The sequence below is a fragment of the Actinophytocola sediminis genome (assembly GCF_054779715.1).
Window position 1 is genome coordinate 56,759 of the sequence record NZ_BAAGXS010000019.1, and the last position, 230,686, is coordinate 287,444.

Sequence of the window (230,686 nt, forward strand, 5' to 3'; positions counted from 1 at the left end):
GGCCTGACCCCGACGGGCGCGAAGTGACCTCCACGACGGCACCGCCGGCCATGGCCGCGAAAGCGGTCCGCCGGTGGCGGTTCCTCGGCCGCAGGATCGGGTTCTACCTGGCGGCCCTGTGGTCGGCGGTGACGCTGAACTTCCTGCTGCCGCGCCTGATGCCGGGCGACGCCGCGCTCGGCATCATCGAGCGGCTGGAGCGGGTGAGCGGTCAGCAGGTGTCGCCGAGCGCGGTGGAGTCGATCCAGCGCCTCTTCGGCGACCCGGACGCGAACCTGGCCCAGCAGTACCTCGCCTATCTCGGCCAGCTCCTCCGCTTCGACTTCGGCGTGTCCGTGCAGAGCTTCCCGACCCCGGTGAGCGACCTGCTCGCGCAGAGTCTGCTGTGGACGGTCGGGCTGGTCGGCGCGACGACCGTGCTCGCGTTCGTGCTCGGCACCGGTCTCGGGGTGCTCGCCGGCTGGCGGGCGGGCGGCCGGTTCGACGCGGTCGTGAGTCCACTCACGACGTTCGTGTCGTCGGTGCCGTACTTCTGGGTGGCGCTGCTCGCCCTGTGGGCCTTCGGTTTCCTCCTCGGCTGGTTCCCGCTGTCCGGCGGGTACGACCCGGACGCCGCGAGCGGCCCGGCGTACTTCCTGTCGGTGTTGCACTACGGCGTGCTGCCCGCGGTGACCATCGTGTTCTCCGCGTTCGGCGGCTGGCTGCTCGGCATGCGCAACATGATGGTCACGACCGTGCGGGAGGACTACGTGTTGCTGGCCATGGCCAAGGGGCTCTCGACGCGCCGGGTGATGTTGAGGTACGCGGCCCGCAACGCGATCCTGCCGAACTTCACCGGGTTCGCGCTGGCACTTGGCGGCGTGCTCGGCGGCGCGCTGCTCACCGAGATCGTGTTCAGCTACCCCGGTATGGGATACCTGCTGTACTCGGCGCTCAACCAGCGCGACTACCCGGTGATGCAGGGTGTCTTCCTGTTGATCACCATCACCGTGCTGGTCGCGAACCTGCTCGCCGACTCGGTCTACGCGTGGCTCGACCCGAGGATCCGGGAGGGCCGATGAGCATGTTCCTGCGCGGCTGGAAGGTCCGCGTCGGCCTGTCGGCGCTGGGGTTCTTCGCGTTCCTGGCGATCTTCGGGCCGTGGCTGACCGAGGACCTCCTCGGCGTCGACCCGAGGGCCAACGACATCACCGCCATCGCCGCCCCGCCCGGCGGCGACCACCTGCTCGGTACCACCCAGTTCGGGCAGGACGTGCTGGCGCAGGTGATCGCGGGCGCGCGGGGGTCGCTGTTCGTCGGTGTGGTCGCCGCGACCATCGGCACCGCGCTCGCGATCGTGGTCGGCGTCACCGGCGGGTACTTCGGCGGCGCCGTCGACAACGTGCTGAACCTGCTCACCAACATCGTGCTGGTGCTGCCCGGCCTGCCGCTGCTGCTGATCATCGCCGGATACCTGCAGGGCACCGGGTTGTGGGTGATCGCGCTCGTCATCGGCCTGCTGGGCTGGCCGGGTGGGGCGCGCACACTGCGGGCGCAGTCACTCTCGCTCGCCAACCGGGACTTCCTGGTCGCCATGCGGATGCTCGGCGAGAAGCGGCGGCGGCTGATGTTCTTCGAGGTGCTGCCGCACCTGTCCGGCCTGATCGCGTCGATGTTCCTGCACGCCATGATCGGCGGCATCATGGCCGAGGCCGGGCTCGCGTTCCTCGGCATCACCGACTCGTCGGCGATCAGCTGGGGCACGATGATCCAGGCCGCCCAGCAGCAGAGCGCCGTCCTGCGCGGGCTGTGGTGGTGGTTCGTGCCGCCGGGGCTGTGCATCGCGTTGATCGGCACCGCCGCCGCGTTGGTGAACTTCGGGGTGGACGAACTGGCGAACCCGAAGCTGCGGGCCGCGACCAGGTCGGCCACCAAGCGGGCCCGTGTCGCGGCCCGCGTGGCTGGTGGGGAGGCGTGATGTCGGTGCGGACGCACGACGAGGTGACCGCGGTCGGCACCGCGACGGTCCTGGACGTCGAGGGGCTCAACGTCGAGTACGTGACCGACGGCGAGCCGGTACGCGCCTGTGTCGACGTGTCGTTCTCGTTGCGGCGCGGCGAGATCCTCGGCGTCGCCGGCGAGTCCGGGGCCGGCAAGTCGACCCTGATCACCGCGCTGACCCGGCTGCAGCGGCCGCCATCGGTCACCACCGGCGGTCGGATCCTGTTCCACCCCAGGGACGGCGGGGCGGCCGTCGACCTGGTGTCGTTGCCGCGGCGGCGGTTGCGCAAGCTGCGCTGGACCTCGCTGTCGATCGTGCTGCAGAGTGCCATGGACGCGCTCAACCCGGTCGCGCGGCTCGGCGCCCAGTTCGTCGACGTGTTGCGGGCACACGAGCCCGGGCTGTCCAGGCGAGCGGCCCGCGAGCGCGCGGTCGAGTTGCTCGGCATGGTCGGCATCTCCGCCGACCGGGTCCGCGGCTACCCGCACGAGCTGTCCGGCGGTATGCGCCAGCGGGCCACGATCGCGCTCGCGCTGGCCTGCCGACCGGAACTGGTGGTGATGGACGAGCCGACCACCGCGGTGGACGTGGTGATGCAGCGGCAGATCCTGGCCCAGGTGCTGCGGCTGCGCGCCGAACTGGGGTTCGCGGTGCTGTTCGTGACCCACGACCTGTCGCTGCTGCTGGAACTGGCCGACCGGATCGCGATCATGTACGCGGGCCGGGTGGTGGAGATCGGGTCGGCGGAGTCGATCTACCGCGCGCCCCGCCACCCGTACACCCGCGGCCTACGGGACTCGTTTCCGCCGCTGTCGGCGCCACTGCGCGCGCTGTCGGGCATCCCCGGCAGCCCACCCGACCTGCGCCACCCACCGAGCGGCTGCCCGTTCCACCCGCGTTGTGCCGACCGGTTCACCGGCTGCGACGAGCACCTGCCCGTGCTGTCCACAGTGGATGACGGAGAGGTGGCCTGCCGGCTGCACGAGATCGGAGAACCCCGATGACCGCCCCGATCCTGGAAGCCAGGGACGTGACCATGGACTTCACCGTGCGCGACGCGTTCGGGAGGACCGCCGTGGTGCGTGCGGTCGAGAACGCGACGCTGGCGTTGCGGCCGGGCGGGATCGTCGCGCTGGTGGGGGAGAGCGGCAGCGGCAAGACCACCCTCGCCCGGCTGCTGGCCCGCTTCCATCGGCCAACCTCCGGGGAGATCCGGCTGCGGGGCGAACCGGTCGGCAGACGCGGCGACCGCGCCTACCACCGCGACGTGCAGCTGATCTTCCAGGACCCGTTCGGCTCGCTGAACCCGCTGCACCGGGTGCGCTACAACCTCGAGCGCGCGCTGCGGCTGCACCACGGAGTCAGGGATCGAGCCGAACTGGAGCGGCGGATCCACACCCTGCTGGAACGGGTCAGCCTGGTGCCGGCGCACGACTTCGTCGACAAGTTCCCGCACGAACTGTCCGGTGGACAGCGGCAGCGCGTGGTGATCGCCCGCGCACTCGCCGTCGAACCGGCGGTGCTGCTCGGCGACGAGCCGATCTCCATGCTCGACGTGTCGATCCGGCTGGACATGCTCAACCTGCTCGCGCGGCTGCGGGCGGAGGAGGGCCTCGCGCTGCTCTACATCACCCACGACATCGCGAGCGCCCGCTACCTGTGCGACGAGATCGTCGTGATGTACGCGGGCCGGATGGTCGAGGGCGGCCAGAAGGAAGCGGTGCTCGCGCAGCCGCTGCACCCGTACACGCGGCTGCTGATCGAGTCCTCACCCGACCCGGACCGGGGCCGCGCGGCGCTGTTCGACGGTGCCGACGAGCTGGGGGAGCCGCCCAGCCTCATCGACCCGCCGGCGGGCTGCCGGTTCCACCCCCGCTGCCCGTTCGCGATGGCGCGGTGCCGCACCAAGGCACCGCCCCGCACGACCATCCCCAGTGGACAGTGGGCACACTGCTGGCTGCTCGACGGACAGGAGGCCACGTGACCACGAAACGCAGAGCGCCGAGACAGTCGGACGTCGCCAGGGCGGCCGGGGTGTCGCAGTCGGCGGTGTCCCGGGTGATCAGCGGCGACGCGGACGCCGCCCGCATCCCGGTGGAGACCCGGCAGCGGATCCTCGACGTCATCAGGGAGCTGGGCTACGTACCCAACGCCGCGGCCCGCAACCTGCGCAACAAGAGCAACCGGCTGCTCGGCGTGCACACGTTCGAATCGGTGTTCCCGCACGCCCGCAGCGACTTCTACTTCGAGTTCCTGCTCGGCATCGAGGAACGCGCCGAGGAACTCGGCTACGACCTGGTGCTGTTCACCTCCACCGGCGCCAGGGACGGCCGCCGCCGCATCTACCGCGACGGCACCAACCGGCTCAACCTGGCCGACGGCAGCGTGCTGCTCGGTGTCGCCACCGACCGGGAGGAGCTCGCCCGGCTCGCCGCCGAGGACTACCTGTTCGTCCACATCGGACGCCGTGAGGTGCCTGGCGCGGACATCCCGTGCATCGTGCCGGACTACGCCGACGCGGCGGGCGCGATCGTCGACACCCTGGCCCGGCGCGGCCACCGCCACATCGCCTACGTCCGTGAGCCGTTCGACCAGGAGTCCTACCAGGACCGCCGGGCAGGCTACACCGAGGCGGTGCGCCGGCTGAGGTTGACCGACCGCTCCCCGGGGTCCCGGGGCGAGCCGGACCTGACCCAGGAGTGGCTCGACGACCTGGTCGCCGGGCCGGAGACCGCGGTGGTCGCGGAGAGCGTGCGGCTGGCCGAGCAGCTGCGCACCGGTCTGGCGGCCCGCGGCCGGACCATTCCCGGCGACCTGTCGGTCGCGGTGCTGGAGGGCGTGTGGCCGGGCACCAGCGCGGTCTGGGACTGCCTGCAGGTGCCGCGCAAGCAGATCGGCCGGCTCGCGATCGACGCGCTCGTCGCGATGGTGGCGGACCCGGCACAGCGCGCCACGAGTGTGCTCGTGCCCTGCGAGGTGATTCCCGGCGAGACCGTCGCGGACGCGCGCGAGGACCAGAGGTAAGGAGAGCAGGGGATGGCAGAGCTCCGCACGGACGTCCTGGTCGTCGGCGGCGGGCTCGGGGGCGTCGCCGCCGCGCTGACCGCCGCCCGGCTCGGCAACTCCGTGGTGCTGACCGAGCGGACCGACTGGCTCGGCGGTCAGCTGACCGCGCAGGCGGTGCCACCCGACGAGCACCCGTGGATCGAGGGCCCGTACGCGGCGCCCGGCTACACCGAACTGCGCCACCGCGTCCGGGAGTACTACCGGCGCAACTATCCGCTGCGCCCCGAGGTCGCCGCCGACCCGCTCCTGGACCCGGGGCTGGGCATCGTGAGCCACCTGTGCCACGAACCACGGGTGGCCGCCGCCGTGCTGGCGGAGATGCTCGCGCCGTGGCGCGTGGCCGGGAAGATCACCGTGCTGACCGGGTACGTGCCGGTCGCCGCGCACACCAGCGGTGACAAGGTCGACGCGGTCACGCTGCGGGACCCGCGCGATGGCGGTGAGGTCACGGTCGCCGCGGGCTACACCGTGGACGCCACCGAGCTGGGCGACCTGCTGGAACTGGCGCGGGTGGAGCACGTGATCGGCGCGGAGGGGGCCGACGTCACCGGTGAGCCGCACGCGCCCCCGACCGCGAACCCGCTCGACCAGCAGGCGGTGTCGTGGGTCTTCGCGCTCGACCACCGGCCTGGCGAGCACCACGTCGTCGACCGGCCCGCCCGCTACGACCACTGGCGCACCCACGTCTCGGACTTCTGGCCGGGCCCGCAGCTGTCGTTCACCGACATCGCGCCGGAGAGCCTGCGGGTGCGGGAATGGCGGCTGTTCGAGGACAACCCCGAGCGGCACGCGTACTTCCCGCTGTGGAGGTTCCGCCGGATCGTCGCCGCCGCGAACTTCGCGGAGAACTCCGGGATCGGCGACGTCACGATCGTCAACTGGCCGCAGCTGGACTACTGGGAGGCGCCGGTCCTCGGCGTGTCCGGGGAGGCCGCCGACCGGGCACTGGCCGCGAGCCGGGAGCTGTCGCTGTCGTTCCTGTACTGGCTGCAGACCGAGGCGCCCCGCGATGATGGTGGCACCGGCTACCCCGGCCTGCGGTTGCGCCCGGACGTCACCGGCACCGCCGACGGTCTCGCGAAGACGGCCTACATCCGCGAGTCGCGGCGCATCGCGGCCGAGTTCACCGTGCTGGAGCAGCATGTCGGCGTCGCGGCGCGGCCAGCAGGCGCGGGCAGCGAGGTCTTCGCCGACAGCGTCGGGCTCGGCCGGTACCGGATCGACCTGCACCCCAGCACCGCGCAGCGGACCTATGTGGACATCGAGGCCTACCCGTTCCAGATCCCGCTCGGCGCACTGATCCCGGTCCGGGTGGAGAACCTGTTGCCCGCCAACAAGAACATCGGCACCACGCACGTCACCAACGGCTGCTACCGGTTGCACCCGGTCGAGTGGAGCATCGGCGAGGCGGTCGGTGCGCTGGTCAGCTTCTGTCTGGACAAGGGCCTGCCGCCACGCAAGGTCCGCGCTGATGCCACCCACCTCGCGGACTACCAGCGACTGCTCACCGACACCATCGGCACCACCCTGTCCTGGCCGGAGCACCTGCGTACCCACCGCTGAACCACGGAAGCCAGCACCTGACCCCGAGTCGAAGGGCGGTGATACGCGCCGAACCAGGGGATCCGCTTCGCTTTGACCATCCGGAAAGGACACACCTGTGCACAAGCGATCAACGGTGCTCGCCGCGATCGTCGCCATGTTATGCGCGCTGACCGGGGTGCTGACGTCATCCGCCTCGGCGGCCCCGGCGGCGGGCGAGTCGTTCATGGAGCAGTTCGACGGACCGCTCGACACCTCCTTCTGGTACGTCTCCGACGGCTACAACAACGGAGCCCACCAGAACTGTCAGTTCAACAAGAACAACTCGAAGGTCGCGAACGGGCTGCTGTCGCTGTCCATCGACGACACGCCCCTCGGCGACCGCCAGTACTCGTGCGGGTCGATCCAGACGAACCAGAAGTACCACTACGGCACGTACGAGACGAGGATGAAGACCGGCAAGGCCAGCGGCACGAACTCGTCGCTGTTCACCTATGCCGGGCCGTACCAGGGGATCCCGAAGTCCCACGAGATCGACTTCGAGACGCTCGGGAAGGACACGACCAGGACCGAGGCCAACTCGTGGGTCGACGGTGTGCCGAAGGGTCCCGGGGTGGTCCCGCTCGGCCTGGACAACTCGACGACCTGGGTGAACCTCGGGTTCGTGTGGCTGCCGGGACAACTGGACTTCTACGTCGACGGCGTCAAGAAGTACTCGTTCACCGGTGCCGACGTGCCCTACGAGCCGCAGCTGATCCTCACCATGATCTGGTCCACCGGCACGCTCACGGACTGGATGGGTCAGTTCACGTATCCCGGCTCGCCGATCGTGTCCCAGTACGACTACGTGGCCTTCACCAAGGCAGGTGACCAGTGCCAGTTCGAGACCTCCGTCGCCTGCGGGGTCGAGGCCCCCACCACGTCCTTTGTGGACAACTTCGACACGCTCGACCCGAACCGCTGGTACGTTTCGGACGGCTGGCACAACGGTGCCGGTCAGAACTGCACGTGGGACGCCGAGCAGGTGTCTGTCGCCAGTGGACAGTTGACCCTGTCGTACACGAAGAAGACGATCGGTGACCGGGCCTACGCGTGCGCCGAGGTGCAACACCGTGCCAAACGCGGGTACGGGACCTACGAGGTGCGGATGAAGGGAATCCGCGGGTCCGGGTTGATGGCCTCGGCGTTCACGTATGTCGGTGGGACACCGTCGGAGGTCACCGACATCAAGCTGCTCGGCAGGGACCCGAGCAAGGCCAAGCTCAACACGTGGCGGGACGGTCAGCCCCTCGGCCCGGTCATGGTGCCGTTGCCGTCGGCGGCCGACGCCGGGTTCATCGACTACGGTCTGAAGTGGACCGCGTCGCGGATGGACTTCTACGTCAACGGTCAGGTCATCCACTCGATCACCGACCCGGCGAAGATCCCCGACCGCGAGACGAACCTGTTCCTGAACCTGTGGGGCAGTGAGAACAACCCGGATATGGGCTCGTTCGTGCCACCGACCGGGACCGTGACGTTCCAGATCGACCGGGTGGCCTACACCGCGCCCGGTGAGGAGTGTCAGTTCACCGGCTCGATCGCCTGCGTGTGAGGTAACCCCGGTGGGCCGGCCGGCACCGGCCCACCGGGCGCACGCGGCGCCGCCGCCCTAGCCGACTTCGTGCGGACCTGTCCCGACAGTGGTCAGTAGCGTCCGCGACCGCTGGCGTCGGGGTGTCCCGCGGATCCTGGGAGTGTTCATGAGGTGGAGAAGGCTGACGTCGTGCGCGGTCGTCGCCGGGTTCTCGATCGGGCTGTCGGTGCCCGTGACGGCGTCCGCGGCGGTGCAACAGGTGCTGGACTGGGAAAGCGCGTCCCAGCAGGGAGTCCCCGCGCAGGCGCCGCCGGGCTGGGTGGCGGAGTACAACCGGACGCTGGTGAATCCCGGCGGCCGGCCGCAGGTGTCGCTCGTGCGGGCGCCCGAGCCGGTCAGGGCGGGTTCGAGCGCGGCGCGGTTCGAGCTGGACAAGAACACCTCCGGCGCGGTCCCGGGGCCGCGAGCCGAACTCGCCGGCGACGTGCTCGGCGGCGAACGGTGGTACGGCTTCAGCATCTACCTGCCCGACTCCTGGGTCACCGACCGCGCGGCGGAGATCGTGACCCAGTGGCACCACAACGGTTCGACCGGCTCGCCACCGCTGTCGATCGAGACGCAGGACGGGAACTGGCAGATCAGCCAGAACTGGGAGAACACCGCGCGTGACACGCGGCTCGGCGCCTACCAGCGAGGCCGCTGGACCGACTGGGTGGTGCACGTCCGCTGGTCGTCGGGCAGCGACGGCGTCCTGCGGATCTGGAAGGACGGGGTACCCGTTCCCGGCTTCGAGAACAGGACCGGCAGGAACTCCTACAGCGACCCGCGGACCTACCTGAAGATCGGCATCTACAAGTGGCCGTGGGCCCAGGGCCAGCAGTCCGACACCACGAACCGGGTGATGTACCACGACGAGCTGCGCATCGCCGACGCCAGCGGCAGCTACGACCAGGTCGCACCCCCGTCGACACCACCGCCAACCGGCAGCCACCCGGTAGGAGAGGTGACCGCGAGCGACGACGACGGCAACGTCCCGGCCAACACCCTGGACAACGACCTCGGTACCCGCTGGTCGGCACAGGGCGACGGGCAGTGGATCCGCTACGACCTCGGCTCGACCGTGCCGGTGAGCGCGCTGAGCATCGCCTGGCACAACGGCGACCAACGCACCTCGACCTTCGACATCGAGATCTCCGGCGACGGCACCACCTGGACCACCGCGGCGGCCCGTCTCACCAGCCGCCGCACGCTCGCCCAGGAGGTGTACGACATCCCCGACACCGACGCCAGGTACGTGCGGATCGTCGGCCACGGCAACTCGTCGGGCAACGGCTGGAACTCCGTCACCGAGGTCGACCTCCTTGGCCCCGCCGGGTGACCGTCGGCGGGCGCGTTGGCTCAGCGGAAGGTGACGGTGATGTCGAGCCCGCCCTCCGGCCCCGGCACGGTGACCACGTCGGCGCCATGGGCGTTGGCGATGGCGGCCACAATGGACAGACCGAGGCCCTGACCGTCATGGTGACCGGTACGGGTGTCATCGCGTTGGAACGGCTGGAAAAGGACCTCGATGCGGTCGGCCGGGATGACGGGTCCGCTGTTGACGACCCGCAGGATGGCAAGGCCGTTAGCGGATCGGGTGCTGACCAGGACCCAGCCGTTGGGGCTGTTGTGGCGGAGGGCGTTGTCGACCAGGTTGGCGGCGAGGCGTTCGATCAGTCGTGCATCCCCGGTGACCGGCGCCTTCCCGATGTCGCGGTCGAGCCGCGACGGCCCGGGTGTCCGGTCCCGCAGGACGCGTTCGAGGATGGCGGCCAGGTCGAGAGGTTCCCGCCGCTCCAGGCCGCGATGGCCGCGGGCCAGCGTGAGCAGTCCGTTGATGAGGTGTTCCTGGTGTTCGCCGGCGGCCAGCACCCGCCGGCACACGGCGCGCAGTGAGCCGGCGGTGGCCGACGGGTCCGCGAGCGCCACCTCGATCGCCGCGCGCTGGAGGGTGAGTGGGGTCCGCAGTTCGTGCGATGCGTTGGCCACGAAGCTCTTCTGCCCGTCGAAGGCGGCATCGAGCCGGCTGAGCAACGCGTCGAAGGTGTCGCCGAGGTCCTTGAGCTCGTCGTCGGGGCCGGTGATGTTCAGCCGCTCGTGGAGGTTGTGGTCGGAGATCGCGCGTGCCTTGTCGGCCATGACGCGTACGGGTCGCAGGATTCGGCCGGCGACCAGCCACCCGGCGACCACCGCCACCGCGGACATCACCGTGAGCGCGATCCCGGACCGGGTGAGGAGCGTGTCGAGCGTCGCCTCCCGTTGCGCGGCCGCCTGCGAGCTCATCGTGTGCCGGACGGACTCCTTGTCGACTGCGCGCCACACGTCGGGGTCGCCGGTGGTCACGAACAGAACAGGGTCGTCGCGTACCGAGACCAGGAGGTAGGTGATGGCCAGCAGTGCGGCGCCGAGCACGAGGAACAGCCCGCCGAAGAGCAGTGTCAGGCGCAGCCGGGCGGTCCGGCGCGGGCGGCGGTCAGATGCGGTAGCCGGCATGGGGCACGGTCTCGATGACGGGCGGGTCGCCGAGTTTGCGGCGGAGTCGGCTCATGGTGACCTTGACGGTGTTGGTGAACGGGTCGGCGGCCAGGTCCCAGGCTTGTTCGAGGAGCGTCTCCGCGGACACCACGCCGCCCCGGGCGGTGAGCAGCAGTTCGAGGACGGCGAACTCCTTCGGGGTCAGGTTCAGGCGGAGTCCGGCGCGCTGGGCGACGCGCTGGGTGCTGTCGAGCGTGAGGTCCCCCCGGGTGAGCACGGGCGGCACGGCGGGCTGGGCCCGGCGGGCCAGCGCGCGCAGCCGCGCGATCAGCTCGGCGAACGCGAAGGGCTTGGCGAGGTAGTCGTCGGCACCGAGTCCCAGGCCTTCGACGCGGTCCTCGATGGTGGTCGAGGCGGTGAGCATCAGGATACGGGCGCGGCCGCCGCTGCCGATCAGCACGCGGCACACCTCGTCGCCGTGCACGCGCGGCAGGTCGCGGTCGAGGACGACGACGTCGTAGTCGTGGACGGTCGCCATCTCCAGGGCACGCCCGCCGTCGAGGGCGACATCGACCGCCATGCCGTCCTGGCGGAGACCGGTGGCGACGGTCTCCGCGAGTTCCCGGTGGTCCTCGACGATCAGCACACGCATGTCGGCCAGCATGCAGGATGCGGGGTTACCGGGCGATAACAGCCTTTGTTCCCGCGGTGTTATGCCGTCGTCGGTAGATGTTCGCGCCATGAACCACACAGCCAAACAACGGTCGTCCCGCCGCACCGTGCTCGGATTCCTCAGCGCGGGCACAGTCGCGGCCGCCGGCATACTGGGCGGGCGGGACACCGCTTCGGCGGGCGCCCGTCCGGTGCCAGGAGACCTCCGTCCCGGCGGCTCCTACGACCGCTACCTCACCGACCTCGCGGACCGGGGTGAGTTCTCGGGCACCGTGCTGTTCGCCTACCGGGGCAAGCCGGTCCTGTCCCGCTCCCACGGCATGGCGATCAAGGAAGACGCCGTGCCCAACGGGAAGGACACGATCTTCGCCCTCGCCTCCGCGTCCAAGCCTTTCACCGGCGTGGCCGTCCTCCAACTCGTCCAGCGGGGAAAGCTCCAGCTGTGGGAGAAGCTCGGCGCCTACGTGCCCGGCTTCCCCGAGGAGATCGCCGAGCAGGTCACGATCCACCACCTGCTCACGCACACCTCGGGAATGGGTGATCTCAACACCACCCCGGAGTACTCGGCAGCGGCGCGCATCTGGGACACCGTCGAGGAAGTCGTCGAGGGCACCCTGGAGTTCGTCAGGCGGGCGCCACTGCACTTCACTCCCGGCACCGGTACTCGGTACAGCAACAACGGCTACCACGTCCTCGGTTCGGTCATCGCCAACGTCGCCGGCCAGAGTTTCTACGACTACACGCGCGAGCACGTGTTCGGCCCGGCCGGCATGACGAGCACGGATTTCTACACCAGGCCCCAATGGCTCAGCGACCGGCGCATCGCACAGCCGTACTGGCTCAGCGAGAACAAGGAACGGATCAACGCGCTACGCGAGCCGGACAGGCTCGGCGACTTTCCCAACGCGACCAACCTGTTCATCGGCGGCTCCGGCGGGAACGGTTTCTCGACGGCCCCGGATATCCTGCGTTTCGCGCACGCCCTGCGGTCCGGCAGGTTGCTCAACCCCGCCTTCACCGAGCTGTACTGGAGCGCCAAGTCCCCGAACCCGCCACGGGGCCAGAACCCCGGCGGTGGCGGTGATCGGCCAACCGCGGTGGGTGCGCGTGCGGCCGCGGTCCGGGGCTCCTTCCATGCCTACGGTGCCCCGGTCGCCCTGTACGACAACCGCTGGCTCTTCGGTCACGGCGGCGGAGCGGCTGGTGAGTCGACGAACTGGACCATCTACCGCGACATGGACTGGACCACAGTGGTGCTGGCCAACCACGACGGCTTCGACCTGCAGTCGCTCATCGACCATGAGCGCGGCCTCATCCTGGCCACCGACCACTGATTCGCCGCGAGTCACTCGGAGATGACGGGGCGACTGCCCACCGGACCATGATCCTGGCAGGGGCCGCCACCCGCGGTCAGACCGGGATGTGTGGAACGGGCGTGGGGGGCTCCAACGCCCTGCCGGCCGGTGAACCACCCCACGACCTCGGTGAGCAGCGCCTCGTCCGTACTGCCGATCATCGCGGGTCGTCCTGGTCGAGCCGGAGCCTGGCGTCCTCGTCGGCCTCCTCGTAGCGGCACCACAACCTGAGGCGACTCACGGTTCGGGTCTTGACTGCACGTGACCTCTGTCCGTACCGTCCCTGCGCATCAGTCCTCGATACGTATTAAGGATGGCGATGGCAGGCCAACGGCGGTCCCCGACCCAGGTCGACGTAGCCCGTCGCGCCGGGGTGTCCCAGGCGACGGTCTCGCTGGTCATCAGTGGTGGCGCGTTGGGCAACCAGGTCGCGGAGAGCACCCGTCAGGCCGTCCTCCAGGCCGCCGCGGAGCTCGGGTACACGGTCAACGCCGTTGCGCGAAGCCTCAAGGGTGGCCGCAACCGCATGCTGGGCCTGTACACGTTCGAGCCGGTGTTCCCGGTGGACCAGCGTGACTTCTACTTCCCCTTCCTGCTCGGGGTGGAGGAGGCGACCGCGGCCTACGGGTATGACCTGCTGCTGTTCAGCTCGGCGGGCTCCGGCGGTGACCGCCGGATCTACGCCGGTGGGGTCAACAGGCTGAAGGTGGCCGACGGGTGCGTCCTGCTCGGCCGCCACCTGCATCGCGACGACCTGGCCGAACTGGCCAAAGAGGACTTCCCGTTCGTCTTCGTCGGGCGTCGCGAGGTGCCCGGGGTGGAGTTGTCCTATGTGGCCGCCGACTACGTCGGCGCCACGAGCGAGATGGTGGCGCACCTGGCCGGTCTCGGGCACCGGCGGATGGCCTACCTGAAGTTCACCGACGACCGGGAGTGGACCCGTGACCGCGAGGCCGGGTTCCGGCAGGGTCTGGTGGCGGCCGGGATCGGCGAGGACGAGGTCCGGGTCTTCGCGATGGACGAGCGGGCCGCTCTCTTGGCGGTCCGGCTGCGGGAGTGGCTCGCGGCGGGGATCACCGCGGTGTTGGTCGAACCCACCGACGACGACGGCGCGATCGTCGCCCTGGAGCACGCGGCTGAGGAAGCGGGCGTGCGGATCCCGGACGACGTCTCGGTCGCCGTGCTCGGTGACCCGCCGTTGAGCACGGCGACCGCGCGTGACTGGACCCGGTTCACCCTCCCGCGCGAGCAGATGGGTCGCGAGGCCGTGCGGATTCTCCTCGAACTGCTGAACGACGGCGTGAGCTCGCGACAGCTCTATCTGGACTGCACCCAGGTCATCGGCGACTCGGCGGCGGAAATCCGCGAATAGTTCGGACGCGTAAAACGATATCCACCCTGACGGAGGCACGATGCAGCGGGTCATTTCTTATGAGCGTGGCCTTGAGAAATTCACGCCGTTACGCAATATCGTGACGTACGACGACTTCGACAAAGGCTACAACGGCTGGTTGGACCTGACGCCGAACTTCGTGAACGACGACTACCGCCATCACCCGTCCGAAGTGGACCTGGCCAGCTGGGCGCCGACCATGCTCAGTGCGGCGCCGATGCGGTTCGCCGCCACCCACGGATCGATGGAGGGCACCTACTCGCTCAAGCTGAACACCAAGCCGGTCGCCAACCGCTACGAGGAGAAGCCGGCGAACGGCAGCATGGGTGTCGCGCTCAAGCGACTGTCCAACTTCGACCCCACCATGCGGTTCATCCAGATGGAGGCGTGGTACGCCTACACCCCGCAGCAGGACCGGCTCGGCTTCGGCGAAGAGGACATGCGCGCGTTCGGGTTCTACTTCGACCTGCAGGATCCCGAGTACCGCTGGATGCCGGGCGTGCGCTATGTGAACTCGGTCAACGGCGAGCTCACCAAGAAGTGGCAGTACTGGAAGGTCACCGACGGGGTGACCAAGAAGGACTGGTGCTACGGCCGCGAGGACGGCTGGCAGCGACCGGGCATCGACAACCTGTGGTACGGGCGCCGTTTTCCCGACGGCTCCGCGGACGCCTTCCAGTGGGTCCCCGACGGCGCGCAGGACCTGCTCTACAACGAGAGCCCCGACAAGATCAACTGGTTGTACTTCCGGCTGCTGATCGACTATCAGCGGCGCGAGTACGTCGAGTTGCAGAGCATGGACCGGACCTTCGACCTGCGCGGCCTGACGCCAACCCTGTCGACGCCGTACAAGAGCATCAACAATCTGATCAACCCCATCTTCTTCGTCGAGACCGACACGAACCGAAGCGTCAACCTCTTCCTCGATTCCGTCGTGTACTCCACGGAATAACACCGGACCACACTGGCCGACAACGCGGGCATCGCCACTCGAGAAGGACCCAATTCGTGCTCACCTTCGCCACTTCGGTAATCGAACGTCGACTTGAGATCAAGGAGACCCACTTCACCCACCCGTTTGAGGCGGGCTGGGCCAGTGAGGCGGTGTTCTTCATCCAGATCGAGGGAACGCACCCCGAGCTGTCCATCCAGGCGCAGATCTCCCCGGACGGACTGCACTGGATCGACCGAGGAGGCCCCTGCGTGGTGTCCACACAGGAGGAGATCGCCGCCATCGACCTGCTGAACTTCGGCGGCTGGCTGCGGTTGGCCATCACCGGAGCCACCGACGACCAGCGCGCACGCGTCCTGGTTCACCTTGCGCTGAAGGGTTGACCCGGAGCGGAGCGGCTCCGGGTTCGTGATCGAGAGGAGGGCGGTGTGATGCTTCCCCAACTCATGCGTCGACTCGGCCTCATGGTGTTCACCGTGTGGGGCGCGGTCAGCCTCACCTTCGTGATCCTCCGGCTCGCGCCGGGGGACCAGGCCACCGTGCAGCTTGGCGCGGACGCGACCGCCGCGGACGTGTCGGCGTTGCGTACCGAACTCGGCCTCGACCGGCCGATCTTCGTGCAGTACCTGGACTATCTCGGCTCGGCGGTCACCGGTGACTTCGGTGAGTCGTACCGGTTCCGGGAGTCGGCCATGACGGTCATCCTCGAACGGTTCCCGGCCACCGTCCTGCTCGTCCTCGCCGCGACGGTGCTGGCGCTGACGATCGGCCTGCTGCTCGGCCTCCTGGCCGGCCGGTCGCCCGGCCGGCTCGTCGACCGGGTGATCTCCGGGGTCACCCTGGTCATGCAGGCCATCCCGTCGTTCTGGTCGGGCATCATGCTGATCCTGCTCATGGCGTTGACCCTGCGGCTGCTGCCGAGCGCGGGGTCCGGCGACCTGGAGCACCTGGTGCTGCCCGCGGTCACCCTCGCGATCCCGTTCACCGCCCTGGTCGCGCGGATCACCCGCAGCAGCGTCGCGGAGGTCGCGGCCGAGCCCTACATCCTGACCGCACGGTCGAAGGGCCTGACCGAGCGCGCGGTGCTGGCCCGCCACGCCGTGCGCAACTCGGTGATCCCGGTCGTCACCATCGTGTCCCTGCACATCGGCACCCTGATGGGCGGCGCGGTCATCGTCGAGCAGGTCTTCGCGTGGGAAGGGGTCGGGTCGCTTCTGGTCGGTGCGGTCGGCAACCGGGACTACGCCATCGTTCAGGGCGCGACCGTGTTGTTCGCCATCGTCATCGTGGTGATCAACCTGCTCGCCGACGTGCTCAACTCCCGGCTGGATCCACGCATCCGGGCGGGGGCGACCACATGACGACCATGGGACTGGTGCAGACCCCCGTGCGGCCGGTGCCGGCGCGGACCGGGCGGGCCACGGTGCGCCGCGTCGTCGGTGCCATCCCGATCGTGCTCTTCGGCCTGTACGTGCTGGCCGGCGTGTTCGGTCCGCTGATCGTCGACTACTCCCCGGTGGGCGGCGAGCTCGACGACCGGCTCCTCGCTCCGGGCTCGGTCATCAGCGACGGCGGCACGGCCGTGTTCGGCACCGACGCGCTCGGCCGGGACATCTTCGGCCAGGTCCTCTATGGAGCCAGGACGTCCGTCCTCATCGGCACACTTGTCGTGCTGTTCAGCGGCATGGTCGGCCTGCTGGTCGGTACCGCCGCGGGATATCTGGGCGGGGTAACGGATCTCGTGGCCTCACGCGTCATCGATGTGCTGCTCGCCTTCCCCGGCATCCTGCTGGCCATCGTCATCTCCGGGGTGTTCGACCGGGGACTCGCGATCGTGGTCGTCGCGCTCAGCGTCACCACCTGGATCGGCTTCGCCCGCCTCTCGCGGTCGATGTCCATGACGCTGCGGGAGCGTGACTGGGTCAAGTCGGCGAAGGTGATGGGCGTCCGGCGCAGGCGCATCATCACGCGCCACATCCTGCCGTTCCTCGCCGGGCCGACCCTGGCGCTGGCGACCACCGAGTTCGCGGGCGCCATCCTGGCCGAGGCGTCCCTGAGCTTCCTCGGGCTCGGCCTGCCGTCGGCATCGGTTTCCTGGGGGCAGACGATCGCTTCCGGAAAGGGATATCTCGCCAGCGCCTGGTGGATCTCCGCCATTCCCGGAATCGCCCTCGCGGTGCTCGTCATCTGCGTCGGCTTCACCGGCGACCGGCTCGCCCGCCACTTCGGCCGAAAGCAATAGCGAAAACCCCCGTACAGCCGAGCACAGCTCAGTGAGGAGCAAGGCAATGAGATCCCTACGGCACTCCGCCATGGCGGTGACCGCACTCGTAGGTCTGGTCGCGACCACGGCCTGTGGCACCGATTCCTCGGCCGGCGGCGGTGCGAGCGGAGGGGAGCTCGCGGTGGCCGCGCAGTTCCCCACCGAGACCATCGACCCGAACGGTCCGCTGGCCATCGACGGCGGTACCCGGGTCGCCTCGGTTCAGTTGTACAGCCCGCTGCTGGACTCGGCCGGCCCGGGGGAGTTCGACCCGAAAGTCGCGGAGAAATGGGAGATCAACGACACCGCGACGGAGTTCACCTTCACGTTGCGCGAGGGGATCAAGTTCTCCGACGGTTCCCCGATCACCGGCCAGGACGTGGCCGCGTCGTTCGAGCGCACGGTCGCGGCCGACAGCCCGTTGTCGGCGAACTTCGTCAATGTCGGCGTCACGGCGACCGACGACACGGTGACGTTCACGCCGGCCGAACCCGACCCGGCGCTGGTCGCCAAGCTGACCGGGTTCATGATCACCCCGGCCGACGCCACCGAGGACAGCTACCTGGACAAGCCGGTGACCTCCGGCCCGTTCAAGGTGGAGTCGTTCACTCCCGGCGGCGACCTGGTCATGGTCCCCAACGGCAACTACTGGGGAGACCAGCCGAAGGTCGACCGGCTCACCATCCGGTCCATCCCCGAGGTCGCCGCGCGGGTCACCGCCCTGGAGACCGGTGAGCTGGACGTCATCTGGGGCATCGCCGACGACCAGGTGACGCAGTTGAGCGGCAACACCGAGGTCGAGGTCGTGTCCGCCACCGGCTCCGGTGTCGTCACCATGTGGATGAACGCCTCGACGCCCGCGTTGGCGAAGGCCGAGGTACGGCGGGCGCTGTGGCAGGCGGTCGACTTCGACAAGAAGATCAAGGCGCTCTACCCGGAAAGCGGCGAACCCGCCGACTCGGTGCTCGCCCCCACGGTGTTCGGCTACGCGCCGCAGGAACCCGTGGCCTACGACCCCGAGGCCGCCAAGCAGGCGCTGGTCGACGCGGGGTTCGACTTCGACACGACGTTGCGCTTCCACTTCTCCCAGGCGCAGTTCCGGCAGTGGGTGGACTCGGTCGTGTCCGATCTCGCGGCCATCGGGGTCAAGGCCGAGGCACTGGAGAAGGAACAGGCCGTCTACACCGAGGACCTGCTTGCCCTGAACTGGGACATCAACATCCAGCAGGTCGGCACGCTCGGCCTGGACGCCTCCTACAACCTCGGCCGGCTCTACCCCTGTGCCGCGAAGCGGACCGGGTACTGCAACCCGGAGCTGGACACCATCCTGAAGCACGCCGGGACCGCCGTCGATCCCGCCGAGCGGGAGGCCGCCTACGCGGAGGCCACCAAGCTGATCTGGACCGAGGCGGTCGGCATGTACCCGATGTTCGCCAAGAGCCTCTACGCCACCCGGACGACCGTGGCCGGCTTCGAACCCGATGGTGAGGGACTGCCGCGATTCGACACGGTCTCGATTGATGAGTGACCAGCTCCGGGTCCGGGGCCTGACGATCGCGCTGCCCGGCCAACATGGGATGGCCGACGTCGTCGACGATGTCTCCTTCGACGTGCTGGAAGGGCGCACGACCGGCCTGATCGGCGAGTCCGGGAGCGGGAAGTCACTCACGGCGATGGCGTTGGTCGGGCTGATTCCCGACACCGGGGTGGCCAGTGGGCAGGTGCTCCTGGGGGAGGAGAACCTGCTCACGGCGGGCCGGGCGCGGATCAGACAGGTACGCGGCGCGGAGATCTCGGTCGTGTTCCAGGACCCGTCGACCGCGCTCAACCCGACCATGACCATCGGTGACCAGGTCGGCGAGATCCTGCGGAGCCGGGGCCTGTCCCGAGGTCAGGCCCGGGAGCGGGCCGCGGACCTGCTGGCGCACGTGGGCATTCCGGACGCGGCACGACGCGTCGGCGCCTATCCGCACGAGTTCTCCGGCGGGATGCGGCAACGCGCGATGATCGCCCTGGCGCTGGCGGGCAGGCCGAGGTTCGTGCTCGCCGACGAACCGACGACCGCGCTGGACGTCACCGTGCAGGCCAGGATCCTCGACCTGCTCGCCCGCCTGCGCGACGAGGACAACCTGTCCATGCTGCTGGTCAGCCACGACCTGCGGGTGATGTCGCACGTCGCCGACGACCTCGTCGTCATGTACGCGGGGCGAGTCTGCGAGCGTGGCGGGGCGAAGGCGGTGCTCAACCGGCCACTTCATCCCTACACCGACGCGCTGGTGCGCAGTGTGCCATCGGTGCGGGTCCGGGCGGCGATCGCCGCGCCACTGCCCGGCAGCCCCGCCAACCCGTTCGACCGGCCGCCGGGCTGCCCGTTCAACCCGCGCTGTCCGCGCGCGGAGGACCGGTGCCGGACGGAGGTGCCGGCGTTGCGGGAGGTCGAACCCGGGCGTTTCAGCGCCTGTCACTTCGCGGAGTTCATGGAGCGAACATCGGGCACAGGCGCGGAGGAGTCGCGATGACGACCGGCACCGGTCTGCGGATCACTGATCTCGCGGTGACCTATCCAGGGCCCCGCACCAGCGGTTTCGGCCGGCGGTCGGTCATCGCCGCGGTACGTGACGTGAGCCTCGAGGTCGCACCGGACGAGACCGTCGCGCTCGTGGGGGAGTCGGGGTCCGGGAAGTCCACGATCGCCCGCGCGATCGTGGGGCTGGTGGCGCCCGCCGGCGGTGCCATCGAGTTCGACGGCAGGTCGCTGGCCAACCAGCGTGACCGGTGGGCGCGGCGGCACATCGCGATGATCTTCCAGGATCCCCGGTCCGCGCTGAACCCGCGCCTGTCGGCGGAGATGTCCATCAGCGAGGCCTGGGAGGCACATCCCGACGCGGCGCCGGAGGGTGTGCGTCGGGACGCTGGGCGGCGCCGGGCGGCCGTGGTCGACCTGCTCGCCCAGGTCGGACTCGATCCCGACGTCGCGGGGAAACGTCCGACGGCGCTGTCCGGTGGGCAGTGCCAGCGCGTCAGCATCGCGCGCGCACTGGCGCTGCGGCCGCGGTTGCTCATCTGCGACGAGGCGGTGTCGGCGCTGGACGTCTCGGTCCAGGCGCAGGTGCTGCAGTTGCTGGTGAGCGTCCGTGCGGCGCGCTCGCTGTCGATGCTGTTCATCACCCACGACCTCGGCGTCGTGCGTCAGGTCGCCGACCGCGTCGCGGTCATGCGTCGCGGCGAACTGGTCGAGAGCGCCGACGCGCAGACCCTGTTCGCCGCACCGCGACACGACTACACCAGGGAACTTCTCGCCGCCGCCGTCGACCTCGACGTGAGCGGCTGACTCCGGCACGTCCTCGTCAGCTGTGAGACCTTCAAAGGAGCAGGACACATGTCCGATCGAATCAACCGGCGCGCGATGATCCGTACCGCCGCCGGCGCGGGTGCCGTCGGCGTCGGTGGGCTCGCCCTCGGCGGCTCGGCACAGGCCGAGTCGGCACCACCGCTGGTCAACGCCGATGGCACCCCGGTACTCACGCCGCAGCAGTTCGGCGCGGTCGGTGACGGCGTGGCCGACGACACCGCCGCGATCCAGGCCGCGATCAACGCGGCCGGCCCGCAGCTGAACAAGATCGTGGTCTTCCCGCCGGGCCTGTACAAGGTCACGTCGACGATCGTGGTGCCGGACAACGAGTACGAGTTCCCCGACTCGAACCTGAACCGGTTCGTGATGCGCGGCTACGGCATGTTCGGCGCGGAGGCGTCGAAGATCCGCTTCCACCACGACGGCATCGGCATCCGGTGGGAGGCCTCGCTCGGCGCGATCTACGGCATGGCGTTCGACGCCCCGGTGAAGACGGCGAACAACGTCGGCATCCACGCCCAGCGGACCGCGAACACCGACGACACCGACATCACCATCGTCGAGTCCTCGTTCCTGCGCTTCAACCGCGCGGTCGTGAGCGTCGGCCGCGGTTTCCTGTTCACGAAGAACAAGGTCGCCGTCTGCACGACGGGTCTGGACATCTCCTGGCCGACGGAAGGGACCGACGGGGTACCCGACTCCGTCCACTTCCCGCCCTACGGCCTGCGCAAGTGGCTGATCACCGACAACCACTTCCACTCGAACTTCGACGCGATCGTGTTCAACGACGCCCCCGACGCCGACTTCCGCGGTGCGGTGATCAGCAACAACCTGCTCGACATCGGCCGCAGGCTGTTCAAGGGCAGCCTCACCAACTCGACCATCAGCGGCAACGTGATCGAGAACGGCACCGGGAACGCGATCATCCAGATCGACGCCGGCGGCCACAACCTCACCATCTCCAGCAACGTGATCGGTGGGTTCGACACCACGCCGGGAGCGTGGACGCCGCCCACCTACGCGATCCTGTTCGCCAGCGGGGTGTCCGCGAAGAACGTCACGATCTCGGCGAACTCGTTCAACTGGATCCGCGGCTCCGCGATCGGGTTCGACAAGGCCGCCGACCGGGTCAGCATCACGGACAACTCGTTCGACAACTGGAACCTGAGCAGCTCGACGGTGCACGGCGCCGTCCTCGCGAAGGCCGACGCCACCCGGTTCGCGATCCTCGGCAACGTCTTCTCGGCCAACCCGAGCCCGGACGGGCTGCCGGTCCGGGTCACCGGCACGCTGGCCGCGTCCAACGTGGTCGGGAACGCGTCCACCCAGGCCGGGGTGGTCGCCGCCGGGTCGATCGGTGCCGACTCGTTCGTCGAGTCCACCCCGGGCCGGTTCACCAAGCTCGAACTGGCCGCCGCGAAGGACGCCGCGGTGCGCGTCCTCAGCACGGCCACGGCCGGCGTCGCCGCCGGCAACACCTATGGCGGCCTCCTGGTGCAGAGCGCGCTGCCGGCGGGGGCGGGCCCCGGGGTCAAGGGCGGCGTCGAGGTGGTCGCGGTGAACGCGTCCGGCTCGGCGGCCACCAACCTCCTGTGCGCCACGAACTCCACCAACGAGGTGGTCTCGTTCCAGGCCGGCGTCACCGGCCTGGTCCCGCCGACGGACAACACCAGGGACATCGGCAGCGCGGACGCGAGCATCCGCACGGTCTTCGCCCACACCGCCCGACTGCGTCCGTACCGTGCGGCGAACCTGCCCCCGGCCGCCGACGCGCGCGGCGCGCTGATCAGCGTCGACGACGGACACCACGGCCAGCCGTGCCTGGCCGTGTCCGACGGCAAGTCGTGGCGCCGCGTGCCCCTGGGTAACAAGATCGGCTAGCCCCCAGCCAGGGCGTCGCGGCCCCACCGGCCGCGATGCCCTGAATGGGGCATTGGCGACGTTCAACGTCCTGAATGGGGCATTCAGGGCAGTTGCCAAGCCTCGATCACGACCGGCCGGACGACACGGGATGGATCCAGCGAACATGGGTGATGATGTGACCTCGGTACCGTGGTGGCGAGACGCGGTGATCTATCAGCTCTACATCCAGTCGTTCGCCGACGGCAACGCCGACGGCATCGGTGACATCGCCGGGCTGCGCGGCAGAATCGGCTACCTGTCGGCGCTCGGCGTCGACGCCATCTGGATCACGCCGTGGTTCCGGTCGCCGCTGCGCGACGCCGGCTACGACGTCGCCGACTACCGCGCCGTCCATCCTCGATACGGGTCCACGGCGGAGGGCCGGGAGCTGATCGAGGAATGTCATGCCGCCGGCATCCGGGTCCTGCTCGACATCGTCCCCAACCACACCTCGTCGGAGCACCAGTGGTTCGTCGACGCGCTGCGCTCGCCACCCGGTTCCGCCGAACGTGCTCGCTACCATTTCCGCGCCGGTCGAGACGACGGCCGGAGTCCGCCCAACGACTGGCTGAGCGTGTTCGGTGGGCCGGCCTGGACCCTGGTCGAGGACGGCGAGTGGTACCTGCACCTGTTCGACTCGTCGCAGCCCGATCTCAACTGGGACAACGCGGACGTGCGCTCGGAGTTCGCGGACATCCTGCGTTTCTGGTTCGACCTCGGGGTCGACGGGTTCCGGATCGACGTGGCCACCGCGCTGGTCAAGGCGCCGGGGCTACCGGACCTCGGGTATCCCGACGGCGCGTTTCTCGCTGACCTGACTCGGCCGAACCATCCGCACCGGGACCGCGACGAGGTGCACGAGATCTATCGAAGCTGGCGCACGCTGGCCGACTCCTACGATCCGCCGCGCATGTTCGCGGCGGAGGCGTGGCTCGACGACCCGGACCGGCTGTCGCGCTACGTCCGGCCAGACGAGCTGCACACCACGTTGAACCTGTACTACCTGAAGTCGGCGTGGACCGCGGCGGACATGCGCCGCGCCATCGACGCCTCGATCGCGGCCACGTCGTCGGTCGGCGCGCCCACCACCTGGAGCCTGTCCAACCACGACGTCGAACGGGTCGCCACCCGGTATGGCCGCGCCGACACCCGTCGTCGCGCCGGGGTGTCCGGGCCGGACCTGGGTCCGGTCGACGAGCCGCTTGGCCGTCGCCGGGCACGGGCCGCGGCCCTGCTGACGCTCGCGCTGCCGGGCAGCGTGTACCTCTACCAGGGTGACGAGCTCGGCCTGACCGACGCGGACGTGCCGGAGCACGCCCGGCAGGACCCCATCTGGTTCCGGTCCGGGGGCGCGCGTCCCGGGCGGGACGGCGCCCGGGTGCCGTTGCCCTGGACCGAGGACGGCAGCTCGTTCGGGTTCGGCGACAACGGGTCCTGGCTGCCGCAGCCGCCAGGGTGGGGGACCAACGCGGTGTCGGCCCAGGACGGCGATGGCTCGTCGTTCCTTGAGCTGTACCGGTCCGCGTTGGCCCTTCGCCGCGCCCACCCGGCGCTGGGCGGCACGAGCGACGTGCACTGGCGTGCCGCGCCCCGGGAGGACGTCCTGGTGTTCACCCGCGCGCCCGGCTTCGGCTGCGTGGTCAACTTCGGCTCCACACCGGCGCCGATCCCGTTGCGTGGTCGCGTTCTCCTGTCCAGTGACCCCAACGACATCGAGGGCGCGGTCCCGCCGGACGGCGCGGTGTGGCTGGAGCTGCCGGGCGACTGAACCGGGTCCAGGCCTCGTCCGTTCAGTCAGTTCAACGCGCCTCGGCTGACGGGGAAGTCGAAGTAGGTGTCGGGGAACGGTTCGTCGTTGAGGGTGAAGTGCCACCACTCCTCGGGGAGGTTGCGGAACCCGACGTCGGCGAGGGCGCCGCGCAGCAGGTCGCGGTGGTGGCGAGCGGCACCGGTGATCGCCGGGTTGTCCGTGTGGGACAACGGGTCGAAGCAGTCGTAGCCGGTGCCCATGTCGACGCCGTTGTCGGGGAAGCGTTGCCCGACCGGGGCGAAGCAGGCGACCAGCGGTTCGCCGGGGCGGTACGGCCGTTGCGGTCGCGTTGGCAGCTTGACCAGCGTGAGGTCGAGGGTGCTGCCGCGGCTGTGGCCGGACTTCTCCGCGATGTAGCCGTCGGCGAACAGCCGCGACTTGTCGACGTTGGGGTAGAACTCGGCCTTCATCCGTTCGTCGTCGAGGTTCTCGGCCCAGCGGACGAAGTGGTTGACCGCGCGCTGCGGGCGGTAGCAGTCGTAGACCTTCAGCGTGTAGCCCTGCCGCAGCAGCGTGTGTTGCGCGGTGCGCAGGGCGGTCGCGGCCTGCCGGGTGAGGATGCACTGCGGCTGCCGGTAGCCGTCGATGGGCTCACCGACGAAGTTGTGCGGCCCGAAGTAGCGGATGTCGTACCGGATCGTCGGGTCGACGTCGTGCAGGACGACGAACTCGGGTGGCGCGCCACCCTGGTCGCTCGCGGCGGCGGGCGCGGCGAGCGCCACACAGGAGACCAGGGCCAGCACGGCCGCGCTGAGGCGGGAGGTTCGGGACACGGGGACTGTTATACACAATCGAGAGCCGGCGAGGCAGTGACGAGCTGGTGTGCGGCCGGGGAGATCATCGGCGACTGGATCCTGGCGGCCGAGAACCCCAACGCGGGATCGGCCGCGAGGATCTGCTGGTGGAGTCGCTGTAGCGGCCGGCTGGGATCGGCACCGAGTTCATCGGCCAGCCGGAAACGGATCTGCTGGTAGTACCGCAACGCCTCTGCCGGCCGGCCGCTGCGGTAGAGGGCGACCAGGTACTGGCTGACGAGCTGCTCGTTGAGTGGATGCTCCTCAGCGAGGTCGGCGAGATCGGCGAGCACCTCGTTGTGCAGCCCCTGTCGCAGCGCGAGGCGCCCGTGCTTCACCTGCGTCTCCACCTGCCGTCTGCGCAACTTCTCCCGCACGCTGTTCAGCCATGGGGTGTCGAGGCCGACGAACGGCTCGCCCCGCCACAGTGTCAGCGCCTTCCTGAACAACATCAACGAATGGCGCTCGACCTGCGTGGCGTTGGCCTGCCCGAGCAGGTTAATGAACTGGTGGACGTCGACGTCCGCCGGCGCGACACCGAGGACATAGCCACCGCTCCTGCGCTCGATGGTGACCTGGGTGCCGTGTAACGCCTGCCGCAACCGGCACAGGTAGCCGTAGAGCGTGTCCCGGGCGCGGGCGGGCGGACTGCCACCCCACACCCGGTCGGTGATGCGGTCGACCGGCACCACCTTGTTGGCTTCCAGCAACAGAATTACCAGCACGCACCGCTGCCGGGCGTGCCCGAGGTCCACCAGTCGGTCGCCCGACCGCGCCTCCACATCGCCCAGCACGCCGAACCGCGTTGACATTGTGATTCCCCATTCCTGGTCGGCGTTGGGATGGTGTCGAGGATGTCCACCGCTCGGCTGGTCGGCAATAGCGCACGGCTGTTCGCGTGCGATCGGAACAGAGCGCACCGCGATCCGAACACGCGCGCGGACTACGCTGTGTGACTCATGGAGGAGCTACCGTCGCGTCCCCTGGGGTGCGCGTGAGTTGGCGACACGCATGGCGGACGTCCTCGGAAATCGGGCCTCCCGATCAGTCCGCCGCCGCGCTGGACCCGAGCACGGCGGCCACCAGTCAGGAGTTCGTCGAACTACTGCGGTCCTTGAAAGACGAGTCAGGACTGACCCACCGGCAACTCGTCGCCAAAGCCGAGGCGAATGGCGACGTGCTGCCGCTCGCGACGCTGGCGTCCGCCCTCACCCGGGCCACGTTGCCCCGCGCTGCCCTGGTCAGCGCGTTCACCCGCGCAGCAGGCTGCGGACCGGACGAGGTCGACAGGTGGCTCGCCGCACGCGACCAGTTGGCCACCGCGGGACGAAGCCCGGCAACCCACCAGGTCCACGGGCCACCGGCAGCGGATCCCAGCGGTGGCGGTCAGTCGGCTACGCCGGATCGTCGCCGACGCCACCGGTCACGCACCGCCGGCGTCCTGCTGTTGGCCTGTTTCCTGCTCGCCCTCCTGACCGCCTCCGGCGTCGATCAGCCGCCTGCCCCGTGCCCCACCACGTTGCGCATGGGAGACGTGGGTGCCTGCGTCGAGGACGCCCAGTCGTGGCTGGTACGCGCCGGACTACAGCTGCCCGTCGACGGTGTCTACGGCCCTTACACCAAAATGAAGGTGGGCGTCTTCCAGCTGTACAAAGGGATACCGAGCACCGGCGTCGCGGACGAGAGAACGCTGCACGCGCTGCGCGCGGACCGCGCGCGGATCGACGTCTGGCCGGCCGACCGGGTGGAGCGCCGGCTGCGCGAGGTCTTCCCGGAGGAACCCGACCGCGTGGTCGACCTGGTCCGCTGCCTGTCCATCCTCGACCCGCACTGGGTGATCAGGGACGACGACGGAGCGCGGACCTGGGGTCTGTTCCAGCTCACGGACGGCGAGGTCATCCTCGAGCACCGGGGCGGCTACCTCACCGCGCTGGATCCCGAGTGGAACATCCAGACCGCCCGGGCGATCCGAGACCGCACCGGTGGTCTGGGCCGGTGGACGTGCACCACCCCTATCCGGTGATGTTTCGTACCATCCGCTCAGCCGCCGCCACCGCCAGCGCGCAGGCGAGGTCCTTGCCGTCGCTGGCCAACACCTCGATGCCCTGACGCTCCGCGAGCCCGACGGTCACCTGGCAGGCCGGCTGGGGATCGCTCCCGTTCACCACGGCTGGTTGACCGGCGATGTCCACGAGGTAGACGTCGGCACCGCCCTGCCGTCTCCGGTCGCCGAACTGCGCGGCGAACACGTCGGAGTCCGGCCAGAGGTTGTACTCGACGTCCCGCTCGGTGCCGAAACCGTTGCGGCTACAGGTCAGCAGGCTGTCGTCGCTCGCGTGGAACGGGTTCGCGGTGCTTTGCAGACCGAACTCGACGGCCTGGGTGTCGGTCAGCAGGTCGCACACCGTGCCCTCGGTGGCGTACCGGCGCGCGTCCAGCGGTCGGGCGATCGCCGGCGGCGCGGGCGGCAGTGCGGTCACCACCGGTTCGGGGAGCGGCGACGGGGTGGTTCGCGGCGTGGCCGGCTGCGTGGTCGGCCCGGTGCCTGGCGCCGGTGGCTCCTCCGGTGGGGCCGGTGTGCATCCCGTCAGCACAGCGGCCAGGACAACGCAGATCGTTATCTTCGCGGACAACCGATTACCCCCGGTTCGCCAACGGTGCCAACCGACCGTACTCGACATCGGCCCCGTTGGGCTACCTGCCAAGGAAGTCGGCGATCCGGTCGACGTCCAGGTCCGCGCCCTTGAGCTGGGAGGTGGTCGCGGCATCCAGTACCCCCACGGTGGGTCCGTACGAGGCGCCGCCCTTCGGCCCGAGCGGGATGGCGATCTCCGCCGGCACTGGCTGGTGTACGAGCAGGTCCGCTCCGCCGTCGGCCAGGGTCCGGATGTTGGCCGCGACCACGTCCGCGTGCTGCCTGGCCACCCGCGCCAGCTTGGCCTCCGGGATCGCGGTGAGGTCGCCGATGGCGAACACGGTGTCCTGACCACGCAGGCGCAGCTCGCCGGTGACGTCGAGCTGACCGTTCTCCTGCCGGGCGGAGGTCAGGCCTGCCGTCAGATAGTCGGTCACCGGGGTGGTCCCGAAGCACCGGAACCAGATGTCCGCGTCGAGCACCCGACCCGACAGCGTTGTCGCGGTGAACCGGCCGACCGCGCCGGCGGCCGGCCGAGGAAGCTCCAGCAACGACGTGCCAAGAACCAGCTCGACGCCGAGATCGGCCAACTGGCCGCGCAGCTCCAGCCGGAACTCGGCACTGAACGCGCCCGCGAGCACATCACTGGCCGGATCGACGACTGTCACGTGCTTGCCCGGCCAGACGTGCTTGATCTCCCCGGCGAGTTCGATGCCCACCGGTCCGGCGCCAAGCAGGAGGACGTTCTCGGCCCGCGCCAGCGCTCGATGGGTCCGCCGAATCTCGTCCTTCGCGGCGCGACTGTCCGCGAGCTCGGTCTTGGCCGGAAAGGGATAGGACGAGCCGCTCGCGAGGACGACGTAGTCCGCGTCCACCCGGTCACCGGAGGCGAGGTCCACCCCTGCCGGATCCACGCTGACCGCCCGGTCGCGGAGCAGTTTCCCGCGTTGGAGGAGGCGGTCGTAGGGAAGGAAGATCCGGTCCAGCCACGCCGGGTCCACCAGGGCCCGCAACGCGGCGATGTTGTGGAAGAACAGGTCCCTTGGCTCGACGAGGACCACGTCCACGTGATCCGCCAACGCTTTGGCGACAGTGGTGCCGGCGTAGCCGCCGCCAACCACCACGACCCGCACAGTCACGAGACGCTCCCTTGCCTGAGCTGTTTTGCCTGGAGGGTGAGGCCGCCGTCGACCGTGATCACCTGCCCGGTCACCGAACCCGAGCCCCCGTCGACGAGCATGCCGATCACTCTCGCCACGTCCGCCGGCACGAGGAGCTGGCCGGAGACCGTTCGTTCCGCGATATAGCGCCGTTCGGCGTCGGTCAGCACTCCCTCGACGGCGTCGGTGCCGACCGGGCCGGGCGAGACCGTGTTGACGGTGACCCCATGGGGCCGGGCGTACTCGGCGATGTTGCGGCTGAAGGCATTGAGCGCGGCCTTGGCGACTCCGTGCGCCAGGCCTTCGGCGATCAGGTCCGCGCCGATACTGGACAGGTACACGACGCTGCCTCGCCGGTGGGCCACCATCGTCTCCAGTACCCGCTTGGTCAGGAAGTACGCCGCACCGAGCTCGCGGTGGATCTTGCGGGAGAACTGCTCCCAGGAGAGGTCGGGCAGCGGTTCCGGGGTGGGTTGTTCGACGTTGGCATTGCACACCAGAACGTCGATCCGGCCATGCTCGCGCACCACGGTCTCGACGAGCGCGTCCACCTGGGCGGCGTCGGTGACGTCCGCCTGGAACGCGCCGGCCGACCCGCCGGCGGACACCACGTCCTTCACCACCGCCTCGGCACTGGCGCGGTCGTGCAGATAGTTGACCACGACGTGACAGCCGAGCCGGCCCAGTTCGCGCGCGGTCGCGGCACCGATGCCGCGGCCGCCACCGCTGATGATCGCTACGCGTTCGTCGATGCTCATATCTCCTGCGATATCTGTTGGCTCAGACCGGTTTCGCCTCGATCAGGAACTCCGGCTCGTGCGACAGCGGCTTCGCGACAGTCACCTCGAGACCCGCGCCGGCGCACAGCCGCTCGAACTCGGCGATCGTGCGCGTCCGTCCGCCGACGTTCACCAGCATGTTGAGATCGTCGAAGTACGTCTCCGGCCGGTCGTAGCGGCCGTCGGTCTCCGGCAGCACCGGCTCGGCGATGAGCAGGCGGCCCGCCGGGGGGAGCGCGGACCGGCAGTTGCGCAGGATCAGCGACGCCTCGTCGTCGTCCCAGTCGTGCAGGACGCTCTTCAACAGGTACAGGTCGGCGCCCGAGGGGACTTCCGCGAAGAAGTCACCGGCGGTCACGGTGCATCGGTCGCCCACGCCCAGTTCGTCGAGCTGGGCGTGGGCGCCCGCGCTGCCCGCCGCCGAGTCGTACACGACACCGCGCAGGTGCTGGTGCTTGGCCAGAATCGTGCCGATGGTGGTCCCGTTCCCACCGCCGATGTCGAGAATCGTGTGGAATGGGGCGAAGTCGAAGCCGGCGAGGAGATCGCCGGCGGCCAGCCGGCTGATCGTGGCCATCGTCCGGTTGAACAGCGCGGATTTGTCCGCGTCGGTGGCGAGATAACTGAAGAACGGTTGCCCGTACACCTCGGCGAAGGTGGACTTGCCGGTTCGGATGCTGTCCGCCAGTTTCTCCCACGCCCGGCCCATCAGCGGGTCGGCGAACATCGTGACAAAGGAACCCAGGGAGTTCGGGTGGTCGGTGCGCAGGAGGTTGCCGGTGGCCGTCGGCCGGAACACGCCGGGCTCCGGTTCGGCGAGAATGTTCAGTGCCGCGAGGGCGCGCAGCAGCCGGATCGTGGTGTCCGGCGGAATCCCGAGATCGCCGGCTATCTCGGTCGGTGTGCGACCTTCGGTGCCGAACGCGTCGAGCAGTCCCAGTTCGACTGTCGCGCGCAATGTCTGGGTCGCCATGAAACCGAAAGCCATAGATACGAGAGACTGGACATCGGGCTGCTCGCCGCGTATCTCGTCTGCCATAGGGGCGATAATTCGCCGGACGAGCGCGTCGGCCAAGTCGACTATGACCTAGCTCATGTCGCACCAAGGGTCGCACCACAGTGGAAAAGCAGTTTATCTTGACGCCTCTGGTATTTGCCGCTATAACTCGATCCGAGTGAAATGCGGAGGAGTGGTCATGATCTTGGTGGCGGGTGCGACCGGAAACATGGGCAGGCCACTTGTGCGTCGCCTCACCGATTCCGGAGTCACGGTGCGGGCCGTGACAAGAAGCCGTCGGAAGGCGCGCGCGATATTACCAGAAAAGGTCGAGATAATCGAGGGCGATCTCGGTAGGGAATCATTTCTCCGACAGGCGTTCGACGGTGTCGATCAGCTTTTTCTCGGACTTGACTCCGGCGACGCCAGCGGAATACTGGCCGCGGCGGCCGGCTGCCGGGTCGTGCTGGTCACCTCGTTGAACGCACAGGTCTTTCCGGACGGACGGGTCGGCGGCGCGTCGCTCGCCGCCGAACGGCAGCTGCGCGACCTCGGGTTGCGCGGGACCGTGCTGCGCCCCTGGGAGTTCGCCTCGAACAGCCTGGGCATGGCCGAGGAGGTCCGCGCTGGCGGCGTGGTCCGGCGGGCGGCCGGCAGCCGGCCGTCGCCGGTGATCGACCCGGCCGACGTGGCGGCCGTGGCCGCCGTGGCGCTCACCGAGGACGGCCACGACGGCCGGACCTACGCACTCACCGGACCGGCCGACCTGACCTGTGCGGACAAGGTGGCGATCATCGGCAGGACGATCGGCCGGACCATCGACTTCGAGGAGTACGACGATCTCGAGGAGATCGCCAGCATCCGCAAGGCTCCCGACCAGCTCTCCGGGCGCGGTGCCTGCTACCTCGACAGCCCCGGCGTGACCACGACGGTCGAGGAGATCACCGGCCGCCCGGCAGGCGGCTTCGAGCGCTGGGTCACGGAGAACGCCGCCGCCTTCCGGCCGGACAGCCGAGGACCGGGATGACCGCGTGACAACGAAATCCGGCCTGGCCGACCGCGCGGTCGACCAGGCCGGTGAGAAAAGTCGGTCAGCCGCCCAGGAACGAGGTGAGCTTGTCGACGTCCAGGTCGGCGCCCTTGAGCTGGGAGGTGGTCGCGGAGTCGAGCAGGCCGATGGTGGGGGCGTACGCCGCGCCGCCCTCCGGGCCGAGCGGGACGGCGATCCCGGTCGGTTCCGGCTTGTAGGCGGTCAGCGCGCTGCCGCCGTCGATCAGGGTCTGGATGTTGGTCGCGACCACCTCGGCGTGCTGGCGGGCCGCGAACGACAGCTTCGTCTCCGGGATCGCGGTGATGTCGCCGATCGCGAAAACCGTGTCGTGGCCGGGCAGGCGAAGCTCGTCGGTCACCTCGAGGTGACCGTCCGCGCGGCGGGCCGCCGCCAGTTCCTCGGCCAGGTAGCCGGACTGCGGGGTGATGCCGAAGCAGCGGAACCAGATGTCCGCGCTGAGTTCCCGGCCGGTCTCGGTGGTCACGGTGAACCGCTGGTTGGTGGCCGGCTCGGTGGTGGGGGCCTCCCGCAGCCGCGTGCCCAGCACGAGGTCCACGCCGAGGTCGGCCAGCTGCCGGCGCAGTTCCTCGCGGAACTCCGGGGCGTAGGCGCCCGCCAGCACGTCGTCGGCCGGGTCGATGATCGTCACCTGCTTGTCCGGCCAGGTGGTGGTGATCTCGCCGGTCAGCTCGAGGCCCACCGGACCCGCGCCGAGGATGAGCACGTCCTTCGCCCGCTTCAGCGCGTCGTGTGTGGCGGCGACCTTGGCCCGCGCCGCCGCGCTGTCCACCAGGTCGGTCTTGGCCGGGAAGGGGTACAGGGACCCGGTGGCCAGCACGATGTAGTCGGCGGCGAGGCGGGTGCCCGACGCGAGGGTGACTCCCGTGGCGTCGACCGACTCGGCCCGGTCGCGGATCACCCTGCCTCGGGTGAGCAGCTTGCCGAGGGGAAGGTAAACCCGGTCCAGCCAGTCCGGGTCGACCACGGAACGCAACGCGGCGATGTTGTGGAAGAACGCGTCCCGCGGTTCGACGAGAACCACGTCGGCCACCTCGTCCAGCGCTTTGGCGACTGCCGTTCCGGCATATCCGCCACCCACTACCACTACGACGGCCACGAGGCTCACTCCTTGCTCTACAACGGAATATGGCCGCCGACCCTAGCGCCGGTGACAATTCCGGTCAACTTATCCCCGAATTTCGGTATCGGCTACACCAGCCCCATTCCATCGTCATTTGTCCGGACTTTTCTGACAAGATTCCTATGAGCCGGGTCATGCTCTTCCGTGGGTCACTCCGCAGGACGGGCCACAGTTGGCTTGACTGGCCGACCAGATGCGGCTAGGGCGTCATGCCGCCGGCGTCGCGCCGGCGGCATGACGACCGCGCCTCAGACCGGACGGGCCACCAGGCACGAGTACCGGGTGTCGACGTCCAGCGGGGTGATGTCCACCAGCGCGAAACCGGTCGTGGCGAACAGCTGCTCGAACTCGGCCTTCGTGCGTTCCCGGCCGCCGGTCAGCACCATCAGGTTCAGGTCGCTCAGGTAGTAGTGGTCGGGCACCTCGCCGTCCACGGCCGGGGGCAGCACGTACTCGACGACGAGCAGCCTGCCGTCTGCCGGGATGACCGCCCGGCAGTTGCGCAGGATCGTCGCGGCCCGCTCGTCGTCCCAGTCGTGCAGCACGCTCTTGGCGCAGTACAGGTCGGCGCCGCCGGGCAGGGCCGCCAGGAAGTCGCCGGTCTCCACCAGCGCCCGGTCGGCCAGCCCGTTCTCGGCGAACCGGGCGGTGGCCCGAGCGCCGCCCTCGGCCGAGTCGAAGACGACCCCGCGCAGCGCGGGATGGGCCAGCAGCACCGACTCCAGCAGCTTCCCGTCGCCGCCGCCGATGTCGAGCATCGTCGAGAACCGGCCGAAGTCGAACGTCCTCGCCACGGCCACGTTGACCGCCTGCGTCTCCTGGCTCATCGACGCGTCGAACAACGCCGACAGCTCGTTGTGGGCCCGGATGCCCGCGAAGAACGGCTTGCCGAACAGCTCGTCGAACTCCGGCTTGCCGGTGCGGACGGTGTGCGCGAGGTTCTCCCACGGCCGGGTGCACATCGGGTCGGTGAAGAACTCGGTGAAGGCCGGCGCCGCGGCCGCGTGGCCGCCACGCAGCAGTTCACCCATCGTGGTCACCGCGAAGGTGCCGGGTTCGGTCTCGCGCAGCACCCCGACCGCGGCCAGCGCCCGCAGCAGCCGCAGCGTCGCGTCGGCGTGCAGGTCCAGCGCACGGGCGACCTCCGCCGAGGACCGCCCCTCGTCGGGGATGGCGTCGACCACCCCCAACTGGACTCCCGCCCGCAACAGGGAAGACCACATGTACGCGTTACTGAGCAGCTGCAACTTGACGAGTTCCGTGCTGACTTCTTCCACCGATCGTGTCACGCTCACCACTCCACCCACATGTGTCTCGGACCCCGGACCAACATCCGGCGTTTCCACTCGATCTCCCCGACGACGTGCAGTGTCGGCATCTCCGTCACCAGCGTGCGCATGGCTTCCTGGAGCTCCACCCGCGCCAGCGGCGCGCCGACGCAGTGGTGGATGCCGTGCCCGAATCCGACGTGGTGGTTGTCCTTCCGGTCGATGACGAGCCGGTCGGGGTCGGCGAACCGCCCGCCGTCCCGGTTGGCCGCGCCGATGGCGACGAGCACGTGGTCACCCGCCCGTACCAGCGTGCCGCCCACCTCGACGTCCTCGGTGGCGTAGCGCGGGAAGTCGGCGCGGGCGCCGAGCGGGATGTAGCGCAGCAGTTCCTCCACCGCGCCGGGCACCAGCCCGGGGTCGGCGCACAACCGGTCCCACAACCCTGGCTGTTCCCGCAGCGTGTACACGAAGTTGGGGATCTGGCTGGCGGTCGTCTCGTGCCCGGCCACCAGAATTCCGATGCACAGGTCGACCAGCTCGAACTCGCTGAGCCGGTCGCTGGTGTCCCGTGCCTCGATCAGCGCGGTCATCAGGTCGTCGCGCGGCTGTGCCCGGTGCCGGGCAACCAACTCGGTGATGTAGTCCCGCAGCTCGACCATGTTCTGCTCGTAGGCGGCGGCGGTCAGCCCGCTGGTCGACAGCGCGGCGTCGCTCCACGCGCGGAACGCGACACGGTCGGCGATCGGCACGCCGAGCAACTCGCAGATCACCTCGACCGGGATGGGCAACGCGTACGCCTCCACCAGATCGGCGGGCGCGCCGGACCGCCGCATCTGGTCGAGCAGGCGGCGGGCCATGCCGGCGATGCCGGGGCGCAGGTGCTCGACCCTGCGCATGGTGAAGGCCTTGCCGACGAGGCGGCGCAGCCGGGTGTGGTCCGGCGGGTCGGCGGACATGAGCACGCCGACTTCCCGCTTGTGCCGCGACATTCTCGGCAGGTCGCTGCGCTGCGACTCCGCCCTGGAGAACCGGGAGTCGCCGAGCACGAACCGGGCGTCGGCGTAGCGGGTGACCAGCCACGCCGGTTCACCGTGCGGTAATTGCACCCTGGTCAGCCCGTCGTGTTCTCGAACCACGGCGTACCGGCCGTGGATCTCGGTGCCCGCCTCGTCGTTGAACGGATAGTCGTGCGTTCTTTTTTCCGTGCTGGTCATCGCCGTTCCTTGCATGATCGTCGAACAAGCGGACGGAGGTGAAGTGGGAGAACCGGCGGAGGAAAGAAAGAGGCCGTGCCTTTGGAGATTGCCGGGCACGGCCCGGCACGCCAAGCCGGCATGATGTAGGTCACAATCGATTCAGGGTCGGCCCGCAGCGCGGCCCGTCAGGTCGCCCGTATGGCGGCTCGCCGGGGCCCCGGCCCGGTGGTATCGATGAGTAGAGTGGGATCGTCACTCACTGAGACATGGGGGTCACACAATGGGTTCGCGACGGCATTCTGGGCCGTCAACGGCAGCCTCGGCTCACGGCATCGACGCGTTGTTCGGCGTATTCGTCGCTCGTCTGGAAGGTCATCCCCCAACATCGACCAGCTCGGCGGATCTCGCGTCGCGGTGCCCCGCGTCGCGGGCCGCGGTCCTTCTCGTCCGAGGTGGCGACCGCGCCGTCGTCGTCCAGCACGCGCGGCGCGCGCTCACCGGCGAGGAATGCGCGACCAGTTCGAAATGTAAGTGGTACGCGATAATGTCGCTCATTTACGCCGACGAGATCGTGCTCGCCGACCAGTATTCCTTCCTGCTGGACCGAATGCGAAACGATTCCGTTTCCATTTTGGCCAGGCAGGCGATGGAACTGCTGACCGGCCGGATCGCGTTCCTGCTCGGGGACGCGGCGGCGGCCACGGTGACGCTCGAACGGCTCCTCGCGCGGCCGGTACACGTCGCGATGCGGGGCCTCACGGTGGCCTGGCTGGTGGAGGCGCTGGTGAACACCGGCCAGGTCGCCGCCGCCTGGCGCGTGCTGGCCGAACACAACTACACCGGCGAGTTCCCGGCGATGCTGCCGAACTGGCCGGACCTGCTCGCGGCCCGCGGTGCGGCGGCGGTGGCGGAGGGGCGCGTCGCGGAGGGCCTGGCCGACTTTCTGGCGTGTGGCCGTGAGCTCGGCTCCCGCGAGTTGGCCAACCCGGCCGTGATCTCGTGGGCGGCGCCGGCCGCACGGGCCGCGTTGGTGCTGGGGCAGGTGGACCGGGCCGCGGCGCTGTCGAGCACGGAGCTCGGCTACGCGCGGCGCTGGGGCAGTCCCCGCGCGATCGGCCGCGCGCTCGCGGTCGAGGCGCTGCTCGCGCGCGGACAGCGGGCCGCGGACCTCGCCGACGAGGCCGCCGGCCTGCTCGACGTGGCCCACGCGCGGAACGAATCACCTGAACTGCTCATCGCGTTCGGAAACCACCTGTCCGGGCAGGGCATCCGCGGCAGCGCCGCACGGATGCTGCGGCGGGCGATCGAGCTGGCGACCGAGTGCCACAACCCCCACTGGGCGGACCGGGCGGGCGCCGCGCTGCGCGCGGTCACCACCCACGCCCTGACCGAACAGGAACGCAAGGTCGCGATCCTGGCCGGCGCCGGATACAAGAACAGCGAGATAGCCGACCGGCTGTCCGTTGCCCGGCGCACGGTCGAGTTCCATCTCTCGGCGACCTACCGCAAGCTGGGTATCTCCGGCCGCCGCGAGCTCTCCACGACCTCGCTCGACTGAGCCGGACACCAACCTGGGAGACATGAACGTGTCGGGGACAACCACGTGCGCGCACAGTGCCTACCTACGCAACCTCCGTACCCAACGTCAGGAGCTCCAGCGGCGCGGGAAGTGGACGCACGCCGCGCGGCTGGTGCTCGACGGCGCGGACAAGACGATGACCGGCGCGGAGTTCGCATGTGGACAGTGGCTGCGCCACATCGTCGACGCGCCGGGAATGCCAAGCGCGGACAAGGAGTCGCTGGCCTGCGCCGGCTGCTGCGGGCAGGCGCACTCGCTCGGCTACGCGGTCAAGTCCTACCAGCTGGCCAGCAGCGGCGTGCAGCGCGACGTCGCCGTCGCGTTCGCCAGGCGGGCGCTGGAGCTGGCCAACCGCCGGGACGCCGACGCGGTCTGGTACGCCACGCTCACCCTGATCTACGCCGAGGAACTGGAACTGGCCGGGCAGCACTGCGCGGAGCTGGCGGAGTCCAGGACGTGGCTGTCCGCGCATGGCAACCCGGAGCGCCTCGCCGCACTCCGGGCCAGGGTGCTCGCGCTGTCCGGGCACCCGAGGAACGCGGCGACGTTGCTGCGCAAGGTGGTCCTGCGCTCGGGCAGCCCGGCCCTGGTCGTGGTGGCCACGGTGTGGCTGGTCGAGGTGCTGGCCGAGCTCGGCGAGTTCGACGAGGCGAGTGACCTGCTGGAGCCGGGCGGGGTGACCGATGTCGGGGTCACCCCGCTGGACACCGCGTTCACGCTCGCCGCGCGGGGCAGCCTGGACTTCGCCACCGGCCGGTTCCGCCGCAGCCTGGAGCACTTCATGGCGTGCGGCCGGATCCTGACCGCGCTCGGCATCTGCAACTCGGCGGTCATCCGCTGGCGGTCCAAGGCGTCGGTGAGTGCCTTCGCGTTGGACCGCAACGATCTCGCCATCGTGCTGGCGCGGCGGGAGCTGGAGAACACCGAGACCTGGGGCACCGCGTGGCTGCGTGGCCAGGCGCTGCACGCCCTGGCCCTGGTCCAGCGCGACGAGCACAGCCTGCCCCGGCTACGCAAGGCGGCCGTGATCGCGTCGACCGGGCCGGTGCGCAGCGAGCGTGGCCAGGTCTACTACGACCTGGGCACCGTGCTCGCCGAACGGTCGGCCAAGGAGGAGGCCCGCGGCGCGTACGCCGTCGCGCAGGAAGTGGCCGCCGCCCACCAGAACCCGGTACTGCTGGACCGTGCGGGGGAGGCGATCGAGCGGCTGACGGGCACTCACCGCGCCACCGCGCTGACCCCGCAGGAGAACCGGGTCGCCCGGCTGGCCAGGGCGGGGCAGAGCAACAGAGAGATAGCCGGAGAGCTTCACCTGTCGGTGGGCACGGTGGAACAGCACCTGTCCAACGCCTACCGCAAGCTCGGCATCTCCGGCCGGGCCGATCTCTCCTACGCGATGGCCTGAGCCAGCGGTGCTGAGTGGCCGCCAGGCGGCGGCCACTCAGCACCGGTCAGCCAAGCAGGGTGCCGCCGGTCGAGTCCAGGCACGCGCCGGTGACCCATCGCGCGTCCGCCGAGGCGAGGAACGCGACCACGTCGGCGATCGCGCCGGCATCACCGACGCGGTTGAACGCCGACAACCGCGCCAGCTGTGCGACGACCTCGGGGATGTCGAACACCGGTGAGCCGTTGTCGGTGATCCCGGCGAGCACGCTGTTGACGGTGATCCCGCGGGCCGCGAGGTGGCGGGCGAAATGCAGGGTCAGTTGGTCTATCGCCGCCTTCGTCATCGCATAGGCGACCTGGTCGGGCTGGGCGACCCTGGTGACCCCGGAGCTGATGTTGATGATCCGGCCGCCGTCGCGCAACACGGTCAGTGCCCGCTGCACGATGAACAGCGGCGCCTTGGCGTTGATCGCCACCAGTCGGTCGAACTCCTCGGCGGTGAGCTCCTCCGGCTGCACGCCCAACGTGGCGATCCCGGCGTTGTTGACGAGGATGTCGAAGCGCGCCTCCCCGGTGCGTTCCTTGAGTCCCGCTTCCAGCTGCTGGAACAACTCGTGCACGTCGCCCGGAACGCCGAACCGCGCGCCGACGGCGAAGGCGCGGCCGCCGTCGGACTCCACCGCGGCGACGGTTTCCTTCGCCGCGGTCTCGTTCTCGGCGTAGTGCACCGCGACCAGCGCGCCATCGCGGCCGAGGCGCAGCGCGATCGCCCGACCGATGCCGCGACTTGCTCCGGTGACCAGTGCCGTCTTGCCTGCGAGCCTTTCCATGGCAGGTTGCCGCCTCTCGTTTTTTCGGGGGTTTGCGTGCGACAGACGATCGATAGTGCCGAGCCGGACAACCCGGTCCCGGTGCACTGTGACCCCCATCACAGGGAAGGCTTGGTGGTACCACAGCGGACCCCGGTCGCTCTTGACTCGAGTTCGCCTCGCGCCGCAAACTTCAAATATCGATCGCCCAGTGTCGGGCAGATTCCCAGCATCATCGAAGACACATTTGTCGCGTGAATTTCTGTGGCGCACCCATCGTATTCCGTGCACATTCTCGTGCACCGAAACCACCGAGGGATGTCTACTGTGGACTCTGACGTCATCGTCGTCGGCGCGGGCCCGGCCGGGCTCATGCTGGCCGGGGAGTTGCGGCTGGCCGGAGCCGCGGTGACCGTGCTCGAACGCCTTGCCGACCGCAGCGGGGAGTCCCGCGGCGTCGGCTTCACCACCCGGACCATGGAGATCTTCGACCAGCGCGGGCTGCTGTCCCGGTTCGGCGAGCTGGACACCGGCGACCTCGGCCACTTCGCCGGTATCCCACTGGACTTCGGCGAGCTCGACGGCGACCACCCCGCCGCGCGGACGGTGCCGCAGTCGCAGACCGAGACGGTGCTGGAGAAGTGGGCATTCGAGCTCGGCGCCGACGTGCGGCGGGGGGTGACCGTCACCGACGTCACCCAGACCGGCGAGTACGCCGAGGTCACCGCGGCCGGGAAGCGGCTGCGCGCGTCCTATGTGGTCGGTTGCGACGGTGGCCGCAGTGTGGTGCGGCAGGTGGGCGGCTTCGACTTCCCCGGCACCGACGCGACCAGGGAGCTGCTGCTCGCCGATGTGCGCGGCATCCAGGTGGCGCCCAGGATGATCGGCAGGACCCTGCCGGCGGGCATGGTGATGGCCGGGGTCATGCCCGGCGGCGTCACCCGGCTCATCGTCAGCGAGGCGGGCAGCCGGCCGACCGACCGCGAAGGGCCGGTGACCTACGCGGAGGTGGCGCGGGCCTGGCGGCAGGTCACCGGCGAGGACGTCTCCGCGGGCGAACCCGTGTGGGTGAGCGCGTTCGGCAATGTGGCCAGGCAGGCGGACACCTACCGCCGCGGCCGGTTCCTGCTGGCGGGCGACGCGGCGCACGTGCACCTGGCCGCTGGCGGACAGGGCATGAACACGAGCATCCAGGACTCGGTCAACCTCGGCTGGAAACTGGCCGCCGTGGTGCGCGGCACCAGCCAGGAATCCCTGCTGGACACCTATCACGACGAACGGCACCCGGTCGGCCAGCGGCTGCTCACCAACACCCAGGCGCAGGGCCACCTGATCCTGTCCGGTCCCGAGGTCGGGCCGCTGCGCGCGGTGCTGACCGAACTCACCGCGCTGCCGGAGGTCCGGCGCCACCTGGCCGCGATGGTCACCGGGATCGAGATCCGCTACGACACCGGCGGCGGCACACATCCCCTGCTCGGCCTGCGCATGCCGCACTGGACTCTGTCCACATCGGACGGCCAGGTGACCACGACGGAGCTGTTGCGCCCGGCCCGCGGCCTGCTGCTCGACCTCACGGGCAACCAGGTCCTGCTCGACCGGGCGGCACTGTGGGCGGACCGGATCGACCTGTGCGCCGGCACGCCCGCCGACGACCGGACCGCCGCGCGGGCGGCGGGCACCGGTGCGGTGCTCGTCCGGCCGGACGGACACGTCGCCTGGGCCGCCCCCGGCAGCGACACCGACCTGCCGACGGTGCTGCGCCGGTGGTTCGGGCCACCCCGTGACCAGACGAAACGGAAGTGATCGGACATGCACAGCACGCTGATCGTCGCCAGGTTCGCGACGGACTCGACCACCGAGGTCGCCACGCTGTTCGGCGACTTCGACAACACCGACATGCCCTACCGGATGGGCACGCTGCGCCGGCAACTGTTCAGCTACCAGGGGCTCTACTTCCACCTCCAGGACTTCGCCGACGACAACGGCGGCGAGCGGATCGACGCGGCGAAGACCGACGAGCGGTTCCAGGCGATCAGCGCGAACCTGCGGCCACACCTGGTGGCCTACGACCCGGACACCTGGCGCTCCCCGGCCGACGCCATCGCCACCCGGATCTACAACTGGGAGCAACAACCATGAGCCAACGACGTGTCGCCATCACCGGCCTCGGGGTGGTGGCGCCCGGCGGGATCGGCGTCAAGGAGTTCTGGGACCTGGTCTGCGCCGGCCGCAGTGCCGCCAGGACGGTGACCCTGTTCGACCCGGCGCCCTACCGGTCGCGGATCGCGGCCGAGGTCGACTTCGACGCCGAGCGGCTCGGGCTGCGGCCGCAGGAGATCCGCCGGATGGACCGGGCAGCGCAGTTCGCCGTCGTGGCCACCAGGGAGGCGATGGCCGACAGCGGCCTCGACGTCGCGACGCTCGGTCCACACCGGATCGGTGTGGCCATGGGCACCGCGGTCGGCGCGACCATCGCGCTGGAGAACGAGTACCGGGTGCTCAGCGACGACGGCCGGCTCACCGCCGTCGACCACACCTACGCCTCCCGGCACCTGTACGAGGTGGTGGTGCCCAGCTCGTTCGCCACCGAGATCGCCTGGGACACCGGCGCGGAGGGGCCGGGCTCGGTGGTGTCCACCGGCTGCACCTCCGGGATCGACTCGGTCGGGTACGCCGCCGAGCTGATCCGCGACGGCTCCGCCGACGTGATGGTCACCGGCGCGGCGGACGCGCCGATCTCCCCGATCACCGTCGCCTGCTTCGACGCGATCAAGGCGACCAGCACCTACAACGACGACCCGGCGCACGCCTGCCGCCCGTATGACCGGTCCCGCAACGGTTTCGTGCTCGGCGAAGGCGCCGCGGGGATCGTGCTGGAGGAGTACGAGCACGCCAGGCGGCGCGGGGCGCACATCTACGCCGAGATCGCGGGCTACGCGTCGCGGTCCAACGCCTACCACATGACCGGCCTGCGCGCCGACGGCGAGGAGATGTCCGAGGCGATCGACGCCGCGCTGCGCCAGGCGCGGCTCAACGCCACCGACATCGGCTACGTCAACGCGCACGGGACGGCGACCAAACAGAACGACCTGCACGAGACCAACGCGGTCAAACGCAGCCTCGGCGAGCACGCCTACCGGGTGCCGATGACCTCGATCAAGCCGGTGGTCGGGCACTCGCTCGGCGCCATCGGCTCGATCGAGGTCGCGGCGTCCGCGCTGGCCATCGAGCACGACGCCATTCCGCCGACGGTCAACCTGTACGACCAGGACCCCGAGCTGGACCTGGACTACGTGCCGCTGACCGCGCGGGAGCAGCGGACCGACGTGGTGCTCAGCCTCGGCAGCGGGTTCGGCGGGTTCCAGAGCGCGATGGTGCTCGCCGCGCCGGGGCGGGCGGCGTGACCGCGGCGGTGTTCACCGGCATCGGCGTCGCCGCGCCCAACGGCCTTGGCACCGAGCAGTACTGGGCGGCCACCCTCGCGGGCCACAGCGGCATCGGCCGGCTCACCCGGTTCGACGGCGGCCCCTACCCGGTCACCCTGGCCGGCGAGGTGCCGGGGTTCGACCCGGCCGAGCACCTGCCGAGCAGGCTGATCCCGCAGACCGACCTGATGACCCAGCTGGCACTGGTCACCGCGGACTGGGCGCTGGCCGACTCGGGACTGCGGCCAGGAGAGCTGCCGGAGCTGGGCGCCGGGGTGGTGACCGCGAGCTCCACCGGCGGCTTCGAGTTCGGCCAGCGGGTCATGCAGAACATGTGGAGCAAGGGCGCCAAACACGTCAGCGCCTACCAGTCCTACGCCTGGTTCTACGCGGTGAACAGCGGGCAGATCTCGATCCGCAACGGACTGCGCGGGCGCAGCGGGGTACTGGTCAGCGACCAGGCCGGCGGCCTCGACGCGCTCGCCCAGGCCCGCCGCCAGCTCCGCGACGGCGCGACCATGGTCGTCACCGGCGGGATGGAGTCGGCCATCTGCTCGTTCGGGCTGGTCTCGCTCATGGCCTCGGGCAGGCTGAGCACGGCCGTCGATCCCGGCCGCGCCTACCTGCCGTTCGACGAGGGCGCTGGCGGGCACGTCTACGGCGAGGGCGGCGCGCTGCTGGTGCTGGAGAACGCCGAGTTCAGCGAGGCGCGAGGCGCGCGGGTGTACGGCGAGCTGGCCGGCTACGGGGCCACCATGGATCCCCGGCCGGGCAGCGGGCGGGAACCGGGGCTGCGCAGGGCGATCGAGCTGGCGCTGGACGACGCCGCGGTGTCCCCGACCGAGGTGGACGTGGTGTTCGCCGACGCCGCCGCGCTGCCCGAGCTGGACCGGATCGAGGTCGACGCGATCAACGACGTGTTCGGTGCCGGCCAGGTCCCGGTCACCGCGCCGAAGACGATGACCGGGCGGCTGGCCGCGGGCGCGGCGTCGCTCGACGTCGCGGCGGCGCTGCTCGCGCTGCGCGACGGCGTCATCCCGCCGACGGTCAACGTGTCCTGCGCGCCCGGCTACGACCTGCAGCTGGTCACCGGGCGGCCGGTGCGGGCGGGGTTGCGCACCGCGGCCGTGCTCGCCAGGGGGTACGGCGGCTTCAACGCCGTGGCCATCATCCGTGCCCGTCCACGATGACCGCACTGGAGGAGAACCGATGAACCGTGAGTTCACCGTTGCCGACCTGGCCCGCATCCTGCGGCTGGCCGCTGGTGAGGACGGCGGGGTCGCCGAGGAGACCGTCGACGTCCCGTTCCACGAGCTGGGGCTGGAATCGCTGGCGCTGCTGGAGGCGAGTGTGCTGATCAGACAGGAGTTCGGGGTCGACCTCGACGACTCGGTGCTCACCGACGCCGGCAACCCGCGCGCGCTGGTCGGCATCGTCAACAACCACCTGTCCGTGACCGCGGGCACGGACGGCTGACGTGCGCGGCGCGACCGTCCTGCTGCTCCCCGGCCAGGGTGCGCAGTACCCCGGCATGGCCGTCGAGGTGTACCGGCGCGATCCCGGGTTCGCCGAGGTGGTCGACGAGTTCCTCGACGCGATGGGCACGGACGGCCGGCGGCTGCGCGCCGGCTGGCTCGCCGGCGGGCCGGTGGCCGGCGCCGACGACGGCCGCTTGGCGCAACCGCTGCTGTTCCTCGTCGGGTACGCGGCGGCCCGCACGCTCATCGCCCGCGGGGTGGCCGCGGACATCCTCATCGGCCACAGTGTCGGCGAGCTCGCCGCGGCCGCGGTCGCCGGGGTACTCGACCTGCGCACGGCCGCGCGCGTCATCGTCCGTAGAGGACACGCGATCGCGGGCACCCCGGCCGGCGGCATGCTCGCGGTCGCGGCCACGCCGGAGCAGGTCGCGCCGTGGACCGGCGAGCGGGTCGTGGTCGGCGCCCACAACGCGCCGAGGCAGACCGTGCTGGCCGGCCCGGAGACCGATCTCGCGCGGGTGGAGACTGCGCTGCGGGCGGCTGGCCTGACCTGCCGGCGGCTCGCCGCGAACCAGCCGTGGCACTCGCCATCGGTCGCCGGCGTGGTCCGCGGGTTCACCGAGGTCCTCGCGGCGGAAACCCTGCGCCCGCCCCGGATCCAGATCCGGTCAACGCACACGACGCGCGCGGTGACCGCGGCCGAGGCCACCCGGCCGGGGTTCTGGGCCGGGCAGCTCAGCGCACCCGTGCTGTTCTGGCCCGCACTGTCCACTGTGCTCACCGAGGGCGCGGGCAGGCTGATCGAGACCGGGCCGGGCACCGGGCTGTCCACTCCGGCCCGAGGGCACCCCACAGTCCGGTCGGGACAGTGCACGGTGGAGACCCTGTTGCCTGGCAAGGGAATTGGTGAATGGACCGCGTGGTGCCGGGCGCTGGAGCGGCTCGGCGCCGCCTGACACGAACGGGAGGAACCATGACCGGGGAACACCCCGTGGCCCTGGTGACCGGGGCGACCAGCGGTATCGGACTCGCCGTCACCGACCAGCTCGCGGCCACCGGCCACCGCGTGTTCATCGGCGCGCGGACCGAGGAGAACGTCATCGCGACGGTGAAAGCGTTGCGGGAGAAGGGATACGACGTCGACGGCGTCCCGCTGGACGTGCGGTCCGGGGAGGCGGTGCCGCGGTTCGTCGAGGCCGCGCTCGCCCGATTCGGCCCGGTGTCCGTGCTGGTGAACAACGCGGGCCGCAGCGGGGGAGGAGTGACCGCTCAGCTCACCGACGACCTGTGGGACGACGTGCTGGCGACCAACCTCACCAGCGTGTTCCGACTGACCCGCGCGGTGCTCACCACCGGCGGCATGCTGGCGGCCGGCCACGGCCGGATCGTCAACATCGCGTCCACGGCGGGAAAGCAGGGGGTGGTGTACGGCGCGCCGTACTCGGCGTCCAAACACGGCGTGGTCGGGTTCACCAAGGCGCTCGGCAACGAGCTCGGGCCGACCGGGGTCACCGTCAACGCGGTGTGTCCCGGATACGTGGAAACCCCCATGGCGGCCCAGATCCGGCAGCGGCACGCGGCCGGGCTGGACCTCACCGAGGACCAGGTGCTGGCGCGGTTCCTCGCGAAGATCCCGCTCGGCCGGTACTCGACACCGGAGGAGGTCGCCGGGCTCGTCGGCTACCTGGTGTCCGCCTCGGCCGCGTCCATCACCGCGCAGGCGATCAACGTCTGCGGCGGTCTCGGCAACTTCTAGGAAGGGGATGGCTGTGCGCGACGTCGAGCACGAGATCGTGGTGGACGCCGGAGCCGACGAGGTGTACGGGCTGCTCGCGGACGTGGCGAACTGGCCGCGGATCTTCCCGCCGACCATCCATGTGCGACGCCTTGACGAAACCGACGGGACGGAGCGGATCCGGATCTGGGCCACCGCGAACGGGGACGTGCGGGACTGGACCTCCCTGCGCGTGCTGGACCCCACGGCGCGGCGGATCGAGTTCCGCCAGGAGATCTCGCCACCGCCGGTCGCGTCGATGACCGGTAGCTGGCAGGTGGAACCGTTGACGGACAACAGCTCCCGCGTCCGGCTCGGACACACCTACCGGGCGGTCGACGACGACCCGGTGGACCTGGAGCGCATCGACCGCGCCGTGGACACCAACTCCCAAGCCGAACTGGCCGCGCTGGCGGCCACGGCGGAGCCGGGCACCGACGAGCTGACGTTCTCCCTGACGGACAGCGTGCGCGTCGACGGCGCGGCCAAGGACCTGTACGACTTCGTGTACGAGGCGAACCGGTGGGCGGAGCGGTTGCCGCACGTGGCGTCGGTGCGGCTGACCGAGTCCGCGCCCGGCGTGCAGTTGCTGGAGATGGACACCCTGGCCCGCGACGGGTCGACGCACACCACCAGGTCCCACCGCGTGTGCCTGCCGTCCCACGGGATCGCCTACAAACAGGTCACGTTGCCACCGCTGATGCGGCTGCACACCGGGTACTGGTCGTTTCGCGACACCGGTGACGGGGTGGTGGCCACCTCGCGGCACACCGTGGTGCTCAACCAGGACAACTTCGCGCTGCTCGGTCCCGGCGCGGACGCCGCCGCCGCGCGGGAGCTGGTCGCGAACTCGTTGTCCGCCAACAGCAGGGCCACGCTCGACCACGCCAGGGCGTACGCCGAAGCGAGGCGGTGACGGTGGTGCCGGACGTGACCCAGGTCGTGGTCGTCGGTGGGGGACCGGTGGGTCTGCTGCTCGCGGGTGAGCTGCGGCTCGGCGGCGCGGACGTCGTCGTGCTGGAGACCCGCACCGAGCCGACGACCGAGTCACGCGCCTCGACGCTGCACGCCCGCACCATGGAGCTCCTCGACGGGCGTGACCTGGTGGCCCGGCTGGGTTCCCCGCCCAACGAGCTCACCGGGCACTTCGGCGGCATCCCGGTCAGCCTGGCCGCGCCGACCGGCTACCCGGGACAGTGGAAGGTCCTACAGGCCACGACGGCCCGCGTGCTGGAGGACTGGGCCGGCGGGCTCGGCGCGGACATCCGCCGAGGGTACGAGGTGTGTGCGCTGACCGACACGGGGTCGGGAGTGGACGTCGTGGCGTCCGGCGCACGGGGCCCGGTCACCGTGCGCGCGGACTTCGTCGTCGCGTGCGACGGCGAACAGAGCACGGTGCGGGCGCTGGTCGGCGCCGAGTTCCCCGGCAGGCCGGCGACCCGCGAGCTGTTCCGGGCCGACATCGCCGGCATCGACATCCCCGGCCGGCGGTTCCACCGGCTGCCCCGGGGATTCGCCACGGCGGGCCGGCTGCCCGGCGGGCTGACCAGGGTGATGGTGCACGAGTTCGGCCGGCCGGCCGCCGGCGGGTTCAGCGAGCTGGTCGGGATGTGGGCGCGGGTGGTCGGGGACGACCTCGGTGCCGGCAAACCGGTGTGGGTCAACAACTTCACCGACGCCGTCCGGCAGCTGACCAGCTACCGGCATGGCCGGATCCTGTTCGCCGGCGACGCCGCGCACCAGCAGCCGCCGATCGCCGGCCTGGCCCTCAACCTCGGCCTGCAGGACGCGGCGAACCTCGGCTGGAAGCTCGCCGCGCGGGTGGCGGGCCGGGCGCGCGAGGAGCTGCTGGACAGTTACCACGACGAGCGGCACGCCGTCGGCGCCAGGACCCTGACCGCCATCCAGGCCCAGGCCGAGGTGCTGTTCGGCGGCCGGGAGGTGGAGCCGCTGCGGACGCTGCTGGGCGAGCTGGCGGCCTACCCTGCGGTCCAGGGCCACCTCGCCGCGCTGGTCGGTGGCCTGGACGTGCGCTACGACCTGGGCGATGACCATCCGCTCGTCGGCACGCGGGCGACCTGCCGCCTGCCCAATCCCGGGCGGGGTGCGCTGCTGGTGTCCGGCGACGCGGACCACCTGCGCGCGGCGGCGGCACCGTGGGCCGACCGAGTGGACATCACCGAACTGGCCGCCGAACTGGCTACCGTGCCGGGTTCCCCGTCCGCGCTGCTCGTCCGGCCCGACGGGCACATCGCCTGGCTGTCCGGCGCATGCGGGTCGCTGCCCGGTGCGCTGCGCCGCTGGTTCGGCCAGGAGAACCCGGTCGAACCCGATTCCCACCAGCCCAGGAGGCCGGCCATGACCGGGAAGACGCTCACCATCCCGCGGCGCGGGCACAGCCGGCTGCTCGGGGTCGGCGCCTACCGGCCGCGACGATCGGTGTCGAACGCCGAGATCTGCGAGCTGATCGACTCGACCGAGGAGTGGATCGAGACCAGGTCCGGCATCACGGCGCGCGGGTTCGCCGCGTGGGACGAGACGCTGCCGATGATGGGCGCGGAGGCGGGCGCCAAGGCGCTCGCGCACGCCGGGCTCACCCCGGACCAGGTCGACCACGTGATCGTGACGACCTGCTCGAACAAGGTCCACGTGCCGGCACTGGCCAACGCGGTCGCCGACCGGCTCGGCGCGCACGGCGCGAGCGGGTTCGACCTCGGCGCCGGATGCGCGGGGTTCTGCCACGCGCTGGCGTCGGCCGCGGACACCATCGCCCTCGGCCAGGCCGACCACGTGCTGGTGGTGAGCGTGGAACGGATGCGCGACGTCGCCGACCCGCACGACCGGGGCACCTCGTTCCTGCTCGCCGACGGCGCGGGCGCCGCGGTGGTCGGGCCGTCGGCGGAGCCGGGAATCGGGCCCGCCGTGCGCGGCAGCGGCGGCGCCATCGAGGCGCTGCGGATGACCAGCCTCTGGGACGACCCGCCGGAACCCCGGCCAACGCTGCGGATGGACGGCAAACGGGTGTTCCGGTGGTCGATGACCGACGTGCTGCCCGCCGCTCGGAAAGCCATCGCGGCCGCCGGTCTGCGGCCGGCCGACCTGGCGGCTTTCGTGCCACACCAGGCGAACCTGCGGATGATCGAGATCATGGCCGCCGAGCTGGGGCTCGCGCCGGACGCGGTGGTGGCCCGCGACGTGCGCGACGCGGGCAACACCAGCAGCGCGTCGGTGCCGCTGGCGTTGTCCCGGGTGCTCGACAGTGGCTCCGTGCCGAGCGGCGCACCGGTGCTGCTGCTGGGTTTTGGCGCCGGGCTGGCCTACTGCGGACAGGTCGTGCTGGCGCCATGACCACCATGATCGTCACCACGATGCCGGTACGGGACTCGGCCATCAGCGCGTTCGCCAGCGTGCTCGGTGAACCCCGGGACACGGTGCCGCCGACGTTCGCCATCGTCCCCGTGCTGCGGGCGGTCCGGGAGCTGCTGGGGCCGGCCTACTCCGGGACCGTGCATCGCGGCCAGGAGCTGACCCACCACCGGCCGATCCGGGCTGGTGACGTGCTCGACGCCAGGGCCCGGCTGCGGGACCGGCGCACCGTCGGCGGCATGGTGGTGTCCAGAGTGGACACCGAGGTGCGCGACGGCGCGGGGCGGCCGGTGTGCACGGCGTTGACCACTCTGGTGGCACCCGGCACGAGCACCGGGCGGCCGACGACGGCGCCGGTCGCCGACGAACCGGAGTGGGGACCGTTCGCGGTACCCGTGCGGCACACCGACCTCGCCAGCTACGCGGCCGCCGCGGACGACCCGAACCCGATCCACCTCGACACGGCAGCGGCGGCCGAGGCGGGCCTGCCCGGCGTGGTCGCGCACGGCATGTTGACCGTGGGGCTCGCCCTGCGGGTGCTGGCCACCGTCCTTGGTGGCCCGGTGCCGGTGACCGCGTGGACGGCGACGTTCCGCGCACCGGTCATCGTCGGGCCGGGCCACGCGGTGCCACTGCGGGTGTCCGGCCGCGCCTTCCCGTCCCGGCACGAGCTGCGGGTCACCGTGGCCGGACAGCTCGCGGTCGTGGTCGGGGCCGAGACCGGTTCCGTCAAACCCACTCCGGAGGTGCGTTGATGTCCCCGTTCACCGTCGCCGAGCTCGGCGACACGATCGCCACGTGCCTTGGCACCGACTCCGGCACGGCGATCACCGAGTCCACTGTGGACGTCAGTTTCGCTGAGCTCGGCTACGACTCGCTCGCGGTGTACGAGCTGATGACCCGGCTGCAGGACGACGTCGGTATCGAGGTGTCCGACGACGACATCGACACGCTCACCACCCCACGACTGGTCATCGAGTTCGTCAACAGTCGCACCGAGGGCCGGTAAACCGGCGCCCGGGGACGCGTTCGGCGCCCGACCGCTCACGAGGCGGCGGTGTCGTGCGCGTGCGCGGCCCGGGTCGTTGTCACACGATCACGGCGGCCCGGGCCGCCACTTCTCCGAGGAGGACACGATGAACGACACCGTCAAACTCGCCCGCTCCACGGTCGGGCGCGACCCCGGCGAGGCCGTCGGGCTGACCGACGCGATCGGGACCGACACGGTCACGATGATCAACGTGTTCGAGGTGCCGGTGGCGCAGGCCGCGCGGTTCCTCGAACGCTGGCGCGACAACGCCACGGTCATGTCCCGCCAGCCCGGGTTCGTCGGCGCCGAGATGTACCGGGCGCTCGCCGACGACGCCCGGTTCCGGTTCATCAACGTCGCCCGCTGGGCGAGCGGCACCGCGCTCGCCGACGCCCGCAAGAACCCAGAGTGGCGCGCGTCGGTCCAGCGCATGATGGACGACGAGTACCTGGACGCCAGGGCGAACCCCATGGTCTACGAGCTGGCGCTGGACGTCATCCCGGAGGTGCGGCCGTGACGACGACCCCGTCGGCCGCCGCCCCGGCCGCGCTCGACCGCCAGGACGCCGCGCTGACGGCCGTGGAACTGACCACCGTGACACCCGGCGAATCGCTGTGGGACACCGCGGAAAGCCTTGGCACGCACTGGCAGCGCGCCCCGTGGCCCGCCGGCCTGCTGTCGGTGAACATCTTCACCAGCCTCGACGACACCACGCTCCTCGCGGTGTACCAGTTCCGTTCGGACAGTGCCCTGCCGGACTCCCTCATGCCGGGCAGTACGACGTTTCGGTACCGGCTCCACCACGGCATGGACGCGGCACCCGACGCGCGGGCCACGTGCTACCACACGGTCATCCGCACGAGCGAGGACCACGCCGACGCCGAACGGCACATCGACGCCCTGCTGGAGCGCCTCCGGACGATCCCGGACATCGGGTCCCCGGTGGAGGGCAGCTTCCACATCGCGCTCGACGGCAGCTCGACGCTGCTGTACTCCGCCTGGGAGAGCAAGGAGGCCCACGACCAGCACATGGAGGGCATGCGCCACACCATGGCCGACCTGTACGCCGGCCTGCCCGCACCGGTGAACGTCCAGCAGTACCGCCACCACCAAACCCTGGCGGTGCCCCACTGACAAGCGGATGCCCTGAATGGGTCGTTGCGGACGTTGAACGTCGCCAATGACCCATTCAGGGCATGCCACCTACGCCCCGGGGATGGTGAACTCTCCCTGGTTGAGCACTCGTGGGTGGAAGTAGCCTGCCTGGATCTCGGTGTTGGTGTTGTTGCCACGCAACTGTTCTGACCAGACCATGAAGTATGTCCAGCGGGTCTGGCTGTCCAGAAGGGACGCGTTGGGGATCTTGCCCGTCTCGGCGACCGCGATCGGCCTGCCGGCGGCGATGCCCTGGAGTTGTTGGTAGTCGGCCGAACTGGGGTAGCCCTTGTACCAGACGTCCAGCGACACCACGTCGACGTACTGGTGCCCCGGGTAGTAGGCCGCCCAGTTCCCGGCCGGGTTGTCCTGCACGTTCCACACCCAGACCAGGTTGTCCAGCCCCTTGCCCACCAGGTAGTCGTGCGTGATCCGGTACAGCCGCGCGCCGCCGTCGGCACCCGGCCGGTCGCCCCACCAGTTCCAGGACTCGTTCATCTCGTGCAACGGCCGGAACAGCACCGGCACCCCCGCCGCCTTCAGCTGTTGGAGGTACGGCACGACCTCGTCGAGCCGTCGTTTCCAGGCGTTGTTGAGGCTGGTGCCGTCGGTGACGACCTGGGCGAACTGGTCGTCGGTGATGTTGGTCCGCACGCCGCCGTCGAACTGACAGGTGCTGGCGCCGGTCGGCGTGCAGACGTGCCAGGTCAGGGTGACCAGCGAGCCGTTGGCCCACTCGGTCCTCGCCTGGTCGATGACCCGCTGGCGATTGGCGACGTCCTCCGGCCGGAACATCAGGTCGCCGCCCCACAGGCCGGGGTACTGGCCGGTGATGTCCTTGACCTGCTGGGTGTACTGGCCGGGAAGGCTGGCGGGTTCCTTGTTGTGCTGCCCGGAGACGATGTGGCGGCCGGTGATCGAGCCGAGGTAGTCGATCACCTGCTGGCGGGACGATGCCGGGAACGCCAGCGCGTCCCGGGGCGGTGCCACGAACAGGACTCCCAGTGCGGTGAGCACGACCGCGGTGGCCGCGCCAAGCCGTCGACGGAACGCTTTCGGGTGCACGAGGTTCTCCTCTATGTCGGACTTTGCCTTGCAGGGTCGGCGATCCGAACTAGAGCGCTCTATCCCATAGACGGTAAGTCTTCCGTAGTAACAACGTCAATGCCGAACTAAAACGCACTAGTGAACCGGTGGCGCGGTGGACCCGCGCGGAACCAGGCTCGGCACGTGCGCGAGCTGGCTGGCGGCCGGGGGCGCGCCGTCGATGACCGCGAACAGCGTCCGCGCGGCCTGCGCCCCGAAGGAGAACACGTCGTGTCGCATCGCCGACAGCGTCGGCCGGGTGAGCTGGCACAGCTGGGAGTCGTCCCACGCGAGCACCGACAGGTCCCCGGGCACCGACAGCCCGAACTCCGCCGCCACCCCGAGCGCGGCCACCGCCATGACGTCGTTGTCGAACACGATCGCCGTCGGCGGCCGGGCCGCCGCCAGCAGGCCCCGGCACGCCCGGCTGCCCTGGTCGGCGGAGAAGTCGGCCACGACGGTGCTGGCCTCCAGCCCCAACTGCCCGGCGACCGAGGTGAACGCCTCGGTGCGGAGCACGCTGTGCCCGAGCTCGGCCGGCCCGCTGACCCTGGCGATCCGCCGATGCCCCAACGCGGCCAGGTAACGCACGGCCTCCTCGATGGCGGCGGCGTCATCGGTCCAGACCGAGGTGAACGGCCCGGCCAGACTCGGGTGCCCGACCACGACGGCCGGCAGCCCGATCCCGCTCAACGCCGGGACCCGCGGGTCGTTCACCCGCAGATCCACGAGGATGCTGCCGTTGACCCGACCGCCCTGCCACCACTCGCGGTGCACCTCGACTTCCTCGTCGGGTTCCACCAGTCGCAGCAGCAGCGAGCACGACCGGTGCTTGAGCACACTCTCGATCCCGGAGATGAACTCCATGTAGAAGGGCTCCAGCCCCAACAGCCGCGCCGGCCGCGCGATCGCCAGACCCACGGTGTGGACGCGATGTCCGGCCAGCGAGGACGCGGCCAGGTTCGGCCGCCACCCCAGTTCCCGAGCGGCCGCCAGGATGCGCTCCCGCGTGGCGACCGAGACCCCCGGCTTGTCGTGCAACGCGATCGTCACCGCCGAGGGAGACACCCCGGCCCGCGCGGCGACGTCCTTGATCGTCGCCTTCCGCCCGCCGCGCGCCGGATCGGCCTGCCTCGCCAGTGGACCCACCCTCTTCCGGTCATGGGGAGGGTACCGCGCTAGCACTAAAGCGCTCTAGTTCGCCGCGGACGCTTGACCTCGGCCTTGGTCGAGGTTCTACCGTTTCCCGAACACGACTGGGAGGTCTTGCGCATGGCTGGCACGCCCCCGCGGGTCCGCGGGTTCAGTTCGGCGATCGGCGAGGACGCGGTCCGTTTCGGCGACCGGATCCTGATCGCGCCCGCCCTCGACAAGGACGCCGGCGGGTCGATGAGTGCCTATACGTCGTTCTTCTACGCGGGGGCGCGCGCCGACCTGCCGGCCTCGTACGCGGAGGTCTGGGTGGTGCTCAGCGGAGCGTTGCGAGTGGGGGCCGAAGGCGACGCCGTGATTGTGCGGGCAGGCGATTTCGTGCACGTGCCGGAGCAGGCGCCGGGGATCGTCGAGGCCATCGAGGACACCACGATGGTCTGCGTGTCGGTGCCCGCACATTGACCAGGCGGGCCCACAGATCTCGTCTCCGGACTGCCTACCAGGCGCCCGGAGTCAACCCCCGAATGGTTCATGTTATCCGAATGTTGTGACACATGTCCTAATCGGGTGGATTCCGGGTGGCCGGTGCCGCATAGTCGCGGCACCCCGCCCCCGGGTGCGCAACGGTGTCCCCGCGCCGCGTGCCCCGAACCCGCACTGGAGCTCCCATGGGTGCGCGTCGACGACAGACGCGAGCCACGTTCGTGGTCCTGCTGGCCGCAACGACCGTCGCCTCGATGATGATCATGCCGTCCGCCGCTGCCCAGCCCTCGGTGGACGACCAGTTGGCCGCGGCCGAGGCGGAGCTGGACGCGGCGCAGGCCCGCCTGGCCAAGACGTTCGAGGCGTTCGCCGTCGCCGACCAGCGCCACAAGAAGGCCGAGGCCGCCGCGAAGGCCGCAGCCGGCGCGGTGAACCGGACCAGGGCGGAGGCCAGCGCGGCCACCGAGCACGAGCAGGCGACAAGGCTGGAGTTCGACGAGTTCGCCGCCGCGAGCTTCCAACACCAGGGCACCATCGGCTCGATCCGTGCCTACCTCGGCGTCGAGAGCCCGGGGGAGCTGCTGGACCGCGCGTCGATGTTGCGTGCCCTGTCCGCCGAGTACGTCGACGTCCTGGACTCCACCAGCAAGGCGGTGGACCGCAGGTCCACCGCCGACCGCCAGGCACAGTCGGCGCTCGACCAGGCCGTGACCAACCGCGACGCCGCCGCGAAGGCCAGGACCGACGCCGAACGCGCCTACCGCACCGCCGTCGACGTCCAGGACGAGGCCAAGGCCGAGACCTCCCGCCTCGCCGACCGCCGCGCCGAGCTGAGCAGCGCCGGTTCGGGCGGCTCTGGCGGTTCGGGGGAGGTCGTCCGCCCCGCCCAGGGCACGTTCACGTCCGGCTACGGCGCCCGCGGCGGCACCATCCACTTCGGCATCGACATCGCCAACAGCATCGGCACCCCGATTCTGTCGGCGATGGCCGGTGAGGTCATCGACTCCGGCCCGGCGAGTGGGTTCGGCCTGTGGGTCCGGGTCCAGCATCCCTCCGGGGAGATCACCGTCTACGGCCACATCAACGAGTCCCTGGTCAGCGTCGGCCAACAGGTGGCCGCCGGGGAACAGATCGCCACCATGGGCAACCGCGGCCAGTCCACCGGCCCGCACCTGCACTTCGAGGTCCACGAGGGCGGCAACAAGATCGACCCACTCCCATGGCTGCGCGGCCACGGGATCACCCTCTAGCTAGCTCGTGACCGCACAGAGCGCGCTGACCTCGTCCGGGTCGGTCTCGAAGCGGTCGTGGCCGGCGGGCACGTCCAGACCGGCGTAGGACACCTCGCCCGGTGCGGCGGTCCCGGTTGGCCTGCGGGGTCCCGCGTGCAGGTCGCGGACCCCGGTCTGCGCGACGACCCACGCGGCGTTGGCGGCCCGCACCCCGCCGCACGCCATCACCTCGACACTGGTCCGGCCGACGAGTTCGCTGATGAGCGGCGCGCCGTCGAGGACCGACAGGCGCCGCCCGGAGGTCAGCACGCGGGTGAACCCCAGCGCGGCGATGCGGTCCAGGGCCTGCCGGGAGTCCGCGCTGACGTCGATGGCGCGATGGAAGGTGGTCTGGATCCCGTCCGCCGCGTCGACGAACGCGGCACAGGAGTCGCTGATCCGGCCGTCGGCGGTCAGCGCCCCGACCACGACCCCGGCCGCGCCGTACCGGCGGGCGCCGGCGACATCCCGGGCGATGAGGTCCAGCTCGTCGGGGTCGTAGTGGAACCCGCCGGGCCGGGGCCGAACGAGCACGTGCACCTCGGCCAGCTCGGCGGCGGCCTCGATGAGCGCGGCGCTGGGTGTGAGCCCGCCATCGGACAGCCCGGCACACAACTCGACCCGCGCGGCTCCGGCCGCCGCCGCGACCCGCACCCCGGCCAACGACTCAACACTGATCTCCACGCGCATCCCGCCAGTATCCGGAAGGGGGGTACCTGCGGGGAAGGCGGTATCAGCGCCGCGGAGCCGGTGTGGTCGGTTCCGCGTTGATCAGCGGAACACAGGCGGTCGTTCCGGAGTTGCGCATGGCATGAGTCAACTCGTGGACCGCACGATCGCCGCCCTCCGTTCCGAGCACGACACGCTCGCCGGGCTTGCCACCACCTTCACCGACGACCAGCTGGCGGCCACCAGCGGCGCCGAGGAATGGACGGTCGCCCAGGTCCTGTCCCACCTCGGCAGCGGTGCGGAGATCGGTCGCGCGCCGATCGCCTCGGCCGCCGGAGAGACCGTGGCGGTCGAGGACAACCAGACGATCTGGGCCCGCTGGGACGCGTCCGCGCCGCGTACGCAGGCCGAGGGCTTCCTTGAGCACAACGGCCGCTGGCTCGACCTGGTCGAGGCGCTCACGCCGGAGCAGCGCTCCTCGCTGACCGTGGACCTCGGCTTCCTGCCGGAGCCGGTCCCGCTGCTGACCGCCCTTGGCATGCGACTCAGCGAGGTGGCCAACCACTCGTGGGACGTGCGGGTGGCCGTCGACCCCAGTGCCGGCGTGGACGCCGACTCGGCGGCGGTGCTCGTCGACCTCCTGGCCGGGCCGATGGGCTTCCTGTTGGGCTTCCTCGCGAAGCCGGCCGAGCTTCCGGACCCGGTGTCCGTCGCGATCCCCGGCGCCGGGCTGGTGATCGACGACGCGGTCACCGTGGTGGACCACCTCGAGTCACCGTCCGCGACGTTCAACGGGCCGGCGGAGGCGTTCGTCCGGCTGGTCAGCGGCCGGCTCAAGGCGCCGTACGCCAACGGCGTCACCGTCGAGGGCGGTGTCACGCTCGACGAGCTGCGTCGGGTGTTCCCCGGCTTCTGACCCAACCAGCGGTCGGGTCATCACCACCGGCGGTTCCACCGCGTCCGGTGCGCCGGCGTGCCGGTCCGGTAGACCTCGGGCCCGACCATGAGGGACGTGCCGTCGAAGTACGAATCATCGGTGGCTGTGGGGGTGGGCTCGGGGGCGGGGGTGTCGGTCGGGCCGGGCTGCTCGACGATCTCCCGCTCCCACTCCGACAGTCCCGCGACCAGGTCGTCGAGGCGCTGCTCCAGGGAACGTTCGTCGTCACCGTCCTCGATCGGGCCCAGCTCGCGCAACGACGTCATGGCCTTGGCCGCGCCCTCGGCGAACGTGTCGTGGTACGCGGAACTGGCCGCGGCCTCGCGCAGGGTCAGTCGACCGGCGCGGACGTCCCGGGCGATCTCGGCGAGAACCGGGTTCCCGCCCTTCTCCGCGGCCCGGAGCGCGAGGTCATCGAACTGCTGGAGCCGCACGGTCGGGAGCGGCTGCTTGACGATCATCTCGTCGGACACTGTCATCGCCTCCTGCACGCTGGATCACACGGCCTCGGCGGGGTGGTCGTACAGTCGACTCTTTCCTTCACCGGGGAGTTTTCGCAGCTCACACTTCGGGGCATCGTCCATGCTCATCGCCGCGATGACGGTCTCCGCCAACTTCACCTGTTGGATGATGACGATACCCAACGTGAAAACGGCTGCGACCAGGTCTTTTGCAGACATGGGGTCGTGGGATGGCTGGGGGGACGAACCGGCCTGGGTCGCGGATGTGCGACGCGTCAGCTCTGGCCGGCGACGAGACGCTCGCGGACCTCGACGGCCTCCGGCACGCCCATCTCGGTGAACGCGGCGTGCGCGGACTGCCAGTGTGTCCGCGCGGCGACCGGATCACCCTCGGCGAACAGCGCGTCGGCGAGTCCGTTGTGCGCTCTTGCCAGTTCGTAGCGGCTGTCCGCCCCGGTCGCCGAGTCGAGCAGCTGCCGCAGGCAGCGTACGGCGTCGGCGGCTCGCCCGGCGGCGAGCAGGGTCGCCGCCAGGTCGTTGCTCGCGGCCAGCGTTCCTTCCCTGCTGCCGAGCTGGCCTGCCAGGTCGATGGCCTGCCGGTGATGCGCCAACGCGTCGTCGAACCGTCCGGCCGCGACGGTGAGGACACCGAGATGGCTGAGCACCTTGCCCTCGTCGGCCCGGTTGTGTGTCTGCCTGGCCACGTCGAGTGCCTGCACGTACCAGGCCTGTGCGTCGGTGTCCTTTCCCATGCGCCAGAACGTGGTGCCGAGACCGTCCAGCGCCCGGCATTCACAGAGGTGGTCACCGACCGACCTGGTCACCTCAAGGGTCCTGGTCAGACTGTCGACGGCGGCGGAGTAGTTCCCCAGCCGCAGCTCGGCCAGGCCGATGTTGCACAACTGCCGTGCCCGAAAGGACTCGTTGTTCTTGGCGACCGCGAAGTCCATGGCCCGCCGGAAACAGGGCAACGCGGCGCGATAGTCACCGAGACTGGTCAACAGCAGGCCCACGTTGCCCGCCAGGTTGTCGGCGTAATCTGACTCGCCGGCGGCGGCGAACTCGCTGATCGCGTCCTCCAGGATGTCGAGTGCCTCAGCGGCCTTCCCCAGTTGCCAGTGGGTCATGGCCAGCCCGTTCAGCACATGCCCGCGTGCGGCGCCGGACGCGACCAGGATGGCGTTGCCGAACAGGGCGAGCGCGTCACTCACGTGCACCCGGGCCTCGAAATAGCTCATCATCACGCACGCGAGCCGGGTCACGTGCTCGGCGCGCCCCTCGGCCGGCGCCCACCCGGACGCGACGACGAGGTTGACCCGCTCGGTCTCCAGCCAGGCCATCGCCTCGTCCGCGCCGCCGAACGCGAGTCCCCGCACCGCGGGGCGGGGCAGGCCGGCCCACCGCTGCGCCTCGTGTGGGTAACAGGTGACGAGCGCGGCCCTGGTGGTGGCCAGCTGAAAGTCGAGCAGCCGAACCGCCGCGGCCCGGCGCACCCGAGCCTGGACGTCCTCCCGCACGCGTTTCTCGGCGAACACCCGGACCAGGTCGTGCAGTTCGAACCGGGCCGCCCGGGTGGCGACCATGTTGGCCGCCAACAGGTCGTCGAGTTGCCGACGGACGACGCCGACCTCGACGCCGGCCAGCGCCGCCGCCGCGTGCTCGTCGACATCGCGTCCCGAGTACAGGGCGAGCAACCCGAGCAGCACCCGGTCCGGCTCGGCCAACTCGTCGTAGGACGTACGCAACGCGACCTCGACCCCGTCGTCCAGCCGCAGCATGGTCCGCAGCTCGACCAGGCGGTCGCGGTGGTCGGCCATGGTCCACTCCCGTGAGGCGGCCAACCGGCGGGCCACCAGCGCGAGGGCCAACGGCAACCGGCCGACCAACTCGACGATGTCGGCCGCCTCGCCCCGCTCCGCGTCGACGCGCTCGGCGCCGACGCCGTCGCGGAGCAACTCCACCGACTCCCGCGGCGTGAACACCTCCAGCGCCACGTTCCCGGCCGCCCCCAACCCGACCAGGCGGCGCCTGCTGGTGACCAACACCAGGCAGCCATGGCCGGCCGGCAACAACGGCAGCACCTGGTCGACCGACGCCGCGTTGTCCAGCAGGACCAGTGCGCGCCGTCCGTCCAGCAGTCGGCGGAACAACGCGCTGCGGCCGGCGAGGGAGAGGCAGCCGATCTCGCCACCGGACACCCCGAGCCGGCGCAGAAAGCCGTCGAGGACCGCGGCCGGGTCCGCGGCGGGCCGATCCGCGTCGAAGCCGCGGAGGTTCACCACCAGCCGCACGTCGGTGAACCGGCCCCGCTCGGCCAGCAGCCGCGTGACCTCGCTGGCGAACCGGGTCTTGCCGACCCCGGCCATTCCGGAGATCACCCACACGCCGCTGTCGTCGGGCACCGCGCCCAGCACCTGGCGCAGTTGCGCCTGCCTGCCGACGAACCTGCCGACCCCGGCCGGCAGCTGGTCGGCCACGCCGATCACGGCCGCCTCGGTGGCGTTTCCGGTGATCACCCGGTGCGCCTGCCGCCATTCCGCCGCGACGTCCATGCCGAGCAGCACGGCCGCGATGTCGACGACCAGTTCGACGTCCATCCGCTTGCGTCCCGGCCGCAGGCAGCGGTACACCGTGTTGTAGACGGGCAGGTCGACCGTCCCTCTGGCCGTGCGCAGCCGCCGTACCCGCCGGTGCAGCTCGCGGTGGGTCAACCCCGCCCAGGCCAACGCCTGTCTCAGCCGCTGAGCCAGCTCGTCGTAGGACCGGGCGCCGACCGGACTCGGCGGCTGTTCCTCCGTCACGGGTGCTCCCTGGACACGTGAACCGACCCGGACCGGGATGCTGCCCGTCTGGTGACGCGCGGTTCAGCTGCTGCTCGACCTTAGCCGAGAACAACGACGAACCCGCAGGTCGGGCCGACGGTGGTCACCGGTCAGGGAACGCCCGCTCTCCGCGCCCCGGTGGGCGGCCGGCATGCCGGCGGGGCGACGTTGCCGCCGGACACGATCGCCACCGTGGCGCCACCGGACCGCCCGGTGAGGTGGGCGGCGGTCGCCACCGCGCCGCTTGGCTCGGCGAGCACGCCGAACCGGTCGGCCAGGAACGCCTGCGCGGCGACGATGCTGTCCTCCTCGACGGTGACGATGTCGTCCACCAGCGCCAGGACGTGCTGCCAGGCGAGCTCGCCGAGCACCGGGGCACGCAGCCCGTCGGCGATCGTGCGGTAGGTCCGCTCGACCGGCCACCGCACGAGCCTGCCGAGGCGCACCGACTCGGCCGCGTCCCCGGCGAGTGCCGGTTCCACGCCGACGACGCGGATGCCGGGGGAGACCGCCTTCACCGCGGCGGCGACCCCGGCGAGCAGGCCGCCGTTGCACACCGGCACCAGGACCGTGCGCACGTCCGGCAGGTCCGCGACGATCTCCGCGCCGACCGTGCCGTGCCCGGCGATCACGTCGAAGTCCGTGGACCCGACGACCGCCGCCCCGGTGCGCGCCGCCAGCTCCTCGGTGGTGGACGCGCGCAGCGCGGGCGGCACCACGACCACGTGCGCGCCGAGCGCGTGCACGGCGTCCACCTTCAGCGCGGGCGCGGTGTCGGGCAGGACGACCGTGGCGCGCAGGCCGTGCCGGGCGGCCGCGTAGGCCACCGCACGCCCGTGGTTGCCGGACGACTGCGCCAGGACGTGGTCCGCGGTGAGCCGGGCGACCGCGTTGAGCGCACCACGTGCCTTGAACGAGCCGGTCCGCTGCCGGTTCTCCGGCTTGAGCCAGAAACCGCCGCCACCCACCAGCGGTGTGCGGTGCACGGCGGGCCGGATCCGCTCGGCCGCGGCGCGGATGTCGGCCGAGGTGACCAGGGAGGGCATCGGCCTCACCGCGCCAGGTGCCGGTCGGCGAGCTCCTGCGTGCGGTCGAGGTCGGCGTCGAGCTCCGCCGGGGGAGCCGCGTCCGGCAGCAGGTCCTCGATGTCGTGCAGCGGCCGGTACCGCAGGCCGAGCACTCCCCACACCACCAGCACGACCCCGGAGACCACCATCAGCGTGGCGAACCCGCCGAGCCACTCCGCGAGCGGTCCCGCGGTCAGGAACCCGAGCGGCTGCATGGCCGTCGCCAGCATGACGTTGATCGCCAGCACCCGGCCCTGCAGCTGCTGGCCGACCTTGGTCTGGATGATGGACAGCCAGTGCGCGTTGCCGATGCTCATGCAGGCCAGCCGCACGAACAGGCCAGCCGCGACCACGATCACCGACGGCAACGCCCCCATCAGCAGCACCCCGATCCCGGAGCCGATGACGAACGCGATCATGCCGGTGGCGCGGCGCGCGGTGCCGCCCCAGGTGATCACGACGAGCGCGCCGACCGCCGCGCCGATCCCGCCGACGGCGCTGACCAACCCCAGCTCGCCGGTCGAGCCGATCGAGAGCACCAACGGGGTGAGCCCCACCCACATCACCGCGGTGAAGTAGTTGACCACCGCGAAGTAACCGATCATCACCAGCAGCGGCCGGCGGCGCACCACGAACTTCCACCCGCCGGTGACCGCCTTCATGAACGGCTCTGGCTGGGTGAAGAACATCCTGTCCGGGAACCGCACCGCCACCAGCGTGCCGACGCCGATCGCGAACGTGGCCACGTCGACCACGACGACCGCGGTCAGCCCGGACAGTCCCATGAGGACACCGCCGAGCACCGGCCCGAGGATGGTGCCCAGCCCGGCACCGATGTCGGCGAGCGCGTTGGCCTGCGGCAGGTACGGCTTGGGCACCAGCTGGGCGATGGCCGCCAGGTAGGCGGGCCGGTGGAACGCCGAGGCCACCGACATGACCCCGACGATCGCGCACACCGCCACCAGGTCGAGCCGTCCCAGCGCGACCAGCACGGCGAGCACGGCCATCGCGGCGCCGCTGGCCAGGTCGCAGCCCAGCATGATCCGTCTGCGGTCCACCCGGTCGGCGAGCGCGCCGCCGACCGGCGTCAGCAGCATGCTCGGCACGCGGGCGAGCAACACCACCAGCGCGAGGTCGATGACGCGACCGCTGCGCTGGTAGGCCCACACGCCGAGGGCGAACGCGCTCAGCTCGTTGCCGATCATGGACGCGGCCTGGCCACCGGCCACCGCGTAGAACGCGCGCAGCCCGCGCCGGGCCTCGGGAGCGGCGACCGGGACGTCGTCGACCCTGGGCGGCAGGTCACCGGCCGCCCAGCTGGTCAGCCGGTCTGCCAGCAGGGCGGCGACCTCGGCGGCCTGGTGGCGCAGGAAGTAGTGCCCGGCCCTTGGCAGCACGGCCAGCTCGACCCGGTCGGCGAACGCGCCCCATTCCCGGTACCGCTCCTGATACAGCTCGGTCGCGGGATCGCTCGACCCGACCACGCACAGCACCGGCGCCGTGAGCCGGGACTGGTGCTGCGCTCCGGGATCCAGTGCGCGGCCGAACCACGCCTGCGCCTGTCCGGCGTCGTGGCGCAGCGCACGCAGCATCGCCGCGCTCGCGGACTCGTCCATGTCGTCCAGTAGCCCGCCGGTGGCGCGCAGCGTGTCCCGGTAGAGCCGGTCGGCCACCCAGCGTTCGCGGGGGAACCGGCGTTGCAGCCAGGCCGACAGCCTGCCGGGCAGCCTGGCCGCCGGGAAGCTGCCCGCCACCACCACCCCGATGACGGTGCGGCCGTCGGCTTCGAGGCGGGCGGCGAGCGCGGTGGCCACCGCGGAGCCGACGCAGTGCCCGTACACCGCGACCGGGCCGGTGACGGTCCGGCCGATCTCGTCGGCCAGCAGGTCCACGACCTCGTCGACGGTGCGGAACGCCTCGTCCGGCCGGGCGACGTCGTGGCCGGGCAGCTCGACGGCGAGCACGTCGATGCTCGCGGTGGCGAGTTCGGTCGCGAGGGGCTGGAACACGGCGGCCGAACCACCGCCGTAGGGCACGCAGACCAGCGTCACGTCCGGGATGCCCGCGCGGGCGGGGGACAGGCGGTGGAGCAGGCGCCCGTCGCCGGTCGACTGCCCGGCGTCGAGGTGGACGGCCAGCTCGCGGACGGTCGGGTGCAGGAACAGGTCGATGACCCGCAGCTGCTCGTCGATCAGCCGGACCGCGCGGACCGCGGTGAAGGAATGCCCGCCGAGGGCGAAGAAGTCGTCATCGGCACGGACCTCGGGTACGTCGAGCACCTGTGCCCACACCTGTGCGATGTGCCGCTCGGTCGGCGTCTCCGGCGCGCGGGCCCCGGTCACCGGCACGGCGGCGCGCGCCGCCGTGGTCTCGGCGACCGGGTGGGACCGGTCGCGTGCCGGGCCGACCGTTGCCACTGGTTGGTCCACATTGGACAACAGGGCGGCCAGGAGTTCCTGGAAGCCGGCGGTGATCTCCTCGGCGGTGCTGGCGTCGAACAGGTCGGCCCGGTAGGCGAGGCCGCCGAGGTAGGTGTCACCGTCGTTGATGAGCACCATGCTGAGGTCGAACTTCACCTGCTCGCCCGAGGTTGGCGGTGCGCTCACCTCGACGCCGGGGATGCTCGGCGTCGTCGCTGGCTGGTCCAGCACGTTCAGCAGTACCTGGAAGATCGGGGTCGCGGCGACCGTCCGGTCCGGTCGCAGCCGCTCGATGATCCGGTCCAGGGTGGTCTCGGCGTGCGCGAACGCGCCGAGCACGGTCTCCCGTGCGCGGCCGAGCAGTTCCCGCACGGTCGGGTCGCCGCCGAGATCGGTGCGCAGCACCAGGGTGTTGACGAAACAGCCGACCGTCGACTCCACGTCGGGGTGGTGGCGGCCGGACTCCGGGACGCCGACCGCGACATCGGTGGTCCCGGCCAGCCTGCCGAGCAGTTCCTGCCAACAGGTCAGCAGCACGGTGAACGGCGTGACCCCGGCCTCGGCGGCGACCTGGCGCACCCGTGCGGTGAGCGTGCCGGGGAGGGCGAAGTCGACGTGGCCGCCGGACCAGTCGGCCACCGAGGGGCGTGGCCGGTCGGTCGGCAGCGTGAGCAGCGGCGGGAGCCCGGCGAGGCGGTCGCACCACCAGTCGAGGTCCTCGTCGCGCCGGCGACCGGCGAGCCAGGCGGTGTAGTCCGCGTACTGCACGGGCAGGGCCGCGTCCGGTGCCGACCCCGCGCGCCGGGCGGCGTAGGCGTCGGCGAGGTCGGTGCCGATGACGCCGCGGGACCAGTTGTCGGTCGCGATGTGGTGCACGGTGAGCGCGAGCACGTGCTCGTCGGCGGCGACCCGGAACAGCGTTGCCCGCAGCGGCGGCTCCCGGTCGAGCGCGAACGGCCGGGCCAACTCGGCCCGGCATGCCGCGGCCACCCGGTCCGCCGTTATGTCCACAATGGACACCGGGACGCGGTCCGCCGGTACCGGCACGGCCACCGGGTCGCCGTCGTGCTCCTCGATCACGCTGCGCAGCACGGCGTGCCGCGCGGCCACGTCCCGCACGGCCAGCGCCATCGCCGCGGTGTCCAGCGGTCCACGCAGGCGCAGGGTGAGGTCGGCGTGGTAGGCCGAACCGGGTTCGAACAGGTCGAGGAACCACAGCCGCGCCTGCGCGGACGACAGCGGCGCGGGTGCCTCGGGGTCCGGCCGCACGGGAATGGGCGCGCCGCCGAACACGCCGCCGGGGTCGGCGGCCAGCACGGCCGAGAGGTCGGCCAGCACCGGGTGCTCGAACACCGTGCGTACGGCCACGTCGCGGCGCAGCGCCTCACCCAGCCGCCCGGCCACCCGCACCGCCGCGAAGGAATGGCCGCCCACGGCGAAGAAGTCGTCGTCGGCCGCCACGTCCGCGATGCCGAGCACCTCGCCCCAGATCCGCGCCACGAGCCGCTCGGCCGGGGTGGCCACCGGCCGGCGCACGGCGGGTGGCGGGGCGGCCGCGTCGGGCAGCGCGGCACGGTCGATCTTGCCGTTCGCGTTGAGCGGCAACCGGTCCAGGACCGTGATCGACGTGGGCACCAGGTAGTCGGGCAGCCGGTCGCGCATCGTGCGCCGCACGGCCGCGACGTTCAGATCGGTGCCCTCGTCCGGCACCACCCACGCGGCGAGCCTGCGGTCCAGCCCGTCGCCGACCGGCAGCACCACCGCCTCCGCCACGTCGTCGACGTCGCGCAGAGCGGCGACGACCTCGCCCAGCTCCACCCGGTGGCCCCGCACCTTCACCTGGTCGTCGGCGCGGCCGAGGAACTGCACGGTCCCGTCGGCACGCACGCGCAGCAGGTCGCCGCTGCGGAAGCAGCGCACGCCGGTCCCCAGGGGGTCGGGCACGAACCGGGCCGCGGTCTGGGCGTCGTCGCCGAGGTAGCCACGGGTGATCTGCGGCCCGCCGATCACCAGCTCACCGGTCATCCCGGCGGGCACGACGGCGCCACGCGCGTCGACGAGCTGGCCGACGACGCCGGGCAGCGGCGTGCCGAGCGGCACGTATCCGGTGCGCTCGGCCGGCGGGACGGACGCGACGTCGCACGTCAGCGAGATCATCGTGCTTTCGGTGTGCCCGTAGTGGCTCTGCACCCGCAGGCCGGGGTCGGCCGCCTCGACCCGCTCGACCAGCGACCACGGGCACGCCTCACCGGCGAGGATCAGCAGCCGCCTCGGCAGCACCGCGGCGAGATCTCCGTGCCGGGCAAGGAGTTCCAGGTGGCTCGGCACGCACTTGAGCACGTCGACCGGGTGCTCGGCCAGGTACTCGGCGAAGGCCTGCGGGTCCATCGCGGTGTCCCGGTCGACCAGGTGCACGGTGCCGCCGGTGGTCAGCGCGCCGTACACGCAGGTGAGGCCGAAGTCGGCCGCCGGGGTGGAGACGACCGCGAACGACGTGCCGGCTACGTCGCCGAGCCGGGGCATCATGCCCGCCAGGTAGTGCGCGACGTTGCGGTGCTCGACCGCGACCCCCTTGGGCGCACCGGTCGAGCCGGACGTGAAGATCACGTGGATCAGGTCGTGCCCGGCGACCGGCACGTCCGGCCGGGTGGCGGGCTGGGTGGCGACCGCGTCGTCGACGGTCAGCACGGTGACGCCGGGGACGGTCACGTCGAGACCGGGCTCGGCCAGCAGGATCCGCGAGCCTGCGGTGGCCAGGATGGCGGCCACCCGCGCCGGTGGGTAGGTGGTGTCCATCGGCAGGTACGCGCCACCGGCCTTCATGACGCCCAGCACCGCGCACGCCACGTCCGTGCCCTGTTCGAGCAGCAGCCCGACCGGCTCGTCGGCCCGCACGCCCAGCGCCCGCAGCCGATGCGCGAGCCGGTTGGCGCGTTCGTCGAGCCGCCGGTAGGTGAGCGCGCCGGTCGCACCGACCACCGCGACCCGGTCCGGGCAGCGGTCGGCGGTGTCCTCGATCAGCGTGTGCACCGGGCGGTGCGCGGTCTGTTCCGGTGCCGGCCCCGCCAGTACCGGGCCGGTCACCACCTCGACGGGCACCTCGGCGACCGGCCGGTCCAGGTCGGCGGTGATCCCGTCGACGAGCGTGACGAACCAGCGGGCGATCCGCGCCGCGGTGCCGCGGTCGAACAGGTCGGTGCGGTAGGCCAGGCCGCCGCGGTAGCCATCGCCCGACCGCGACAGCGCGAGGGTCAGGTCGAACTTGACGGTGCGCATCGCCGGTTCGCTGACCCGCGCGGTCAGCCCGGGCAGCTCGGGTGGCCGCCCTTCGTCGTCGAGCACGTTGAGCATCACCTGGAAGACCGGTGAGGCGTCGAGTCCGCGCCGCGGCGCGACCCGCTCCACGATCCGCTCGAACGCCACGTCGGTGTGCGCGAACGCGTCGAGCGTCGTGTCCCTGGCGGCGGCGAGCAGTTCACGGCCGGTGGTCGCCTCGGCCAGGTCGGTGCGCAGTACCAGCGTGTTGACGAAGCAGCCGACGACCCGTTCGGCGTCGGGGTGGCGCCGGCCGGACTCGGGGACACCCACCGGCACGTCGGTGGTCCCGGCCAGCCTGCCGAGCAGGGTCTGCCAGCACGCCAGGAACACCATGAACGGGGTGACACCGGTGGTGCGGCCGATCTCGCGCAACCGCGCGGTCAGCGCGGCGGGCACCTCGACGTCGATCTCGGCGCCCTGGTCCCCGGCCACGACCGGACGGGGCCGGTCGGTCGGCAGCTCCAGCACCGGTGGCAGCCCGGCGAGCCGCGCGCACCACCAGTCCAGGTCGGCGTCGGCGGTATCCGGCCGGGAACGCTGCCAGGCCACCAGGTCCGCGTACTGGAGCGCGGGCGGCGGCGGCACGTCGCGCAGGCCGAGGCGGGCGGCATAGCAGGCGGCGAGGTCGTCGAGCACGACCGCGGCCGACGGGGCGTCCATCGCGATGTGGTGGAACGTCAACGCCAGCACCCGCCGGCCGGCGGTGACCCGGAACAGCACGGCCCGCATCGGTGGCGCCTCGTCGAGCGCGAAGGGCCGGGCGGCCTCGGCGGCCACCGCCGCGTCCAGCTCCGCCGCCGTGAGGTCCACTGTGGACAACGGGACGGGTGGCCCGGCGCACCGCATCGGCTCGCCGTCGACCTCCCGGTACACGCCGCGCAGCACGTCGTGGCGGTCGGCGACGTCACCGACCGCGGCCAGCAGCGCGGTGTCGTCGGCCTCCCCGGTCAGCTCGAGCACGATCGGCAGGTTGTAGGCGTGGCCGCCGGGTTCGAAGCGGGCCAGGAACCACAACCTGGCCTGCGCGGACGACAGCGGCACCGGTGTCCCGTCGCGGGGGAGGCGGGGGATCGCGGGCACCGCGACGGGGGCGGCGCCGCGCAGTGCGGCGGCGGCGCGGCGGGCAAGCAGCTCGCGCGTGCGCCGCTGTGCGGGAGTGACCAGCGAGTCCGTCATGCCAGGCTCCCCGTCGGGACGACACCGAGGTCGTCGGTGTCGTCAGCGTCGTCGGCCAGCGCCGTCAGCGCGATCCGTTCCAGTTCCGCCGCGAACTCCCGCAGCACCGGCCGGTCGAACAGGCTCCGCACCGGGATCGGGAACCCGAGCGCCTCGCCGAGGCGACCGACGACCTTGGTCGCGGCGAGCGAATGGCCGCCCAGTCCGAAGAAGTTGTCCAGCGCGCCGACCTGCCCTCGGCCGAGCACCTCGGCCCAGGTCATCGCCACGAGCTCCTCGACCGCCGATGCCAGCGGACTGTCCGCCCGCGCCGGTGCCGATGGCGCGGGCAGCGCGGCCCGGTCCACCTTGCCCGTCGCGGTGGTGGGGAACGCGTCGAGTGGCAGCCACCGGTGCGGTACCGCGTAGTCGGGTAATCGTCCGCGCAGTGCGGCCGCCACCGCCTCGGTGTCCACAGTGGACGGGGTGAGGTAGCCGACGAGGTGTGGTTCGCCTTCGGTGGCACGCACCACGACCACCGCGTCGGTCACCCCGGCCACGGTGCGCAGTACGTGTTCCACCTCGCCGAGCTCCACCCGGTTGCCGCGGATCTTCACCTGGTGGTCGGCGCGGCCGTGGAACTCCAGCTCGCCGTCGGCGCGCCAGCGGACCAGGTCACCGGTGCGGTAGCAGCGGGTCCCGTGCACCGGGTCGGTGCCGAACGCGGCCGCGGTCAGCTCCGGGCGGTCCCGGTAGCCCGGTGTCACGCCGGCGCCGCCGACGCACAGCTCGCCGACCGCGCCGGGCAGCGCGGCCTGGCCGAACGGGTCGACCACCGTGAGCAGCGTGCCCGGGAGCGGTCCGCCGATCGGCACCGGCCGGTCGGCCGCGAGGTCGGCGGTGGTCACCAGGTGGGTGGTCGCGGTGATGGTCGTCTCCGTTGGGCCGTAGCAGTTGCGCAGGCTCGCGACCCTGGCGGTGATCTGCCGCGCCAGTGCGCCGTCGAGGGCTTCGCCGCCGGCGAGCACGTGCAGTCCCGGCAGGTCGGGCAGTCCGGCGGCGACGAGCATCCGCAGCGTGGTCGGCGTCGGGTTGAACCGGGTCGCGCTGGTCGCGACGAGCCGCTGGACCAGCGCGTGCCCGTCGACGGCACAGTCCCGGTCGGCGATCGCGCAGTGCGCGCCCGCACTCAGCGTCGTCCAGATCTCGCCGGTGGCCGTGTCGAACACCAGCGGTGCGACCGCCAGCCAGGTGTCCGCCTGCCGCACGTCGGTGACCTCGCGGAACGCGTGGACCAGCGCGGCGAGGTTGGCGTGCGTGACCGCAACGCCCTTCGGCCTGCCGGTCGACCCGGACGTGTAGATGACGTAGGCGAGGTCCTGCGGGCTCGGCTCCCGCGGCGCGAGTGCGGTCGTGGTGGGGGCGTCGAGGTCCACGACGGTCAGGTGCGCCAGCGCGGCGCGGGCCACCTCCAGCGCCTGGCCGCGGGCCGCGACGACCCGTACCCCGGCGTCGGCGGCCAGCGCCGCGATCCGGTCGGCGGGCTGGCCGGGGTCCAGCGGCAGGTACGCGCCGCCTGCCCGCCACACCGCGAGCAGCCCGGCTGGCAGGTACTCGTCGCGGGGCAGACAGACCCCGACCACGTCACCGGTGGCGACACCGGCGGCGAGCAGACCACCGGCCGCCCTCGCCGACCACCCGGCCAGGTCCGCATAGGACAGTCGCCCGGTTGGCGAGGACGTGGCCACCGCGGCCGGCCGCTGCGCGAGCACGTCGGCGACCACGGTTCGGTTGGCGGGCAACGGTTCCCCGGTGCCCCAGGCGATCAGTGCGGCGCGTTCGGTCTCGTCGAGAATGTCCAGTGTGGACAGAGGGACGTCCGGGGCGGCGGTGAGCCGGTCGACGAGGGTGCCGTACCAGCGGGCCCAGCGTTGGATCGTGCTCCGGTCGAACAGGTCGGTGCGGAACACGAGCGAGCCGGCACAGCCGTCCCCGGCGTCGGTGAGTTCCAGGTTCAGGTCGTACAGCGCCGTGGTGGCCGGCTGCGGCAGCACCGCGACGGCCAGGTCGCCGAGTGTCGCGGTCGCCGGCTCGTCGAGGACGTTCATCATCACCTGGCACACCGGGGTGCTCGCCGGGTCCCGCTCCGGCGCGAGCCGGTGCACGACCTCGTCGAAGGGCACCTCCGCGTGCGCGAACGCGTCGAGCACGGCGCCACGCGTCCTGGCCACCAGGTCGCGGCCCGACCCGACGTCGGCCGGCAGCTCGGCGCGGACGGCCACGGTGTTGACGAAGAAGCCGACCAACTCGTCCTGCTCGGCGGTGCGGCGACCGCTGTGCGGTACCGCGACCGCGAAGTCGGTGACCCCGGCCAGCCGGGCGAGCAGCAGTTGCCAGGCCGCGAACAGCACCGTGAACGGGGTGGTCCCGGCCGCGCTCGCCAGGTCCCGGACCCGGCCGACGACCGCCGAGGGCAGTCGCAGGCCGACCTCGCCCGCGGTCCAGTCGGCGACGGCGGGGCGGGGACGGTCGGTCGGCAGCCGCAACGCGGGCAGGTCCGCGAGCCGCCGCGCCCACCAGTCGAGTCCCGCACCCCGGTGCTGCGTGCGCTCCCACGCGGCGTGGTCGGCGCACTGGAGTGCCGGTGGCGGCGGCCAGTCGTCGGGTGCCAAGCGGTACAACAGGTCCATTTCGGACAGCAGGATTCGCTGGGACACCGCGTCGGTCGCGATGTGGTGACAGGTGAGCGCCAGTACATGGTGGTCCGGTGCGAGCCGGAACAGCACCGCGCGCAGTGGCGGCGCCGCGTCCAGTACGAACGGCCGCGCGATCTCGGCGGCCACCTCCTCGGCCAGCTCCGATTCCGTCACGTCCACAGTGGACAGAGGAACGGCGGCGGCCGGTCCGGGGAGTGCGACCGGTTCCCCGTCGACCTCGGCGAACCGGCTGCGGAGCACGTCATGGCGCGCCGCGAGCCCGCGAACCGCCAGGTACAGCCGTGACTCGTCCAGCTCGCCCCGGATGCGCAGCACCGTGGGGGAGTTGTAGGCGGCGCTGCCCGGATCGAGCGCCGCGGCGAACCACAGCCTGCGCTGCGCGGACGACAGCGGCGCGGGCGCGGCCGGATCCGCACGCGCGACGAGCGGCCGGTCCGCACCGGTGGACTCCTCGGCGATTCGCGCGGTGAAGTCGGCGAGCACCGGGTGGTCGAACAGGGTCCGTACCGTGATCCGGCGGCCCAGTCGCGCGTGCAGCAGGCCGACCACGCGGGTCGCCGCCAGCGACCGGCCGCCGAGCGCGAAGAAGTCGCTGTCCGGGCCGATCCTGTCGACCCGCAGGCACGTCCGCCACACCTGCGCGACGGCCGCCTCGGCGGCCGACAGCGGCGCGGCCGCGGCCGGGTCGGCGACAGGTGCTGGCGGGAGCCCGCGCCGGTCGAGCTTTCCGTTGGGCAGCAAGGGGAGCGTGTCCAGCGTGCGCCACGCGCTCGGCACCATGTATGCGGGCAGCAGCCGCCGCGCCTGGCGTCCGACGGCCGCCGCGTCGACGGACGCGGGGGTGAGATAGCCGACCACGTGGGCGTCCACGCCGTCCTCGGCCACCACCACCGCCGCGTCGTCCACACCGGACAGTCCACGCAGTACCGACTCGACCTCGCCGAGTTCGAACCGGTTGCCCCGCACCTTCACCTGGCCGTCGGCGCGGCCGAGGAACTCAAGCGTCGCGTCCGGACGCCACCGGACCAGGTCACCGGTGCGGTAACAGCGCTCGCCCGGCCGCACGGGGTCGGCGACGAACGCGGCCGAGGTCAGCTCGGGCCGTGCCCGGTAGCCGGTCGCCACGCCGGTGCCGCCGATCCACAGCTCGCCGACGGCGCCGGGCGGTGCGAGCCGGTCCGCCTCGTCCACCACGTACAGCCGGACGCCGGGTATCGGCGAGCCGATCGGCACGCGTGCGTGCTCGTCGCCGACGACCCGGTGCATGGCCGCCGAGACCGTGGTCTCGGTCGGGCCGTAGCCGTTCCACAGCTCGGCGACCAGCGGTCGTACCGTCGCGGCGAGGTCCGGGTCGAGCACCTCGCCACCGAGCATCAGCCGCAGCCCGGGGGCGCCCGGCCAGCCGGCGGCGAGCAGTATCCGCATGCTCGTCGGCGTAAGTTCGGCGACAGTGACCCCGCTCTCGGCGATCCGCCGCGCGAGCTGGTGGCCGTCGACGGCGCAGTCGCGGTCGGCGACGACGCAGCGGGCACCGGTGACGAGGGGCCACCACAGTTCCTCGGCGGACACGTCGAACGCGAGCGGCGCGAGCGCGAGCATCGCGTCGTTCGGTGTCATGCCGGGGCGGCGCGCCCGGGAGCGGACGAACGCGTGCAGGTTCGCGTGGCTGACCTCGACGCCCTTGGGCCGCCCCGTCGAGCCGGACGTGTACAGCACGTAGGCCAGCGCGTCACCCGCTGGCAGCACCGGCGCGAACGCCACGCCGTCGACTCTCTCGTCCGCGCTCTCGTCCGCACTGACCACGCGCAGGCCGGGCACCGCGTCGGCGACCGCCGTCGCCACCGGCAGCGCCGCGCCGCGCGTGAGCACGGCCCGCGGGCCGGCCTCGCCCGCGAGCTGGACCAACCGCGCCACCGGCTGCTCGGTGTCGAGCGGAAGATACGCCGCACCTGCCCGCCACACGGCCAACAGCGCCGCGGGCAGGAACTCGTCGCGCGGCAGGCACACCCCAACCGTGTCCCCGGCCGCCACCCCGGACGCGTGGAGTACCCGAGCGATCCAGTCGGCGTGGCCGACCAGTTCCGCGTACGTGAGCTGCCCACCCGCCGAGGACACCGCGATCGCGTCCGGTGTCCTGGACGCGGTGCGCCAGACCGCGTCCGGCACGTCGCGCGCGTCCAGCGCGGGCAGCCCGGGGCCGGTGCCCCACCGGGTCAACTCGGTGAGTTCCCGGTCCGCCACCAGGTTCAGCGCGGACAGTGGAGTGTCCGGTGTGGACACCACGGTGTGCAGCAGGTGCAGCAGGGAACGGGTGAACCAGCGGGCGCGGGCGGGGGAGATCCACGACGGGTCGTGCTCGACGATCAGCTCGGCGCCGTCGACGTGGGTGTTCACGAACACCGTCAGCGGGTTGTGGCTGCCGCCGGTCGGTAACTCGCCGAGCAGGTCGAGCCGGGTGCCCGGTCCGTGCACCGACATCGGCAGGCCGTCGGGCTGCACCGCGATCGACACGGGCGTGAGCGGCACCCCGGCTGGCCGGTCGCCGTCCCACAGGCCGGCGAGCTCACCGCCGGGCAGACCGCCGTGGTCGAGGGCGCGCACCGCCGAGGACATGGTCGTGCGCAGCAGATCGCGGACCGAGGTGTCCGGCGTGAGCCGCAACCGGACCGGCAGCACGTCGGCCAGCGGCCCGACGGTGTGCTCGACCTCGGGCAGGTCCCGTCGCGCGACCGCCATCCCCAACAGCACGTCCTGGCCGCGCACCAGCTCACCGACCAGCACCCCCAGCGCCGACAGGTACACCGCGAACGGCGTCACCCCGGCCGACTCGGCGAGCGCGCGCACCGCCGACCACAGCGACCCGGGCAGCGGCCTGCTGATCCGCTCCCCGAGGAACCGCTGGGCACCGTGCGCGGCGCGGTCGAACAGCGCGTCCGGCGGAGTCGCCCCAGCCAGCGCGTCCGACCAGTACGCCACCAGCCGGTTCCGTTCGCCCGGCACGTCCGCGAGCGCGCGTTCCCGCAGCGCCACCGCCCCGACCTGCGCGAAGGACGCCGTTGGCGTGCCGGCCAGTTCGGCCATGAGCACGCCGACGGACGCGCCGTCCGTGGCGATGTGGTCGGACACGACGACCAGGTCGGCCACGTCGTCGGCGAGCCGGAGCACCGTGATCCGCAACAGGGGCGTGTCCGTGGTGAGGTCGAACGCGTGCCGGGCGGCGGCCCCGGCCAGTTCCCCGGCCCGGCGGTCCGTGTCGGCCAGCCCGCGCAGGTCGTGCACGTCCACCGGTACCCGCACCGGCGGGCCGACCACCATGACCGGTTCGCCGTCGCGGTCGCCGATCCGGCCGCGCAGCACCTCGTGCCGCGCCACGATCGCGTCCGCGGCGTCGCGCAGCGCGGGCACCGACACCGGACCGTGCAGCCGCAGCCGCCAGGCGACGGTCGTCGCGGTGCCGGTCGAGCCGAGCTGGGCGAGTGTCCACAGGTCCCGCTGCGTGCCGGTCAGTGGGTAGGTCTCGCGGCCCAGGCCCGCCGCGGCCGGCCCGTCCCGCAGGGTGTCCGCGAGTGCCAGGCTCCCGCCGGTGACCAGCGGCGCGAACACCTCGGCGACGGACGCGCCGAGCACGCCACGCGACTCGTCGCCGGGGGTCGCCCCCGCCAGCACGTCGCGGTGCGCCACCTGGACGCCGCTCGCCCGGCCGGTGGCGCCGGACGGGTAGCTCACGTACGCGAGGTCCGTGCCGGCACCCCGCACGCCCGGAGCGGTCGTGCGGGCGCGGTCGACGTCCCCGACGGCCAGCGCCGGCACGTCCGCGAGCGCGGCCGGACCCGCGTCGTCCACCACCACCAGCGACAGCCCGGCGTCGGGGACGATCGACGTGCCGTGCGTCGGGGGAGCGTCCGGGTCCAGCAACACGAAGGCGCACCCCGCCTTCAACACCCCGAGCAGCGCGGGCACCAGCCACCGGCCGCGGCGCAGGCACACACCGACCAGGTCACCCCGGGTCACCCCGCGATCGAGCAGGGCGTGCGCGACCGCGTTCGCGGCCGCGTCCAGCTGGGCGTAGGTCAGCCGCTCGTCGCCGGCGACCAGCGCACAGCGATGGGGTGTCCTGCTCGCCTGCTCCTCGAACGCCTCGTGTACCCGGTCGAACACATCCAGATCCGCTCGCAACCCGCTGAACCCCTCATGACACGTCCGGACATCCGGACATCCGCCGTGGCCGTGTGATCCGACCGCGCTCGATGTTGCTGATGCCCCCATGCCGTCAGCCCGGCGCGTCTCACCAGCGACAACGTCGGCCGGCGGTCCGCTTTCCGCATGGTAGAGCGCACTGTGCCAAAAGGAGTGTGGTTTGCCGACGATTCTGATCGAAGTTGTTCGAACGCCGGACGCCTGCTCACACTCAGTCCGCGGTCCCTCTCTCTCGGACACCCCCGCCGTGGAATCACGGCGGTGCCGCTTTCCTCGCGCCGGGCCGTTGACGGTGGCCGGGGGCCTTATTACGTTGTGGCCGTGCTGCGTCATATCGCGCCCGTGGCGGCGATCCTGCTCCTGCTGGGCGCGGTGCCGGCGACCGCGACCGCCGAGTCACCGTCGCTGGTCTGGAGCCCGTGCGGCAGCACCCCGGACAGCCGGCTGGAGTGCGCGACGCTGCGGGTGCCCCTGAACTACCGAGATCCGGGCGGCGCGACCATCGAGCTCGCGATCTCGCGGCTGCCGGCGTCGGATCCGGCCCGGCGTCGCGGCGTGCTGCTGACCAACCCTGGCGGCCCCGGCGGCAGTGGGCTCGGAATGCCGGAGTACGTCCCCCAGTTGCTGGCCAGCCAGCCGGAGGTGACCGCGACGCACGACGTGATCGGGATGGACCCTCGGTTCGTCGGCCGGTCAACGCCGGCCACCTGCGGCCTCACGCCGGCGGAGATGACCACCGCGCACTGGCCGGGACCGGGCGGTTTCGACGCCGAGGTGGCCAGGGCCAGGTCCATCGCCGCCAAGTGCGCGCGGTCGGCCGGCGACGTGCTGGCGTACGCGACCACGGCGAACGTCGCCAGGGACGTCGACCGGATCCGGGCGGCACTCGGCGAGCAGAAGCTGTCCTACCTCGGGTACTCCTACGGCACCACCATCGGCCGCGCCTACGCCGCGCTGTTCCCTCGGCGGGTGGACCGCTTCGTCCTGGACAGCAACGTCCACCCGGAGTGGTCGGGCAGGCGGGCCGACCGCCAGTGGGGGCCGAACTTCGAACGGATGCTGGGGCTGTTCGGCACCTTCGCCTCGGCCAGGAACGAGACCTTCGGACTTGGCGCGGATCCGACCGCGGTGCGGGGCGCTTTCGACGCGCTGATCGACGAGGCGGCGGTCAGCCCGATCCCGTCCGGGGAGTTGCGGTTCACCGCGGCGGACCTCCGCGCGATCAGCTTCCGGCTGCTGTACGCGGAGAACCGGTTCACCCTGCTCGGCCGGTTCCTCGCCACGGTGCGGGCCCACCAGCCGCTGCCGGCCGACATCGCCTTCCTGGCCGGCCTCCGCTCCGACGCCGCGCCCCCCGGCGCGCCGGCGGACAACTTCGTCGCCGTCTTCTGGCTGGTCAAGTGTGGTGACCGCGCCTTTCCGCGCGACGTCGAGCGGTACCGGCGGGAGTTCGCGGCCGACAGCGCCGCCTACCCGTTCCTCGGGCCGGCCATGTCGAGCATCTCGCCGTGCGCGTTCTGGCCGGCGGTCCCGCGCGAGCCGCTGCCCTCGGCGACCGGCGGCCAGGTCTCCCTGCTGCTGATCAACTCCACCGGCGACCCGGCGACGCCCTACGCGGGCGCCCTGGCCACCCGCACGCTGCTGCCCCGGTCGCGGCTGGTGACCGTGCCGGTCAGCCACCACGCGGTGCTCGGCGAGTACCCCAACACCTGTGTCGAGCAGACGGCCGGCGGCTACCTCACCACCGGCCGGCTGCCCCGGCACGACGTGCGCTGCCCGGCCACTTCCGACCCGGGTACCGCCTCAGAGTAGGACGGGCACGCTCTCGACCCCGCCGGCGATCCGGTTGGTGCGTACGCCGATGTCGTCCACATCGACGGCGAGGCGCATCGTCGGGAAGCGGCCGAACAGCGCGGGGAACACCGTCCGCAGCTCGATGCGGGCGAGGTTCGCGCCGATGCACACATGGGCGCCGTGACCGAAGGCGACGTGCACGTTGGGGGAGCGGTCGGCGGTGAACGTGTTCGGGTCGGGGAAGGCGGCCGCGTCCTGGTTCGCGGCGTCGACGGAGACCAGTACGGCGTCGCCCCTGGCGATGCGCACGCCACCGATCTCGACGTCATCGTGGGCGTAGCGCAGCAGGCCGCCGGTGGAGCTGGTGGCCGACAGCCGCAGGATCTCCTCGACGGTCGGCTGCACCTGCCCGTCCGGGTCGGCGACGAACCGGTCGCGCCTGCTGGTGTCACTGAGCAGGAACAGGGTGCCGAGCGCGATCCGGGTCGAGGTGGTCTCGTGGCCGGCGAACAGCAGGCCGGCGGCCAGCCGGGACAGGTCCTCGTCGGTGAAGGTCGGGTCCTCGGCCTGCACCGTGACCATGTCGGTGACCACATCCGGTTGCGGGTCCTGACGTTTCACCGCCGCCAGGTTCGCGGTGTAGGCCATGAACTCCGCCATCGCCGCCTCGCCGTCGGCGCCGCCGTCGAGCAGCGCGATGCGTTCGGACAACTGGCGGAAATGGCCTCGGTCAGCGAACGGCACGCCGAGTAGTTCGCAGATCACCAGTACCGGCAACGGAAAAGCCAGCAGTTCGGTCAGGTCGACCGGCTCACCGGGGCGCGCGGCGTTCGCGGCGGCCATGTCGTCGAGGCAGCGCTGGGTGAGCTCGTCGATGTGCTCGGTCAACGCGCGCATCCGGTGGGCGGAGAACGCGGGCGCGAGCATGCGGCGCATCCGCCTGTGCTCGTGTTCCTCGGTGTCGTAGTTCCCGCTCGGCCCCGACTGCAGTGCCGCCCGCGAGATGCGGGCCGCCTGTTCCGGCGCGGGATGGGAACGGCCGAACCGGTTGTCCCGGAAGACCTCGCGGACGTTGTCGTAGGAGGTCACCAACCAGGCGAGGTCACCGGCCGGCGTGACCACCCTGGAGATCGGCGACCGGCTGCGCAGCTTGGCGTACAGGGGCGCGATCTCCAGCGCGTTGCGCCGGTCGAAGGGCAGCCGGGGCGCGTCGGTCTCCGGAGTGGTGGTCTCAGCGGCGGTCATCCAGGTTCCTCCATTTGGCGAAGAGTGTCCAGCCAGGTTCGTTCCTCGGTGAGCGTGCGACCGACCCGCGCCAGCACCGCGCGGCTCCAGGAATCGGCCTGCCGCGCGGCGATGGCCGCCAACCGGGCGGCCTCGGCGGCGATCGCGCGGTCGCGGGTGTCGAGCACCTCGGCGCGTTCGTCTGGCCGCAGCCAGCTGAAGTTCCCCACTCTGGCGAGGAACTCCTCGTCGTTGAGGGCCAGCTCCTCCGGGAAGTCGGCGAGCATGTCGTGCAACAGTTCCCGGCCGACCTCGGTGATCGTGTACACGTGCCGGGGCGGTTTGGCCTGCTGCTCCTCCGCGCTACGGGTCACGGCCGCGGCGTCGACGAACCGCCGCAGCGTCGGATAGAGCGAGTTGTTCGACAGGGCACGCCCGGCCGAGGCCTCCACCGCTTTGCGCAGCTCGTAACCATGCATCGGCTCCTTGGCGAGCCGGGAGAGCAGCAGGATCTCGATCCACACCTAAGTCACCGTAACCTAGTTTCGGGTGACCTCGCAACGACCGTGAGTCAACCTTTGCGCATCAGGCCGTAGAGCGTGGCGTGCAGAATCGGGAGGGCGCCCGCCGTGGTGAGCTCGGCGCGGGAACGGAGAATGCCGCAGTCGGGGCGGGACAGCGACGGCGTGACCCCGAGAACGGTGATCCGGCCGGTCAGCACGTCCCCCGGCCGGACCGGTCGCAGCCAGCGCAGCTCGTCCACCCCGGGGGAGACCTCCACCGCACTGTCGCGCAGTACGGCGTCGACGTAGAGGCGCATGAGAATCGCCGCGATGTGCCAGCCGCTGGCGATCAGGTCGTCGTCCTGGTCGCCGCCGAGATGGCGTGGCTGTGGGTCGAACTGGGTGGCGAACTCGACGATCTCGGCGGCGGAGACCGACCGGCTGCCCAACTCGAACACGTCGCCGACCTGGAAGTCCTCAAGATGGCGCACGCTGCCCCACCTCGAGCTCGGCCGCCAGCCGGGGGAACAGCGCGAGCACGTTGTCCCGGCCGACCAGGTTCTGGTCCAGCCCGGGAGCCTCGCCGATCCGGCGGCGGGTCGCGGCCACCACCGGGTCGGTCATGAACGGGAAGTCCGTGCCGAACAGGATGTGCGCGTCGTCGGTGACCGCGCGCAGGCACGCCAGCGCGCCGGCGCCGGCGGACTGCGCCGTCTCGTAGTAGAGCCCGGCGAGCTGCGCGCCGACGTCCTCGGAACCGCCGTCCCGGCCGGCGAGTACCCACGTACTGGCCAGCTCCAGTCGCCAGGACAGGTACGGGATGGTGCCGCCGGCGTGTGCCAGCACCACCCGCAGCCTCGGATACCGCCGCAGCGCGCCGGAGAACACCAGCTGGGCCACCGCGCGCGTGGTGTCCATGACGAACTCGACGAGCGGCGGCGGAACCCGCGAGGTCAGCTCCGGTCCCCCTCTGCAGGAACACCGGCTGGAGGGGTTGGGATGCAGGAACACCACCGCCGCGCGCCGGTCCAGCTCGGCCAGCACCGGCTCGAAGGTGGGATCACCGAGGTAGAGCCCGCCGGGCAGGCCGGCGCTGACCACCACCCCGTCCGCGCCGAGCTCGTCGAAGCCGTGGGCGATCTCGGCCAGGCTCGCCGGCACGTCCGGCAGGGGCAGCGTCAGCAGGGTGGCGAACCGGTCCGGCCGGTCCCGAACCACCGAGGCCGACAGCTCGTTGGCCAGCCGGACCAGTTCGCCGCCCTGCCCGCCGGGCAGGGCGGCCACCGGATCGGGCAGCAGCACCGACAGCACCGCCGCGTCGATCCCGTTGCCGTCCATGACGCGTAGGGAGTCGGCGAGGGTCCAGGTCGGCACCGGCACCCCCGGCGCCATCTCGGTGATCCCGTGCCGGCGCAGCGCGGCCGCCAGCTCCGGGTGATAGCTGTGGTGGTGCACGTCCACCCAGCCGACTCCCGCCGTCACCGGCGCGCCTCCTCATGGAGAATCATGCTGGCACCTCACACCTTTTCGGTGATGTTCGGGAGTTCGCCGAGCGACGCCTCGAGTTCGCCCGCCGGGATCTCGAAGTCCTCGAGCGTGCCGGCCAGGAACGAGTCGAACGCCGCCAGGTCGAAGTGGCCGTGACCGGAGAAGCCGAACAGGATCGTCCGCGCCTCGCCGGCCTCCTTGGCGGCCATCGCCTCCTGCACCGCGCCGCGCAGGGCGTGCGAGGACTCCGGTGCCATGACGAAGCCCTCGTGCCTGGCGAACCGGATCGCCTCGCGGAACACCTCGTTCTGCTGGTAGGCCCGCGCCTCGACGTAACCCTGGTCGTGCAGCAGGCACAGCGTCGGCGCGTCGCCGTGGAAGCGCAGCCCGCCGGCGTGGATCGGCGGCGGGATGAAGCCGTGGCCGACGGTCCGCATGTACAGCAGCGGACCGAGTCCGGCGGTGTCCGGGTAGTCGTAGCGGTAGGCGCCTCGGGTCAGCGTCGGGCAGGCGGCGGGCTCGGCGGCGACGAACCTGGTGTTCGGCCGTTCGCCGGACAACCGGTCGGCCATGAACGGGAAGGCCAGCCCGGAGTAGTTGGAACCGCCGCCGACACACCCGACGACCACGTCCGGGTAGTCGCCGGCCATCGCCAACTGCCGCTTGGCCTCGAGACCGAGCACGGTCTGGTGCAGGACAACGTGGTTCATCGCCGAGCCGAGCGCGAAGCGGGTGTCGTCGCGGCTGAGGGCGTCCTCGACCGCCTCGCTGATCGCGATGCCGAGGCTGCCCGGCGACTCCGGGTCCTTGGCCAGGATGTCCCTGCCGGCCTGCGTGCGGGTGGTGGGGGAGGAGAACACCTCGGCGCCCCAGTTCTGGATGAGCAGCCGGCGGTGGGGCTTCTGCTGGTAGGACGCGGCCACCATGTAGACGGTGACCTCGACGTCGAACAGGCTGCCGGCGAACGACAGCGCCGAGCCCCACTGGCCGGCGCCGGTCTCGGTGGTCACCCGGCGCACGCCCTGCTTGGCGTTGTAGTAGACCTGCGGCACCGCGGTGTTCGGCTTGTGCGAGCCGGGGGGAGAGGCCGCCTCGTACTTGAAGTAGATCTTGGCCGGGGTGTCCAGCGCCCGCTCCAGCCGTTCGGCCCTGACCAGCGGGGTCGGTCGCCAGATCCGGTACACGTCCTGGACCTGCTCGGGGATGTCGATCCACCGCTCCTGGGAGAACTCCTGCTCGATCACCGCCTGCGGCAACAGTTGCTCCAGGTCGGCCGCCTGCAGTGGTTCGTGTGTTTCCGGGTGTAGGTAGCCGGGCAGCGGCGTCGGCAGATCCGGCAGGATGTTGTACCACTGCTCGGGCATGTCCTGCTCACTGAGCACGAATTTCTTCATCACGGGTCCTTCTGCCTAGAACATCGGGTCGGCGGTCGGTGCGCGCAGCGTGCCCAAATGCTTGTGCCACAGGTGGTCCGGGTTCTGTTCCACCTCTTTGGTTATTTCCTTCATCTTGGTGAGCGCGGCGGGCACCGAGCCGTCCCACACGTCACCCTGCAACATTTTCAGTACGTCGATCCGGTAGCGGGGGTCGGCCACGAACGCGGTGAACAGCACGTTCAACCGGTAGTAGATGGAGATGAACTCGTACCAGTTCTTGACCGCGTTGCGCATCTTGGTCTCGAACCCGGTGAAGGCCTGCTTTCGGAACCCGCCGTTCTCCGCCGCCGCGATGATGTCGTACGACGCGATGCGCGCGCTGTTCATGGCGACGCTGACCCCGCTGGAGAAGATCGGGTCGACGAAGCGCGCGGCGTCGCCGACCATCAGCCAGTTGTCGCCGCAGATCTGCTTCATGGCGTAGCTGTAGTCGCCCTCCGGCTTGAACGGCCGGATCCGCTCCGCCTGGCGCAACGCGTCCCGCAGGTCGGGGCGGCTGCCGATGTAGTCCCAGAAGAACGTCTCCCAGTCGGCATTGGCCGCGGTGAAGTGCTTCTTCTGGGTCACCACGCCGACGCTGGTGACCGTGTCGGTGATCGGGATCTGCCAGACCCAGGTGTCGGTGATCGGCAGGAAGTGGATGAAGATGAAGTCGGTCTGCTCCTTGTCCGCCGACAGCGCCGCCCGGTCGAGCCCGTCGAACCAGGTGTGCACGGCGTACTGGTTGAAGACCGGGTCGGGCACCTTGACCCGCAGTTGCCGGCCGAGGAAGGTCTGCCGGCCGCTGGCATCGACCACCATGCCGACCGGGACCGACACCTCGCGCCGTCCCATGGAGAACACCACCTTCGGCGGTGTGTCGTCCAACTGGACGCGCGCGACGCGGACCCCCTGGTAGACCTTGGTGCCCAACGACTCGGCGTGCTGCAACAGCAACTGGTCGAACAACCCCCGGTCGACGTGGTAGGTGTACTCCTGGGTCACGCCGGGCTGCTCACGCAGGTTGAACTGGATCTCGGCGTTGCGGAACCCGTGCGAGAGCTGGTATCCGAGATCGGGGATCTCGCCGGAGACCGCCGAGGTCCAGGCCGCGCCGTACTTGCGGGGGAACTCGCCCTTGCGGGTCAGGTCACCGTTGTCGATCTTCGACAACGCGCCGATGTCGGCCAGTACCGGTGTGGTGGCCGGGATCAGCGACTCACCGACATGCGGTCTCGGGAAGACCTCGCCCTCGAAGATCACGCACCGCAGACCCGCCATGGACAGGTACGAGGCGATGGTCGAGCCGGCAGGGCCGCCGCCGATGATCCCGACGTCGTAGTCCACATCGGACACAGTGCCTCCTTATCGGTCGTCGCGTAGGCCGACGACCAGCGCGGTGATGCTGTTCAGGTCCTTGAAGTTGGCGCCGACCAGTGACTCCGGCGGCACGTCGATCCCGAACTGGTCGCGGATGAAGCCGACCAGCCGGGTGGTGCTCAGTGAGTTGAGAATTCCCCATTCCAGCAGCGGCGCGTCCGGTTCGATCGTGTCGACGCTGGCGTTCAACACTTGATCCACCAACCATTTTCGGATTGTGTCAAGCACCTCTGGATCAGACATACGGCCGATGCTAGCGACCACGCATGCTGGTCGACCTCCGTCGAATCGCTGAATTCGCTCCTCCCAAATGACCTGACACTTGTGGTGAGGACGGTGTTCGAAAGATGGCGGCACATCGGTGGAGGACGGGACCGGCGCAATACTCATAGCATCGCCAGTCGTGGATTTCGAATGGTCGGCCGAACAGGTCAGCACGTACCAGCGGATCGTGGAGAGGACCAGCGAATGGCCACCCCCGGCCGGACCGTTCCTCAGTCGTGCCGACTGGGCAAGGTGCGCTGAGCTCGGCCTGGTCGGGCTGAGCGTGCCGAGCGGGTACGGCGGCCAGGGACACGGCTTCCTCACCACCGCGAGAGCAGCCGAGGCGTTCGGCCGGGGCAGCCAGGACATGGGGCTGGTGTTCGCCGCCATGGCCCACCTGTTCGCCTGCGCCATGCCCATCGCCGAACACGGCGGCGAGGAACTGCGCGCGCGGGTACTGCCGAAGCTGTGCTCGGGGGAGTGGATCGGCGCCAACGCGATCACCGAGGACGGCGCGGGATCGGATGTCACCTCGGTGGCCACGCGGGCCGTGCGCGACGGCGACGGCTACCTGCTGACCGGCACGAAGACGTTCGTGAGCAACGGCCCGATCGCCGACGTGTTCCTGGTCTACGCCAGCACCGACCCCGAGTTCGGGCACCTCGGGCTGAGCGCGTTCGTCGTGCGTAGGGACACCCCCGGGCTGACCGTCAGCGAGCCGTTCGCCAAGCTCGGCCTCGGCACCTGCCCGGCCGGCACCGTCACGCTGGACGGCTGCCGGGTCGAGGGCGGCGACCGGATCGGCGCGGAAGGGCGGGGTGCCGCGATCTTCCAGAGCTCGATGCGCTGGGAACGCACCTGTCTGTTCGCCGCCTACCTCGGCCAGGCCGAGCGGCTGATCGAGCGGTGCGTCGCGCACGCGAGCACCCGCCGCCAGTTCGGCCGGCAGATCGGCGCCAACCAGGGCGTCTCCCACCGCATCGCGCGTCTGCGACTGGGCCTCGAGTCGGCCAGGTTGCTGCTGTGGCAGGCATGTTGGCGGCTGGACAGGGGCGAACGGGCGGTGCTGGACACCGCGATGGCCAAGCTCGCGGTCAGCGAGGGCGCGGTGGACACCGCGCTGGCCGCACTGCGGATCTTCGGCGGGGCGGGCGTCCGGGTGGACGCCGGTATCGAACGCGAGCTGCGCGACGCCCTGCCGAGCACGATCTTCTCCGGAACCTCCGAGATGCAACTCGAACAGATCGCTGAGGAGTTGGGCCTGTGAGACTGCACGAGCTGGTGGCCATGAGCGCGCGGCGGAGCCCGGACGCGCTGGCCGTGGTGACCGCCGACGAGCAGGTCAGCTACGCACTGCTCGACGACGAGGCGAACCGGGCGGCCAGCATGCTCGCCGAGGCCGGGGTCGGCCGAGGCGACCGGGTGGCGCTGTGGTTGGACAAGTCGGTACAGGCGGTCGCCGCGATGCAGGGCGTGCTCCGGCTGGGCGCCGCCTATGTGCCGATCGACCCGCTCAATCCCCTCGACCGGGCGGCGGCGATGATCAGGGACTGCGCTCCCCGCGTGGTGCTGACCGACCCCGACCGCGCGGCGCTACTGCGTGCCGTCGGCGTGCGCGCCGCGTTGTTGACCGAGCGCCCGCCGCCGACCGTGCCGGCCGAACCACCGCCCGACCCCGGGACCGGCGATGACGACCTCGCCTACATCCTCTACACCTCCGGCTCGACGGGAACGCCGAAGGGCGTCTGCGTCTCCCACCGGAACGCGCTGTCCTTTGTGGACTGGATGGCCGGCGAGCTCGGTGCCCACCAGGCCGACCGGTTCGCCAACCACGCCCCGTTCCACTTCGACCTGTCCGTACTCGACCTCTACGTCGCCTTCCGCGCCGGCGCGTCGGTGCACCTCATCCCGCCGCAGCTGGCCTACGCACCGAGCCTGCTGGTCTCCTTCGTCGAGGACAACGAGATCACGGTCTGGTACTCGGTCCCGTCGGTCCTGGTGATGATGGCCCGCGACGGCGGCCTGCTCGCGGCCCGGCTGCCGGCGCTGCGGGCGGTGATCTTCGCCGGCGAGCCGTACCCGATCGGACATCTGCGCAGGCTGCGCGCCCACCTGCCGGCCGCCCGGTTCCTCAACCTGTACGGCCCGACCGAGACCAACGTGTGCACCTGGCACGAGGTGACCAACGCCGACCTCGCCCCGGAACGCACCAGCCCGGTGCCGATCGGACGGGCCTGCTCCGGTGACCGCGTGTGGTCGGTGCGGGCCGACGGCACGCGCACGGCACCCGGCGAGGAGGGCGAGCTGGTCGTCGCCGGGCCGACGGTGATGCTCGGGTACTGGGGCCGGCCGCCGACCGACGGGCAGCCCTACCGCACCGGCGACCGGGTCGTGCGGCGTGTCGACGGCGGCTACGAGTACCTCGGCCGGCGCGACGGCATGGTCAAGCTGCGCGGCCACCGCGTGGAGATCGGCGAGATCGAGGAGGTGCTGCAGACCCACCAGGACATCGACGAGGCGGTCGTCGTGCTGGCCGGCACGGGTCTGGACTCCCGGCTGGTCGCGTTCGTCGTGCCCGCGACCGGCGGCGCGGGACCGAACCTGCTCGAGGTCAAACAGCACTGCGCGGCCGGGTTGCCCAGGCACATGATCGTCGACGCGGTGCGTCCCGTCCCCGAGCTTCCCCGTACCGCCAACGGCAAGATCGACCGGCGCGGACTGTCGGCGCTGGCCGACGGGCTGGTGACCGCCGGATGACCCCGCCCCCGCCGCTCGCCCCCGACCAGGTGCTCATTCTGCTCGTGCAGCTGGCCGCCCTGCTGACGCTGGCCATCGGCCTTGGCCGGCTCGCCGGTCGGCTGAACCTGCCGCCGGTGGCCGGCGAACTGCTCGCCGGTGTGCTGCTCGGCCCGTCCCTGCTCGGCCAGCTGAGCCCGTCGGTGCAGCACTGGCTGTTCCCGGCCGACGCCGCGCAGGCCAACCTGCTCGACGCGATCGGCCTGCTCGGGGTGCTGTTGCTGGTCGGGGTGGCCGGCGCGCACGTCGACCTGGGGCTGGCCAGGCGCAGAATGGCGGTCGCGGCCAGCGTGAGCATCGGCGGTCTGGTGGTGCCGCTCGGCCTGGGCATCGGGGTGGCCTACCTGGCACCGGCCTCACTGTTGCCGGCACAGCACGACCGCCTGGTGTTCGCGCTGTTCTTCGGCGTCGCGATGGCGGTGTCGGCGATCCCGGTGATCGCCAAGACCCTGGCGGACATGCGGTTGCTGCACCGGGATGTCGGCCAGTTGACGCTGATCGCCGGGATGGTCAACGACATCGTCGCCTGGTTCCTGCTGTCGGTGGTCTCGGCCATGGCCACCGTCGGCCTCGCGGCCGGACCGCTCGCCCGGTCGGTGGCCTTCCTGGTCGGCTTCGTCGTGCTGGCCGCGGTGCTCGGCAGACCGTTGGTGCGCCACGCGATGCGGCTCGCGGCCCGCTCGGCGGATCCGGCGCCCAGCATCGCGACCGCGGTGGTGATCGTGCTCTGCGGCGCCGCCGCCAGCCACGCGATCGGCCTCGAACCGGTCTTCGGCGGGTTCGTCGCCGGCATCCTGCTCGGCTCGCGCCGGCTGGTCGACCCGGCACGCCTCGCTCCGCTGCGCACGGTCGTGCTCGGCGTGCTGGCACCGATCTTCCTGGCCACCGCGGGGTTGCGGATGGACCTCAGCGTCCTCGGCGATCCCGGCATCCTGCTCGCCACCGTGGTCGTGCTGGTGGTGGCGATCGTCGGCAAGTTCGTCGGGGCCTACCTCGGGGCGCGGGTGGGCAAGCTGGGGCACTGGGAGGGGCTGGCCATCGGCGCCGGCCTGAACGCGCGCGGTGCCGTCGAGCTGATCGTGGCGTTGGTCGGCCTGCGTCTGGGCGTGCTGGATGTCGCGGCGTACACGGTGATCGCGCTGGTCGCGGTGGTCACCTCACTGATGGCGCCGCCCGTGCTGCGGGTGGCGATGGCCCACATCAGTCAGAACGCCGAGGAACGGCTTCGTCAGTCCGATCAGCGGGACTGGACAGATCCGGCTCCCGCCCGGACGACCTGACCGGCGCGTACAGCCCGACCAGCAGCCCGACGACGACCACCAGCACCCCGAGCAGGTCCGAGCCGCTGACCGTGCCGGTGCCCAACGCCAGCACCCCGACGATCGTGCCGATCGGGAGGAAACCGGAGAACAGCCCGGCACGGTCGGCCCCCAACCGGGGCAGGGCGTCGTACCAGCAGTAGAACGCGAACGCCGTGACCACCACCGCCAGGTAGCCGAGCGCGACCGTCTCGGTCGCGCTCGGCGCGCGGAGGATCTCGGTCGGGTCGGCGAGCAGGGCCGCGATCAGCAGCAGCGGGACGGCCGCCGCCGCCGAGTAGGCCGACACCCGCAGCGCCCCGAGCTTGGGCAGCAGCGGCACCGCCAGCAGGGAGAACCCCACCTCGCCGGCGAGCGCGCCGATGGCCAGCAGCACGCCGAGCGGGGTCGCGCCGCCGAGCCCGATCGTCAGTCCGGCGCCACCGGCGACCACCACCGCGGCCGTCACCACCCTCGGCGACGGCCGCTGTCTGTTCGACAGCGGTACGACCAGCGCGAGCACGATCGGCACGGTGGCCACGATGGTCCCGACGGTCGCCGGTTCGGCGTGCCGGGTGGACTCCACGATGAACACGTTGAAGGCGGCCAGCCCGGTGGCGGCCAGCGCCACCACGAGCAGCACGTCCCGGCGCGTCAACCGGACCTTCGGCAGGCCCTTGAGCCGGATCAGGAGGAACAGCAGCAGCGCGCCGGCGGCGTAGCGCACTGCCTGACCTCCGTAGACCGGATAGCTGTGCAGCTGCGGTGAGACGGCGGTGAGGGTGCCGACGCAGAACATCGCCGTGGCGGCCCCCACCATCCCGCGCGGGCTTGGCATGCGGTCACCCATGCGCGGTGGCCAACCGGTATCGCGGCGGCATCCCGTCGATATTCTCGCCGACCTTGACCAGCCCTTTCTCGTAGGCATATATGACAACGCAGGCCCGGTTTTTCAGGCTCAGTTTGTTGAGCAGGCTCTGAACGTGAGACTTTATCGTGCTCTCGCTGAGTCCGAGCCGTTTCGACATCTCGGTATTGGTGCAGCCCTTGGCCAGCAGCCGGAGCACGTCCAGCTCGCGGCCGGTCATATTCTGCGTCGCCGCTCGTCCGGAGCGTGCCGGCGAGGCCTCGACCTCGTCTTCGCTGACTATCGAGTAACCGGCGGATAACATGCGGATCGCCGAGGTCAGCTCGTCCGGGCGGACGCTGCTTGGGAGGAGGCTCATGGTGCTGTCCTGCGGTGCCCGGGGTGCGGGTACCGCACGTACGTCGATGACCGTGAGGAAACGGGGAACCGGCCCGGGGTGGCCGGCGGTGATCATGCGGGTGGCCGGGACCGAGTCCTGGCAGTCGTGCAGGTGCCCGACGACAACGACGGCGGGTTGGGTTCGCCGAATTTCGGTGACCGCGGCCACACTGTCCGCCACCTCGCCTACCACCGACATATCAGCGGTGTTCTCGACAATTTCCCGCAGGCCGATCCGCATTATCATGCGGTTCTCCGCGAGTAATACCCTGATATTCTCCGGTGCCATATTTTGTCGCACCAACTGGCCCCCTCTTTCATATTCAATGGCGGCGCCCCGTTCAGATAGTACGCGATTGCCCCAGATGGATGTAGACCAGTTCACCCCTGAATGGGAGGACCAGATGTGGCGACTACAGGTCACGCTCCGGCGAGACCCCGGCAACCCACTGCGTGAGCAGCTGCGAAGCGTGATCCGGCAGAAGATCAAGATCGGCGAGCTGCGACCAGGGGTACGCCTGCCGTCCACGCGCATGCTCGCCGCGGACCTGCGGTTGGCCCGCAGCGTCGTGGTCGAGGCCTACCAGCAACTGATCGCCGAAGGGTATCTGACGTCGGCCAACCGGTCGGGCACGTGGGTGGCGGACCTGGCGCAGTCCTCGGCCGAGCCGGACGCGCTGCCGCTGGCCGGCGCGCCCGCCCTCGACCCGCCCGTGCGCTGGGACTTACGCACCGGACTACCCGACACCGGTGCCTTTCCCCGCAAGGAATGGCTGAGCTGCCTCGCCGAGGTCGTGCGGACGGCGGGCACCAGCCAGCTCGAGTACCCGGCGGTGGCCGGCGTCGCCGAGTTGCGCCGTGAGCTGGCCGCCTACCTCGGCCGGGTGCGGGCGGTCCGCACCACCCCGGAGCACGTCATGATCACCGCCGGGTTCGCCCAGGGGCTCGCGGTGCTGTGCCACACGTTGCGCCAACAGGGTCACCTGGCGATCGCGGTGGAGGACCCCGGCCATCCCGGCGAGCACCGGTTCATCTCCGGCACCGGCCTGCTCTGTGTGCCGGTGCCGGTGGACGACGAGGGGATCGACGTGGCCGCCCTCTTGGCGAGCGGGGTACGGGCCGTGCTGGTCACGCCGGCACACCAGTTCCCGACCGGGGTGGTGCTCTCCGCCCGCAGGCGGGCCGAGCTGCTCGACTGGGCGCGGCGGGTGGACGGGCTGATCATCGAGGACGACTACGACGGCGAGTACTGGTTCGACCGCGCACCCCGACCACCCGCCATGCAGGGCATGGGGCCCGACCACGTGGTCTACGGCAGTTCGGTCAGCAAGACGCTCGCCCCCGCGATGCGGCTTGGCTGGTTGGCGGTGCCACCTCGGTGGATGCCCTCGGTGAACCGGGTACGGCACCAACACGACCTCGGAACGTCCACATTGGACCAGCACGCCTACGAGCTGTTCATCCGCAGCGGCCGGCTCGACCGGCATCTGCGGGTGATCACCAAGCGGTACCAGGCGCGGCACGAGGCGCTGCTCAAGGCGTTGGCCAACGAGCTGCCGCAGGCGCGGCCGACCGGCGTCGCCGCCGGGTTGCACGCGATGATCACCCTGCCGCACGGGGTGAACGAGCAGAGTGTGGTGTCCGCCGCGGCGGAGCGTGGGGTGCTGGTGCGCGGCGTCGGCTACTTCGTGCGGGAGCGGACATCGGCCGCGGGCCTCATCATCGGGTTCGCCAGGCATTCGAGTGACCTGCTGGCCGCGGCGGTCACCGAGGTCGCCGACACGGTGCGCGCCGTGACCAGGACCGTCTCGCCGAACAGCGTGGCCTGAACCCGACCGTCGGCTGCCCGGCCACACTGGCCGGGCAGCCGACGGTCGACCCACTACAGGCGTTCGATCCAGATGTCGCGGAAACGGGGGTTGGCACCGGGATCATTGTGGTCCTGGAGCCGGATGTGGCCGGGCGCCGGATCCTCCGGCTTGCCTGCCCCCGTCGGGCCGTCGATGGCCACGTTGTTGTGCACCACCCTGCCGTTCCACCTGAGGGTGACCCGCGCGTCCGCCACCTTGGTGCCGGCCGCGTCGAACCTGGCCGCGTGGAACTCGATGTCGTAGGTCTGCCACTGCCCGGACGGTCGCCCGGCGTTCACGTCCGGCGCCTTCTTCAGGTAGATGGCACCCGCGCCGTTGTTGGCCGGTGGCAGGCCGAAGGTCTCCAGCACCTGGAGCTCGTAGCGCTCCTGGATGTAGACACCGCTGTTGCCGCGTGCCTGGCCGGTCACCTCCGGCGGGTACTCCGGCTCGTACCACTCGACGTGCATCCGGAAGTCGCCGTACTTCTCGCTGGTCCGGATGTCGCCGCCGAGCGACTCCACCGAGCCGTCGGCCACCGGCCAGGTCGCCGGGGCGCCCGCCGTGGTCTCCCACGCGTCCAGGTTCGTCCCGTCGAACAGGGTGGTCCGCTTGGCCGGCGTCACCGTGATCTTGTCGAGATTGACGTGGCCGAGGTCGGTGTCCTCGTAGCGATAGGAGATCGTGTTGGCGCCCGCGCGCAGCGGCACCGTCTCCACGTGGTCGGCCCAGCTGTTCCAGGCGACCGTGCTGGCCAGCCAGACCTGTTTCACCTTGGTGCCGTTGACGTACAGGCTCATCGACCTCGGCGTCGGGCTCGGGTCGTTGTTCTGGCCGTTGGCGTACCGCAGCCTGATGTCGTGGCGGCCGGCCTTGTCCGCGGTCACGGCGAACGTCGTGCTCGCCCCGGGTTCCCAGTTGCGGTCGACGAAACCCGCGCCGGAGTAGCCGGTGTGGTTGGTGTTCCACCCGGTGCCGCCGGCGAGCTGCGCGGCCTCCGCCTCGTACTCCGGCGGTGCCGTCGTGCCGTCGGGCAACGTGTTGAGCGTGTACCAGGCCTCGGTGCTCCACAGCTCGGCGCCCGACGCCGAGGAGAACGGGCGCGGCGAGTGCACGTACACCACGTGCCCAGGCTTGAGCCCGGCCAGCTTCAGCGTCACCTTCGTGCGGTCGGCGGACAGCGTCGCCGAGGTGACCGTCACGTCCTCCTGGTCGATCTTCGGACCGCCGTACTGCGGGGTCGCCACGTACCGCCACTGCTCGGCCCGGTACTTCTCGGCGAGGTCCTGCGCGGTCTCGTCGGACAGGGGCTGGGTGTAGGTCAGCTCGAAGCCGCCGTCGATCGCCTTCATGGCGTGGATGTCGAACGCGGTGGACTGGTCGAAGGAGAGCTTCTGCAGGCCGAACTTGAGCTTGCCCGTCTGGCCCCAGTTCCCCTCCCAGCCGATGCCGCCGGTGTAGATGGCCCCGTCCGGGCCGAGGCTGATCCGGCTGACCCCGGACTCGAGCCCCTGGGTCATCCGGAACACCGCGCCCTGGTACTCGCCGCCGACCTTCTCCAGGTAGGCGCGCTGCAGGCCGCCGTAGGTCACGTCGCCGAACACCAGCTGGCCCTTGAACGTCCCGTTCGGCAGCACGAGCGGGTTGCTCGGCGAGTTGGAGATCTCGCCGTGCGGCATCCAGAGCACGGGCTCGGTCACCGGCTGGTCGTCGTAGGGGCCGTCGGGGTTGGTGTGGTGGTTGTAGAAGGCGCCCTGCTTGATCCGCACCAGCTTCGAGGTCGGCACGTACATGCCCTGGTTGTCGGTGACGAAGATGTCGTTGCCCGGACCCCAGCCGATGCCGTTCGGGGTGCGCAGTCCACCGGCCACATAGGACACCTCACCGGTGTCCTTGTTGATTTTGAGGGTGGACCCCCGGTTGGGCACCAGCTGCGGGTCGGCGGTCGCGCCGCCGGGCACCATGGCGATGCCGGTGGTGACGTAGAAGTAGCCCTTGTCGTAGAGCAGGCCGAACGCGAACTCGTGGTAGTTCCCACCGAACGGCCAGGTCGCGATCGTCCGGTACTCGTCGGTGACCTCGTCGCCGTTGGTGTCCACGAGCGCGGTCAGCCCGTCCTTCTCGGACACGTAGATGGTGCCGTCGACGTACTTGAGCCCCATCGGCTCCTCGAGGTTCGTGGCGATCTTCTTGGGAGCCACCCGGGAGGGGTCGGTGTCCCCGGTGACGTTCTCGATGAGGTACACCTCGCCGAGCACGGACTCGCGGTCCCCGCCCCAGGTGCTGATGGCCAGCCTGCCGTCGGGCAGCCAGTCCATCCCGGTCACCTGCGGCTCGAAGCCGTCCGGGCGCAGGTTCGTCAGCGTGTAGTCGGGGTGCACGTCGTTGAGCGGCAGCCCGTCGCCGGGGGAGTCCGTGACGCCCTCGCACTCCTTGCGTCCCGGCGAGGTGACCCGCGTGACGTCCGCGTCGGTGCTCAGCGCGCTGGTTGGCACGAGCGTGAAGCCGTCCGCGCCCGGCGGCTGCCACTCGAGTTTGAGGCGTTGGTCGAACTCGCCGTCGAAGTGGTCGATGCGCAGCGCGTGTGGGCCCGAGGTGAGCGTGGTCGACCCGTCCTTGGGGGTCGCGCCGTGGCGGCCGGGATGGTCGACGACCGTGCCGCCGTCGAGCAGCAACCGGGCGCCGTCGTCGCTGGTGATCCGGAAGTGGTACTCACCAGGGGTGTCGATGTTGAGGTAGCCGCTGACCTCGGTGACGAACTTGTCGGTCAGGCCGAAGTCGGCGCTGGTGGTCCAGTCGATCGTCGGCATGAGCTTGTCGACGTTGGGCGTCTGGCCGGTCTTGAGCGTGCAGTAGTCGTCGAGGATGACCTGCACGTCGAACACCCGCATCGTGATGCCGGGTTCCTGTGGCGGGATATCGGGTTGTGCGGAGGCGCTGACCGGAATGATCAACACCGTGGTGACCGCGGCGAGCAGGGCGACGGACAGCCGCATGGACCTTCTCCCTCGGGAGGCCGTACGCGCGCCACGCTCCGATGCGTGGACACTGCGTTACCTCACAGCAGAGGCCAACTTTCGTCATAAGTCAACAAAAGTCAGTCAGAAAAACACAAAAGACTCCATTGAGAGCAACGAGGTCTGCGGTAAGTGGGCCGAATCAGTTCGGTGTGGAGGGTTCGATGGGCCCGGGAAAGGCCTTGCCTCGGGACTGTCACGTCAGCGGCGCGGATCATCCCATGTCGGCGGGGTTCGTCGGCGCGTGCGCGCCCTGGCCGGGTGGCCGGGCGGATTTCGGCGAGGGCGACTGCTGGCGGGGAACCAGGGAGGTCACGCTGAGTCAACATCGTGGCTCGGGCTCGGTCGAACCCGGGAACCTGGTCCCTGGCGGCCGTGCGCCGAGGACCAGGTCCGCATCGACCTTGGTCAGGCGGTTTCCGGGTAGTGGACGTCGCTGACGTGGATGTCCACCGCGGCGACGTCGAGGCCGAGGAACTGTTCGACGGCGTCGATCACGTCGATCCGGATCCGCTCGGCCAGTGCCCTGACCGGGTGGCCGAAGGTGACCACCAGCGCGATCCTGATCGTGGCGGTGTCGCCGTCGACCGCGACCGAACTGTCCTCCTCGTCGAGGCGGTGCACGCCCTCGATCTTGCTGGCCACCACGCGCACGACCGTCGAGACGACCCCGTCGCCGATCGTGGTCGTACCGCGCGTCGCCGGCGCGGTGCCTGCGGCGGCCTCGGCGACATCGGTGGCCTCCGGCTCGGCCACGGCCTCCGGCTCGGTCGGTGCGGCGGCGTCAACCGGCTCGATCACGCCGGTCTCGACATCGGCCGGTGCGTCACCGGACTCGCCGGCCGTCGCGGGAACGGGGGCGTCGGCGTCTTCCTCGCCGTCTTCCTCACTGCCGCTGTAGCTGGCGTCCGCGGCGTCCCCGTTGGTGTCGTCGGCGGTGTCGTCCTCTGCGGTCGGGTTGGTGGCTTCGGGGTCGGTGGCCGGTTCCGTCTCGGCGTCGATCGTGGTGGTGTCGGTGACGATCGGGGCGGTGGCCGCGGCCTGCGCATCGGGTGTGGCGTCGTCGTTCCTGGCGTGGTCGAGGTAGGTGTTGGTGATCTCGGACATGGCGGCGGACCCCTTTCGGGAGCGATGGCGTTCGCGGGGTGGGGGAGTGGGACGGCGCCATGATAGGGGGCACGACGGAGCGCGTGATCATCATCCCCGTTTCGAGATTCCCTTGTGTCCCAACGATCCAGCTCACCCTTCCGCGGACACCGGTCGGGGTGCCATTCTCGGTGCCGTGCTCACCGCGCGATCGTTGAGGAGGGCGAGTGGACTTCGAACTTCCCGCCGAGCTGGTCCGGCGGCTCACCGAACTCGACGCCTTCATCGAGCGGGAGATCACCCCGCTGCAACGGGAGAACGACAACGACCGGTTCTTCGATCACCGCCGGGAGTACGCCAGGACCGACTTCGAGAACGGGGGAGTGCCCCGGCCGGAATGGGAGGAACTGCTCGGTGAGATGTATCGCCGCGCGGACGCCGCCGGGTGGATGCGGTACGGCCTGCCAGGGGAGGTCGGCGGCTCCGACGGCAGCAACCTCGACCTCGCCGTGATGCGCGAACACCTGGCGCACAAGGGGCTCGGGCTGCACAACGACCTGCAGAACGAGTCGTCGGTGGTCGGCAACTTCCCGTTCGTGCACATGATGTTGGCCTACGGCACGGCCGCGCAGCGGGAGGAGTTCCTGGAGCCGATGCTGAACCGCACAAAGCGGGTCGGGTTCGGGCTGACGGAGCCGGACCACGGCAGCGACGCGACCTGGATGGAGACCACGGCGACCAGGGCCGGTGACGACTGGGTCATCAACGGCGCCAAGCGGTTCAACTCGGGCATGCACTCGGCCACCCACGACGTCGTGTTCGCCAGGACCTCCGGCGAGCCGGGGGACGCACGCGGTATCACGGCGTTCATCGTCCCCACGGACAGCCCGGGATTCTCCGTCGACTTCCACTGGTGGACGATGAACATGCCGACCGATCACGCGGAGGTCGTCCTGCGCGACGTTCGGGTGGCCGGCACGGCGGTCTTCGGCGAGGTGGGCCTCGGGCTGGCCGTGGCGCAGATGTTCGTGCACGAGAACCGGATCCGGCAGGCGGCCGCCAGCGTCGGCGCTGCCCAGTACTGCGTCGACCGGAGCGTGGACTACGCGCGGCGGCGCCACACCTTCGGCCAACCGCTGGCCACCCGGCAGGCGATCCAGTGGCCGTTGGTGGAGTTGCAGACCGAGGCGGAGCTGGTGCGTGGCCTGGTGCGCAAGACCGCCTGGGAACTGGACCGCGTGCCCCACCTGGAGATCAGCGACAAGGTCTCGATGTGCAACTACCGGGCCAACCGCCTGGTGTGCGAGGCCGCCGACCGCGCGATGCAGGTGCACGGCGGTCTCGGCTACACCCGGCACACGCCCTTCGAGCACATCTATCGCCACCACCGCCGGTACCGGATCACCGAGGGCGCCGAGGAGGTCCAGATCAGGAAGGTGGCCGGCTACCTGTTCGGCTTCGCCGGACCGGGGAAGCGCGCGGTCGACCCCTGAGTGTCGACTGTGGACGGACAACGACACCCGGCGGGAGAACGGCGTCATGGTTGACCTTCACGGCCAAGGGGGCACCGGCGAGCTGGCCGGGCTGCTCGGGCGGCGGCTCGGCGGCGTCCTCGGCCACCCGGTCGACATCGACGACCTGCGCAGGCTCACCGGTGGCGCGAGCCGGGAGACGTGGTCGTTCCGCGTGCTCGCCGAGGGGCGCCCGCCGCGACGGCTGGTGTTGCGGCGGGATCCGCCCGGCGATGCCCGCGCCGAGGGGATGGCCAGGGAGGCGGCCGCCATCGCGGCGGCCGCGCGCGCCGGCGTCGCGGTGCCCTCGTTGGTCGACGCGGACAGCGATCCGCGGCCGCTCGGCGCCCCGTACCTGATCACCGAGCACGTCGACGGTGAGACGATCCCCCGCAAGCTGCTGCGCGACCCGGGATTCGCGCGGGCCAGGAGCGGGCTCGCGGCCGAACTGGGCCGGACGCTGGCCGGCATCCACGCCATTCCGGTCGACACCGTGCCGGGGCTGGCCGCCGTCGAGCCACTGGAGAGCCTGCGCCAGACCTACGACGCGCTCGGCGAGCCACTGCCGGTGATCGAGGTCGCGCTGCGGTGGTTGGCCGACCACCGCCCGGCGGCCGTGCCGCCGACCGTGGTGCACGGGGACTTCCGCACCGGCAACCTCATCGTCGACCAGCGCGGCCTGCGCGCGGTGCTGGACTGGGAGCTGGTCCACCTCGGCGACCCGAGGGAGGACCTCGGGTGGTTGTGCGTCAAGTGCTGGCGTTTCGGGTCCGCGCTGCCGGCCGGCGGGTTCGGTACCGTCGAGCAGTTGCTCGACGGTTATGCCGAGGTCGCGGGGGAGCGGCCGGACGCGGAAGCCGTGCGCTGGTGGCAGATCTACGGCACCGCGTGGTGGGCGGTCGGCTGCCGGGAGCTGGCCGAGCGGCACCTGTCCGGGGCGACGCCGTCGGTCGAGCTCGCCGCGGTCGGCAGGCGCGTGTGCGAACAGGAGCACGACCTGCTGCTCGCGCTCGGGTTGCCCGCCGAGCCGGCCGCCGAACCGGGGACGTCCTCGGCACCGGAGGCTGGCCTGCACGGCCGGCCGACGGCCGAGGACCTCGTCGCGGCGGTGGCGATGTTCCTGCGTGAGGAGGTGATGGCCGGCACCGATGGCCGACTGAGCTTCCTCGCCAGGGTGGCCGCCAACGCCATGGACATCGTCGGGCGGGAGCTGGTGCTCGGTCCCGAGCAGCGGCGCCGGCACCACGAGCGGCTCACCGCCATGGCGCAGACCGACCAGGCCGGGCTCGCGGCCGCCATCCGCGCCGGTGCCGTCGACGCCGCGGACCCGGCGCTGCTGGCCGCCATCCGGGCCACGGTGACCGACCGGCTCACCGTGGCCAACCCCCGCTACCTGTCCCATCCCGACTGAGCACGGGCTGTCATCGTTACGTCCATGGCGTTCCTGCAACTCACCGCGATCATCGTCGAGGACTACGACGAGGCGATCGCCTTCTTCACCGAGGCCCTGGGTTTCGAGCTGGCCGAGGACTCGCCGGCCACCACCAACGACGGCCGCCCCAAGCGTTGGGTGGTCGTCCGCCCGCCGGGCGCGGAGACCGGCATCCTGCTCGCCCGCGCCGACGGCGAGCGGCAGCTCGCCGCGGTCGGCGACCAGCACGCCGGCCGGGTCGGCTTCTTCCTCCGCGTCGACGACTTCGACGCCAGCTACCAACGCATGCGCGCCATGGGCGTCGAGTTCGTCACCGAGCCCCGGACCGAGCCCTACGGCCGGCTCGCCGTCTTCCGCGACGTCGCCGGCAACCGCTGGGACCTGCTCGGCTAGGTGATGACGGCGCGGAACTGGTAGCGGTCACCCCGGTAGGCCTGGTCGGTGAGCTCCAGCGGATGGCCGTGCTGGCTGTAGGTGAGCTGGCGCGCCATGAGGACCGGGACGGACGTGCCCTCCAGTTCCAGCAGCCGGAGCTCCTCGCGGTTGGGCGGCCGCGCCTCCACCGCGTACTCGGCGCGGCGCGGGATCTGGGGCGGGTCGGCGGTCAGCAGCGTGGCGTAGAGCGAGGCCTGGGTGAAGTCCGTGGTGTCCAGGTCCGGGCACAGGGCCAGCGGCAGCCGGTTGTGTTCCAGCGTCACGACCATCCCGTTGAGCGAGCGCAGCCGCCGCATCTCGAACAGGTCGGCGCCCGGTGCGATGCGCAGGCGTTGGGCCTCCCGGACCGTGCACGGGCGGACGTGGGACAGCAGCACCCGCGTGCTGAGCGGAATGCGGTGTTTGCGGGCGTGGTCGGCGAAACCCTCGACATGGGCGGTCGCGGTCGCGGCGGTCACCTCGCCCGCGACGAACCAGCCGCGGGCGGGCGCGGCCTGCACGGCACCGCGTTCGGCGAGGAAGGCCAGCGCGGAGCGCATCGTCACGCGGGAGGCGCGGTAGCGCTCGGCGAGGACCCGTTCGGACGGGAGGCGGTCGCCGCTGCGCGCGCCGTTCGCGCGCAGGTCGTCCCAGAGCAGGCCCGCGATCCGCTCGTACAGCGGGACCGACGCCGGGTCGAGGGCGCCGCGGGGGAGTTCGAGGGGTCGGAGTCCTCGGTCTGACCCTGGCATACCAGTATGATACCAGTATCAGGTTTATTGCAGACCAGTCGGCGCGTCCCTACTTTTCGCGACATGACTTCACTGCGCGAACGGCTCGCCAGGCACCGCGCCGGCACGGCCGTCGGCGTGACCTCCGTGTGTTCGGCGCATCCCCTGGTCATCGAGGCGGCCGCCATCCAGGCGATGGCCGATGACGGCGTGTTGCTGGTCGAGGCGACGTCCAACCAGGTGGACCAGTACGGCGGCTACACCGGTATGCGGCCGGCCGACTTCGCCGCGCTGGTGCACGGGATCACCGACGGGGTGGGCTTGCCGCGCGCGCGGGTCACCCTCGGCGGGGACCACCTGGGACCGCAGCGCTGGCGAGATCTCGGGCAGGCGGAGGCCATGGACCGGGCCGAGGTCCTGGTGGCGGCCTACGTCCAGGCCGGGTTCACCAAGATCCACCTGGACTGCGGCACGGCCTGCGCTGGCGACCCGGTCCCGCTTCCCGGCACCCTGGTCGCCGAGCGGGCCGCCCGGCTCGCCCTGGTGGCCGAGAAGACGGCCGCCGACCTGTCCGCCGACGTGCCCGCCGACCTCGGCTACGTGATCGGCACCGAGGTCCCGGCGCCCGGCGGGGCGCGGGAGACGATCGAGTCACTCACCCCGACCACCCCGGTGGCCGCGCGGGCGACGGTGGCCGAGCACCGTGCGGCGTTCGCGGAAGCCGGCGTCGGCCAGGCGTGGGAGCGGGTGCTCGCGCTCGTGGTGCAGCCGGGCGTCGAGTTCGACCACGTCCAGGTGTTCGACTACGCGCCGGCAGCGGCATGGAGCCTGAGCGAGGTGGTCACCGAGTACCCCGGTCTCGTGTTCGAGGCGCACTCCACCGACTACCAGACCCGCGACGCGCTGGCCCGGTTGGTGCGCGACCACTGGGCCGTCCTCAAGGTGGGCCCGGGGCTGACGTTCGCGCTGCGGGAGGCGTTGTTCGCGTTGGCGGCGATCGAGGAGGAGCTGGTCCCCGGCACGGAGCGGTCGCGCCTCGGGGACGCGCTGGAGGCGGCCATGGTGGCCGACCCCGTGTGGTGGGCGGGGTACCACGACGGCGATCCCGCTCAGCAACGGCTGGCCCGCCGCTACAGCTACAGCGACCGGTCGCGGTACTACTGGCCGCGGCCGACGGTCTCCTCGGCGGTGGCGCGGCTGTTCCACAACCTCGACACGACCGGCATTCCGCTGCCACTGCTGAGCCAGCACCTCCCCGGCCAGTACCGGCGGGTGCGCACCGGCGAGCTGTCGCGGTCGGCGCGCGCACTGGCCATCGACCACGTCCGCGACGTGCTGCGCGACTACGCCTACGCGTGCGGCGAGCGGGCGGCCGCGGCATGACCGGGGACCGGTGGACCGCTCGCGAGATCGCCCAGCAGCCGGCGGTCTGGCGCACGCTCGCGGACTCCCTGACCGGGGACAGGCAGCGGATCGACGCGTTCCTCGCGCCCCTGCTGGCCCGCGACGACCTGCGGATCGTGCTCACCGGCGCCGGCACGTCGGCGTTCGCCGGACAGATCCTCGCCCCCGGGCTGTCGCGGGCGCTGCGCCGCCGGGTGGACGCGGTCGCCACCACGGACCTGGTGAGCAACCCCCGCGAGCACCTGGCCGAGGACACCCCGACGCTGCTCGTCTCCTTCGCGCGCTCCGGCGACAGTCCCGAGTCGCTGGCCGCGATCCAGCTCGCCGACGAGGTGCTGACCGAGTCCTGGCAGCTGGTCCTCACCTGCAACCCGGACGGGCGGCTGTACCGGACGACCGGCGGAGACCGCAGCCTCGCCGTGCTGATGCCCGACGGCACCAACGACCGCGCCTTCGCCATGACCTCCAGCGTCACCAGCATGATGCTGGCCGCGCTGACCGTGCTGGGCGCGCGTCCGGACGTCGCGCTGCTCGCCGAGGTCGCCGCGGCCGCCCTGCCGGAGCTGGCCAAGCGGGCGCGGGTACTGGCCGAGCACGGCGCGGACCGGTTCGTCTACCTCGGCAGCGGCGCGCTGGCCGGGCTCGCCCGCGAGTCCGCGTTGAAGCTGCTCGAGCTGACGGCGGGCCGGGTGGTGAGCTACTTCGAGTCGTCGATGGGGTTCCGGCACGGCCCCAAGTCCGTGCTCGACGACACCACGGTGGCCATCGTCTACCTGTCCAACGACCCCTACACGCGCCGCTACGACCTCGACATCGCCCGCGAGCTCCGCGCGACCCTGCCCGACGGGCAGGTGATCACCATCGGCTGCCGGGACGACGCCGAGGAGGAGACCTGGTCCTTCCCCGGCCTCGGGCACCTGCTCGACGCCACCGTCGCGCCGGTGCTCCTGCTGGCCGCCCAGCACGTCGCCCTGGCCACCTCGCGCGCGCTCGGGCTCGACCCGGACAACCCGTTCCCGGCCAACGAGGTGAACCGGGTGGTGAAGGGAGTCACGATCCATGCCCTCGACGACTGACGCAGGCGTGTTCCTCGGCGTGGACGGCGGCGGAACCAAGACCGCGTTCGCGCTGCTGACCGGGGACGGCGAGCTGCTCGCCACCGCGCTCGCCCCGAGCAGCTACTACCTCGGGCACAGCGTCGACCTGGTCGAGGAGGTCCTGCGCGCCGGCGTCGCGTCGGTGTGCGGGCAGGCCGGCATCGCCCCGGCCGACATCGGCCACGCGTTCGTCGCGCTCCCCGGCTACGGCGAGGTGAGCGCCGACCTCGAGACGCTGAACGCGATCCCGGGCCGGGTGTTCGGCCACCAGCGCTACCGCTGCGACAACGACATGGTCGCCGGCTGGGCCGGGTCGCTCGGTGCCGTCGACGGCGTCAACGTGATCGCCGGGACCGGATCCATGACCTACGGCGAGCGCGCCGGCCGTGGGCTGCGCGTCGGCGGTTGGGGCGAGCTGTTCGACGACGAGGGCTCGGCCTACTGGATCGCGATCCGCGGGCTGAACGCGTTCGCGCGGATGTCCGACGGCAGGCTGCCCGCCGGGCCGCTGCGCGCGCACCTGACCGCCGACCTCGGGCTCGCCACCGACCTCGACCTCGTCGACGTGGTGCTCAACCGGTGGCAGGGCGACCGGATGAAGGTGGCGGCGCTGGCCAGGGTCGTCACCTCGGCCGCGGCCGAGGGCGACACCGCGTGCGTCGCGATCCTCCGCGAGGCGGGCCTGCGGCTGGCGGAGCTCGTGCTGGCCACCATCGACCGGCTCGGCTACGCACCCGGTGAGATCGTCCCGGTGTCGTGGTCGGGCGGCGTGTTCACCAGCGAGCAGGTGCGCGCGGCGTTCCGCGACCGCCTCGATGGCGCACCGGTGGACCTGCGCCTCCCGCTGCTCCCGCCGGTCCTTGGCGCCGCGCTGTACGCGGCCCGGCTGTCCGGCCGGCCTCTGCGCACCGAAGCCGTCGACCGGCTGCGGACCCGTGCGACCACCGTTCCCCAAGGAGGCGACGATGCCTGACCCCACCAGGACCCGCGGTGGCAACCGCTGGATCCCCTACGCCGGACTGCTCGTGCTGTTCTGGGGAGTGTGGGGAGCGTTCTCGGGCGCGCCGACCTCGTTGTACGACTATCCCAACGAGATGGTGTACATCCTGTGGGCGTTCACGATGATCATCCCGGCCGTGGTCGCCATGCGCGGTCAGCGGTTCGACCGGCGGCCCGTCGCGGCGGCCTACGGCCTCGTCGTCGGCCTCACCGGAGCAGGCGGCCAGCTCGTGCTGTTCAAGGCCCTCACCATCGGCCCCGCGTACCTGATCTTTCCGCTCATCTCGATCTCGCCCGCGATCACCGTGTTGATGGCGGTGGCGATCCTGCGGGAACGCATCCGTCCACTCGCGACAGTCGGCGTGGTCGCCGCGCTCGCCTCCGTCGTCCTGTTCAGCGTCAGCGGCGATGCGGGTGACGCCGCCACCGGACCGTGGCTGATCCTGGCGCTGATCGTCATGGTCGCGTGGGGTGTCCAGGCCTACTACATGAAGAAGGCCGCCACCGTCGGCGTGCCCGACGCGACGACCTTCGCGTGGATGACCATCAGCGGGCTGCTGCTCGTGCCGGTGGCGTGGTTCATGATGGGGGACTTCCCCGGCGACGCGCCATGGCAGGCCCCGGCCCTCACGCTCGGCACCCAGCTGCTCAACGCCGTCGGCGCACTGTTCCTGGTGATGGCCCTGTCCCGGGGCAAGGCCAGCATCGTCGCGCCGGTGACCAACGCGCTCGCGCCCGTCCTCACGATCATCCTCTCGCTGATCGTCTACCAGACCGTGCCGTCGGTGTACGGGTTCATCGGCATCGTCCTGGCCATCGGCGGCTCGACCCTCATGGTCTACACGGACGAGGCCGACACCGGCACCGCGGTCACGAGCGGCGCCGGTCCCACGAAGGGTTCCGCGCTGCCCACCGACCGATCCTGACGCCCGAACCCGCGACGAAGGGGAGTTCGACATGACCGACATGAAGCGGCGAACCGTACTGAAGGTGGCGCTGGGAGGTGCCGGCCTGGCCGCCGTGCCCGCGCTGGCCGGCGGCGGCACGGCGGCGGCCACCCCGAAGCGCGGCCGCGGACCCCACCTCGTCGGGGTGGGCGACCCGTCCATCACGGTGGAGTTCGACGACCAGCTGCGCAGCCGGGTGTCCTTGCTGGGCAACGGGGTCACCCGGTTCGACGCGAGCGAGGTCCTGCTGCTCGGCGACCGGACGATCGACACGTTCGCCTACCGCGACCACCGGACCCGCGAGACCTGGCACCCCCGGCACGGCGCGGGCGTCCGGGTGACGATCCGGGGCGACGCCGAGGCGGGCGTGCGCAAGACCGTCGAGCTGACCTCCTTCCGGCGGCTCGCCGGGATGGTGGTCATGAAGGTGACCTACACCAACCGGTCCGGTGCCGTGCTGGACGTCACCGGGTGGCGCAACGGCGCCCACGAGCTGCTGGACGCACCGGACGGTTTCCACACCTTCTCCGGCACCACCCACGAGGACCGCCGGGACTGGGTACAGCCGATGCCCGACGGGTTCGCGCAGGAGAACTCGCTGGGGATGGACGCCTCCGACTACGGCGGCGGCACTCCGCTGGCGACCGTCTGGCGCCGGGGCGCCGGTCTGTCCGTCGGCCACGTCGAGCCCGTCGCCAGGATCCTGCGCCTGCCCGTGCGCAGAACGGCTGGCGGTGCGCGCATCGCCGTCGAGGGCGACACCCCCGTCGCCCTGCGGCCGGGCGGTCAGTTGACCACCGACAGCACGTTCCTGACCGCCCACGAGCGCGACCATTTCGTGCCGCTGCAACGCTATCGGGCCTACCTGGGTGACCTCGGCCAGCGCGCCCCCGCGACGCCGGCCGCCGCGGTCGAGCCCATCTGGTGCGCCTGGGGCTACGAACGCGGGTTCACCGTCGAGCAGATCGTTGGCACGCTGCCCAAGGTGGTCGAGGTCGGTCTCAAGTGGGCGGTCCTGGACGACGGCTGGCAGACCAACGAGGGCGACTGGGACATCAACGTCGAGAAGTTCCCGCGCGGCGAAGCGGACATGCGGGCGTTCACCAAGCAGATCCGGGACGCGGGGCTGCGGCCGCGACTGTGGTGGGCGCCGCTGGCTGCCGATCCCGAGAGCAACCTGTACCGGCAACGCCCCGACATGCTGTTGCTGGACCAGGACGGCAACAAGCAGGACGTCACCTGGTGGGACGCCTACACGCTGTGCCCGGCCTACCAGCCAACCGTGGACTACTTCGTCGGGCAGGCAAGGAAGTTCATCCGCGACTGGGGCTACGAAGGGCTCAAGATCGACGGCCAGCACCTCAATGCCGTCCTGCCCTGCCACAACCCGGCGCACGGGCACGCCCGCCCCGAGGAGTCGACCGAAGGCGTGGCGCGGTTCTGGAAGGCGGTGTACGAGGCCGTGCACAAGGCGAACCGCGACGCCGTCGTGGAGCTGTGCCCGTGTGGCACGGCCTTCGCCTTCCACAACCTGCCCTACGTCGACCAGTACCCGTCCTCGGACCCGTTGTCGTCCTACCAGGTCCGCACCAAGGGCAAGACCATGAAGGCGCTGATGGGTCCTGGCAGCAGCTATGCGGGCGACCACGTCGAGCTCAGCGACGGCGGCGACGACTTCGCGTCCAGCTACGGCGTGGGCGCGGTGTTGTCGACCAAGTTCACCTACCCCCAGGCCTCGCCGGACGACCCGTACGTGCTCACCCCGGAGAAGGAGGTTCGCTGGCGCACCTGGATCGGCCTGTACCAGAAGAACATGCTGTCCACCGGCCAGTACCGGGGCGAGCTGTACGACATCGGTTTCGACAAGCCAGAGACGCACGTCATCGCCAAGAACAACACCCTGCACTACGCCTTCTACGCCGACCGCTGGGACGGGACGGTCGAGCTGCGCGGCCTCGGCCGGGGCCGGTACCGCCTGACCGACCCCGTCACCGACGCCCCGCTCGGCATCGTCGATGCCCGGCACAACACCGTGCGGCTGACCTTCGAGCGGTTCCAGATGATCGTGGCTCAGCCGATCGGCTGACCTGATCCGCCGAGGCGCGCCCGGGTCAGGATGGACCGGCCCGGGTCGCCCCGGCCAGCGGCTTGAGTGCCGCCGGGCGGGTGACGACCGAGGCCTGGACCCGGAACGAGCTCGACAGGTGCCCGACGGTGAGCGGGTACGTGCCAACGGAATCAGGCGTGATCGTCCAGCGCACGGTGGTCGACGCGCCCGCGGCCAACGTCACCGGGGTGACCGCGAACGGCTCGCCGCGGACCGTCAGCTCGGCGTCGTACGTGCCGGCCGAACTGCCGACGTTCGTCACCCGCACCGTGACGTCGACCGGCTCGCCGACCTGAACGGCCTCCTGGCTGACGGTCAGGTCGTACGGGGCGAAGTGCGGCGCGCCGGCGGGCGGTTCGGGTGCCGCCCAGTCGATCGCGTTGTGGAAGATCTCCTTCGCGTCGGGCGTCCAGGAGGCGGGGTCGGCCCCGTGCATGGACAGCAGTACGTGCCGGTTGTTGGCGCGTTGGTCGATGGCGACACCGCCGCCGGCGATGCCGGTGTTGCGGCCCAACGCGCCGATGATCCGCCGGCCGTCGCCCTCGTAGCCGGCGAACCAGGCGGCCCATTTCGGCAGTGGCGAGTCGGCCGGGGCCAGCATCACGAGGTCGCCGACCTCGCGGTCCCCGAAGATGGGGTGTGCCTCGGTGACCTCGTAGCGCAGGTCCTCGCCGTCGATCCAGCCCGCGGTCGACCAGGTTCCCTCTGGCTGGCCGGTGTGCCTGGACAGCTGGCCAACGCCGTTGAGGGTGCCGGTGGCGTGGTCGAGGAAGAGCACCCCCGCGCCACTCTCGTCGGTGGCATCCAGCATCGCCTGGAACCGCGCCGCGTTGTAGTTGCCCCCGCTGGTGTTGTAACCGATCACCACGACGGGGTGTCGTGCGGCCCGCTCGAGCTGGTCGTAGGAGTAGACGGTCGCCGGGATGCCCGCCGGGGTGAACACGTGGTCCAGGTACTCCTGGGCGTCGGACTCGGCGCTGGCCACGACGGCCACCGACGGCGGTCGCTGGCCAAGGGCGAAGTTCACCGTGGTCGACTCGTCGGCGGTGACGGTGACCGCGCTCGGGTCCGGTGCGGCGAAGGACGGGTGGTCGACCTCGACGGAGTAGGTGCCAGCCGGGACGAGTGGGATCGTGTACCGCCCGTCCGCGCCGGTGGTCGCGGAGATGTCCCGTGGCACGCCGAGGACGCGGACGGTCGCGCCCGGCACACCGTGGCCGGACTCGGTGAACTCCACGGTGCCGGTCAACTGTCCACTGGGGACATACTGGAGCGGGACGGCGACCGGCGCGAAGGAGTTCTCCTGGACGACCACGTCGGACACCGCCGCGTTCTCGAAGCCGAACGCGGACACCGCCAGTTTGTAGGCGCCCGGCGCGAGGCGGGCGCTGAACGTGCCGTCCGCGTTGGTGGTCACCGTGCGGTTGCCCGGCGAGACGACGACCGTCGCGTCGCCGACCGGAGCGCCGGTGGCGCCCGCGGTGACCGTGCCGGTGATCCCGGAGCGCACCACGACCCGCGCGGTGGCCTCGTAGGCGTTGATCCGGCCGTGCCCGAACCGGGTGTCCGGCCGGTCCGGCGAGTTGCGGTCGTCCCAGAACGACGTGCCGGCGAGCGCGGCGAACAGCTCGTCGACGGACAGGTCGGGCGCGGCGGAGCGCATCAGCGCGGCCGTGCCCGCGGTGTGCGGGGTGGCCATCGAGGTGCCGGAGAGCGTGCCGTACCCGCCACCCGGGTCGGCGGAGTACACGTCGACCCCGGGCGCGGAGATGTTGGGCTTGACCCAGGTGTCCGGCCAGTCGCTCGGCGGTGCGGTCCACTGGTCCTTGCGAACCACGGCGCCACAGGAGAACGAGGCGACGTTGTCCGACGAGTCCGTGGCGCCGACGGCGACCGCCTCGTACACGTTGCCGGGGCTCGCGGTGCCCGCAGTGCCACAGTTGTTCCCGATGGCGATGACCGGGACGATGCCCGCGGCCAGGATGGCGCGTGTCGGCGCGATCATCTCGTCGAGGAAACCGTTGCTGCCCAACGACATCGACACGACGTCCGGCGGTGAGCCCGCCGGTTTGCCATTGATGTCGGTCGGTGCGACGGACCACTGCATGCCGGCCATGACCTGCGCGAACGAGCCGCGGCCGTTGGGGATGATCAGGCCGTGCAGGTACTTCGCGTCAGGTGCGACGCCGATCGCGGTGCCCGAGGTGTCGCCGCCGACCACGGTGCCGGTCACGTGCGTGCCGTGCGCCGCCGTGTCCCGAGGCAGGGTGTCGACCCGCCGCCCGGTGTTGTCGAACTCCGCCCAGCCGCCGGGGTGTTTGGGGTCGCGGGCGTTGGTGGTGAACATCTTGCCGGCCAGGTCGGGATGGTTGATCGCCACGCCCGTGTCCAACACCGCGATCTTGGTGTTGGTGCCGGTGACGCCGAGGTCCTGCCAGGCCCGCGCGGCCTCGATCTTGTCCAGCCCCCAGGTCAGCGCCTGTGCGGTGACGTCCTCGGACGCCGTCACGTCCGGCAGGGTCAGCTCGAAGTTGGGGATCACGCGCTCGACACCGGAGGTTTCGGCAAGCGTGTCAAGGGTTTCCTGATCGGCCGGGAACTCGACGACGAGCATGTTGGTGAGCCACAACCGGTTCAGCACCCTGATGTCGTCGCTGGCCTCGAGGTGCGCCACGACCTCGGCCTGGCTGTCGGCCGCGTGCCGGCGCAGCGAGTCCATGACGGCGTCGTAGCCGCCGTCGTGCTCGGTGGTGTCGGACAACATCACCAGCGCCTGGACCGGCTCGCCATCGGCCGTGTCGTCGACCATGGCGACGAGCTCGGGGGCGATCGGCGCGGCGGACTGGGCCGCCGCGGTCGTCGCTGTGGTGACCGTGCCCGCCAGGCCGACGAGGACAGCGATCGTGGTCAGCCTGGCCACCGTGGATCTCATCCGGAAGAGCCGCATCAGTCCGCCCTCAGAAGAGTGTGAAATTTCAACCTTCTCCAAGCATGGTGGACGAGACGCCACGGTCAATGCTCTGTTCGGCCGCTACCGCGGTTGCCGGTTACCAGGCAGCGGAACGGAGTTCAGTAAGGCCAGCCGGGAACGTTCAGCTCGATGCGGTAAAGCCCGAAGTTCCCGGTGTTGCCACCGCTGGACGGCGTTCCCGACGTGATGTACAGGGTGGTCCGGTCGGGGCCACCGAACGCAACGTTGGTGGCGGCGCGGCCGGCCGAGATCGTGCCGAGGGGCTGACCGGCCGGTGAGAACACGTGGACCTGCCCGTCGCCGAAGGTGGCCTGGTAGACGTTCCCGGCGCAGTCGACCGTGCCGCCGTCGGTGCCGTCGAGTGCCGCGAAGTCGCTGCGTGGCCCGGTGCTGCCGTCCGCGTTGACGGGATACTGGTAGATCCTGCCGGAGGCGTTGCCGCCGACATAAAGGGTTCCGCCGTCCGGGGACAGCTCGATTCCGTTCGGCTGGCGGATCGTGTCGTCGATCAGCGTGGTGACACCGTTGGTGGTGCGGAAGACGCCGGTCCTGCCGGACATCTGGTCCGGACGGTTCGCGCGCTGGAAGTTCGGATCGGTGAAGTAGACCGTTCCGTTCGCGGCCACGGTGACATCGTTGGGCGAGTTGAACAGGAGTCCCTGGTAGTTCGCCGCGATCGTCGACCGCTGGCCGGTCGTCAGGTCGTACGAGGACAGGCTGCGCTGGTCATGGGTCGCCGCGACAACGGAGGTGCCGTCCCGGCTGATCGCCAACCCGTTGCTGCCCGCGTCCTCGATGAACGTGGTGAAGGTGCCCGTCGCCGGGGTGAACCGCAGGATGTCGGCGGGCTGGACGTTCTGCGAGCCGGTGCCGTCGTACATGTTGGACAGCAACAGGGTCTGCGTCGCGGCGTCCCAGGTCGGGCCCTCCAGGAAGTTGAACCCGTCCGCGATCTTGGTCGCGGTCGGGTTCGGGGAGGGCAGCGGAGGGTCGAAGGGTCCCTCGGGACATGGCCCGTCGATGGTCGCGGCGGAGGCGTTGGCGACGCTCGGCACTGTCAGGGCCAGGACGGCCATGACCATGGCGATCCTTCGAGGCTTCACTGCCACATGTCCTCCTCGGTGAGGAACTCGGACCCGGTTTGGGAGCGCTCCCACGTCGACTGTATCGAGATCGGCCCGCTGTGGGAACCATGTCGAACCAGCTCATGGCTCGGCTCGCTGTCCAGCCCGATAGGCTGGCGCGCGGCCGGCCGCCCGCCACGGTTTCGACCAGGGAACCGAGTCACGACGGACTCTCGCGGAAAGTGAAATGTCATGAATGCGTACCGATCTTACGAGACCCGCTGCAGGAGTGCCATCGAGGAGATCGACCGCGCCGAAAACCTCGAGCTCAACTACTCCCAGGTCGCCCCGGTCGACACCTGGAGAGGCGTGGCGGAGCCGGTCCTCACCGACCTCACGGAAAAACACGGTATCGATGCCGAGCCACTGCGGAGAAACTTCTTCGCACCGGATCGGATGCATGCCGTCTGGCGCTCGGACAGTGGCCCGCTCATGGTCGGTGAATTCTGCCTCAACCACATCCACCTGGCGATCAACAGGGCCTCCTTTCCGCCTGATGACTGGACCATGCCCGCGTCGGACAAGAATGTCCTCGGCTCCCTGCGTGTCATCGATACCGCACCGCAGGGCGGCTCGGGAGATATCGCCGGTCTACGTCTCGTCGAGGGTTCCGCGCCGGAGGTGTGGTTCTACGATGCGGGACTGCACCGCATCCACCGACTCGATCTCGGCTACGCCGAGTACCTCGACACGGTTTTGCTCACGAAGGGCACCACCGGCTGGCAGTACCTCTTTGCCGATGTTCAGCTCGGTGCCGCTGAGCTGAACACGCCCGCCAGCATGCTGGAAACCATGTTCGACACCTTTCCGACCGCGTTTCCGGACCATGACTACTCTGCGCTCCGGCAACGGTGGCAGGCTCGGCTGTGACCCGCCACGCACACATTCCCACGTACCCGCACGCGCCCGGCCACCGCCGGGACCGCGGTTGACCGGCGGCTGATCGACAGCCGGACCCGAATCCCTTGACAGGGCTGTCAGGTCACCGAATAATTCTTCCTGTCGACCCCAGTGCCGGGGGCTCGCCGAACGATAGGACGAGTACCTGGGGGTATTCTGTGCTGATCAGATCCCTGTCCGAGCTGGCGGGGTCGAAATACGAGGTCGACTGGGGTAACGGCACCAGTATGCGGCTGCTCACCGCGACCGACGGCATGGGCTTCACGGTCTGCCACACCGTGGTGCGGGCCGGGACCACGTCCTTCCTGGAGTACCGCGCGCACCTCGAGGCGTGCTATTGCGTCGCCGGTTCCGGGGAAATCGAGGACATGGCCGGGGTGGTGCACCGGATCACCCCCGGCACCCTTTACGCACTCGACAAATACGACCGGCACCACCTGCGGGCGGACCCGGATGCGAATATGATTCTGGTCAGCGTCTTTACCCCCGCGCTCGTGGGCACCGAACGGCATTCCCTGGATATTCTCGAAGCGTCGTCCTACTGATGCCGGCTGACCGCCATGACGTGCTACCCAGGTATTTTCACACGTTGTTCGACGAGCACGCGGCCAAGGTCGCAGACCGGGTCGCGGTCACCCTCGACGGCACCGAGGCCACCTACGGGTGGCTCGACGCCGCGGCCGAGCGGCACGCGGCCGCGCTGCGGGCCGTCGGGACGCGCCCGGGCGACCGCGTGGTGGTGTACGCGGAGCTGTCACTGGACGTGGTCGCCGCGGTGATCGGCATCCTCCGGGCGGGCTGCTGCGTGGTCACCACCCACCCGACGTTCCCGCGTCAGAAGCTCATCCACCAGATCGACGAGTCGGACGCGGCCGTGCTGGTCACCGACGGCGCCGAGGACGCGGCCGGGCTCCTCGCCGACACCGATCTCGACGCCGTCATCCGGGTCGGTGGCCCCGCCCACCACCGCCATCGGCCCGTCGGGCGCACTCGCCGAGACGCGGGCATCGAGGTCCGCGGCGACCTCGCGGCCCTGTTCTACACAACGGGTTCCAGCGCGGCTCCCAAGGCCGTGACGATCACCCACCACAACATGATCGCCGCGGTCGAGGCGGTCACCGGCTACCACGGCATCACCGCCGAGGACGTGATCCTCACCTTCGTGCCCATCGGCTCGGACTTCGGTTTCTACAACATCATGATGCCGCTGGCCGTGGGTGGTCGCGTCGTGCTCGGCAAGGGCGTGCCCGAGCACCCGGAGCAGCTCGTGCGGCTCATCGCCGAGCAGCACGTGACCGCCGTGCACGGCTTCCCGTCCGTGCTGGCCCTGCTCCGCCTGGCCGAGGGCCTCGACGAGCGGGCCGTGCCCTCGCTGCGCTACCTGTCCAGCACCGGTCAGCGGCTGCCCGTCGACCACATCCGCGCACTGCGCCGCGCTCTGCCGGGCGTGGCGCTGTACTCGATGTACGGCATGAGCGAGTGCAAGCGGATCTGCGCGCTGGCACCCGAGGAGATCGACCGGCGCCCGACCTCGGTCGGCACGCCGATCCCCGGTGTCCGGGCCTATCTCGTCGGCGACGACGGCGAGCTCGTCGAGGAACCCGGCGCGGTTGGCGAACTCGCCGTCGCGGGCGACCTGGTCATGCAGGGCTACTGGCGCAGGCCGGAACCGACCGCGCGGGTGCTGCGGGCCGGCCTGTTCGGCGAGGACCGGGTGCTGTTCACCGGTGACCTGTTCCGCCGCGACCCCGACGGGTACCTGTACTGGGTCGCCCGCCGGGACGACACGTTCAAACGAGGCATGTTCAACGTCAACCCCAACGAGGTCGAGGCCCGGCTGCGGGAGCATCCCGACGTCCTCGACGCGGTCGTGGTCGCCGCACCCGACGACCGCGAGGGCGAGGTCCCGGTGGCGTGCGTGGTGGCCCGCGCCGGCTCCGCGCTCGACGCCGGCGCGCTGGTGGCGCACTGCGCCGACCGGCTCGACTGGAACATGGTGCCCGCGTCGGTCGCGTTCCTCGACGCACTGCCACGAACGCCGTCCGGCAAGACCGACCGCCGCGCCCTGCGGCGCGACCTGAGACGACAGGGATGATCTGCCACGTGACGACATCAGACGGGACTTCGCCGGACACCCGCGAGTACGTGGCGGCCTCGTCGATGGTCGGGCTCGCCGACCACTTCGAGGCGCTGGCCACCGGCCGCGACCAGGTCCCGCGCACCCCGGTGCGCTCGACGATCCGCGACGCCATCGCCGACCCGCGCGAACTGGCCTACCAGGACGCGATGGTCGCCCATGCCGGACCGCTGTTCCACCACTTCCTGGCCAGCGTCCCCGGCATCCTGGAGGAGATGGCGCGGGTGGGGGTCGCGCTGGCGCGCCTGACCGCCGAGCGCGCCCGGCCAAGCACCTTCTACGAGGCCGACGCCTTCGACGGCACCAACGGCCGCACGCTGGCCGCCTTCGGTGGCGAGCTGATCACCACGCTGACCAGCTCGCCCAACAAGGCGAACGAGCCGTGGTTCCACCGCCACGCCGACCCGGCCCGCTCCCGCTACTTCGCCGACTCGCTGTTCCATCTCAGCCGCGCCACGCTGGCCGAACGCGCGGACCTGGCGCCGTTCCGCGACGGCGTGGACTTCCTCTACGAGACCGCGGCGTTCCAGTTCTACGGCCGCGACCGCGCCACGCAGCTCGCGCACGTCGCCGACCTGCTCAGGCCCGACGGTCTGGCCTTCTTCCTGGAGAAGCTCGACCACCCCGACCCCGAGGAGTACCAGCGCAGGGAACGGGTCAAGGACGAGGTCCACAAGGCCCGGTACTTCAGCCAGGAGGAGATCGAGCGCAAGCGGCGGCAGATGCTCACCCGGATGGTGCGGGGCCAGGTGGAGTTCGACGAGCTGGTCGGTGCGCTGGGGGAGCGGTTCGGTCACGTGTACCTGCTGTGGAACGGCACCAACTTCTACGAGTTCGTCGCCTCGGACGACGAGGGCGTGCTCGCCCGGTTCCTCGAGCTGTCGGGCACACCGCACATCCCGGACGGGTTCTGCTTCGAGGACCCGGTCGTCCGGCGGGTCGGCGGCGCACGTGGATAGCGCCGCGCTGGCCGAGGTCCGGAATCGGGTGGCCGCGCTGTCGGACCGCTGGCGGGACCGGGCACCCGCCGCGGAGCGGGCGCGCCGCCTGCCCGACGACACCGTCGCCGAGCTGTTCGACTCCGGGCTGCTGACCCTGGCCGTGCCGACGCGCCACGGCGGCGCGGGACTCGGCTGGCCCGCCGTCACCGAGGCGGCCCGGCTCGCCGCACGCGTCTGTCCCTCCACCGGTTGGGTCATCGGCCTCGGCGGTGGGCACGCCGCGATGGCCGGGCGGCTGCCGAGACGGGTGGGCGACGTGCTGTTCGCCCACCGTCCCCAGCGGGTCGTCGCCACGGCGTCGGCCACTTCCGACGGCCGCATCGTGCGGGGCGGGGACGGGTTCACCGTGACCGGCCGGTGGCGGTTCTGCTCCGCGATCGAGCACTCGGCGTGGATCATCCTCAATGGAGTGTGTGATCCCGGCCGGTCCGACGATGACCGCGTGCTGCTGCCGATCCCCGTCGCCGACGTGCGCGTCGAGGACGGCTGGCACGTGTCGGGCATGGCGGCCACCGGCTCCCGGGACATCGTCCTGGACGAGGTGTTCGTCCCAGCCGACCGGGCCGACTCGCCGGGCCGCTGCTTCGCCGCGCACTGGTCTGCCGACACCGCTCCCGCCGACTACCTCGGTGAGGTGCCGTTCCGGAACTACATGAACAGCTTCATCATCGGCCCGTTGCTCGGCTGCGCCGAGGCGGCCCTGGACGCCTTCGCCGCCACCGCCCGCCCCGCCCAGCGCGACGGCCTGACCGAGAGCGCCGCGGAACTCACCTGCGCTCGGCTCCTGTACGAGTCGCTGAGCACGATCCTGCACACCGCGGGGCTGGACCGCCGCGCCCTCACCACCGTCGAAGCCGCCACCTTCGAGCGCGACCGCGCCTACCTCGCCCGGCTGTGTGTACGGGCGGTGCACCGGCTGGTCCGGTTAGCCGGCACCGCCGCGCACTTCGACGACAACCTCATCGCCCGCCACTGGCGCGACCTGCAGATGATGGCCGCCCACCGCGACGTCGACTGGGCGCGCAACTCGCACGCCTACTCCGCCCTGCCCCTCGCGGGAGACCGCCCGTAGTGAACACGCTTGCCTTCCTGCGTGCGGACAAGCGCCCGCTCGCCGGCGGGTTCCTGCTGTTCCTGTTGTCCTGCTTCGGTCAGACCTTCTTCATCGCCCTGTTCAGCGACGACCTGCGCCGGGAGTACCGCCTGTCCCAGGGGGAGTTCGGTGGGGTCTACACGGCGGCCACCCTGGTGGCCGCGCTGTCCATGATCAGGTTTGGTCACCTGGTCGACCGCCACGCCGCGCGCCGGGTCGTGCTGGTCACCGCACCCCTGCTGGCCATCGGCGCGGTCACCATGGCGCTGTCGGCGCACGTGGTGGCGCTCTTCGCCGCGCTGGTCCTGTTGCGGTTCCTCGGTCAGGGCATGATGACCCACACCTCGTTCACCCTCATGGCCCGCTGGTTCACCCGCGAACGCGGCCGGGCGTTGTCCGTGGCCACCCTCGGCCTGAACACCGGCGAGGCCCTGTTCCCGCTGCTGGTGGTCGCCATGCTCGGCGGACTCGCCTGGCGGCAGGTGTGGTGGCCGGTCGCGGGTGTGGTGCTCCTGCTCGGCTGGGCGGTCGTGGCGCTGTTCGGCAGGGAACGTGTGGCGTCCGAGGAGACCGGTGCCGACGCCAACACACCCGCGCCGAGCTGGACGCGTGCCCAGGCGTTGCGCGACCCCAGCTTCTACCTGGTGGCCCTGGCCATGGCCGCGCCCGCCCTGATCGGCAACACGGTCTTCTTCAACCAGCTCCACCTCACCGGGATCCGCGGGTGGTCGATGGCCGCGACCGCGTCGGCGTTCACGGTCTACGCGCTCAGCACCGTGGTGTTCAACGTGGTCGGCGGCCACCTGGTCGACCGGCTCACCGCACTGCGCGCGGTGCCGTTCTTCCTGCTCCCGTTGGCATGCGGCCTGATATTGCTGTCCACTGTGGACGCCCAGTGGGGCCTGTTCGCCTTCATGGCCCTCTACGGGGTCACCAACGGCCTGTCCCTGACCATGTTCGGCGCGACCTGGCCGGAGATCTACGGCACCGCACACCTTGGCGCCATCCGTTCGGTGATCATGGCCGTCCTCGTCGTCGCCTCCGCCGTCGGCCCCGCCCTCAGCGGCGTCCTGATCGACACCGGTGTCAGCTATCCCACCCAACTCGCCGCCATGGCCGCCTACTGCCTCGCGGCCTCGGCCCTGATGCTCAGGATCGCCCCCCGCCTGCGCGCCCGCCCGGCCCCGCTCGCCGCTGAGATCACCGCAACAGGTAGGCCCGGATCACCGTCTGCGTGACCGTGTTGCCGTCCTGATCGGTCGCCGACACCCGCAGGGAGACTGACGACGCCCCGGCCGGATGGTCGAGCCTGGCGACCAGGTCCGGCGAGACCGGCGCTCGGCGCCAGGCCGAACCCTCGTCGTAGGACACCTCGACGGTCAGTTTCCTCGGCCGGACGGTCGCACCGGTCTCGTCCCGTACCTGTAGCGGCAGGAGGAAGGGGCGACCGGCCGGGGCCCTGCCGTTCGCGTCGAGCGTTGGCAGGAACCGGACCACGTTCAGCTCGATCGGCATGATCCCCGATTCGTCCATCTGGGACGAGGTGAACGTCCACTCGGCACTCACCGCCGTGGTCATGTCGAACAGCTCCGAGCGCGTCGCTTCCGTGGTGAGACGGTAGGTCCGCGGTCCAGCCGGCAGGTCGGTGAAGTAGCCGGAGGCGCACAACGGCGTCTCGCCGACCAACTCGTCGCCCAGGTACAGCCTGGTGTTCGCGCTCTCGGTCGACGAGTAGCTCGCGTTGTCGTCGGCGTCGGAGAACATCGGCAGGTCAACGTAGATTCCGTTGGCGTCCCGCCACATCCAGGGGAACTCCGCCGGTGGCGTGGCGGGACCGAACACCGGATGGTTGAACCGCTCGTGGTAAGTGCGGCCGGGTCGGTAGTCGTGCGCCCGCGCCGAGCGAAGGAAGGCGACCGGTCCGGCGTCCGAGGCGAGCAGCGAGACCGACGGCGCCCAGCGCACCCCGTCGGTGGTCAGGTACTCCTTGCGGGTGCCCGGTAACCGCGGAAACTCCACCGTGGGGACGAGAGCGTACGCGGGCCCCGAGAGCGGCTGCGGGAGCCACTCCAACTCCGCCGAACCGTCGGTCACCGCCCCCCGGCCGATCGTCGAGCGAACGGTGGCCAGCTCGTGCCGGCTCACCATCCTGGTGAACCCGGTCGGGAACTCGTCGAAGAACCACACGAGCCGGTAGAGCGCCTCGTCGGCACCGAGCCAGCCGGTGTTGACCCAGCCGTTCGTCTCGAGTCCTGGCGGCTCCTCGCCGATCCGCGCGGTGGAGATGGTGCTGAGGTCCAGGACCGACATGCTGGTGATCATGGAGCCCGTGCCAGGGCCGGTCTCGAACTGGACACCGACGTCGGCGTACTCCAGGGATGCCTCGACTGGTGGGGCGACGTTGATCGGCCTGGTGGTCGCGGCGTCCACGGTGACCGTGAGATCGCGGTCCAGCAGGAGACCCGGCTGCTGGATCCAGTTGGTGTGGCTGCCCTCCTCGGTGTACACGACGTGGTCGGCGAAGTAGCGGCTCTTGGGCAGGCGAACCGTCGCCGACCCGTCCTCGTCGTAGGGGAAGACCCACTTGCCGTTGTCCAGGTCTATCAGTGTCGTGAGGTAGTCGGCGGTGGGGGCGCCGTGCTCGTCGGTGTAGTTCAGCGTCAGCTCGTAGCTCTCCACCTCGCGGGTGACCACGACCGGCGTCCGGACCACGGACTCGTCCGACGTGGCGATGACCGTGCCGGAGTAGTGGCCGTCGCGCGTGCCGAGGGCGGTGTCGCCGGTGACCGTCACCGTCGCCTCACCTCGGCTGGGCACGGTGATCTGGTTCGCACTCAACGAGAACACCTCGCCCGCGACGGCGAGGTCCACTGTCACCGGGTCCTCGCCCAGGTTGCGGTAGGTGAGCGTCCGGCTCACCGGAGTGTCGTCGTCGTGCGGCCAGGCCACAGTGCCGAGGTGCAGGGACGCCGGTTCGGACACGACCGTCTGCGCCAGCGCACGCGCCACATCGACCCGACCAGCGCCCTGCTCGAACGCGTCGTAAGCCGGGTTGTGCCTGGCCGAGCCCGACAGCACAGCCTTGAGCTCCGTCGCGGTCAGGTCAGGGCGTTGTTGGGTCAGCAGCGCGGCGGCGCCCGCGACGTGTGGACTGGCCATGGAGGTGCCGGACTTCGCGGTGTAGCCGTCTGCCACCGGTGGTCCGCTGCTGCCGGCGGAGCTCATGGCGGCGACGATGTCCACGCCCGGTGCGGTGATGTCCGGCTTGATCACCCCGTCCCTCGGGGTGGGTCCTCGGCTGGAGTAGTCGCTGAGCGCGTCCGTGTGGTCGACGGCGCCGACGGTCAACGCCTCGGGAGCGCTGCCCGGCGTGCCGATGGGGCCGGCGTTGCCGGCGGAGACCACGAACAACGTGCCGTACCGCTCGGTCAGGGCGCTCAACGCCTGCTCTGTCGGGTCGATGGCGGTGGTGTCCGCGCCGCCGAGACTCATGTTGACCACGTCGGCGCCCTGCTCGGCCGCCCACTCCATACCGGCGATGATCCACGAGTCCTGGCCGAACCCGCTGTCGTTGAGCACCTTTCCGTCCATGACCGACGCACCGGGGGCGATGCCGCGGTACCTGCCACCCGATTTCGCACCGGTACCGGCCACGATCGACGCCACATGCGTGCCGTGGCCGCGCCTGTCGACGTTGTCCGGACTGTCGGTGAAGTTCTCCTCGTCGACCTCCCGATCGGCGAGGTCGGGATGGGTCTGGTCCACACCGGTGTCGAGCACCGCGACCGTCACACCTTCGCCCGTGTAGCCGGCATCCCACGCGGTAGGAGCGCCGATCTGCGCCGCACTACGGTCCAGGGTGGCCTGCTGTTGACCGTCGAGCCACACGGCCGACACCCCGGCGGCCATGGTTCCCGCACCGGTCAACGCGTCCCAGGCATCGCCCGCATCCGCTTTGTCCACCGCCACCGCTGTCCCGTTGATACTGGGCAGTTCCTGGGACATCGCGGCGTCGCTGATCCGGGGCGCCACCTGGCCGGCCGGATGAGTCACGATCAGCGGCACGGTGTCGCGCCGGGCGTCGTCATAACCGAACTCGAGCAGCGCGGTGATGTCGAATAATCGCCGGTCGAGCCGGCCGGCGGCGACCAGTCGCATGGCGTCCGACGGAATGACATAGGAGTGCCCACCCGCGACGAACCGGGAGAACGCCACCGACTCCCGCCCGGTTCCCGGACGTACGAATCTCACCGTTCCCTCGTGCACCGTGACTTGGTCACCGCTGATCAGCGTGACCGTGTCGGGACTACCTGTCTGCGGCGGGCTCGCACTCGCCGGTGCGGCGGCACCCGCTACCAGGGCGATGACGGCCAAGCCGGTCCCGTACTTGCCTAAGACATTCATCAATGGAATCTACATTTCCCGAACAGCGCTAACAACAACACATTCGGACGTCGGCGTTAGCCCGATTGGTCCCTGATGGGTCCTAACAGAATATTCTTTGGCTGTGGTTTGATCCTGGTGGTTGTTGATCTCCTGGTGGGGGTTGTGGTGGCTCAGCGCTGCCAGTGGATCCTGACACACCGTCAGGCGAACCAGGGGCCACCGGGCGAGTCTGTTGACCAGACCTGCATCGACCGGCGGCAACAGCCGGCAAGACGCAGAACCTGTTCTGATATCCAATTCACGTGGAGAACTCTTAATTCGAGCTGCACTCACAGGATGCCGGAGGGCCCAGACATCATCAAATGGTCGCCTGCCATGAGGCGTTCGACCGGATGAATCCTCGCAGACCTCTCGGCTCGGCTCACCGCTCTCCAATATGACGATGAGCTTGGGACGGCACCCGCTGGCCGCGCCCCAAGGTGCTCGACGACCAGGCCATGGCGGTCGTTCGGTTCGACCGACCGGGTCGCGCGGCTGGGGACCGGTCCCGGCCCAGTCGGGTCATGGTGTCCGGGTGAACCGGACAGTCGTCTACGCCGTGCTTGTCGGCATCGCTCTCGCGGGGTGCTCGCCCCCCGACGTCGCCTCCCCGCCCCCGACCTCCACCACGTCGCCGCCATCTGTGTCGCCCATGGAGAACTGGGTGTCACGGGTCTGCGTCGTGGAGTTGATGCACGCGCTCGACCCGGTCCTGTTACAGGCCCCGGCCACCGACGCCGACAGCCTGCCGGAGGCGAAGCGCCGCATGAGCCAGTGGACGACCGCGGTGGCCGACGGCGCCGCGACCATGGTCGCCGAACTCGGTGAGATCGGGCCGCCTCCCGAGGGCGACGAGCTTGTGAAGGCGTTCGACGAGCACCGCGGGCGTTACGCCGACCTCGCCGACGCCGCGGACGCCGGCCGCGTGCTCATCGACGCCGCGCGGGCGAAGGCCGACCTGGACACCGCGTCGACCGTCGTGCAGATCTCGATGCTGGCCGCCACCACCGGGCTGGAATTCAACCCCGCCTTCAGCGATCTGGCCGAGGAGAACCCGCTGTGCCAATGAACCGAGCCACCGTGATCTCCGTGCTGGTCACCGCCGTACTCGCGGCCGGCTGTGCCGCCGACCCCGTGAGCGCCCCGCCGCCGGCCACCAGCACGACCTCCACGACCCCGCCGCCGACGACCACCACGACCCCGCCGCCACCCGACCCGGCCGTCGCCTGGCTGGAACAGGTGTGCACCGAACTGCAAGGGATCCCGATCGGCGTGGCAGCGCCCGCACAGCCGGGCAACACGCTGGAGGATCTCAAGCGCGAGGGGGTCAACCTGATCGACGTGGTGCGCACGCCGCTCGCCGCGCTGGTCACCGAGCTCAATCGGATCGGTCCGCCGCCCTCACCGGCGCTGAGCGGTGCCTACGCCGACCTGCGTCGACCGCTCGACGGCCTGCTCAACCGGTTCAACACCCTCGCCGCCGACATCAAGGCCACCCAGCCGGGGGAACCGCTCGCGAGCCTCCCCGACCTGGCCACGATGGCCACCAACGCCTGGGACACCGCCCGCCAGGCGGTGCACATCGACCCGTCGCTGCGCCCGATCGCCGCGCAGACCACCAACTGCTAGCGAGGCAGGGGAACTCAGCCGAGAAGATTCTTGTAGATGCGGCCGTCCTTGATGATGACGACGAGGTTGTTGTCCGGGTCGCCCAGTACGGTGAGGTCCTGGGTGGGGTCGCCTTCGACGAGGAGAACATCGGCCCATGCGCCGACCTCGATCACCCCGAGACGACACGCCTTGTAGGGGTCGCGCTGCTTCGCGAGCCGGAAGAGAGCGGCGTTGCCGGACGTGGCGATCCTCAGCGCCTCAGTGGGGCTGAACCCGAAGTCGGTGGCCAGCCGGGTGAGCATCTCGTTCTGCAGGCTGGCCTTCTCGGGTTCGAGCAGCAGGTCGGTGCCGAAGGCGATGTTCGCGCCCACGTCCCGTGCCCAGGTGAAGGTGTTCGCAACGCCGGCGCAGACCTCCTGGTTCTTCTCGGTGTTCTCCACGTTGGCGTACTCGTGGTCACTCTCGAGGAAGGGCTGTGTGCTCAGCCAGACACCGTTGCTCGCCATCAGCTGGATGGTCTCGCTGCTGGCGGCGAGGTGGCCGTGTTCGATCGACTTGATGCCGGCTTCGATCGCGCGGTGGATACCGTCGTCGTTGTAGACGTGCGCGGACACGTAGGTGCCCCAGTCCTCGGCGGCTTCGACCGCGGCCCTGAGTTCGTCCGGCGTGTACTGGAGGACGTCCAGCGGGTCATAGGCGGACGACACCCCACCGCCCGCCATGATCTTGATCTGGGCGGCCCCCTTCTTCAGCTGTTCGCGCACCGCCGCCAGTACCTGGTCGCGGCCGTCGGCGACCCGCATGAAACCGATCTGCTCGGCCCGCGGGTGCTGCCCGCAGGTGAAGGTGGTCGCATCCTCGTAAATGGCGGAGAAATCACCGTGCCCGGAGGTCTGGGAGATCGCCGCCTGACTCGGGTAGACGCGCGGGCCGGGGAACATGCCGGAGTCCAGGACCCGCCGCAGCGAGTCGACGTCGCCGGCCATGTCCCGGACAGTGGTGAAGCCGCGCATGAGCATCCGCCCGGCCTCGGCGAGCGCGTTGTAGTAGTTCATTCCCGTGGCCCCGGTGATCAGCTCCGCCTGGGTCGTCCCGGCCGCGAAAAGGTGCACGTGCGCGTCACACAGGCCCGGTATGAGCACCCGCTCGCCGCCCTCGACGACCAACGCCTCCGGCCGCCTCTCTGGCCTGCCGATCGCCGCGATCCTTCGGTTCCGGATGAGTACCGACGTCGGCTCGGTCAGCGCGGCGTGGAGGTCGTCGTGGAGGTCGCCGGCGTTGAACACGCGGACGTTGTTGAGAAGAATCGGCGCGGAGGCCAGGTGTTGAGTCATGATCTTCCTTACGTCGCAGTGCTGATGACGGGATGTGTCGAAGTCCTCCGATGGCGTGGCGACCAGTTCACGTGGCTTTCGCGACGAGGGCGGCGGATCGGCCGGCCGGGCGCGCCGTCCTCGGGCTCCATGCCCTCCTTCTCCGCGATACGGGCATAAGTCCACGCGGCGAGGCCCCGTAGTTGATCGGGCGCCCCACGGCGGCCGCGCTGTCGTGGAAATCCGAGATCGGCAACAGACCCGACTTCAGAACCCAGGTGCCCGCCCCGGATCCACCCCGCGCCCCTTATTTCGTATCCCGCGTATATCCGGACGGTCAATCAATCTCCCCCGCCCACGGCCGAGATTCACCCGGTGGTGCAAATCCACGATCGGGCCGGCGGCCGCGCCAACCGCTTCACCGCACCCAATGTGGACGGTCAGGACGCGGTACCCGCGATCCGCGGCGAGCTGCTGCCCGAGTGGAAGGACGCCCGCCGGATCCACGCGTGTACGACCGACGCTTGCGACCCGGGGGAACCTCAGCCACGCTTCTCGCCGCCGAGCGTGATCGTGATGCGGTCAGGTGGGTCGCGGCTGAGACCACCTCGGCGGAGCTGGTGGCCGGCCCAGGGGAGCAGAAACGCTATCTCGGTGTCGAGCCGCTGCCGGGCGATGAGTACGAAACATCGACCTCTGATAAGCCTGAAGCATTGCGCTGTTAGCGGCTGGTCGCGTACCGTAATCGACGGGTCGAACCGCTTCGACGCTGTTCGGGAGTCCTCATGGTTCAACGACGAACTGTTCCCTGCGCGCTCGCCGACCGGCCCGCGGCTGACCTGCCGATGAAGGCGGGGCGCGCCCCGGCCGATCTCGCCGGAGCGCCTACCTGGTCCCGACACCCGACTGTCGGTCCGGCTGTCCCTTCCCGTGTGGACAGGCCCGCGGTTCGCCGGGTGATTCGTGTACCCCGTCCCTGCTGCCACAGCAGCCGCATGGACAACCAGAACTGGCGGCCCTGGGGCCGTTAGGTCCGCTGAGTCCATTGGCGTCCTTGGTGCTTCGCGCGTCTGCCTGGGAGCGCTCCCAAATCGTTGCGCGCGCGCTCAACAAGTGATCAACCAACCGGAGACATGAGCAGAGACTGGGAGTACGCCCATGAGACATGGCAGTAACCGTTCCCGGCGATGGTGGACGCTGGTCGCCGCCGCCGCGCTGGCACTCACCGGTGCGAGCGTCGCGGAGGCCGGGCCGGCACCCGCGGCCAGAGATGTCGGCGCTCTTGCCGCGTCGGCGGGTTGTGGTCAGGCTCCGACGTTGCAGAGTGGTACGCACACGATTCAGAGCGGGGGTAAGGGTCGGCAGTTCATCCTGAGTGTTCCCGGCAACTATGACAACACCCGCCAGCACCGGTTGGTGTTCGGGTTCCACTGGTTGGGCGGCACGATGCAACAGGTCGCCGGCGGCGGGACCGACGGAGACGTCTACGCCCACTACGGGCTGCGGCGGTTGGCGAACGACACCGCCATCTTCGTGGCGCCCCAGGGCCTCAACAACGGCTGGGCCAACTCCGGTGGCGAGGATCTGACCTTCGTCGACGACATGATGCGCATGATCGAGGCCGGTCTCTGTGTCGACACGACGCAGCGGTTCGCTCTTGGCTTCAGCTACGGCGGCGCGATGAGCTACGCGATCGCGTGCGCCCGGGCGACCTCTTTCCGTGCGGTCGCGGTCATCGGCGCCCCTCGAGAGCTCAGTGGGTGTAGTGGCGGCACTCAGCCCATCGCGTACATGGGGATCCACGGCATCAACGACAACATCGGTTCCGGGCGGGCGCTGCGTGACCGGTTCGTCAGGAACAACGGCTGTGCCGCCCAGAACCCGCCAGAGCCAGGGGCGGGCAGCCTGACGCACATCAGCACGGCCTACTCGGGATGCCAGGCCGGATATCCGGTTGTCTGGGCGCCCTTCGACGGTGGCCATCAACAAGGTCCCGTGGACGGGTGCGCGGGCTGTGAGAGTGGCGCACGGAGCTGGGTCAAGAACGAGGTGTGGCAGTTCTTCACCGGAGAGGACCCACCCCCGCCGTCGCCCACCTTCCGGTTGCGTGGCGAGGGCTCCGGCCGGTGCCTGGACGTCAACGCCGCGAGCACCGCCAACGGGAGCCAGATGATCATCTGGGACTGCCACACCAACGCCAACCAGCAGATCACCCTGAGCGGTCAGGCACTACAGGTGATGGGCAAGTGCCTGGAGGTGCCAAGCGGCGCCGCGGCCGGGACCCGGGCACGGATCTGGGACTGCAACGGCGCCACCAACCAACAATGGACCCTCAACACCAACGGCACGGTCAGCAACGTCCAGAATGGACTGTGCCTCGATGTCAGCAACTCGAGTACGGCCAACGGCGCCGCCGTCAACGTCTGGAACTGCCACGCCGGCACCAACCAACGCTGGGCAAGAGCATAGCCGACCCGGTATCTCGTAACCACGAAGGAACAGAAGTGAAACCAGTCATGATCGCTGGAAGATCGTTGGTGGCGCTCGCGGTGTTCGCCGCGATGCTGACCTTCTCAGCTCCTGTCCCGGCATCGGCCGCCGTCCAGGCAACCTTCTACGTCGCTCCCAACGGCGACGACGCCAATCCCGGGACGATTACAGCGCCGTTCAAAACGGTACAGCACGCGCGGGACACCGTTCGCACGATCAATGCGAACATGTCCGGCGACATTCAGGTCCACCTGCGTGGGGGAAACTATCCAGTAGGCAACACGATAGAATTCACGCCGAGCGACTCGGGCACGAACGGGTACCGGGTCACCTACGCCGCGTACCAGGACGAGAAGCCGGTGCTGAGCGCTGGCGTTCAGGTAACCGGCTGGACACAGCACAACGGCAGTATCTGGAAGGCTCCGCTCAATCGTGCCAACAAGCTGCGGGCGCTCTATGTCAATGACAAGCGGGCGTTCATGGCATCCAGGACGATCAACTCACAGGGGTGCTACGGCACGTACAACGTCACCGCGGGACAGGCGCCCTGGGCGTGGGAATCGGGTTCGCAGTGTGACGGGGCCAGGTACAACCTGGCCGACCTGCCCGCCATCGCCGGTAATCACGACGATCTGGAAATCGAAACGGCGACGACGTGGACGACGGCCATCGTGGGAGTCCGCCAGGTCGCCACGAGCGCTGACGGCGCGAGCCGGGTGGCGCTGTTCCAGCAACCGGGCGGGGCGATCGCCCAAGGAGCGTTCAACGGCAACTTCCAGATCGGCGGCAGCCACAAGATCATGAACGCCTACGAGTTCCTGGACTCACCTGGCGAGTTCTACTTCGACAAGGCAAGCCAGGTGGTGTACTACTACAAGGCCAACTCCGAGGACATGACGACGGCGGCGGTCCATGCGCCGAACAACGTGTCCACCGTGCTCCGGGTCGCGGGCACGTCCACGAGTAACCACGTGCGGAACCTGACGTTCTCCGGCCTCACGGTGCAGCACTCCGACTGGAACCTGTTCACCGTGGCCGGTTCCGTGTTCAAGCAGGCTCAGCAGGGCAACCTCGGCAACTCCGCGTACGTCAAGGGAAACTTCCACATCTACTACTACCGCAACGTCGACACTCCGCCGGGTATCGTCCAGCTGGAGAACGCCGACGGGATCGAACTGCATCGCAATCTGATCCAGCACACCGGCGTCGACGGAATCAGCATGGTCAACGACGTGCAGAACACGAAGTTGATCGGAAACCACACGAACGACATCGCCGGTTCCGCCGTCGTCGTCGGTCATCCACAGCACGTCTTCATCGGGGACCACACCGCGACGAACCGCGAGAAGTATCCCGTCCAGGTCGAAGGACTTCCCAAGAACATCGAGATCAAGAACAACTACCTCCACGACACCGGGGTGTTGTTCAACTCGCACAGTCCCATCTCGGCATACTTCGTGGACACCCTGACGATCCAGCACAACCGGATCGAGAAAGCTCCCTGGGCGGGCATAACACTCGGGTGGGGCTGGTGGAACTTCGACGGATCGTCCGGCTCGGTCGCGCCCGGCCGGCCGACCACCACGGCACGGAACAACACCATCAGCCACAACCACATCATCGACACGGTGCAGCGCCTCAACGACACGGCGCCCATCTACACGCTGGGTGATCAGCCGGGAACCACCATCAACGACAACTATCTTCATGGTGTTCCGGCCGGCCACAGGTACGGACTTCACCCGGACGAAGGGTCGGCGCACATCAGCTTCCGCGACAACATCCTGAGCGTGGACCAGAACGTCACGTGGCTGATCAATTCCGACGACTTCGGGCGCAAGCACGACCTGAGCATCACGCGGACCTACGGGCCGATCAACAAGGTCTCCAACAAGAACCTGCCGAACAGCACCATCGAGGACATCATCGTCTCCGCCGACTATGTCTGGCCGGCGCCGGCCTACAGCATCGCCGTGAACTCCGGACTTGAGGATTCGTATCGGGACATCGTCCCGCAGGGCAACGTCTCCCTGCCGAACTACGTCCTGCCGGCCAGCACGTTCGTCGGCGCCAGCGGGACCTCGATTCCGATCCGCGGCGCCGGCGATCCGACCAGGACGGTCTGGCTGGCTCCGCAGGGTACGACCAACTTCGTCGCCGGCCCGACGATGACCAGGGCAAGCGGCAGCGCGGCAACCATCGACGTACCGACGGCGTCCGGTGACTACCGGCTCTACATCGTGGACGCGCAGGGGACTCGGTCGTCCGAGTCGACCTCGATCGTTCGGCGGCAGGGCGGCGGCAACCCGCAGACCGGCACGATCGTGGGCGGCCAGTCGGGTCGCTGCGTCGATCTCGGGAGCACGGCCAACGGCACGCAGGCCCGGCTGTGGGACTGCAACGGCGGCACCGGCCAGCGGTGGACCTACACGGCGAGCAGGACACTCACCAACGGCGACAGGTGTCTTGACGCTTCGGGGCAGGGAACCGCCAACGGCACCGCGGCGGTCATCTGGGACTGCCATGGCGGCACCAACCAGCAGTGGAACCTGAACGCCAACGGCACCATCACCGGCGTGCAGTCCGGGCTGTGCCTCGACGCCAGCGGCAACGCGACCGCGAACGGCACACTGATCCACCTCTGGTCCTGCCACGGCGGCACGAACCAACAATGGAACCTGCGCAACTGAGATCCTCTGGCCGAGGTCACCTCTCGCCACCGGTCACGAAGGCGACGCCGTGCCGGTCTGGACCAGCCAGACCGGCACGGCGTCGGCGGAGAGCGACTCCTGTTCTCGGGTTAACGCAGGGCGTAGGCGTTGGTGCGGAGTTGGGTGGTGCTGTTGTCGTCCTCGTCGGTGGCGGTGGTGCGGAGGGTGACGTGGCCGTCGGTGTCGGCGAGGGCCGGCACGGTGAAGGTCGCCGACCAGGTGCCGTCCCGGTTCGACCGCGTACTGGCGTCCGTCCAGGTGGTGCCGCCGTCGAAGCTGACCTGGGTGGCCACCTCACGGATCGCCGGGGCGTCGGTGGCCTGGTGGTACGGGGTGACGGTGACCGTGTGCCGGGATCGTGCGGCGGCGGTGTTCGTGGCGTCGACGGGGGCGACGTACCGCAGGTAGATCAACGGCTGCGGCGCCCCACAGTCCACACCGGAATGGTCGTCCAGACAGATGGTGCCGGGCGGCATCTGGTTGCCGGTGACCTGTCCGGACCGGAACCGCCACTGGAACCAGTGACCGCCGGGCATCGTGCTCTCCAGCGTGTACTGCTGCTCCTGGGCGGCGAGCCGGAAGACCGGCCGGGCGGGGTCGTCGGTGTTCAGGGGTACCGGCTGGCCGTCGCCGTCGGTGAGCACCGTCTCGGGCAACCATCCCATCCCACTCTCGTGGTTGGGCTCGGGATGGTTGACGGCGGTCAGCGGCGACAGCACGTCACCCTTGCGGCAGAAGTTGCAGTAGGACCAGTCGGTCCAGGAACCGAGATCGTCGGGAAGGGCCACCGGTCCGACGGACTGCGACGGGTTGAACCACCTCTCGGTTCGCTTGTCGGGCGTCCGGACGCTCTCCGTGACCTTCTCCGAGCCCTCGGCGAGCGCGGTGTCGAACCTGGTCCAGCTTCGCCGCCAGCGCACGTCCGGTGACGTCGACACGTACTCGGTCACCGATCGTCCTGGCGTCTGGAGGGGGGCCAGTTCCATCGCCCAGTTGACCGACAGGTTGAAGCCAGGGCTGAAGGCGTGCAGCCCCAGGACGTTCCCCTTCCCGGCGGGGCTGTGCAGGATCGTGTTCCGCGTCGCCAACCCCCGCGCGGAGACGGTCTGGTCGATGGTCGCCGGCACGCCCCCGCTGAAGTGTTGGCCGAGTTCGTACAGGTAGCCCATGGCCGCGTGGCCGGGGCTGTCGACGCGGATCGTGACCCGTCGTTGGGCGAGCTGCTCGCGAAGTTGGCGCGCCTCGTCCGGCATGACGGAGATCAGCGGCAGGTCCGATGTGGACGAATGTCCGTCCTCCACGACAGGCACCGAGTGGAAGATGTCGCACGTACCGATCGGGTTGCTGTCGGTCCGAGGATCGAAGACGACGGCGGTCGCCCCGGCGGCGATCGCCCGGTCCATCACCTGCTTCTCCACGCCACACGCGACCTGCTGGTCCGGATCAGCGCCGAGGACCGCGAGTTTGCCCCTGACGTCGACGGCCGCGAAGTCGGCCGGGGTACCGGTTCCGACGTCGACCACGCCGAGGCTGGTGTTGCGGAGGCTGAGCTGGGGACGATGGTCGGCCACCCCCACGACGTGCCCGGATGCGTTCGGGTAGGCCGCGCGCAGATTCAGGCCACGGTCGGTCGTGAGGGTGACATACGGCTCGTGCCACTCGCTGGTGACCTGCATGTTGAACGCCCCGGTGCGCGCCGGCCGCTTGGTGGGAGCGAGGTAGTAGCCGGTCCTGTTGTTGTCGGCGTTGGACGTGGCGATGTTGTAGATGCGCAGACCATCCGGAAGGGTCCGCATGGAGTCGAGGCCGTAGCCCATGGGATCGCTCGGCCGGGGAGTGCGCGGGTCGATCCACATACCGTCGTCCATGTGGAGGTCGATCACGCGGTCACTGTTCACCGCCACCTCGGGCTCGTGGAAGTAGGTGGTGTGGGTCAGCGTGTCGCGCCGGTCGCCGAAGTGCGCGTGCAGGTAGTAGACCCCGACCGGGACCGCGTAGGTCATGACCACGGTGGCGCACTGCGGCTTGTCCCCGAGACAGGCGAAGCTGGGGTTGACCAGATTGGCGGCCTTGGGGCCGGTGACCCCGATGAGCGGGGCCGACACCGTGCTGAAGGAGACACCGGCCTGGTCGCCCCATGACCACCGAGCCGGATCCGCGCTGGCGTGCAGCCGCACGGTGAGGGTGTAGGTGGGGACGGTACTGGCCGGCGCGATCGCCAAGGGTGCGCCGTCGAGGGTCAGGCCGGCCAGGCCATCGGCCAGGTCCCGGGGGGCACCGTCGCGGTTGTGCGCCCACGCCTGGCCCTGCGGGGTGGCCGGGTCGAAGGACCGCGGTGTGGTGACGGCGTCCCAGAACTTCTCGCTGTCGCCGACCGGGACGGACACGGTGGCCCGCCCGGAGGTGGCGGTGCCGGACACATAGCTGGAGCCAGGCAACGCCTCGGCCAACCGCTGCGCGTCGGCCGAGGGCGTCACCCCGGCGAAGTGCACCGTGACCGGGGTGGTCGCCTCGCCGAACCCGCCGGTGGCGAGGGCGTTGAGGTCGAACAGTCGACGGTCGACGACACCGGCGTCCACCAACGCGGTCGCCGACGGTGGCACCGCGCTGAGCACCACGGGTTTGCCCGGCGCCTCAATGCCCGTGACCTGAACGTCGGCTGCGCTCGCCGGGCGGTCGGCCGAGGACGGCACGCTCCCGGCGCCGATCGGGGTCACCGACAGGCGGCCGCCGGGGTCGCTGCTCACGGTCATCCGCTCTCCGGTGAGCAGGGTGACCGTGCGGTCGCCAAGCAGGACGGCGGTGCTCGGCTCGTCGAGGGTCAGCGCGCCGGGGGATTGTTCGGCGGAGGCGTCGACGGTGCCGGTCGTGGCGAGGCCGAGCACGGCCGCGGCCACGAGGATTCGGCGCCTGGCGCCAGGTCTGGGTGGTGTACGTCGCATGTCAGGCCTCCGGGTGGAGCTGGAAGTCGTGGATGGTGACCCGGTCGCGGGCGACCGTCACGTCGTCGGTCACCGAGGCGTGGTCGTCGCGGGTGGCGGTGACCCGGGTGGACCCCGTCGGCACGAACAGCCGGTAGCGGGCGGCGTCCGGGGAGTGCGCGTCGTCGGGGAACTCGCGGCTGATGGCGTAGGTCTCTGACCTGTCGGCGACCCGGATCTCCGTGCCGAGCAACGGCTTTCCTGACTCGTCGGTCACCTCGCCGATCAGCAGCCCACCCGCGTGCGGCACGCAGGTACGGGTGCCGACGAACAGGTTGTCGACCGCCCAGTAGCCACCGCCACGACCGGTGAAGGTGAGCCGGATCCGTACCTGTGCGGCCTGTGCAATGGGCACCGACCTCGGCCCGAAGACCGACGCGGTACCGGCAGTCCACAGTGGACGCCAGCGGCGACCGTCCGTCGAGTACTCCACCGCCGCCTGCTGACGCGCGGCTCCCAGGTACCTGGTGTCGAAGCTCAGCACGGGATCGGTCTGTCCACTGAGGTCCACGGGCGCGGAGGTCAGCGTCGTGGACATCGACCTGGTGTCCTCGGCGGCGGGGTCGGCGATCGCGAAACCGTTGTCCAGTCCCGGCTGGGGCCGTTGTGCTGGGTTGTCGAACCGCCACGTCCCGCCCTTGCCGGTGAGCTGCCAGCCATCCAGCGCGGTGGCGCCGTCCCAGTAGGTGAACCTGGTTTCCGCACCGTTCCACCCGTAGCCCGGTGCGACGCACGCCTCGGGATCGACGGTCACCTGCTGGTCGAACCGGATGTCGGCGCCCTCGGGGCGCAACAGGCTGGTGCTCGTCGCGTAGCCATCGTCGACCGGGTCGACGGTGACCTCGTACTCGGTCGCGGGCAGCCGCAGGCTGTAGTCGCCGGTCGCCGGGTCGGTGTACACCGGGTTGGCGGGGTATCCGGGGAACGTCAGCGCCGCGTGCACCGGCCAGCCGTGCCCGGACCCGTCGCTGACCCGGCCGGAGACCGTGACCATCGGTGCCGCGGTGAGCGTGAAGTCCCGCACCGTCGTGGTGTCCAGCGTGACGCTCACGTCCGCCTGGTCACCCAGGTAGCCGTAGGCGGTGGCCGTGGCGTCGTACTCACCGACCGGCAGGCCGAGCCGGTAGGTGCCGTCCGAGCCGGTCTCCTCGGTGCGCTGGACGGGTAGCTCGGGCGTCCCGCCCGTCAGCTCGACCCGCGCCCCGGCGATCGGTGCGCCGGACTCGTCGGTCACCGTGCCGGACACGGTGCCGATCCTGCGGTTGGCCAGCAGGGCTTGGGCGTCGAGCCGGCCCTCGCCGAAGACGTTGTTGTTCTGGGCGGTGCCGCCACACTGCAGGTCCTCGGTGTCCCGAGCGGACACGTCGAGCAGGTTGCGAGTGGTCGGCAGGGCACCGACGAAGCTCGGCGTGGCCGACCACAGCAGGGCGATCGCCCCGGCGACGTGCGGCGCGGCCATGGAGGTGCCGTTGTAGGACGCGTAACCGTGGTTGGGACTCAGCACGCTGGAGCGGACGTTCACCCCGGGGGCCGCGATGTTGGGCTTGATGGCGCCGTCCTCGCCCGCACCCCGCGAGGAGAAGCTCGCGATCGTGTTGTTCACGTCGTAGGCGCCGACCGAGTAGCGCTCGGTGAGCGAGCCCGGCGAGCCGGAGGTGACACAGCCGGGGCCGTTGTTGCCGTTGGCCCAGACCGAGAAGATGCCCGAGGCGTCCCACGCGCCTGCGACGTCGTCGTACCAACGGTCGAACGACGGTTCGGTCGTGCCCCACGAGTTGTTGATGATGTTCGGCCGTTTCGACGGGTCTGCCTCGGTGCCGTCGAGCCGGGTGGGGGCCAGCATCCACTGGCCGGCGGCCAGGAGGTTCTGGATCGTGCAGGGGTCGCAGCCGTTGGCTGCGATCCACTTGGCACCGGGCGCGACCCCGATCTGGTTGCCGGCGCCGTCGTCACCGACCATCGTGCCCATGGTGTGCGTGCCGTGCCCGTTCTTGTCGCACGGGGCGAACGTGCACAGGCCGGCGGCGTCGAACCAGTTGTAGTCGTGGGAGAACCTACCGTCGGCGCTGAGGCCGCGGTACTGGTCGCGCAACGCTGGATGGTGGTATTCGACGCCGGTGTCGACGTTCGCGATGACGATGCCGTTGCCGTCGATGCCCGACGCCCAGACGTCGTCGGCGTTGATGTTGGCGACACCCCACTCGACGCCCTGGGGCGCGGGGCTGGCCGGCGCCTGCTCGACCGGGGCGGGGATGTCGTAGGTCCTCGGCGCCACCAGCCGCATGACCTCCGAACGTGCGGCCAGTGCGGTGGCGACGTCCCGGGTGCCCTCGCGCACCAGCACGGCGTTGGAGATCCAGTAGGACTCGAAGTCGACGCCGCGGGCGCGCAGCATGGTCGTCACTTCGGCCTGGCTGGCCTCGGCCGTCCGGCGCAGCGCCGTCACGACGGCCTGTCCGCGTTCGTCCCAGTCGGCGGTTCGGCTGGCGGCGGCCAGATCCGCCCGGTCCTGGAAGGACACCAGGAAGTCCTGCGGCTTACCGGGCGCGTTCGCGAACCTCCGCTCCAGCGTGTCCTCGACCTTCGCCAGCGCGGCCACGTCCGGATCCGCCTGCGGTGCGGCGGTGGCGGCCGGTGTCGTGGCCAGCACGCTGCCCAGCACGAGCACGAACGCGACCACCGCCGTTCGCGACCGGGATATCGGTGACGCTCTCATGGAGAACTCTCACTTTCGCTCTGAACCGTGGGTACTGAAGGGTTTCCGGCTCACACCGGGAACCAGCCGTCACGCCTGCGGTGTTCTGCGGTCCGGTCGTCAGCGCGTGTTGGGTCGACCGCTCCCGGTGTCCCACCGGGACGGTTGTCGGCGTTGTCTGCGTTGTCGACGGCATCCGGTGACCGGAGCGGTTCGTCGGGCTCCTCGTCCCCCTCGGATGGGTGGTGGACCATGCTGATCAGGCTAGGAACGGGGCGCCTGACCCACCATGGGCCACACCGGCCCAAAAAAGCCCTCAGCCGGTGCCGGCGAGGTGCCGCGCGAGCTGGCGGCGCGAGTCGAGCCCGAGCTTGTGCAGCGCGGCGGCCACCTGCTTGCGCACCGTGTGCACCGACACGTACAGCCGTTGGGCGATCTCGTCGTTGGTCAGGCCCTGGGCGGCCAGTTCGGCGACGTCACGCTCCCGTGGCGACAGTTCTCCGCCGTAGGCGGGCCGGCCGACCCGTGCCGGGCCGGGCACCGTCCACCCCCTGGTCCGCGCCGTCTGGCGGGCACGATCGAGGTCCCAGGTGGCGCCCAGCTCGCGGAAGGTTCGCATGGCCAGGGCCATCAGCTGTTCGGCCATCGGGTCGGTGCCGGGCAGAACCCGTGCGGTCAGCTGTCGTGCCCGCGCCGCCTCGTAGGTCATCGCGATCTCGCCGTAGCGGTCGGCCGCCGAGCCGAGGAGTTCGCTGGCCCGCGTGCTCCGGGAGTCACCAGCCAGCTCGAGCAGGCCACGGGCGTGGCTGACCGCCGCCGGCGCCAACGGCGCGTGGATGCGCTCGGCCTCGCCGGCGAACACGGCCACCGTCCGTTGTGCACGGTCGCCTTCTCCACGGGCGAGCAGCAGCGCGGTCACCTCGGGCAGCGCCTGGTACAGACAGGGGATGATCGCGTGGTCGGACACCGCCGCGAGGAACCGGTCCACACCGGGCAGGTCCGCGGTCTCCCCGGTGGCGAGCGCCGCGCGGATCCGCGGGGTGAGCGCCAGCACCAGCGCGTCGTGCAGGCTGCCCGCGGCCGCGACCGCCAGCACCCGGTCGAGCTTCTCGACGGTCTCGGCGGTGGGGCCTTTCACGGCGAGGCTCAGTGCCGCCGAGCACGCGTCCTCGTTGAGCCGAACGCTGGGTGTGGAGCTCAGGGCCGGCCGCACGTCGCCGTTCTCCCGCAACAGGTCGGCCCAGTGTCCACAGAGGAAGTCGACCTCCAGCCGGATCGTGGCGATCCTCCCGTGCTCTGGCGACGGAACGATACTCGGGTCGTCGACGGCGTCGCACAGGTCCAGTAGCCGCGTGGCGAAGGCGAGGTCGCCGGCGGTCGCGGCGATCTCGATCAGGCTCAGGTGCCCAATGAACGTGTTGCGGTCCGTCGGCGGCCCGTAGGTGCGGTGGGTGTCCAACTGGTGTGGGTTCGTGCGTCCGGTGAACAGGCGCGCCTCGTCGATCATCATGCGCAGTTGCCACCGCCGACCGTCGCCGAGGTCCGCGACCCGGCACCGCGCCTCGAGGTCGGCGGCGGCGTCCTCGATCTCCTCGGTCGACCGCCCGGGTAGCCATCTGGTGAGCACGAGCGCCTCGGTCGTGAGTCCGGCATCGTCGGACACGCCCTCGGCCGTGGCCAGCGCACGCAGATTGGTCCCCACGGTGGCGTCGCAGAAGTTGAAGTGCATCACCTGGCTCAGGTTGGCCGCGACCCGCACCCGACTGTCGGAGTCCAGACAACCATCGTCCCGCGCCACTTCCGCCTCGAACACACCCAGCAGCCCAACCCCGCGCGGTGAGTGGATCGACGCCCTCGCCGCCATCACCAACGCACGGGCGCGTTGCGCCGCCGGCACCGACGACTCCAGTAGCACCGGCTCGAGCGCGACGATCACCGCCTCGTCATCGCCTGCCACGAGCGCCTGGTTCGCGGCCGCCTCCGCGGTGTCCGGCCACGCCGCGACCCGAGCCTCCCGCTCGTGGTGGGCGATCCGCGACAGCGGACACGGCTTCGCCGACCTCAGTGCCGTGGCCGCCCGCCGGTGGAGGATCTCCCGACGCACGGTGGAGAGCACGCCGTGGACGGCCTCGGCGGCCAGTACATGCGACACCTCGTAGGCGCCTTCGTGTTCGACCAGGAGACCGGACGTCTCCGCCGCCAGCAGGCCCCGAGCCAGTCGCGCACCCCGGAGCCGGGCGACGGCGGCCAGGGTGCCGCGATCCGCCGGCCGTTGAAGCACCGCTCCCGCCTCGACGAGCGCCCGAGCGTCCCGGGGGAGCCGGGAAACCCGCTCGAGTACCGGATCACGCAGACCGGCCGGGACCTCGAGCTCGTCGAGACCGCGGCGCATCATCTCACCGTCGTGCATGGCGACGGTGCCCCGCTCGACGAGCAGGCCGACCAGTTCCCTGATAGCCAACGGCAGGCCGGAGGCACGCTGCCACAGGTGTTCGGCGAACTCCGGGCTCACCCGCTCGATACCCAGCATCGCGGCCGCGAGCTGGCCGGTGCCCGCGACGTCCCATCTGGACAGGGTGATCCTGGAGACGGGCAACGACTCGCCGGCGCGAGCGGCCAGGGCCGGCACCGCGGGATCGACCTCGCCGTTCCGGAACGTCACCACCACCGACAGCCAGGGGACGGGATCGCTGACGAGGAAGTCGAGCAGCTCCAGGGTCTGTTCGTCGATCCAGTGCGCGTCCTCGATCACCAGGACGGCCGGCCCCGCCGCACGAAGGGCCGCCTCGATGCCCCGGAACATGAGATGGGACAGCACCCTCGGGTCCTGTGCGCCCGCGGGCAAGGGCGGCAGGGAGGCCGCCAGCTCCGGCACGAGCAGCAGCAGCGCGCCCGCCGACGCGGGGAGACCACGCAGCGCGCGCTCGGGCAACGCCCGCAGTACGTGCACGATGGGGCCAAGGGGGAAGGGGTCCCGCAGCCGGTAGCAACGGCCGACCAGCGACGGGCGCACCTCGCGCAGCTCGGCCACCAGGCGCGACTTGCCGGCTCCCGCCTCGCCGGACACCAGCACGACAGCCGGTTCGCTGACGCTGGCGACCAGCGACGCGAGCGTCCCGTGCCGGTCGACGAAGGGTGGACGCTCGGCCTGTGTCTGCGCGCCTCGGTGCCGTTCGGTTCGTCGGCCCACTCGAACGCCTCCTCGCGTCCGCGCTCGCCGCGCCGACGACCCAACCCTGCCACTACAACAAACGCAGGTCAGGGTGTCAAGAAGGCCGCTGGCGTACCCGGGCTATCCGACGTACTCGCCCCGGCTCTCGATGCGGAAGTAGTCGAAGGCGGCGTCGAGGTCGGTCGAGGGGCCGGCTCGGTTGAACGCCAGCATTCCCGCGCCCGTCGGTTCGGTGGCCAGCGTCGTCGTGCCCAGGTACTTGTAGACGGTTCCGTCGCTCGAGTAGTAGGCCCGGTAGGTGTTTCCCGTCTTCGTGAGCCTGAGCCAGATGGCGCCGTCCTCGCCGACGAGGCGCTGTGTCCCCGCGCCGGTGACCTGCATCGCGGTCGCCACGCCGTTCTCCTCCCGGAGCAGCACCACGCGGAGCTTGTTGACCGGCGCCGCCGCGTCCCCCATCTCCCAGGCCAGCTTCACGTAGTTGTCGTCGTCGGCGTGGGCGAGGACGCCACCCTGCTCGTTGTCCGTGGCCAGTGGCCTGGAGAAGGCGACCCGCGACTCCGCCGTCCAGTCCCCGTTCACGTCCTGCAGTGCGATGTTCCGCGCGGTGTTCACGCTGCCCTGCAGGTCGCCGTGCTGGGACGTGACGGCCAGCTCGCCGTCACCGAGACGCCACCTACTGGCGTCCTCGCGCACCCAGTGCCACTGGGCTCCCAACTCGGCCGAGGTGAACTCGTCGCTTCCGGTGATCGCCGTGTCGAACCGGACAATGTACACAGTGGACGCGTCGTCGTTCGTGACGGTCACCGTCGCCTGCCCGGTGGATGTGCTCGCCTGCTCGACGGCGACGGTGGCGGCGGGATCGCTCGCGACGGCCGCCACTGTCGGGACCGGACCCGCATCGGCCGGCAGCACCGCGTTGTACGCGAGGACGTCGGGCCGGAACGACGCCATGGCCGCGCCGTTCACCGTCAGGTTCTCGAGCGTCGTGTCGCGCACCATGGTGAAGACGTAGTCCTTCACCAGCGGGCCGAAGAAGTCGTCCTTGGTGACCCGCACGACGGCCCGCCCCGGCACGCTCGCCGGCTGCGAGATGATCTCGTACCGGGCACCGGGGTCTGCTGTGGACACGTGCGTGATGCGGGGCGAAGCGCCCGCGGCGACGGGAATCGGGTAGGACGCGGCGGACAGGTCGAACCCGCCGATCGTGCGCCCGCCAGCGTCGATCGTGATCGACAGCGGGCCGCCGTCCACCGGGACGGCCCGGCCGCTGAACTCCTGCCAGTAGTTCACGCAGGTGTCCCGCCAGTCGGCCGCGTCGGCCTCGTGCTTCGCGAGCTTCGCCCCGACCTCGGCGAAGCGCCGGGCGTCGAGGTGTGGTTCGAGCGAGTCCCACGTGCGCCGCATCCAGGTCACGTACTGCACGCCCATCTGGTAGCGGTAGACCAACTCGTCCCAGAAGATCCGGCCGCTGCGCATCCGGTGGTCCCACGGCACATGGTGGAACCACATCATCAGGTTCTCGGGAACGGTGTCGATGTCGCCGTATTTCGCCGCCAGGGTGGGGAAGTACTGGGCGGTGAGGTCGCCGCCGGTGGGGGAGCGGTCATAGCCAAGCCCGACGCTGTCCGCCTTGTTGTAGTAGACCGGGCTCCAGTCGTCGTTGCCGAACCACACCGAGGGCCCTGGGCCGTAGTGGTCGGCCGGGTTGCTGAACTCGAACTGGTGGCCGATGCCCAGCGGGGTCTGGTAGCTCACCAGCGCCTCCCACGAGCCCATCATCATCGCGACGATGGTGTCGACCACGTTGTCGCGGTTGCTCCACGTCATCCGGGCCCAGTCCGTCGCGACGTCCTCGGCGTCCAGCGTCCAGTCCCACGCCAGGCGGCCGAAGGCGAACAGGTTGGCCTGGGAGAAATGGTGTCCGGTCAGGTTGTCGGCGTTGCCCAGGTTGGCCACACCGACGACGGCGGAGTCCCGGTGGCCCTGTGCGGAACCGTCGACGACGTTGCCCACCAGGCGCTTGTCCAGCAACCGCCCCCGCTGGTCGGTGGCATACGTGTCGGTCTTCAGCACCTCCTCCCACATGGGCCCCAGGTAGGTGAGCATCGTGCCCTGGCCGGTGTACTCCTGAGTGACCTGCAACTCGATCGCCTGGTTGGTGTTCTCCATGCGGCCGAACATCGGGTGGATCGGCTCCCTCGCCTGGAAGTCCAGGGGACCGTTCTTGGTCTGGAGGAAGACGTTGTCCGCGAACCGGCCCCTCGTTCCGTCTGGCTGGGGTTCGTCGTCGATCGGCGCGAACTCCAGGTACGCCCTCTTCAACCGGTCGGTGTCCACGTCCGGGTTGTAGACGAAGGTTCGCCAGAAGATCTTCATTCCCAAGGGCGCCACCGCCGCCGCGAGTCCGTTGGCGCCGTCCCCGTGGTCCTTGCCGTGGTCCTGTGGTCCCGGCTGCCCTTCGGAGTTGGCCTTCACGGTGAAACCGATGAAGTCCGGTATGGCGGCCTGCAGCTCGCGGGCGCGCCGGTTCCACCAGCCCTGGAACTCCGCGCTGGTCGGGTCCAACTGCTCCCTCGTCAGGGTGTCCGGCGCGAACCGTTGGTCCAGCGGCGCCGCGTAGTTGGCCGCCACCGCCAACGTGATGCCGTAGGGGCGCAGGGCGTCGGCGAGCGCGGCCTCCTGCTGGATATAGGCGGGCGTGAGGTAGACGGGGTTGGCGTTGACGTTGTTGATGGTGATGCCGGTGATCCCCACGGAGGCCAGCGCCCGCGCCGCCACGAGGTAGCGGTCGAGGATGACCGGCAGGTTCAGGTGGGCGCTGGCGCCGGTGGCGGCGAAGTTGAAGATCGCGCCGGTCTCGCCGTTGCGCCCGCCCTCGCCGGACTCGTTGTTGCCGGCGTAGAGGCGCTCGGTCTCCCAGTAGTTCAGGTGGCGGTGCTCGACCTTGGGAGAGTCGGCGATGTTCAGGTTCGCGATGGGCCGCTGGGTCTGCAGGCGCCGCAGGAAGGCGAACGTCCCGTACAGGGCTCCGATGTCGGTGTTGGCGGCGATGACGGTGACCTCGTGCCGGCCCCGGGAGACCGAACGGAGGAGATAGCCCTCGGCACCGACCGACGCCAACTCGCGTGCGGAGACGTACTGGCGCACGATCGTCGAGCTGTCCCGGGTCCCCACGACCACGGCGCCGTCGGGTACCCGACCGCCCCGGCCGGACCACACCGGGACGTCGCGGTCAAGCAGCCCGCCGAGACCTCTGGTCAGCTCGTTCCTCGCGGCCTCCAGGGTGGTTTCCACCAGCCGCTCGGTCGATCCCGGCGGCATGCTCAGATTCGGTGTGTGCCGGTGCACCTTGTTCCGGCCGGCGTTCTCCACGACGACCGTGCTGATCGCCTGCCGGTATCGACGGAGCAGACCCGGGTCGTCGACCCGTGGGTACCGCATCCACATGCTCGAGCCGTCGTAGCCGTCACCGGTGTGGTCCTCCGGCGCCGCGGCGGCCGGCGTCACCAGCAGCGACCCGATGAGCACCAGGAACGCCACGACCAACACGGGAATGCCATTCCGCCGCCTGGAGCCCGCACCTGCGCCCATCACGGATTCCTCCTCAAGGAGCATGGAGAAGCGCTTCGACCGGCTTATGTGGACACCCGGGCGAAGCGCTTCTTCGGTGTATCCGAAATGTTAGCCGGGTGTTTCGCCGTGAACAATGGGTTCACCAGCCGATATCCGATCCATAGTTGACTTGACGGTGAAGACATGGGCACTATTGACCCAGCTACTGGGAGCGCTCCCAGAAATGTTCGTCCCGTCACCCTGATGGGGTCGGGACGAGACGTCTCATGCAGGCCGCCGGGAGCTGTCATGACACCACGTCGAGACCAGTCCGAGGTCGCGGGTTCGCGGCCCCTGCGTCGACGGACAGTGCTGGCGGCGGGCACCGCGCTGCCGCTGCTGGGGGTGGGGACACCCGCCGCGGCGGCGACCGCGGTGCTCGTCGAACCGTCGAACGTGCAGCAGACGATCCTGGGCTTCGGCGGGATGAACCACACCGGCTGGATCAGCGATCTCACCGCCGCCCAGCGCGAGACGGCGTTCGGCAACGGTGCGGGGCAGTTGGGGTTCACCGTGCTGCGGATCCCCGTCCACGAGGACCGAGCCAACTGGAGCCGCGAGGTCGCCACGGCCAGGCGCGCGATCGAACTCGGGGCCAAGGTCATCGCCTCACCGTGGAACCCGCCCGCCTCGATGACCGAGACCTTCTCCGGCGGCAAACGGCTGCGTTACGACGCCTACGGCGCCTATGCCCAGCACCTGAACGACCTCACCGCGTTCATGGCGAACAACGGGGTGAACCTGTACGGGATCTCGATCCAGAACGAGCCGGACTACGCGCAGGAATGGACGGCGTGGACCCCCGGCGAGATCGTCAGGTTCCTACGGGAGAACGCAGGCACGATCAACACCAGGGTCATCGCGCCCGAGTCGTTCCAGTACCGCAAGAACCTTTCCGATCCCATCCTGAACGATCCCACCGCACTGGCCAATGTGGACATCATCGGCGCCCACCTCTACGGCACCCAGCCCGCGGACTTCCCCTACCCGCTCTTCCGGGAAAAGGGCAGCGGTAAGGAACTGTGGATGACCGAGGTCTACCACCCCAACAGCAGCGACTCGGCCGACCTGTGGCCGCAGGCGCTCGACGTTGGTGAGCACATCCACCGCGCGCTGGTGGACGGCCGGTTCCAGACCTATGTGTGGTGGTACATCCGCCGCTCGTACGGTCCGATGCGCGAGGACGGACAGATCAGCAAGCGCGGCGCCAACATGGCGCACTTCTCGAAGTGGGTCCGCCCCGGCTACTCGCGGATCACCGCGACCGCGAACCCGCAGTCGAACGTCTACATCTCGGCGTTCAGGAGCGGATCCAGGATCGTCATCGTCTCCATCAACAAGAACACCTCGCCGGTCGACCTCGCGTTCACCATCCGGGACACCGGTTCCGCGACCGCCCCGACCTGGTTGACCAGCGACAGCGCGACCCTCGCGCGCCACAACGACGTCACCATCACGAACGGAGCGTTCGACGCCCAGTTGCCTGCCCGCAGCATCAGGACGTTCGTCCTGAACTGACACCGCGCCGAGGTCGTCCACTGAACCTCGGGTCGTGAACGCGTTCACGGACGCGGCGGGTCATCCAGCAGGAAAGGGACGCCGTGGCGCTGGCAGCATGCACGCAGCTGCGTGACCAGCGTGGCCGGTAGCGGGATGCCTGTTCTGGTGCGTTCGGCGTAGGCTCGCGCTTCCGGTTCGCCCGCGACCATGACCGGCGTGTCCGGTGCCCGTGGTGTCGTGTCGTGCATGACGTCGATGAGGTCGTCGACGTGGGCTGCCGTGTTGGTGCCGAAGGCCGCGGGGTCGACGGCCAGGAACATGTGTCCGATGTGGTCGGCGGGCCCCGCGCCGGACAGCGCCGTACCGCTCAGGGCGCAGCTGAGGATCTGCACCATCATGGCCAGGCCATAGCCCTTGTGACCGCCGGTCGCGATCTCCTCGCCGCCAAGGGGTTGCAGGCCCCCGTGTTCCTGGTTGCGGAGGATGTCCAGCGCCGTCGGCGAATCGTGGATCGGGCGACCGTCACGGTCAAGCACCCAGGGGGCTGGCAGGTCCTTCCCGGCCAGCGCGTGGGCCTTGACCTTGTTCACGGCCACGACGGTCGTGGACATGTCGAGCACGAACGGACCGTGCCGCTCTCCTGGCGCGGCGAAGGCGAGCGGGTTCGTGCCCAGTCGTCGCTCGACGCCGTTGACCGGCGCCTGCACCAGGGTGCTCGTGCTGGTGGTGACCAGCCCGAGCAGCCCTCGTTCAGCGGCCTGCCGCGCGTAGAACCCAGCCGCGCCGAAGTGGTGGGAGTTGCGGACCGTCACGATGGCGACACCGAAGCTCCTCGCGCGGTCGCAGGCGAGGTCCATCGCGTCGGCCGCGACCGCGTGGCCCAGGCCCGCGCCCGCGTCGATCACCACGCCGGCGCGGCCGTTGTCGTTGGCCACCCGGGGGATACCGTCCATGCGCAACCCGCCGTCGACCACTTTCCTCTCATAGCTGGGAATCATGGAGATCCCGTGTGAGTCGACGCCGCGCAGGTCCGCGTCGACCATGATCTCCGCGGTGCGGGACGCCGCTCGCGCGGGCATGCGCCACGCACGCAGGATCGCCGAGATCTGGTGTCGCAGCGTCGATGCCGGGAAACGCGGCACTGATCTTCCTCTCAGTACGGCTGGGCGAGACGGCGCAGGTGGCGGGCGGTCGCGGTGGCCATGGTGGCGTCGACACCGAGCTCGGTCAGGTACGCGGCGGCGGCCTCCATCTCGTCGCCCCGGCGGCGGGCGTGCAGGACACTGCCGCGGAGGAACCGGTCGATGGTGCGCTGGCCGTCGCCGGCCAGGGTGTTCGCGATCTGGTCGCGGATCCAGTCCTCCATGCCGACGGCGCGGCCCGCGGTGACCGCCTCGGTGATGGCGGCGGCGACTCCCTTCATGAACACGCTGCGCAGCAGCTTGTGTGCCATGGCGTCGCCGACCTGGCCGTCGAGGACGACCACCCCGGCGCCCAGCGGTCGCATCAGCCCGGCCGCTGTCTCGGCGGCCGGACCAGCGGCCATCAGTGGCGTCGCCACGCCGAGCTGGCTCACCGGGCCGAGGATCGCGACGTCGGCGACAGTGACATCCGGTCGCGCCGCGAACAGCTCGGCGACAGACTCCTTCGCCCGCGGCGCCGACGATGTGCAGTCCAGGTAGGCGGCGCCGGGAGCCAGGTGGTCCAGCACGGACTCGGCGACACCTCGGCTCGCGGCCGCCGAGGTCAGCGTCAGTACCACGTCCGCGTCGGCGACGGCGTCCCGCGCGCGCCCGGCCTTCTCGATGCCGTGGAACGGGCCGTCGGCGTAGGGGTCGTGACCGCGGACCCGGTGGCCCGCCTCGGCCAGCGCCGTGCCGTAGATCCGTCCGGCCTCGCCGAGCCCGAGCACAGCCACGGTCATGGTCACGGTCACGACGGCGCCGTCCGGCCGAGATCGGCGTCGATGGTCGCCCTGGTGCGCAGTTCGTCGTCGTGCTTGGCCTGCGCGTGCTCGATGACCTGGTCGGCCATCGCGGCCGGGACCACCACGACACCGTCGGCGTCCCCCACGATGACGTCGCCGGGGTGCACCACGACGCCACCGACGGCGACCGGGGTCGCGAGGACGAACGGGCCGTGCTTGTACGGCCCGGCCGGGGTCGACGCCCGCGCGAACACCGGCATGTCGTACTCCGCGAGACCGTCGGCGTCCCGGACGGCACCGTCGATGACGAACCCCACGATGCCGCGGCCCTTGGCGCGCCCGGCGATCAGCTCGCCGATGAGCGCACGGGACTCGTCACCGCCGCCGTTGACCACCAGGACGTCCCCGGGCCGCGCGTGCCGGAGTGCCTCGTGGATACCGAGGTTGTCGCCGGGGCGGGTCCACACGGTGTACGCGGCGCCGACGACCGTGGCGCCCGCCCACGCGGGTTTGATCCGGGAGTCGAGGGCACCGAGTCGCTGCATGGCGTCCGCGATGTTCGCGCAGGGGAGCGTACGGAACCGGTCGAGCTGCGCGGCGGTGGGCCGCGTCCACTCCGTACGGCTCGTCGCCGCGCCGGGCGGCATGGCAGTGGTGGTCATGACTGGCCTTCCCGCACCAGCGGCATCAGGTCCGCGAACAGATCGGACGTCTCGGCCCAGTACTTCACGTAGTCGTCGTGGTCCTTGTAGGACGGGGCGAGGCCCGCGTCGGTCATCTTCTTCTGGAACGCCTTGTCGGCCATGATCTCGCCGATGGCGGTGGAGACCCTGTCGACGATCGCGTCCGGGGTGTCCGCCGGGAAGACGAAGCCGCGGCTGGAGGAGATCTCGACGTCGTAGCCGGACTCGGTGAACGTGGGGGCGTCGGGGAAGAACGGGCTCCGCTCGGCGGCCATGACGCCGATGATCCGCGCGTCACCGGCTTCGACGACCGGCTGCAGGTCGCTGACGTTGCCGAGCAGCAGCGGGACGTTGCCGCCGAGGAACGCGGTGGAGGTGGCGGTGCTGCCGTCCGCGAAGTGGACTGGTGCGATGTCGGCGCCGGTCTCCTGCTTGAGCCGTGCCAACGCGAAGTGCTCGTTGCTGGCCACGCCCGTGGTGGTGGCCTGGAGTTCGCCCGGCGCGGCCTTCGCGGCGTTCACCAGGTCCTGCGGGGTCCTGATGGCGTTGTCCGGTGCGACGGCCACCGCGGTCGGGTCGACGACCTGGAGCGCGACCGGCGCGAAGCTGTCCCGCGTGTAGGTGGCGCCACGGGACTTGTCGAGAACCGTGACGATGGCGGACGGGAACGTCACGGCGGACAACGTGTAACCGTCCGGTGTGGACTGGGTGAGCTGGGTGTAGGCGATCTGGGAGTTGGCTCCCGGTTTGTTGACGACGGTGACGGTGGCGTCGAGCTTCTTCTCCAGTGCCTCGGCGACGAACCGCGCGCCGATGTCGGTCGAGCCGCCGGCCGCGTAGCCGACCAGCAGCTCGATGGGCTTGGCGGGGTAGTCGTCGGTGGCGGCGTCGCCGCCGGTCTGTGCGCAGGCGGCGGTGACGAGGAGCGTCAGCGAGGCGCCGAGCGCCGCGGCGCGGCGGCCACGAGGTAAGCGGATCATCGGTGAGCCTTTCCGGAAGGTGGGTTCAGGCCTCCGCGTCGACGGGAAGCCCGGCCTTTCTCTTCAGCCCCGCGCTGAGCACCGAGACGACGAGGATCGCCGCGGCGATGACGAGGAAGACCAGCGACAGCGGCCGGTCCACGAAGATCGCGAAGCTGCCATGGGACAGCTGCAGTGACTCCCGCAGCGCGCTCTCGAGGAACGGGCCGAGGATGAGGGTCAGCACCAGTGGGGCCAGCGGCAGGCCGACTCGGCGGAAGACGAAGCCGACGACGCCGAAGAACACCATGACGTAGATGTCGATGATGCTGTTGGACACCGCGTACGACCCGACGACGATGAACGCGAAGATCACCGCGCGCAGGACCGGGTACGGGATGGCGAGGATCCGGGTCCACAGGCCGACCAGCGGCACGTTCAGCACCAGCAGGAGCAGGTTGCCGACGAACAGGCTCGCGATGACCGTCCACACGAGATCGGGTGCCTCGGTGAACAGGGCAGGCCCTGGGGTGAGCCCGTTCTGCAGGAACGCGCCCATCAGCACGGCGATGGCGGGCGACGCGGGAATGCCGAGCGTGAACAGCGGCACGAACGCCGCGTTGCTGTGGGCGTTGTTGGCGGTCTCGGGCGCCGCGACGCCCTCGATGGCGCCGCTGCCGAGCTCCTTGCGGTGCCGGGACACCTTGCGCTCGGTGCTGTAGGCGATCAGCGACGAGATGGCGGAGCTGACGCCGGGGACGAGACCGAGGACGCCGCCGACCGCCGTGCCCCTGGCGATGGCCGGCGCGGCGCGGCGTGCGTCGGCCCTGCTCGGCACCAGCTCACGCAGCCGGGGCGCGGTGGGGCGCGGGGCCCGTTGGCCGCTGGTGTCGAGCAGCTCGCCGAGCCCGAAGAGGCCGACCAGCACGGGTACGTAGTTGACTCCGTCGAAGAAGTGCGTGAGGCCGAACGTGAAGCGGGGCATGCCGAGCACGGGGTCGATGCCGACCATCGCGATGAGCAGACCGAGGCACGCGGAGATGAGTCCCAGCACGACGGAACGGCCGACCAGGCCGACGAGCAGCGCCAGTCCGATGAGGACCAGCGAGAAGAACTCGGGTGGCCCGATCCGCAGGCCGAGCCGTGACAGCGGCTCCGCGGCGATGACCAGGGCGGCGGTCGCGACCGTGCCGCCGATGAACGACCCGATGCCCGCTGTGGTGAGCGCGACGCCTGCCCTGCCGCGCAACGTCATCTGGTAGCCGTCGATGCAGGTGATCGCCGACTCGCCCTCGCCGGGGATGTTGAGCAGGACGCTGGTGATCGTGCCGCCGTACGCGCCGCCGTAAAAGATGGCCGCCAGCATGATGATCGCGCCCGCCGGGTCCATGGACAGGGTCAGCGGGATCAGGATGGCCATGCCCGCGGTCGAGCCGATTCCCGGCAGCAGCCCGAGGATCGTGCCCAGCAGACAGCCGATCAACGCGTAGAGCAGATTGTGCGGGGTCAGCGCCGCGGCGAAACCGTCCGCGAGGAGTCCGAGGGTGTCCATGCGCTACAGCCCCAGGTCGCGCAGGAACGGGATCGACGACGCGGGCAGGGACACGCTGAGCAGTCGCGTGAAGATCAGGAAGACCCCGAAACTGCCGGCCAGGGAGATGACCGACGAGAGCAGCACACCGCGCCTGCCGAGCACCAGCAGGTGGAAGAGCAGGAACAGCAGCATGCTCAGCTGGTAGCCCAGCACCTCAAGCACACCGGCCAGGACGCAGAGGCTGACGACGATCGCGACGACGGTTGCCGGTGAGTGGTCACCGGTCGTCTGCGGTGCCTCGTCCGGCGCCGACTCAGTGCGGGGCTCGACGGGTCCGCGCTGCAGGGTGGCGAACCAGATCGCGCCGAAGACGACCAACAGAACTCCGAGCCACAGCGGGAAGAAGCCGGGGCCGGGGCCGAACTCGGTCCAGTACTGGAGGTTCAGTGCCGCGACCGCGGCCGCGCCACCCACCACGACGACGAGCGCCGCCATGACGGCCGGGAGCCGTGACCGCCTGCTCGCCACCGGTTCGGCGACCTCGCTGTCGAGTCGGTTCATCGTTGAACACTTCTCATTGTCTGATAATCTCTCTCATGTAGCGATGCGCAGAGCATGGGTGGTAGCGACCACGCTGTCAAGGCCGACCCGCTCGCTGACCGAGGCGGCACGCTGCGAGGATCAACCGGCCAAGACGTCGAAGGGTGGCCCCATGCCGGAGGAGAAGCCCGTCAGCACGATGCGGTCCCTGGAGCGCGCGATCGACGTCCTCGAGGTGCTGGAGGCGGCGAAAACACCGCTGCGCCTGAGTGAGCTCGCCCGCAGGGCCGGGCTGCACGTGGCGACCACCCAGCGCATCCTCGGCGTCCTGGAGGCGAGGGGCCGGGTGGCGCAGGACGGCGCTGGCTATCGGACCGGCGTGTCCATGCTGTTCGGTGCGCACGCCTACCTCGCGACAGATCCGGTCGCCGTCGCGGCCCCCCTTGTCCTTCAGCAGCTCGCCGCCGCCACCGGCCTCACGGCGTCGGTCTTCGTGCGCGCGGGGCAGTCCCGCGCCGTCGTGGCGCGAATCGAGGGACGCAACCCGCTGCGGTACGTGCTGCCCATCGGCCAGCGGCTGCCGCTGCACCTCGGCGCTGGCAAGGTCATCGCGGCCTACCTCGAACCCGTGGAACTCGACGCGCTGCTCGCCGACGTCGGCGAGCGCGCGCTGGCGAGCGGCCGGAGGTCCACAGTGGAGGAGTTCCGCGCCGAACTGGCCGTGATCCGCGAGCAGGGCTGGGCCATGGCGGTCGACGAACGCGTGGTCGGCGCGACCTCGATCACCGCGCCGGTGCTCGGCGGCGACCAGCGCTGCACCACGGCCGTCCAGGTGTCCGGACGGACCGGCGACGAGACACTGCGCGACCCCGCGGCACTCAGCGTCGAGGTCCGCCAGGCGGCGGCCGCGCTCGCCACCCGGCTCGGCTGAGCACCTGCCCGCGGGCCCGTGCGGCGATGGATGCTCAGGTGGTCAACGAGGGCCGGTATTGGCCTGCGGCATCGGGATGACCATTATGCTGCCGACCATGGCCCACCTGTTCGATATCTACACCGACGCCTGCGATAGCGCGGTACTCACCGGCACCCTGCAGATTCTCAACGACTACCACACCGTGTTCCCACGTGGGCCCGAGTTCGCACTTCAGCTGATCGCGGATGCCTGGTGGTCGGCTGGCGAGTCCGGCGCGGGGCCGGTCTCCGCCGCCACGGAAGCCGAGTTCGCCGAGCTTCAGGAGTTCTGCCTCGGCAGGAAGGTGCACATCGACGAGAACGGCTACCTGCTGGCGGAGGACTCCACAAAGCTACGTATGCCCTCGGTCAAGGCAGAGGAGTTCTACCGGGACGAACTCGATCCGTACTACGCCGGACCTGGTACCGACGAGAAAGGCAAGTACATTCTACTTGCGACCAGGCCCGCCGAATTCACGCGCCGTACTTCGGAGATTATCGTCTCCTACCAGCTGAGCAACGTGGAGTGGCCGGATGCCGAGTTCACCATCGAGGTGAGCGACGCACGCTACCTGGAACACCTGGCTGGCAACGTGTCGTTCAAAACCGCCTTCAACGGTATGGTTGACTGACGCGCCATACGGGTGAACCTCGGGGTCGACGGGCATTGTCAGCGCTGACCCTCCGCCGCGAGGCAGTCCGCGTAGGTCGGTAGCGCGCCCCGGTCCATGGCCTCCGCCAGCGTCGGAGCGGCGCGGTCGCGGTCGGAGAGCACCAGCTGAAGGTCGGGAAGGTCGAGCCGGAGACCGGGATCCAACGGGTGCACCGCCCGTTCCTTCCCGGCGACGTAGCTGGCCGAGAGCAGGTAGCTCATCAAATGAGCCACGGGCGTCGGTGAACACCTCGGGCGTGAACGCGTAGGCGCCGATTACGGCGAGTTCCAGGAATTTCATCGGCCTTCTCTATCGTTGGTGTTGCTCGGAGTCGAGTTCCGGCTCGGCGTCCTGTTTCGCCTCCGGTGCCGGCAGGGTCGCGTCCCGGAGCAGGAACGCGCCGACGACGGAGAGCGCAACGGCTATGGCCGCTCCGACCAAGGCCATCATCTGGAAGCCCTCGATGAACGCCTGCCGGGCGGTGTCGAGCAACTCGGGCCCGGCAGGAGCCGGCAGCTCGTTGGCGGTGGAGACGGCGGCGCTGAGCGTGTCGTGCGCGGCCGCCTCGGCGGACGCGGGGACGCTGTCGGGCAGGGTATCGCTCAGGTTGCCGCGGTAGGCGGCGAAGCCGATGCTGCCGAAGACCGCGATGCCAAGAGCCGTGCCCAGTTCGGTGCCGGTCTCGGAGATCGCCGACGCCGCGCCGGCGCGTTCAGGCGGAGCGGCCGCGACGACGGTGTCGGTGCCCAGCGTCACGATCGGGCCGAGGCCGAGCCCGACCACGGCCGAGCCGACGATCACCAGGGCGAAGTCGGTCGGCGCGCCGACGAACGCGAGCAGCAACGCGCCGACCGCCAGGATCAGCAGACCCGCGCTGAACACCGTTCGCAGGCTGATCTTCTGCACCATGGCCGGCGCCAGCGTCGAGCCGAGGATGACGCCGACGGTGGTGGGCAGTGACCACAGGCCGGCCTGGATCGGCGTAAGGCCGCGAACCAGCTGCAGGTACTGGATGACGAACAACTGGGTGCCTGCCATCACCAGAATGCCCATGGTGAGCAGGGCCAGCGGCGCGCTGAAGGTGGCCTTGCGGAACAGCCGCAGATCGATCAACGGGTTGTCCAGCGTTCGCTGCCTTCGGACAAGCACGTAGCCGACGACCAACGCGACGGCGACCAGCACCAGGGAAACCCAGTCCACGCCGTGCTCGGCGATCAATTTCAAACCCTGGATCAGCGCGAGCACCGCCACGACGGACATCAACGCGCTGAGGAAGTCCGGCCTGCTCACCAGTCTGTCACGGTGCTCCGGCAACAACACCGGCCCGACCGCCAGCAGCAGCACCATTACCGGTAGCGCGAGCAGGAACACCGAGCCCCACCAGAAGAATGCCAGCATCGCGCCGCCGACGAGCGGTCCGAGCAGGCTGCCGATGCCGATGCACATGGCCCACACGCCGATCGCGGACGTGCGCTGGGCGGGGTCGTGGAACATGTTGCGGATCAGCGACAACGTGGACGGCATGAGCGTCGCGCCAGCGATACCGAGCAGCGCGCGGGCGCCGATCAGCATCTCCGGGCTGGTGGCGAACGCCGCCAACACCGAGGCGGCGCCGAATCCGGTCGCGCCGATCAGCAACAGCTTTCGCCTGCCGATCCGGTCGCCGATGGCGCCCATGGTGATCAGCAACCCGGCCACCATGAATCCGTAGACGTCCACGCTCCACAGCAGCTCTGTGTTGGTGGGACGCAAATCCGCGGTGAGGGCGGGCAACGCGAGGGGGAGCACACGACGATGACCGCTGTCAACGTGGCCGTGATCTACTACTCGGCCACCGGAACGATTTCCGAGATCGCAAAGGAGATCGCCGACACCGCCGAGAAGGCAGGTGCGGAGGTCCGCGTGCGCAAGGTCGACGAGCTGGCACCCCAGTCCGCGATCGACCAGAACCCCGCCTGGGGGGCGAACATTCGGGCCACAGCGGACATCTCACTCGCCGACCCGGACGACGTCCTCTGGGCGGACGCGGTGATCTTCGGTACGCCCACCCGCTTCGGCAATGTATCGGCCCAGCTCAAGCAGTTCATGGACTCCCTTGGCCCGCTGTACGCCCAGGGTCTGCTCGCGGACAAGGTCTACAGCGGTTTCACGTCGACCGGGACGAACCACGGCGGCCACGAGTCGACGATGCTCGCGCTTTACGCCTCGGTGAACCACTTCGGCGGCATCATCGTGGCCCCTGGCTACACGGACCCGGCGAAGTTCGCCGACGGCAACCCCTACGGCACGTCCCACTGCGACGGGAACGGAACCGTGCCGGTTGGCGACGTGACCAGGGCCGCCGCCCGCGTCCAGGCCGAGCGCGTGGTCAAGTTCGCCAGGAAGATCAAGGCCGAGGACGCCGCTGCCTAGCAACGGCCGCCGGAGGCCAGGCCCTGAGGGCCTGGCGCCGTGCGCCATCGCTGGCTCAGGCGGTCCGCGTCATGTCGTGGTTGAGGATCGACTGCTGTAGTTGTTGCAGTGCCGGCGACGGGTCGAGGCCCACCTGCTCCACCATGGTCCGCCGAGTGTTCTGGTAGACCTTCAGCGCCTCGGCCTGCCGGCCGGAACGGTACAGCGCCACCATGAGCTGGCCGCAGATCCGCTCCCGCATCGGATCCTCCGCCAGGGCCGACTCCAACTGCCCGCTCACCTCGTGGTGGCGCCCGATCGCGAGTTCGGCGTCCATCTGGTCCTCGAACGCCGACAGCCGGGCACTGCGAATGGCGCCCAGTTCGGCCCAGTTGATCCCCGCTTCCACCAGGTCCGCCACCACCGGGCCTCGCCATAGCGCCGTCGCCTCGCCCAGCACGTCAGCCGCTGTCACCCAGGACCGGGCCGCCAGCCACGCCCGGCCGTCGCGTGCCAGATGGTGGAACCGGTGCAGGTCGACCAGATCGAGGTTGATCCGCAGCAGGTAGCCGGGATTGCGCGGCAGTGGATCGCCGCGGGCGGACCGGACCCGATGCACCTGTGGGACTTCGCCCTGCAGGTCGACCGGCTCATCGACCGCGGCGACGACGCGGCCGCGTTCGAGCTGGCGGCTCCCGTGCTGGCCGGCGCGCGAACCTTCGACGGACCCCCGGTGCCGGTGCAGATCGACATCTTGCTCCCCCTGGCGCGACTGGGCAGGCACGCCGAGGCCCGGCAGGCGTTCCGGCGGGCCCGCCGCGGAATCAACCGGGACGTCTATCGCTACGAGTACAGCGGCAAGCTCATCGAGTTCTGCGCGCTGACCGGGAACCTCGACGCGGGTCTCGGGACGCTCAGCATGATGATGTGGGGCTTCCCGACCCTGAACCGTCCGACCGGGAAGATGGGCTTCGCCGTCGCGGTGGCGGTGCTGATGCGGCAGCTGGTCGACGCGGGCCGCGGCGACGAGCTCATCGTCTGGGCCAAGCAGGACCAGGACGAGTATGTCACCGCGGCGCAGCTGCTCGAGCGGATGCGTGGCATCGCGCTGGATCTCGCGACGAGGTTCGACGCCCGCAACGGCACCACCGCACAGGGCGACCGGGTCCGCGCCCGGCTCGCCGCGCAGCCGGTCGGGCGGATCCGGGTGGGCAGCGCGAACTTCCGGATTCGCCAACCGATCCCCTCAGGTTTGCCAGCAGAGGAGCTGCTGTCCAAGGCCGAGTGGCACCTCGACCGTGGGCAGCGCCCGGTGGCCCGCGACTACCTCCGCGCACTCGGGCAGCCACCACCGCAGCTGGCTGCCCGCCGCGCCCACCTGCTGGCGCTGCTGGCCGACGGACCGGACGGTGGACCCGCTCTGCATGAGGTAGTCGGGCAGTACCAGGCCGAGGACGACCTGCTTCGCGCGCTGCTCTGCCTCTGCGATGTCGCGATGTGGATGGCCGACAACGGTCGGCTCGACGACGCGGTGCCGATCGCCACCCAGATGCGTGACACGCTGCACAAGACCGACGATCAGCGGGCGATCGCCCTCGGAGAGTTCGCGTTCGCCTACGTGGTGGCGCAGTCGGACACGGATGAGACCGACCAGGCGCTGGCCCGTGGCGCCCACCACGCCGCCAACTCCGGCGACCCCTATGTGGTCGCACAAATAGCGCGTCACCAGGTGCACCGGGCGTTGCACGAGAACAAGCCGCCTGAACAGGTCATCGCGCTCGCCACGACGATGCGCGACGCCGCGTTCGCCTCGGGCTGGCTGGCCCACGCGGTTCGCGCACTCGACCACCTCGAGACGGTCCATGTCCGGACGGGCACCACGGCCGCCTACTACCAGGAGATCGACGCGCAGATCGCCCAGCTTCCTTCGGACACGCCGGACTTGGTGCGGGTGTGTTTCGGCTACGCGCAGGCCAGGGGCTTCATCGGGAACGGCCGGGCTGCGGACGCGGTGCCCGCGCTCGAGCGGCTGATCGCCGAGGAACGCCCCGGCGGGGTGCCCGCCGAGCACTGGTACTGGCTCGCACAGGCCTACTTCGCGGCCGGTCGCCTCAACGACGCGGTCGACGCCGCGGACATCGACGCCGACTGGCTCGACACGCTGCGGGAACGTGGGAGCCTCGGCACACCGTCGATGGCCGACGCGAACCGCAAGCTGCTCGCCGAGTGCTACCAGAAGCTCGGCGAGCCCGAAGGCGCCCTGGAGCACTTGGAGATCCTGGGCCGCAACGCCCGCAAACGGGACGACACGGAACTGCTGACCTACGTGCACGCACAGACCGATCAGGTCCGTCGCGCGATGGCGGCGTCCGCCGGGTGATTCGAAGCGCCTGCTCGGTCATGGACGGCAACACAGACCGCAGCACCGACAAGAAAGCTTCGATGCGGAGCGAAGGAGACGACAGGGTCGGACCCTACGAAGTCAGCACCTTCGTAGGGTCGTAGCGGCAGCACCCACTGCGCGGCTTGCGCTTGAGTGCCGACCTGCCCATTACGTAGTGGCGCTTCGCTGCCGCGCAGCCCTGGGCCTCCGACAGTCGAGTTCTTGCGGCCGAACCTCACCCCCGATGCCGAAGGACCAGGGGGTGGCGGTTAGCCGAGTAGCACCGGAAGATCTACCAGCACGTGTGCTCGCGCGAACTGGACGGAATTTCAACATCCAACGGCATGCGTGCCAGAAGTGCTGACAATCCGCAGCGTGGCTCATAAGCTCCCACCTACTGCACGTCACGGGCGTGGGAGGGACTCGAATGCTCGATGTCAAACAACACCAGGGAAAGTTTGGCGAGGACTACGTCCGGGTGCTGGCCTCCGCAGCCGGTCTGCTCGTGCTCAAAGATGATCTCGACGTGGACGGAATCGATCTTGGATTTCGTGCTACGGGCCAATATGGGCGCGTTTTCTCGCCTACTGTCGAGGCTCAGATCAAGACGTGGTCTGCGCCGTCGGTGTCGTGCGGGCAATTGATCTATCGCGGGCTCACCGAGTGGCAGTTCAACAAGCTCGCCGGCCCTGGCTACACGGTGCCCCGATTCCTTTTCATCATCTGCGTGCCGGACGACCGTCAGCGCTATGCGGAGTCCATGACCGAAGGCGTCATGCTTCACCATCTTGGCTACTTCGTCTCGCTCAGCGCGGAGGAGCCGGTCGTCAACCCCGACCGGCGACGAAGGAAACCGGTACGGGTGCCCACGGCGAACGTGCTCACCGCCGCCGCGTTGCGCCGGCTCACCGAGACGCAGTCGGTCTGGTAGGCGTGCGATGACGCTTCCCCTGAAGGTCGCCGACATCGTCAGCTATCTGGCCGTGACGGGCTGGACTCGGGATCCGCGTGGCTGGCGTGGGGCGAGTTACTGGCAACACCCGGGGGAGTACGAGGTGTTGGTTCCCGCACAGGACGGCATGGGGGACGGGGACCGCCGGGTGCGGGAGGTCCTGCGTTGTCTGTCCGCAGTGGAAGATCGCCCGGCGGACGACATCGCTCTGGAGATCTCGCGTCCGCTGTCGGACAAGCAGTTCTTCCGGACGTTCCCGGTGGACCACGACTCCGGATACATCCCGCTGCTCTCCGGGGTGCAGGTCATGCAGGGCATCCGCAACCTGCTCGGCACGGCGGCACGTACTGTCCTGCAGGGTCCGCACTTCGCGTTCGCGGGCCGCCAGCCGGCGGCGGTCGGCATCATTCTCCGTACCGCCGAGCTGGGCCCGACGCGGATGGGCAGCTACGTCGTAGAGGTCCGGTTGGCCGCGAATTGGTCGGCATCCGTGCCGAACGGACAGGAGCTGACCGGCCGGGCGGTGTTGACGCAGATGCTGGAGGCGGTTGCCGCGGCGCGGACCGCCGTGCTGGCCGGTACTCCGGAGGCGTTCGACGAGACAGTCACAGCCGGTGTCTCGGCGGACTTGTGCAAGGCGCTCAGCGATCTGTCCGGCGCCGACCGGAACAGGTTCGAGATCGCCTTCCGCTGGGCTCGCGCACAACCACTCGAGACGCGAGCACACGCCTTCGCGTTTCCCGAGCTCGCGGGGTCGCTGCTGCAGGATGCGGCCAGACGGCTCCGTGTCCTGAACGCGTCAGGACCGGCGACGATCACAGGCGTCGTCGACGGGCTCTACGACGACGCCGCCGGCGACGATCGGTGGCGAATCAAGGTGCGCGGCGAGCTGCGCACCGAGCAAGTCAGACGACCACGGCGGACGGTCTGGGTCCGGCTTGCCGACCAGGTCGCGTACGACCGGGCGATCACAGCCCATCGTGAGCGGAGCGTGATCACGGTGACCGGCGAGTTGTCCAGCAGGACCGGCCGGGTGGAGCTGGTGCCCGGGCGAGGACTAGAGATCCGGAACTGAACGTCCAAGGAGGAGTGCTGTGGGAACCGAGTTGACCGTGCGGAACCAGGCATCGTTGTTCGCACTCATGGTGGTGGCACGACCGGTGACGAACCGTGAACTGCGCGAGCTCACCGGCCTGGAGATCAGCGCGCAGGTACGCAGGCAGGTCAACCGGGACGAGGAACTGCTGGTCACTGCCAAGCAAGGCGCGACGTACACACACCGGCTGACATCCGAGGGCCGGAACTGGTGCGAGTCCGCGCTGGTGGCAGGACGTCCGGACAGGGCCAAGTTTCCGGCGGGCGTCCTGTACGCGGTGCTGGACAGCGTTGGCCAGTACCTGGCGCGCTCCGGCACCAAGTTCGGCGACTTCTTCCAGCCGGACCTCGAGAACTGGATCCGTGCCGTGTACTCGGAACTCACCGTTCGCCGGCCGGGCAGCTGGGTCAGGCTGTCCGCGCTGCGGCCATGGCTCGAGGACGTGCCGCGAGACGTCGTGGACGCCGAGCTCGACCGGATGATCGAGGAGCCTGACGTCCATCTCGAGGCCGCGCTCGACCAAGCATCGCTCACCGACGATGACTGGGCCGCAGCGGTCAAGATCGGGGGCGAACCACGCCACAAGCTGAAGATCGGAGCGGCGTGAACCGCCAGTTGGAGGCCCTCAACGCGCTGTACTTCGGTACCGCACCGACGGCGGACGAGGTGTGGACGTCGTTGTCGGCCTACCACGTCGGAAGTCTGCACCCTGAGGTGTCCCGCAGGCTGGTCAGTTCGATGAACGCGGTCAGCCGCGACCAGGTACCGGTCGCGGCCGTGGTGCAGGGGCCGCGTGGCTCGGGCAAGACACACCTGCTCGGCTGGACCCGCCAGGAGATCCAGTCGCGCGGCGGGTTCTTCTTCTACATCAAGCTCGTGACCGGCAGCGACTTCTGGGAGAGCGCCACCGGCAGTTTGGTCGACAGTCTCTACCGCAAGGACGAGGGCGGTCAGGATCAGCTGTTGCGCCTGCTCGACGAACTCGCGCACCAGGGCGGCCTCGACGATGGGACCAGGGCAGCGATCGTCGGCGAGCGCGAACTGACGCGGGCGGATGTCGACGCGTTCGTGCACGGTATCCGGACACTGGACCGGCAGGTGGGCAACCTGGCCGCGGACACGGCGCGGGCACTGGTGCTCATCGCGTCGTCGGGAGATGCGGTCGAGATCGGCACCTCGTATCTCGGCCAGAACGACGACCAGTTGGGACAACGCGCGGCCTGGGGGTTCTCGTCCGCGCGGGCGCGGCAGGCCCAGCTTGTGCTGCGGGACCTGACCCGACTCTTCGCGCTCGTCGGGCCGCTGCTGTTCGCCTTCGACCAGTTCGACAACCTGGTGGCCGTTTCGGAGACGGAGTCCAGGCGCAGGAGCGTCGACATCGCGGCCGGTCTGATGGAACTGCGGGAGGAAACCCGGCGAACTTTTATGGTCATCGCGTGCCTACCGGAAACCTGGGAAAAGATCGAGCGGACGGCGATGCGTTCCGCCCTGGACAGGTTCGACGTCCTGCCCACGCTCGGGCCGATCCCGGACGAGGCGACGGCGGCGGCCATCGTCAGCAGTCGTTTCCGGCCCGGCTACGAGTACGCCAGGTTCACCCCGCCGACGCCTACCTGGCCGATCGGCGCGGCCGCACTCGCGGAGGCGCCGCATCGCTACACGGCACGAAGGCTGCTCGATCGTGTCGCCGCGCACATCGAGACCTGTCTGGAGACCGGCGAGGCGGTGGAGCTGACCTCGCTGGAAACAGCGAAGCAGCAGGCCGCGAGCATGGTGGAAGCCACTCCGGCAGCCGGCGACCCGGACGCCTTCACCGAGTTGTTCAACAGGCACCGCGACGAGGCGGACGACATCGGGCCGCTCGACAAGACGACCGAGGACCGTCTCATGCCAGCGTTGTTGGGGGCGGGTCTGCGGAGTCTGCTGAGAGAGATCGGCGCGGACCCGACGTGGTTCGACGTGCAGACCGACTTCGGCGGCAAGATCCCCGCGCTGCACGCCATGCTGCGCTTTGTCCCCGAGGAGAGCAGCGGACAGGACGTCCAGTGGTCCTTCCGCGCGATCGCTACGGACAACGCCAGTGCCGCGCAGAACCGTATCCACAAATCAGTGCGGGTCGCCGAACTGGAGAAGGGGCTGTCGGGCCGGCGGCTGGTGCTGCTGCGGAACACGAACTACCCCCGCGGGGAGACAATGAGGAAGGTCAAGGACGACGCTGTCGACCGCGGTGCGTCGCTGTTGACGATCGGCGCCGCGGACCTTCGGACGTTCACCGCACTCGGCAAGATGCTCGACCATCACTCGCCCGGTCTGGAAGCTTGGCTGCGGCGGCACCGTCCGGCCGCGAGCACCGAGGTGTTCTCCGCCGTGGTCGCCGAGTTGGGGCACTACCTCGGCACACCCGAGTCGGATGGCCCGACTGAACTCGACGGCGCGGCGGCGACCGCGACCGCCGTGGACACGGTCACGCCGGAGATCACCATCGGTACGACCGTCCGAGGAAACCACGAATTCACCGTAGCCGTCAGCCAGCTGAGGCAGCACACCGTGGTCGTCGGCGCGGCCGGCTCGGGGAAGACGGTCCTCATCAAGCGCATCGTCGAACAGTGCGCTCTGCGCGGGGTTCCGGCCATCGTGCTCGATCCCAACGATGACCTCGGCCGGCTTGCCGACCCCTGGCCGAGCGCGCCAGCAGGCTGGACTGACGAACAGGGAAGCCAGGCGCGGCGCTACTTCGCCGAGACCGAGGTGGTGGTCTGGACGCCTGGACTGAGCCGGGGACGTCCGCTGTCCTTCCACCCGCTTCCCGACTTCGATCCGGTCCTCGAGGACCTGGATGACTTCACCCGGCTGTTGAGGTCGACGGTCGCGACGCTCGCACCGCACGCCGGTATCAGGGGGCGCACCTCTCGAGCGACCAAGCAGTTGGGCGTCCTGCAGCGCGTGCTCGAACGGTACGTCCGCGGTGGCGGACGGACTTTGGCAGCCTTCGTCGAACTGCTCGCCGAGCCGCCCGAGGACATCGTCAACAGCAGGACCAGTCGTCTCGCTGTCGAGATGGCGGACACGCTCGAGGCCGCCATGACGACAGATCCGCTGTTCGGCGAGTCCGGTGCGCCGGCCGACCCAGGTGTGCTGCTGACCCCGTCGCCCGGGAAGGCCACCCGTATCTCGGTGGTCAGCTTTGTAGGTCTGTCCGGCGACGACCCCGCGCATTTCGTCAGCCGCCTGCAAGCCAGTCTGTTCTCCTGGTTCAGAGCCCATCCCGTCAGCGACCCCGGGCTGGGTGGTCTGTTGGTGATGGACGAAGCGCAGAACTTCGTTCCGTCTGGCGGAGCGAATCCCAGTACGGACAGCACGATCGACCTGATCCGACAGATACGCAAGTACGGCCTCGGCATGGTTCTTGCCTCACAAGCACCCAAAGGCATCAACCACGAAGCGCTGGGAAACACTGCGAACCAATTCCTCGGCAGGTTGACCGCACCCGCTCAAATCGAGGCGGCGAAAGACATGGCGCAGTCGCGCAACACGGTCATCGACGATTTCGGTAAGCTCACTCGCGGCACCTTCTACGCTGCCGGCGAGGGTACCTCATTCAGGAAGGTCCAGGCGCCGATCTGCCTCAGCCACCACGCACAGCCACTGCACGAGGACGAGATCGTCGAGCGAGCGCGCCGTGCTTGACCCGAGTGCCTGGCCCGGTACCACGCACCTGCCGACGAGGCAGGCGCCGACGGGGTAAGGGTCGACGATGTCGTCTTCGGTACAGACCAACAGCTCACCTGTCCGACGCCGCCGGCGGTGTAGGTGGCCGGGTTCGCCCGGCCGCCGCACAGTCGGTGGTGGTTCTCGCCGTTCCCGACGACAGGTCCACGGCGATTGCCCCGAGGGAAAGACGTGGTCCCGACAACCGGAGAATGCCCAGAATCCCCGCAGGGAAAACAGTCGTCCTGGCCCTCCGTGCCCCATTTGCCAAGACGAATACACGTCAGCAACAACTACCAACGAGCCACTAGGCCATTTGGGTCAAAATTCCCGCTCGGCCGGCGGACCAGAACTCGACGGGCTTGTTCAGTCCTCAGTAGATGATCGAATGTCGTTGTCCTTAAGGGACTTCCCGACCTGGACGGATGGCAGGATCCGAGGGTTGCACCAACGTCGATTCGCTATTATGGTCGAGGTCGGGCTCTGGCGGGAGGTCTGAAAAACTGGGGTTGCATGATCCGATTTTCGTGCGGTTCTGGATGCGCGAGATCATGCTGTTGCCGCGAGTCGCGGCAGTAGGGAATGGTTGAATTTGTTTCACGTGGCATTCGTCAACATGCCGTTCGCCGACTGGAATCGTCCCTCGTTCGCGTTGAGCCAGCTCGCCAGCATGCTTCGGCGGGACTTCGCCGACCGGGTCACGGTCGGCGTGCACTACCTCAACCAGGACATCGCCGACTACCTCGGCGTCGAGCTGTACGAGTCGATCTCGGTGAGCCACGACCACGTGGACACCGGCCTGGGGGACTGGCTGTTCCGCGGCATCGCCTTCCCCGACGCGCCGGACACCGCAGAGGACTACTTCCGTCGGTTCTACCCCGGCCGGCGCTGGGCGGGGTTCCGCCGCGACATCCTGCGGCTGCGTGCCGGGTTGCGCGAGCGGTGTGGCGAGCTGATCGACCGCTACCGGATCGCCGAGGCGGACCTGGTCGGATTCAGCTCGATGTTCGCCCAGCACGTGCCGACCATCGCCGCGGCGAGCCTGGTCAAGGAGCGCAGCCCGGGCACGCTCACGGTGGTCGGCGGGGCGAACTGCGAGGCACCCATGGGCTCGGTGATCGCCGAGTACGTGCCCGAGGTCGACTTCCTGTTCTCCGGCCCCGCGCTGGACACGTTCGCGGAGCTGGTCCGGCACGCGCTCGACGGCGACCCCGAGGCCGCCGACACGGTCCCCGGCATCGTGTCGCGCCGCAACTGCCAGGTGCCGAGGTTCCGCCGGGCCATCGGGCGCGACCACGACATCGACGACGTCATGACGCCCGACTACGACTCCTTCGTCGCCGCGCTCGACGCGCATCCGAGCCTGCGGGAGACCGGGACGAGCGAGCCGATGCTGTTCTTCGAGACCTCCCGCGGTTGCTGGTGGGGCGAGCGGTCGCACTGCACCTTCTGCGGGCTCAACGGTCAGAGCATGGGCTACCGGGCGATGGCCGCCGACGCGGCGGTCGAGCAGTTCGACTGGCTGTTCGGCTTCGCCCCGGAGTACCCGCAGCTGTTCTGCACCGACAACGTCATGCCGCGCAACTACCCCCGCGACGTGTTCGAGCGCCTCGACCCGCCGCCCGAGGTGTCGATCTTCTACGAGGTCAAGCTCCCGCTCAGCCGCCGGGACCTCGGCCGGATGGCCGCCGCCGGGGTCACCGTCGTGCAGCCAGGGATCGAGGCCCTGGCCACCTCCACCCTGAAGCTGATGGGCAAGGGCACGACCTCGTTCCAGAACCTGCAGTTCCTGAAGAACTGCGAGGAGTTCGGCATCGAGCCCAAGTGGAACCTGCTCATCGGCTTCCCGGGCGAGGACGAGCTGGTGTACCGGCGCTACGCCGAGATCCTGCCGCTGCTGACCCATCTCCGGCCGCCCAACGGGGTCTACATGGTGCGGTTCGACCGGTTCAGCCCCTACTTCACCCGGCGCGAGGAGTTCGGGCTGGACCTGCACCCCATGGACTTCTACCCGCTGACCTACCCGTTCCCGGCCGACGCGCTGGAGCAGCTCGCGTACTTCTTCGCCGACCACAACCTCGCGCCGTACATGCTGAACGCGGTGCGGTGGCACGACCGGCTCCGCGGGCTGGTGTCCGACTGGCGCGACGCGTGGTACGGCGACCGTCCGGTTCCCCGCGAGCTGCGGCTGAGCGGGTCCGACGAGGCAGGCTGGGCCGTGCGCGACTCCCGCGACGGCCGGGCGGCCGTGCACCCGGTGGACGCGCCGACCGCGGCCTTCCTGCGGGACCTCGCCTCGCCGGCCAAGCTCGCGCAGGTCGCCGACGAGCGGGTGGACTGGTTGCGGGACAACGGAATGCTCTTCGAGGAGGACGGTCGGCTGCTCAGCCTGGTGCTGACCGACACGGCCGAGGACGCCCCGCCGGAGGACCAGGACGAGCTCGCGGCCGGCCGGAAGGTGCTGCCGCTGGTTTCCGGAGGACTGCGGTGATCCCGTTCGTCGTCGAGGAACAGGGCACCTCGCTGGTCGACCGGATCCGGGCCGGGCGCGGGGAGCTGCGGGCCACCCTGCGCGAGCACGGTGCCCTGCTGTTCCGCGGGTTCGACATCGGCGGGGTGGACGGCTGCGCCGCCGTGGTGCGGGAGTTCAGCGGCGCGCCGCTCACCTACACCGAGCGGTCCTCCCCGCGCAGCGTGATCAAGGGCAACGTCTACACCTCGACCGACTACCCGCCGCAGGAGGAGATCTTCCCGCACAACGAGAACTCCTACCAGGCGCGCTGGCCGCTGGTGCTGTTCTTCTACTGCATCCGCCCGCCCGCGACCCGGGGAGCCACTCCGCTGGCCAGCACGCGGGCGGTGCTCGAGGCGATCGACCCCGCGGTCCGCGCGGAGTTCGACCGGCGCAAGTGGATGGTCAGGCGCAACTACGGGGACCGGGTCGGCCTGCCGTGGCGGGCGGCGTTCAACACCGGCAGCCGGGAGGAGGTCGAGCAGTACTGCGCCGACAACGGCATCGTCGCGGAGTGGCTCGGCGACGACCACCTCCGGACCAGTGCCGTGCGCGACGCCGTGCACCACCACCCGGAGACCGGTGTGCCGGTCTGGTTCAACCATGCCACGGTGTTCCACGTGACCACGTTGCCCGAGACCGTCCGGCTCGGCCTGCTCGAGATGTTCGGCGAGGCGGGCCTGCCCAACAACACCTACTTCGGCGACGGGGAGCCCATTCCCGACGACGTCGTCGACCACCTCCGGGACTGCTACCGGTCCGCGATGGTGCGCTTCGACTACCGGCGCGACGACCTGCTGGTCGTGGACAACATGCTGGTGGCACACGGCCGCGAGCCGTTCACCGGGCCGCGCAAGGTCGCGGTCGCGATGGCCGAGGCGCACGGCGGGCAGACCTGATGGCCCCACCGCTGTGGGCCGATCGGCACTTCACGGTGTTCTGGGCCGGGCAGACGCTCTCCGAGTTGGGCAACTCGTTCGCACTGGTGGCACTGCCGCTGCTGGTCCTGCAGGCGACCGGTTCGGTCGCCCAGATGGGGTTGCTGACCGGCGTCGCCGGCATCGGCACGATCGTCACCGGGGTGTTCGCCGGGGTGCTGGTCGACCGGCTGGACCGGCGCCGCCTGATGATCGTCTGCGACGTGGTGCGGATGGCACTGCACGGCGCGATCCCGGTGTGCTGGCTGTTCGGCCCGCAGGTGTGGCTGCTGTACGTGGTGATGGCCGTGACCTCGGTGTTCAGCATGATCTTCAAGGTCACCTACGTCACCGCCGTGCCGAACCTCGTCGACGGCGACCGGATCATCGAGGCCAACGGCCGGCTGGAGACCACGAACGCGATCGCGTTCATCGTCGGCCCGATGCTGGCGGGCGCGCTGGCCGGCCTGTTCGGCGCCCCGGCGGCGATCGCGGTCAACGCGGTCAGCTTCGGGATGTCCGCCGTGGCGCTCGCGCTGGTCCGCTTCCGTGTGCCGCTGAGGACCGGGGCCGGCAACGCGTTGTCCGACGTGAAGGACGGCTTCCTCGCCGGCTTCACGTTCCTGTGGCGCACGCCGGTGCTGCGCTGGCTGGCCATCCTGCTGACCATGGTCAGCTTCCTGACCCTCGGCATGATGGACGTGATCATCTTCCACGTGCGGGAGGGGCTCGGCCAGGGCGACCACGTGGTCGGGATCGTGGTCGGCGTCGCCGGCGGCGGCACCGTGCTGGCCGCCGCGCTGACCCCGACGCTGCGCCGCCGCCTCGGGTTCGGGCCGTGCTGGCTCGGCTCCTACGTGCTGTGTGGCGCCGCCGCGATGGTGGCCGGCATGTCCACCACCGTGCTCACGCTGGCCGTCGCGGTGCTCTGCTACACGTTCGGCCTGGGGCTGGCCGGGATCTCGTCGATGTCCCTGCGCCAGGCCGTGACGCCCAACCACCTGCTCGGCCGGGTCACCTCCGCGTTCTGGACCGCGCACAGCGCGCTCGCCCCGCTCGGCGCCGCCGCCATCACCGGCCTGGTCGCGGCGTACGGCGTGCGCGGCCCGCTGCTGGGTGTCGGCGCCGTGTTCCTCGTCGTGGTGCTGGTCGGGTCGGGCACCCCCGTCCGGCAGCGCCATCCCGAACGGACGGTGCTCGCCGACCTCCCGGGGGTGCCGCGTGGCTGAGCCCGCCTGCGTGCACGACCTGGTGGCGGCCCAGACCCGCGCGACCCCCGACGCCGTGGCGGTCGACGGCCCCACGGGCCACTGGACCTACCGCGAGCTGGCTGGCCGGGTCAACGCCTGGGCCCACCACCTGCGCTCGCTCGGCGTCGGGCGCGGTGACCTGGTCGCGGTGTCGCTGCCGCACTCGCCCGAGGTGGTCGCCGTCCTGCTCGGCGTGCTGACCGCCGGGGCCGCCTACCTGCCGCTCGACCTCGCGTACCCGCCCGCCCGGCTGGCGCGCACGCTGCGCGACACGGGCGCGTCGGTGCTGGTCGCCGATCGCGGTCGGGACACCGGGGACGCCGCGCCGAGGGTCGTGCCGGTCGACGAGGTCCTTGGCAGCCGGGCGAGCGCGCCGCGGTCCGGCGTCGGCCTCGACGACCCCATGTACATGATCTTCACGTCGGGGTCGACCGGCGGGCCGAAAGGCGTGCTGCTCGCCCACCGCTCGGTGGCCAACCATCTGAGCTGGGCGGTCGGCGTGCTCGGCCTGGACCGGGGCCGGGGGGCCGTGCTGCACTCCTCGCTGGCCTTCGACTTCGCCGTGACCCTCGTGTTCGCACCGCTGCTCGCCGGGCGGACCGTGTTGCTGCCGCGGCGGACCGGCGTCCCTGGCGACGCGCTGACCGCCTCGGCGGAGTCCGATGTGGACCTCAGCTTCGCCAAGGTGACCCCGTCGCACCTGCGGCTGCTCACCGCCGCCGGCGCACACCGGCGCGCGGACCGCTGGGCCGGCGTGCTGCTGGTCGGCGGCGAGGAGCTGCGCCACGAGGACCTCGCCGCCTGGCGGGACAGCCGGGTGACCCGCGTGATCAACGAGTACGGCCCGACCGAGACGTCGGTGGCCTGCACCGCGTACGAGGTGACCGGGGCGGCAGGCGCCGGCGGCGTGCCGATCGGCACGCCCATCCCGAACGTCCGCGTGCACGTGCTGGACGAGGAGCTGCGGCCCGTGCCGGCGGGGGAGACCGGCCACCTGCACGTCGGTGGGGCGGCGGTGGCCATCGGGTACTGGCGGCGCCCGGCGCTCACCGCCGAGCGGTTCGTGCCCGACCTGTTCGCCACCGATCCGGGCGCGCGGCTGTACGCCACCGGCGACCTGGTGCGCGAGTTGCCGGGCGGCGTGCTCGAGTTCGTGGGCCGGCTCGACCACCAGGTCAAGATCCGCGGTCACCGCGTCGAGCCGGAGGAGGTGGCCGCCGAACTGGCCAGGATCCCCGAGGTGGCCCAGGCGGCCGTGATCGTTGTCGCCGGCCGCCTGGCCGGCTACGTCGTGCCGAGGACCGGAGCCACGCTCCCGGACTGCGTGGCCGCGCTGCGCGACACGCTGCCCGACTACCTGGTGCCCGCCACCGTCACCGTGCTGGACTCACTTCCGCTCAACGCCAACGGAAAGCTCGACCGCGGCCGGCTGCCCGTGCCGGCGGTGTCCGGCGGCGACGGGGACCGCCCACCGCGCACGCCGACCGAGCTGGTGCTGGTCGAGCTGTACGCGCAGGTCCTCGACGTGCCGGAGGTGGGCGTCGACGACGACTTCCTCCGGCTTGGCGGCGACTCGGTGGCCGCCGTCCGGTTGCAGGCGCTGGTCGCCGAGCGGCTGGCCACCCGGCCGCGGTTGAGCACGATCTTCACCCACCCGAGGCTCCGGGACCTGGCCGCGGCACTGGACCGCGAGCCGTCCGGTGAGCCCGACCTGTTCGGCACCGACATCGCGCGGGCACCACGGCGGCCCGTGCGGCTCTCGTCTGAGGGGACGCACTGACATGGCGCACAGCGACCGCACCGACAAGGTCTACAAGGTCGTCGTCAACCACGAGGAGCAGTACTCGATCTGGCCGGCCGACCGGGAGAACCCGCTCGGCTGGCGCGAGGTCGGCACGCGCGGCACGAAGAGCGAGTGCCTGGACCACATCGAGCGCGTCTGGACCGACATTCGCCCGCTGAGCCTGCGTCGGCGCATCGAGCGTGCCGGACGATGACCGGGCAGGACCACGTTCGCAACCACGTTCGCAACCACGTTCGCACCGCGGTCGCCGCCGCGCCGTCGTTCGCGCAGGAACGGTTGTGGGTCACCGACCAGGTCGGTCCTGGCGGCGCCGGGCACCACCTGACGTTCGCCGCCGAGCTCGACGGCCCGCTCGACCAGGGCGCGTTGCGGTCCGCGTTCGACACTATCGCCGCGCGGCACGAGACCCTGCGTACCTGCCTCGCCGTGCACGACGGCACGCTGCACCAGCTGATCGTCCCCGAGGCCCGGATCCCGCTGACGGTCACCGAGCCGGTACCGCCCGAGGACGTGCCGCGCCGGCTCGCCGAGGAGGCCGCCCGGCCGTTCGCGCTCGACCGGCCCCCGCTGCTCCGGGTCACCCTGCTGCCGGTCACCGAGCACCGGCAGGTCCTGCTGGTCACCGTGCACCACATCGCCGCCGACGCGTGGTCGCGGCCGGTCCTGGTCCGCGAGCTGGCGACCGCCTACGTGGCGGTCCGCGGCGGCCGGCCCACCGAGCTGCCCGACCTGCCGCTGCAGTACGCCGACCACGCCGCCTGGCAGCGTGACCTGCTGGACCGCGGGGCGTTCGACCCGGGTTTCGCGTACTGGCGCGAGCGGCTCTCCGGCGCCCCGGAGCTGGCGCTGCTGCCCGACCATCGCCGGCCGGCCCGCCGGTCGCACCGCGGCGCCGCGCTGTCGTTCGACCTCGACCCGGAGCTCGCCGGCCGGTTACGCCGCCTGGCCGCGAACCACGGCGTGAGCACGTTCATGGTGCTGCTGACCGGTTTCCTCGTCGTCCTGGCCCGGTGGACCGGGCAGACCGACCTGGTCGTCGGTACCGCGGTGGCCAACCGGCGGCGGCGCGAGACCCACGGGCTGATCGGCTTCTTCGTCAACCTGCTGGCGCTGCGCGTCGACGTGGCCGGGGCCAGCCGGTTCCGCGACTGGCTCGACCGCGTCGCCCTGGCCTGCCGTGAGGCCTACGACCACCAGGAGGTGCCGTTCGAGCGGCTGGTGGACAAGCTGGCGCCCGACCGCGACCTGAGCCGCCACCCGCTGTTCCAGGTCGTGTTCCAGCTGGTCGACGCCACTGGCGCCGAGCTGGCCCTCGACGGGCTCGAGGCCCGGCCGCTCCCGGTCGACGACGCCACCGCGCCCTTCGACCTGCTGTGTACGGTGTTCGACCGCGGCGGCGCGCTGACCGCCGAGCTGCGCTACGCCACCGACCTGTGGGAGCGGGAGAGCGTCGACCGGCTCCGGGCGGCGTGGCTGACCGCGCTGGCCGCCATCGAGTCCGATGTAGACGGTTCGGTCGACGGGTTCGTCCCGCTGTCCACAGTGGACCGCGAGTTCCTCGCCGGCGCGAACCGCACCGAGCGGGCGCTGCCCGAGCCGGCGACCGTCGCCCACCTGGTCCGCCGCCAGCTCGCCCACCGGGCCGACCGGACCGCGCTGACCGACCACACCGGGGAGTGGACCTATGCGCTGCTGGTGGCCAGCGCCGACCGGCTGGCCGGGGCGCTGCGGACTGCCGGCGTCGGCACCGACGAACCGGTCGGGATCCTCCTGCACCGCTCGGCCGCCCTGGTCACCGCGATGCTCGGCGTCCTGACCGCCGGCGGCGGATACGTGGTGCTCGACCCCGCCTACCCGCCCGCCCGGCTCGCCCTGATGGTGCGCGACCTGGACCTCCGCGCGGTCGTCCACGCGGGCGACCCGCCGTCGTGGCTACGCGACACCGGCGTGCCGACCGTGCCGCTCGACGCCGTGGGAGACGCGGGAGACGCGGGCGAGCCGGACGCCGGTCACCCGGACGGGCTCGTCACCGTGGTGCTCACCTCCGGCTCGACCGGCCGGCCGAAGGGCGTGGCGGTGCCGAATCGCGCGGTCGTGCGGCTGGTCACCGCCACCGAGTACGTCGACCTCGGCCCCGGCGACGTGCTCGTGCACCTGGGTGACCCGTCGTTCGACATCACCACGTTCGAGGTGTGGGGCGCCCTGTGCAACGGGGCGCGCGTGCACGTGCTGCCCGGCGACGAGCCGCTGGGTCCCGACGAGGTGCTCGCCGTGCTCCGCGACGTACGGCCCACCGTGCTGTGTCTGACCGCGACCCTGTTCAACCAGGTCGTGGCGACCGATCCGGCGGCGTTCGCGGCGCTGCGTCACCTGTTCGTCGTCGGCGAGGTGATGGATCAGGAGCGGACCAGGACGGTGCTCGACCACGGCGCGCCCGGCGTGCTGCACAACGGATACGGCCCGACCGAGAACACCACCTTCTCGGCGTGCCACCGGATCGGCGATCTCCCGGCCGGCGCGCCATCGGTCCCGATCGGGACGCCGATCACCAACACCACCGCGTATGTGCTCGACGAGCGGATGCGACCGGTGCCGGTGGGGGTCCCCGGCGAGCTGTACGTCGGCGGGGCGGGGCTCGCCCGCGGCTACGTGAACCGGCCGGGGCCGACCGCCGAACGGTTCGTGCCCGATCCGTTCGGGTCGGCCGGCGGCCGGCTCTACCGAACCGGTGACCTGGTCCGCTGGAACCACGCCGGCGTGCTCGAGTTCCTCGGCCGGCGCGACCACCAGGTGAAGCTGCGCGGCCACCGGATCGAGCCGGGCGAGGTGGCGAGCGCGCTGCGCGGCTGTGCCGGCGTGCACGACTGCGCGGTGCGACTGGTCGAGGTGGACGGCGACCGGCGGCTCGTCGGCTACGTCGTGCCGGTCGCCGGGCACGCGCTCGACGCGGCCGTGCTGCTGGCCGAACTGCGGTCAACGCTGCCCCCGTTCCTGGTGCCGAACCACCTGGTCGAGGTCGCCGCGCTACCGACCACCACCAGCGGCAAGCTGGACGCGGCCCGGTTGCCGGGGGTCGGGGCGAGCCTGCCCGTGCCCGGCCAGGAGGCACGCGCCCCGCGCACGTCCACCGAACGCGAGCTGTGGCGGATCTGGGCCGACGCGCTGCGGGTGGCGCACTTCGGGGTGCACGACGACTTCTTCGCCCTCGGCGGCCACTCGCTGCTGGCGACCGTGGTCGTCACCGCGGTCCGCGACCGGTTCGCCGTCGACCTGCCGCTGCGCGGCGTCTTCGACGCGCCGACCGTGGCCGCGCTGGCGGCCGAGATCGACCTCCGCCGCGCCCGGCGCGCGGGACCGGACGGGCTCGACGAGCTGGTTGCCGAGCTCAAACGGCTTGGCACACAAGGGGGAGTGTCGCCGTGACCGACCTGGCCGACCGGATCAGGGACCTGCCAGCCGGCAGGCGGGCCGAGCTCCGGCTCCGCCTCTGGAACGAGGGCATGGACACCGCCGCCATCGACGCAGCCGACGGTGACGTGTCGGACGGTGCCGCGCCCGCGACCTTCGCCCAGCGCCGCATGGTGTTCCTGCACCAGCTCGCCCCGGACAGCGCCGCGTACACCAGCGCCGTCCGGTACCGGCTGACCGGCGAGCTGGACGTCTCCGCGCTGGAGCTGGCGCTCGCCGACGTCCTGGCCCGGCACGCCGTGCTGCGTACCGTGCTGCCGGTGCGCGAGGGCCGCCCCACGCAGCGGGTCCGGCCGCCACGGCCCGCACATATGTCCATTGTGGACTTGAATGGGCTGGCGGAGGCCGAGCGGCTGGTGGCCGAGGCGCAGGCTGAGCCGTTCGACCTGGCGGCCGGCCCGCTGGTCCGGTTCCGCCTGCTGCGCCTCGGCGAGCGGGAGTCGCTGCTGCTGTGCGTCTTCCACCACGCCGTCGTGGACGGCTGGTCGCTCGGGGTGTTCGAGCGCGACCTGGCCGCCTGCTACGACGCCCGGTGTGCTGGGCGGGTCGCGTCGCTGCCCGCTCTCCCGCTCGAGCACATCGAGTACGCCCGCTGGCAGGAGGAGTGGCTGGCTGGCGACGAGGCCGGCCGCCAGCTCGCCTACTGGACCGGCCGGCTCGCCGGCGCTCCCGACCGGCTGACCCTGCCGGTGGACCGGCCGCGGCCGGCGACCCCGAGCCTGCGCGGCGCCGACCACCGGTTCACCGTGCCGATAGACGTCCACAATGGACTGAACGAGCTTGGCCGGCGGCACGGTGCGACCCTGTTCATGGTGCTGCTGTCGGCGTTCCAGGTCGTGCTTGGCCGCTTCGCCGGGCAACACGACGTCGTGGTCGGCACCCCGGTGGCCAACCGGCGCCACCGCGCCTTCCACGACCTGCTCGGCTTCTTCGCCAACTCGGTGGCACTGCGTACCACGATCGAGCAGGCGGAGCCGTTCGACGGGCTCCTCGCCCGGGTGCGGGCGTCCTGTCTGGACGCCTACGAGCACCAGGATGTGCCGCTGGACGTGCTGGCCCAGCGGCTGCGTCCGGACCGGGACCTCGGCCGGAATCCGCTCTACCAGGTCAACTGCACCCTGCACAACACCCCGGAGCCGGCCGGCTCGATGCGTGGCCTCACGGTCGACCGTACCCATGTGCCCGACACCGCCGCGCGGTTCGACCTCGACCTCAACGTGCGGGAGACCGCGACCGGACTCGACTGCGTCCTCGTCTACGCGGCCGACCTCTTCGACACGTCCACAGTGGAACGTCTGGCCGAGGCGCTGGTCCGGGTACTGGCCGCCGTGGTCTCCGCGCCGGGCACCACCGTCGGGGAACTGCCGCTCGCCGACCCGGACGAGCTCGACCGCGACCAGCGCCGGTGGAACGCGACCACCACCGCACGTCCGGACAACCCCCTGGTGCACGAGCTGGTCGCCGCCTCTGCACTGTCCACTTCGGACGACGTGGCGGTCTCCACGCCGTGGGGGCTGCGGATGACCTACCGGCAGCTCGACCGGCGGGCCAACGCGCTCGCCCACCGGCTGCGTGCCGACGGCGCCGGCCGCGGGGTGCCCGTCGCGGTGAAGCTGGCCCGCTCACCCGAACTGGTGGTCGCGTTGCTCGGCGTGCTGAAGGCCGGCGCGGCCTACGTCCCGGTCGACCCCACTCACCCGCCGGCCCGGATCGACCACGTGCTCCGGGACAGCGGCGCGTCGATCGTGCTGACCGACGCGGACGGCCTGGCTGACCTCGGCGACGGTGTGGACCACCCGCCGGTGATCGACGCCCACGCCGACGACCCCGCGTACCTGATTTACACCTCCGGCTCGACCGGCGGACCCAAGGGCACGCTGCTCCCGCACCGGGCGGTGGCCAACTACCTGCTGTGGGCCGTGGAGTCCTACGGCGTGCTGGCCGGCGAGGTCGTTCCAGTACACACCTCGGCCGCCGTCGACCTGACCGTCACCAGTCTGTTCGTCCCCCTGCTCGCCGGCGCGGAGCTGCTGCTGCTCGACGAGTCCGACGGGCCGGGAGCCGCCCTGGCCGCCTCCGCCGCCGAGGACACCGACCTCGGGTTCGTCAAGCTCACCCCGTCGCACCTGCGGCTGCTGGCCGACGCCGGACCCACGCCGGCGCGCTGGACCAGGACACTGGTCATCGGCGGCGAGGACCTGCGCGAGAGCCACCTGGAGCCCTGGCGAGCCCATCCCGACGTGCGGCTGGTCAACGAGTACGGCCCCACCGAGACGGCTGTGGCCTGTGCCGCCCACGACGCCAGGGCCGCCGTCCCGACCGGCCGGGTGCCGATCGGCACGCCGATCCACAACGCCCGGCTGCACGTACTGGACGAGCGCCTGCACCCGGTCCCGCCTGGGGTGCCGGGGGAGCTGTACGTCGGCGGCGCCGGCCTGGCCAGCGGCTACTGGAACCGTACGGCCCTGACCGCGCAACGGTTCCTCCCCGACCCGTTCGCGACCGAGCCGGGCGGCCGGCTGTACCGCACGGGCGACCTCGTCCGCAGGCTCGCCGACGGCGCCATGGAGTACCTGGGCCGGGTGGACGAGCAGGTCAAGGTCCGCGGCAACCGGATCGAACCCGGCGAGCTGGAAACCCTGCTGGAGAGCCATTCCGCGGTTCGCGAGTCCGTCGTGGACGTCGATCAGGACGGCGAGCTGGTGGCGTTCGTGAGCGTCGACCCGCCAGCAGGCCCGGACCGGGAGGACCATCGGGTCGGGGAGTGGACCTCGGTGTACGAGGACACGTACCGGGCCGGCGAAACCGATGCCGACCCCGGGTTCGACCTGACCGGCTGGACCAGTGGCGTCACTGGCGAACCGCTCGACCCCGAGGAGATGGCGACCTGGCTCGCCGACACCGTCGAGCGCGTCCGCGTGCTGCGCCCGCGCCGGGTGGTCGAGCTCGGCTGCGGTTCCGGACTGGTGCTGCATCGGGTCGCCCCGGACTGCGAGTACTACCTCGGCGTCGACGTCTCCGCCACCGTCATCGACCGGCTGGCCGCACACGTCCCGGGTGACCACGTCGAGCTGCGGGTCGCCCCCGCCCACCGCGCGCTGCGCCATGGCGACGAGGTCGACACGGTCATCCTCAACTCCGTGGCACAGTACTTCCCCTCGGCGGAGTACCTGGTGTCCGTGCTGGAGCGGGCCGTGGCGGCCATGCCGGCCGGCGGGCACGTCTTCCTCGGCGACGTGCGCAACCTGCTCCTGCTGCGGACCTTCCACGCCGCCGCGCTCGCCGCCACCGCCGATCCCGGCACACCGCTCGGCGACCTCGCCGCCGAGGTCGCGTCCCGCGTGGACGGGGAGGAGGAGCTGTGCCTGGACCCCAGGCTGTTCACCGGCCTCCCCGCCCGGCTGCCGCGGATCACCTCGGCGCGGGTCCTGGTCAAGCGGGGGGCCTACCGCAACGAGCTGAACGGCTACCGCTACGACGTGGTACTCACCGTGGACGGCACCGGTGAGAGCACCGAGCCGGTCGCCGAGCTGGACTGGCCGGGGCTGTCCGATGTGGAGCGGATCCTCGTCCGGGACCGGCCGGCCGCGCTCGTCGTGCGGGCGGTGCCGAACGCACGCGTCGGCGCGGCCGTCACGCTGACCGAACAGCTGCGCACCGGCCCGCCGGACCTTCCGCTGAGCCTGCTGTCCATAGTGGACGAATCTGGGGTCGAACCGGAGGACGTCCTGGCGCTCGCCGAGCGCCATCCGTACCAGGTGGAGCTCAGCTGGGCCGGGGCGCATCCGGACGGGGCGTTCGACCTGCTACTGACCAGGCACGGCGCGCCGCCGTGTGCCGCCCCGGCCGTGCCACCGGGCACCGGGCACGCCAACGACCCGCTCTGGCGCCCCGCGGCGACGGCCGTGGTGCCGGAGCTGGAGCGGCTGCTCCGCGAGCACGTCCCGGTGCCACCTGCGCGGTACGTCCTGCTGCGGGAGCTGCCGATCACGCCGGCCGGCAAGCGCGACCGTCCGGCGCTGCGCCGGCTGGCCGCCAGGGCCACCGGCGCGGCGTCCGATGTGGACGCTGCGCACCCCGTGCCGCTCACGCCGACCGAGGAACGGGTCGCGGCCATCTGGCGGGAGCTCCTTGCCAGGGACCACATCCGGGCCCACGACGACTTCTTCGATCTCGGCGGCCACTCACTGCTCACCTTCCAGCTGGTCTTCCGGCTGCGCACGGAGTTCGACGTCGAGGTGCCCATCCGCGCACCGTTCCAGGCCCCCAAACTGGCCGAGCTCGCGGTTCTCGTGGACGAGCTCGGCGGCGGGTCCGCCACCCGCCAACCGACGCTCGTGGTCGTGCGGCGGGATCCGCTGATGCCAACGTCGTTCGCCCAGCAGCGGCTGTGGTTCCTCCACCAGCTGGCCCCGGACAGCCACCAGTACAACTACCCGGTGTTCCTCCGCCTCGGCGGCGACCTCGACGTGACGTCGCTCGAGTACGCGCTCGGCGAGATCGTCCGCCGGCACGAGGTACTCCGGACCGCACTGGTGACTGTGGACGGTCGGCCGTTCCAGCAGATCCACCCGCACCCGGGGGTCGACCTCCCGGTGGTCGACCTCTCCACGCTGCCGGCGGAACGGCGGGAGGCGGAGACGCTGGCGCTGGCCCGTGGCCAGTACACCCGGCCGTTCGACCTGGCCGAGCCACCGATGTTCCGCGCGCTGCTGGTACGCCTGTCCGCCGCGGAGCACGTGCTGCTGTTCATGGTCCACCACGTCGTGATGGACGGGTGGTCGACCGGCCTGCTGCTCGGCGAGCTCACCGAGCTGTACGCGGCGCACCGCGACGGGCGTCCCGCGCGGCTGCCCGAACTGCCCGTGCAGTACGCCGACTACGCGGTCTGGCAGCGCGGGCTGCTCGACGAGGGGCACCACGACCGGCTGCGTGACCACTGGCTGCGCCGCCTCGACGGCGTCCTCGACCTGCCGGGCATCCCGCTGGACCACCCGCGCCCGGCGCGCCCGGCCAACCTGGGGCGGGACCTGGAGTTCCGCATCCCGGCCGGCACCGCCGACGCGATCCGCGAGCTGTGCCGGGAGGAGGACAGCACGCCGTTCATGGCGCTGCTCGCCGCGCTCTACGCCTTGCTGCACCAGCGAACTGGGGAGACCGACCTGGTCGTCGGGTCCGATGTGGCCAATCGGTCGGACACCGCGGTCGAGAAGCTGATCGGGTTCTTCGTCAACCAGGTCGTGCTGCGGGCCGACCTCACCGGCGCGCCGACGTGGCGGGAACTGTTGGGCCGCACCAGGACGGTCGCCCTGGACGCCTACGCCCACCAGGACCTCCCGTTCGAGGAGGTGGTCAAGGCGCTCAACCCGCGGCGCGGCCGGAACCACAGCCCGCTGTTCCAGGTCAAGCTCGTGCTCAACAACACGCCGCCTGGCCGGACCGTGCCCGGTCTCGAACTGCGCCCGTACGACCGGAAGGTCATCGACAGCAGCCGGTTCGACCTCGCGGTGGTGCTGCAGGAGGACGGTGCCGGCTTCACCGGATCATGGCAGTACGACGCCGAGCTCTTCGACACCGCGACCATGGCCGAGCTGATGGCACGGTACGGGGCGCTGGTCGGCGAGCTGGCCGCGTGGCCGGACCAGCGGCCGGGTCGGCTGCTCTCACCCGCGGGCGGGCCGGCGTGACCGGACCGGCGGGGGACCTCGTGCTGGCGTCGGCCGACACCGGGCGGCCGGCCGTGTCCGACCCGGAGGGCACCCTGACCTACCGGGAGCTGTTCGCGTCGGCCGCCGCGCTGGCCGCGTCGCTGCGGGCACTCGGCGTGCGGCCGGGCGAGCCCGTCGTCGTCCACACCAGACTGTCCCGGTGGGCGGTGGCCGCGATGCTCGGCGTACTGGGCGCCGGCGCCCAGTACGTGCCGGTCGACCAGGCGTTCCCGCGGGGCCGGCGGGCGGCCATGGTCGGCGCGGCCCGGGCCCGGTTCGCGGTCGTCGAGCCGGATCCGCCCTACCCGGTCGAGCGCGACGCGTTCGAGGAAGTCGTCCCCGTCCCCGCGTCCGGCGACCCGGCTCGCGGACCCGCGATCACCGGGGAGCTGCCCGCCTACACGGTGTTCACCAGCGGATCGGCCGGCACCCCCAAGGGCGTGGTCGTGTCCCGGCGGGCGCTCGCGTATTCGACGCTGGCGCGGACGCGGTACTACCCCGAACCCCCGTCGACGTTCGTGCTCTGCTCGTCGATCTCCTTCGACAGCTCGGTGGCCGGGATCTACTGGTCCCTCGCCACCGGCGCGCACCTGGTCATCCCCTCGACGCACCCGGCGGACGTGGTGGCCGCCGCCGAGGCCGGTGAGCGTCACCGGGCATCGCACCTGCTGCTGCTCCCGTCGCTGTACCGGATCCTGCTCGAGGCTGGCCTCGGACCGTTGTTGCGCACGGTCGGCACGGCGATCGTGGCGGGGGAGGTGTGCCCGCCGGACCTGGTCCGGCTGCACCACGAGATCCTGCCGGACACGGTGCTGTACAACGAGTACGGACCGACGGAGTGTGCCGTGTGGTCACTGGCGCACCGCTGCGTCGTGGCCGACGGGCACCGGGCCGACGTCCCGATCGGCCGGCCGATCCCGGGAACCACGGCGTACGTGCGCTCCGGTGACCGCGCCGTGGCCGACGGCGACGTCGGCGAGCTGTGGATCGGCGGACCCGGCGTGGCGTCCGGGTACCTCGACGGCGACGATTCCGCGTTCGGCACGGTCGACGGGACGCGCGCGTACCGCACCGGTGACCTGGTCCGCGTCGACGAGCACGGGGACACCCACTACGTCGGACGCGTCGACCAGCAGGTGAAGCTGTCCGGCGTCCGTGTCGAGCTGGCCGAGGTCGAGCACCTGGTCGGCAGGTGCACCGGGGCACGCGCCGTCGCGGTCGGCGTCGTGCGCGAGGGCGGCGTGCCCCGGCACCTGGTCGCGTTCGTGGTGGGACCGGGCTTCCGGCCCGAACTGGTGATCCGCCGGCTGCGCGACCAGCTGCCCCTGGCCGCGGTGCCGACCCTGGTCCGCCCGGTGCCCGCCCTGCCGGTGATGCCCAACGGCAAGCTCGACCGGAGGCGCGTCGACGAGCTGGCCGCCGACCAGGTCCGGGCCGGGAGCCGACAATGACCCGTACTCCTCTGTGGACGGTGGCCGCGGACCTCACCGACCCGGCGCTGTACCGGTCCGGTCGGCAGTTCGCCGCCTGGCGGCAGGCCCGTGGCACACATCCGATCGCGTGGACCGAGTCCGACCGCCTCGGCGCGTTCTGGTCGGTCACCGGCTACGAGTTGGGCAGCCGGGTGCTGAAGCGGCCCGAGCTGTTCACGTCGACGGCCGGCATGCGCCTCGGCGCCGACCCGGCATCGGTTCGGGCGGCGTCGAACAAGATGCTCGTGGTGTCCGACGGGGACACCCACCGGCGGTTCCGTCGCGCGCACGCGCCGTACTTCACCGGCCGCGGCGTCGCCCGGCTCGGCGCCGACCTCGCCCGCCAGCTGGACGCCCACCTGGACGAGCTGGTCGGCGAGCGCGCCTTCGACGTGGTGACCGAGCTGTCCAGCAAGGTTCCCACGTGGACGGTGTGCGCGATGCTCGGTGTGCCCCGGCCGGACTGGTCACTGCTCGCCGGGCTCGCCGACACGTCCTTCGACGACACGGTGTCGCACACCCGCCGGAAGGTGGCGAGCGCCCAGATCTTCGCCTACTTCTGCGACCTCGTCGAGCAGCGGCGGACCGCGCCGCGCGACGACATCGTCAGCGCGCTGCTGCACCCGCCCGCTGGCGCGCCCCGGCTGTCCGACGAGGAGATCGTGTTCAACTGCGACGGACTGGTCAACGGCGGGCTCGGCACCACCCGGCACGCCGTCTCGGACGCCGTCGTCGCGTTCGCGGAGAACCCGGCGGAATGGCGGCGGCTGGTCGAGAACCCGCACCTGGTCGACTCGGCCGTCGAGGAGGTGCTGCGCTGGACGTGCGCACCGCTGCACGTCATGCGCACCGCGACCAGGGACGTCCAGGTCGGCGACGCCCGGGTCCGGCGCGACGACCGGGTGGTGGTCTGGATCCCGTCGTGCAACCGGGACGAGGCCCACTTCGACGATCCGGAGCGGTTCCTGGTCGACCGACGCGGCGTTCCCGCGCTGAGCTTCGGCGGCGGTCCGCACTACTGCATCGGCGCGCCACTGGCCCGCATGGAGCTGCGGATCCTGGTGCGCGCGTTGGCATCCCGGGTGTACCGCTTCGAGCTGGCCGGCGAGGTGGTCCGCCGATCCGCCGACTTCCTCCTGGGCATCGACCGGCTGGCGGTCGTGGCGGCGAACGTGCAGGTTGCTCCCCAGTGAAGGCGGTCAAGATGAACTCACCACGCGACGACGTCGAGTCCACCCTTACCCGGATTTTCGAGGAACTGCTGAAGGTTTCCCCGGTGGGCGTGGACGAGTCGTTCTTCGACCTGGGCGGCCATTCGTTCCTCGCGGTACAGCTCGTCGCGCGGATCCGCACGGAGCTCGGCGTGACGCTGCCCCTGTCCGTGCTCTTCGAGGAGGACGAGGTCGACGGCGTCACCGTGTCCACGCTCGGGAAGCTGGTCGGCGGCCCGCGCCCGCACGAGGCCCGGCACGTCGTGCCACTCCGCCAGAACGGTGCCGCCGTGCCGCTGTACCTGGTGCACCCCGCCGGCGGTGACCTGGTCGGCTACCGTCAGCTCGCGGTTCACCTCGGGCACCAGTGGTCGGTGCACGGCCTGCGACCACCGCCACTGTCCTATCCGGACGCCGACCAGGACATCACCCGGCTGGCCGCGGACTATCTCGACCACGTCCGAGCCCAGCAACCGGACGGCCCCTACTTCCTCGCCGGCTGGTCGATCGGCGGCCTGATCGCCTTCGAGATGGCCGACCTGCTCCGCCGTGCCGGTGTCGAGGTCGGACTGCTGGCCATGGTGGACAGCTATTTCGGCGACCAGCTCCCCGAGTACGACGAGGTGACCGTGCTCCGGGACTTCGTCGCCGAGCTCACCCACCAGTTCGGCGTCACCGTTCCCGAGGCCGAGCTCCGGGCGCTGCTCCACGACCGGGCGATCCGTGAGCTGCTGGAGCGGGTCGTCCCCCCGGGCCTGGACGCGAACCAGATCCTGGAGCAGCTGCACCTCTACCGTGCGCATGTACGGGCCGCGACGGTGTACGAGCCCCCGCCGGGTGCCCGACGCGCACTGCTCGTCCAGGCCGCCGACACCGAGGCTCCCGTTCGCGAACGGGCCAGGCGCGCCTGGCAGTCCCGCGTCGAGGAGCCCCTCGATCATCACCTCATCGAGGGCAACCACTTCACCGTGCTGCACGAACCCCACGTGCGTACGTTGGCGACCGCCCTGCTTGGCACCATAAGGTGAAGGACTGCTGAGATCGCGGCTGGGACCTACTCAGCGTGCCACCAGCCCGCCGAGCACCACCAGGTAATCCTCGGCACCGCCGCGCTCCGCCTCGGCCAGTACGGTGTGCCAGGTCGACCCGTCGACCGACTCCGCCCAGCGGTCACCGGCCGCCCGGAACCGGCGGGCCACCGGCGGCGGCAGGACCAGCCCGTCCCGCTCCCGCAGCCCGCTCGCGACGGTCAGCGCGGTCGCCGCGACCTCCGCGCTGGCCACGGCCTCGGCCAGGCCCACGAGGGTCTCGACCACCCGGTCCGAGCGGCCGTACGGGTTCTCCGCGAGCGACCGCCGAAACGCCTCCGCCGCGCCGTTCCGGTCACCGGAGCGCAGCAGGATCTCACCGCGGGCCCACCAGGCGGAGCAGGCGCAGCGGTTCGGCACGTGTCCACCACCGGTCCTGGCGATCGCCTTCGCCACGTGCTCGTCGGCCACCTCCAAATCGCCTCGACCGGTGGCGAGCACCGCGGCCTGGGCGTGCCAGAAGGTCTGGGTCGCGGGGTCGCCGGTGCGGTCGAACAGCGGCCGCGCCTGGTCGAGAGCCTCCGCCGCACCGTCCGGGTTGTCGTGCCGGCGCCGCAACTCCGCCCGGCAGAGCAGCGCGTCGAACAGCACGAACGGGTGCTCGTGGCTGGTGGCGAGGTCGACGGCCCGGTCAAGCAGCTCCTCCGCCTCGACGTACCGGCCGAGGTCGGCCAACGGCGCCGCCAGGTGGAGCAGCGCCTGACCGAGCAGCAGCGGCTCGCCGTCGGCGGCGACGTCCACCGCGGCGCGGTGCCACCTCGTCGCCGACGCCAGCCCGAACTGCCTGGTCAGCCAGCCCAGTAGGGTCAACGCGTACACCTGCCCGCGCCGGTCACCGCGCCGGCGGCACTCCACCAGCGCCCGTTCGGTGAGTGCGACCGCCTGCTCGCCGTCCCGCACGGAGATATCGATGATCGCGGTGTCGGCCAGCGTCGCGGCGACCGCCTCGGCGTCGATCGCCAGCCCCAGGAACGACAGGAAGCTCGCCAGCAGTTCCTCGTCGCGCTCCCTGGCCCGCCAGTACGTACTCAGCGTGGCGATCAGCACGAGGCCGGGCTTGGGGTCGTGGTCGGCGAACCACCGGTGCGCGGCCAGCAGGTTCGCCCGCTCGGCGTCGAAGGCCGCGTGGGTCCTGGCGCGGTCGGGTGTCCTCTCCCGGGTCAGCTCCACCCACCGCGCGACCGCGTTCGCGTGCGCGGCGGCGGCCGCGTCGGCCACGCCCCGCTCGAGGGCCCGCGCGGCGGCGAACGTCTGGATCGTCGGCACCATGGCGAACCGGCGACCGGTTGCGGTGTCGGTGATGTGCACCAGGCCGAGGGAAACGAGGCGGTCGAGCCGCGCCAACAGACCGTCGCCGGTGGCGTGCACCGCCAGGTCGTAGGTCCAGCCGCCCTGGAACGCGGCCAACCGGCACAGGGTGTCCAGCACGTCGTCGTCGAGCAGCGCGCAGCTGGCCGCGATCGCGTCCCGCAGCGAGCCGTGTCGTCGTTCGTGGCGGTCCCCGACGGCGTGCAGGTCCAGCGGCGCCTCCCGGACCGACTCCGCGACCGCCGCCCCGCGCACCCGCCACTGGCCAGCGGCAAGCTCCAGCCCGAGCGGCAGCCCGTGCAGCCGGCGGCAGATGTCGACGACGGCACCGCTGATGACATCGGTCAGCTCGAAGGACGGTGTCACGGCCTGCACGCGGTCGACGAAAAGCGCGACCGACGCCACCTCGGCAACCCCGTCCAGCCCACCTGGCCCGTCCGCCGGCACTGGCAACCCGGGGACCAGCCATTCCTGCTCGCCGGCGACGCCGACCGGTGCGCGGCTGGTCGCCAGCACACGCAGTCCGGGGAGCCGGCCGAGCAGGTCGGCCAGCACCGCACCGACGCCGTCGAGGTGCTCCAGGTTGTCCACCACGAGCACCGTCAGGCGCCCCGCCATCCGCTGGCCGATCCCGGCGACCGACACCTCGGGCGCGTTCACCGCGTACGCGATCGCCGGCAGCACCAGCTCGGCGCGGGGCACCGGGGACAGCGGCACCCACCAGGCGGTCACACCGCGCGCCGCGACCGCGTGCGCGGCGGCGAGCGCGAGCCGGGTCTTGCCGATGCCGGCGACACCGGTCAGGGTGATCAGCCGCTGGGGGCCGGTGGTCAGCCGATCGACCAGCGCCGCCACCTCGTCGTCCCGGCCGAACAGGCGGGTCAGCGGTTCGGGGATCGCCGGGGCCGGTGCCGTCGGCGGCTCGTCGGCGGCTCGTAGCAACTCCAGGTGCAGCTGCCGCAGCCGGGCGTTGGGCTCGACTCCGAGCTGCTCGGCGAGCAGGTCCCGGCAGCGGGCGAACACGGACAACGCCTCGGCGTTGCGCCCGGCACCGACCAGCGCGCGGATCAGCCGCTCCCACAGCGGCTCGCGCAGCGGGAACCGCTCGGTCAGCGCCCGCAGCTCGGCGCACAGCTCGGCCGCCCCGCCGGCGGCGCGGTCGAGGTCGACCCGCCGTTCGACCGCGGTGAGGAACTGCTCCTCGAGCTGCGGCACGTACTGGGTACGCAGAGTCGCCGAGGCCACCCCGCCCAGCGGCTCGTCCCGCCACAGCGCCACCGCCTCGGCGAGCAGCTCCCGCTCCGCCCGCGGGTCGGCGGCGGTGCGTGCCCGGTCCAGCAGCCGGCGGAACGCGTCCAGGTCGGTGCTGGTCGCCGTCAGCCGGTAGCCGGCGGGGCCGGTGGCGATGACGTCCTCGCCGACGGTCTGCCGCAGCCGCATCACCGCGGTCTGCACGCTGCCCCTCACCCGGCTCGGCAGGTCCTCTCCCCAGATCGCCCTGGCCAGCTCGTCGACAGACACCGACCGGTCGACGGACAACGCCAACGCGGCCAGCAGCGACCGCAGCCGTTCCGGCAGGGCCACTGGCGAGCCAGCGACCAACACCTCGAATGTTCCCAGCAGCCGTATCCGCACCCGTCCGCCCCCCCCGATGGTCGACGTGCACGACTCACCCCGTCGTATCGACACCCCGCATGCAGGGTAAACGTCAAAATCGCCACCCGCGTTACGCGACCGTCGCCGATCGCCGTGAGCGCGATGACACCGGTCTGTGAGCGCTCACCGGTTGGCTGCCGCCATGCGCAAACGAAACATGACCATGTCTATCGCGGGGGCCGCGCTGGTCGCAGCCGGCACCATCGCCTCCGCCCCCGTCGCGTCCGCCGAACCAGCGGCCAGTGCGGCGTCCTGGGTGTGCCAGCCGACGTGGGACGACACCGGTAGCGACGCGGGCCTCATCGTCGCCTGTAGCTACGACGGCACGGTCCGCGGCGCGGTCGCCTTCTACCGGAACGATGAACCGGAGCAGCTGTGGGCCGACGACGGCGCCACGGACCACCGGGCGGTCATCGCGGAGGCCACCTGGACGCAGGACGGCCGGGAGCGTCGGTCGACGGTCCGCAGCGCCGGGCCCGTCGAGTGGAAGGAAGTCGCCGTTCCGGAGGGGACCGCGGTGTGGCTGCGGCTGTGCCTCGAAGGCCACTCATGCGGTGAGGCGTACAAGACCTACGCGTGAGGGGGGTCCCATGGAGGGGTTCGACGTCGATCCGTCGGCGGTGGCCGGCTACGGGGTGCTGTGCGAGCGGGTGTGTGAGCAGCTGAGCACGGAGCTGCGGTTCATCGTGGCGAACGCCGGTGGAAGTGCGGGTTTCACCGGAGTGCTTTCCGTCCTCGCGGAACCGGCGAACGACTACGCAGACCTGGCGTCCCGCCGGCTCAGCGACCACGCGACCGCGCTGGCGGTCACGGCGTCCGAGCTCAAGCGGGCCGCGTGGGCGTACTCCGGTGCGGACCGGGAGACCTACGAGCGGTTCGACCCCGCCGCGTACCCGACGTCGGTGGCGCCGGAGCCCGAGTACCGGGACTTCCCTGACGCCGACCGGTACCCGGTGACCGACCCGACGGACGCGCTGCGCCCACCGGACATCGAGGACCCGGACATCCGGGCCAAGGTGGACGAGGTAGGGGGCGCGCTGGACGCGATAGACGACGCGATCGTCTACGTGACGGGTTGGTCGCCGGTCACCGCCATCACCAGGCCGATCTCCGGCAACTGGAACGCGCTCAGCGCCGCCGGTCAGGTGCTGATCGATGTGGGCAACGCGCTCGATGGGTCGTTGGCCAACCTGACCGAGAGCCTCGGACGGCTGGACGCGGGATGGGACGGCGGCGCCGCGCAGTCGTTCTCCACCTACCTGGGCCGGCTGGTCGAGGGCGCCGACCAGGAGGCCGCGCTGAACCGCATCGTCGGGCAGGTCTACCGGGCGGCGGCCGCCAGGGTCGAGAAGGTCGCCACCTTCGTGGTGGAGAAGCTGAAGAGCGCGATAGACCTGATCGGTGAGCGGCTCAAGTCCGCGCTGATCCCGTTCTACGGTTGGTACAAGCTGGTCGAGGCCGTGCGCACCTGCGTGAACCTGTTCGAACAGGCGCGGGAGCTGGTGGAGAGCGTCGAGCGGCTCATGGCGCGGGTGGAGAGCGTCATCGCCTTCGCCAAGGACCCGGTCGGCCAGACCACTGATGCCGGCCGGGACTGGCTGGAGTCGAAGCTGGCGCCGATCCGCCACCGGGTCGACGAGTACGGCAAGCGCGCCGAGACTGCCGCGGACATCGTCGAGCTGTCCAGGGTGGATGACTGGTCGAACGCGCCGGACCGCGGCTACAGCACCGGCAAGGACATGCGGAGGTCGAGATGACGGCGGGGGTTCCCGAGGACCTGCTTGCCGAGGTGGCCCGGTTCGACGACGCGCTCGCACAGCTGGACGGCGATCTCGCCAGGGCGTGGGAGCTTGAGGTGCCCGAGATCGAGCCGATGGACCCGGACGTGCTGGCGCAAGCCGCGACCGATCCCGACGCCGCGCCCGCGCTGCGCGCAGTGGCCGCCGCGGTGGCCGAGGGCCGGACGAGATGGACCGATCTCGCCGGAGTCGGCGGTGCGACAGACATGCCGGAGGTGCGCGACCTGTACGCCGCCGGCGCCGAGCACGTCCGGCAGATGCTGGACGAGGAGCGCGCCGGGCCCGCCACGGGGCCAGCGCCCACGGCGGTGGCGGACGAGGACGACTTCAGCACCGACTCGATCTACGATCCGTCCTGACCGCAGGGGAGTCAGGAGCTGTGGTCGCGGCCGCCGGACTGCTGTAACAGGCCGATGGAACTGAACCCTTACCGGAGTTTTCCACCGATTCGGCGGCGTCGACCGGGGGCGTATTCGTTCGAAGGCTGGGCTCGGTGGTTGGGTTAGCGTGCCCTCGGCGAGGGTGCGCCATCTGCCCGCTCGGTGAAGGTGTTGTGGGGTGCGGCCATCTGGAACATCAGCATGGTGTCCGCAGCGTATGGGTAGCGGGAATCCGTGTGGTTCCAGCCGAGTACGGGCGGTTGGTCGGCGGCGCGTTGTCCTATACGCGCCGGTGCTGTTCGAGCGCGTGCCCGATGCGTAACCGCCTCGCCTGGTCCTCGACCCAGTTGAGCAGGGTCTCGCCCGCCTCGCCGCCGAGCTCGCCCGCGAGGCGCTCCACGAACAGCACCGAGGGCGGGATGCCGTCCGGGCCCGCGTTGAACTCCGACAGGTACCGGAAGGCGTCCCAGGCGTCGCGCACCTCGTCGGGCCGGGGGAGGGGTACCGCGGGGCCAACGGCGTGGCTCATCAGCACGTCGAGCCTTGGCACGTCGCGGGTGGTGAGCCAGGAACGCAGGGAGTCCACGTCCCCGGGCGGGACGACGTCCATGACCTGGTCACCCACACTGGGCTTGGTGTAGGGGCGGAAGGTGGTGTCGTGGCCGAGGAGGCGCAGCCGTGCCGAGCCATGATAGTTCTTCACCGAGACGGTGATGGGGTGGTAGGACCCGGGGACCGTTCCTGGGTCATGCGCGATGACCTCGGTGAAGAAATGGTCGGAGGCGATGAGCGCGACCAGCCGGTCGGTCTGGCGTAACGCGGTCTTCGCCTCGGTCGCCTCCAGGATGCGGAAGGCGATGTTCACCGCGTGGCCGACCCAGCCATAGTCGTCGTGGCGGATGTCGCCGGAGTGCAGCGCGACCCGGAGCTTGAACTGGGCCATCTGCGCGCGGGTTGAGTTGTGGCGGCGCAGGGCGGCGACCAGCCGGTCGGGCAGGCGGTCGGCGATGACGCTCTTGGAGACGATTGGCGGGACGAGGATGAGTGCGCCGTCGCCGCGGTCCTCACTGTCGCAGGAGTCGAAGTTGATGTCCGACTCGGCGAAGGCCGTCTTGAGCACCTCGTACATCCCCTGACGAACGGCGAACTGATCAGTGTCCTGGCGACTGGAGTCGGTGAACCCCACTACGTCGACCACGACAATCGTCCGGTGCACTGCCGGCGTCAGATGGGCCACTGGGCATCCTTTCTCACGACACACCGGCGAACGACCGGCGCCGTCCTACGTATCGATTATGCGACGCCCAGGCACTGCGGACCCCCTCACCTGACAAGTCTCGCGTTGCTGGTCATGGTGCGCGCACCGTAATTGTCTACACCGGCAGTACGCCGCCGGGCCGTCGCCCAACCCGCACCACCGGCCCCGGTGATCGACGGGCGGCGAGCCGAGCTGACCCGCCAGCGGTGGGAGGAGATCCATGCCCTGTGGGACAAAGGAGTCGGCACGACCGGTTCACGGACTTTGTGCCAGAGCCAGAAAGAACTGGCCATTGACACACCTCGCCCTTCCGCGCTACCGGTGAAGCCAGCGGTTCGATGAGGGCGAGCGGCGTGACCTCTCGCAGATCTTGGACGCCTGCCCTGCCTGAACTCGTTCGTTAACGAGCTCCGGCAGGACTACCCAATAGTCCTTAACAGACTCACCTGCCCCGCATCCTGGGGAAATGGTGCAACAGGTCTCGGGTCATCGGACAATCGCTTGACCGCCGTTGCAATTGTGTCTAACCTGGAAGGTACGCGACAAGGATGTGCCGCACCTTGCTCGCATCTGGGAGACAATGCTCGCAATGCCCTTGGGTGGTTTTGACGCGCGAGGAGGACTCAGCTCGGTGCATTTGACCGCTCTTCGTCACCCGGTTGGTCTTCGCCAGTTTGGAATCAATGTCGGTGAGACTCGACGGAACTGTCGGTTACGACCGTCTCGGTCGTTGTGCTCTGGTTGTGCGATATTCCCCAGTTAGTTCGGGCTGTCTGTTCGTGTGCGGGGACCGGTCTGGTGAACAGCCGGAGCCAACGTCCTCGTCGCGTCGCTTAGATCGGTGCCGGTCGCAAGCAAAGTGATCACGGGGGTGTCCAGGCCATGATCGTAGTAGCTTCGGATCTTCTCTCCGCATACCTCGGGAGAACCGTGGATGATCAGTTCATCTACCACCGAGTCCGGGATCGCCTCGTTGGCCTTCTTCCGTTCATTGTTTCCCCAGGCCTCGAGCATCGGGCGCAGCACGTCGCCTCTGCCCAGCCATTCCTGGAAGATCGTGTATATCGGCACGGTCAGGTAGCTGGAGATCATTCGCCGACCTATCCTGCGGGCGACGTCGGCGTCGCGTGTCGGGCAGACGAAGACGCGCGAGACTAGCTCGATGTTTGGGCCGATCACCTCGCGTATCTTCGGTACGTCGGTGGCGGCCAGCCAATTGGTGATCACACCTTCGGCTTCCTGTGCGGCCAATCGAAGCATCCCGGGGCGTAGAGCTCCAAGCATTAGTTGAGGTGGCGAGGAAGGAGGACGTTCGAGTCGAAATTCCTGCACCGAGAAGGTTGTGTAGTGCTGATCCACCTTCTGTCCGGACAGTGCGGACCGCAAGAATCGTAGGGTATCCCTCGCGCGTTCGTATGGCCGATCGAAGTGGCTGGCATTCCACCGTTCCACGATCGTTGGAGAGGATACGCCAATGCCGAGTGTGGTGCGCCCGGGTGCGCATTCAGCCAGGGCCGCCGCGCTCATCGCGAGCAATGCCGGTCCGCGAGTGTAGATTGGCACGACTGCGGTGCCGAGTCGTAGCCGTGGCGCCCATTCTGAGGCGAGAATCAACGGAGAAAAGGCGTCTGTTCCGGCTGTTTCCGCAGACCATACGTCGGTAAATCCCAGATTTGCCAACTCGCTGATCAGTTGACGGTGTTCGCGCAACGGCTGCTCGTTCAACGGTAAGGTCAGTCCCAAGCGAAGCATATACACTCCCAGGTAAACCTCGTCGACGCGACGTTCTTAGTTTTACAGATGTCGCTCTAGCTGTCGAGGGTGGATCAAAAATCGGATACAGCATCGGTTCCCGGAGGAGGAACAGGTCTTGCGTGCGCACCATGAGACGGACGTAGATGGAGGGTTGGAATCTTCGGTCACCAGATTCTGGGATGAGACACGGTTGCGCGCGTTATCGATGGCAACGGTGCCGCCCGCCAGCAAGTCCGATCTTCCCGAGGTGATTCCAGACTGGGCGGGTGTGTCCGAAGTTCTGTGCGTCGGCTATGGCGAACGCTCCGGCGCTGTCATCACCAAGGGTAAGGCTGTCATGCGGGCGCGCACGACGCCCTCCGCCGGCGCGCTGTATCCCTTTGAGGTCATGGTCGCGCTCCGCAGCCGCGGTGGGTATGAGGTATATCACTACCAAGTCGTCGGGGCGTGTTTACGTCACCTGACGTCGGTGCCCGAAGGGGATGTCGCGAGTTTGATCTTCCCGGCGGAAACGAATTCGAGCCCTCCCGTGGCGATTGTCATCCTCGTTGGCAGAGCCGTCAGATCGATGCGAAAGTACGGCAGCCGCGGCTACCTCTATACGAACCTCGACATGGGCCACGCCGCGACCAATATCGCCATCGCGGCCGAGGAGGCGGGTTATGTCAGCGCGGTTCGACTGCGGTTCGATCGGCAACGTGCGGCGTGGCTGTTCGGACTGGAGCACGAGATCCTGGAACCCCATTCGCTGATCACGCTGAGCCATCCGGAGCGGCCACGGCCATCTGCGCAACGGATGACAAACCCCTTCGCGGTGCCGCTCTGGCGGCATGACGATGACAGCGCTCTCGAAGTCTCCGACCCGGACGACCGGGAGGCGTGGCGAGCAGTAGGTCCGGTCAGTGGCAGTGTTGACGAGGCCGGTGTGACGCCCAGACGGGGTAGGGTCCTGTCGGTCGATGCCGACGGTGACGACCGTCCGGATGGGGTGCGCTTGCGCCGCCCAAGGGCTGGAAGCTCGTTCACCTTCCATCGGGTGGCGCTGCGGCGTGAGTCTGCCAAGGGCTTTGTTCCGGAGCCGGTGGAGCGCGATGTCCTCGCGCACACACTGTCCGCTCTTACCGAGCCGACCCAGGTGGACTGCGCCGATGGTCCAGTGGTTGGCGTACGTCTACTTGTTCGTCAGGTCAACGGACTGGAACGCGGTGTCTGCGTCTATTCGCCAGCGCAGCATTCCCTGCGACCGGTACGTGCTGGTGGCTGCGCTGATGACGCGGTCGTCGCCGCCTGCATGAACCAGGAGGTGGTGAGGAGCGCCGCGGTGCTGGTCGCCCTGCACGCGCCCGTGCGTCCGTTGTTGAACCGATTCGGCAAGCAGGGCCTGGCCGAACTGCTCTTCCACGCGGCGTGTGCGGCGCAGCGGCTGTGCCTGGGAGCTGCCGAGCATGGCATTGGTATCACCTGCGTCGGTGGTTTCGACGCGGAACTGGTCGGGGACCTGACGGGATTGCGGGCACCGCAGGAGACGCTCTATGTCCTCGCCGCCGGAGTGCCCGACAGGTTCGCCGTGAAGTGGGACCGGGCGCCCATCGCCTACAGCCACGGGAGTCCGGTCACCGATCGGTCGGGCGACGTCTCCGCGCCGGAGCGGGCGGTGTACCCATGATGTTGCGCAACAGCCTCATCGCTGGACGTCTCACCGCCGAACATCGGGACATGGCCTCCCGCGCCGCTTCGTACTTCACGCCAGCGTGGTTGGAGAAATGGCGAATCCGCCCCGATGGACATATCCATCGGCACGCCTGGCGTGACATCGCCGCACATGGATTCATGGGTGTGTCACAGCCACGTGAGCATGGCGGGCATGGGCTCGGCCTGCTCGGCGCACTCGTACTGGCCGAGGCAGTCGCACAGACCGGGGACGGCGGAATCGCCCTGGGTATGCATGTGCAGAACGAGATCGCCTGCCAGTGGCTCGTCTCTTCCCGGAATCCAGCGCTACGCGAACGATTCCTGCCTCGGTTGCTCAACGGCGAAGTGGTCGCCTGTCAATGTGACACCGATCCGTCGCCGCGGGAACGTGCTACGGCCACGTCCGACGGCACAGATGTTCTTGTCACCGGGACGAAGAACTTCGTTGTCAACGGAGCCAACGCGGACCTGTGCTTCGTCAGCGTCGAGTTGGACGGGCAGCCAGCCATCGTGTTGATCGAGAAGCCCAGCCCTGGCGTGCGGGTGACCCACGTGTACGACAAACTCGGGACCCGGGGAATCGACTCCGCGACCGTCGAGTTCGATCGGGTCCGGGTGCCGGGTGACCATGTCCTGTCGCGGCGGGGACTCAGCCAGCTGATGAGCTGGAACCGTGTCATGGCCCAGATGCGTTTTCTCATCGCCGTCGACGCTTTCCTGCTCCACCGGATGCTGCTTGCCCACGTCGTCGAGTACACGACCGGGCGAGAGCTGGGGGGCCGGCCGCTGGTGGCGTGGCCGGTGAACCAGCACGCGCTGGCGCGGGCGCGGGCCGATCAGGAGTTGATGGAAGCCGGCATCGTCGATGGCTACCTCCGGCTGACCGAGGGCGGCAGCACCGTCCCGGAGATCGCCCAACTGAAGTGGTTCTGCGTGGAACGGGCGACACAACTCGCCACGTTGGGTACGGACCTGGAAGGTGGTCACGGCTACATGTGGGACAGCGTCTCGCTACGTGCGCACGCACAGATACGCGGGCTTCGGATGTCAGGTGGCAGCCAGACCACCATGCTCACCATCGCCAATCACAGTCTCGCCGCCAGGGCCGAGTTGGCAGTCGACGGTGGAAGTCACGATGTCTGACCGAGATGATCTCGTGGAGGTCTTCCAGCGTGCCTGCGCCGAACACGGCGCCGCCACCGCGATCGTCGACGGCGACGGGGAAGTCGACTACGCCGAGCTGAGGTCGAAGGTAGCGCAGCGTGCCCGGGCACTCGACTCCGTGCTCGGGCCCGACACGGTCCGAGTGGCCATCCAGGCCAGCAACAGCGTGGAATACCTGGTCACGTACTACGCGCTGATCGCATCGGGTCGGCTGCCGTTCCTTGTGGACGCGGAGTTCGGCGCGGTCGAACTCGAGGAGATCCGATCCACCTGTGGCGTGGCGGCCTTTCTCGTCGATGATCCGGACCACTTCCCGTTGCCGATGTCCGCGCGCGCCGTGCCTGGTAGCTCGCTGACGCTGGCCAGCACCACGCAACGTCAACCGGAACGAGTGCCCGAACCGCATCCCACCACGGTGACCTGTCGATTCACGTCCGGGTCGACAGGTGCTCCCAAATGTCTCGAGTTCTCCACACGAGCCATCCACAACGCCGCGCGCAACTGGATGACGGGAACCGGCCTTGGCCACGAGGACCGGGTCCTGTGCCTGGCCTCGTTCAGCAACGGTCTGGCTTTCAACACATCTGTCCTACCGGTGCTACTGGCCGGCGCGCAGCTACACATCTACCGTGGGCTACCGACCTCGCACGGAATAACGCGGGCGGTGCTGCGGTCGCGAGCGACCCGGTTGGTGGCTTTCCCCTTCGCCTACCGGGTGTTGGCCGACGCATCCCAGGCCGACGTGGCGGCGTTCGCGACAGTGCGCACCGCGATATCCGCCGCGGCGGCGCTCCCGGCGGAGGTCCGCGCGTCCTTCGAGAACCGATACCGGGTACGCATCGCGGACTACTACGGCATTGCCGAAGTAGGACCATGCACGTTCGAACCGGACCATCGGCGTCGTGCCGGCCTGGGCACCGCCCTGCCCGGCGTCACACTGCGCACTGTCGAACTTCCCACCGGTGAACACGAGATCCGGGTGCGTACCGAGTCGATGTCGACCGAATACCTCAACACACCAGACCCGCTGCGAGCCCGCGTCGATCACGATGGGTTCCTCCGCACCGGTGATCTTGGCCGCATCGAGGATGGCCGGCTGTTCATCACCGGCCGGGTCGGCGGTCCGATCAACCTGGCCGGTCGTAAGGTCGACCCCACCGAGATCGAACGGTTCGTGCGCACCCTCGACGGAATTCAGGACGCGGTGGTGTTCCTGGACACGGACACCCGAGCCGACCCTGTGGTGCATGTCGTGTTGACCGGCACCCGGTGCCCAGCACGTGGCGAGGTGCTCCAGGCCTGCCGGCGGAGCCTGGCAGGCTACAAGGTTCCCGGTCGCGTCTCGTATCTGCCGGCTATTCCACGCTCAACCACCGGAAAGGTCCGATTCAGCGAGCTCAGGCGGCTCGTCACGGAGCCAGGGAACCAGGACGGGAGCGAGTGACGTGCGCAACGATGCCGTGGATACGACTCTCCGCGAGCAGGTCGAGCACCTGGTGGAAGTGGCCACCGGCAGGGTGGTGACCGTGGCGGATCTGCGGGCCGCCGCGGGCGCCCTCGACGAAGCGGGAGTCAACTCGATCGGCTACATCAACCTGTTGGAAGCGCTGGATCGACGTTACGGAGTGGTCGTCGATCCGGAAGAGGCTGCCCAACACCTGCTCACGGTGGATTCCATCGTACGGTTCGTCCGCGAGCACCAGGAGCGGCCGTCGTGAACGCCCCGGCGGAATCCTCTGGCCAGGTGCGGGATTCCCGTTCGTACCTGGAGAACGCACTGGCCGCCGAGCGGCGGTGCGGTGTGCTGCCGCTGCTCGATCTGTTCGATGCCGATCCTGATGGACTCGTGGTCAGCGTGCGCGATGGGCGGTTGATCGCCGGGTTGGGACTGTTCACGCCAAACGCCCTGCTCGACTGGACCGATCCGACCGTCCGCGCCCGGCGCGAGGGGGACCATGTCGTGCTGGACGGCCGGTTCCGCATCGTTGACGAACGGGCCGATGTCTCGCTCGTGCTCGTCGCACTGGAAGGGCGGCTCCACCTCGCGCTGCTGCCACATCGGTACGGCGGCGTCCGGGTGAGCGGAATCTGGGGCGAAGTGGCCGACGCTTCGCTGCGGACCGACTCATTGTCCCAGCCAGTATCGTGGGCGGCGGGTGGTCCACTGGCGAGGGTATTCGAGAATTACGCGTGGGAGTTTGTTGGCGAGGCCACCGCATGGAGCGCCACGGTTATCGCGGATCTGCGGCGAGCGCTCACAGCCGTGCCATCGGAGGAGCCGTTCAGCACCTCCCAGTACCTTGCCCACGAACTCACCAGGCTCGAGATCGAGGTCCTGCACGCGGGAACGGCGGCGCGTCTTGGCGACGCGTTCCAAGCGGAACCCGCCGGTGGCGAAGCGGTGGTCGCGGTCCTGCTGAGCGCAACGGACCTGGTCCGGCGCACAGTCGTGGTAGCCGAGGATCTGACCACTGAGCTTGGCCTTCGGGCGAGCCCGGTCACCGATGGTCGTTGGCCGGGCTCCGCTGTCGGCTTGTTCTTCGGTGGCCGGCGCATGGTGGAGCGGGAACTCGCCCGTCGGATGGGACTGCCGTCGGGGGTGCCTGGCCGATGATCGTGCCGGTGGTCGTCTGCGGACGTAGCGGACGCATGGCGAGGTTGATCGCCGAGGCCGTCCACGCCGATCCCCAGCTGGAACTCACCGCCCGGGCTTCGACCCGACCTCAGGGGGTGCGGCTGGCGGAGGTCGCGCCGAACCGGCCCGCGGTGGTCGATTTCACCGCGGCCGAGGCGACGGTCGCGCTGCTCAAACAGGCCCTGACCGTGCCGTGCGCACTGGTCGTCGGTACGAGCGGCCTCGGACCCGACTCTCGCGAACTGCTCGACGAGGTTGGCCGCCATCGACCTGTGGTGATAGCGGCCAACTTCAGTCTGGCGTTGGCGGCGATGGCACGCTTCGTTCGCGACCTCTCGGACCATGCCGGCACGGGCTGGGCCGCGGGTGTCCTCGACATACATTTCGCCGGCAAGCGGGACCGTCCAAGCGGGACGTCGAGGTTTCTTGCCGGGCAGTGGCAAGGAGCAGACCGGGCGGCAACCGAGATCGCGTCGTTCCGGATGGGTGACGGTGTCGGTGAACATCGTCTGCTCGCCGCTGGTCCGGGCGAGCAGGTCGAGGTCACGCATCGCGTTGTCGACCGCCGCGCCTACCTGCCCGGAATCCTGCGCTCGATCCGGTTCGCGGCTCAGGCGTCGCCAGGGATCTACACCTTGGAAGACACGGTTACGCCAGGTTGGAGGGATCAGTGACACCGACGACGAAAGCGTCCGTTACCAGCCTCAGAACACTGATCGAGCAGCACGCATCGGCTCGTCCGGAAGCGACCGCGCTGTGCGCGCCGGATCGTGATCCACTGACCTGCCGGGCGTTGGCCGACCGTGTCGCACACGTTGGACGCAAGCTCAATAACCTCGGCATCGGACGGGGACACCGGGTCGCGATCGTACTTCCCAACGGTCCCGACCTTGCGGTCGCTTTTCTCGCCGTGGCCACCTATGCCGCCGCGGCTCCGCTCAACCCGGCTTATCGGGAGCCGGAGTTCGAGTTCTTCCTCGCCGACATGAAGGCCGACGCGTTGCTGGTGGCGGGTGGTAGTGATTCGCCGGCGACGGCGGTCGCGCGGCGACTCGGCATTCGAGTCGTGACACTGGAACCAGACCGCACGGCCGCCGCGGGGACGTTCCAGCTCACCGGCGACGCGGTCCGGCTGTCCGCCGACAGGACCGGTCCCGCGGACGCGGACGCGACGGCACTGCTCCTCCACACGTCCGGCACGACCGCACGACCCAAGCTGGTGCCGCTCACGCACGCCAACCTGTGTGTGGCGGCCGACAACACCCGCCGGGCCTTCGCGATCGGCGATTCGGATCTGTGTCTGAACATGATGCCGCTCCACCACGCGCATGGCCTGACCAGCACGCTGCTCGCGAGCTTGATCGGTGGTGGCGGGATCATCTGCACGCCAGGGTTCTCCGACACCGGGTTCTTTGCCTGGCTGGAGGCATACCGGCCGACCTGGTACACGGCCGTGCCCGCCATGCACCAGGCCCTGCTGACCGTGGCCCACCGACACACCGAAGTCATCGCGTCGCACCGACTACGTTTCATCCGTTCGGCATCCGCGCCGATGCCCGGTCCAGCACTCGCCAAGCTTGAACAGACGTTCCGCGCCCCGGTGATCGAGGCGTACGGAATGACCGAGGCGGGTTCGCTGATCACGAGCAACCCACTGCCACCTCGGGTCCGCAAACCCGGATCCGTTGGCCTGCCGGTGGGCCAACCGGTGGCGATCCTGGATGAGACAGGGCGCAGACTGGCCGCGGGCGAGTCGGGCGAGATCGCCATTCGCGGCGCGAACGTGATGACGGGCTACGACAACGACCCCCACGCCAACCAGCGGTCCTTCACCGACGGATGGTTTCGCACGGGTGATGAGGGCCGCCTGGACGAGGACGGCTACCTCCACATCGTCGGCCGAACCAGGGAGATGATCAACCGGGGCGGGTCGAAGGTCTCTCCCGCACAGATCGATGAGGTGCTCGGCGAACACCCTGCCGTCGACACAGCGGTTGCTTTCGGGTTGCCACATCCGACTCTCGGTGAGGATGTCGCCGTCGCGATCGTCCCGCGTCCGGGCGGTTCCGTGGACGAGCGGGAGCTACGCGCGTTCGCCGCGGAGCGGCTGGCCGACTTCAAGGTGCCCAGCCGGGTGTTCGTCGTCTCCGACGTGCCTCGAACGCCCGCCGGCAAAGTGCGACGGCTGAAGCTGGCCGAACAGTTCGCCACGTCGATGACCAGCGGCGTGCCGCGGCTGCCCGAGGAGCCGATGCGGCGCCGGCTGGCCGAGATCTGGTCCCGCGTCCTGGAGCGCGAACAGGTCGGCCTCGACGACAACTTCTTCGATCTCGGCGGCAATTCGTTGCTGCTGACCCGTGTCTGCGAGCTCCTGCGCGACGAACTCGCGGTGGATGTTCCGGTCCCGGTGTTGACCATGTACCCCACGGTCGGCTCCCTCGCCGAATACCTGTCCGGCGGCACCGTGCCGGCGGGTACGGAGCAGGACACCGATCGATTCGTCATGGCGAGACAACGCCTGCTGCGTCAACGCGGCCATCACCCGCGAGCGGAGGCGTGATGTCCACCACGGGCTTGGAGATCGCTGTCGTCGGACTGTCCTGTCGGCTTCCCGGCGCTCCGGACGCACTGCGGTACTGGCGGAATCTGTGCGATGGCACGGAGTCCATCACAGTCTTCGCGCGCGATCGGCTGGCTGCGGCAGGTGTGCCGGACGCGCTGCTCGACAATCCCGGATACGTGCCCGCACATGGCGTGCTGGCCGGCTTCGACCAGTTCGACGCCGAGTTCTTCGGGGTGTCTCCTCGGGAGGCCGCACTCATGGACCCACAGCACCGGGTGCTGTTGGAGTGCGCATGGGAGGCACTGGAAGACGCCGGCTTTGACCGGACCGCCGTCCCCGGACAGGTCGGTGTCTTCGCGGGCTCGTACTACAACTCCTATCTCGAGAACCTCACCGGCCACGTCGACCGCGACGACCCGGGTGCGGCTTTCGCGCTCAACATCGCGAACGAAAAGGACTATCTGGCCGCGCGGATCGCCTACAAGCTCGATCTCCACGGTGCGGCGGTCACGGTGCAGACGGCGTGCTCCACCTCGCTGGTCGCCGTGCATCTGGCATGTCAGGCGCTGTTGAGCGGTTCGTGCGACATGGCGCTGGCCGGCGGCGTCACCGTCCGTGCCAAGCAGGTCGGCTACCTGTTCGAGCCGGGAGGGATATTCTCTCCCGACGGGCACTGCCGACCTTTCGACGCGGCGGCCAAGGGCACGGTGCCGGCCAATGGCGTCGGTGTGGTCGCGCTGCGCCGCCTCGAGGACGCGGTCGCGGACGGCGATCCCATCCGTGCCGTCATCAAGGGCTCGGCGATCGGCAACGACGGCGCTGAGCGCGTCGGTTTCACCGCTCCCGGCGCAACGGGACAGAGCAGGATCATCCGGGCTGCGCTGGACATGGCGGAGGTCGATCCGGCGACCGTCACCTATGTGGAGGCTCATGGCAGCGGCACGCCGGTGGGTGACCCGATCGAGGTGCTCGCGCTCACGCGGGCCTACCGCGGTGTCGCGCCTGGCCGCTGTGCGATCGGCTCGGTGAAAGGCAACATCGGCCACACCCATGCCGCCGCGGGAGTCGCCGGCCTGATCAAGGTTGTGCTCGCGCTCCAGCACCGGCTGCTGCCGGCCAGCTTGCACTACGACACCGCCAACTCGGACATCGACTTCCACGCCACGCCGTTCTCCGTCAACACCGGCCTGACACGGTGGTGCACCGACGGCTCGCCGCTGCGCGCCGGGGTCAGCTCATTCGGTATGGGAGGAACCGGCGCCCACGTGATCGTCGAGGAAGCGCCAGCCAGGGACGGCGGCTCGCCGGGTCGGGGTCACCAGGTGCTGCCGGTGTCGGCTCGCTCGGAGACCGCGGTGGAGGCGGCGGTCGGCAAGCTGGCCACCTGTCTGACCGCCCGGCCTGACCTGCCGGTCGGGAGCGTCGCACGCACTCTGCAGAGTGGTCGTCGGCAGTTCGCGCACCGACGCTTCGTGGTCGCCGACACCAGCGCTTCGGCGGCACAGGCGCTGCGCGAGCGCAACCGCCACCGGTTGCGGACCGGGCACGCGAGTGGTCCACCACCGCGGGTGGCGTTCATGTTTCCCGGGCTCGGGGAACAGCGGGTTGGCATGGGCCGCGAACTGTATGCCAACGATCCGGTGTTCCGCACCGAGATCGACCGGTGTGCTGACGGGCTGCGACCCTACCTGGACGTGGATCTGCCGACGATGCTCTATCCGCCTGAGGACACGTCCGGCGGATTCGGTGAACACGCCAACGGACGTCAGAAGGTGGCCGGCGGCCTCGGGGAACGCGCCGACCTGGATCGCACTCGCTACGCACAACCTGCCATGTTCACGATCGAATACGCGCTTGCTCGACTGTGGCAGTCCTGGGGCGTGCGTCCCGACGCCATGCTCGGTTACAGCATCGGGGAGTACGTGGCCGCCTGTCTCTCGGGCGTGTTCACGCTCGAGGACGCGTTGCGGCTGGTCGTCCGCCGCGGCGAACTCATCGATCGGCTTCCCGCGGGCGCGATGCTGGCCGTACCGCGTGCGGAGTCGTACGTACAGGAACTACTCGGCGACGGACTCTCCATCACCGCGGTCAACGGCCCTGACATGTCCGTGGTCGGTGGCGAGGTCGAGCGCATCGCGGACCTGGAGCGGCGGCTCGCCGACCGGCACATCGCCACTCGGCGGATCCGCACGACACACGCCTTCCACTCACACATGATGGATTCGATCACGGCCGAGTTCGCGGAACTGGTCGCGTCGACCACTCGCAACCCGCCGCATAGTCCCTATGTCTCCACCGTGACGGGTGACTGGATCACCGCCGGCCAGGCACAGGACCCGAACTTCTGGGCAACGCACCTCAGGCGGCCGGTGCGCTTTGGTGATGCGGTGTCGCGGCTGCGGCAGGAACCAGGTCGTCTTCTCCTGGAGGTCGGGCCGGGCCGCGCGCTGAGCGGGCTCGTCAGCCGCGCGGGAGGACGTCGAGCGGCTGACGTCCATTCGTCGCTGCCGGGGGAGTACAACCGTTACAGCGAAGAAGAGTTCCTGGTTACCACCGCCGGCAAACTCTGGGCCGCGGGGGTCGACCTGGAATGGTCCACCGTGCGTGGGGGAAAGGCCGCCAAGATCTCGCTACCGACCTACCCGTTCGAGCGGCGGCGCCACTGGCTACAACCGGCCACGAACCCAGCCGAACGCGATGTTCCACCCGCACGGAGGGCCGACATCGCCGACCGGTTCCACGTTCCGGTGTGGGAGCCGTTGGCACCGCATACGGCCCCGATGTTTCGCCACGTCCCCGAGCTGTCCTGGCTCGTGTTCCTCGACGAGCGGGGAGTGGGCGTCGGCATCGTGCGGCGCCTCCGCGAGGCCGGCCACCACGTGACGACGGTCCGTGCCGGTCTGGACTGGCGTCGAGACTCCGAGCGTTCGTTCGAGATGGCACCCGGCAACGATGAGCACTACCGCCGGCTCATGGCGGAGGCCGGCCTGCCGGACAGGATCGTCCATCTGTGGAACATCGGGACTCCTGCGGCACTCGAGCAGATGTTGGAGCGCGGGTTCGCCAGCCTTCTTCGGCTCAACCAGGTAGTCGCCAGCCTGCCGCTTGACCTTGCCATCGTGACGAACGAGGCATACGCCGTGCTCGGCACCGAGGACGGCGCACCCGAGCAGACCACCAGCGCGGGCGCCTGCCTGGTCCTTCCGCTGGAACAGCCGGAGACGAGTTGCCGCGTCGTCGACATCTCGGTGGCGCACATGGACTCCGACCAGCTGTTGGCCGAACTGCTCCGGCCGTCGGGCCACCCGTTCACCGCGCTACGCGGCCGGCGGCGCTGGTTCCGGACCTACCGTCCGGTTCGCTTGGACACGCGAACGGAACCGCGGATGGGTGGAACCTATCTGATAACCGGCGGCTTCGGCGGCATCGGCCTGACATTGGCCAAACACCTGGCGCGGGAGGCCAAGGCCAGGCTGGTCCTGGTCAGCCGAGCCGAACTGCCGCCACGGGACACCTGGGACCATGAACCACCCACCGGACCGCACGCGGGACGCGTTCGTGCGGTGCGCGAGCTCGAGGAACTCGGTGCTGAGGTGATGGCTGTCTCGGCAGATGTGACCGATCTCGGGCGGATGACCGAGATCGCCGACGACACGGTGGCGCGGTTCGGCGCCGTCCACGGCATCGTGCACGCGGCCGGCGTCGCGGCGGACGGCCTGGCCCAGCTCAAGGATGTGGCCAGCGCGCTGCGGGTGCTGGCGCCGAAGGTGCGCGGTGGGCTCGTCATGGACACCCTTGCCCGGCGTCTCCGGCCGCAGTTCACCATGTACTGCTCGTCCACGTTGGCAATCACCGGCGGCGTCGGCCAGATCGACTACGTTGCCGCCAACGCGTTCCTGGATGCGTTGGCAGCACGAAACGATGTCAGCGGAGGGCCAAGGACCATCTCGGTCAACTGGGACGCCTGGCAGGAGGTTGGCATGGCCGCGCGGACGGTGGACGGTGTGCCGCCAGCCCGAGTCGACCATCCACTGCTGGCTGAGTGCCTCGTCGACGGCGAGACGGCGGTGTACTCGGTGTCGTTGGCGGCTCACGGCTGGTTGGTCGACGAACATCGCATCGCCGGCAGAGCTGTCCTGCCCGGCACCGGTCACCTCGAGTTGGTTCGCGCTGCCTATGAGCACCACAGCGGAGGTCGCGGCGTCGGGCTCGAGTTGCGTGACGTCACCTTTCTTTCGCCACTGGTCATGGCCGATGACCAACGTCGTGAGCTGCGGGTCATCCTGGAAGGCGACCAGTTCTCGGTCGTGAGCAGGTACCACGGTGACACCGACGAGTGGCTGGTACATGTCACCGGCGAGATCGGCCCGACGGAGGCCACGCCAGAACCCTACGACCTCACCGCACTGGTGAGCGAGCATGGGATGCAGGACACCGACGCAGTCGTGCACGCCGGGCCGATGAGCTTCGGCCCTCGTTTCGACTGCGTACGGAAGGTGCGTGTCGGTACGGCCGGTGCCGTCGCGGAACTGGAGCTCCCTGCCCAGTTCGCCGCCGAACTGGAGCACCTCCGGCTGCACCCCTCGTTGATGGATAACGCCATGGGCTTCTACGGCATCCAGTTCGCGCGCGAGTTCCGTGTTCCCGTTTCCTATGGGCGCCTTGTCCTCCTGGCGCCGTTGCCCCGGCGGATCGTCAGTCATCACCGCTTCCGGGAACCTGACCAGCAGGGCAAGGAAATATTCTCATCGGATGTCGTGGTCACCGACGAGCGGGGAATGATGGTGGCCAGCGTCGAGAATTTCGTGCTCAAACGAGCCACCGATGTGGACAGTCAGCTCGCCGCGCTGTGTGCGGGAACGCTGACCGGAACCGTCACCCGCCGACTGCCCCGCCAGGGTCGTCAGGACCGGCCGTCGCCGCTGAGGGAGCACATCGCGGAGGGAATTCGCCCCGACGAAGGAGTTGACGCGTTCACCCGGGTCATCGCCTCGAACATCGGTCCCAACGTGGCCGTCGCGACGAAGGACCTTGGCGCCGTGGCGGCCGAGGTCGTGTCGCACAGTCAGGCGATGTTGGCGGTACCCGGAGCGCCGGTCCGTGCGGAGCCAGGACCTGACGGCCTGTCCACCGACGAGGCGTCAGCGGACGACCTGGAGCGCGCCCTGGTACGGCAATGGGCTGACCTGCTGGGCCTCGACAGCCTCGGGGTCGAGGACGACTTGTTCGAACTCGGTGCACATTCCCTGCTCGGGCTCCAGTTCGTCGGCCGGATCCGGCGGAGCCTGGGTGTCGACTTGCCGTTGGCCATGCTGTTCGAGGCAAGTACGGTCCGCGAGCTCGCGGCGGTACTGCGCCCGCAGCTCCAACGGTGACGGCGCTGGACGTGCACGAGGAGGTGACCGGAACCGTGTCAAGGAGAATGACGATGGCAGAAGACTACAAACCCGTGATCCGCGCTTTCCTCGCGGAGACCTTTCCTGATGAGCAGATCGACGATGACGATGACCTCCGTGCTGCTGGTCTGGTTGACTCGCTGTTGATTGTGCAGCTCGCGTCGTTGATCGAGCGTGCGACGGGCGTGCAACCGGCCGATGAGGACTTGGAGATCGAGCAGCTGAGTGTCAGCGTCATAGCCGCGTTGATGCGACAGATCGGCGGCGCCGGTCGAGTCCTGGATGGCCGGCGTTGAGTGGCGACTGGCTGGTCTGCCAGCGGCCGAATCCAGATGCCCGGTTGCGTCTGCTGTGTTTCCACTATGCTGGCGGGGGCGCTTCAACCTTCGCCGGTTGGGCCGGCCACCTGCCCGACGAGGTGGAGGTATGTGCGGTGCGGCTGCCGGGGCGGGAGGCGCGGTTGCTTCAGCGGCCATACCAGCAGATCGGCGACCTCGTGCCGGACCTGGCCGAAGTGACCGTCGACTACTGCCAAAAGCCCTTTGTCCTGTTCGGACACAGTATGGGCGCACTCGTCGCGTTCGAGCTCGCGCGGTGGATGAGGACCAACGGGCAGCGTGCCCCTGAGCATCTGCTGGTGTCCGCGCGTCGTGCCCCGCATCTGGTGCTCGAGAGGCCTCTTGTCCATACCCTGCCTGATGATGACCTCATAGAGTGGCTGAGGCAGTTCGGTGGCGTACCCGACCACCTGCTCGCCAACCGCGCCGCCATGCGCATCGCCATGACCGGGTTACGCGCCGATATCCAACTCAACGATACCTATGAATATCATCCATCGACGACGCTGGACTGCCCGGTCACCGTGTTCGGTGGGCTGCACGACTCGCATGTCGAACGTGCGGAGCTCGAAGCCTGGGCGGAGCTCACCAGTGGCGGCTTCCAGTTGCACATGATGCCCGGTAACCATTTCTTCATCAACTCCGGTCGAGTCGAGCTGCTCGAGCACATCACCAGAGCCGTCCGGCGATACGCCAAGCAATGAGAACAGTCCGGTGTCGTAGCACTCAGGAGCACCCTTGCTCAAGGAGGTCTGGTGGGATTACAGCGCATAGACAACATTGGCGTTGCCGTTCGGGACGTCGCCAAGATCGCTACCTTCTTCCAGGACACGTTGGAGTTGTCCGTCGACGTTGACCTCGGGGGAGAGCCTCCGTCCGCGCAAGTCAACATCGGTGCCCAGTATCTGTACGTCTTTCAGACCACATCCTCCATTCCCAGGTCGAACCGTGGATCTGACCTCGTCGCGAACCCATGCGGCCTGGACCACATCAGTTTCGCCGTCGACGATGTCGACGAGACCTATGCGGTGCTCCGCGACCGGGGAGTCGAGTTCGATGGTGAGCCGACGACCATGGCGGCATGGGGACTGCGTCTGGTCGCGTTCCGTGATCCAGAAGGAAATGGCTACTACCTCGTACAGCGGGTTCCGGGGAGCTGATGTGGCCTCGCTGGCGCTCCCGTCCTGCTCTGGTTGGTGCGCATCCTCTTGCCGCGACGCTGGGCCTGATGCTCACATCCGCGGTGGCCTTGGGGATGGCGCGATTCGCCTATGCATTGGTGCTGCCGACGATGCGGTCGGACTTGTCCTGGTCATTCGCCACGGCCGGGGCGTTGAACACGGCGAACGCGTTCGGCTATCTGGCCGGCACGCTCCTGGCCGGAGCCGCCGCGCGGTGGTGGGGTGAACGACGGACGTTCCTGTACACCTTGGCGGTGACCGGACTGGCACTCCTGTGTTCCGCGATCAGCGGCAATGTCGTTGTGCTGCTGTGCTTTCGGTTACTGGCGGGCGCCAGTGGTGCGGTGTGTTTCGTGCTGGGTGCCGCACTGGTCGCGCAGGCGGGACGGGACTTGTCCCCGCGACGGGCCACCCTGCTGTTCGTCGTGTACTTCTCGGGCGGCGGCGTGGGCATCGTGTTGTCCGGGCTCGCGGTTCCCGCCGTGCTCGCCGCGGGAGGCTGGCGTTGGGCGTGGATAGCGTTGGGCGTGTTGTCGTTGCTGGCTCTGGCCGGTGCGGCACCGGCAGCGGCCGCGGTCCCGGAAACGCCGAGGAGCGAGCACAGCAAGGCGCGTCAACGTCCTCGTCTGGGACCGTTGTCGGCACTGTTGCTGTCCTACGGACTGTTCGGCGCCGGCTACATCGTGTACATGACGTTCGTCGTCGCCGCACTCGCGGCCGCCGGCGCCGGCAGCACGGATGTCACGGTGTTCTGGATCGTACTCGGGATCGCGGCGGTGGCCGGGGGCTTCGTGTGGGGGCGGATGCTCGGCGCCTTGCCGGCCGGCCTGGCGATCGCCGTTGTCGAAGCTCCGCTTGTCGTTGGCGCGATCCTGCCGGTGTTCGACTCGGGCCCGGTCGCGGCGGCGGTGTCGGCCGTGCTGTTCGGCGGCACGTTCCTCACGGTCGTGACCGCGACCACCGCCGCCGTTCGCCGTGCGTTGCCACCCGAGCAATGGACCGACGGGATCGTGATAATCGCCAGTTCGTTCGCCTTGGGGCAGTGCGTCGGCCCGTTGCTGGCCGGCGCGCTGTCCGACAGCCCCGGCGGCGTGCGGGTCGGCCTGGTCGTCGGCGCCGGCCTGGTGATCGGCTCCGCCGTGACCGTACTGCTGCACGACCGTCTGATCGTTCGTGCCGGTATCGAGCACAGACGTTGACCAGTCTGGTGACGCGTTCAGCCCGCCTGGGCGACCGGGATGGTGTCGAGGACTTCGGCCACGATCGCGTGCGCCTCGGGTTCGAGGGTGGTGCCGAGGGTATGGAACAGTTCTTGCGCGGGTTCAGCTGGCCAGTCGGCGGGCAGGTGCTGGCGGGGTAATCGTGGGTCGTCGCGGATGGTGTGCAGCCAGTCCGACTCCAACAGCAGGTGGCGGGCCAGGCTGTCAGGCGTATCCGCGCGCGCCGGGTCGCTCCAGCGGGCGAGGAACGCGTGGTAGCGGTCGCCGAGTTGGTCGAGGTCCCAGGCGTCGTGGACGATGTCGGTGATCTCGGTGGGCGGCAGCGTGCGCGCCTGGAACACCTTCACGTGGGCGTCGACGTCGAGGCCGTCGAGTAGCGGCGCGACGTCGACGGTGGACGGAGTGATCCACAGCCCGCTCTGCAGGCTGCCGAACCCGGCCCACAGCAGTCGGGAGCGCAGTGCGTGCCGTTGGCGTCCCCAGGATTCGGGCATCGAGAACCCCAGGAGGGTCCACGTGCCGTCCCACTCCCGGTTGACGGCGCCCTGGATGCGGGTCCTGCCGTCGTGGAGGATCGTGCGTGACCGTTCGGTGAGTCCCACGTAGACGTTGCGGCCGCGGCGGGTCCGGTGGAGCAGTCCGCTGCGTGCCATCCGGCTCAGTGTCATGCGGGTCGCCTGCTCGGAGACGCCGACTCTGCGCAGGACGTCGAGCACGCTGGCGGTGGCGACCTGGATCCCGCGGTCGAGAACGTGCCCGCCGAAGAACGTGAGCAGCAGTGCCTGCGGTCGGGGCGTCTCATCCGCGTCGGTGATCCACTCCTGAGAGGTCACCGGGTCGGCCAAGTCGGTCACGGGGTGATGATAAGCGCAGCCAGCGGTCCTGAGGCCGCCTGATACATCCGTCCTGGCGCCCGGACGGATGGACATCGATGGTGACGAGGAGACCACCCTGTACAGTGTCGATGTGACACAACAGGTCTTCCTGTCGCAGCCGATCCGCGATGTCGAAGTCCGGTACGTCCGGCAGTCCGCCTGCGGCGCGTTCGCGATCGCGACCGTCGACTTCGAGCCGAAAGCCTACGGCTTCGAGCTGGCCATCCCGAGCGACGTGCGCCTCGAGTTCTACGAACACGACTGGGACTACCAGTCCGTGTTCAGTTACGTCGAAGCGCTGGCGCAGGGCATCACCGAGGAGTTGGGCACGCGGCCGGACCTCGACGTGCGCGTCAAGGTGATCCTGCGACGGATGGTGCTCCACCCGGTCGACTCCAACGAGATGTCCTTCCGTCACGTTGGCCGGCTCGCGGCCCGGACGGCACTCGAGCGGTTCACCGCGACCACACCCAACGCGACCACGCCGAGTCCCGCACCCAGCCACCCGACGACCGGGCACCGGACTGGGTGATCTCCCAGAAGATCGTCGCCGTCCAAGCTATCCGCGCGGCCCGACCGACCGTCGACAGAGAGCCCCGCACGTATGTGCTGGCAGGCCTCCTGCAAGCGACGAGTGCGGTCGTCGGATGGACGCTCACTGGGTCCACGGGTGAGAAGCAGCTGGTGCTGGTCCCAGCGGTGGTCGGCAACGCCCAGGCCGCGAAGACAGCAATGGACTCCCAGTCGAAGACCGTGCCCTCACGTGTGGCGTCCACGTTCGCGGCAGTCCAGGACCGCGTGGGCAACGTGGCGGTGGCAGGAGCTGCTTTGGTGTCGAAGATCGCCGCGCCACTCGTAGTAGCCCGAGGTCGACACGCCCAGCCAGGCACACATCTTGCTGATCGGGAAGTTGTCCTTCTCGCCGTCGGTAAACGCGAATTTCGCGCTTACCGATACTCCTGGGCGAAGAAGGCCCCGAGTTCAATCGGTCCAAGATCTCACACTGCGGCTGTCGTTATCAGTCCGTTCAGTCGCGGATGGCGTTCCATGTTCCATCCTTTTCGAGGGCGGGAGCGGGTCAGTTGGTGGCTTCTGTCCGCTTGTCCTCCGGCGGCGATTCGGTCGAGGCCACCGCCGGAGGTAGTTCCCGTAGTGCGCGTATCGGCGAGGCGAAGACCGGCAGCCAGGACAGCGCGAGCCCGAAGGCGGCTACCCACAGCGCGGTGCGCGGCGTCGCGAGTTCCCCGATCAGCCCACCCAGCAGAGCGCCGATCGGGAGGGTGCCCCACACGAGGAACCGCATCGTCGCGTTCATCCGTCCGAGCAGTCGCTCCGGGGTGACCCGTTGCCGCAGGCTGACCTGGGTGATGTTGTACCAGGCGATGGCGATCCCGGACAGTCCCAGTGACAGGGCGCCCGACCACAGCTGCCACCCCGGCTCCACCAGCGGCACCAGGAACGCGAACGGTGCGGCGGCGACCATGGGGATCCAGATCGACCGTCCTGGGCCCAGCCGGGCGGCGATCCGGCCGGCCGTCATCGCGCCAAGCAGTCCGCCGATGCCCAGGAAGGACATCACCAGTCCGATCATGCCCGCCGGCAGGTCGAGCTGTCCGGCCAGCAGCACGATCAGCATCGGGTTGCGCACGTTGGCGAAGAGGTTGAACGTGGCCGTCGCGACCGCGATCGGCCGCAGGAGCGGGTGCCCGAACACGTATCGGACACCCTCGACGACCTCCCGGCCCAGGTGGCGACTGGGTGCGTGCTCGGGCTTTGGCTCCCGCCGGCGTATGGCCAGTACGCACCACGCCGAGAACAGGTAGCTCAGTGCGTCGACGACGATCGCCACGGGGGCGGTCAGGAACTGGATCAGGTAACCGGCCAGGGCTGGGCCGCCTGCCCGTGCCGTCGAGTCCACGGCCGTGACCCTGGAATTGCCCTCCACCAACCGGTCGCGGCCAACCAGGTGCGGCAGGTAGCTCTGGTGGGCCACATCGAAGAACACGGTCAGCGCACCGGTCAGCAGCGCGACCAGGTACAGCTGGACCAGGCCGAGCACGTCAAGCCACCAGGCCACCGGGATCGACGCGAGCAGGACGAACCGGCCAAGGTCGGCGACGATCAGCACCTGCCGTCGCCGGGCGCGGTCCACCCAGGCGCCGACCGGCAGTCCGATCAGGAGAAATGCCGCCATCTGAGCCGAGGTCAGCAGCCCCACCTGCAGTGGCGTCGCCTGGAGTGCCACGGCCGCGATGAGCGGCAGCGCGAGCATCGTGACCTGGGCACCGATCTTGCTGGCCGTGTCGGCGCTGAACAGCAGCCGGAAGTCTCGGTCGGCGAACAGGCTTGTCCTCGCGCTCATGCGTAAAGCCTTGGCGCATTCCGGGAACGTTGTCAACCACGGAACCCTTTTTGTTTCAAATGCTGAGCTCGTTCGCCCGACATTGGCGAAAAACCTACCGTGAGATTCGTTGACCCGGGGTTGGATAATTTGCGGGTCGGGCACACTATCACCCCGGGCGACTCTTTATTGTCGGGTGAATACCCGACATTGACATCGCCGTGTAATCCTCGGTTCACTGTGGTCAGCGCAATGCCACCGAAGTGGCAGCGAACCCCCGAATCCCGCTGAATCGGAGGAATAAAGACATGGGCGACGACAGTCGGGTCTTTGTGGTCGTACTCAACGATGAGGAGCAGTACTCGATCTGGCCCGCCGATCGAGATCTGCCTTCCGGCTGGCGCGGCGACGGCGTCAGCGGGTCCCAGGCGGAATGCCTCGCCCATGTCGCCGAGGTCTGGACGGACATGCGACCACTGAGCCTGCGCCAGGCGTAGTGCGATCCGGATTTCCGAACCACTCTCACATTAAGGAAACCTGCGGGATGGTGCTCGAGGAATTCTTCGCTCGGGTTGCTGAGGCACCGGAGTCGGTCGCGGTGCAGGACGGCGACCTGCGGCTGACCTACCGCGGTCTGGCCGCACACGCGTCCGGTCTCGCGACCAGGCTCACCGAACGTGGCGTGCGCCAGGACAGCGTCGTGGCCGTCTACGCCAACCGGTCGGCGGAGTTGGTGGTCGGCGAACTGGCCGCCCTGCTGGCGGGCGCGGCCTACCTGCCGCTGGACCCGGCCCAGCCGGCCGCGCGCATCCGGCAACTGCTGGCGCTCTCCGGCGCCGACGCGGTCCTCAGCACCGAGCCGCTGGTGTCCGCCGGCGCACCGCTGGGCGAGGACGTCCTGGAGGTGGATCTGACCGGGGAACCACCGGACACGACGATCCTGACACCGCCCCGGCCGCACGGCGCCGCACTGGCCTACGTGATCTACACGTCGGGTTCCACCGGCCTGCCCAAGGGCGTCGCGGTGAGCCACGCGAGTCTGGCCAACCTGATGCACTGGCACAACAGGACCTACCGGACGCGGCCAGAGGACCGGTCGTCCCTGGTGTCCAGTCCCGGATTCGACGCGTCCGTCCAGGACATCTGGTTCACCCTGACCGCCGGCGCCACGCTGGTGGTGCCGCCGGCCGAGGTGCGCGGCTCGCCCCCCGACCTCGCCGTCTGGCTGGCCGACGAGCAGATCACCGTGACCTTCCTGCCGACGCCGCTGGCCGAGGCCATCCTCGACGAGGACTGGCCGGCGCACACCGTGCTCCGGTTCCTGCACACCGGTGGCTCGGCGATGCGGCGCGAGGTGCCGGAGGGGTTGCCCTTCACGGTGATCAACCTCTACGGGCCGACCGAGGCCACGGTGAAGGTGACCGCATGCGAGGTGGTGCCGGGCGGACCGCTGCCGCCGCCGATCGGCGTGCCGGTCGACGGCGTGCGCTGTTACGTGCTCGACGGCCTCGACCCGGTGCCCGACGGCGAAGAGGGCGAGATGTGCCTCGCCGGCGAGTGCGTGGCGCGCGGGTACCTGAACGACCCGGTGGGCACGGCGACGTCGTTCGTGCCGGACATCAACGTCCCAGGGCAACGGATGTACCGGACCGGGGACAAGGTCCGCCGCCGGCCGGGCGGGGTCTTCGAGTACATCGGCCGGTACGACGACCAGGTCAAGATCCGGGGGTTCCGGATCGAGCCAGGCGAGGTCGCCACCGTGCTCAAGACGCACCCGGAGGTCCGGGACGCCCATGTCGGTGCCGAACGGTCCGGTCGCCCGGACGCACGCCTGGTCGCCTACGTGGTCACGAGCAGCACGCCGGCCGAGCTGACCGGGTACGTCGCGGACCGGTTGCCCCACTACATGGTGCCGGCGGCGATCGTGGCTCTGCCCGAGCTGCCGCTGACGCCCAACGGCAAGGTCGACCGCCGCGCGCTGCCCACCCCCGACCGGGCGGCGGCCGGCCTCGCCGACATCGCCGCGCCGCCGCGCACCCCGACCGAGACGGCGGTGGCCGGGATCGTGGCCAGGCTGCTCGGCGCCGCGGAGGTCGGCGCGCACGACGACTTCTTCGCGCTGGGCGGGAACTCGTTGCTCGTCACGCGGCTGGCGGCCGAGGTCGCGGCGGAGCTGAACGTCGCGGTGAACGTGCCCGAGCTGTTCAACGCCCGCACCGTGGCAGGCCTCGCGTCGATCGTCGACCAGCGCTCCTCGGCGGCCGGCGGCAACGGCCACGAACCTGTCGCCGCGCCGGTCCCGCCGCCGCTGCGCCGGGTCGAGCTGGACCGGCCCGTCCCGTTGTCCCTTCCGCAGGAACGGGTCTGGTTCTTCGAGCAGGTCTCGCCGGGCAACCTGGCCTACAACTTCCAGGCCACGGTGTCGTTGCGGGGCCGGGTGGACGTCGAGGCCCTGCGTGCCGCGCTGGACGAGATCGTGCGCCGGCACGAGATCCTGCGGACCGCCTTCGTCGCGGTCGACGGGGTGGGCCGGCAGCAGCCGGTGGCGGGGGTCGCGGCGTCGCTGACGGTGCTCGACGTCCCGGCCGAGGACGCCGACGAGGTCGTCGACGAGCACCTGCGTGAGCCGTTCGACCTGACCCGGCCACCGCTGGCCCGCTGGGTGCTGTTGCGGCACGGGAACGAGCAGAACACCTTCCTGCACGTGGAGCACCACTTCGTCCACGACGGCTGGTCGCTGTCGGTGTTCCTGTCCGAGATGCGTGTCCTCTACCCGGCCTTCGCCGCCGGGCAGCCCTCACCGTTGCCCGAACTGGCCGTCCAGTACGCGGACTACGCGTACTGGCAGCGGGACTGGATGCGCGGCGACGTGCTGCGCGCCCACGTCGACCACTGGACCGCCCGGCTGTCCGGCGCGCCGGACACGCTGGAACTGCCAAGCGACCGGCCGCGGCCGCCGGTGATGACCTTCCGCGGCAGGGCACCGCGCATCCTGGTGCCGACCGGGCTGGCCAGGGCGCTGCGCGCCTTCAGCCGGGAGCACCACGTGTCGTTGTTCTCCACGATGTACGCCGGCTTCGCGGCGCTGCTGTACCGCTACACCGGGCAGCGGGACATGCTCGTCGCGACCGGCGCGGCGAACCGGAACATCCCCGAGCTCCAGCCGTTGCTCGGCATGCTCGTCAACACCTTGGTACTGCGCACGAACGTGTCGGCCGACCAGCGGTTCGGTGACCTGCTCGAGCAGGTGCGGCAGATCGTCGCGGAGACGTTGGCCTGGTCGGACACCCCGGTGGACGCGGTCATCGACGCGATCGACCCGCCCCGCGACCCGTCGCGCACCCCGCTGTTCCAGGTCATGTTCAGCTTCCACGACTCCGCGGTGCCCGAGATCGACTTCGGTGGGCTCACCGGCCGGGTCACCGAACGCTCGAACCGCACGGCCAAGTCCGATCTCAACGTGATCGTGATCCCGCGCGCCGAGCAGCGTCTTGGCCGGGACGCCAGCGCCGAGGACGACGACCTCGCCATCGTCTGGGAGCACTCGTCGGACCTGTTCGACGAGTCGACCATGACGCGCATGATCACGCACTACCTGACCCTGCTCGCCGACGCGGTGGCCAGACCGGCCACGCTGGTGGGGGCGCTGCGTCTGCTCCCGGACACGGAGGCGGACCAGCTCGCGCGCTGGGCGCGCGGGCCCGAGGCGACCGCCGCCGAGCCGGTGACCGAGCTGATCGCGCGGCAGGCGCGGAGGCGACCGGACGCCGTGGCGGTGCGCTGGTCGGACGGGCAGCTCAGCTACGGGGAGCTGTGGCGGCGCGCCGGCGGGTTGGCCGACAGGCTTCGTGCGGCCGGTATCGCCGCCGAGGAACCGGTGGCGGTGTGCGCCGACCGCTCCGCCGCGCTGGTGGTCGGCGAACTCGCCGTGCTCATCGCGGGCGGGTGCTTCCTCCCGGTGGATCCGAGTTACCCGACCGAGCGAACCACCTTCATGCTGCACGACGCTGGGGTGCGGAAAGTGCTTGCCACACCCCAGCTGCGGGCACAGCTGCCGGCGTCAGGCACCGGGGTCACCGTGTTCGAGCTGGACTTCGAGCTGGACTTCGAACTGGACGATGCCACCGTTGCTCCGCCACTGCCGGCCGGGGGACCCCGAGACCGGGCCGGCCTCCGGCGCCTCGCCTACATCATGTACACCTCGGGCTCCACCGGCCGGCCAAAGGGGGTCGCGGTGGAGCACCGGGGGCTGGCGAACCTGATCGGCTGGCACGTGGCCGAACACGCCCTCGGCCCGGCGGACCGGACCACACTGTTCGCGAGCCCCGGGTTCGACGCCTCGATGTTGGAGATCTGGCCCACCCTGGCGACGGGCGCCACCCTGTGCATCCCCCCGAGGGAGGTCCGGACGGCGCCGACCGAGTTGGTGCGCTGGCTCGACGACGAGCGGATCACCGTGGCCTTCCTGCCCACCCCGGTCGCCGCCGTCGCGGTGACCGAGACGTGGCCGGCCGGCATCGCGTTGCGTTCGCTGCTGACCGGTGGTGACGCGTTGCCGGGACCACCGCCGGCGGGGTTGCCGTTCCAGCTGTTCGACCACTACGGGCCGGCCGAGAACACGGTGGTGACAACGGTGGGCCGGGTCCCACCCGACCTGTCCGGACGGCGACCGCCGATCGGCCCGCCCATCAGCGGTGTCGACGTCCAGGTGCTGGACGCCGAGCGGCAGCCGGTCCCCATCGGGGTCTGGGGCGAGCTGTACCTGGGTGGTGTCGCGGTGGCGCGCGGTTACCTGAACCGCCCTGGACTCACGGCCGAGTGTTTCGTCCCCGACCCGTTCTCCGGTCTTCCCGGCGCGCGGATGTACCGCACGGGCGACCTGGTGCGCTGGCGGCCGGACGGTCAACTGGAGTTCCTCGGCCGTACCGACGAGCAGGTGCAGATCCGGGGGCACCGGATCGAGCCAGGAGAGGTCGCGGCGTCGCTGCGGGATCATCCACAGGTTCGGGAAGCCGTGGTCATCGCCCGCACACCCACACCGCGAGCGGAACCGTCGCTGGTGGCCTATGTGTGCCGTGAGGACGGCCAGGGAACAGGCGCTGACGCCGCTTTCGTCGAGGCACTGCTCGTGTTCCTGCGTGACCGACTACCCGGCTACATGGTGCCGGGTGACGTCGTGGTGCTGCCCGCGCTGCCGCTGACCCAGCACGGCAAGGTGGACCGTGGCGCGCTGGCCGGCCTGGCGCCGCGCCCGCCGGTCGGGCAACCGGCCGTGGCGCAACGCCCGCGCTCGGCGACCGAACAGCGTGTCGCACAGCTGGCTTCGACGTTGCTCCACGGCCGGTCAGTGGGACGCGACGACGACTTCTTCCGCGTCGGCGGCCACTCGTTGCTGGCGGCCCAACTGGTCGCCAGGGTGAACGACGCGTTCGGGGTACAGGTACCGACCGCGCTGTTCCTCAAGCGACCCACCGTGGCGAGCCTGGCGACCGCGGTGAGCGACGCGGCGGTAGGAGAGGAAGTAGGCCCCGGGCCGATCAGGTCGAGCGGTCGCCGGAGGGCCGAACGACTGCTGGCCGACCTCGACCGGCTCAGCGACGAGGAGGTCGAGTTGTTGTTGCGCGACCTGGAGGAAACCGAGGTGGAGGATTGACGCACACACGTAAGGCGACTGAGGAGCGGCGCGCGCTGCTCGCCGACCTGCTGCGGCGCCGGTCCGAGCAGGAGTCCGAGTACCCGCTGTCGTACGCGCAGCGGCGGTTGTGGTTCCTTGACCAGCTGCAGCCGGGGAGCGCGGTCTACAACGTCCCGCTCGGTTACGACATCACCGGCCGGTTGGACGTCACGGCGCTCGAACGGGCGATGACCGACATGGTCCGCCGCCACGAGATCCTGCGAACCGCCTTCCGCTCCTCGGACGGCATGCCCTATCAGGTGATCCTGCCGCCGGCTCCCGTGACGCTTCCCGTGGTCGACCTGACAGCACCCGGTCGCACGGTGGACGAGGTGGGGCAACTCGCGGACGACGAGGCCGCTGCCCCGTTCGACCTGGCGGTCGGACCGATGATCCGGGCCGTGCTGCTGCGGCTGGGAGATGACCTGCACCGGCTGCTGGTCACCGTGCACCACCTCGCCTGTGACGCCGGGTCGATACGGGTGATCGGGACCGAGCTCGAGGCCAACTACCGGGCCGCCCTTTCCGGTCAGATGAGCGGGGAGCCCGAGCTGCCCATGCAGTACGCCGACTACGCGGAATGGCAGGTGAGCACGCTGGCCGGGCCCGAGCTCGACCGGCTGCTGGCGTACTGGAGGGAAAGGCTCGCCGATCTGCCGACGCGCCACCTGCCCACCGATCATCCTCGCCCGCCAGTGCAGAGCTACCGTGGCGCCGCGATCAGGTTCGAGCTGCCGACCGCGTCGGTCCAGCGACTTGACGAGCTGGCCATGGCGGAGGGCGGCACGCTCTACAGTGTCCTGCTCGCCGCCTTCGCGGTGCTGTTACGTGCCCACATCGGCGAGGACGAGGTAGTGGTCGGTACCCCGGTCTCCGGTCGGGAACGACCCGAGCTGGCCGGGCTCATCGGGTTCTTCACCAACACCCTGGTGCTCCGCTGCGACCTCGGGTCCGGCCCCACCTTCCGCCAGCTCACCCGCCGACTGTGGACCGAGGTCAGAGAAGCGCTCGCCCACCAGGACATGCCGTTCGAGAAGCTCGTCGAACAGTTGCACCCCGACCGTGACCTCACCCAGAACCCGTTGTTCCAGTTGCTGTTCAGCTACCGGCACGAGGAGACCGCCGAGCTGGCGCTGGACGGTTGTCAGGTGCGGCAGGCGCTGGGTGATGCCGGCACGGCACGATTCGATCTCACCCTGAGTCTGGCGCGCACACCCGCTGGTGTGACCGGCCGGCTGGAGTACAGCACGGATCTGTTCGAGGCGGCGACCGCCGAACGGATCGCGGCACGGTACGTCAGCGTGGTGAACGCCGCCGCACAGGAACCGGACCGTCCCATCGCCGAGCTGGACGTGCTGCCGGCGGACGAACTCACCACCCTGGCCGCCTGGCACACCGGTGATCGGGCCGAGCTGGCTGACGTTCTCGTACACCAGCTTGTGGAGCAACGGGCCGACGTGGCGCCCGAGGCTGTCGCCGTGGTCGCCGCCGACGCCACGCTCACCTATCGCGAGCTCGACCGGCTCGCGGACCGGGTGGCCCGGCGCCTGCGCGAGCTGGGTGTGAGGCCGGACGAACCCGTGGGGGTCCACCTCGGCCGCTCGGCGGAACTGGTGGTGGCCCTGCTCGGGATTCTCAAGGCAGGGGCGGCGTATCTGCCGCTCGATCCGGACCACCCACCGGACCGGCTGTCGTTCATGGTCAGTGACGCCGGGGCGCGGGTGATCGTGGCGGACTCCCGGTCGGCCACGACGGCTCGACGGCTGGGTGCGGCCGAGGTGGTGGTACCGGACGCGCTTGCCGAGGATGCCGACCCGGCCGGCACGGACGAGGCAGCGGAGGTCTCACCCGTGGCCGCCACCGCCGACAACCTGGCGTACGTGATCTACACCTCCGGGTCAACCGGGCGACCGAAAGGTGTCCTGGTCTCCCACCGGAATGTGGTCAACCTCGTCGCGGGCATGGACGGCGTCCTCGGTGCCGACGAGCCGGGCACCTGGCTCGCGGTGACGAGTGTCTCGTTCGACATCTCCGTGGTCGAGCTGCTGTGGACGCTGGCACGTGGCTACCGGGTCGTGCTGCGCGGTAGCCCGCCCCGGCCGGCGTCGGCGGCCCTCGCGCGGGCGGCCGAGGTCGACGCGGCACGCATCCGCCCGATCGACTTCGGCCTGTTCTACTTCGGCAGCGACTCGCAGAGCAGTCCTGGCGACCGCTATCGACTGCTGCTCGATGGCGCGAGGTTCGCCGACCGGCACGGCTTCACGGCGGTGTGGACGCCCGAGCGCCACTTCCACCAGTTCGGTGGGTTGTACCCGAATCCCGCGGTGACCGCGGCGGCCGTCGCCGGGCTCACCGAGCGGATCCAGATCCGCGCCGGCAGCGTGGTGTTGCCGTTGCACGACCCGTTGCGGGTGGCCGAGGAATGGTCCGTCGTGGACAACATCTCGGGCGGCCGGGTCGGCATCTCCCTCGCCTCCGGTTGGCACGCGAACGACTTCGCGCTGGCGCCGCAGCGGTACGAGCAACGCAAACAGCTGATGATGGACGGCCTCGACGAGGTGCGGCGCCTGTGGGGTGGCGAGAAGGTGTCGCGGCACAACGGCGTCGGCGCCGAGATCGAGGTCGGCGTCTTCCCCCGGCCGGTCCAGCCGGCGCTCCCGGTGTGGCTCACCAGCGCCCGGCACCCCTCGACCTTCCAGCTGGCCGGTGAGGCCGGTGCCGGAGTGCTCACGCATCTGCTCGGCCACAGCCTGGACGAGCTGGCCGACAAGATCGCGTTGTACCGCAAGGCGTGGCGCGAACACGGGCACGGACCGGGAGACGGCCATGTGGCGGTCATGGTCCACACGTTCGTCGGCCAGGACCTCGACCAGGTGCGGGAGCTGGTCCGGGAGCCGTTGAGCAGGTACCTGGAGTCCTCCTTCGACCTGGTCACCTCTCTTGGCGACGCCACCGGAAGCGCGGCCGACCTGGCCACACTGCCGCCAGCGGAGCTGCGGGAGCTGGTCGATCGTGCCTTCGAGCGGTTCTTCGACACCGCCAGCCTGCTCGGCACACCGGAGGTCTGTGCCGACATGGTGGACCGGATGAAGGCCGTCGGTGTCGACGAGGTCGCCTGCCTGATCGACTTCGGGGTGGACGAGGAGGCGGTCCTCGCCGCGTTGACGAACCTGGAGGCCGTTCGCGACCTCACCGAGGAACGCAGGAAGGCCGCGCTCGCCGCGGCCGAGCGGGCCGAGGAGCCGATGGCCGAGCAACTGCGCACGCACGAGGTGACGCATCTGCAGTGCACGCCGTCGATGGCCCGCCTGCTGCTCGCGGATCCGGACACGCGGGCGGAGCTGCACCGGCTCCGGCGGTTGCTCGTCGGCGGCGAGGCACTGCCGGCCGACCTGGCTCGCGAGCTGACCAGCGTCGTCGGGGGCACGGTACACAACATGTACGGGCCGACCGAAGCGGCGGTCTGGGCGACCTCGTCCCAGGTACGGCCGGGAGGCCCGGTGTCCATCGGGCGTCCACTGGCGAACGTGCGGGCCTACGTGGTCGACCGGCGGGAACAGCTGTGCCCGACCGGCGTACCCGGTGAGCTGTGGCTCGGCGGACACGGTGTGGCCAGGGGCTACCGTGACCGCGCCGAACTGACCAGCCGGCGCTTCCAGCCCGATCCGTTCTCCGCCGAGCCAGGCGCCCGGATCTATCGGACGGGTGACCTGGCGCGCTGGACGTCAGGCGGCGAACTGGAGTTCCTCGGGCGGTTCGACGACCAGGTGAAGCTGCACGGGCACCGGATCGAGTTCGGTGAGATCGAGTCCGTGCTCGCCGAACACCCGAACGTCGAGTCGGCGGTCGCCGTCGTCCGAGGTGCGGGCGCCGACCAGCGGATCGCCGGCTACTGTGTGCCGGTCTCCGGTCAGTCACCGCCCGGCCACGAGCTGCGCGCCTTCCTCGCGACGCGGCTGCCCGGTTACATGGTGCCGAGCACCATCCAGATCATCGACGCCGTGCCGTTGACCCCGAACGGGAAAGTCGACCGTGCCGCGTTGCCCGACTCGTCGGGTGCGCGACCGGACGTCTCGCCGGCCTACGCGCCGCCGACGAGCACGACCGAGCAGGTGGTCGCCCAGGTGTGGCGGGACGTCCTCGGCGTGGATCGGGTGGGTGTGCACGACAGCTTCTTCGAGCTTGGCGGCAACTCGTTGCTCGTGGTGAAGGCCAGGGCACGGTTGCTCGACCGTGGCGGCCACGGACTGTCGCTCGTGGACATGTTCCGGTACCCGACCGTCCGGGCGCTCGCCGGTGCCATCGATCGCATCCCGGGCGAACAGTCCGATGTGGGTACCGCCAGGGGAGTCGCCCGCCGCCAAGCGGCGCGCGGCGGCGCCAGGCGAGGGGGCAGGACCACGTGACCGAAGGCGATCGTGCGGATGACGGCGTGGAGCCGATCGCCGTTGTCGGGCTCGCCGCACGGCTCCCGGGGGCGGCCACCATCGAGGAGTTCTGGCGCAACCAGTTGGCCGGTGTCGATTCGGTGACGTCGTTCGGCGTGGACGAGTTGGTCGACGCGGGGTGGCCCCGCCAGATGATCACCAAGTCCGACTTCGTGCCGGCCTCAGCGGTGATCGAGGACGCGGACCACTTCGACGCGGACTTCTTCGGGTACAGCGCGAAGGAGGCGGAGATCAGCGATCCGCAGCACCGGATCTTCGTCGAGTCCGCCTGGCACGCGCTGGAGAACAGCGGTCACGACCCGTCGCGGTTCGACGGTGCGGTCGGTGTGTACGCCGGCTGCTTCGCCAACAAGTACTACTCACTGAACCTCCTGGCGAACACGGACTTCCGGCGCTCCTCGCTGGTGTTCTCCGCGCGCCCGTACAACGACAAGGACTTCCTCGCCACCCGGGCGGCGTACCTGTGCGACCTTCGAGGCCCGGCGATCAGCGTGCAGACGGCCTGTTCCACCTCGCTCGTGGCCGTCCATCTCGCCTGCCAGGCGCTGCTCAGCCACGAGTGCGACATGGCGCTGGCGGGAGGGGTGGCGCTGCCCGTTCCTCTTGTCGGCGGCTATGTCGTCCCCGAGGGCGGCCTGTTCGCCCCGGACGGCCACTGCCGGCCGTTCGATGCCGCCGCCGCCGGGACCGTTCCCGGGTACGGCGTCGCGATCGTGGTGTTGCGCAGACTGAGCGACGCACTCGCGGACGGCGACGACATTCGCGCCCTCATCCTGGGCACGGCGGTCAACAACGACGGCTCGGTGAAGTTCGGGTACAACGCCCCGAGCGTTCAGGCGCAGGCCGAGGTGATCTCCACGGCCCATTCGGTCGCGGCGGTGGCGCCGGAGACCATCGGCTACGTCGAGGCACACGGTACGGCCACCCCGTTCGGCGACCCGATCGAGGTGGCCGGGCTCACCCAGGCCTTCGCCACCGAACGGCGCGGGTTCTGTGCGCTTGGTTCGGTCAAGGCCAACATCGGCCACCTGGACGCCGCCGCCGGTGTGGCCGGCCTGGTTCGGGCGGTGCTGGCCCTTGAGCACGGCGAGATCCCGCCGAGCGCCAACTTCGAGTCGGCCAACCCGGCGCTGCGGTTGGACCGCACACCGTTCTACGTGCCAACCACCGCCCGTCCCTGGCCACTGGGTCCGGCGCCTCGGCGCGCCGGCGTCAGCTCGTTCGGGGTCGGCGGCACCAATGCCCATGTGGTGCTGCAGGAAGCGCCGGAGCCGGCGCCGACCACCGCCGACCGGCGGGGCTGGCAACTGCTCGTCCTGTCCGCGCGCACGGGCAAGGCCCTGGCGGACGCGGCCGCGAACCTCGCCGCGCACCTGAAGGGCCGTGACGACCAGAACCTGGCGGACGTGGCCTACACCCTGCAGGCCGGTCGGCGTCGGTTCCCGCACCGCCGGTACCTGGTGTGCCGCGATCGGACCGAGGCGATCGCCGCCCTCAGTGACCCATCGGCCAAGACTCACGACACGGGTGAGACGGACGCCCGGCAGGTGGTCTTCATGTTCCCGGGCAGTGCCGCGCACCACCCGGACGCGGGGGCGCGGACCTACCACCGCGAACCAGCTTTCGCCCGGCACGTGGACCGCTGTGCGGAACTGGTGGCTCCCCGGCTCGGGTACGACCTGCGTGCGCGACTCTTCCCGTCGACCTGGCAGGAATCCGACAGGGGTCGTTCCGACATCGACCCGCGAGCTGTGCCGGCGGCCGCCTTCTGTCTACAGTGGGCGCTGGCCCAGCTGTGGCAGTCCTGGGGCGTGCGGCCGACGGCGATGATCGGCCACGGCGACGGCGAGTACGTGGCGGCCTGCGTGGCGGGTGTGCTCGAGCTGGAGCACGCACTCGACCTCGCCGTCACCAGGGCGACGGTCCCGTCCGCCGACCACTCCACGCTCGCCGGTCTCGTGGCGCGCCACGAGCGCAAGCCGCCGCGGGTGCCCTACATCTGTGCGGCGACTGGTTCCTGGATCAGCCATGAGGAGGCCACGGACCCGGTCCACCTGGCAGGCCACCACAGTGAGCCGACTCGGTTCGGCGACGGTCTGCGGACAGTGCTCAGCGAGCCGGGCCGGGTCCTGCTCGAGGTCGGGCCGGGCAACACGCTGACCTCACTCGCCTCGGCGCAGAACGGGCAGGCGCAGCGGGCGGTGGCGCTGTCCTCGCTGCCACCGTGTCAGGAGTCCCGCTCCGATCTCGCCCATCTGCTCGGCACCGTCGGCGAATTGTGGCAGGCCGACGTGGAGATCGACTGGGACGCCTTCCACGGCACACCGCGACCTCGGCGGACACCTCTGCCGGGTTATCCGTTCCAGCGGCGTCGCTACTGGGTGGGGCCGGACGCCGATCGCTACGAGCCAATGGGTGAGGAGACGTGATGGACGACGCGGTCGTCGCCGTCGTGGGTGCGGGTGTCATGGGTACCGGGATCTCGACGCTTGTCTGCGGGCACGGGGTACCCGTCGTGTTGGTGGACGTCGACGAGGCCAAGCTGGAACGCGCCCGCACCGCCGTCGCCAACGGGCTGCGGCACGCACGGCTGCTGGGAGCGCTGCCGGCCGAGTGCGCCCCAGCCGGGCTGAGCACGACCCTCTCGTTGGCTGACGTCGCACCGGCCACCGCGGTCATCGAGGCGGTCACCGAGCTGCCGGAGCGCAAGGCGGAGGTGCTCACCGGCATCTCGGCCACGGTCCAGCCAGGAACCCCGGTGATCTCCAACACCTCCGGGATACCCATCGACGAACTCGCGGCGTCGGTGCGACGACCAGGTGAGCTCCTTGGTACGCACTTCATGAATCCCGCGTACCTGATCCCGATGGTCGAGGTTGTCTGTGGCCCACGCACCACGGACAGGACTGTCGAGTCGGTGCTGTCGTTGCTGGCCCGGCTCGCCCGACGCGCGGTGGTGGTACGGGACGCGCCGGGTTTCGTGACGAGCCGGCTCCTGCACCCGATGATCAACGACGCCGCGCGGGTGGTCAGCGAGGGCACGGCAACGGCCGAGGAGGTGGACACCCTGATGCAGGGCTGTCTTGGTCACCCGATGGGCCCGCTGCGCACCGCGGATCTGATCGGCATCGACAACCTGGTCGACGCCTTGGCCGCGTTGCACACCCGGACCGGAGATGACCGGTGTCGCCCCGCCGAACTTCTCCTCGACATGGTCCGGCGCGGCGAACTCGGCCGCAAGAGCGGCCGTGGTTTCCACGTCTACCGAGAGGAGCCCTCATGAGCCAGGACGAACGGACCGAGTCGGCGCCAGTCAGCACGGACACCGTCGAGGACGAGATCGCCGGCTTCGTGGCCGACCAGACCGGGACCAGGCCCGAGCTGGGCCAGGATCTGTTCGCCGCCGGTCTCGCCAACTCCATGTTCGCGATGAAGCTGGTCGTGTTCCTGGAGACGACGTACTCGGTGACGGTCGGCGGGACGGACCTGCGGCTGGTCAACTTCCGAACCGTCCTGAGCATGGCGGCACTCGTCGACCGGCTCCGTGTCGAGGCCGCCGCGAGCGGGGATGTCTGACGGGCTCGCCGCCGAGCGTGCCACCCTCAGGCGCCTCGTCGGGGACGACGCCGGCGCCTGGGACCTCGCCGGTGAGCTCCCGCGCGACGTTCTGCGGGAGCTTGGCGCGGCGGGCGTGCTGTGCGCGGAGGTGCCGAAGGAGTACGGCGGGCTCGGTGCCAGAAGCCAGGGGAGCGGGGAACTCACCGCCTACGCGGGGAGCCTGTGCAGTTCCCTGCGCAGCGTGATGACCTCACACGGCATGGCCGCATGGACCGTGCAGCGCCTCGGCAGCCGCGATCAGCGGGCCGTGCTCCTGCCCGAGCTGATCGGTGGCCAGGTGGCGGCCGTGGCCTTCAGCGAGCCTGACGCGGGGAGCGACCTCGGCGCGATGCGCACCGACATCCGTTTCGACGGCGACACGGTCGTCGTCGACGGTGCCAAGACGTGGATCACCGCGGCGGCCTATGCCGACCTGATCGTGGTCATCGGCAGGACCGGGGACAACGCGGCGGCGGTCGTCGTGCCGACCGACACCGCCGGCGTCCACATCGAGAAGGTTCCGGACCCGCTCGGATGCCGCGCGGCCGGACACGCCCAGGTTCGGCTCGACGGCGTGCGAGTGCCGGCCGCGAACGTCCTGGGTGGAACCGGACAGTCACTGTCGTTCCTGGTCACGACTGCCCTCGCCTACGGCCGGATGTCGGTGGCCTGGGGCTGCGTCGGCATTCTGCGTGCCTGCCTCGGCGCGGTGACCGGACACGCGCGATCGCGGGAGCAGTTCGGCAGGCCGATCGCGGAGTACCAGTTGGTCTCTCGGTTGGTCGCCGAGCTTTTCGTCGCGGAGCAGATCGCGACCAGGATGTGCCGGCACGCCAGCGAGTGCTGGGAGTCAGGTTCGCCGGAGCTCGTTGTCGCGACCGTACTGGCCAAGCACGTCGGCGCCATCCAGGCCAGGCACGGGGCGACGTGCGCCATGCAGGTGATGGCCTCGGCTGGTGCCTCCGACGGCCATGTGGTCGCCCGCGCCTACCGGGACTCGAAGCTGATGGAGATCATCGAAGGTAGTAGCGAGATATGCCAGCTCGAACTCGCCCGGCACGCCATGGCGACCACGGGCGCCGTCAGCCGGAAGGTGCACCAGTGAACCATCCGACCACGACCGTCAAGTGCGTCGTCTGGGACCTGGACAACACGGTGTGGAAGGGCACCCTTCTCGAGGACGGCGAGGTGGTCCTCGACGACCATGTGCGCGACACCATCGTGGAACTCGACTCCCGAGGAATCCTGCAGACCGTCGCCAGCAAGAACGACCACGATCTCGCCTGGGAGCGCCTGGAGGCCCTCGGCCTGGCCGAGTACTTCGTGCTCGCCAGAATCGGGTGGGGGCCGAAGTCGGAGTCGATCAGACAGATCGCCGACCAGTTGCGGTTCGCCCATGACACGATCGCCTTCGTCGACGACCAACCGGCCGAACACGCGGAGGTCATGTTCCATCTCCCGCAGGTGCGTTGCTATTCCGCGGAGCGCATCGCGGAGTTGCCGACGCTGCCGGAGTACGTTCCGGCGATGGTGACAGTGGACTCGCGCCGTCGCCGTCAGATGTACCGGGCGAACCTGCGGCGCCAGGCCGAGCAGGAGTCGTTCACCGGGCCGTCGGAGGAGTTCCTGCGTTCGCTGGAGCTCGTCATGGACATCAACCGGGCGACCGCGGAGGACCTGTCGCGTGTGGCGGAGTTGACGCTGCGCACGAGTCAGATGAACGCGACCGGTGTCCACTACTCCGATTCCGACCTGCGTGCGCTGCTCGACGACCCACACCACGAGGTCCTCACGGTGACGATGAGCGATCGCTTCGGCCCGCACGGCGCGGTCGGCGTCGTACTCCTGTGTCGCGAGCCGGCGGTGTGGCACCTGAAGCTACTGGCCACGTCGTGTCGGGTCGTTTCCTTCGGGGCAGGCGCCACCATCCTCAACTGGTTGATGGACGAAGCGACGGCCTCCGGCCGCCATCTGGTCGCCGACTTCCGGCCGACTTCGCGAAACAGGATCATGGAAATCGCCTACCGGTTCGCCGGATTCCGCGAGGAGCGCTGCGCATGCCTTTCCACGTTGCCGGACGCCGACGACGGGGAGACCCGGCGAATGCATCTCACGCCGCAACCGAGGCCCGCCTCGGCCACTACGCGTCTCACCGCCGTCCGGCTGGCCGCGCCCTGACGCGGCTGCTTCTTGCGTGCGATGTGATGCCGTCGGCCATCGTGCGCAGTCGGTGAGGTCGGCGAGCGTTTCCCGCGCGTCGCCGATGCGAACGTCCGCACGGTCAGCCACTCCGGCGCGCTTCCAGTAGTCGACGCCGATCGTTGGCCACTGCCCCTCCTCGGCCATGACTGTTCGTATCTGTCCAATAAAAGAATGAGGAGTGTGAACGGAATGAAGGTGATCGGCGTCGGGGTCGCGCGTACCGGTACAGTGTCACTCAAAGCCGCGTTGGAACGGCTGGAGTTCGGCCCCTGCTTCCACAGTAGCTATGTTCTCGACCATCCTGAACGACTTCGCTCATGGCATGCCGCAGCGGCGGGCGAACCGGTCGACATGGGTATGCTCTTCGCCGGTTATGGATCCAGTGTGGCGTGGCCAGGAGCGACATTCTGGCGGGAGCTCATGTCGTATTACCCGGACTCAAAGGCGATCCTGACCGAACGTGATCCGCAGCGGTGGTACGACAGCGTGCGCAACACCATCTACGAGCTGACCGGCGGCGACGGTGACAACGATCTCGTCGAGGCGGCACGCGAAAACGTTCCCAGCGTCAGAGCGATGTACGAGTTCAATCGAAAGCTGATTTGGGAAGGGTTCTTCGACGGACGTTTCGCCGACCGCGAGCACGCCATGCACGCCTATGCCGAGCACAACGCCGCCGTTCGTCGAGAAGTGCCCGCCGACCGGCTGCTCGTGTACTCGGTGACCGAAGGCTGGGAGCCACTGTGCGACTTCCTCGGTGTACCCATGCCGGACGAGCCGTTTCCCCGCCTGAATGATTCAGGCGCCTTCTGGGATCAGGTTCGCCACCGCCTCCACGAGAACACCGCCGCTCCGGGAACGACCTGACCATGTCGCACCGGTACGGAAGGGACGTCGCATGACGATCGACCTGCACACCCACAGCACGGTGTCGGACGGCACGGTGCCGCCGGGCGTGCTACCCGCCCTGGCCAAGCGAGCCGGGCTCGACGTGGTCGCGCTCACCGATCACGACACACTGGCCGGTCTTGCCGACTTCGGCCGTGCCTCGGTCGAGGCCGGGATCGAGGGTGTCGGGGGCGTCGAGATCTCCTGCCTGCTCGGTACCGTCGAGGTCCACCTGCTTGGCTACTTCGTCGACCCCGGGAATCGGCCGCTCACCGAGGAACTGGACCACATTCGGAACGACCGGGCCAGCCGGGCGATCCGAATGGTGGCCAAGTGCCGGGAGATTGGCGCGGACATCACGATCGAGCAGGTGCGCGAGATCGCCGGACCGGCCGCAATCGGCCGACCGCACGTGGCGGCCGCGCTGATCGCGGCGCGGGCGATCAGCGAACCGGCCGAGGCGTTCACCCAGGAGTGGATCGGTGACGGTGGCCGTGCCGACGTCCCCAAACACGTGGTGACCGCCGAACGTGCGGTCGAGCTCGTTCGTTCCGCTGGCGGTGTCGCCGTACTGGCCCATCCGCGTTCTTTCAAACGTCGAGCCTCGGTAACCGACGAGCAACTCGCCGGACTCGTCGGTGCCGGGCTCGCCGGGATCGAGGTCGACCACCCGGAGCACGAGCAGCAGGTCCGGTCGCGGCTGCGTGGGTTGGCGGCCGAGTTGGGCATACTCGCCACCGGATCGAGCGACTTCCACGGTGAACGCAAGACCGTGCGCCTCGGCGACCACACCACGCCACCCGAGGTGCTGGCGGCCCTGCGAGCGGCCGCGACCACCGGCATGTCCACACAGGAGAGTCGATGACCGGCGCGCCACCCTGGCCGGCGCCGGGCGGACGCTCGGCGAACACCCCACGATTCCTGTCCCACAGGCCGATCTTCGTCGGTTAGGCAGGAGGGTCTGCGCGGTCGGCGAGGCGTTGACCCGCCGGGAGATCCACGACTCGACCGCCGCGCCCACCAGCGGTCACCACAAACGGGATCAGTTGTGCCGCCTGCTCGGCGACCGCGTCCTCCGTCGTGGCGATCTTGCGCTCAGCCACAGCGACCACCGCCCACCACGATCACGGGACGGCCCGACAGGACACGGAGAGCGCGCGATGACCGCGCGATGACCGCGCGATGGGGAGAGGAGGAAGTTGGGACTATTGCCCAGAGATTCCTAGTAATGAGTGTCCGAGGCCGGAGTTGCGCACTATTCACCCGTCGTGCACTCGATCGATGATGGCTGTCAGGGCCATAGCCAGACATGATTGACCGTCGTGAACGGCATCTTCGTTGCGATCTAAAGCACGCGCGAACTCGATGATCGCCACGCTAGGCTCTCTGGGTGACCTGGTCGATGTCGCGTCTCGATCTCTGGTCGACGCATGTATCTATTTGGTCTAATCGATGCCAAGGGCATGTTCTGGCTGCGAGACAGCATTGGGGCGTCCGCGCTGATAGCTTGCGTTCGTCGAGTTGGAGGTGCATCGCCGCCCCCCCGAGTCAGACTCGCAACACCGACGCCCAACGCGATCTAGCGGTTCCCTTGCCTTCGTAGCGCGTCGAGGACGGTGTCGTTGCCGCTGATGTGGGCGGTGGTGTTGATCTCTTCGAGTTCCCAGGGGGTGAGTGCTCGGCGGGTGTTGGGCAGTCGGCGGGGTTTCGCTACGCGGTGGGCTGTGTTGGTGGTCGATGAGGTCGTCGGCGGCCCGGCGATGCGGTTTCGCGGAAATGGGGGAGATCACCGCAACAGGTAGGCCCGTGTCAGCGACACCTCGACGGCCAGCTGCAGGAAGAAGGGGCCGCCGGCCGGGGCCCTGCCGTTCGCGTCAAGTTTGGGCAGGAACCGAAGTAGGCGTTGGCGCTGAACGGGGTCTCGCCATGCCCATGGGAAGTCCGACGGTGGCAAGGTGGGACCGAACACCGGCTGGTTGAGCCGCCCCAGGCACTCGGTGAACGCCACCGTCACCAGGGAACGGGGCCTCCGGTGGTCAGGCCAGTCGGGGTTGCGGTTCCACCTGCGCCGGCACGGTTCCCGGAAACCGGGTGCCCTCGGCGTGAACGTCGTGACGGCGGGTGTCGAACGGGATCGCCACCACGCGATCGTCCCTACACCCCGCCGAATCCGTCCGGCAGAACCGGCGTTTGTCGCCAGTACGCTGGTAACTACGTTTGACCGAAAGGTACCGGCGTGGAATGGGAACGGACAGAGGTTGACGGTGTCCCCACCTGCTGGTCAGGACTGGGCGGCGAACTGGAGGCGGGTCTGGTCTTCCGGGTCGGGTACGCCGACGAACAACTCGCACGGTGCGGCATCACGCACCTGGTCGAGCACTTGGTCCTGCATGAGGTCGGCCGTCGCCAGTATCACGACAACGGCGAGGTCGAGCCCACTCTCACGACGTTCAGCGTCCGAGGCTCCGAACAGGAGATCGTCGACTTCCTCGCCGGGGTGTGCCGGGCCGTCACCTGCCTGCCGACCCATCAGCTGGCGGCGCAGAACGAGATCGTGCGGCGCGAGGCCGGCCGGTGGCGGACGGCTCCTGAACTGTTGGCCGCGTGGCGCTACGGCGCGACCGGTTACGGTCTGGTCGGTCACGACGAGTTCGGCATCGGACATCACACGCCACGGGAGCTGGGTCAGTGGACGGACAGCTGGTTCACCCGAGGGAACGCGGCGCTGTGGATCAGCGGTGGCCAGCCGCCGGCCGGCCTTCGCTTGGACCTGCCCGACGGGCCACGTTTCCCGCCGCCTTGGCCAACCAGTGTGTTGCCGCACCTGCCGGCGTACTTCGAGTCGAACGTTGGCGGCGTGGCCGCCAGCACGGTGATCGACAGAGGTCCCGAGAGCGGGGTGTACCTCTACGCGTTGCGGCAGCGCCTGCTCGAACGATTACCCGACCTGACGGTCACCGCCGCGTCCTTCGACGAGCGGCTGGCGGAGATCAGTGTGCACGCCGACTGGGCATCTTCGGAGTCGGTGAACGCTTTCGTCGAGATCTTCGACGAGTTGGTGCACCAGCCGCCGACACTCAGTGACGTCGGTGTGGTGCGCGACATGATCAGGGCAGGCCTACAGGATCCCCGCCTGGCCCGCGCCATTCCGAGGGCTGCCGCACACACCGAACTGTTCGGCGGTCCGGCAAGGACCGTCGAGGAGCAACTGTCCCGCCTCGCCGCGCTGTCGCCGGAACAGCTGGCCACGGTCGCCGTCGAGGCCAGGGACGCAGTGTTACTGATGCTGCCGTTCGACCACGCACCACCAGGCGACCATTACCCTCCCGCGTCGAACGCATCGGAGGGCGTCGTGGAGGGACCGGTGTACACGCCCCTGGAGTCGTCCGGGTGGCGTCGCCGCCGTCCCGGTGCCGGCGGCGTGCGGTTGTGCGTCGGCCCCAGCGGAGTCAGCCTGGTGGAAGGTGGGATCTTCACGACCGTCCGGTTCGACGAGTGCGAGGTGATGGTGTCCTGGCCGGACGGCGCACGACAGCTGATCGGCCGGGACGGGATTGGTGTACTGGTCGAACCGACGCTGTGGCGCGGAGGGCAGGCGCTGCCGGCTCTGCTCGACGAGGGCGTGCCAGCGGCCCTGGTCATCTCCCGGCCGCCGCGACGACCTGACGAGATTCCCGACCCGGGGCACGTGAGTGTCTGGGACCGCCTGCGCACCGGGCTCCGGAGGACCTGACCATGTTCGATGGGATCGCCACGAGCTACCAGATTCTGCGTTCCATCAACGTCAACGTGGACACGGCCTGGAACGATCCGGAACTGCCGCCGGTCGAACGACGTGTCATGGGCGGAGACCTGGAGGCTGGCCTGAGCCTGCTGGCGAACACCCCCGACGACCACGAACTCAGGGCGCTGCGCGTGCACCGGCTGGCTGGCTGGATGACCCGCCTCCGCGAGCGCCACCTCACCCAGCTGTACCTGGAGCGACCGGAGGACGCCGACGTCGCGCTCTGGCTCGGCGCGTACCGCGTCGTGCGCGCGTGGCGGGTCCGCACGACCGCACCGGCCGAGTCCGTCAGCGCCGCGCAATTCGACCGGTTCTGGTTCATCCTCGGGCGCACCCACGAACCGCTGATGCGGGCGGCGACCCTCCGGCCGACCGACCCGACGCCGTGGAACTACCTGCAGTGGCGAGCCATGGGCCTGGACCGGCCTCGCGCCGAGCTCGACGACCTGTGGCAGGAGCTGCGTTCCCGGGACGAGAACAGCTACGTCGGTCATCACTCCCGCACACGGGCGCTGTGCGCGGACTGGTACGGCAGCAACGACGACGTGCTCGAGTTCGCCACCGGCGTGGCTGACACGACCCCACCCGGCGAACCCCTCGGCGCGGTCCTGGTCGCCGCCCACCTGGAGGTGATGCTCACCGATGGTCAACACCCCACGGACTACTTCGCGACCCGATCAGTCCGCGACGACCTCACCCGCCGGGCCGACGACTGGGTCGCGAACCTCCGGCCCCATGTGCGCACCCCGGAGGCGCACCACCTCTACGGCGCCGCCCTGTACCTCGCCGGCGACCACGATCGGGCACGGCGCCATCTCGGTGAGCTGCCCGCCAACAGCGTGCCAGACCGCCTGCCCTGGGAACCCCTCTTCGGCTACGACTGGAAACTGGACTACGGACCGGTCCGGAAAGCCCTCGGCCTACCGAATCGGGGACCTGTTCGTCAGAAACGGTCGCGCCGTACCACGTGATAGAAACACGCCAGGAAGACTTCGGCGGTTGGACAAGTGCGCGGCGAACAGGATCGGGTTGCTGCCCTGCGGGAAGCGGTTCAGGATGCTCCAACCGACTCAGGCAACCGTCATCATGACGCGATACCACCGGATGTTCTCCGGGTCCTCACCGATGGCGACGCCGTCCACCTCCACCCAGGCGTGTGCCTCGAAGGGATGGGTGCGCACCCCGGTCCGCCATGTCGGCCAACTGCCCCGCAGCCGGCACAACAGCGCGGTCGCGATGGAGCGTTGCAGGCACCACTGCCCGGTGCACCGCACGCTCGCCGCCATCACGGTGTCGCGCATCGCCGCGGCCTCCCGCTGTGTCGCGGGGCGAGCACCGCGCCGCACGAACTCCAGCACCTGGCGCACCAACGGAGAAGGCTCGCCTGGAGCGCTCGACGAGTCCGAGCGCCTCGATGTCGAACTGCGTCGCCGCTCACTCGTTTACGTCGCGGCCACCCGCGCACGCGACGAACTGACCGTGCTTCAACGCACGACCAACTGACGATGCTCATGGCCGACATCGTGGACGACCAGGTTGAAGCACGTGGGCGCAGTGCGCGGTTTGGATCGACTATGTTCGGGGGTGTCCCTAGGGACGTGAACCCCCACGTGTCCGAGGCCGGAGTTGCACATTATTCACCCGCTGTGCCCTTGAGAGGTGAATCTTCGTAGTCCGCCATGCGCGCAGGCTGGGGTTACGTCAAGCCTCGACGTCGCCAACTGGGACCGGTAACTACTGGAGTCCGGTCCGTATGGGGAGACCGGGGTCTACATCGCTGGTTGCCGTTTGATGGCTGACTGACCTGGCGGAACCTTTCCACAACTCGGCTGCTGTGCCGGAGCGGGGCGTCACCTCAGGTCCTGTCCGTGTGGTGGTTGGTGATCGGAAGTCGGTGCGGCCTCGAGCTTTAGGTGGACGACCTGAGTGGTGAGCGACGCCTCGACGTGCAGAAATACCTGATCGGCCGCTAGCCCGGCGTCCAAGCCTCGTGATGATGGTTGTTGTCGATAACTCGCCGTCCGGGAGGGACACGATGGCCAAATCTGATGAGCGTGAGGACAACCAACCAGTGGAGATACTACTGGAAGTTCATCCGCGCTCGGTTTCCGGTGATCTTTCTCCGCGGGTGGCGGTGCCGGAGGATTTTCGGCGGCGTGCCGCCGAAATCGCCGACAGTGTGGCGCAGGTGGCGGACCGGTTCCGATCCCGGCTCGAGCAGGAGGTTGCCGAGGACCTCGCGGCCGCTACGGCCGCCGAGCTGTTCGACATCCTCGACGGTGAGCTGGACCTGCATTGACCCGCACCGGTCAGTCGACACCGAAGGCCGCCTCGATGGGCCGGGTCCGCATCGTCCGCCACGTGGTGACGAGCGTCGAGGCGAGGGTGACCGCGACGACGAAGCCGACCACTGCGAGGTACAGCCACCACGGGCCCGCCGGCAGCGGACCGTCGTTCTTGACGAGGCTGAACGGCACCAGCGTCACCAGCGCTGCCACGCTCCCGAGCACGACACCGGTGACGGCGGCGACGAGCCCCTCGACCGTCATCATCGACAGCACCTGCTTCCTCGTCGCCCCGGCCAGGCGCAGCAGGCCGAACTCGCGTCGGCGGTGCCCCGTCGCCGCGACCATCGTGTTGACCACGGACAGAGCCGCGTAGCCGATCACGAGGATCACCACCGCGTAGTTGCCGACGCGGAGCATCCGCTCGACGGACGACTGCCCCGCTACGAGCGCGTCCCGACCGGCGACCCACAGCCCCGGCACCGTCCCGCCGGCGCGGGTGATCGCGTCGACGAGCCGCTCCCGGTCCGCGCCCGGCGCGGCACGCACCAGGATCTGCGTCGGCAAACCCGATGTGGTGTGCGGGGCCAGTACGTCCGAGGGCACCACGATCCTGGAGTCCTCGCCGCCGGCGGCGAGGAGCGCGACGACCCGCACCGACATCGTCGTGTTGTCGCCGAGCGTCATGGTGACGGTGTCGCCGAGGCCGACGCCGTGCCGGTCGGCCAGCTCCTTCGGCACCGCCGCGGTGTCACCGCGCAGCGCGGACAGGTCGCCGGCGAGGGGCGTCGCGCCGACGGTCCGCGCGGCCGCCGCGCCGTTCACACCCTGCACCTTCCAACCGCCCACCTGGGAGTCGTCCCGAGGGGAGTCGAGCCGGGCGGTCGCCGTCACGAACTCGGACGCGGCCGCGACGTCGGGCACCTCGCGCACGAGGTCCACGACCCCGGGACCGAATCCGCCGACCGCCGAGCCGACGACCACGTCCGCGTCGAGGTTGTCGCTGTACAACCGCTGGTTCGCGGCATCCTCGGTCTCCTGCAGGTACAGGACACCGGTGGCGATCCCGGTCAGCAGGATCACGGGGGTCACCGCGCCGGCCAGCCGACGGGTCCGCACCCGCGCGTGGGTGACGGCGAGTTCGCCGGTGATTCCGCCCCGGTTCGGCCGGGCGCGGTTGAGCAGGTTGACCACCAGCTTGGTGAAACCAGGCGCGAGCAGCGCGAGCCCGACGGCGAAGAAGATGGACGCCGGCCCCGCGACGCTGACGGTGAACGGGCCGCGCATGACCGCGACCGTGAACACGGCGAGCCCGACACCCCAGAGCAGGAAGAGGATCGCGAACACCAGCCGTGGCCGGGAGAGCCACGGCGGTTCGACCGCGACCTCGACCAGGGCGGTGACGGGCTTGGTCCGCGCGGCGCGCTTGCTCGCGATCGCCGCCGCGCCCACCGCCGCGCCCATGGTCGCCACCACGGCCGCGAGCGCCGGCATGACCCCGCGCTGGAACTCCAGCAGCGGTGACGCGGCGCCGTTGTCGGTGAACACATCGAACAGCAGCCGCCCGAGGAACCCACCCGGCACGACCGCGAGCACGGTGGCGAGCGTGGCCAGGACACCCGTCTCCACAAGGACCATCCGCCGGACCTGCCGCGGGGTGGTGCCGATCGCCCGCAGCAGCGCCACCTCCCGCTGCCGTTGCTGCACCGACAGCGTGATCATGGACACCACGCCGAACAAGGTGGCGAGCAGTGTCCACCCGGCGAACGCGGCGGCCAGGATCTGCAGCCGTCCCGCTCCGGCGCCGACCTCGGGGAACTCGGCGAGCCCGCGCTGGTCGCCGGTGAGCACGACCGCCTGCCGACCGCCGACCGCCGCCGCCGCGCGCTCCGCCAGCTCGTCGACGTCGACGCCGGGTGCGGGAAGCACGCCGATGGCGGTGACCTCGCCGGGATGCGTGGCGAGCCGGCGCGCGTCCGCCCCGGCGAAGAAGATCGCCGGGTGGTCGACCGAGACGCCGGACGGCGCGGCCACACCGCTGACGATGTACGACGCCACCGCGCCCTTCGCGGCCACTTCGACGCTGTCACCCGGCCGCACCCCCGCCTGCGCGGCGACCGTCGAGTCGACGACCACCTCACC

General features: G+C 70.2%; 170 protein-coding genes (2 of these 170 cut by a window edge). 111 read left to right on the forward strand and 59 right to left on the reverse strand.

Annotated features, from left to right (window positions below; genetic code table 11):
• The 9 genes from ACYVIP_RS12160 to ACYVIP_RS12200 all read left to right on the forward strand — a co-directional run.
• Window positions 1–27 carry the 3' end of an ABC transporter substrate-binding protein gene (locus ACYVIP_RS12160; protein WP_460395680.1) on the forward strand. 1,632 nt of this gene lie to the left of the window's left edge, so only the last 27 of its 1,659 coding nucleotides appear in the window; its start codon lies beyond the left edge, outside the window; its stop codon occupies window positions 25–27.
• Window positions 24–1,061: an ABC transporter permease gene (locus ACYVIP_RS12165; protein WP_460395328.1), complete on the forward strand. Its 1,038-nt coding sequence runs from the start codon at window positions 24–26 to the stop codon at window positions 1,059–1,061. The genes ACYVIP_RS12160 and ACYVIP_RS12165 overlap by 4 nt, the downstream gene beginning before the upstream one ends.
• Window positions 1,058–1,957 (forward strand): ABC transporter permease, encoded by a 900-nt coding sequence (locus ACYVIP_RS12170; protein ID WP_460395330.1) that lies wholly within the window; start codon window positions 1,058–1,060, stop codon window positions 1,955–1,957. Before ACYVIP_RS12165 ends, ACYVIP_RS12170 begins: the two co-directional genes overlap by 4 nt.
• A complete protein-coding gene (locus ACYVIP_RS12175; protein WP_460395332.1) occupies window positions 1,957–2,985 on the forward strand; it encodes an ABC transporter ATP-binding protein in 1,029 nt (342 codons plus the stop codon). Before ACYVIP_RS12170 ends, ACYVIP_RS12175 begins: the two co-directional genes overlap by 1 nt.
• A complete protein-coding gene (locus ACYVIP_RS12180; RefSeq protein WP_460395334.1) occupies window positions 2,982–3,965 on the forward strand; it encodes an ABC transporter ATP-binding protein in 984 nt (327 codons plus the stop codon). Before ACYVIP_RS12175 ends, ACYVIP_RS12180 begins: the two co-directional genes overlap by 4 nt.
• Complete coding sequence (locus ACYVIP_RS12185) at window positions 3,962–5,005, forward strand: LacI family DNA-binding transcriptional regulator (protein ID WP_460395336.1); 1,044 nt, start codon at window positions 3,962–3,964, stop codon at window positions 5,003–5,005. Before ACYVIP_RS12180 ends, ACYVIP_RS12185 begins: the two co-directional genes overlap by 4 nt.
• 12 nt (window positions 5,006–5,017) lie before the next feature.
• Window positions 5,018–6,610, forward strand: coding sequence for an FAD-dependent oxidoreductase (locus tag ACYVIP_RS12190; RefSeq protein WP_460395338.1), 1,593 nt, complete (start codon window positions 5,018–5,020; stop codon window positions 6,608–6,610).
• A gap of 97 nt (window positions 6,611–6,707) precedes the next feature.
• The gene (locus tag ACYVIP_RS12195; RefSeq protein WP_460395340.1) at window positions 6,708–8,183 is read left to right on the forward strand and encodes a family 16 glycosylhydrolase; all 1,476 of its coding nucleotides are present in this window, start codon (window positions 6,708–6,710) and stop codon (window positions 8,181–8,183) included.
• 148 nt (window positions 8,184–8,331) lie between these two features.
• Window positions 8,332–9,543, forward strand: a complete 1,212-nt coding sequence (locus ACYVIP_RS12200) for a heparin lyase I family protein (protein ID WP_460395342.1) — start codon at window positions 8,332–8,334, stop codon at window positions 9,541–9,543.
• A gap of 20 nt (window positions 9,544–9,563) precedes the next feature.
• Here the strand turns inward: ACYVIP_RS12200 and ACYVIP_RS12205 are convergent, their stop codons facing one another.
• Window positions 9,564–10,697: a sensor histidine kinase gene (locus ACYVIP_RS12205; protein WP_460395344.1), complete on the reverse strand. Its 1,134-nt coding sequence runs from the start codon at window positions 10,695–10,697 to the stop codon at window positions 9,564–9,566.
• Window positions 10,678–11,331, reverse strand: coding sequence for a response regulator transcription factor (locus ACYVIP_RS12210; protein WP_460395346.1), 654 nt, complete (start codon window positions 11,329–11,331; stop codon window positions 10,678–10,680). The genes ACYVIP_RS12205 and ACYVIP_RS12210 overlap by 20 nt, the downstream gene beginning before the upstream one ends.
• An 88-nt stretch (window positions 11,332–11,419) precedes the next feature.
• Here ACYVIP_RS12210 and ACYVIP_RS12215 point away from each other — a divergent pair, with 88 nt between their 5' ends.
• From ACYVIP_RS12215 to ACYVIP_RS12265, 11 genes are all read left to right on the forward strand, one after another.
• Window positions 11,420–12,685: a serine hydrolase domain-containing protein gene (locus ACYVIP_RS12215; RefSeq protein WP_460395348.1), complete on the forward strand. Its 1,266-nt coding sequence runs from the start codon at window positions 11,420–11,422 to the stop codon at window positions 12,683–12,685.
• Between the two features lie 340 nt (window positions 12,686–13,025).
• Window positions 13,026–14,078, forward strand: coding sequence for a LacI family DNA-binding transcriptional regulator (locus tag ACYVIP_RS12220; protein ID WP_460395350.1), 1,053 nt, complete (start codon window positions 13,026–13,028; stop codon window positions 14,076–14,078).
• A gap of 40 nt (window positions 14,079–14,118) precedes the next feature.
• On the forward strand, window positions 14,119–15,051 hold the full coding sequence (locus ACYVIP_RS12225; RefSeq protein WP_460395352.1) for a DUF6772 family protein: 933 nt from the start codon (window positions 14,119–14,121) through the stop codon (window positions 15,049–15,051).
• Window positions 15,052–15,107: 56 nt separating this feature from the next.
• Window positions 15,108–15,434 carry a DUF6385 domain-containing protein gene (locus tag ACYVIP_RS12230; protein ID WP_460395354.1) on the forward strand — a complete coding sequence of 109 codons (327 nt, stop codon included), beginning with the start codon at window positions 15,108–15,110 and terminating at the stop codon, window positions 15,432–15,434.
• A 48-nt stretch (window positions 15,435–15,482) separates the two neighbouring features.
• Window positions 15,483–16,412 (forward strand): ABC transporter permease, encoded by a 930-nt coding sequence (locus ACYVIP_RS12235; RefSeq protein WP_460395356.1) that lies wholly within the window; start codon window positions 15,483–15,485, stop codon window positions 16,410–16,412.
• On the forward strand, window positions 16,409–17,293 hold the full coding sequence (locus tag ACYVIP_RS12240; protein ID WP_460395358.1) for an ABC transporter permease: 885 nt from the start codon (window positions 16,409–16,411) through the stop codon (window positions 17,291–17,293). The genes ACYVIP_RS12235 and ACYVIP_RS12240 overlap by 4 nt, the downstream gene beginning before the upstream one ends.
• A gap of 46 nt (window positions 17,294–17,339) precedes the next feature.
• The gene (locus ACYVIP_RS12245) at window positions 17,340–18,842 is read left to right on the forward strand and encodes an ABC transporter substrate-binding protein (RefSeq protein WP_460395360.1); all 1,503 of its coding nucleotides are present in this window, start codon (window positions 17,340–17,342) and stop codon (window positions 18,840–18,842) included.
• A complete protein-coding gene (locus ACYVIP_RS12250) occupies window positions 18,835–19,833 on the forward strand; it encodes an ABC transporter ATP-binding protein (RefSeq protein ID WP_460395362.1) in 999 nt (332 codons plus the stop codon). Before ACYVIP_RS12245 ends, ACYVIP_RS12250 begins: the two co-directional genes overlap by 8 nt.
• Entirely contained in the window at window positions 19,830–20,645 is an 816-nt protein-coding gene (locus tag ACYVIP_RS12255; RefSeq protein WP_460395364.1) for an ATP-binding cassette domain-containing protein, read from the forward strand. Before ACYVIP_RS12250 ends, ACYVIP_RS12255 begins: the two co-directional genes overlap by 4 nt.
• Window positions 20,646–20,693: 48 nt before the next feature.
• Window positions 20,694–22,547: a right-handed parallel beta-helix repeat-containing protein gene (locus tag ACYVIP_RS12260; protein ID WP_460395366.1), complete on the forward strand. Its 1,854-nt coding sequence runs from the start codon at window positions 20,694–20,696 to the stop codon at window positions 22,545–22,547.
• Window positions 22,548–22,692: 145 nt separating this feature from the next.
• The gene (locus ACYVIP_RS12265; RefSeq protein ID WP_460395368.1) at window positions 22,693–24,336 is read left to right on the forward strand and encodes a glycoside hydrolase family 13 protein; all 1,644 of its coding nucleotides are present in this window, start codon (window positions 22,693–22,695) and stop codon (window positions 24,334–24,336) included.
• A gap of 26 nt (window positions 24,337–24,362) precedes the next feature.
• Here the strand turns inward: ACYVIP_RS12265 and ACYVIP_RS12270 are convergent, their stop codons facing one another.
• Both ACYVIP_RS12270 and ACYVIP_RS12275 read right to left on the reverse strand, forming a co-directional pair.
• Window positions 24,363–25,151: a M15 family metallopeptidase gene (locus ACYVIP_RS12270; RefSeq protein ID WP_460395370.1), complete on the reverse strand. Its 789-nt coding sequence runs from the start codon at window positions 25,149–25,151 to the stop codon at window positions 24,363–24,365.
• 8 nt (window positions 25,152–25,159) lie between these two features.
• A complete protein-coding gene (locus ACYVIP_RS12275) occupies window positions 25,160–25,984 on the reverse strand; it encodes an AfsR/SARP family transcriptional regulator (RefSeq protein WP_460395372.1) in 825 nt (274 codons plus the stop codon).
• A 182-nt stretch (window positions 25,985–26,166) separates the two neighbouring features.
• On the opposite strand from ACYVIP_RS12275, the gene ACYVIP_RS12280 reads away from it, so the two are divergent.
• A complete protein-coding gene (locus ACYVIP_RS12280) occupies window positions 26,167–27,195 on the forward strand; it encodes a peptidoglycan-binding domain-containing protein (protein WP_460395374.1) in 1,029 nt (342 codons plus the stop codon).
• Here the strand turns inward: ACYVIP_RS12280 and ACYVIP_RS12285 are convergent.
• The 4 genes from ACYVIP_RS12285 to ACYVIP_RS12300 form a co-directional block, all read right to left on the reverse strand.
• Complete coding sequence (locus ACYVIP_RS12285) at window positions 27,185–27,766, reverse strand: DUF3558 family protein (protein WP_460395376.1); 582 nt, start codon at window positions 27,764–27,766, stop codon at window positions 27,185–27,187. The genes ACYVIP_RS12280 and ACYVIP_RS12285 overlap by 11 nt on opposite strands.
• Window positions 27,767–27,866: 100 nt before the next feature.
• On the reverse strand, window positions 27,867–28,946 hold the full coding sequence (locus ACYVIP_RS12290) for an FAD-dependent oxidoreductase (RefSeq protein WP_460395378.1): 1,080 nt from the start codon (window positions 28,944–28,946) through the stop codon (window positions 27,867–27,869).
• Window positions 28,943–29,725, reverse strand: a complete 783-nt coding sequence (locus tag ACYVIP_RS12295) for an SDR family NAD(P)-dependent oxidoreductase (protein WP_460395380.1) — start codon at window positions 29,723–29,725, stop codon at window positions 28,943–28,945. Before ACYVIP_RS12295 ends, ACYVIP_RS12290 begins: the two co-directional genes overlap by 4 nt.
• A 22-nt stretch (window positions 29,726–29,747) precedes the next feature.
• Window positions 29,748–30,785, reverse strand: coding sequence for a methyltransferase (locus tag ACYVIP_RS12300; protein ID WP_460395382.1), 1,038 nt, complete (start codon window positions 30,783–30,785; stop codon window positions 29,748–29,750).
• Window positions 30,786–30,942: 157 nt separating this feature from the next.
• On the opposite strand from ACYVIP_RS12300, the gene ACYVIP_RS12305 reads away from it, so the two are divergent.
• Complete coding sequence (locus ACYVIP_RS12305; protein ID WP_460395384.1) at window positions 30,943–31,770, forward strand: SDR family oxidoreductase; 828 nt, start codon at window positions 30,943–30,945, stop codon at window positions 31,768–31,770.
• A gap of 64 nt (window positions 31,771–31,834) precedes the next feature.
• On the opposite strand, the gene ACYVIP_RS12310 is transcribed toward ACYVIP_RS12305, so the two are convergent.
• The 3 genes from ACYVIP_RS12310 to ACYVIP_RS12320 all read right to left on the reverse strand — a co-directional run bounded on the left by ACYVIP_RS12310 (window position 31,835) and on the right by ACYVIP_RS12320 (window position 35,420).
• Window positions 31,835–32,911 (reverse strand): FAD-dependent oxidoreductase, encoded by a 1,077-nt coding sequence (locus ACYVIP_RS12310; RefSeq protein WP_460395386.1) that lies wholly within the window; start codon window positions 32,909–32,911, stop codon window positions 31,835–31,837.
• A 272-nt stretch (window positions 32,912–33,183) separates the two neighbouring features.
• Window positions 33,184–34,224 (reverse strand): methyltransferase, encoded by a 1,041-nt coding sequence (locus ACYVIP_RS12315; protein ID WP_460395388.1) that lies wholly within the window; start codon window positions 34,222–34,224, stop codon window positions 33,184–33,186.
• Between the two features lie 2 nt (window positions 34,225–34,226).
• A complete protein-coding gene (locus ACYVIP_RS12320) occupies window positions 34,227–35,420 on the reverse strand; it encodes a cytochrome P450 (RefSeq protein WP_460395390.1) in 1,194 nt (397 codons plus the stop codon).
• A gap of 526 nt (window positions 35,421–35,946) precedes the next feature.
• Here ACYVIP_RS12320 and ACYVIP_RS12325 point away from each other — a divergent pair.
• Window positions 35,947–36,960, forward strand: a complete 1,014-nt coding sequence (locus tag ACYVIP_RS12325; protein WP_460395392.1) for a helix-turn-helix transcriptional regulator — start codon at window positions 35,947–35,949, stop codon at window positions 36,958–36,960.
• 28 nt (window positions 36,961–36,988) lie between these two features.
• Window positions 36,989–38,386 (forward strand): response regulator transcription factor, encoded by a 1,398-nt coding sequence (locus ACYVIP_RS12330; RefSeq protein ID WP_460395394.1) that lies wholly within the window; start codon window positions 36,989–36,991, stop codon window positions 38,384–38,386.
• Between the two features lie 46 nt (window positions 38,387–38,432).
• Here ACYVIP_RS12330 and ACYVIP_RS12335 read toward each other — a convergent pair whose 3' ends face one another.
• Complete coding sequence (locus ACYVIP_RS12335; RefSeq protein WP_460395396.1) at window positions 38,433–39,197, reverse strand: SDR family oxidoreductase; 765 nt, start codon at window positions 39,195–39,197, stop codon at window positions 38,433–38,435.
• Window positions 39,198–39,503: 306 nt separating this feature from the next.
• Here ACYVIP_RS12335 and ACYVIP_RS12340 point away from each other — a divergent pair, with 306 nt between their 5' ends.
• The 13 genes from ACYVIP_RS12340 to ACYVIP_RS12400 all read left to right on the forward strand — a co-directional run bounded on the left by ACYVIP_RS12340 (window position 39,504) and on the right by ACYVIP_RS12400 (window position 51,383).
• Window positions 39,504–40,979 carry an FAD-dependent monooxygenase gene (locus tag ACYVIP_RS12340; RefSeq protein ID WP_460395398.1) on the forward strand — a complete coding sequence of 492 codons (1,476 nt, stop codon included), beginning with the start codon at window positions 39,504–39,506 and terminating at the stop codon, window positions 40,977–40,979.
• A 6-nt stretch (window positions 40,980–40,985) separates the two neighbouring features.
• Window positions 40,986–41,315, forward strand: coding sequence for a TcmI family type II polyketide cyclase (locus ACYVIP_RS12345; protein ID WP_460395400.1), 330 nt, complete (start codon window positions 40,986–40,988; stop codon window positions 41,313–41,315).
• Window positions 41,312–42,580 carry a beta-ketoacyl-[acyl-carrier-protein] synthase family protein gene (locus ACYVIP_RS12350; RefSeq protein WP_460395402.1) on the forward strand — a complete coding sequence of 423 codons (1,269 nt, stop codon included), beginning with the start codon at window positions 41,312–41,314 and terminating at the stop codon, window positions 42,578–42,580. Before ACYVIP_RS12345 ends, ACYVIP_RS12350 begins: the two co-directional genes overlap by 4 nt.
• The gene (locus ACYVIP_RS12355; protein WP_460395404.1) at window positions 42,577–43,791 is read left to right on the forward strand and encodes a ketosynthase chain-length factor; all 1,215 of its coding nucleotides are present in this window, start codon (window positions 42,577–42,579) and stop codon (window positions 43,789–43,791) included. The genes ACYVIP_RS12350 and ACYVIP_RS12355 overlap by 4 nt, the downstream gene beginning before the upstream one ends.
• A 19-nt stretch (window positions 43,792–43,810) precedes the next feature.
• The gene (locus ACYVIP_RS12360; RefSeq protein WP_460395406.1) at window positions 43,811–44,077 is read left to right on the forward strand and encodes an acyl carrier protein; all 267 of its coding nucleotides are present in this window, start codon (window positions 43,811–43,813) and stop codon (window positions 44,075–44,077) included.
• Window position 44,078: 1 nt separating this feature from the next.
• The gene (locus ACYVIP_RS12365) at window positions 44,079–45,035 is read left to right on the forward strand and encodes an acyltransferase domain-containing protein (RefSeq protein ID WP_460395408.1); all 957 of its coding nucleotides are present in this window, start codon (window positions 44,079–44,081) and stop codon (window positions 45,033–45,035) included.
• Between the two features lie 17 nt (window positions 45,036–45,052).
• On the forward strand, window positions 45,053–45,835 hold the full coding sequence (locus tag ACYVIP_RS12370) for an SDR family NAD(P)-dependent oxidoreductase (protein ID WP_460395410.1): 783 nt from the start codon (window positions 45,053–45,055) through the stop codon (window positions 45,833–45,835).
• A gap of 7 nt (window positions 45,836–45,842) precedes the next feature.
• Window positions 45,843–46,769, forward strand: coding sequence for an aromatase/cyclase (locus ACYVIP_RS12375; RefSeq protein ID WP_460395412.1), 927 nt, complete (start codon window positions 45,843–45,845; stop codon window positions 46,767–46,769).
• Window positions 46,770–46,783: 14 nt separating this feature from the next.
• On the forward strand, window positions 46,784–49,201 hold the full coding sequence (locus tag ACYVIP_RS12380) for a beta-ketoacyl-ACP synthase 3 (protein WP_460395414.1): 2,418 nt from the start codon (window positions 46,784–46,786) through the stop codon (window positions 49,199–49,201).
• Window positions 49,198–49,974, forward strand: coding sequence for a MaoC/PaaZ C-terminal domain-containing protein (locus ACYVIP_RS12385; protein WP_460395416.1), 777 nt, complete (start codon window positions 49,198–49,200; stop codon window positions 49,972–49,974). Before ACYVIP_RS12380 ends, ACYVIP_RS12385 begins: the two co-directional genes overlap by 4 nt.
• Window positions 49,974–50,228 carry an acyl carrier protein gene (locus tag ACYVIP_RS12390; protein WP_460395418.1) on the forward strand — a complete coding sequence of 85 codons (255 nt, stop codon included), beginning with the start codon at window positions 49,974–49,976 and terminating at the stop codon, window positions 50,226–50,228. The genes ACYVIP_RS12385 and ACYVIP_RS12390 overlap by 1 nt, the downstream gene beginning before the upstream one ends.
• Window positions 50,229–50,355: 127 nt before the next feature.
• Window positions 50,356–50,766 carry an antibiotic biosynthesis monooxygenase family protein gene (locus tag ACYVIP_RS12395; protein ID WP_460395420.1) on the forward strand — a complete coding sequence of 137 codons (411 nt, stop codon included), beginning with the start codon at window positions 50,356–50,358 and terminating at the stop codon, window positions 50,764–50,766.
• Window positions 50,763–51,383 (forward strand): hypothetical protein, encoded by a 621-nt coding sequence (locus tag ACYVIP_RS12400; protein ID WP_460395422.1) that lies wholly within the window; start codon window positions 50,763–50,765, stop codon window positions 51,381–51,383. The genes ACYVIP_RS12395 and ACYVIP_RS12400 overlap by 4 nt, the downstream gene beginning before the upstream one ends.
• Window positions 51,384–51,452: 69 nt before the next feature.
• Here the strand turns inward: ACYVIP_RS12400 and ACYVIP_RS12405 are convergent, their stop codons facing one another.
• Window positions 51,453–52,469, reverse strand: a complete 1,017-nt coding sequence (locus ACYVIP_RS12405) for a glycosyl hydrolase (RefSeq protein ID WP_460395424.1) — start codon at window positions 52,467–52,469, stop codon at window positions 51,453–51,455.
• Between the two features lie 117 nt (window positions 52,470–52,586).
• Window positions 52,587–53,639, reverse strand: coding sequence for a LacI family DNA-binding transcriptional regulator (locus ACYVIP_RS12410; protein WP_460395426.1), 1,053 nt, complete (start codon window positions 53,637–53,639; stop codon window positions 52,587–52,589).
• 123 nt (window positions 53,640–53,762) lie between these two features.
• Between ACYVIP_RS12410 and ACYVIP_RS12415 the strand changes: the two genes are divergently transcribed.
• Window positions 53,763–54,104, forward strand: coding sequence for a cupin domain-containing protein (locus ACYVIP_RS12415; protein ID WP_460395428.1), 342 nt, complete (start codon window positions 53,763–53,765; stop codon window positions 54,102–54,104).
• Between the two features lie 206 nt (window positions 54,105–54,310).
• Window positions 54,311–55,375: a M23 family metallopeptidase gene (locus ACYVIP_RS12420; RefSeq protein ID WP_460395430.1), complete on the forward strand. Its 1,065-nt coding sequence runs from the start codon at window positions 54,311–54,313 to the stop codon at window positions 55,373–55,375.
• Here the strand turns inward: ACYVIP_RS12420 and ACYVIP_RS12425 are convergent, their stop codons facing one another.
• A complete protein-coding gene (locus ACYVIP_RS12425; RefSeq protein ID WP_460395432.1) occupies window positions 55,376–56,086 on the reverse strand; it encodes a copper homeostasis protein CutC in 711 nt (236 codons plus the stop codon).
• A gap of 121 nt (window positions 56,087–56,207) precedes the next feature.
• Between ACYVIP_RS12425 and ACYVIP_RS12430 the strand changes: the two genes are divergently transcribed.
• The gene (locus ACYVIP_RS12430; RefSeq protein WP_460395434.1) at window positions 56,208–56,981 is read left to right on the forward strand and encodes a maleylpyruvate isomerase family mycothiol-dependent enzyme; all 774 of its coding nucleotides are present in this window, start codon (window positions 56,208–56,210) and stop codon (window positions 56,979–56,981) included.
• A 20-nt stretch (window positions 56,982–57,001) separates the two neighbouring features.
• Here ACYVIP_RS12430 and ACYVIP_RS12435 read toward each other — a convergent pair whose 3' ends face one another.
• The 6 genes from ACYVIP_RS12435 to ACYVIP_RS12460 all read right to left on the reverse strand — a co-directional run bounded on the left by ACYVIP_RS12435 (window position 57,002) and on the right by ACYVIP_RS12460 (window position 75,138).
• A complete protein-coding gene (locus ACYVIP_RS12435; protein ID WP_460395436.1) occupies window positions 57,002–57,481 on the reverse strand; it encodes a hypothetical protein in 480 nt (159 codons plus the stop codon).
• An 18-nt stretch (window positions 57,482–57,499) separates the two neighbouring features.
• On the reverse strand, window positions 57,500–57,682 hold the full coding sequence (locus ACYVIP_RS12440; protein ID WP_460395438.1) for a hypothetical protein: 183 nt from the start codon (window positions 57,680–57,682) through the stop codon (window positions 57,500–57,502).
• Between the two features lie 56 nt (window positions 57,683–57,738).
• On the reverse strand, window positions 57,739–60,264 hold the full coding sequence (locus tag ACYVIP_RS12445) for a tetratricopeptide repeat protein (RefSeq protein ID WP_460395440.1): 2,526 nt from the start codon (window positions 60,262–60,264) through the stop codon (window positions 57,739–57,741).
• A gap of 131 nt (window positions 60,265–60,395) precedes the next feature.
• Window positions 60,396–61,331: a threonine ammonia-lyase gene (locus ACYVIP_RS12450; RefSeq protein ID WP_460395442.1), complete on the reverse strand. Its 936-nt coding sequence runs from the start codon at window positions 61,329–61,331 to the stop codon at window positions 60,396–60,398.
• A 5-nt stretch (window positions 61,332–61,336) separates the two neighbouring features.
• A complete protein-coding gene (locus ACYVIP_RS12455; RefSeq protein WP_460395444.1) occupies window positions 61,337–68,266 on the reverse strand; it encodes a non-ribosomal peptide synthetase/MFS transporter in 6,930 nt (2,309 codons plus the stop codon).
• The gene (locus tag ACYVIP_RS12460) at window positions 68,263–75,138 is read right to left on the reverse strand and encodes an amino acid adenylation domain-containing protein (RefSeq protein ID WP_460395446.1); all 6,876 of its coding nucleotides are present in this window, start codon (window positions 75,136–75,138) and stop codon (window positions 68,263–68,265) included. Before ACYVIP_RS12460 ends, ACYVIP_RS12455 begins: the two co-directional genes overlap by 4 nt.
• Before the next feature lie 342 nt (window positions 75,139–75,480).
• Here ACYVIP_RS12460 and ACYVIP_RS12465 point away from each other — a divergent pair, with 342 nt between their 5' ends.
• Window positions 75,481–76,971, forward strand: a complete 1,491-nt coding sequence (locus ACYVIP_RS12465; protein ID WP_460395448.1) for an alpha/beta hydrolase — start codon at window positions 75,481–75,483, stop codon at window positions 76,969–76,971.
• Here ACYVIP_RS12465 and ACYVIP_RS12470 read toward each other — a convergent pair.
• From ACYVIP_RS12470 to ACYVIP_RS12500, 7 genes are read right to left on the reverse strand one after another with little or no spacing between them, the layout of a single operon-like run.
• The gene (locus ACYVIP_RS12470) at window positions 76,963–78,198 is read right to left on the reverse strand and encodes a cytochrome P450 (protein WP_460395450.1); all 1,236 of its coding nucleotides are present in this window, start codon (window positions 78,196–78,198) and stop codon (window positions 76,963–76,965) included. The two genes, ACYVIP_RS12465 and ACYVIP_RS12470, sit on opposite strands and share 9 nt — an antisense overlap.
• Window positions 78,195–78,701 (reverse strand): PadR family transcriptional regulator, encoded by a 507-nt coding sequence (locus tag ACYVIP_RS12475; protein WP_460395452.1) that lies wholly within the window; start codon window positions 78,699–78,701, stop codon window positions 78,195–78,197. Before ACYVIP_RS12475 ends, ACYVIP_RS12470 begins: the two co-directional genes overlap by 4 nt.
• A 47-nt stretch (window positions 78,702–78,748) precedes the next feature.
• On the reverse strand, window positions 78,749–79,171 hold the full coding sequence (locus ACYVIP_RS12480; RefSeq protein ID WP_460395454.1) for a MaoC/PaaZ C-terminal domain-containing protein: 423 nt from the start codon (window positions 79,169–79,171) through the stop codon (window positions 78,749–78,751).
• Window positions 79,158–80,162: an amidohydrolase family protein gene (locus ACYVIP_RS12485; protein ID WP_460395456.1), complete on the reverse strand. Its 1,005-nt coding sequence runs from the start codon at window positions 80,160–80,162 to the stop codon at window positions 79,158–79,160. Before ACYVIP_RS12485 ends, ACYVIP_RS12480 begins: the two co-directional genes overlap by 14 nt.
• Window positions 80,163–80,197: 35 nt before the next feature.
• Window positions 80,198–81,562: a TrpB-like pyridoxal phosphate-dependent enzyme gene (locus ACYVIP_RS12490; RefSeq protein WP_460395458.1), complete on the reverse strand. Its 1,365-nt coding sequence runs from the start codon at window positions 81,560–81,562 to the stop codon at window positions 80,198–80,200.
• Between the two features lie 15 nt (window positions 81,563–81,577).
• Window positions 81,578–82,939, reverse strand: coding sequence for an NAD(P)/FAD-dependent oxidoreductase (locus ACYVIP_RS12495; RefSeq protein ID WP_460395460.1), 1,362 nt, complete (start codon window positions 82,937–82,939; stop codon window positions 81,578–81,580).
• 9 nt (window positions 82,940–82,948) lie between these two features.
• Entirely contained in the window at window positions 82,949–83,164 is a 216-nt protein-coding gene (locus ACYVIP_RS12500) for an acyl carrier protein (RefSeq protein WP_460395462.1), read from the reverse strand.
• Window positions 83,165–83,366: 202 nt separating this feature from the next.
• Here ACYVIP_RS12500 and ACYVIP_RS12505 point away from each other — a divergent pair, with 202 nt between their 5' ends.
• From ACYVIP_RS12505 to ACYVIP_RS12515, 3 genes are read left to right on the forward strand one after another with little or no spacing between them, the layout of a single operon-like run.
• Window positions 83,367–84,494 (forward strand): acyl-CoA dehydrogenase family protein, encoded by a 1,128-nt coding sequence (locus tag ACYVIP_RS12505; RefSeq protein WP_460395464.1) that lies wholly within the window; start codon window positions 83,367–83,369, stop codon window positions 84,492–84,494.
• Window positions 84,491–85,984, forward strand: coding sequence for an amino acid adenylation domain-containing protein (locus ACYVIP_RS12510; RefSeq protein WP_460395466.1), 1,494 nt, complete (start codon window positions 84,491–84,493; stop codon window positions 85,982–85,984). The genes ACYVIP_RS12505 and ACYVIP_RS12510 overlap by 4 nt, the downstream gene beginning before the upstream one ends.
• Window positions 85,981–87,303 (forward strand): cation:proton antiporter, encoded by a 1,323-nt coding sequence (locus ACYVIP_RS12515; protein ID WP_460395468.1) that lies wholly within the window; start codon window positions 85,981–85,983, stop codon window positions 87,301–87,303. The genes ACYVIP_RS12510 and ACYVIP_RS12515 overlap by 4 nt, the downstream gene beginning before the upstream one ends.
• Here the strand turns inward: ACYVIP_RS12515 and ACYVIP_RS12520 are convergent.
• Together ACYVIP_RS12520 and ACYVIP_RS12525 are read right to left on the reverse strand one after the other, a co-directional pair.
• Window positions 87,224–88,159, reverse strand: coding sequence for a DMT family transporter (locus ACYVIP_RS12520; protein ID WP_460395470.1), 936 nt, complete (start codon window positions 88,157–88,159; stop codon window positions 87,224–87,226). The genes ACYVIP_RS12515 and ACYVIP_RS12520 overlap by 80 nt on opposite strands.
• 4 nt (window positions 88,160–88,163) lie before the next feature.
• The gene (locus tag ACYVIP_RS12525) at window positions 88,164–88,808 is read right to left on the reverse strand and encodes a response regulator transcription factor (RefSeq protein ID WP_460395473.1); all 645 of its coding nucleotides are present in this window, start codon (window positions 88,806–88,808) and stop codon (window positions 88,164–88,166) included.
• Between the two features lie 124 nt (window positions 88,809–88,932).
• Between ACYVIP_RS12525 and pdxR the strand changes: the two genes are divergently transcribed.
• Entirely contained in the window at window positions 88,933–90,396 is a 1,464-nt protein-coding gene (gene pdxR / locus ACYVIP_RS12530) for a MocR-like pyridoxine biosynthesis transcription factor PdxR (RefSeq protein ID WP_460395475.1), read from the forward strand.
• Between the two features lie 53 nt (window positions 90,397–90,449).
• Here the strand turns inward: pdxR and ACYVIP_RS12535 are convergent, their stop codons facing one another.
• Both ACYVIP_RS12535 and ACYVIP_RS12540 read right to left on the reverse strand, forming a co-directional pair.
• The gene (locus ACYVIP_RS12535) at window positions 90,450–93,413 is read right to left on the reverse strand and encodes a family 16 glycoside hydrolase (RefSeq protein ID WP_460395477.1); all 2,964 of its coding nucleotides are present in this window, start codon (window positions 93,411–93,413) and stop codon (window positions 90,450–90,452) included.
• A gap of 429 nt (window positions 93,414–93,842) precedes the next feature.
• Window positions 93,843–94,541, reverse strand: a complete 699-nt coding sequence (locus ACYVIP_RS12540) for an Asp23/Gls24 family envelope stress response protein (protein ID WP_460395480.1) — start codon at window positions 94,539–94,541, stop codon at window positions 93,843–93,845.
• Window positions 94,542–94,747: 206 nt separating this feature from the next.
• Here ACYVIP_RS12540 and ACYVIP_RS12545 point away from each other — a divergent pair, with 206 nt between their 5' ends.
• Genes ACYVIP_RS12545 through ACYVIP_RS12555 form a run of 3 tightly spaced genes read left to right on the forward strand, consistent with a single transcriptional unit; the run spans window position 94,748 to window position 97,856 of the window.
• Window positions 94,748–96,013 (forward strand): acyl-CoA dehydrogenase family protein, encoded by a 1,266-nt coding sequence (locus ACYVIP_RS12545; RefSeq protein ID WP_460395482.1) that lies wholly within the window; start codon window positions 94,748–94,750, stop codon window positions 96,011–96,013.
• Between the two features lie 46 nt (window positions 96,014–96,059).
• Window positions 96,060–97,442: a phosphotransferase family protein gene (locus ACYVIP_RS12550; protein ID WP_460395484.1), complete on the forward strand. Its 1,383-nt coding sequence runs from the start codon at window positions 96,060–96,062 to the stop codon at window positions 97,440–97,442.
• 24 nt (window positions 97,443–97,466) lie between these two features.
• The gene (locus ACYVIP_RS12555) at window positions 97,467–97,856 is read left to right on the forward strand and encodes a VOC family protein (protein WP_460395486.1); all 390 of its coding nucleotides are present in this window, start codon (window positions 97,467–97,469) and stop codon (window positions 97,854–97,856) included.
• Here ACYVIP_RS12555 and ACYVIP_RS12560 read toward each other — a convergent pair.
• Window positions 97,853–98,629: a GntR family transcriptional regulator gene (locus tag ACYVIP_RS12560; RefSeq protein WP_460395488.1), complete on the reverse strand. Its 777-nt coding sequence runs from the start codon at window positions 98,627–98,629 to the stop codon at window positions 97,853–97,855. The genes ACYVIP_RS12555 and ACYVIP_RS12560 overlap by 4 nt on opposite strands.
• Window positions 98,630–98,692: 63 nt before the next feature.
• On the opposite strand from ACYVIP_RS12560, the gene ACYVIP_RS12565 reads away from it, so the two are divergent.
• The 5 genes from ACYVIP_RS12565 to ACYVIP_RS12585 are packed head-to-tail and all read left to right on the forward strand — an operon-like array spanning window position 98,693 to window position 105,141.
• Window positions 98,693–99,991: a D-tagatose-bisphosphate aldolase, class II, non-catalytic subunit gene (locus tag ACYVIP_RS12565; RefSeq protein WP_460395490.1), complete on the forward strand. Its 1,299-nt coding sequence runs from the start codon at window positions 98,693–98,695 to the stop codon at window positions 99,989–99,991.
• Entirely contained in the window at window positions 99,988–101,088 is a 1,101-nt protein-coding gene (locus tag ACYVIP_RS12570) for an SIS domain-containing protein (protein ID WP_460395492.1), read from the forward strand. Before ACYVIP_RS12565 ends, ACYVIP_RS12570 begins: the two co-directional genes overlap by 4 nt.
• Window positions 101,072–102,082: an N-acetylglucosamine kinase gene (locus ACYVIP_RS12575; protein ID WP_460395494.1), complete on the forward strand. Its 1,011-nt coding sequence runs from the start codon at window positions 101,072–101,074 to the stop codon at window positions 102,080–102,082. Before ACYVIP_RS12570 ends, ACYVIP_RS12575 begins: the two co-directional genes overlap by 17 nt.
• The gene (locus ACYVIP_RS12580; protein ID WP_460395496.1) at window positions 102,075–103,034 is read left to right on the forward strand and encodes a DMT family transporter; all 960 of its coding nucleotides are present in this window, start codon (window positions 102,075–102,077) and stop codon (window positions 103,032–103,034) included. Before ACYVIP_RS12575 ends, ACYVIP_RS12580 begins: the two co-directional genes overlap by 8 nt.
• A 31-nt stretch (window positions 103,035–103,065) precedes the next feature.
• A complete protein-coding gene (locus ACYVIP_RS12585) occupies window positions 103,066–105,141 on the forward strand; it encodes a glycoside hydrolase family 36 protein (RefSeq protein ID WP_460395498.1) in 2,076 nt (691 codons plus the stop codon).
• Between the two features lie 25 nt (window positions 105,142–105,166).
• Here ACYVIP_RS12585 and ACYVIP_RS12590 read toward each other — a convergent pair whose 3' ends face one another.
• Window positions 105,167–108,094 carry a S8 family serine peptidase gene (locus ACYVIP_RS12590; RefSeq protein WP_460395500.1) on the reverse strand — a complete coding sequence of 976 codons (2,928 nt, stop codon included), beginning with the start codon at window positions 108,092–108,094 and terminating at the stop codon, window positions 105,167–105,169.
• Window positions 108,095–108,231: 137 nt separating this feature from the next.
• On the reverse strand, window positions 108,232–109,209 hold the full coding sequence (locus tag ACYVIP_RS12595; protein WP_460395502.1) for an SMP-30/gluconolactonase/LRE family protein: 978 nt from the start codon (window positions 109,207–109,209) through the stop codon (window positions 108,232–108,234).
• Between the two features lie 240 nt (window positions 109,210–109,449).
• On the opposite strand from ACYVIP_RS12595, the gene ACYVIP_RS12600 reads away from it, so the two are divergent.
• From ACYVIP_RS12600 to ACYVIP_RS12625, 6 genes are all read left to right on the forward strand, one after another.
• Window positions 109,450–110,127, forward strand: coding sequence for a hypothetical protein (locus ACYVIP_RS12600; protein WP_460395504.1), 678 nt, complete (start codon window positions 109,450–109,452; stop codon window positions 110,125–110,127).
• 188 nt (window positions 110,128–110,315) lie between these two features.
• Complete coding sequence (locus ACYVIP_RS12605; protein ID WP_460395506.1) at window positions 110,316–110,702, forward strand: ectoine synthase; 387 nt, start codon at window positions 110,316–110,318, stop codon at window positions 110,700–110,702.
• Window positions 110,703–110,746: 44 nt separating this feature from the next.
• On the forward strand, window positions 110,747–112,252 hold the full coding sequence (locus tag ACYVIP_RS12610; RefSeq protein ID WP_460395508.1) for a class I adenylate-forming enzyme family protein: 1,506 nt from the start codon (window positions 110,747–110,749) through the stop codon (window positions 112,250–112,252).
• Between the two features lie 8 nt (window positions 112,253–112,260).
• Entirely contained in the window at window positions 112,261–113,253 is a 993-nt protein-coding gene (locus ACYVIP_RS12615; RefSeq protein ID WP_460395510.1) for a hypothetical protein, read from the forward strand.
• On the forward strand, window positions 113,246–114,367 hold the full coding sequence (locus ACYVIP_RS12620; protein ID WP_460395512.1) for an acyl-CoA dehydrogenase family protein: 1,122 nt from the start codon (window positions 113,246–113,248) through the stop codon (window positions 114,365–114,367). Before ACYVIP_RS12615 ends, ACYVIP_RS12620 begins: the two co-directional genes overlap by 8 nt.
• Window positions 114,367–115,626, forward strand: coding sequence for an MFS transporter (locus ACYVIP_RS12625; RefSeq protein WP_460395514.1), 1,260 nt, complete (start codon window positions 114,367–114,369; stop codon window positions 115,624–115,626). Before ACYVIP_RS12620 ends, ACYVIP_RS12625 begins: the two co-directional genes overlap by 1 nt.
• Here the strand turns inward: ACYVIP_RS12625 and ACYVIP_RS12630 are convergent.
• Window positions 115,589–118,639 carry a S8 family peptidase gene (locus ACYVIP_RS12630; RefSeq protein ID WP_460395516.1) on the reverse strand — a complete coding sequence of 1,017 codons (3,051 nt, stop codon included), beginning with the start codon at window positions 118,637–118,639 and terminating at the stop codon, window positions 115,589–115,591. The genes ACYVIP_RS12625 and ACYVIP_RS12630 overlap by 38 nt on opposite strands.
• A 709-nt stretch (window positions 118,640–119,348) precedes the next feature.
• Between ACYVIP_RS12630 and ACYVIP_RS12635 the strand changes: the two genes are divergently transcribed.
• Window positions 119,349–119,882: a hypothetical protein gene (locus tag ACYVIP_RS12635; protein ID WP_460395518.1), complete on the forward strand. Its 534-nt coding sequence runs from the start codon at window positions 119,349–119,351 to the stop codon at window positions 119,880–119,882.
• Complete coding sequence (locus ACYVIP_RS12640; RefSeq protein WP_460395520.1) at window positions 119,873–120,442, forward strand: hypothetical protein; 570 nt, start codon at window positions 119,873–119,875, stop codon at window positions 120,440–120,442. The genes ACYVIP_RS12635 and ACYVIP_RS12640 overlap by 10 nt, the downstream gene beginning before the upstream one ends.
• Before the next feature lie 14 nt (window positions 120,443–120,456).
• Here ACYVIP_RS12640 and ACYVIP_RS12645 read toward each other — a convergent pair whose 3' ends face one another.
• Window positions 120,457–121,758, reverse strand: a complete 1,302-nt coding sequence (locus ACYVIP_RS12645; RefSeq protein ID WP_460395522.1) for a metal-dependent hydrolase family protein — start codon at window positions 121,756–121,758, stop codon at window positions 120,457–120,459.
• Window positions 121,759–122,895: 1,137 nt separating this feature from the next.
• On the opposite strand from ACYVIP_RS12645, the gene ACYVIP_RS12650 reads away from it, so the two are divergent.
• Window positions 122,896–124,206 (forward strand): ricin-type beta-trefoil lectin domain protein, encoded by a 1,311-nt coding sequence (locus ACYVIP_RS12650; protein WP_460395524.1) that lies wholly within the window; start codon window positions 122,896–122,898, stop codon window positions 124,204–124,206.
• A 914-nt stretch (window positions 124,207–125,120) separates the two neighbouring features.
• A complete protein-coding gene (locus ACYVIP_RS12655; protein WP_460395682.1) occupies window positions 125,121–126,917 on the forward strand; it encodes an RICIN domain-containing protein in 1,797 nt (598 codons plus the stop codon).
• A 110-nt stretch (window positions 126,918–127,027) separates the two neighbouring features.
• Here ACYVIP_RS12655 and ACYVIP_RS12660 read toward each other — a convergent pair whose 3' ends face one another.
• The 4 genes from ACYVIP_RS12660 to ACYVIP_RS12675 all read right to left on the reverse strand — a co-directional run bounded on the left by ACYVIP_RS12660 (window position 127,028) and on the right by ACYVIP_RS12675 (window position 139,377).
• Window positions 127,028–129,880, reverse strand: coding sequence for a protease-associated domain-containing protein (locus ACYVIP_RS12660; RefSeq protein WP_460395526.1), 2,853 nt, complete (start codon window positions 129,878–129,880; stop codon window positions 127,028–127,030).
• Between the two features lies 1 nt (window position 129,881).
• On the reverse strand, window positions 129,882–132,635 hold the full coding sequence (locus ACYVIP_RS12665; protein WP_460395528.1) for a S8 family serine peptidase: 2,754 nt from the start codon (window positions 132,633–132,635) through the stop codon (window positions 129,882–129,884).
• A 295-nt stretch (window positions 132,636–132,930) separates the two neighbouring features.
• The gene (locus ACYVIP_RS12670; protein WP_460395530.1) at window positions 132,931–135,804 is read right to left on the reverse strand and encodes an ATP-binding protein; all 2,874 of its coding nucleotides are present in this window, start codon (window positions 135,802–135,804) and stop codon (window positions 132,931–132,933) included.
• Window positions 135,805–135,906: 102 nt separating this feature from the next.
• Complete coding sequence (locus ACYVIP_RS12675) at window positions 135,907–139,377, reverse strand: alpha-glucuronidase family glycosyl hydrolase (protein ID WP_460395532.1); 3,471 nt, start codon at window positions 139,375–139,377, stop codon at window positions 135,907–135,909.
• A 270-nt stretch (window positions 139,378–139,647) separates the two neighbouring features.
• On the opposite strand from ACYVIP_RS12675, the gene xynC reads away from it, so the two are divergent.
• Window positions 139,648–140,916: a glucuronoarabinoxylan endo-1,4-beta-xylanase XynC gene (xynC, locus tag ACYVIP_RS12680; protein ID WP_460395534.1), complete on the forward strand. Its 1,269-nt coding sequence runs from the start codon at window positions 139,648–139,650 to the stop codon at window positions 140,914–140,916.
• 44 nt (window positions 140,917–140,960) lie between these two features.
• Here xynC and ACYVIP_RS12685 read toward each other — a convergent pair whose 3' ends face one another.
• From ACYVIP_RS12685 to ACYVIP_RS12710, 6 genes are read right to left on the reverse strand one after another with little or no spacing between them, the layout of a single operon-like run.
• Window positions 140,961–142,040, reverse strand: coding sequence for an Ldh family oxidoreductase (locus tag ACYVIP_RS12685; RefSeq protein WP_460395536.1), 1,080 nt, complete (start codon window positions 142,038–142,040; stop codon window positions 140,961–140,963).
• Between the two features lie 11 nt (window positions 142,041–142,051).
• The gene (locus ACYVIP_RS12690; protein WP_460395538.1) at window positions 142,052–142,834 is read right to left on the reverse strand and encodes an NAD(P)-dependent oxidoreductase; all 783 of its coding nucleotides are present in this window, start codon (window positions 142,832–142,834) and stop codon (window positions 142,052–142,054) included.
• On the reverse strand, window positions 142,831–143,487 hold the full coding sequence (locus ACYVIP_RS12695) for an RraA family protein (protein WP_460395540.1): 657 nt from the start codon (window positions 143,485–143,487) through the stop codon (window positions 142,831–142,833). Before ACYVIP_RS12695 ends, ACYVIP_RS12690 begins: the two co-directional genes overlap by 4 nt.
• Window positions 143,484–144,488, reverse strand: coding sequence for a tripartite tricarboxylate transporter substrate binding protein (locus ACYVIP_RS12700; protein WP_460395542.1), 1,005 nt, complete (start codon window positions 144,486–144,488; stop codon window positions 143,484–143,486). Before ACYVIP_RS12700 ends, ACYVIP_RS12695 begins: the two co-directional genes overlap by 4 nt.
• 25 nt (window positions 144,489–144,513) lie before the next feature.
• Complete coding sequence (locus ACYVIP_RS12705) at window positions 144,514–146,019, reverse strand: tripartite tricarboxylate transporter permease (protein WP_460395544.1); 1,506 nt, start codon at window positions 146,017–146,019, stop codon at window positions 144,514–144,516.
• Window positions 146,020–146,022: 3 nt separating this feature from the next.
• Window positions 146,023–146,562 (reverse strand): tripartite tricarboxylate transporter TctB family protein, encoded by a 540-nt coding sequence (locus tag ACYVIP_RS12710; RefSeq protein ID WP_460395546.1) that lies wholly within the window; start codon window positions 146,560–146,562, stop codon window positions 146,023–146,025.
• Between the two features lie 151 nt (window positions 146,563–146,713).
• Between ACYVIP_RS12710 and ACYVIP_RS12715 the strand changes: the two genes are divergently transcribed.
• Together ACYVIP_RS12715 and ACYVIP_RS12720 are read left to right on the forward strand one after the other, a co-directional pair.
• The gene (locus ACYVIP_RS12715; protein WP_460395548.1) at window positions 146,714–147,472 is read left to right on the forward strand and encodes an IclR family transcriptional regulator; all 759 of its coding nucleotides are present in this window, start codon (window positions 146,714–146,716) and stop codon (window positions 147,470–147,472) included.
• A gap of 97 nt (window positions 147,473–147,569) precedes the next feature.
• The gene (locus ACYVIP_RS12720; RefSeq protein ID WP_460395550.1) at window positions 147,570–148,124 is read left to right on the forward strand and encodes a hypothetical protein; all 555 of its coding nucleotides are present in this window, start codon (window positions 147,570–147,572) and stop codon (window positions 148,122–148,124) included.
• A 38-nt stretch (window positions 148,125–148,162) separates the two neighbouring features.
• Here the strand turns inward: ACYVIP_RS12720 and ACYVIP_RS12725 are convergent, their stop codons facing one another.
• Both ACYVIP_RS12725 and ACYVIP_RS12730 read right to left on the reverse strand, forming a co-directional pair.
• Window positions 148,163–148,378: a hypothetical protein gene (locus ACYVIP_RS12725; RefSeq protein ID WP_460395552.1), complete on the reverse strand. Its 216-nt coding sequence runs from the start codon at window positions 148,376–148,378 to the stop codon at window positions 148,163–148,165.
• A 76-nt stretch (window positions 148,379–148,454) separates the two neighbouring features.
• A complete protein-coding gene (locus ACYVIP_RS12730; RefSeq protein WP_460395554.1) occupies window positions 148,455–149,933 on the reverse strand; it encodes an MFS transporter in 1,479 nt (492 codons plus the stop codon).
• Between the two features lie 6 nt (window positions 149,934–149,939).
• Between ACYVIP_RS12730 and wrbA the strand changes: the two genes are divergently transcribed.
• Window positions 149,940–150,557 carry an NAD(P)H:quinone oxidoreductase gene (wrbA, locus tag ACYVIP_RS12735; protein WP_460395556.1) on the forward strand — a complete coding sequence of 206 codons (618 nt, stop codon included), beginning with the start codon at window positions 149,940–149,942 and terminating at the stop codon, window positions 150,555–150,557.
• Window positions 150,558–150,612: 55 nt separating this feature from the next.
• Here wrbA and ACYVIP_RS12740 read toward each other — a convergent pair whose 3' ends face one another.
• Complete coding sequence (locus ACYVIP_RS12740) at window positions 150,613–151,155, reverse strand: AfsR/SARP family transcriptional regulator (protein WP_460395558.1); 543 nt, start codon at window positions 151,153–151,155, stop codon at window positions 150,613–150,615.
• Between ACYVIP_RS12740 and ACYVIP_RS12745 the strand changes: the two genes are divergently transcribed.
• The 15 genes from ACYVIP_RS12745 (at window position 151,150) to ACYVIP_RS12815 (ending at window position 178,045) form a co-directional block, all read left to right on the forward strand.
• Complete coding sequence (locus tag ACYVIP_RS12745) at window positions 151,150–152,916, forward strand: hypothetical protein (protein ID WP_460395560.1); 1,767 nt, start codon at window positions 151,150–151,152, stop codon at window positions 152,914–152,916. The two genes, ACYVIP_RS12740 and ACYVIP_RS12745, sit on opposite strands and share 6 nt — an antisense overlap.
• Before the next feature lie 430 nt (window positions 152,917–153,346).
• Window positions 153,347–153,850, forward strand: coding sequence for a DUF4365 domain-containing protein (locus ACYVIP_RS12750; protein WP_460395562.1), 504 nt, complete (start codon window positions 153,347–153,349; stop codon window positions 153,848–153,850).
• A gap of 7 nt (window positions 153,851–153,857) precedes the next feature.
• Window positions 153,858–154,946, forward strand: a complete 1,089-nt coding sequence (locus tag ACYVIP_RS12755; protein ID WP_460395564.1) for a hypothetical protein — start codon at window positions 153,858–153,860, stop codon at window positions 154,944–154,946.
• A 19-nt stretch (window positions 154,947–154,965) separates the two neighbouring features.
• A complete protein-coding gene (locus tag ACYVIP_RS12760; protein WP_460395566.1) occupies window positions 154,966–155,574 on the forward strand; it encodes a hypothetical protein in 609 nt (202 codons plus the stop codon).
• On the forward strand, window positions 155,571–158,654 hold the full coding sequence (locus tag ACYVIP_RS12765) for an ATP-binding protein (protein WP_460395568.1): 3,084 nt from the start codon (window positions 155,571–155,573) through the stop codon (window positions 158,652–158,654). Before ACYVIP_RS12760 ends, ACYVIP_RS12765 begins: the two co-directional genes overlap by 4 nt.
• A gap of 622 nt (window positions 158,655–159,276) precedes the next feature.
• On the forward strand, window positions 159,277–161,166 hold the full coding sequence (locus ACYVIP_RS12770) for a RiPP maturation radical SAM C-methyltransferase (protein WP_460395570.1): 1,890 nt from the start codon (window positions 159,277–159,279) through the stop codon (window positions 161,164–161,166).
• Window positions 161,163–162,086, forward strand: a complete 924-nt coding sequence (locus ACYVIP_RS12775) for a TauD/TfdA family dioxygenase (protein ID WP_460395572.1) — start codon at window positions 161,163–161,165, stop codon at window positions 162,084–162,086. The genes ACYVIP_RS12770 and ACYVIP_RS12775 overlap by 4 nt, the downstream gene beginning before the upstream one ends.
• A complete protein-coding gene (locus tag ACYVIP_RS12780; protein WP_460395574.1) occupies window positions 162,086–163,333 on the forward strand; it encodes an MFS transporter in 1,248 nt (415 codons plus the stop codon). Before ACYVIP_RS12775 ends, ACYVIP_RS12780 begins: the two co-directional genes overlap by 1 nt.
• The gene (locus tag ACYVIP_RS12785; protein ID WP_460395576.1) at window positions 163,326–165,134 is read left to right on the forward strand and encodes a non-ribosomal peptide synthetase; all 1,809 of its coding nucleotides are present in this window, start codon (window positions 163,326–163,328) and stop codon (window positions 165,132–165,134) included. The genes ACYVIP_RS12780 and ACYVIP_RS12785 overlap by 8 nt, the downstream gene beginning before the upstream one ends.
• Before the next feature lies 1 nt (window position 165,135).
• Entirely contained in the window at window positions 165,136–165,351 is a 216-nt protein-coding gene (locus tag ACYVIP_RS12790; protein ID WP_460395578.1) for an MbtH family protein, read from the forward strand.
• Window positions 165,348–168,581, forward strand: coding sequence for a non-ribosomal peptide synthetase (locus ACYVIP_RS12795; protein WP_460395580.1), 3,234 nt, complete (start codon window positions 165,348–165,350; stop codon window positions 168,579–168,581). Before ACYVIP_RS12790 ends, ACYVIP_RS12795 begins: the two co-directional genes overlap by 4 nt.
• Window positions 168,578–174,313, forward strand: a complete 5,736-nt coding sequence (locus tag ACYVIP_RS12800) for an amino acid adenylation domain-containing protein (protein WP_460395582.1) — start codon at window positions 168,578–168,580, stop codon at window positions 174,311–174,313. The genes ACYVIP_RS12795 and ACYVIP_RS12800 overlap by 4 nt, the downstream gene beginning before the upstream one ends.
• On the forward strand, window positions 174,259–175,785 hold the full coding sequence (locus tag ACYVIP_RS12805; RefSeq protein WP_460395584.1) for an amino acid adenylation domain-containing protein: 1,527 nt from the start codon (window positions 174,259–174,261) through the stop codon (window positions 175,783–175,785). The genes ACYVIP_RS12800 and ACYVIP_RS12805 overlap by 55 nt, the downstream gene beginning before the upstream one ends.
• Window positions 175,782–176,999 carry a cytochrome P450 gene (locus ACYVIP_RS12810; protein WP_460395586.1) on the forward strand — a complete coding sequence of 406 codons (1,218 nt, stop codon included), beginning with the start codon at window positions 175,782–175,784 and terminating at the stop codon, window positions 176,997–176,999. Before ACYVIP_RS12805 ends, ACYVIP_RS12810 begins: the two co-directional genes overlap by 4 nt.
• A gap of 11 nt (window positions 177,000–177,010) precedes the next feature.
• A complete protein-coding gene (locus ACYVIP_RS12815) occupies window positions 177,011–178,045 on the forward strand; it encodes an alpha/beta fold hydrolase (protein ID WP_460395588.1) in 1,035 nt (344 codons plus the stop codon).
• Between the two features lie 30 nt (window positions 178,046–178,075).
• Here ACYVIP_RS12815 and ACYVIP_RS12820 read toward each other — a convergent pair whose 3' ends face one another.
• Window positions 178,076–181,018, reverse strand: a complete 2,943-nt coding sequence (locus ACYVIP_RS12820) for an ATP-binding protein (RefSeq protein ID WP_460395590.1) — start codon at window positions 181,016–181,018, stop codon at window positions 178,076–178,078.
• 214 nt (window positions 181,019–181,232) lie between these two features.
• On the opposite strand from ACYVIP_RS12820, the gene ACYVIP_RS12825 reads away from it, so the two are divergent.
• From ACYVIP_RS12825 to ACYVIP_RS12835, 3 genes are read left to right on the forward strand one after another with little or no spacing between them, the layout of a single operon-like run.
• Window positions 181,233–181,649, forward strand: a complete 417-nt coding sequence (locus ACYVIP_RS12825) for a hypothetical protein (RefSeq protein WP_460395592.1) — start codon at window positions 181,233–181,235, stop codon at window positions 181,647–181,649.
• Window positions 181,650–181,659: 10 nt separating this feature from the next.
• A complete protein-coding gene (locus tag ACYVIP_RS12830) occupies window positions 181,660–182,826 on the forward strand; it encodes a WXG100 family type VII secretion target (protein ID WP_460395594.1) in 1,167 nt (388 codons plus the stop codon).
• Window positions 182,823–183,227 (forward strand): hypothetical protein, encoded by a 405-nt coding sequence (locus tag ACYVIP_RS12835; protein WP_460395596.1) that lies wholly within the window; start codon window positions 182,823–182,825, stop codon window positions 183,225–183,227. Before ACYVIP_RS12830 ends, ACYVIP_RS12835 begins: the two co-directional genes overlap by 4 nt.
• Window positions 183,228–183,528: 301 nt before the next feature.
• On the opposite strand, the gene ACYVIP_RS12840 is transcribed toward ACYVIP_RS12835, so the two are convergent.
• On the reverse strand, window positions 183,529–184,446 hold the full coding sequence (locus ACYVIP_RS12840; protein ID WP_460395598.1) for a hypothetical protein: 918 nt from the start codon (window positions 184,444–184,446) through the stop codon (window positions 183,529–183,531).
• An 819-nt stretch (window positions 184,447–185,265) separates the two neighbouring features.
• Window positions 185,266–186,258, reverse strand: coding sequence for an LLM class F420-dependent oxidoreductase (locus ACYVIP_RS12845; RefSeq protein ID WP_460395600.1), 993 nt, complete (start codon window positions 186,256–186,258; stop codon window positions 185,266–185,268).
• A 208-nt stretch (window positions 186,259–186,466) separates the two neighbouring features.
• Here ACYVIP_RS12845 and ACYVIP_RS12850 point away from each other — a divergent pair, with 208 nt between their 5' ends.
• From ACYVIP_RS12850 to ACYVIP_RS12905, 12 genes are all read left to right on the forward strand, one after another.
• The gene (locus ACYVIP_RS12850) at window positions 186,467–187,927 is read left to right on the forward strand and encodes a nitroreductase family protein (RefSeq protein ID WP_460395602.1); all 1,461 of its coding nucleotides are present in this window, start codon (window positions 186,467–186,469) and stop codon (window positions 187,925–187,927) included.
• Window positions 187,924–189,096, forward strand: a complete 1,173-nt coding sequence (locus ACYVIP_RS12855; protein ID WP_460395604.1) for an acyl-CoA dehydrogenase family protein — start codon at window positions 187,924–187,926, stop codon at window positions 189,094–189,096. Before ACYVIP_RS12850 ends, ACYVIP_RS12855 begins: the two co-directional genes overlap by 4 nt.
• The gene (locus ACYVIP_RS12860; RefSeq protein ID WP_460395606.1) at window positions 189,089–190,561 is read left to right on the forward strand and encodes a class I adenylate-forming enzyme family protein; all 1,473 of its coding nucleotides are present in this window, start codon (window positions 189,089–189,091) and stop codon (window positions 190,559–190,561) included. The genes ACYVIP_RS12855 and ACYVIP_RS12860 overlap by 8 nt, the downstream gene beginning before the upstream one ends.
• Window position 190,562: 1 nt before the next feature.
• Complete coding sequence (locus tag ACYVIP_RS12865; RefSeq protein ID WP_460395608.1) at window positions 190,563–190,835, forward strand: acyl carrier protein; 273 nt, start codon at window positions 190,563–190,565, stop codon at window positions 190,833–190,835.
• A complete protein-coding gene (locus tag ACYVIP_RS12870) occupies window positions 190,832–191,731 on the forward strand; it encodes a hypothetical protein (RefSeq protein ID WP_460395610.1) in 900 nt (299 codons plus the stop codon). The genes ACYVIP_RS12865 and ACYVIP_RS12870 overlap by 4 nt, the downstream gene beginning before the upstream one ends.
• The gene (locus ACYVIP_RS12875) at window positions 191,728–192,426 is read left to right on the forward strand and encodes a 4-hydroxy-tetrahydrodipicolinate reductase (protein ID WP_460395612.1); all 699 of its coding nucleotides are present in this window, start codon (window positions 191,728–191,730) and stop codon (window positions 192,424–192,426) included. Before ACYVIP_RS12870 ends, ACYVIP_RS12875 begins: the two co-directional genes overlap by 4 nt.
• Window positions 192,423–194,312, forward strand: a complete 1,890-nt coding sequence (locus ACYVIP_RS12880) for an AMP-binding protein (RefSeq protein WP_460395614.1) — start codon at window positions 192,423–192,425, stop codon at window positions 194,310–194,312. Before ACYVIP_RS12875 ends, ACYVIP_RS12880 begins: the two co-directional genes overlap by 4 nt.
• Entirely contained in the window at window positions 194,312–199,690 is a 5,379-nt protein-coding gene (locus ACYVIP_RS12885) for a type I polyketide synthase (protein WP_460395616.1), read from the forward strand. The genes ACYVIP_RS12880 and ACYVIP_RS12885 overlap by 1 nt, the downstream gene beginning before the upstream one ends.
• A gap of 53 nt (window positions 199,691–199,743) precedes the next feature.
• A complete protein-coding gene (locus ACYVIP_RS12890) occupies window positions 199,744–200,007 on the forward strand; it encodes a phosphopantetheine-binding protein (RefSeq protein ID WP_460395618.1) in 264 nt (87 codons plus the stop codon).
• Window positions 200,004–200,753 (forward strand): thioesterase II family protein, encoded by a 750-nt coding sequence (locus ACYVIP_RS12895; RefSeq protein WP_460395620.1) that lies wholly within the window; start codon window positions 200,004–200,006, stop codon window positions 200,751–200,753. The genes ACYVIP_RS12890 and ACYVIP_RS12895 overlap by 4 nt, the downstream gene beginning before the upstream one ends.
• A 51-nt stretch (window positions 200,754–200,804) precedes the next feature.
• Entirely contained in the window at window positions 200,805–201,209 is a 405-nt protein-coding gene (locus tag ACYVIP_RS12900) for a VOC family protein (RefSeq protein WP_460395622.1), read from the forward strand.
• 68 nt (window positions 201,210–201,277) lie between these two features.
• Window positions 201,278–202,429, forward strand: a complete 1,152-nt coding sequence (locus tag ACYVIP_RS12905) for a YbfB/YjiJ family MFS transporter (RefSeq protein WP_460395624.1) — start codon at window positions 201,278–201,280, stop codon at window positions 202,427–202,429.
• A gap of 17 nt (window positions 202,430–202,446) precedes the next feature.
• On the opposite strand, the gene ACYVIP_RS12910 is transcribed toward ACYVIP_RS12905, so the two are convergent.
• Entirely contained in the window at window positions 202,447–203,304 is an 858-nt protein-coding gene (locus tag ACYVIP_RS12910; protein WP_460395626.1) for a PaaX family transcriptional regulator, read from the reverse strand.
• Between the two features lie 112 nt (window positions 203,305–203,416).
• Between ACYVIP_RS12910 and ACYVIP_RS12915 the strand changes: the two genes are divergently transcribed.
• Window positions 203,417–203,857, forward strand: a complete 441-nt coding sequence (locus ACYVIP_RS12915; protein ID WP_460395628.1) for a hypothetical protein — start codon at window positions 203,417–203,419, stop codon at window positions 203,855–203,857.
• Between the two features lie 546 nt (window positions 203,858–204,403).
• Here the strand turns inward: ACYVIP_RS12915 and ACYVIP_RS12920 are convergent.
• Entirely contained in the window at window positions 204,404–205,687 is a 1,284-nt protein-coding gene (locus tag ACYVIP_RS12920; RefSeq protein WP_460395630.1) for an MFS transporter, read from the reverse strand.
• Between the two features lie 287 nt (window positions 205,688–205,974).
• Between ACYVIP_RS12920 and ACYVIP_RS12925 the strand changes: the two genes are divergently transcribed.
• The 10 genes from ACYVIP_RS12925 (at window position 205,975) to ACYVIP_RS12970 (ending at window position 223,340) form a co-directional block, all read left to right on the forward strand.
• Entirely contained in the window at window positions 205,975–206,163 is a 189-nt protein-coding gene (locus ACYVIP_RS12925) for an MbtH family protein (RefSeq protein ID WP_460395632.1), read from the forward strand.
• A 47-nt stretch (window positions 206,164–206,210) separates the two neighbouring features.
• Complete coding sequence (locus ACYVIP_RS12930) at window positions 206,211–211,319, forward strand: amino acid adenylation domain-containing protein (protein ID WP_460395634.1); 5,109 nt, start codon at window positions 206,211–206,213, stop codon at window positions 211,317–211,319.
• Window positions 211,316–215,746 (forward strand): MupA/Atu3671 family FMN-dependent luciferase-like monooxygenase, encoded by a 4,431-nt coding sequence (locus tag ACYVIP_RS12935; protein ID WP_460395636.1) that lies wholly within the window; start codon window positions 211,316–211,318, stop codon window positions 215,744–215,746. The genes ACYVIP_RS12930 and ACYVIP_RS12935 overlap by 4 nt, the downstream gene beginning before the upstream one ends.
• Window positions 215,743–218,217, forward strand: a complete 2,475-nt coding sequence (locus ACYVIP_RS12940; RefSeq protein ID WP_460395638.1) for a type I polyketide synthase — start codon at window positions 215,743–215,745, stop codon at window positions 218,215–218,217. The genes ACYVIP_RS12935 and ACYVIP_RS12940 overlap by 4 nt, the downstream gene beginning before the upstream one ends.
• Complete coding sequence (locus tag ACYVIP_RS12945; RefSeq protein WP_460395640.1) at window positions 218,217–219,071, forward strand: 3-hydroxyacyl-CoA dehydrogenase family protein; 855 nt, start codon at window positions 218,217–218,219, stop codon at window positions 219,069–219,071. Before ACYVIP_RS12940 ends, ACYVIP_RS12945 begins: the two co-directional genes overlap by 1 nt.
• The gene (locus ACYVIP_RS12950) at window positions 219,068–219,364 is read left to right on the forward strand and encodes an acyl carrier protein (RefSeq protein ID WP_460395642.1); all 297 of its coding nucleotides are present in this window, start codon (window positions 219,068–219,070) and stop codon (window positions 219,362–219,364) included. Before ACYVIP_RS12945 ends, ACYVIP_RS12950 begins: the two co-directional genes overlap by 4 nt.
• A complete protein-coding gene (locus ACYVIP_RS12955; protein WP_460395644.1) occupies window positions 219,357–220,490 on the forward strand; it encodes an acyl-CoA dehydrogenase family protein in 1,134 nt (377 codons plus the stop codon). The genes ACYVIP_RS12950 and ACYVIP_RS12955 overlap by 8 nt, the downstream gene beginning before the upstream one ends.
• Complete coding sequence (locus ACYVIP_RS12960) at window positions 220,487–221,563, forward strand: HAD-IIIC family phosphatase (RefSeq protein ID WP_460395646.1); 1,077 nt, start codon at window positions 220,487–220,489, stop codon at window positions 221,561–221,563. Before ACYVIP_RS12955 ends, ACYVIP_RS12960 begins: the two co-directional genes overlap by 4 nt.
• A gap of 213 nt (window positions 221,564–221,776) precedes the next feature.
• Window positions 221,777–222,454, forward strand: coding sequence for a sulfotransferase family protein (locus ACYVIP_RS12965; protein ID WP_460395648.1), 678 nt, complete (start codon window positions 221,777–221,779; stop codon window positions 222,452–222,454).
• Window positions 222,455–222,485: 31 nt separating this feature from the next.
• Window positions 222,486–223,340, forward strand: coding sequence for a PHP domain-containing protein (locus ACYVIP_RS12970; RefSeq protein WP_460395650.1), 855 nt, complete (start codon window positions 222,486–222,488; stop codon window positions 223,338–223,340).
• 82 nt (window positions 223,341–223,422) lie between these two features.
• Here the strand turns inward: ACYVIP_RS12970 and ACYVIP_RS12975 are convergent, their stop codons facing one another.
• On the reverse strand, window positions 223,423–223,578 hold the full coding sequence (locus ACYVIP_RS12975; RefSeq protein WP_460395652.1) for a hypothetical protein: 156 nt from the start codon (window positions 223,576–223,578) through the stop codon (window positions 223,423–223,425).
• Between the two features lie 683 nt (window positions 223,579–224,261).
• Window positions 224,262–224,489 (reverse strand): hypothetical protein, encoded by a 228-nt coding sequence (locus tag ACYVIP_RS12980; RefSeq protein ID WP_460395654.1) that lies wholly within the window; start codon window positions 224,487–224,489, stop codon window positions 224,262–224,264.
• 222 nt (window positions 224,490–224,711) lie between these two features.
• Here ACYVIP_RS12980 and ACYVIP_RS12985 point away from each other — a divergent pair, with 222 nt between their 5' ends.
• Both ACYVIP_RS12985 and ACYVIP_RS12990 read left to right on the forward strand, forming a co-directional pair.
• The gene (locus ACYVIP_RS12985; RefSeq protein WP_460395656.1) at window positions 224,712–226,208 is read left to right on the forward strand and encodes a hypothetical protein; all 1,497 of its coding nucleotides are present in this window, start codon (window positions 224,712–224,714) and stop codon (window positions 226,206–226,208) included.
• 2 nt (window positions 226,209–226,210) lie between these two features.
• Complete coding sequence (locus tag ACYVIP_RS12990) at window positions 226,211–227,230, forward strand: hypothetical protein (RefSeq protein WP_460395658.1); 1,020 nt, start codon at window positions 226,211–226,213, stop codon at window positions 227,228–227,230.
• Between the two features lie 99 nt (window positions 227,231–227,329).
• Here ACYVIP_RS12990 and ACYVIP_RS12995 read toward each other — a convergent pair whose 3' ends face one another.
• On the reverse strand, window positions 227,330–227,626 hold the full coding sequence (locus ACYVIP_RS12995) for a lasso peptide biosynthesis B2 protein (RefSeq protein WP_460395684.1): 297 nt from the start codon (window positions 227,624–227,626) through the stop codon (window positions 227,330–227,332).
• A gap of 668 nt (window positions 227,627–228,294) precedes the next feature.
• Here ACYVIP_RS12995 and ACYVIP_RS13000 point away from each other — a divergent pair.
• Window positions 228,295–228,558: a hypothetical protein gene (locus ACYVIP_RS13000; protein ID WP_460395660.1), complete on the forward strand. Its 264-nt coding sequence runs from the start codon at window positions 228,295–228,297 to the stop codon at window positions 228,556–228,558.
• A gap of 10 nt (window positions 228,559–228,568) precedes the next feature.
• Here ACYVIP_RS13000 and ACYVIP_RS13005 read toward each other — a convergent pair whose 3' ends face one another.
• Window positions 228,569–230,686, reverse strand: the 3' portion of a protein-coding gene (locus ACYVIP_RS13005) for an FtsX-like permease family protein (protein WP_460395662.1). 408 nt of this gene lie beyond the right edge of the window; only the last 2,118 of its 2,526 coding nucleotides appear in the window; its start codon lies off the right edge, out of view; its stop codon occupies window positions 228,569–228,571.

Bases quoted from the DNA above. Each gene is read 5' to 3' on its own strand.
- ACYVIP_RS12235 (WP_460395356.1), top strand. From the start codon at position 15,483: ATGCTTCCCCAACTCATGCGTCGACTCGGCCTCATGGTGTTCACCGTG.
- ACYVIP_RS12795 (WP_460395580.1), top strand. From the start codon at position 165,348: ATGACCGGGCAGGACCACGTTCGCAACCACGTTCGCAACCACGTTCGC.
- ACYVIP_RS12425 (WP_460395432.1), bottom strand. From the start codon at position 56,086: ATGCGCGTGGAGATCAGTGTTGAGTCGTTGGCCGGGGTGCGGGTCGCG.
- ACYVIP_RS12535 (WP_460395477.1), bottom strand. From the start codon at position 93,413: ATGCGGCTGTCCGTCGCCCTGCTCGCCGCGGTCACCACGGTGTTGATC.
- ACYVIP_RS12175 (WP_460395332.1), top strand. From the start codon at position 1,957: ATGTCGGTGCGGACGCACGACGAGGTGACCGCGGTCGGCACCGCGACG.
- ACYVIP_RS12905 (WP_460395624.1), top strand. From the start codon at position 201,278: ATGCTCACATCCGCGGTGGCCTTGGGGATGGCGCGATTCGCCTATGCA.
- ACYVIP_RS12565 (WP_460395490.1), top strand. From the start codon at position 98,693: ATGACTTCACTGCGCGAACGGCTCGCCAGGCACCGCGCCGGCACGGCC.
- ACYVIP_RS12225 (WP_460395352.1), top strand. From the start codon at position 14,119: ATGCAGCGGGTCATTTCTTATGAGCGTGGCCTTGAGAAATTCACGCCG.
- ACYVIP_RS12750 (WP_460395562.1), top strand. From the start codon at position 153,347: ATGCTCGATGTCAAACAACACCAGGGAAAGTTTGGCGAGGACTACGTC.
- ACYVIP_RS12525 (WP_460395473.1), bottom strand. From the start codon at position 88,808: ATGCGGATCGGCCTGCGGGAAATTGTCGAGAACACCGCTGATATGTCG.
- ACYVIP_RS12470 (WP_460395450.1), bottom strand. From the start codon at position 78,198: ATGACCGCCGCTGAGACCACCACTCCGGAGACCGACGCGCCCCGGCTG.
- ACYVIP_RS13000 (WP_460395660.1), top strand. From the start codon at position 228,295: ATGGCCAAATCTGATGAGCGTGAGGACAACCAACCAGTGGAGATACTA.
- ACYVIP_RS12790 (WP_460395578.1), top strand. From the start codon at position 165,136: ATGGCGCACAGCGACCGCACCGACAAGGTCTACAAGGTCGTCGTCAAC.
- ACYVIP_RS12190 (WP_460395338.1), top strand. From the start codon at position 5,018: ATGGCAGAGCTCCGCACGGACGTCCTGGTCGTCGGCGGCGGGCTCGGG.
- ACYVIP_RS12655 (WP_460395682.1), top strand. From the start codon at position 125,121: ATGACGACGGCGGCGGTCCATGCGCCGAACAACGTGTCCACCGTGCTC.
- ACYVIP_RS12965 (WP_460395648.1), top strand. From the start codon at position 221,777: ATGAAGGTGATCGGCGTCGGGGTCGCGCGTACCGGTACAGTGTCACTC.
- ACYVIP_RS12300 (WP_460395382.1), bottom strand. From the start codon at position 30,785: ATGGCAGACGAGATACGCGGCGAGCAGCCCGATGTCCAGTCTCTCGTA.
- ACYVIP_RS12385 (WP_460395416.1), top strand. From the start codon at position 49,198: ATGACCACCATGATCGTCACCACGATGCCGGTACGGGACTCGGCCATC.
- ACYVIP_RS12555 (WP_460395486.1), top strand. From the start codon at position 97,467: ATGGCGTTCCTGCAACTCACCGCGATCATCGTCGAGGACTACGACGAG.
- ACYVIP_RS12560 (WP_460395488.1), bottom strand. From the start codon at position 98,629: ATGCCAGGGTCAGACCGAGGACTCCGACCCCTCGAACTCCCCCGCGGC.
- ACYVIP_RS12205 (WP_460395344.1), bottom strand. From the start codon at position 10,697: ATGCCGGCTACCGCATCTGACCGCCGCCCGCGCCGGACCGCCCGGCTG.
- ACYVIP_RS12585 (WP_460395498.1), top strand. From the start codon at position 103,066: ATGACCGACATGAAGCGGCGAACCGTACTGAAGGTGGCGCTGGGAGGT.
- ACYVIP_RS12515 (WP_460395468.1), top strand. From the start codon at position 85,981: ATGACCCCGCCCCCGCCGCTCGCCCCCGACCAGGTGCTCATTCTGCTC.
- ACYVIP_RS12420 (WP_460395430.1), top strand. From the start codon at position 54,311: ATGGGTGCGCGTCGACGACAGACGCGAGCCACGTTCGTGGTCCTGCTG.
- ACYVIP_RS12255 (WP_460395364.1), top strand. From the start codon at position 19,830: ATGACGACCGGCACCGGTCTGCGGATCACTGATCTCGCGGTGACCTAT.
- ACYVIP_RS12335 (WP_460395396.1), bottom strand. From the start codon at position 39,197: ATGGAAAGGCTCGCAGGCAAGACGGCACTGGTCACCGGAGCAAGTCGC.
- ACYVIP_RS12260 (WP_460395366.1), top strand. From the start codon at position 20,694: ATGTCCGATCGAATCAACCGGCGCGCGATGATCCGTACCGCCGCCGGC.
- ACYVIP_RS12395 (WP_460395420.1), top strand. From the start codon at position 50,356: ATGAACGACACCGTCAAACTCGCCCGCTCCACGGTCGGGCGCGACCCC.
- ACYVIP_RS12755 (WP_460395564.1), top strand. From the start codon at position 153,858: ATGACGCTTCCCCTGAAGGTCGCCGACATCGTCAGCTATCTGGCCGTG.
- ACYVIP_RS12885 (WP_460395616.1), top strand. From the start codon at position 194,312: ATGTCCACCACGGGCTTGGAGATCGCTGTCGTCGGACTGTCCTGTCGG.
- ACYVIP_RS12745 (WP_460395560.1), top strand. From the start codon at position 151,150: ATGCACCTGTGGGACTTCGCCCTGCAGGTCGACCGGCTCATCGACCGC.
- ACYVIP_RS12720 (WP_460395550.1), top strand. From the start codon at position 147,570: ATGGCCCACCTGTTCGATATCTACACCGACGCCTGCGATAGCGCGGTA.
- ACYVIP_RS12845 (WP_460395600.1), bottom strand. From the start codon at position 186,258: ATGCTTCGCTTGGGACTGACCTTACCGTTGAACGAGCAGCCGTTGCGC.
- ACYVIP_RS12215 (WP_460395348.1), top strand. From the start codon at position 11,420: ATGAACCACACAGCCAAACAACGGTCGTCCCGCCGCACCGTGCTCGGA.
- ACYVIP_RS12220 (WP_460395350.1), top strand. From the start codon at position 13,026: ATGGCAGGCCAACGGCGGTCCCCGACCCAGGTCGACGTAGCCCGTCGC.
- ACYVIP_RS12210 (WP_460395346.1), bottom strand. From the start codon at position 11,331: ATGCGTGTGCTGATCGTCGAGGACCACCGGGAACTCGCGGAGACCGTC.
- ACYVIP_RS12245 (WP_460395360.1), top strand. From the start codon at position 17,340: ATGAGATCCCTACGGCACTCCGCCATGGCGGTGACCGCACTCGTAGGT.
- ACYVIP_RS12325 (WP_460395392.1), top strand. From the start codon at position 35,947: ATGTCGCTCATTTACGCCGACGAGATCGTGCTCGCCGACCAGTATTCC.
- ACYVIP_RS12350 (WP_460395402.1), top strand. From the start codon at position 41,312: ATGAGCCAACGACGTGTCGCCATCACCGGCCTCGGGGTGGTGGCGCCC.
- ACYVIP_RS12700 (WP_460395542.1), bottom strand. From the start codon at position 144,488: ATGATCCGCTTACCTCGTGGCCGCCGCGCCGCGGCGCTCGGCGCCTCG.
- ACYVIP_RS12710 (WP_460395546.1), bottom strand. From the start codon at position 146,562: ATGAACCGACTCGACAGCGAGGTCGCCGAACCGGTGGCGAGCAGGCGG.
- wrbA (WP_460395556.1), top strand. From the start codon at position 149,940: ATGACCGCTGTCAACGTGGCCGTGATCTACTACTCGGCCACCGGAACG.
- ACYVIP_RS12945 (WP_460395640.1), top strand. From the start codon at position 218,217: ATGGACGACGCGGTCGTCGCCGTCGTGGGTGCGGGTGTCATGGGTACC.
- ACYVIP_RS12430 (WP_460395434.1), top strand. From the start codon at position 56,208: ATGAGTCAACTCGTGGACCGCACGATCGCCGCCCTCCGTTCCGAGCAC.
- ACYVIP_RS12890 (WP_460395618.1), top strand. From the start codon at position 199,744: ATGGCAGAAGACTACAAACCCGTGATCCGCGCTTTCCTCGCGGAGACC.
- ACYVIP_RS12455 (WP_460395444.1), bottom strand. From the start codon at position 68,266: ATGACGGACTCGCTGGTCACTCCCGCACAGCGGCGCACGCGCGAGCTG.
- ACYVIP_RS12595 (WP_460395502.1), bottom strand. From the start codon at position 109,209: ATGGCCGTCCTGGCCCTGACAGTGCCGAGCGTCGCCAACGCCTCCGCC.
- ACYVIP_RS12830 (WP_460395594.1), top strand. From the start codon at position 181,660: ATGGAGGGGTTCGACGTCGATCCGTCGGCGGTGGCCGGCTACGGGGTG.
- ACYVIP_RS12575 (WP_460395494.1), top strand. From the start codon at position 101,072: ATGCCCTCGACGACTGACGCAGGCGTGTTCCTCGGCGTGGACGGCGGC.
- ACYVIP_RS12715 (WP_460395548.1), top strand. From the start codon at position 146,714: ATGCCGGAGGAGAAGCCCGTCAGCACGATGCGGTCCCTGGAGCGCGCG.
- ACYVIP_RS12590 (WP_460395500.1), bottom strand. From the start codon at position 108,094: ATGAGATCCACGGTGGCCAGGCTGACCACGATCGCTGTCCTCGTCGGC.
- ACYVIP_RS12955 (WP_460395644.1), top strand. From the start codon at position 219,357: ATGTCTGACGGGCTCGCCGCCGAGCGTGCCACCCTCAGGCGCCTCGTC.
- ACYVIP_RS12930 (WP_460395634.1), top strand. From the start codon at position 206,211: ATGGTGCTCGAGGAATTCTTCGCTCGGGTTGCTGAGGCACCGGAGTCG.
- ACYVIP_RS12675 (WP_460395532.1), bottom strand. From the start codon at position 139,377: ATGGGCGCAGGTGCGGGCTCCAGGCGGCGGAATGGCATTCCCGTGTTG.
- ACYVIP_RS12275 (WP_460395372.1), bottom strand. From the start codon at position 25,984: ATGTCAACGCGGTTCGGCGTGCTGGGCGATGTGGAGGCGCGGTCGGGC.
- ACYVIP_RS12415 (WP_460395428.1), top strand. From the start codon at position 53,763: ATGGCTGGCACGCCCCCGCGGGTCCGCGGGTTCAGTTCGGCGATCGGC.
- ACYVIP_RS12925 (WP_460395632.1), top strand. From the start codon at position 205,975: ATGGGCGACGACAGTCGGGTCTTTGTGGTCGTACTCAACGATGAGGAG.
- ACYVIP_RS12550 (WP_460395484.1), top strand. From the start codon at position 96,060: ATGGTTGACCTTCACGGCCAAGGGGGCACCGGCGAGCTGGCCGGGCTG.
- ACYVIP_RS12950 (WP_460395642.1), top strand. From the start codon at position 219,068: ATGAGCCAGGACGAACGGACCGAGTCGGCGCCAGTCAGCACGGACACC.
- ACYVIP_RS12170 (WP_460395330.1), top strand. From the start codon at position 1,058: ATGAGCATGTTCCTGCGCGGCTGGAAGGTCCGCGTCGGCCTGTCGGCG.
- xynC (WP_460395534.1), top strand. From the start codon at position 139,648: ATGACACCACGTCGAGACCAGTCCGAGGTCGCGGGTTCGCGGCCCCTG.
- ACYVIP_RS12360 (WP_460395406.1), top strand. From the start codon at position 43,811: ATGAACCGTGAGTTCACCGTTGCCGACCTGGCCCGCATCCTGCGGCTG.
- ACYVIP_RS12970 (WP_460395650.1), top strand. From the start codon at position 222,486: ATGACGATCGACCTGCACACCCACAGCACGGTGTCGGACGGCACGGTG.
- ACYVIP_RS12600 (WP_460395504.1), top strand. From the start codon at position 109,450: ATGAATGCGTACCGATCTTACGAGACCCGCTGCAGGAGTGCCATCGAG.
- ACYVIP_RS12650 (WP_460395524.1), top strand. From the start codon at position 122,896: ATGAGACATGGCAGTAACCGTTCCCGGCGATGGTGGACGCTGGTCGCC.
- ACYVIP_RS12520 (WP_460395470.1), bottom strand. From the start codon at position 88,159: ATGCCAAGCCCGCGCGGGATGGTGGGGGCCGCCACGGCGATGTTCTGC.
- ACYVIP_RS12390 (WP_460395418.1), top strand. From the start codon at position 49,974: ATGTCCCCGTTCACCGTCGCCGAGCTCGGCGACACGATCGCCACGTGC.
- ACYVIP_RS12180 (WP_460395334.1), top strand. From the start codon at position 2,982: ATGACCGCCCCGATCCTGGAAGCCAGGGACGTGACCATGGACTTCACC.
- ACYVIP_RS12450 (WP_460395442.1), bottom strand. From the start codon at position 61,331: ATGCCCTCCCTGGTCACCTCGGCCGACATCCGCGCCGCGGCCGAGCGG.
- ACYVIP_RS12370 (WP_460395410.1), top strand. From the start codon at position 45,053: ATGACCGGGGAACACCCCGTGGCCCTGGTGACCGGGGCGACCAGCGGT.
- ACYVIP_RS12855 (WP_460395604.1), top strand. From the start codon at position 187,924: ATGATGTTGCGCAACAGCCTCATCGCTGGACGTCTCACCGCCGAACAT.
- ACYVIP_RS12835 (WP_460395596.1), top strand. From the start codon at position 182,823: ATGACGGCGGGGGTTCCCGAGGACCTGCTTGCCGAGGTGGCCCGGTTC.
- ACYVIP_RS12990 (WP_460395658.1), top strand. From the start codon at position 226,211: ATGTTCGATGGGATCGCCACGAGCTACCAGATTCTGCGTTCCATCAAC.
- ACYVIP_RS12250 (WP_460395362.1), top strand. From the start codon at position 18,835: ATGAGTGACCAGCTCCGGGTCCGGGGCCTGACGATCGCGCTGCCCGGC.
- ACYVIP_RS12265 (WP_460395368.1), top strand. From the start codon at position 22,693: ATGGGTGATGATGTGACCTCGGTACCGTGGTGGCGAGACGCGGTGATC.
- ACYVIP_RS12705 (WP_460395544.1), bottom strand. From the start codon at position 146,019: ATGGACACCCTCGGACTCCTCGCGGACGGTTTCGCCGCGGCGCTGACC.
- ACYVIP_RS12295 (WP_460395380.1), bottom strand. From the start codon at position 29,725: ATGAGCATCGACGAACGCGTAGCGATCATCAGCGGTGGCGGCCGCGGC.
- ACYVIP_RS12810 (WP_460395586.1), top strand. From the start codon at position 175,782: ATGACCCGTACTCCTCTGTGGACGGTGGCCGCGGACCTCACCGACCCG.
- ACYVIP_RS12660 (WP_460395526.1), bottom strand. From the start codon at position 129,880: ATGCGACGTACACCACCCAGACCTGGCGCCAGGCGCCGAATCCTCGTG.
- ACYVIP_RS12435 (WP_460395436.1), bottom strand. From the start codon at position 57,481: ATGACAGTGTCCGACGAGATGATCGTCAAGCAGCCGCTCCCGACCGTG.
- ACYVIP_RS12440 (WP_460395438.1), bottom strand. From the start codon at position 57,682: ATGTCTGCAAAAGACCTGGTCGCAGCCGTTTTCACGTTGGGTATCGTC.
- ACYVIP_RS12665 (WP_460395528.1), bottom strand. From the start codon at position 132,635: ATGAGAGCGTCACCGATATCCCGGTCGCGAACGGCGGTGGTCGCGTTC.
- ACYVIP_RS12825 (WP_460395592.1), top strand. From the start codon at position 181,233: ATGTCTATCGCGGGGGCCGCGCTGGTCGCAGCCGGCACCATCGCCTCC.
- pdxR (WP_460395475.1), top strand. From the start codon at position 88,933: ATGGATGTAGACCAGTTCACCCCTGAATGGGAGGACCAGATGTGGCGA.
- ACYVIP_RS12815 (WP_460395588.1), top strand. From the start codon at position 177,011: ATGAACTCACCACGCGACGACGTCGAGTCCACCCTTACCCGGATTTTC.
- ACYVIP_RS12860 (WP_460395606.1), top strand. From the start codon at position 189,089: ATGTCTGACCGAGATGATCTCGTGGAGGTCTTCCAGCGTGCCTGCGCC.
- ACYVIP_RS12490 (WP_460395458.1), bottom strand. From the start codon at position 81,562: ATGAAGAAATTCGTGCTCAGTGAGCAGGACATGCCCGAGCAGTGGTAC.
- ACYVIP_RS12240 (WP_460395358.1), top strand. From the start codon at position 16,409: ATGACGACCATGGGACTGGTGCAGACCCCCGTGCGGCCGGTGCCGGCG.
- ACYVIP_RS12780 (WP_460395574.1), top strand. From the start codon at position 162,086: ATGGCCCCACCGCTGTGGGCCGATCGGCACTTCACGGTGTTCTGGGCC.
- ACYVIP_RS12920 (WP_460395630.1), bottom strand. From the start codon at position 205,687: ATGAGCGCGAGGACAAGCCTGTTCGCCGACCGAGACTTCCGGCTGCTG.
- ACYVIP_RS12580 (WP_460395496.1), top strand. From the start codon at position 102,075: ATGCCTGACCCCACCAGGACCCGCGGTGGCAACCGCTGGATCCCCTAC.
- ACYVIP_RS12540 (WP_460395480.1), bottom strand. From the start codon at position 94,541: ATGTCCGAGATCACCAACACCTACCTCGACCACGCCAGGAACGACGAC.
- ACYVIP_RS12645 (WP_460395522.1), bottom strand. From the start codon at position 121,758: ATGACTCAACACCTGGCCTCCGCGCCGATTCTTCTCAACAACGTCCGC.
- ACYVIP_RS12200 (WP_460395342.1), top strand. From the start codon at position 8,332: ATGAGGTGGAGAAGGCTGACGTCGTGCGCGGTCGTCGCCGGGTTCTCG.
- ACYVIP_RS12695 (WP_460395540.1), bottom strand. From the start codon at position 143,487: ATGACCACCACTGCCATGCCGCCCGGCGCGGCGACGAGCCGTACGGAG.
- ACYVIP_RS12345 (WP_460395400.1), top strand. From the start codon at position 40,986: ATGCACAGCACGCTGATCGTCGCCAGGTTCGCGACGGACTCGACCACC.
- ACYVIP_RS12875 (WP_460395612.1), top strand. From the start codon at position 191,728: ATGATCGTGCCGGTGGTCGTCTGCGGACGTAGCGGACGCATGGCGAGG.
- ACYVIP_RS12570 (WP_460395492.1), top strand. From the start codon at position 99,988: ATGACCGGGGACCGGTGGACCGCTCGCGAGATCGCCCAGCAGCCGGCG.
- ACYVIP_RS12375 (WP_460395412.1), top strand. From the start codon at position 45,843: ATGGCTGTGCGCGACGTCGAGCACGAGATCGTGGTGGACGCCGGAGCC.
- ACYVIP_RS12320 (WP_460395390.1), bottom strand. From the start codon at position 35,420: ATGACCAGCACGGAAAAAAGAACGCACGACTATCCGTTCAACGACGAG.
- ACYVIP_RS12850 (WP_460395602.1), top strand. From the start codon at position 186,467: ATGGCAACGGTGCCGCCCGCCAGCAAGTCCGATCTTCCCGAGGTGATT.
- ACYVIP_RS12305 (WP_460395384.1), top strand. From the start codon at position 30,943: ATGATCTTGGTGGCGGGTGCGACCGGAAACATGGGCAGGCCACTTGTG.